Source organism: Pseudoalteromonas sp. Angola-7, assembly GCF_028599255.1.
In the GTDB taxonomy this organism is placed as follows: Bacteria; Pseudomonadota; Gammaproteobacteria; order Enterobacterales; family Alteromonadaceae; genus Pseudoalteromonas; species Pseudoalteromonas atlantica.
Genome location: NZ_JAQREL010000002.1, coordinates 1 through 230,686, shown reverse-complemented (window position 1 = coordinate 230,686; position 230,686 = coordinate 1). Strand labels below are relative to the sequence as shown.

The window sequence follows — 230,686 nt, the reverse complement described above, 5'->3', positions numbered from 1 at the left end:
ATTACTGGTAAAGCTAGTAATATCGCTTTGCTCTTCTTGGTCTATGCCATCGGTGACTAATATTATATCGCCATCTATATAGCCTGCTTGCGTTAAAAGCTCTTTTGCCATATCAAGGCCAGCTAAAACATTAGAGCCTTTGTCGGGCATAATGTCTGGGCTTAAACTCGGAATTAAATTAGTAAGCGTAGTGGCATCGTTTGTAAGTGGCGAGATAGTAAATGCACTGCCGGCATAGGCAACTAAAGCGGTGTCGCCTTCTTTAAATAGCTCAATCATATCGAGTGCTTTAAAGCGTGATTGCATTAAACGGTTCGGTGCTATATCGGTACTGTACATTGAGTACGACATATCCATTACAATCACACGAGCACTTTTACTTTGAAATACAGGGACCTGTTTTTCTTCAAAACTAGGGCCTGCACTAAAAATAATAGCTAAACAGCAAAATACAGCGACCAGCCAAAGTGGCTGGCTGGCTTTAGTGTTTGACTCGTTCATAATAAACGGCGCCAAATGAGGGGCAATTAGGTTATCTGCGCTTTGTTTTTTATGCTTAATAAAGGCTATAAAAAACAACGCAAGTGCAGGTATTAAAAGCCACAAAACAGCGGGACGAATAAATGTAAAGTCCATTAGTTAGGCTCCTTTAATGCACGTAAGGTGCTTAACATTACTTTTAAACTAATGAGTAAAATAGCAATAAGTAGTGGGTAGTAAAACAATGAGCTTTGCGGGCGAAATGTTTGCTCATCTGCGCTAATTGGCTCTAACTTATCAAGCTCTGCGTAAATTTGCTGAAGGCCAGCTACATCTTTGGCTCTAAAATATAACCCACCGGTTTGTTCGGCAATGTCTTTTAACAAGCTTTCATCTAAGCTGCCCCCACTCATACCACCCATATTAAATAGGCTAAATCCACGGGGGTTATCTGAGCCAACACCTATGGTATATACTTTTATGCCTTCCTCGCGGGCAAGGAGTAGGGCATCTTCAGGTTTTAAATTACCAGCGGTGTTTTGGCCATCGGTTAATAGCACCACAATACGGTTACTTTTATCTTTGTTGGCAAAACGCTTTACCGATAAACCTAGTGCATCGCCAATAGCAGTGGCACGCCCAACTAAGCCTATTTGAGACTCACTGAGCATTTTACTTACGGTTTTAACATCGCGAGTCAGTGGCGTTTGTAAAAATGCGGTGTCGCCAAATAATATCAGGCCTAACCTGTCACCTTGGCGCTGCTCTATAAAGTCACTCAATACCGCTTTTACCATAGTGAGGCGATCAACATATTGGCCGTTGTAAGCCATGTCTTGTTCGGTCATTGAGCCAGATAAATCGACCGCAAGCATTATATCGCGCCCTTCGTTTGGTAATGAAATGGGGTCGTCTAACCATGTTGGGTTGGCTGCAGCAGTGACCAGTAATAGCCAAAGTAGCCATTCAAAAATAGTTAGTTTACGTGCGCTTTTTTCAAGGCTTTGGCTGGCTAAGTTATGTTTGGCAAAGCTTGGAATACGTAACCGGGTATGTGCGTTACTGGCAGCAGGTTTTAATAATAAAAGTAATAAGGGCAGAGGTAGTAATAAAAACAACCATGGCCAGCTAAATTCAAACATGTACTGGCTCCTTTAGTTTAAATTGCTTTATGCCTTGGCGTAATTTTTCGTTAAGCGCGTCATTGGTTTGCTGCGCATTATACAGGCTTAAAAGCTCATGCTCGGTAAAGCTTAAACCGGTTAAGGTATTAAGTGTGTTACACCAGTTAGCAGTTGATTGCGTTGCTAGGCGTTTATCGTAATACTCTATTACTAAGCGCTTTAAAATAATATGAAGTGTTTGCGCGCTTTGCTCGTTGTGGCTTAAATCGATTGCGTAGCGCTTAGGCTTTTTAAATTTATAATTTTTGTAAAACCAAAAAGCAGCTGCACACAGTGCTACGAACAGCAGGGTAATAATAACCCACCAAGCAGGGGCGAGTGGCCACCAACTAACTTGGCTTGGCGCTATTATATCGTGCAGGCCATCGAGTGGATTGGTTTGCATGGTTATTTTCTCACTAATTGCAGCTCAAGCGGGCTGGCTGCATTGAATGATATTAAGTTAAGACCCGATTTAGTTAAGCGATTTAGGCGTGTGCTAAATGCTTGCTCGGCGTTTTTTGCAAAGCGTTCTCTAAAGCTTTTATCCATAAGCGGTAGCGCAAAATCTTGGCCGTTGGCATTAACAGTGACAGCGTTTTTAAACGCGGGGAGCGTATGTTCAAACGGATCACTTATATGACAGCCTATCAGCTCACAGTGGCGGCTTAATATTTCTAATTGTTTAAAGCTTGCATCATCTAAGGCATTAAAGTCAGAGACTAAATACACTAAGCTGCCAGGTTTAGCTAGGTGGTTAAGTCGTTTTAAATTATCGCTAAAGTTGTTGGTTGCTTGTTTATCTATATTGTTAAGTGCTTGCTGGTGGCTGTCGCATAGATTATGACACAGCTTTAATACCGCTTTTTCGCGGGCGCTGGGCTTTAGTTCTAAATGCGAGTGTTGATTAAACACGATACCGCCAATTCTATCTCCGCGTTGACACGCCGACCACGCAACTAGCGCGCTAATGTGCGCAGCCTGTACCGACTTAAGCAGCAGCTTTGAGCCAAATAGCATAGAGTTTGAAAAATCAGTAAATACAAAAACAGGGCGCTCTTTTTCTTCTTGAAAAAGCTTTGTATGGGTTTCGCCGGTACGCGCTGTTACTCGCCAGTCAATAGAGCGAATGTCATCACCTTGCTGGTAATGACGCACTTCGGCAAACTCCATACCTCGGCCTTTATGGGGCGCAAGGTATTGCCCAGTTAAACTGTTTTTAATTTTAACTTTTGGTGCCAGCTCTAATAACTGTGCTTTAGCTTTATAATACAGCAGCTCTTTTAGCGCTAAATTTACACCGTGGCTGTGGCTTTCTTTTAGCCACGCCTTTGAGTCTAATTGTGTTTGCATAACTTAGGGTACGGCTACAAGTTCAACAATGCGGCTTATAACCTGATCTTTAGTAATGCCATCAGCCTGTGCTTCGTAGCTTAAAATAATACGATGGCGCAGTACATTATGTACAACGGCTTGAATGTCATCGGGTGCTACAAAATCGCGGCCATGTAACCAAGCGTGGGCACGGGCACATTTATCAAGTGCAATGGTGGCACGAGGACTTGCGCCAAACTCAATCCAACGGCCAAGTTGCTCATCAAACTTAGCCCCTTCACGAGTGGCAATAATAAGCTGTACTAAATATTGCTCAAGCGGCTCGGCTAAATACAAGCCTAAAATAGCTTGGCGAGCGGCAAATAAATCGCTTTGGGTAATTTGTTGCATAACCGCTTGTTGTTCATTAAGTGCTTCACCACGGGTTAATCGCAGTATGTCTAGCTCGTGCTCTGCACCTGGGTAATCAATGCTTAAATGTAATAAAAAGCGGTCTAATTGTGCCTCAGGCAGCGGGTAAGTCCCTTCTTGCTCCAGCGGGTTTTGGGTAGCCATTACCATAAATAAATCGCTTAGCGGGTAGGTGTTTTTGCCTACCGTTACTTGGCGCTCTGCCATGGCTTCTAGTAGTGCTGATTGTACTTTTGCTGGGGCACGGTTTATTTCATCGGCTAAAATAAGGTTATGAAATAAAGGGCCTTTCTCAAACACAAATTCACTGGTTTGTTGGCGGTAGATATCGGTGCCAGTTACATCGGCTGGTAATAAGTCGGGCGTAAACTGTACGCGCTGGAACGAGCCTTCAATACCTTTAGCAAGGGCGTTAACAGCACGGGTTTTTGCAAGCCCTGGCGGGCCTTCTACTAATAGATGGCCATCAGCTAAAATGGCAATAAGGAGTGCTTGAGTAAGCTCTGGCTGGCCAATAATTTGTGTATCTAAGTACGTTTTTAATTGTTTGAATGCGTTAGCTGCCATAATAAATAGACTTCCTCGTCAGCTGGGTTTGTACCTAATTTATTTTAGGTGATTAATACTGACCTAGTTATAAGGTTTATAAGTGAGTAACTCAAGAGTTAGACTGTATTTTTAAAAATAGTTCGTTATTTTTTAACGGTTTTTAGCGTACCACAAAACTTTGTAAAAACGCGTAAAAAAGCCTATTGTGGTAGTCAATATTAAGCACTATGTATATATCTACCTTTAGTGCTTTTGTATAAATTTGTGTTTATCTATTGGCTTTAGCACACGGGTTGTTTAGAATCGAGGAAAACAAACAGGTCAGACCTGTCAGCGGGAGAGCATAAATGTCTGAGCAAAACATACTAAAAACACCAAAAGGCGACCGTATTGCCATCGTTAGCGGCTTACGTACTCCTTTTGCAAAACAAGCAACAGCGTTTCACCATGTACCAGCCCTTGATATGGGTAAGTTGGTGGTTAACGAAATGCTTGAACGATTAAATTTCGACAAGTCAGAAATCGATCAACTTGTATTTGGTCAAGTAGTACAAATGCCAGAAGCGCCAAATATTGCACGTGAAATTGTTTTAGGTACGGGTATGCCAGTAGGCGTAGACGCGTATTCAGTATCGCGTGCGTGTGCTACCAGCTTTCAGGCCATTGCTAATGTAGCTGAATCTATTATGGCAGGCTCTGTAAATGTAGGTATTGCCGGTGGCGCCGACTCATCTTCAGTATTACCTATTGGCGTAAGTAAAAAATTGGCAGGTAGCTTAGTTGATTTAAACAAAGCACGTACCTTAGGCCAGCGTTTACAAATATTCTCAAAACTGCGTTTAAAAGATTTATTACCAGTACCGCCTGCGGTTGCTGAGTACTCAACAGGCCTTTCAATGGGGCAAACTGCTGAGCAAATGGCTAAAACACATAATATAAGCCGTGAAGATCAAGATGCACTAGCGCATCGCTCGCATTCACTTGCAACCCAAGCATGGGCCGACGGCAAGTTAAAAGATGAAGTAATGACGGCACATTTACCGCCATATAAAAGCTTTATTGAAGAAGATAATAACATTCGTAAAAATTCTACAGTTGAAGGCTACGCTAAGCTTAAACCAGTATTTGACCGCCAACATGGCTCGGTTACCGCTGCAAATGCAACACCATTAACCGATGGTGCAGCCGCCGTACTGATGATGAGCGAAAGCAAAGCAAAAGCACTAGGCTACGAAATTTTAGGTTATGTACGTAGCTTTGCGTTTTCGGCAATTGGTGTAGAAAAAGACATGCTAATGGGCCCAGCGCATTCAACGCCTATCGCACTTGATAGAGCAGGTATTACACTTGCTGATTTAGATTTAATTGAAATGCACGAAGCCTTTGCATCGCAAACACTTGCCAATATGAAAATGTTTGCATCAGATAAGTTTGCGCAAGAGCAACTTGGTCGTAGCAAAGCAATTGGCGAAATTAACATGGATAAGTTTAACGTTAACGGCGGCTCACTGGCATATGGTCACCCATTTGCAGCAACCGGTGCTCGCTTAATTACGCAAAGCTTACACGAGCTTAAACGTCGTGGTGGCGGTTTAGCATTAACAACAGCGTGTGCTGCTGGTGGTTTAGGTGCAGCCTTTGTATTGGAGAGCGCGTAATGACAGATTCAGTATTTAATTTAACGGTAGATGAAAACAAAATTGCCGTAGTAACCATTGATGTGCCGGGTGAGAAAATGAATACCCTGCGCGACTCATTCGCTGATGACTTAAAAGCTTTACTTGAACAAGCAAAACAAGAGTCAGTAAAGGGGATGGTATTTATTAGTGGTAAAAGCGATAACTTTATCGCGGGCGCTGATGTAAAAATGCTTGATAGCGTGCAAAAGCGTGAAGATGCGTTAGCAATTAGTGAACTTTGTCATCAAGCCTTTTTTGATATGACAAAACTACCTTATACAACAGTAAGTGCAATACATGGTGCTGCGCTTGGTGGTGGTTTAGAGTTTGCTTTAGCGTGTGATTACCGCGTAGGCACAGATAGCGATATGACTAAAGTAGGCCTGCCAGAAGTACAACTTGGTTTATTACCAGGTGGCGGCGGTACGCAGCGTTTAACTAAAATTGTAGGCATTCAAAAAGCACTTGAATGGATGCTAACTGGTAAGCAGATTCGTCCTAAGCAAGCTAAAAAAGCGGGCGTATTAGATGATGTAGTACCACAAAGCGTATTACTAAAAGTCGCTAAAGAATTTGCCGCTAAGAAAAAGCCAGCAGATAAAGAGCCAAAGCTTGATAAAGTAAGCAAATTATTAGAGTCAAACCCGTTTGGCCGTAACTTTATCTTTAAAAAAGCCAAAGAAAACGTCCTTAAAAAAACCGGCGGACATTACCCTGCGCCGCTTGCAATTATTAAGGCTGTGCGTGCAAGTGTAGAGCTGGATAAATTAAAAGCATACAAAACAGAAACTGAAAGCTTTGCAACACTTGTAATGAGTGATGAATCTAAAGCGCTTCGCGGTATTTTCTTTGCAACCACTGAAATGAAAAAAGAGTGGCGCAACGACGATGCGCCAGCAATCAGTAAAACAGCTGTTTTAGGTGGCGGCCTAATGGGTGCCGGTATTGCGCATGTAAGCGCAGTAAAAGCCAAAGTCCCTGTACGTATTAAAGATGTAGCAGAGCAGGGCATTAGTAATGCCATGAACTACACCTACAAAATTTTAGATAAGCGCCTTAAACGCCGCATTATGTCTAAAGCTGATATGCAGTTAACAATGAACCGTATTACCGGTACTACCGACTACAGTGGCTTTAAACACATTGATTTAGTAGTAGAAGCTGTATTTGAAGATTTAGCCTTAAAGCAAGGTATGGTTGCCGATATAGAGCAGCAATGCCAAAGCAATACTATTTTTGCAAGTAACACGTCATCACTGCCTATTTCACAAATTGCAGCACAGGCACAGCGCCCTGAAAACGTGATTGGCCTGCATTACTTCTCGCCAGTTGAAAAAATGCCACTCGTGGAGATTATTCCGCACGAAGGGACTTCACAAGAGACTATTGCGCGCGTAGTTAACTTTGCACGTAAGCAAGGTAAAACGCCCATTGTGGTAAAAGACATGGCAGGTTTTTACGTAAACCGTATTTTAGCGCCTTATGTAAATGAAGCAGCTAATTTAATGCTTGCCGGTGAGCCAATTGAAAAAATTGATGCAGCCCTTGTAGAGTTTGGTTTCCCAGTTGGGCCGCTTGCTTTACTTGATGAAGTAGGGATTGATATAGGCTCTAAAATTGCCCCAATTCTTGAAAAAGAATTAGGCGAGCGATTTAAAGCGCCTGATGCATTTTCTCGTATGATTGATTCAAAACGCCTAGGCCGCAAAACGGGTCGTGGCTTTTATGAGTACGATAAAAAGAGCAAAAAAGTTGACGAGTCAGTGTATGAGCTATTAGGTGTAACCCCTGCACCGCGTTTAAATAAAAGCGAAATTGCTAAGCGTTGTGTATCACAAATGCTTAACGAAGCCGTGCGTTGTTTAGACGATGGCATTATTGCCAGCCCACGTGATGGCGACATTGGCGCTATATTTGGTATTGGCTTCCCACCGTTTTTAGGTGGACCGTTTAGCTATATGGATAAATTGGGCGCCAGCAAGGTTAGCTCTGAAATGTCTACATTAGCTAATAGCAATGCAAATTTTGCCCCATGCGACACGTTAGTAAGTATGGCTGAATCAGGCGCTAAGTTTTATCAAACGCAGCCTGTTGCAGATGAGCCAAGCCCAGCACCTGTTGCTGAACAAGCAATAGAAGCAGAGCCTGCTGATGAGCAACCTCAAGAAGAGAGCGTTGACTCACCAAAGCAAGACTCGTAAACAGCTTGATTAAAAAAAACCGCATTATATGCGGTTTTTTTATATCTGCTATTTGTAAATATAGAATTCTAGGGCGCAATAATACCAACCCGCAATAATACTTAATTATTCTGCGGGGATAACGTGTCGCTACCTGTGTTAAAAACGTGCATTTATAAAACCTAAATTGCCAGTTTTTATTTAGTTATCGACAGGTTTTTACCCTCAAATAAGTCTTATAATTAAGTGGCTTGCTATAAAGTATGTTAGCTTATTTTGCAGCTGAGCAGATAAGAGGTAAACCATTATGCAGTTGTTTACAGCACGATTGGCAATGCGCCCGCTTCAAAGCAGTGATTGGCCATTATTTTTGCAGTTACATCAAAATCCTACCGTGATCCGTTATTGCTACGATATGCCCAGCGAAGCGTTTGTACGCAGCCGGTTTGAACAACGTTTAAAAAGCTGGGATAGCACTTCTACTCATCCACTTTGCCTTGTGGTATTTGATAAGTATTCAAATGAGCCCATGGGTGTAACGGGGTTTACATACGAACTTGAGCAAGCTGAGCTAGGCTATTTGTTTTTACCCGCGTATTTTAATCAAGGCTTTGCCAGTGAGTCATTGCGTGCCGTGATTGAGTGGGCATGGCAACACTGCGGTATTACACAGTTTAAAGCCGTGGTTACAAAGGGGAATATAGGGTCTGAAAAGGTATTACAAAAGTGTGGATTAACGTTAACTGGCATTAATACGCAAGCGCACACTATTAATAATACACGTTATGACGATTTGATATACACATTAAAATTGTAGCAAATAGGGCTAGCAAGCTAGCCCGTGATGGTGGTTTCTATAGATGTGCTTCAATTGCTTTACGGTCTTTTTCTGGCATATTCTCAACAACTAATTTGAACGAATTATCGATCATTCTTTCAATTTCGCCTTGTGGAATAGAGCCATCTAATATCACCGTATTCCAAAGCCGCTTGTTCATATGATAGCCAGGGATCACCGCAGGAAAAATATCACGCAATTTAAGTGCTTCATCGGGATCGCACTTTAAATTAAGCCACCAAATAGGATCTCCATCATCATTTACGTCTCCATCATTACCTAAGGCAAGGGTGGCAAACATTTTATGATTTACTTTATAAACATCAACCTCTTGAGCAAATGGTTTTGTCACTTGCACCAAGGGCTTCTTTACTAAATACTCATGTACTGTGTTTTGGTCCATGATCCAATCCTTGAAGTCATACTCGGTAGAGATACCATAGCAGTTTTTTTCGCTTTTGATTATAGGTATTTAGTTTTAAATTAAAAATTTGCAAGTCTATATCAAATGCAGCCCCAAATTAACGTATTTTTAGTTGAACAATACCCAGTTCGTGGTATGTTTCTGGCAATCAAAAAAATAATAGGAAAACCCCCATGCCAAAGGCGAGTGAAGTTAAAAAAGGAACCGCGATTGAGTTTAATAATCGCGTGTTGGTAGTTAAAGATATTGTACGTTCAGTACCGCAAGGTCGTGCAGGCGGTAGTTTGTACCGTATGCGTTTATACGATGTAGTAACAGGTGCAAAAGTAGACGAAACCTTCAAAGACAGCGACATGCTAACCCTAGCAGATTTAACTCGCCGCGAAGCAATGCTTTCGTACATTGATGGCGATGAATACGTGTTTATGGATAATGAAGACTACACGCCGTATAACTTAAACAAAGAGGCGATTGCAGAAGAGATTCAATTCGTTAACGAAGAAACGCAAGGCGTACACGTTATTGTGATTGATGGCTCGCCTGTAGGTTTAGATTTGCCATCAAGCGTAGAGCTGGTTGTTGAAGAAACAGACCCTTCAATCAAAGGCGCTTCTGCCAGTGCACGCTCTAAGCCTGCACGCCTGAGCACGGGTTTAACCATTTCGGTGCCTGAGCATATATCTACGGGCGACCGTATCCGTATTAATACGGTTGAGCACAAATTTATGGGTCGCGCTGAAAAGTAACCTAAGCTATACAATAAAGCTGGAAAGCTGGCGCTATGCCGGCTTTTTTTATGCCTAAATTTTTAAACTAGGTAATAGTAATCTGCATCGATACTTAACTTATATGCGCTGAAAACTAAAATGGCGACTCATTGGCTTATTAAGCCTGCTGCTTTAAAAGTGTGTTATTTGCCGTTAAAATGCGCAGCGTTGTTTTGAGCTCAGTTGGGGTGATGTTTGCTTTTCGTTTTTATTAACGCTCTATGTGCTTTGGCCATTTACGTTCAAGCGCTTAAAAAAGGTATGCCAATTAAACGGTGGATTTTATTAGGGGCACTAATCGGCCCTGGCGCATGGTGCTTATTTGGTTTGCATTACAGGCGTGCTTTTATACGCAACGTAGGAGCTGGTGCGTGTATATGGCGCCCGTAACATTACCTTATTTGCGCTAAATGGTTATTAGCACTAATAAGGCTTGGCGTAGAGTTGCTTTGTTGCTGTTTCAAAAAGGCCGTAAACTCATCTTTTGAAAGCGGTTTTGAATAGAAGTAGCCTTGTACGGTTTCACAATTTAGCGTTTTGAGTATGTCAATTTGGCTTGCTTGCTCAACACCTTCAGCAACCACATGTAAATCGAGGTTTTGCGCAATCGTCACGATAGAGTCAACCATGTTGCGGCCTCGTTCGGTTTTCATGTCATCAATAAATGCTTTGTCTACTTTTAAGGTATTCAGCGGAAATTGTTTTAAGTACGCTAAAGATGAATAACCTGTACCAAAATCGTCCATGGCTAAATGAATACCACGGGCACTTAGCGAGCGCATAATTGCAATGGCTTCTTGTGGGTCGTCCATTACCGTGCCTTCGGTAATTTCCAGCTCTAAAAAGTAAGAAGGTAGCTCGTTTTTTTGCAATATCACGTCAATACGGGTCGTTAAATCTGGCAAGCTAAACTGCTTAGCCGATAAGTTAACTGCAACGCGGCCGCTAAATAGTCCATCGTCTAGCCATTGTTTTACATCGCGACACGCTTTGTTTAAAACCACTTCACCAATTTCTATTATTTGCCCGGTTTCCTCTGCAATAGGAATAAATACACCGGGGCTAATAACGCCTTTTTTAGGGGTTATAAAGCGCACTAATGCTTCCATTCCGGTAAGTTTACCAGTGCGAATATTCATTTTTGGTTGGTAATACACTTCAAAATGGTTTTCTTTTAGACCAAAGCGCATTAGGTTTTCTATTTGTAAGCGTTTAACCGCTTGGCGGTTCATGGTGTCGTTAAAAAACAGGTAACTATTGCCTTTCTTTTTAGCATGATACATGGCGGTATCAGCGTTTTTTAACAGCAGCTCTGGAGTACTGCCATCTTCAGGGAATAACACTATGCCTACGCTTGAGGTAATAGCGAGCTCGTGGCCTGCCATTTTAAATGGGGTCGCAATTGCAGCTAAAAATTGCTTTGCCATGCGAGTAATAACATGGATATCATTAGTATCTGCCATAACTAAGGCAAATTCATCACCCCCTAAGCGGTAAAAAACATCATTCTCACGGGTTAATTTATTTAATCGCATAGCCAGTTTTGCTAACAGGCTGTCGCCTAGCTGGTGGCCTAATGAATCATTAATCTTTTTAAAATTATCTAAATCAAATACCAAAAGGGCATGGTGGGTATTTTGTTTTACTAGCTTTTGTAGGTCGGTAAAAAATAAATTTCTGTTAGGTAAACTGGTCGTACGGTCTCTATTTGATAAATTATGCAGTTGCGATTGTGCATTTTTACGTTCGGTTAAATCTGAATAAACCACTACATAGTTTGTTATTTGGTGTTGATCGTTTTTTATCTCATCAATAGAAATCTCTATGGGCAGTAACACTCGCTCACTATTGCGCAGTTTTACCTCTTGTTGAATTCGCTCCCGCTCTCGCACTATATTTTTAATGTTTTCTGTGTAGCTTTTATCGTAACCAGGTAAGTTAAAAGGCTTTTTGAGATATTGTTCTCTAACGCCACCAAAAAGCGTTAAAAAGCTGGGATTAATATCAACTAAGTTAAAGTTTTTATCGTATATAGCAAGTGCATCAGTGAGTGATTCTACACACTTAGCAAATAAATTGAGGCGCTCTTGTGTTGATTTTAACACTGAAATATCGCGCACTGTGCCGGTCATTCTTAGTGGCGCTAAGTTGGCATCTTTTTCTATTATTTTTCCGCGGTCTAATACCCAGTGCCAGTGGCCAAAGGTGTCTTTAATACGGTAAGTGGCTTCAAAAAAAGCAGACTTTTGAGCAAAGTGTTTTTTTAATAAATGCTCTACTGAGGCAATATCGTGTGGGTGGATCAAGCTTTTATTTGGCGGAAAACCCATTAACGTTGTTGAATCCATCATGTATTTATCGTTAATACGAATAACTTCGCCAGTTTTTATATTCCAATCCCAAAGCGTATCGCCACTGCCTTCAACCGTGCTTTTTAAGCGCTTTTCCGAGAGGCTGTGCTGTAACCGAGAGCGCTTTAATTTATAAATTACAAATAATAGGTATGGCAAAGCCAGCACAAGTAGGGCACTGGCAATAATTAAAACGGTGTTGGTATTTATATTAAAGGCGTGTTCAAAGGCAACCGCTGCGGGTGCTAGGCTTAGCAGCAACCAGTAAAAACCACATTTTATTGTTGTTATTTTTATCATTTGTTTTATTACTACTAATTAACAAATGATAATTTAAATCATGCCACTTGCAGAGTCAAAGAGATTGCGAGCAAAGCGGCATTTTTTGCGATTTATTTACTTTTGCGCTACTTAATAACTCATACCTTGGCCTATCTTTAGAAAAAGTAGCTATGGCATAGCTTTTCATTTCTTCTAGGCTGAGGGCGTGCAGTGACTCTAGCAGGCGTTTTTGCATATGAAAGTCATGATCTTTATTGCCTATTGCAAGCCAAAAGCGCTGTGAGCGTAACCGTAAGTTTTTATCTTTTTCAGCAATATGAGTTGTCAAACCTTGTTTATGCTGCTGCCATGTTGTTTCATCCAGGGAGTCTAGGTTAGCAATAAACTGGCTTACAAAATGATTATGCCTGTGCAGTAGAGTCTGAGCTTCAAATTTTGGTGATTGAATATAAAAAGCAATACCGGCGCGGGTGTTAAATGGTGCATAGCCAGAGCCAACTAAGTAACCTAGCTGTTGTGTGGTTCTCAGCTCGTTAAAATAGTCTTGGTTAATTATATGATTAAGTGCCATTAATTTAACTTTTTCATCCACTTCTGCACTTTGTGCCTGGTAGTAAATGACCATGGCGTTATCACTGCATGGCAGTTCAAGTTCGCAGCGAGTCACTTGGTCTATCTCGTGCAGCGGGCGTGTTAAATCTTCAATAGCCGTGGCGTTTTTTAAATGCTCTGCCACTTTTTTATGAAATACCTTCGCGTCTGTTTGTTGCCAATTACCGTGTAAAAACCACTCAACATGTAAGGCTTTAAAAAAATCGGCTCTAAATTCGTTAAATTGCTGAAAACATGTATTTTTAAGTGCAGTGGCTAACTCGTCGGGTTGTGGGTTCCATGGCATTATTTTGGCACCTAACACGCTAAATAATTCACTCACGGGCTTATTTTGGTTGCTGTTGCGCCAGTGCCTTACCAATTGCTTTTTGTATTCGGCAAAGCGGCGTGCGCAAATATCAACATTAAATAGCGCATCAAGTAATTGCTCCACCAACTCTAGCTGACTAGTCGATAGCCCAGCGGTGTGCAACGTAAGCCCGCCTTGATGAGAGGTTAAATGATAACTTAAACCTGCCAATTCTGCGGGGTAAAACTGCTCGCCAACACTGTCCATAAATAAGTCACTAAAAAGGCGCGTTAATGCCATGTGCTTTACATCTTTTACTGCAAAGTGCGAGTCCATTGCTAAATAAAAATGACCTTTGGCCACTCTAAAGGTGTTGTCTTGTTTAAACCAAAAGTCAAACCCAGGCTCTTTAACTAACATTAAAGGCTTGGTTTGAGGTTTTTCGACTTCGTATAGCACCACTTCTTTTGTTAAATAGGGGTTTGCTGTGGGCAGCAGCATAGTGCTCAGCGGTTTATTTATATGCGCAAGTGACTCCAGCCAATGCGGCGAAATTGGCTCAACTTTGTAAGGGGTGTTGTACCACGCGGTGGTGTGCTCTGCCTCTACGCCTGGATGAATAAGTACTAAGCGCATATTATGCGGGGTAAGCCATTGCATCGCCATTTCGTGAGTGGCTTTATTAAAGCCCTCCATTAAGTAATCGCCTTGCACATAGTTAGCTTCGTCGTAGTGTTGCATATTAATGCTTAGGTTACTTACCCAATCTATTAAGCGTGATTTTTCTTGGTTATCAAACGCAATTTGTAACAGGTTTTTTTTATCTTGATATAGGCGCGGTAGTTTGTCGGTGTTATCGTTGATTAGGCAAATATACTCAAACACAATTTCTATTATGTCTTCAAAGTATTCAATGCCTTCATCGGTAAGCGCCATGCTAATGTTAAAATCTTTAAAGTTACTGCCATTTATACCGCCGCCGGCAGAAAGTGCGTTAATCCACCCTTGCTCTTTTAAAATTGAGTACAACGAGCCTGCGCCTTCGTAGCCGAGTAAATGGGCTATAAAGCTGACGGTTTTGTGGCGATAAAAGTCATCGATATTTGGCATAGCAAAACTAATAATGAGTTTTTGCATGTGCTTGTGTGGTTCAATGTGCAGTACTTTGCCAATATCTTGCGCGCGATATAATGGCTCCTCAATAGGGGCTTTAAGCGCACCTTTATGGCCATTAATGCCACTAAAATAACGATGTGTCCACTGCGCGAGTGTATCAAGCGGTTCGTTGGCACAAATTACCAGTGTCATCCACTGCGCTTTATAGTGCTTATTAAAAAAATCTCTTAACTCCTCACTTATACAGCGCTCTCTATCGGCGAGGGTATGTAAATTACCCACCGAAAATTTAGCAAAGGGGTGAGCTGGGTTTACGGTTTCTTTATGAGCTTGATAAATACGACGCCCATCATCTTTTATTTTTAATTTAAACTCAGCCTCTATGGCATTACGTTCTTTTTCGGTTTCAGCTGGGTTTAATAATGGGGCAATAAAAAAACGGCTAAATTGCGCAAGGGCTTTTTCAATGGCTTGATTATTAATATCAAAGTAATAGCACGTGTGCTCAGTGCCGGTCCAGGCGTTGGTGTTACCGCCCGATTGAGACACAAAATTATTAAAGCTTCCAGAATCAGGGTATTGGTCGGTACCTAAAAAAAGCATATGCTCTAAAAAGTGTGCAAGGCCTTGCCTGTCAAGGGGGTCATCAAAATGGCCAGCGTTAACCGCCATAGAAGCAGCGGCTTTAGTTGAATCTTTATCTTGCACTAATAATACTTTTAGCCCATTGTCGAGTGTAATGGCGCGGTATGCTCTGTTATCATTGCGGCTGATATTCAAATGATGCTCCTGAAACTAGACGTTTACTTGTTAACAACAGATGATAGCTTCAGGACAGCGAAAAAATAGCGAAAAGATTTACCTGAATATCATGAGAGAATTATTCTTTGGAATAATAGTTAATATAGCGGACAAATGGGCAAACTGGCTACTGTTTTATATTCATTAATCGGTTGATTTTTTATGAAAACAATCTTAATTATGCGCCACGGCGAAGCGACACCGATGCAAGCTAACGACGCAGCAAGAAACCTAACACCGAAAGGCCATGCAGAAGCAGAAAAAATGGGCTTATGGCTACACAAACACTTTTCTGTTGATGCGTTATTGGTAAGTCCTTACTCGCGCGCGCAGCAAACGGCTAAAGAAGTTGAAAAAAACAATGTATTTAAATTTAGTGAAACCTGTAGCGACATAATCCCCGAGGGAAAGCCACAAATAGCAGCTGATTATTTAGAAACACTTATTGCTATGCATCCTCAGTGTAATACCTGGTTGGTGGTCGCCCATATGCCTATTGTGAGCTATATAGTTGATCAGCTCAGCCCGGGTAATATGCCTATTTTTAACACCGCAGCAGTTGCTGTAATTCAGTATGACGAAACATCACAGCGCAGTGAATATGTAAATATTAACGCGCCTGCCAACATATAGAGAAAAGAGATAACAATGAGTATAGAACGCCTTGAAACGGGTGCGCGCATGAGCCGTATAGTTAAACATAATGGAACCGTTTATTTATGCGGACAAGTATGCAGCGATGCAGAGCAAAACATTACAGAGCAAACGCAAACTATGCTCGACAAAGTAGAGGTCTTACTTGAGCAGGCGGGGAGTTCTAAAAAGCATATGCTAAGCGCAACTATCTACGTTAAGAGCATGGAATATTTTGCCGATATGAATGCTGTATGGGATGCATGGGTGCCAGAAGGTTATGCACCAGCACGCGCCTGTGTTGAAGCTAAAATGGCGCGCGATGCGCTATTAGTAGAAATTTCGGTAGTGGCCGCACTTAAATAAGCGTTTTATAAAAGCACAGCAAGCCAAAACGAAAAGCTTACTACACTAAGCACCGTTGAAAGCACCACTGCACCGGCGAGCGTAACTTGATGCGTATTTAATTGGCTTGCAATTAAATACGCATTAACGCCAACAGGCGAGGCGCTTAGCAATACCAGTACGTTACGAATTTGCGTATCTAGTACAAACACCCACGTAGCTGCTACGCACACAGCAGCAGGCAAAATCAGTATTTTTAACAGTGAAGAAATAAGGGCCGGCTGCCAATTTGCTGCCACCTTATAAAACACCAAATTAGCACCTAACACAAATAAAGCACATGCAATAGCAGGGCTGGCGAGTAGCTCTAAGGCATTGGCTAAATTCGCAAATAATGTAATTCCCGACACATTTAAAAGTAATCCACAGCCAATACTTAACACAATAGGGTTAAGGACCATGTTTTTAGCAAATTTTGCCCACGAGAAGTCAGCTGTGTTTCCTTTCGCGCCTATTAAATAAGTTAACGCAAAAAGCAGCGTGCTATGAAATGTGATGATCATAAAGGCGATAGCAATCATGTCTTTGCCAAGTGAAGCAATGACAATGGGTATACCCACTAACACCATATTTGAATAACTACCGGCAAGACCAAACACACTATGCTGTTGATAATTTCCAGCATTGGCTTGTTTAGTTAAATAGTACCTATCAATAAGTATGCCCAAAGCAAATACCGCTAATACAGGAATATAAAAGCTTAAAAATGCTTCGAGGCTAATACTTTGATGCAAATTTATTTGCGACATATTGAGCATTAAAAAGGCGGGTAAGCTCACATAAAAAGTAAATTTACTTAAGCCGGCAATATGCTGCTGATTAAAAAACTTAAAATAACAACAGGTGTAGCCCAGTGCGACAATAAAAATTAAGGGAAAAATAATCGAAAAAATTTGCACGTATTCTTCCTTTAATTAGCGTCTAAACTCATCACTTTGTGGTAAATCAATTAAAATCAGCACGGCACCGCGCCCGCCATATTCTAGCGGTGCTTGGTGCATGGCAATTACATCGGGGTGCTGTACCAAATACTGCGGTACTTTGTGTTTTAAAACACGCTCACCAATGCCATGCACTATGCACGCGCAGTAATAATGCTGTTTTTTGCACTCGTGAATAAGCCCCGCGAGTTCATCTTTTGCACGTTCTTTATTAAGCCCGTGCAGGTCGAGTGTTAAATCGGGCGCAAAGTCGCCGCGTCGCAACTGTTTTGCTAAAAAAGAGTCGTGGCCATTTTGCACGTAATTAATGGTGCTATTTGTGTCTATATCGGGAATATATTCGTCAGAGAAGAAAAATTCAGACTCAACCTGCTTTTTTTGCTGGGCAAATTGCTTCGCTTGTGACACCTTAGGTTTTGTATCAAACCTATGGGTATCTTGTTTAAACACCTTAGCGCCTGTAATTGTTTGGCGAAAAAGGTCAATGTCGTCATTGCTTAGGGACGATTGTGATGAGATGTCTTTTTTCATAAATTTTACCTAAACAAAAAAACGTAAAAACGCAGCGCAAAAGGCGGTACAATATAAAGGTGAGGGGCAATTGTAATTTGCTCAGCACAGTTAGGCAATGCAATCGTCGCAAAGACTCAAAACAGTCAGTTAGCTAAAACAGGTAAAAAATATGAGTGATTTACAAATAGAAGAAGCAACACTTGATGAAGCTGTTGCAGAACTGTCAACGTTACATGACTGGTTACGCTGGACTACAAGCCAATTTGCAAGTAGTGGAATATTTTTTGGACATGGCACAGATAACGCGTGGGATGAAGCAGTTAGCTTATTACTTCCTGCACTAAGTTTACCTATTGATGCCCCCAAAGAGTTAATGCATGCGCGGTTAACAAGCACAGAAAAAAACCGCCTAGCAGGGTTAATCGCAGAGCGTATAAATGACTGCACGCCGGTTCCTTATTTAACAAACATTGCTTGGTTCGCGGGCATGCCATTTTATGTTGATGAGCGTGTGCTTATTCCGCGCTCGCCGTTTGCAGAACTTATTGCTAATAAGTTTTCACCGTGGCTTGAGCAGCCGCAAAGCGTTAACCGTATTTTAGATTTATGCACAGGCTCTGCTTGTATTGCTATTGCGCTTGCTCAGGCGTTTGAAACGGCGCAAGTAGATGCGGTTGATATTTCGTATGAAGCGCTTGAAGTAGCAGATATAAACATAAACGACTATATGCTAAGTGACCGCGTACTGCCTATTCAGTCAGATGTATTTAGTGGTGTACCAGGGCAAAAGTATGACCTAATAGTAGCCAACCCACCGTATGTTGATGCTGAGGACATGGCTGATTTACCACGAGAATTTCATCATGAGCCTGAGCTTGGTTTAGCATCTGGGCATGATGGCTTAGACGTTACCCGTACTATTTTAGAGCATGCTAGCAATCATCTAACTGATAACGGTTTGTTATTTGTAGAAGTTGGTAACTCTATGGTACATATGGATGCTTTGTATCCGGGCGCACCATTTGAGTGGGTTGAGTTTGAGCAAGGCGGCTTAGGTGTATTTGTAATAAGCAAAGCGCAGCTTGATACGTATTTTGCAAAATAAATTTTAGGCCGAGCGTATGCTCGGCAACTTTTGTAGTCATTAGGAATGAGGAAAGTTAATGGCAGGTAATAGCATAGGGCAGTTGTTTAAAGTGTCCACCTTTGGTGAGAGCCACGGCGTTGCCCTAGGCGGTGTTGTAGATGGTACTCCCGCAGGCCTTGAGATCACAGAGGCTGACTTACAAATTGATTTAGACCGTCGTAAACCTGGGCAAAGCCGCTATACAACGCAGCGCCGTGAAGACGATCAGATAAAAATTCTTTCAGGCGTTTTTGAAGGTAAAACCACAGGCACAAGTATTGGTTTACTTATCGAAAATACCGATCAACGCTCAAAAGACTACGGTAAAATTAAAGATGTGTTTCGCCCAGGTCATGGCGATTACACTTACTGGCACAAATACGGCCTGCGCGATTATCGCGGCGGTGGTCGCTCTTCTGCGCGTGAAACCGCAATTCGTGTAGCGGCAGGCGCAATTGCTAAAAAATACTTAAAGCAGTTTCACGGTATTGAAGTAAAAGCATGTTTAAGCCAACTTGGGCCAATAAAAGCCGAAAGTTACGACTGGGATGAAGTTGAAAACAACTTATTCTTTTTCCCTGATGCAAGTAAGCTAGAAGCGCTTGATGAGTACATGCGAGACCTTAAAAAGCAAGGTGACTCAGTGGGCGCTAAAGTAAAAGTAGTGGCTAGCAACGTACCGGTAGGATTAGGCGAGCCTGTATTTGATAGGCTAGATGCTGAAATTGCGCATTCACTAATGAGCATTAATGCCGTTAAAGGTGTAGAAATTGGCGATGGCTTTGATGTGGTAGAGCAAAAAGGCTCAGAGCATCGTGATGAATTAACCCCAGAAGGCTTTACCTCAAACCACGCGGGTGGCGTACTTGCTGGTATTTCTACAGGGCAAGATATCATCGCTTCAATTGCTCTTAAGCCTACATCAAGTATCACTATTCCAGGTAAAAGCATTAATACTGAAAACGAAGCAGTAGAGATGATCACCAAAGGTCGTCACGATCCGTGCGTTGGTATTCGTGCAATCCCTATTGCTGAGGCAATGATGGCCATTACCTTAATGGACCATTTACTGCGCCAGCGCGGGCAAAACCCACATGTTAACCACGAACATGGACCAATTAACGGCTCTGTTTAACCGTTAATATTTTAAAAAAGCGCGGAGTACCGCGTTTTTTTGTGCCTGTAACTTGCATTTAAGCCTTTCAGGGGTTGTTCAAGTTTGCGCTATATACTGTTTTAAGGAGGAGAGTAATCATGAACGATAATAAGCACGATAACACACACCTTGAAACCCAAGCTGCTATAGCAAGGCTAGAGCGCTTTAGTAAGCTTACAGACAGCAGCATTGGCATTCCTTTTACTAAATTTAATATTGGCCTAGAGGCTGTGATTGGTTTAATACCCGTTATAGGTGATGCCGCAGGGCTTATTTTATCAAGCTATGTACTGGTAGAGGCGCAGCGTTTGGGCGTAAGTAAACGCATAAAAACGAAGATGATCATTAATATGTTGATTGATTTTGTAGGCGGCTTAGTTCCATTTTTTGGCGATATATTTGATGCTTTTTTTAAAGCCAACACCCGCAATACCCGTTTATTAAAAAAACATTTAAATACGCAGTTAGCTAATTGATAGTAATACTGTTTTTTTAGAGGCTTTAAATTTAGCTTTAAGAATAAAAAACAAAGTGTTGTTGGTTGTTTAATCACCTAGTAAGGTAGGGAAGCCTATTCACTTTGGTATATACAAAATGCAATTATTTATCGGTAATAAAAACTATTCTAGCTGGTCATTACGCGCATGGTATTTAATGAGTAAATTTGATGTCCCGTTTGACGAAACCCAGCTTGTGCTCGACACCAGTGACTTTTACGACGAACTAAAACAACACTTCCACGTTCAAAAAGTGCCGGCGTTAATTGATGGTGATTTGCAAGTGTGGGACTCGCTCGCAATTTGTGAATATATTAACGATGCCCATTTATCGGGAGCAGGGTGGCCTAAATATATTACTCAGCGAGCTACAGCGCGCGCATTAAGCGCTGAAATGCATGCAGGCTTTATGGCACTGAGAAACGAAATGCCGATGAATATAAGAGCCACACGTAAAGTAACGCTTTCAAGTGCTGCACTAAAAGATATTCAACGTATTGATGAGATATTTTCCCAGCAGCAAGATATGTTTCCTAATGAATGGTTTTTTGGCGACTTTAGTATTGCCGATGCGATGTACGCCCCCATTGTACTTCGTTTAAAAACGTATCAGATTACCTTATCCCCAGCGGCGCAGCAGTATTGTGATTTTGTGATGCGTTGCCCTGTTTTGCAAAAGTGGATAACCCAAGCACTTACAGAAACCGATATAGTGCAGTGCGATGAGGCGGGAGTAGAGGTATAACTCGCTCATCACTTTTACTTTAAAGGTAAAAGCCCGTACAATTCGTCTCGTTTTTAGTGCGCTAATTTTGCGCTGTAACCGAGACGAATTAATCAGTTTTTATGCATCATATAGCCGATCTTATATCTATTTTCGATAGTGTTTTTTATCAAAGCCATAACACTCGCTTAGTAAAAGGCGATGATGAGCCTGTTTATCTACCTGCCAATAATACCCATGGTTTTAATCAAATTGTATTTGCACACGGCTTTTACGCCAGTGCCCTACATGAAATAGCGCATTGGTTAGTGGCTGGCAATAAACGCAGAGAGCTTGAAGATTATGGGTATTGGTACTGCCCAGATGGGCGAGATAAACACCAGCAGGCTGAATTTGAAAACGTAGAAATAAAACCACAAGCCATAGAGTGGCTGCTCAGCACCGCTGCTGGCTTTGATTTTAATGTGTCGGTAGATAACTTGAACGGTGAGCAAACTTGTCGGTTTGACTTTCAGGCGCGAGTACACCAGCAAGTATTAATGTTATTAGAGCAGGGAGTTAACGCACGTACCCATGCATTATTAAAAGCGTTAAGTGATTTTTATAAAACACCGTGGCCGTTAACCGCTCAACAATTTAATTGGCACCACCCTCAGGAGTTACAAAATGCAGTTTAAGTTAGGCTTAATTATTAACCCTGTTGCAGGGCTTGGTGGCAGCGTTGCTTTAAAAGGCAGTGATGGCGAAAACACTGCTGCAAAAGCAATTGAGCTGGGTGCGCAAGCCAAAGCTAACAGCCGCACACAGGCAGCCCTAGAAGTACTTGTACCCTATAAAGAGCAGTTAACAATTTATACTGTAAATGGCGATATGGGCGAAAAAGCAGCACGCGCACTAGGCTTTAATGTTGAGGTAATTTATACCGCCAATACCATAACAAGCGCCGATGATACAGAGGCTAGCGCAAAGCTACTTAAAAATTTAGGCGTAGATTTAGTCCTTTTTGCTGGTGGTGATGGTACTGCGCGCAATATTTGTCATGCGATAGAAGATACCGTACCAGTGCTGGGTATACCTGCTGGCTGTAAAATTCACTCTGGCGTATATGCAATTACACCTAAAGCAGCAGGGCGCGTAGTAGAAATGCTAGTAAAAGGCGAGCTAGTTACACTTGCAGATGCCGATGTAATGGATATTGATGAAGAGGCGTTTAGGCAAGGCACCGTAAAAGCTAAGCGCTACGGAGAAATGCAAATACCAAGCGAAGTACGTTATGTACAAGCGGTTAAAAATGGTGGTAAAGAAACAGACGAATTAGTACTTGCCGACATTGCAGCGCATGTGGTGAGCGAAATGGATGAAGACACTTATTACATTATGGGTAGTGGCTCAACTGTTGAAGCAATAATGCAAGAAATGGGGCTGGATAATACTTTATTAGGCGTAGATTTAATTAAAGGTCAAACCCTAGTTGCGCAAGACTTAACTGCTAAACAGCTACTTGAGTACACGCATGGGCAAGCTACTCAATTAGTTATTACATTAATAGGCGGGCAAGGCCATATTTTTGGTCGAGGGAATCAGCAGCTAAGCCCTGAGCTTATTCGCACCATTGGCAAAGAAAACATTATTGTGGTGGCAACTAAAACCAAATTACACGCGTTGAACGGGCGTCCACTTATTTGTGACACCGGCGACAGCGCTTTAGATGATGAATTAACAGGTTACATTAAAGTAACCACCGGCTATAACGACCATATTATGTATGCTGTCGGTTATGAAAACCAGGAGAAGTAACACAATGAGTTTAGTGAATTATATTGATGCTGCGCAGCAATACTTTGATGATTTAGTAATTAAAGCAACAGATGATGAGCTGTTCGCTGGTGGTTACTTGCGCGGACATTACGACCTTGCAGTAGGCTATGCAGAAGTAGAAGAGCTGACAATTTCTATTGATGAGCTCAACGAAACCGTGGAGCAAAGCTTAGTTAAAGCATACCGCAATGGCGAGCTAAACGAAGAAGATAAAACCTTGGTTGTTAGGCTTTGGGAAGAAGTGAAAGCCCTCGCTTAAACGTTGTTTAGTTCACAATTATAAAAACGCGGCGACGATAATGAAGCCGCGTTTTTTTATGCTCTATTTGTGCCCATAATAGATTTATTAGTTAATTTACTGTTACACATTAATAGTATATTGTTACTTAAACCTATTTTGGGAGCTTTAAATGAACAATAATAATCAAGCTGCGGTACCTACAGGGTTAATCGCGCGTTTTTTAAACTTTGTGGAGCGAGTTGGTAACAAACTTCCCGATCCGGCGATTATTTTCTTATTCGCTATGTTACTTATTTGGTTGTGCTCGTGGTTACTGTCGGGGGTGAGCTTTGACGCGTTAGACCCACGGACAGGCCAAGCCATTGTTGTAAATAACCTATTAGAGGGCGACTCACTTGCCTCGTTTTTATCTTCCATGGTAAAAACCTTTACAGGCTTTGCACCGCTAGGGGTGGTATTGGTTGCCATGTTAGGTGTGGGAGTGGCTGAGCACTCGGGTTATATCAATACAGGCCTTAAGCTAATGCTTAAAGTTACCCCAAGGCAACTGCTGACCCCTTCAGTCATTTTAGTAGCTATTGTAAGCCATACAGCAACCGATGCTGGCTACGTATTAGTGATCCCATTAGCGGGTGTTATTTTCTTTGCCGCAGGGCGACATCCATTAGCGGGTATTGCAGCCGCATTTGCTGGTGTGAGTGGTGGGTTTGGGGCTAACTTTATCCCGTCAGGAATAGACCCATTACTGCAAAGCTTTACCCAAAGTGCAGCGCAAATTATTAACCCCGATATGTCGATTAACCCGCTTAATAACTGGGCGTTCACTTCTGCCTCGAGTTTATTTATTGTGTTATTAGGCTGGTATATCACTGATAAAATAATAGAGCCTCGGTTAAAAAACACAGCACTTAATGAAGACACCCAAAACTTACCCGCGTTTGATGAAGCTAAAAGTAATGAAAAACGTGCTTTTTTTATAGCCAGTAGCGTAATGATTGCAGGACTTGCTTTACTTGCATTTGTATCCGCTCCTGCCGATTCAGCAATGCGCAGTGCTGATGGCTCACTAACTAATTTTAGATCGCCCCTGATGCAATCTATCGTGCCTTTAATCTTTTTATTATTTTGGATACCCGGTGCCGTGTATGGTTTTACCGTTGGTACCTTTAAAACCTCAAAAGATATGATAGATGCGATGAGTACCGCGATGAGTGGCATGGCTTATTACATTGTAATGGCGTTCTTTTGTGCGTTGTTTATTGCAGCGTTTTCTAAGTCTAACTTAGGGGCATTAATGGCCATTGAAGGGGCGCAGCTTTTAAAAGCAATGGAGTTGCCCAGCGCCGTAACGGTTGTAGGTATTATATTTTTAACCGGCTTTGTAAACTTGTTCGTTGGCTCAAGCTCTGCAAAATGGGCGTTACTGGGACCTATTTTTGTACCAATGTTAATGCAGCTAGGTATATCACCCGATTTAACCCAAGCGGCTTACAGAATCGGAGACTCTAGCTCAAACATTATTACCCCACTTATGCCGTATTTCCCATTGGTTGTGGTGTACTGCCAAAAGTACGTAAAAGATACTGGTATAGGCACGCTTATCGCGCTTATGATCCCTTACTCAATCGCGTTTATGATTGGCTGGAGTATTTTCTTGCTAGGGTATTGGGCACTCGGTATTCCGTTAGGGTTAGATGCGAGTTACGTTTATCCGGCGTTACCTTAACTTAAACCTTAATTTATGAACCTCACTCACTTGAGTGAGGTTTTTATATAAAATTGCTGCAATGTAAAAAGAAGTTTTAATTACCTTTCTAATTCTCTCACTATATAGCCAAACAAACTGGCCTCACCAACAATATACACATAATCGTTTTTGTTATTCATTATTGTAGATTTATCGTCGTACCATCTAAAATCGTGCGTTTTGTTAGTTGTAGGGTCTTTAAAGTATAAACGAGTACAACTATCTTCATAATCAGACCCACATTCTTGTACATCAGTGAGGATATATTCCTTATACCAATAATCGCCTTGCGTGTAGTAAGCCCATAACTCAATGGGGGCAGAGAGTAAAAAATAGAGAGTTGCATAGATTAACAAAGGGAGTAATGGGTAGATGAAGATTAATGATAACTTCATTTTTGTATCTGAAAAGCTATCTTTAAGGTGCTCTCTATAGTCACTGCAACGTCTATATTTTTTGATTACAAGTACATGGAGATAGATAAATGATGCCCCGCAAAAAATAGGAAGCGCTATATAAAAAATAGCCTCATAAATTTTATTTTCGATAAATGGCGGATCGGTAAAATCCATTAACATAAGCATGGCAATGCTCAGTATTGGAAAGCTTATTATTGCTGCAAAGAGCAAGTTGTCATAATGTTTTTTCAATTTTAATTCATCCGTGAATTATAGTTTTTTCTTAGTTTACAGAATTTTTATTTTTTACAAAAGCAGTGGCTTTAAAACAAAAAAACCTTGGCACTTTCGTGGCAAGGTTTTTTATAACGTAAGCTATAAAGCTTAGTTAGATGTGAAGCTCACAGGGCGACGTTCTTTACGAGGACCGCCACGCTTATCACCGCGTTGGTTGTCTTTGTTAAAGCTACGCTTTTTATCACCACTTGGGCGCTCAGCGCGTTCACCACGTGGCTCAGCTGGACCTTGATCTTGTGTTAGTGTCATACCCATTGGGCGTTTACAAATAAACACTTTTTGGAAGTGATCAAGTACATCTTTAGGCATGTTTTGCGGTAATTGTACCGTACTGTGACTGTCGTGTAGACGAATGTCACCAATAAACTTGCTTGAGATATCAGCTTCGTTAGCAATCGCGCCAACAATGTTTTTAACCTGTACACCGTGCTCACGACCCACTTCGATACGGTAAGTATCCATAGGGCCTGCATCGCGGCTGTTACGCTCGCGAGGTTTACGCTCAGGGCGGTCACCACGTTCGTTACGACGACGGTCATTACGATCGCCACGCTCGTTACGTGTATTACGCTCGTTGCGAGGTTGAATCTTAACTTCTTCAACTTTAATTGGCGACTGTTGCTGTGCTAAACACAGTAATGCACCCGCTAGGTCTTCTAAAGATAAGTCTAGTTTTTGTGCCATGCTAGCAGCAACTTCATTGAAGAACGTAATGTCTTTGTTTTCAAGAGCAAGCGTAAGCTTTTCTTTTAACGCATTAATACGTTTTTCTTCAACTACTTTAGCTGTAGGTAGCTCAACTTGTGCAATTTCAGACTTAGTATGGCGAATAATATTTTTAAGCAAGTAACGTTCGTTATGCTTAACAAATAAAATTGCTTTACCAGTACGACCAGCACGACCTGTACGGCCGATACGGTGAACGTAGGCTTCTGAGTCTTGTGGAATATCGTAGTTGATAACTAAGCTTAAACGGTCTACATCAAGACCACGTGCTGCTACGTCTGTTGCAATAACAACGTTTAGCATACCGCTTTTTAAGCGATCTACCGTGCGTTCACGTGCTTGCTGGTTCATGTCACCATTGAGTGGCGCAGCAGAGAAACCTTCGCGCTCTAGTAACTCAGCAAGTTGCACAGTGTCGTTACGTGTACGTACGAAAACAATAGCACCTTCGTATTGCTCTGCTTCTAAGAAACGAACAATGGCTTTGTTTTTATGTACGTGTGCATTCCAAAACACTTGCTCAACAGATGATACAGTTGAGTTACGCGCAGATATATGAACCTGTTCAGGGTTATTCATATATTTGCTGCTGATGTTTTGAATTTGCTTAGGCATGGTCGCAGAGAAAAGACATGTTTGCTTTTCGCGCGGTGTTTTTTCCATGATGTTTTCAACATCATCGATAAAGCCCATACGTAACATTTCATCGGCTTCATCAAGTACAAGTGCTTGTAAAGCATCAAACTTGATAGTGCCACGGTTTATGTGATCGATTAATCGACCCGGAGTAGCAACAATAATTTGTGCGCCACGACGAAGTGCGCTTAATTGAATGCTGTAGCTTTGGCCACCGTACAGTGCTAATACTTCAACACCACGAGTACCTTTTGCATATTGTTCAAATGCCTCAGCAACTTGGATCGCAAGCTCACGTGTTGGTGTGAGTACAAGGATCTGTGGCTGTTTCACAGACGGGTCAATATTGTTTAGTAACGGCAGTGCAAATGCTGCAGTTTTACCTGTACCCGTTTGTGCTAGTCCCAGTACGTCCTTTCTTTCTAGCAATAACGGTATACATTGAGCTTGGATTTCAGATGGTGTCTTGTAACCCAACTCTTCAACTGCCTTTAAAATTGCAGGAGAAAGATTTAGAGATTCAAACGTGACTGGTTCTGACATTAATACGCCTCAACGAATTTAAAGAGGCGCGCATTGTATAGGAAATACGAGGCAATTGCTTGTATAAATTACAACTAATTTGTATGTGCTTGATGTTGGTCGAAATTTAACCAGTTTAAATTTTTGATTTTTTAAACTGGTTAACAAGCTATATACAAAGCGTTATTTATATAGGCCTAGATTTTCTTTTGCGTAAGCTTCAAATTCAGTAAAACCACCAATGTGAGTTTGATCTACAAAAATTTGCGGCACAGTTGGGCATGGTTTTCCTGCAGACTTTTCTAAATCCGCTTTGCTAATGCCTTCTTTGATAATATCGATGTAACGAAACTTAAAATCATCACGCTCATTTGATAGTTGCTCGGCAACGTCTTTAGCACGTACACAAAATGGGCAGCCTGCGCGGCCAAAAATTACTGTAAGCATAATACTCTCCTCAATTTAGTTGGGTTCATATTAAACGATTAATTAATAATTTAAAGCGCAAAAAATCGATTGGTTAATTCTGTTTTACTGTTAACTCGCTTAATTACTCATTTGCCATGCATTTTGAATTGCAATTTGCAAAAGCGCATTTATGCAAAGGATGTGTAATTTTTAAATCTAATGAATTCATCGTATTAGTAAAGGCGCTGCAAGTGGCATGTAAATTGATATTTAACTACAGAGCCATTCTTATTAGGAACGATGATGAGTAATAACAGCCATGTTTTAGAAATTATTCAAGGGGTAATTGCCCGCTTTTGCAAAGCAGACAACACAAATGTGGCAATTACACTCATCAACAAATTACAGTGTAATTATATTTGTTTACAGGTGTCTCCTGAGCAAATGATTATCCAGTGTGAAGCGTTTATTTTGCCTTCGCTAAAAGCCGCTAAAAGCCATTTTGTGCTAACAGTAGAGGCCAATTTACAGGGTATTAATTTAAATTACTGGGTAGATTCGAATCCTGAAATGCACACCATTGATATACACGGTTTACTTGCAACCCGTGAGCCAATTTCATCGGTAGATACAAACAAAGAGCTCATTAGCGCAGCTAATAGTAAAGTCGACTTAGAGCAAAGCATTCATTACCTAGTTAACTTTAGTGCGCAAAAGTATGGTTTAAAACTCGCCGACAGCAACCACACCAACGCTTTAAAAATTGAAGATGCGCGTCACCTATCTGCAGAGCAACTTGCGAGTAACTTTTTAAATAATGGGGCGTCTCAGAGTATAAAAATTTGCGCATTTGATGCGCTCAGTGAGCTGCAAAGCCAACACGCCATTTCTCAACCTGTATTGGCGTGGCCGTTTTTTGATACGGACTTAGTGAATGCGGTAAATAATTTAAATACCCACAGCAAATTATCTGTATTGGTTGCTGATGACAGCTTGCCAAGCCAAGTTGCGACCAAAGTCATGCTTGAAATGCTTGGCTGCGCAGTAACCTGTGCAGAAAATGGCTCAAGTGCCTTACTTATTGCCCAGCAAGAACCTTTTGATTTACTGCTGTTAGATGAGCGTATGCCAGGTATGTTTGGCAGTGATGTAGCTCAGCAGCTCATTAAACAAAACACCCCAAACGATAACACGCCAAAAGTTATTTTAACGGGCATTACTGAGGAGCAACAAATTGCTCAGTTGTTCGAAAAAGGGGTGACGCACTATCTTCAAAAACCGGTAACAAAAGCTGTATTAGAAGAGTTTATTAAGCCTTGGCAAGCTGCCTAAAGGCCCGTTTAGGAGGACGTTATGAACGATTTATCAAAAACAGCTTTGCTGCTCATTGGTTTTCAAAATGATTACTTTTCGCCTGATGGCATTTTATACCAAGTGGTTGAAGAGTCATCAAGAGTAACCGGTGTGGTAAATAACACGTTAGCGCTGCTAGACAAATACATAGATAAATTTGCATTAGTGCTCAGTACGCCTATTCACTTTACACAAGATTATAGCGAGCTTAAAAACCCAATTGGTATTTTAAAAGTGATTGCCGAAGTAGGGGCTTTTAAAGCCGACTCTTATGGTGCTCAAGGCATTAAAGAATTTGATAAATATGGCAAACGTATTATGCAAATACCCGGTAAACGCGGGTTAAATGCGTTTACTCATACAGAGCTTGCAAATGTGCTTAATAAAAATGGCATCAATAACATTGTTTTAGCAGGCACCGTGACCTCTATTTGCATTGACTCTACCGCGCGCTCTGCGGTAGAGCTTGGCTTTAATGTGACGGTACTTAATGACTGTACATCAAGCAGAACGCCGTTTGAGCAATCATTTTACTGTGAAGAGGTTTTTCCGCTTTATGCCAAGGTGTGCAGCCATACAGAATTAGTAAATGAATGAGGCGCATATGGAAGAAAAAGACGAGCTACAAGTACAAGTTCATTACGCGCTAATAGAGCAGCTTTCTGCAAACACCCGCAGGCAGACTAAGTTACTTGCCTTACTTGATGAGTGTGTATTTGAATGTGATAAACATTTAGTGTTTAGCTACGTGAACGAAGCATGGCTTAATAAGTTGGGTTTTACGCCGGCCATGCTCATAGGTAAAAAAATCACATCACTGCTAGAGACCAAAGACTCGTTAAAGCTGTCAGCGTATATTGAGTCTATTTTTGAAGGCGTTTTTAGTGCCAGTATAGAGCTGCAAGTAAAAAATAATGACGGCCTTACTAACTGGTTTGAAATGCGCTTGGCCTGCGACGATAGCGGCGGGTTTATTGGCTCGTTACACGACATTCAACGACATAAAGATTACCAATACTTACTCACCCAGCAACAAGAGTACGCTAAGCGACTTTCGTTAGTGGCAAGCCACACCAATAATTTAGTTATAATTACCGACCGATTTGGCAAAATAGAATGGGTTAATAAAAGCTTTGAAACGCTTACTAGTTATAAATGTGAGGAAGTCATCGGGCTTAGCCCCGGTAAACTGTTGCAAGGGCCTAAAACCAGCCTAGAGTCGCGCCAGTTAATGGCTAAAGCGATTAAAAATGCCGAGCCTTTTCAAATAGAAACCATTAATTATGATAAAAATAAAAACGAATACTGGGTTGCTATTGATGCCACCCCCGTAAAAGATGATGACGGTAATGTTAAGCATTTTATAGCCATAGAAACCAACATTACCCAGCGTGTAAAAGCTGAACAAGCCATGGCAGAAATAGAATATAACTACCACTCTGTGGTCGATAACATCCCTGATATTGTATTGAGGTTAGATGCGCAGGGCGGGTTATTGTTTATGAACAAAGCATGGCAAGATTTTTTCCAAACAGACATAAATAAACACCTTGGCTTACCCATTGCTAATTTTGTAATGAGCGAGGATGTGGAAAAGCTAAACACAGCACTTACAGGCTACAGTAGTGGCAACCGAGAAGTTAAACGTTTGGATATTAGGTTAACCAACGCGCTTAATGAGCCAAATTGGGTTGAAATGACCCTCACACCCATTACTTCATTTAATGGCACACACTTAACGTCTATAGCGGCGACCGTGGTTGATATTCAAGAACGTGTGATAGCTGAACAAATACTCTTAGATGCTAAGCACCAGGCTGAATCGTTGGCTGAGTCTAAAAGTCGCTTTATGGCCAATATAAGCCATGAAATACGCACACCTTTAAATGCAGTGATTGGCTGTGCAGATATCTTACACGACACTGGGCTTACAACAGATCAAAAACGTTACACCCAAATGATTAAAACAAGTTCAGATGCATTATTGAGTATTTTAGATGACGTGCTGACCTACTCACGCTTTGAAGCGCAAGCAATCTCAATAGATAATCAGCCATTTAGCCTCGATATTTGCTTAGAAGAGGCTATTGATATTGTAAGTGAAAGCGCCGTGCAAAAAGGCCTCGAACTTATTTTTGATCTGCACCCTGATGTTCCTGCGCAGGTGGTGGGCGATCATGGTCGTATAAGGCAAATTGCAATAAATTTACTCTCAAATGCCATTAAGTTTACTCAAAAAGGTTCACTTATAGTGACAGCACAGTGTGTTGAGTTTGAAAATAATAAATTTACGTTGCATCTTAGCTTTAAAGATACAGGAATAGGCATTGCGCAAAACAAGCTCGAGAGTATGTTTAAGCCGTTTATACAATCGGATAACTCTATCACTCGGGAATATGGCGGAAGTGGCTTAGGCTTAGCCATATGTAAGCAAATATGTGATGCTGCAGGGGGCAGTATTACGGTTAACTCGCAGTTTGGTAAAGGGAGTGAGTTTATTGTGAATTACCCTTTATTAATAGATACAAGCGAGCAGGTGCAAAGAGAAGGCTTTTCTGCCAGAGCTAAAAAGCCCTATGTATGTGTGAACAGCAAAAACTTGCCATTAAACAATGCGATAGAGCATATGCTTACTCGCCATTCGATAGATTTTTCACGCCTTGAAAACATCGAAAAGCTAGACATTATCGATACGCCCGACGCTATTGTTACCACTAACAAAGCCGATTTAGACGCAGCGCAACAATTTTTAAAAAGTTACAAGAGCCTAAATAAACCGTGTTTATTACTCATAGACCTACTGGGTAAAAACCAAAAAACAGAGGCGCCGAGCTCTGGTATGTTGATGTTTAATGGGCCTTTTAAGCCTTCGCATTTACCCAGAGCGATTGCTGCGCTTGAGGAAGAGCTTTTTCATCTTGATATTATTTTTACTAATAAAAAAGAAACCACACTAAACACAGCCACTATTAATGCTCAGCCATTTAAAGGTACCCACGTACTCGTGGTTGAAGACAATAAAAATAACCAAATTGTGATTCAGCAATTTTTAGAGCAGCAAGGGTGCTTAGTTAAAATAGCCAGTAATGGGCAAGAGGCGATTGAAAAAGTTAAAACGCAAACAATAGATTTAATATTTATGGATATTCAAATGCCAATTTTAGACGGTATTTCTGCTACTAAAAAAATCAGAGAGTTAGCTATTGTCACCCCTATTATAGCGTTAACAGCGAATGCGATTCATGGAGATAAAGAGCGTTTTATTAAAGCAGGAATGAATGACTATTTAGCTAAACCAATTATTAGCGAAAAACTCAATTTGCTCTTAAATCAATACTTACCAAAACTTAATGATGCTAAACACTCTAAGTTAGAGCGCATTAACGAAATTTGGTCGTTATTAAAGTAACAAGCAATGCAACCGTGCTTTTAGGTTAATAGTTACTGGTGGCCTTAAGGTATTTGCGATTAAATTTTTAATTTGTTAAGTGAACAAACATAAATAGTGGGTTTAGCAAAAATTTAACCTCAAAAGGTTAAAATTGACTGTTTTCTCAAAAAAGCGGTGGCGATTGAGTATTGCGTAGTCAATTACTTTTACTGCCTAAAAAGCCTTAATATATTAAGCAAAACTGTAAATAATGCTGAAATACTAATCCTTTTTAATTGATTGGGTTGTGTAGGTAGGTTCTTAATGGTTATTTTTAAATTGGTTTGCATTTTGCAAATCAAAATGAAATTGAAATCTCATAATGCAAATATCCGCTCAGCTATTTTTTATTATCCCTATCAAAGTAATTAATTTACCCATTGATTTATAAAGACTTAAATTTTTTATCATCATTAAATTTATTTTGGCATGGCTTTCGCAATATAAACACCAAGTAGAGCGAAGTTATCATTGATATAAATTTGCTAAGTAGTTAAATAAATTTTAAGGGTGTCCATTATGCAAACTAATACTAAAGTTAAACAGCAACCAAAAAAAATGTCTTTTGTTCTTACTCCAGAGTTAATGGTGCTGTCTATTATTATTGTTGCAGCTGTTATTGTTGGTGCAACAGCACTGCGAGGCACCGTTACTATTGAACCTGTTAATAAAGGTAATACCGAGATGTTCACCAATAAATTTAGCAATAGTGATTTAGATAATGCCACTATTGAAAGCAACACATTAAACTACGCTCAAAACATAGATGAGCAATCTGCCCAATCAGGCACTCAAGGTTTAAACAACTAAACAATACTTCTCCTTTAGTATTTATTTCGGCTGACTCTAAGCAATTAGGTCAGCCTTTTTATTTTTAAAGCCACTTTATACCCAAACCATCGCTTACTCCCGCTCCCACTTTAAATCAGCTTGCGTGTCAGTGTGATTTGCAAAATGCAAATATATATATCAATAATTTTAGACTAACAGCCCGACTTTAACTAATTGAATTTTATGTGTTTATTTTTTGTTTTTGACGGCTCGTTTTGGTCTGTAATTTGCAATTTATGTAACAAGCTTACGGTGAGCCCTTATTTGTGGAGAAATTTATGAATGCTTTTAAAAGTTTAGAGCCTATCAATACGGTCAACATTGCACGCTGGCATGAACTTGAGCAAATTATGGCTCATGCAATGAAAAACCATTGTTTTAATATGGTGTACCAGCCGCTTGTATCTTTAACAAGTGGGCAATTAGTTGGCTTTGAATCATTAGTGCGCTGCGAATCTTCACGCTATGGTGTTGTTGGCCCAGATGAATTTATTCCGCATGTAGAACAGTCAGGTATGATTTTAGATTTAGGTGATTGGATTTTTAAGCAAACCCTAAGCGATTTAGGCCAAATGAGAAAAATAGGTATGAATGATATAACTATTTCATTGAATATTTCGCCGGTACAAATTATTGAAGGGGATGTGTTTTCCAAAGTAATGAGCTTACTTGACAAGTATCAAATAGACCCCGCAGCCATAAAAGTAGAATTAACAGAAACAGCATTAATAAAAAGTCCGCAGCGTATTGCTAAAACATTTGAGCATTTTCATAAAGAAGGGGTAAAAATTTGGCTAGACGATTTTGGAACGGGCTATGCCTCTTTAGGCCTTTTAAGGCAGTTTAATATTGATGGGCTAAAAATAGATCGCAGCTTTATAAGTGGCATTACAACGAACAATGAAGACTTTACTCTGTGTAGTGCAATTATTGCTATGGCGCAAAGACTCGGGTTAGAAACCATTGCTGAGGGGATTGAACAGCGCGAGCAATTACAAATATTAGAGCAGCTAGGGTGTGATGTAGCACAAGGTTACTTACTCGGAAGACCAAGTAGTTTAGCTAATAATACGGCGACATGGGTAAAAATGTACACTTAACTTAATGTTTAGATTTGCAAAATGCGAAAAACGACTTACTCTAAAAGTATAAAAGCTTTGTATCACAATAATAAATAAAGGCCTAATATGCCAATACCTGAAGAATATATTGATAACACCATCACTCAAGCTCATGTGCTAGCGCAATTAGAGCAAGATGTTGGCTCACTCACTTTAGTAAGGCTGGTAAACTTATTTATTAATGAATTAGAAGAAATGCGAGTTCGTCTTAAAAATGCAATTGATGAGCAAGATGAAGATAATATTAAAGATATAATGCACGTACTTAAAAATTCTGCGGCGCTATATGGCGCATTAACTTTGGCAGCCCTTGCCAGTCAATTACATGATTACCCCCCCGTTACCATTGAAGAAAATATTCACGCTGCTCAGATCGTTCAACATAATCTAGAAAAAACCCACGCTGCATACCAAGTTATTGCTAATAATATTACTTAAAAGGCTCTGCCATGAACGATTCTCAAAAAAAATCACTGGTTTATATAGTAGAAGACAGCATTGCAAGCGGGGCTCTTTATGCGAGTCAATTAGAGCAAGTAGGGCACGAATGTAAACACTTTACCGATGGCTACTCTGCCTTGGTAGGTATAAAAGAGATGATGCCTGATGTCATTGTCCAAGATGTTTGTTTACCCGATATTAGTGGCTTAGAAGTGCTGCAGTTTGTTAAAAAGCAAGAAAAGCCCGCTAACGTAGTCATGATCACCTCAAATAGCTCTATTGATGTTGCAGTAGAGGCAATGCGTTTAGGTGGTTTTGATTTTTTAGAAAAACCGTTTTCAGGCCAGCGCTTAGTGAGTGCCGTAGATAGCGCGCTTTCGCAAAAAGCACCTCCTGCAGTTAAAATTCAAGAACAAAAAGCGCAAAACACTTCCGGGTTTATTGGTGAATCGTTAGCAATGCAAACGGTGTTTAGGCTTTTAGATAGTGCAGCGCGAAGCAAAGCATGTGTTTTTATTACCGGTGAGAGTGGCACAGGTAAAGAGGTGTGCGCGCAAACTTTGCATGACACTAGCCCTCGAAGTGAAGGGCCATTTATTGCAATTAACTGTGCTGCTATTCCAGGAGAGTTATTTGAGTCAGAGTTTTTTGGCCATGTAAAAGGGGCCTTTAGCGGAGCGCTAAGTGATAGGAAAGGGGCTGTAGAAGTTGCAAACGGTGGTACTTTATTTTTAGATGAGCTGTGTGAAATGGAGCTCAACCTACAGGCTAAGTTATTGCGTTTTTTACAAACGGGTGCGTTTAATCGGGTAGGTAGTAGCGAGGTTTTACACAGTAATGTAAGGCTAGTGTGTGCAACAAATAGAAGCCCTGTAGTTGAAGTTGCCGAAGGGCGTTTTAGAGAAGATTTATACTATAGGCTTAATGTTATTCCTGTAAAGTTACCTCCGCTACGCGAGCGAGCTGGCGATATAATGTTGCTTGCAAAGCATATTTTAAAGCAAAAAAGTGAAAGTAACGCTAAGTTATTCCATCGCTTTTCAAAAGAAGTTGAAAACCTTTTTTGTAACTACGATTGGCCAGGTAATATCCGTGAGCTGCAAAATGTTATCGAAAATATCGTTGTTATCAACGAGGGTGACGTAGTTGAGTTAGATATGTTGCCAAGCTCATTTGGTGTTAATTCTGCTATTCCAATCAAAAACAGCAGCTCGTCTCAATCTGCGGAGCAAATACAAACTAACTCGCTTATGGGCGTACACGACATAGAGCCCCTGTGGCAAGTTGAAAAAAGGGCAATAGAGTCGGCAATAGCCGTATGCGATGATAACATTCCACTTGCTGCGGCCTATTTAGGCGTAAGCGCCTCGACTATTTACAGAAAAATAAAAGGTTGGAGTTAGCTTTACGTTTCTTACTTACACCTGCTTGGTGTTTATACTGTGCTAATGCTACTTAAAAAGAACAACATGCCTGTTTTATCTAACATTTTATTATTTTGCTTACAGCTTATAATTCTCCTAATCACATTAAACAAGGCTACTTAGTAAAAGCGAGTCACCTGCCATTTCGTTCTCAGTTACATTTTCATGGTTGAAATAAACAAAGATACCCTAAGCTCTATTACTACACCCTAAGTTTAATAGTAAAAGGAGATCACAATGAGTAACGTTAATTTACAGCCAGCGAGTGTAATGCAGCCTTTAGTGGTAAGCGATTTAGATAACAATGACGTGAATTTAGTTGACCGCGTAAGCGACAAACCTTGGAAAATGATAGTGGTGTACAGAGGCCAGCATTGCCCTAAATGTACCGAGCAACTCAATGAGCTTGCAACAATGCATGACGATTTTGCCAGCGCAGGTGTAGAAGTTGTAGCAGTAAGTGGCGATAGCGAAGAGCAGCTTAAAAAGCATCTTGAAAAAATAGACGTAAATTTCCCTCTTTATTACAATTTAACCATTGAGCAAATGACTGATCTAGGCTTATACATTAGTGAACCGCGCAGTGATGCTGAAACAGATCACCCATTTTCTGAGCCTTGTATTATTGTTTTAAACGAAGATAACCAAGTACAGATGCTTGATAAATCAAATAGTCCATTTGTTCGCCCAAGCCTTAAGCAGGTGCTAGGCGGTATTAAATTTTCACGCGAAAACGACTACCCAATTCGCGGTACTTTTATTAAGTAACGTGTATTGAGTAATTTGATGAATATACGAAGAGGGCACTTTTTTGTGCCCTTTTTTATTTTTTTTCACTTTTTTTAATTTAATTACTTGAAAACTATTTTACTGCCCATAAATAGTTTAGTGAGGACGCCTGATGGGTCCCAAAAAAGACAGAAGTTATTGAAATTTATATTATTAATTTAATTGTGTTGTACTTGTTCAAAGGAAAAGTAACAACATTATATCGCTTAAATATGAGGATATTATTATGCGTACAGTAGACTTATCACCACTTTATCGTTCATTCATCGGCTTTGATCATTTAGCATCTTTAATGGATGCGGCAGCTCGTACAGACAAGCAGCCTAGCTTTCCTCCTTACAATATCGAAGCACTAGATAAAGACAAATACAGAATCACTATGGCCGTTGCTGGTTTTAGTGAAAATGAACTCACCATTGAGTCAGAGAACAACACTTTAAAAGTTGCAGGCACTAAACCAAACAAAGATGAAAATGAAGAGCGCAAGTTTATTCATCAAGGAATTGCGGAACGTAACTTTGAGCGTAAGTTTCAACTTGGGGATCATGTAAAAGTACTCGGTGCCGATTTAGCCAACGGTCTGCTTAGCATTGACCTGGAGCGCGAAATCCCAGAAGCACTTAAACCTCGTAAAATTGAAATTGGCGGTGGAAACCTAATCGAAGGTAAATAATCGCTAATAAACATTTTCCCTGATTGTAGCCGCCTCAACTGAGGCGGCTTTTTCGTTTTTATAACTCGTTTATATGCGTTAAATAATAATTTGCTTGGGCTAAGGTCTGCTGTTGAAGTTGGGGTGTTTGTTTATCCCAGTTTCTATAAACCATGCCAATGCGTGGGTTTTTTTCAAGTAATGCGCGGTGTTTATCCATAAATTGCCAATATAAGCTGTTGTAAGGACACGCCTTCTCACCTACTTTTTGCTTAACATCATAATGACAGTTTTTGCAGTAATCGCTCATTTTATTGATGTAATTACCACTGGCTGCATAGGGTTTAGTGGCGATAATAGCATCATCTGCAAATTGGCTCATGCCACGGGTGTTAGGCATTTCAACCCATTCAATGGCATCAATATAAACCCCTAAATACCACTGGTCGACTTCATTAGGGTCGATGCCTGTTAATAAGCAAAAATTACCAATGATCATTAATCTTTGAATATGATGAGCGTATGCGGTGTCTAAGCTCTGCGTTAATGCGTGGCTTAAACAGTTCATTTTTACATTACCCTGCCAAAAGTACTCCGGTAACGACTGGTTAGCCTGTAATTGGTTTTTTTGTGCATAGTCGGGCATGTTTGCCCAATATATACAGCGAACATATTCACGCCAACCTAGGATCTGCCTAACAAAGCCTTCTACTTGAGAAATCGAAATTGTGTCGGGATGAGCATTAAATTCGTCAATTACACGCCTAATAACGTACAGCGGGTGGATTAACTTGGCGTTTAAAGCAAATGATAAACGGCTATGGTACAAGCTGGCGTTATTTGTAACTTGGTCGGTCATTGCATCTTGAAACTGGCCGAAATTTTTTAGTAGGTGGATACAAAAATACTCTAAACACGTTTTGGCTTGTTTGCGAGTGAGCGGCCATGGCAGCTGCTGAGGATTTATTTCACCAAAGTAATTTACGTTATGTTTTTTAAGTCTGCTAATGATAGAGCTTACATCGTTATTAAATAATTTTGGCGGGGGGATAGCGTTCAAATCTGCTTTTTTAAATTTGTTTCTGTTATTACTATCAAAGTTCCATTGACCTCCTTGCGGGCTACTCCCATCCATAAGAATAGTGTATTGCTTGCGCATAGCACGATAAAAGTGCTCCATAGTCACATGTTTGTTTTTTTCAAACCGCTCGTTAATACGTTCAAAAGGCAGCATAAAATGCTCAGTGTCATAGGCTTTAACGCGAAAACCAGACTCTTTTTTAAATTTACTTAGCTGTGCTTTGAGACGAAATTCATCAGGGTATTGATAATGTATTTCACTGCAACGATACTGTTTAGCTATGCGCGTGAGTAAATCAGGCAAGGTTTTGTCTTGGTGGGTATCATCTAGGGTAAGGTGCAGTGTGCTGTAATCCGCGCTTTGTAAAGCTGTAGCAAAACGCTCCATCGCATAAAAAAAAGCACATAACTTTTGCACATGGTGCTTAACGTAATTGGTTTCTTGTTTTAACTCGGCAATTAAATAAAGCGTATCAGGCTCTTTTTCTTTAAACCACGAATGCGAAGCATTGAGTTGATCACCTAAAATTAGGCGCAACACTTTATAATGAGCCATAAACCACCTAAATTTAGTTGTACGTAAAAAGCGACAACGTGGATCTAGGTAGTTTGCTCATACGTGCATAAAAGCTAAAGCTTGTATTACTTAAAGCTTACTTGTGCGAAGTTGAGTGATTTTTTGCTCAAGCGAAATAACATTTGTTTTGTTAAACAAAGTTGTATTAGCAAAACTTTCAAAATAACGAAGCGCTTTTTGCCAAGCAAACTGTGTTTGTGCGGTGAATAAACGCCCTAAGTGCTCGTTTAAGGTATCGTAAAAGGCATCGCACAGTAGCGATATTTCTTTTGGTGTAACGCCCATCTTTTTTAAGTATTGCAAGTGAAAGGTTAAAAATGGGGCAACAGAAGATGGGTTATCTAAATGCCTAACTATACGTTCTAAAACACAATATAAAATATAACTTTTTTCGTTAAAATAAGCGGCACTTGGATACTGCATTGTTATATTTGACTCTTCAAGCTTTGCATGAAAGCGCGCGGTAAACGCATGAAAGTTTGGCTTAACTATATGCAAACTTTTAATTAACTGTGGCTGATAAGTATTCATTAGCAATCTCATTAAATTTTGTAATTTTTATTTTTATCCACATCGGTGAGCTTTTAGTATAGTGCGTTGCTCAAATATCGCACGTAATCTAAACGTAAAAAGCACAAAATTGTATCAGTTTTATGAATTTTAGATATTTTATTTATGAATATAAGGCTTTTTACGCACATATTAGTGACGTTACGATTACCATTTTAATGTCTGCATAATCATAGTACATACTGGTGAAGCTTAAAATGGGGGTTCACTGATTTTATCAAACTTATTAGTTATTATGGTTGCTAATTACCCCGTATATCCTTATAATAGCCGCCATTGTTTAGGGGTTGATTAACCACTAACAGCGATATTGAATTTTAGGTTTAATATCTATTGGCGCGGGATGGAGCAGCCTGGTAGCTCGTCGGGCTCATAACCCGAAGGTCGTCGGTTCAAATCCGGCTCCCGCAACCAATTTTTATAGTAGGTATATCCTTACTAATTCTATATCGCGCATTCTAAGTAATGCGCGTTTTGCGTTTAAGCTAATGTAGTTTAATTTGGTCAGTGTAATGACCCGCAGCCAAGCTTGGCCTGAGGCCACACAGTTTTATGCTTTATTGGTGTGACGCCCCGCTTGGTTCGGGGCGTTGTTGTATCTGCACCATTGATTTATGGCTTTGTCATTAAATCAAAACTTAAACTCAGTATTTTAGGGCTATAAGCCCTTTTTTTGTTTGTATGGAGGATTTTCGTGACAAAACTTGAGCAAGATTTATTAACCATGCTTACGCCTGCAGTAGAAATGTTAGGCTTTGAATTACATGGTCTTGAGTTTGTACAAGCAGGCCGCCATTCTACCTTAAGGGTTTATATTGACCATGAGGATGGAATATCTGTTGATAATTGTGCGGATGCGAGTCGCCAAATTAGTGCGATTTTAGACGTCGAAGACCCAATTACAAATGAATATGATTTGGAAGTATCGTCTCCTGGTGTTGATCGTCCATTATTCAAACAAGATCATTACGAGAAGGCGCAAGGAGAGGAAGTACGCGTGCGTACTAAGCTTCCACAAGACGGTCGCCGTAATTTTAAAGGCGACTTAGTAGCAGTTAGCAGTGATATGATCACACTTAAAAGCGATGGCGAAGAGCACTTAATCATGCTTAGCAATATCGAACGTGCGAACATCATCGCAAAGTTTTAATTCGAGTGCGAAGGAATAGGGCAAGCGAGGCATTACCCATGGCAAAAGAGATATTATTGGTTGCTGAAGCCGTTTCCAATGAGAAAGCGGTTCCAAAAGAAAAGATTTTTGAAGCGTTAGAGTTCGCTCTAGCAACAGCGACAAAGAAAAAACACGATGGCGAAATTGAAGTACGTGTATCAATCGACCGTAAAACCGGTGATTACGACACGTTCCGTCGTTGGCAGATTGCAGAAGTTCAAGAAGATGGTTCTTTAGAAAACCCTTACAGCGAAATCACATTAGAAGCAGCTCAAGTTGAAGAACCTGACTTGCAACTGGGTGATTATGTTGAAGAACAGATTGAATCTATTAAATTCGACCGCATAACTACACAAATGGCAAAGCAAGTTATTGTACAAAAAGTACGTGAAGCTGAGCGCGCTTTAGTTGTAGAAGCTTATAAAGATCAAGAAGGCGAGCTAGTAACAGGTGTCGTTAAAAAAGCAACACGTGATGCAATCGTACTTGATTTAGGTAACAACGCAGAAGCGGTTATTTACCGTGACGATATGCTGCCACGTGAAAACTTCCGCCCAGGAGATCGTATCCGTGGTCTTCTTTACGAAGTTAAACCTGAAGCACGCGGCGCACAGTTATTTGTAACGCGTTCAAAACCAGAAATGCTGATGGAATTATTCCGCATTGAGGTGCCAGAGATTGGCGAAGAAATGATTGAGCTTCGTGCTGCAGCACGCGATCCGGGTTCACGCGCTAAAATCGCCGTTAAATCTAACGACAAGCGTATTGACCCAGTAGGTGCGTGTGTTGGTATGCGTGGTGCACGTGTTCAAGCTGTATCATCAGAACTTGGTGGCGAGCGTGTTGATATCGTACTTTACGATGACAACCCAGCGCAGTTTGTTATTAACGCAATGGCACCGGCTGAAGTAGCTTCAATCGTAATGGATGAAGACACTCATTCAATGGATATCGCTGTAGAAGCTGATAACCTAGCGCAAGCAATTGGTCGCAATGGTCAAAATGTTCGTTTAGCAAGCCAATTAACTGGCTGGGAACTAAACGTAATGACTGTTGAAGACATGCGCGCTAAAAACGAAGCAGAGTCAGATAAGTTAATTAACTTATTTACTGAAAACTTAGATATTGATGATGAATTTGCATCATTACTTATCAACGAAGGTTTCTCAACACTTGAAGAAGTAGCATATGTGCCTGCTTCTGAGTTTTTAGAAATCGACGGCCTAGATGAAGAAACGGTTGATTTACTGCGCTCACGTGCAAAAGATGCATTAACCACTAAAGCGCTTAAAACGGAAGAAAGCTTAGAAGGTGTAGAGCCTGCAGAAGACTTACTTGCGCTTGAAGGCTTAGAGCGTCATCTAGCATTTGTTATGGCAAGCAAGGGTGTAGTTACACTTGAAGACTTAGCTGAGCAAGGTATTGATGAATTGGTAGATATTACAGAGCTAACACCTGAAAAAGCAGGTGAGCTAATTATGGCTGCACGTAATATTTGTTGGTTCGCAGACGAGTAATTTATTAACGGAGGTATTACACACTATGGCAGAAGTAAATGTTGAAAAACTAGCCGGCGATATAGGTACAACTGTTGATAAATTGCTTCAGCAATTTTCACAAGCGGGTATCACTAAAAAAGCAGGTGATAATGTAACTGAAGCTGAAAAAGCACAGTTACTTGATCACTTAAGCAAATCGCACGGTGGTACTGGTTCAGATGGCCCAGCACGTATGACTTTACAACGTAAGAGCAAAAGCACATTAAGTGTAACGGGCTCTACGGGTAAGGCAAAAGCTGTTCAAGTTGAAGTTCGCAAAACACGTACTTACGTGAAAAAGAGCGCAATGGAGCAAGAGCAAGAACAGCAACGTCTAGCCGCTGAAGAAAAAGCGCGTATCGAAGAGCAGCAAAAAGCTGCACAAGAAGCCGCTGAATTAAAAGCGAAACAAGAGGCAGAACGTAAAGCAAAAGAAGACGCTGATCGTAAAGCCAAAGAAGAAGCTAAACGCAAAGCAGATGCAGAGCGTAAAGCTAAACAACAGCAGATGACCCCAGAGCAAAGTGCTAAGTCTGAGAAAGATCGCATCGAAGCTGAGCGTCTGCAGAAAGAAGCAGAAGAGGCCGCATTGAAGAAAGCTGAAGAAGAAGCGAAACGTCAAGCAGAAGAGGCAAGAAAGCTAGCTGAAGAAAATGAAGCTCGCTGGAAAAAAGAAGAAGAAGAACGTAAGAAACGCGAAGAAACCGCGGATCACCATCTTACGACTTCTACTTATGCACGTGAGGCAGAAGATGTTGCCGATGCACGTGATGAGCAAGGTTCACGCCGCGCGAAGAAAAAGAAAAAAGCCCCAGCAAAAGATAAATTTGCAGGCGCTAAAGGCCGTAAAGGCAAGCTAAAAGCACCTACATCGTTGCAACATGGTTTCCAAAAACCAACTGCCGATGTTAAAAATGAAGTGCGTATTAGCGAAACAATTACAGTAGCTGAGCTTGCATCACGCATGGCTGTTAAAGGCGCTGAAGTTGTTAAAACAATGATGAAAATGGGTGACATGGTTACCATTAACCAAGTGATTGACCAAGAAACAGCACAACTTGTTGCTGAAGAAATGGGTCACAAAGTTATCATCGTTAAAGAAAACGAATTAGAGCAAACAGTACTAAATGACCGTCATGAAGATGGTAAGTCTGAGCCGCGTGCGCCAGTAGTAACTGTAATGGGTCACGTTGACCATGGTAAAACATCAACGCTTGATTACATTCGTTCAGCTAAAGTTGCATCAGGCGAAGCCGGTGGTATTACACAGCACATTGGTGCATACCACGTTGAAACTAACGGCAACATGATCACTTTCTTAGATACACCAGGTCACGCCGCGTTTACATCAATGCGTGCACGTGGTGCTAAAGCGACAGATATCGTAATCCTAGTGGTTGCAGCAGACGATGGTGTAATGCCACAAACTAAAGAAGCGGTACAGCATGCTCGCGCAGCTGGTGTTCCTTTAATTATTGCTGTAAACAAAATGGATAAAGAAGGCGCAGATCCAGATCGCGTTAAAAACGAGCTAGCTCAGCTAGACGTTATTCCTGAAGATTGGGGCGGCGATACGCAGTACGTTCATATCTCAGCTAAAACAGGCTTAGGTATTGATGACTTACTTGAAGCTGTTCTTATGCAATCTGAGCTTTTAGAGCTTCGTGCTCCATCAGAAGGCATGGCAGCAGGTGTTGTAATTGAATCTCGTCTTGATAAAGGACGTGGTCCGGTTGCTTCTATCTTAGTTCAATCAGGTACCCTTAACCAAGGTGATATCGTACTGTGTGGTCTTGAATACGGCCGTGTTCGTGCAATGAAAGACGAAAACGGTAAAGACATTAAATCAGCAGGTCCTTCTATTCCAGTTGAAATTTTAGGTCTCTCTGGTATTCCGGCTGCAGGTGATGAAGCGACTGTTGTTAAAGATGAGCGTAAAGCGCGTGAAGTTGCTTTATACCGTCAAGGTAAATTCCGCGACGTTAAATTGGCTCGTCAGCAAAAAGCGAAGCTTGAAAACATGTTTACTAACATGGCTGAAGGCGATGTATCAGAAGTTAACGTGGTACTTAAAGCAGACGTTCAAGGTTCAATCGAAGCAATTTCAGACTCACTAACTAAGCTTTCTACTGATGAAGTAAAAGTGAAGATTGTTGGTTCTGGCGTAGGTGGTATCACCGAAACTGATGCAACACTTGCTGCTGCATCTAACGCAATCGTAGTTGGCTTCAACGTTCGTGCCGATGCATCTGCACGTAAAGTGATTGATACTGAAAACTTAGACCTTCGCTACTACAGCGTAATCTATGCGCTAATCGAAGAAGTTAAGCAAGCCATGTCTGGTATGCTTGCTCCTGAGTTTAAGCAAGAGATTATTGGTCTTGCTGAAGTACGTGACGTGTTTAAGTCTCCAAAAATTGGCGCAATTGCTGGTTGTATGGTTACTGAAGGTACTATTAAACGCAGCGCACCAATTCGTGTACTACGTGATAACGTGGTTATTTACGAAGGTGAGCTTGAGTCACTACGTCGCTTTAAAGATGACGTTCAGGATGTTCGTAACGGCATGGAATGTGGTATCGGCGTTAAGAACTACAACGATGTTCGCGTTGGTGACCAAATCGAAGTATTCGAAACAGTTGAAGTACAACGTACACTTTAATTGCTCGTAAACTAAGATTGTAAATGGGGGCTTTGCCCCCATTTCTGTATCCATTATTTAATTAACTTATTATTTTAATTCAGTAAGTTATGATTTTAGGAAAACAATCATGAGAGAATTTTCTCGCACTGATCGTGTTGCTCAGCAAATTCAAAAAGAAATTGCTGTAATTTTACAACGCGAAATTAAAGATCCGCGCTTAGGCATGGTGACAGTGTCTGCGGTAGAAGTATCGCGCGATTTATCTTACGCAAAAGTTTTTATTACGGTGTTTAATACCGAAGATGAAAACAAAGCAAAAGAAAGCGCAAAAATACTTAACGAAGCAACGGGCTATATCCGCTCGTTACTGGGTAAGCGTATTCGTGCTCGTATAATGCCTGAGCTTAAATTTGTAGTAGATAACTCACTAATGGAAGGGATGCGTATCTCTAACTTAGTGGACTCGGTTATTCGCGAAGATAACGCTAAACATGTTGATGATGAAACTGATAGCGAAGAAGGCACTAAAGACTAATGGCAAGACGCAGTAAAGGCCGTCCGATTGATGGTATTTTGTTGTTAAACAAACCTCAAGGCATTTCATCGAACAAAGCCCTACAGCAAGCTAAAGGTATTTATTTTGCCCAAAAAGCTGGCCATACCGGTGCGCTAGACCCACTGGCCACTGGCATGCTGCCTATTTGCTTTGGTGAAGCGACCAAGTTTACCCAATTTTTGCTCGATACAGATAAAACCTATGTGGTAAGAGCAAAGCTAGGTGAGCGCACAACTACCTCTGATTCAGATGGCGAAGTGGTTGAAACCCGTGATGTAAACGTTACCACTGAACAGTTAGCTGCAGAAATTGAAAAGTTTTTAGGCGAGTCAGATCAGTATCCATCAATGTACTCAGCGCTTAAATATGAAGGTAAGCCTTTATATAAATACGCGCGTGAAGGCATTGAAGTACCGCGTAAATGCCGAAAAATAAACGTGTTTAGCTTAACGCTTGATGAGTTTGATGAAGCAAATAACGAAGTACAAATGACCGCCCATGTATCTAAAGGGACGTACATTCGTACCATTGTTGATGATTTAGGCGAAAACCTAGGCTGTGGCGCACATGTTATTATGCTGCATCGCTCAGCGGTTGGCCATTACCCTAAAGATAAAATGGTATCGCTTGAGCACCTTGAAACCTTATTAGCCAAGGCTAAAGAAGAAGAGGTGGCCCCTTCTACGTACCTTGATGAATTACTATTGCCAATGGATAGTGCATTGGTTGATTTACCCGTTGTAGAAATTAGCAAAGAGCAGGGTGTTTCGTTTAGCCATGGCCAAGCAGTAGTACTAGGCACTGATTTACCCGAAGGGGCAATTAAAGTTCTTGCTGATGGTGTATTTATTGGCACCGGTGAGCGCAACCCTGACGGGCATTTAAAATCAAAGCGTGGCTTGTCTAATCAGCAACCCGAGTAAACTTTAACTTGTAGTTATTCCCATAGTTGGTAGAATACGCCCGCTTAATCGTTTTGGCTGAATTAGTGATCGGCTAAAGCACCTATTAAATTTAACTTTTGGAGTTATTATGTCACTAAGCAATCAAGAAAAAATCGATATCATTGCTAAATTTGCACGTGCTGAAGGCGACACTGGTTCACCTGAAGTACAAGTAGCTTTACTTACTTTTGATATCAACAAGCTTCAAGGTCACTTTGCTGACCACAAGCATGACTTCCACTCACGTCGTGGTCTGCTTCGTAAAGTAAGTACTCGCCGTAAATTGCTTGATTACCTTAAAGGTAAAGATATCTCGCGTTATACTGCGTTAATCCAAGAGCTTGGCCTACGTCGCTAAGTACTTGATTACGAGAAAAGGAGCTTTATAGCTCCTTTTTTTGTGCCTAAATTTAACGCTTCACACCCCATCGTTAATTTAACCTCCCTTTAATATAAATAACACCAACCTTGTGCTAGCACTTAACAATTAAGGGTAGGCAACGCTTGCAACAACTGCGTTAAAATTATCTTTAAGAACAATTTAATAGCGAATTATTCACCTAGCTATCTAAAGGTTTTTCATAGCTAAAAATTACACGCTTAATTAAACGCTTTGCGATAAAACAATTAAAAAATAATGTGGCAAAAGCGATTACGTTTTATCTTTGGGTAGGCTCGCAATTTTACGTCGCTTTGGTATATACTATGCGCGTAGATAAATAGGTTATCTGCAGTCATTAAAAATTTTGCCAATTGTAGTACTTAATTGATTTCCAACTGAATACAATTATGTACTGTAATTGGCCCTTTTAATGACACTTATTAATGAAATATAAAAACATTTAAGGAATATTTTAAGTGCAAGCAATTATTAAAGAATTTCAACTAGGTCAACACACAGTTACCCTAGAAACAGGTGCAATCGCACGTCAAGCAGACGGCGCAGTATTAGCAAGCATCGGCGACACGTCAGTATTAGTTACTGTCGTTGGTAAGCGTGAAGCTCAACCTGGTCAAGACTTTTTCCCACTAACAGTTAACTACCAAGAGCGTATGTACGCTGCGGGTCGTATCCCTGGTGGTTTCTTAAAGCGTGAAGGTCGTCCTAACGATGGCGAAACACTTATTGCACGTCTTATTGACCGTCCAATTCGTCCACTTTTCCCAAATGGTTTCGTAAACGAAGTACAAGTTATTGCAACCGTTGTATCTGTAAACCCTGAAATCCAACCAGATATGGTTGCGATGATTGGTACATCAGCAGCACTTGCTATCTCTGGTATCCCATTTAGCGGCCCAATTGGTGCGTCACGCGTTGGTTACATCAACGGTGAGTACGTACTTAACCCAACACTAAAAGAGCTTGAAGAAAGCCAACTTGATTTAGTAGTTGCAGGTACTGATAACGCAGTACTAATGGTTGAATCAGAAGCTGACGTACTAGCTGAAGACGTAATGCTAGGTGCGGTTGTATACGGCCATGAGCAATCTCAAGCTATTATCAACGCAATTAACGAATTTAAAGCAGAAGCGGGCAAGCCTACATGGGATTGGTCTGCACCTGAGAAAAACGTATCGCTTGAAGAAAAAGTAGCTGAACTTGCTGCTGATAAAGTAGGTGAAGCTTACCGTATTACCGATAAAGTAGCGCGTAAAGAAGCATTAACTGCAGCAAAAGACGCTGTAATTGAAGCGCTTACAAGCGAGCTTGCTGAAGATGAAACACTTGATAAGCAAGAAGTAGGTAAAGTATTTGGTTCTTTAGAGAAGAAAATTGTACGTGGCCGCATCACTGCTGGTGAAAAACGTATCGATGGTCGCGAACCAGACATGATCCGTGCACTAGACGTAATGACAGGCGTATTACCACGTACTCACGGCTCTGCAATCTTTACTCGTGGTGAAACTCAAGCATTAGTTACAGCTACACTTGGTACAGAACGTGATTCACAGTTAATCGATGATTTAACGGGTACTCACAAAAACCACTTTATGCTTAACTACAACTTCCCTCCATTCTGTGTAGGTGAAACTGGTTTTGTAGGTTCTCCTAAGCGTCGTGAAATTGGTCACGGTAACCTAGCTAAGCGTGGTATTTCTGCTGTAATGCCTACACTTACTGAGTTCCCTTACTCAATTCGTGTTGTATCTGAAATCACTGAATCTAATGGTTCGTCTTCAATGGCATCTGTTTGTGGTACGTCACTAGCACTTATGAACGCGGGTGTACCAATTAAAGCATCTGTTGCGGGTATCGCGATGGGTCTTGTGAAAGAAGATGAGAAGTTTGTTGTTCTTTCAGATATCTTAGGTGATGAAGATCACTTAGGTGACATGGACTTTAAAGTAGCAGGTACTACTAACGGTATCACTGCACTACAAATGGATATCAAGATTGAAGGTATCACACAAGAAATCATGCAAATTGCGCTTAAACAAGCAAAAGCTGCACGTTTACACATTTTAGGTGTGATGGATGAAGCGATTTCTGCTCCTTCTGAAGAATTATCAATGTTTGCTCCTCGCATCTACACTATGCAAATTCCTGCTAAGAAGATTGCTGAAGTAATTGGTAAAGGTGGCGCTACAATCCGTCAACTTACTGAAGAGACTGGCACAACAATTGAAATTGAAGACGACGGTACAATTAAGATTGCTGCAACAGACGGTGAAAGCGCGCAAAACGCAATTACACGTATTGAGCAATTAACAGCAGAACTAGAAGTAGGTACTATCTACACTGGTAAAGTTGTACGTATTGTTGACTTTGGTGCGTTTGTAAACATTCTTCCTGGTAAAGATGGCCTAGTGCATATTTCTCAAATCAGCACAGAGCGTGTTAACAACGTAACTGACCACTTAAGTGAAGGTCAAGAAGTTAAAGTTAAAGTACTAGAAGTAGACCGCCAAGGCCGTGTACGTCTAAGCATTAAAGAAGCAATGGAATCAGCAGCACCTGCAGCTGATGAGTCGAAAGACGCATAATTGCTAAACTTTAACCCGTTAATATACGCGGGATAATAAAAAAGGGGCTGTTTAGCCCCTTTTTTTATGCTTTAATGAAACCTTATTAGACAAGGTCTGTCTTATTTTTATTGCGATATATCTTGGTATTAAGGATTTTAATGATACTCAAACATTTAGCTTTGGCATCTTTTGCTATTTTGTCTTTAAGCGCTTGCCAAACCACGACTGAATCAAAACCTACGCCGATTGTTAATGTGCCTTTTACTGCACCCCTTGCATCTGACTTTAGAAGTGAAATTGCGATTGCACGTTACTCTGAGCTATTAAATCGAGCCGATTTAAGTACCGAGCAACAAGCTAAGCTTTATTATGACCGTGGGGTATTATTTGATAGCTTAGGAATGACCACGTTATCGCGCATTGATTTTAACCGCGCTATAAAACTAAAGCCTGATTTAGCTGAGGTGTATAACTTTTTAGGTATTCAGCACACGTTAATGCAGCAATACGAAAAAGCGTATGAGTTTTTTGACTCAGCCCTTGAGCTTAATGAAGAGCATGAATACGCTTATTTAAACCGTGGCATTGCACTGTATTATGGTGAAAGAGCAAATCTAGCGCAAAGTGACTTTGATGAGTTTTTAGCACGTTCACCAAACGATCCTTACCGTGTTTTATGGCTTTACCTTGCACAGTCGCAAGAGGATAAACAACAAGCATTAGCGGCTCTTAAAACAAATGCTGCAGCCCTTGATGAATCGCAATGGGCGTATCAGCTAATTTCGCTTTACACCGGCGATATGAGTGAGCATACGTTTTTATCGGGTATTAGCGAGGGCGTTAAGTCAGAGCAAGAATACGCACAGCGCTTGTGCGAGGCGTACTTTTATTTAGCCAAAATGCATCAAGCAGCCGGTGAGCAGTTTTTAGCTGCTGATTACTTTAGGTTGGCATTATCCACTAATGTGCATGAGTTTATTGAATACAAATATGCACGTTTAGAGCTTGAGCTTATGGCTGGTGCAGACGCTAGTTAAATCCCCGTGTTATCTGATTGGTTTGCTATTTAGCCTGTTTATTGCAGGCTCTAGCAATCAGTTAAGCAGCATTAGCTTTTGGCATGTACTTCACGCTCAGGCTAATCCGCTGCAAAGTTATTGGCAATTTCCCCGTTACTTTTCAAATAATATTGCGCATCTTCCCGAGCTGACATTAGGCTTTTTAGCGCGTAAAAATATCCCATCAGCCCAGTACAATTATTCTTTAAAACTGATTAATGCAAGCAAAAACGAACAAGCAAAGTTATTTTGGCTACAAAGTATTGAGCATGTTGGGCATAACAAGCGCCAACAACTCGCGCATGCTCTTTTAAAGCAAGGTCGCTGGAATGACCTTCAACTATTGTTAACCCAAAACTTACTGCCTAAAGGCGCGGCATTTAACCATTTAGCGCTGCACAAAGGGAGTGACTATGAGCAAGTTTTGCCTTCCTTTTTACATCAACTTGGTTTTGCAGCGTTAAATACACGCCCGCCGATTAACAATAGCTGTAGTTACAATGTGCTGCTATTAGGTGTAAATAGAGAAGCCTTGTTTAAGTTATCGAGTTTTGCCGCGCAGTATAATAAAAAACCTGAGCCGCAAAGCAGGGCGTATTGTTTAAGTAAACCGGTTTACGCTGGGGGCGCAATTGACTGTGCTAACACCTCGGGCATGGCTAATTGCCTATGGCAAAACGCGCACTTAAAAGCGCAGTTTACTAACGGCTATGACTACACTGTAATTATGGGTACGAGCGGCAGCGCCAATGTAACAGGTAAAAAAATGCAGCTAAGTACCCAAGCAAACTATAATGTATTTTTGCATGAGCTAATGCACTTTAGTGGTTTTGAAGATGAATATACGCTGCCTATTTCTAAACAGCGCTGGTTGTGTAAACGCCAAGGATACGTGGCCCCAAATTTATATATTTCGCAAGGTGAGGCTGCGCCAAATGGATGGCACAAAAGCTTAAGTTGCCAGCAAGGCGGCGTGGCATATAAGCCAGCTAAGCAATGGTCAATTATGCAGTATCAACAACTAGGTTTATCAAAGCGGTACAGGGCTTTGTGGGTTGATCAAATCAATGCTGCTAAAACCGCTCAGCTTGATTAAATTTAAATCGATTAGGCTTGCTATCTATAGACAAAATGGCCGTTTATAAGTATAACTGTACGTATTAATGTCGTTTAAAAACAGACAGTAAAAGCATCTTTTCGTGATGTATAAAACGTAAGGATAAACTTATGATTATAAAAGGCCCTACATTATGACTTTGCTCTGGATACCTTTGTTATCCTTAATTGGCAGTGTTATTTCTTCATGCACCGGCAAACTATCCCGTACGCAAGCTGCAGCTGTCACTGTACTTGCCCCTTTAGCAGCATTAGGTATTACGCTATACCACACCCCCGCTATTTTAGCAGGTGAAACGATTCGTTATGCTGTAACGTGGATCCCCGCTGTTGGACTGGACTTATCATTTCGTCTTGATGGCTTGAGCTTACTCTTTATGTTTATGATTTTAGGCATAGGCATACTGGTAATTACCTACGCACGTTATTATCTGAGTAAAAACGACTCCTTAGCTAAGCTGTATAGTTACTTATTGCTGTTTATGACCGCAATGCTGGGCATTGTTATGTCTAACAATGTTATTCAGCTTTGGCTGTTTTGGGAATTGACCAGCATTAGCTCGTTTTTATTAATTAGCTATTGGTGGCATAAAACAGAAGCACGAAAGGGCGCTCGCATGGCGCTAGCTGTTACCGGTGCCGGTGGCTTAGCATTGCTGGCAGGTTTAATGTTAGTGGCCGATATAGTTGGCAGTTACGACCTAGATGTAATTTTAGCTAGCAAGGCAATTGTTCAATCACATGATTTATACGAAACAGCACTGGTATTAGTTTTGCTAGGTGCATTTACTAAATCGGCGCAGTTTCCGTTCCATTTTTGGCTACCTCACGCTATGGCAGCCCCAACCCCTGTTAGCGCGTATTTACACTCTGCGACTATGGTAAAAGCAGGTATATTTTTATTAGCGCGTTTTCACCCAGTACTTTCAGGTACAGATACTTGGTTTTTACTGGTTGGTTTAACCGGTTTAACAACGCTTTTATTTGGCGCTTATATCGCCTTATTTAAACACGATTTAAAGGGCCTGTTAGCGTACTCAACCATTAGTCATTTAGGGTTAATTACCCTGTTATTGGGCCTAGATACTGAGCTCTCTACTGTGGCGGCAATATTCCATATTATTAATCATGCCACGTTTAAAGCCTCGCTATTTATGGCAGCAGGTATAATTGACCATGAAACCGGCACTCGTGATATGCGTAAGCTTAATGGTATGTGGCGGTATTTACCGTATACGGCCACACTTGCCATGGTTGCGGCTGCTTCAATGGCGGGTGTGCCATTGCTTAACGGCTTTTTATCTAAAGAAATGTTTTTTGCCGAAACCTTACATCAGCAAGTGCTTGGCTCTATGTCGTGGTTAATCCCTGTGTTAGCCACTATTGCAGGGGCGTTATCGGTGGCTTATTCGTCGCGTTTTATTCACGATGTATTTTTTAATGGCGAACCAATTGATTTACCACGCCAGCCGCATGAGGCTCCGCGCTACATGCGACTACCCATTGAAGTACTGGTTGTGCTGTGTGTGCTAGTTGGTTTGTTCCCGCATTTTTCAGTCGATGGCATTTTATCTGCTGCGTCTTTGGCTGTACTTGGTCAAAAGGTACCAGAGTACGAACTGGCTATATGGCATGGTTTTAACTTACCGCTATTAATGAGCGCCATGGCGGTAGTGGGTGGTTTGTTTATTTATATAAATCGTAAATACCTATTTCAATTTCAAGCATCATTACCGCCACTTAATGCTAAAAAAACCTTTGAGCTAATTGTGCTTAAAGTTATTAATTGGTGCCAAAGCAGGGTAAACACTATCGAAAACGGCTCATTACAACGCTACATTTTTGTAATGCTGGCGGTGGTATTGTTATGTGCCGGTTGGCCATTATTTGAAATGCAACAATTAGCGGGCAGTATGCCGCGTATTCCGGTTGATGTGCATAACGCAATAGGTGCAGGCCTACTGATTATAGGTGCTTTTGCTACCGTTATTTGGCATCGCTCACGCGTAGTTGCGTTACTAATGATTTCTATTGTAGGACTCATGGTGTCGGTGGCGTTTACGCGTTTTTCTGCGCCCGACTTAGCGCTTACGCAATTAACGGTAGAAGTAGCAACCGTTATTTTATTAATGTTGGCATTGTTTTTCTTACCACAACATACGCCTAAAGAGTCTAGCTCGTTACGAGTACTCAGGGATTTAGGGATAGCCTCAACATTAGGTGTTGTGGTGGCAAGTATATGTTATGCATTACTTACACGCCCACTCGAATCGATATCAGATTTTTTCATAGCCAATGCCAAAACAGGAGGTGGCGGTACCAATGTAGTAAACGTTATTTTGGTTGATTTTAGGGGCTTTGACACCCTAGGCGAAATAACCGTATTGGGTATTGCAGCGTTGGGTATATTTAAAGTGCTTTCTCGTATTCCATTGTTCATGCCAGCAAGTGATGGTGAAGGGCGCCCATGGGCTCGCGAGCGCCACCCTATACTACTTGCCAGTATTTCGCATAGCTTATTACCGCTTGCATTATTAGTATCGGCTTATATTTTCTTACGTGGTCATAACTTACCTGGCGGCGGCTTTATTGCAGGTTTAGTAACATCAATTGCCTTTATATTGCAGTATATGGCTCATGGCTCAGCTTGGATAAGCGAGCGCTTTGCAGTCAACTACCGTAAAATTATTGCATCAGGTATCGGTATTGCCTTGTTTACTGGAGTCGGTAGCTGGTTCTTTGAACGGCCGTTTTTAACTACGTGGTTTGATTATTTCGATATCCCATTTATTGGCAAAACAGAACTTGCAAGCGCAATTGTGTTTGATTTAGGCGTTTATTTAACAGTGGTTGGAGCCACGTTAATGATATTAGCAAGCCTTGGCAACATGACAGCAGATACCCAGAAAAAAGAGGTAAATATTTAATGGAGCTATTGTACGCATCTTGCGTTGGTGTATTAGTTAGTTGTGGTGTGTTTTTACTGCTAAGAGCCCGTACGTTTCCGGTAGTGCTTGGCCTTACTATGATTTCCTATGCCGTTAACTTATTTTTGTTTTCTGCGGGTCGCTTAACCATAAATAAAGCGGTTGTGCTTGGTACAGGGGCTGAATATGCCGACCCTTTACCTCAAGCACTAGTACTTACTGCAATAGTGATAGGGTTTGCAATGACTGCGTTTGTGGTTATTTTAGCTATACGTGGTAGAGCCGATTTAGGGAGCGATCATGTTGATGGGCAAATCATCAAAAGTGCAGCCGATAGCAAGGAGCAAAAATGATTCAACATTTAACCTCTTTGCCTATTTTATTACCTATGTTGGCAGCGGTAATATTGCTTTTGCCTCCCTGTGGTAAAAGTTTACGTATTCGCCGTATTGCCTCATCAATTATGGCGATGATCACATTTGTTGTTAGTGCATTGCTGTTAATCCATATATGTAACAGTGGTATCAATGTATACGCTATTGGTAATTGGTCTGCTCCTTTTGGCATAGTGCTTGTTGCCGATATGCTTTCTACTTTATTGGTTGCACTTACATCCTTTTTAGGAATGGGAGTCATTTTATATGGCTGTGCCGGCGATGATGCAAAAGGAAACTTTTTTCATCCATTAGTTCATTTTTTAATATTAGGTGTTAATGGGGCATTTTTAACGGGTGACTTATTTAATGTATTTGTATTTTTTGAGGTGTTGTTGATTGCCTCATACTCACTACTTATGCATGCCGGAGATAAACAAAATACCCGTGCAGCGCTCCAATACGTCATATTAAATTTGGTTGGCTCGAGCGTATTTTTAATTGGTTTAGGTATTTTATACGGCGTACTGGGTACATTAAACATCGCTGATATGACGCAAAAAGTAGCCCTGTTAACGGGCGATGATGTCTATTTGGCGAAGGCCGGCGGCTTACTGCTGTTAGTTGTATTTGCTTTAAAAGCCGCATTGCTCCCTTTGCACTTGTGGCTACCTAATACTTATGCCAGTGCAAAGCCTGTGGTTGCCGCTTTATTTGCTATTATGACCAAGGTGGGTGTATACGCCATGCTGCGCGTTTATACCGTTATTTTTGGTGAGCAAGCCGGTGAGCTTGAACATATGGCGCAATCGTGGTTATGGGGCTTAGCCATTGCTACTATAGTGGTTGGTGCAATTGGCGTAATGGCTGCGCAAGATTTACGTAAGTTAACGGCAAATTTAGTTGTTGTATCAGTGGGCACGTTAGTCGCTCTAATTGCACTGCAAAACGTAACTGCAACAGCTGCACTGCTTTATTATTTAGTGCACTCCACATTAGTCAGCGCTGCACTATTTTTATTAGCTGATTTAATTGCCACACAAAGGGGCAAAGTAGGGGATAGACTGGTTGCCGGACGAGCCGTAAACCAACCTTACTTATTGGGAGCATGCTTTGTAATTGCTGCATTAACCGTAGTAGGTATGCCGCCGCTATCGGGGTTTGTTGGAAAAGTTTGGATCCTCAAAACAACCTTAAATAGCGAGCAAGCCTTACTATTTTGGCCTGTCTATTTAATTGCTAGTTTTGTTTTATTAGTTGCACTTTCTCGTGCTGGTACAAGTATGTTTTGGGAAAGAAAAGGCAATAAAACAGAAAGCGCCGAGGGTGATAATGCTCACCCATTACAGGTGATGATAATTGTAGGGCTACTTGCGTGCTCACCTTTGTTAGTTGTTTTTGGCGGACCAATAAGTGAATACATGGTTAGTGCTGCTACGCAATTGCATGACATAAGTGGTGGCATTAATGCAGTTATGAAGGGAGGTGAGTAATGAGGTTACAAGCCCGTTATCGTTGGTTGCCAACGCCGTTTCGTAGTTTGTTTTTATTTTTAATTTGGTTGTTGCTTAATAATAGTGTATCCGCAGGGCATATAGTATTAGCTACGTTTTTTGCGATATTTATTCCGCTATTAAGTGTTTCATTACGTGACCCGCAACCTTTAATACTAAAACCAGGTTTGGCACTAAAACAATTACTCATTGTACTTTACGATATAGTGGTTGCTAATTTACAGGTAGCCTTATTAATCGTTGGCCCAGCTAAAAAGTTACGCCCTGCTTTTGTTAAAGTGCCTATAGATTTAATACACGATATGCCCATTACAATTCTTGCCAGTTGTGTATCTCTTACACCTGGTACAGTAAGTGCCGAGGTATATCCTATTCCTGAGTCACTAGATGAAGGCGAAAAGCCTAAACAGCGCTATTTACTTATACATGTGCTTGATTTAAAAGATGAAGAGGCACTTATTAAACAAATTAAACAGCGCTACGAAGCTCCCCTAAAGGAGATATTTCAATGTTAGATACTGTATTACTTATTGTATTTGCCATGATTGGTTTATCGTTACTGTTAAACCTATGGCGATTAATTATTGGCCCCTCAGTGCCTGATAGAGTTTTAGCCCTAGATACTATGTACATTAATGTTATCGCGTTAATTATTTTATACAGTATTAGTATGGGCACTGGTTTGTACTTTGAAGCCGCGTTATTAATCGCGATGCTTGGCTTTATAAGTACTGTTGCAGTGTGTAAGTATTTACTACGCGGCGACTTAATTGAATAGGATATTATAATGATAAGCGAGTGGGTTGTATCAATATTACTACTTTTTGGTGGGCTATTTATTTTAATAGGGTCGCTGGGCTTAATTAAATTACCTGATTTTTACATGCGCTTGCACGGCCCTACTAAAGCAACAACACTGGGTATGGCCAGCATATTAATTGCTGCAATGGTGTTTTTTGCAACGTCGGTGCACACCATAAGCGTAAAAGAGATTTTAATTACCGTGTTTTTATTAATCACTGCCCCTATTAGTGGGTATATGTTAATAAAATCAGCGATTCATCATAAGCTTAAAGCAAAAGAAGGCACAAAAGGGCTCGATAACGTAGAAGACGATTAGCCCCTGTGCACCGATAAAAAGGCCAAATAAACATGTTTTATTTGGCCTTTTTAGTATGGGTTTACACATTTACAAACTATTTTATACCCGTTCGCATAATTAAGTAATTTATTCTGAGGCTGGTAAAACGTGTTGATAATTTAGTAAAAAAATTAGCTATTTAGTTGTTCTGAATGAGAATTTTTTAACGTAAGTAACGGCACGTTTAGTCCCGTAAAATGAGTAAGTATTATTGCGGATTGATATTAATCATGTGAGTATGGTCTTACTTTTTATATTTAAGGATATGACAATGGCTAAGGCACTATTACTTTCGTTACTTATATTTTCTGGCAGCGTATTGGCTGACGAGGCAACTAAGCAGCAAAAAATAGATGAGCTGATAAACGTGATGAACATGGATGCTATGGTTGATTCTATGTACGGGCAAGTTGAAGGCATGATGAAAAACATGTCTGCACAAATGGGTGTTAAGCCCTCTGAGCAAGCTATTTTTGATAAATACTATGCAGATATGACCAACGTACTTAAAACCGAAATGAGCTGGAAAAAAATGCAGCCGATGATGGTTAACGTTTACGACAAACATTTTAACGAGCAAGAAATTGCCGACATGTTGGCGTTTTATAAAACTGAAACAGGGCAAAAAATTCTCCAAAAAATGCCCGTAGTAATGCAAGAGTCTATGCAAATGTCGCAAAGCTTAGTGCAAGATGCAATGCCAAAAATTCAGCAAATAGCCGGTGAACTAAGTGAAGAGCTAAAAGCCTCTCGCCAACAAGAAAATTAATCTCTCTGCCTCTTTTTAAGCGCGCTCATTAGCGCGCTTTTATTTTATCAGCTCCAGTAAATTTAAATTATGCTTTAATGCTCTCCTCTATTGACCTGTGTGTCACACATAGGTTTACAATTGAGCTCTAAAATCTAAGGGGGCTAAATTATGTATGTTAAGCAATTAGCGACGTTAATGGGTGTAACGCCTGATACAGTTCGTCATTACACACGAATAGGCCTTTTAACGCCCATACGTAGCCAAAGTAATGGTTATCAACAATATACAAAAGCAGACCGCCAACGTTTACAGTTTATTATAAGCGCCCGAAAGCTCGGGTTTTCCCTAAAAGATATACAGCATATCATTGGCGAGTCAGAACAAGGGCATTGCCCATGCCCACTTACACGGCAAATTATTGCAAAACGTTTAGAAGAAACCGAAGCCTTGTTTCAAGAAACCCTTAAATTACGAGTGCGTATGCAAGCGGCGTTAAAGCAGTGGGAAACATCGGCAGATGGCGCTGTTGCAAGTGATGTGTGTAGCTTAATAGAGACGTTTGTTGACCCACTTGTTGAGCCAAACAAAAGCGGAGATGTGCAATGAGTAGCAGTAAAACAACAGAGCAAAACTTTATTATTGAAGGTGCTAATTGTGGCAGTTGTGTAGCCAAAATAGAAAAAGCCCTCAATAGTGTGCAAGGCGCAAACAATGTCGAAATGAACTTTGCAGATCGCACGGTACGAGTAGAGGGCAGCGCGCAGCAAAGCACATTAATTAGCGCCGTTGAAAATATAGGTTACGGCGCAAAACCTATGGATAACACATCAGAGCAAGATGCGCTTGATGAAAAAGCCAAGTCAGACGAGGCACATTACAAAAAGCTAATGCGCAACATGATGCTGGCTTTAGGTGTGGGCGTACCGCTTATGATTTATGGGCTTATTTTTGATATGAGCGTAACAACCACTAACCAGCGAATTGCATGGGGTGTGGTCGGTATTATCACGTTTGTCGTTATGGCTGTAGCAGGTAAGCAATTTTATAAAGGTGCTTGGCAGTCATTTAAAAATCATGGGGCTAACATGGATACGCTTATTGCTTTGGGAACGGGCACTGCGTGGTTATATTCAATGTTTGTTGTACTTGCGCCTAGCTTACTACCTGAGGTTGCAAGGCACGTTTATTTTGAAGCTTCTTCAATGATAATCGGGTTAATTAGTTTAGGCTTGGCTTTTGAAGTGAAAGCGCGTGGGCGTACTTCGCAGGCTATTAAGCGTTTAATTGGCTTACAGGCAAAAACAGCCCGTGTAATACGCGATGGCGCAGAGCAAGATATAGACATTAGTGATGTGCAAAAGGGCGACCATGTAAGGGTACGCCCAGGCGAAAAAATCCCGGTAGATGGTGATGTGCTCGAAGGTAGCAGCAGATTAGATGAATCTATGCTCACGGGTGAGCCTATGCCAGTGAGTAAACAAGCTGGCGATAAAGTGGTTGCTGGCAGCATTAATAAAAGTGGTACATTATTATTTGAAGCCACACATATAGGGCAAGAAACAACCCTTGCCAATATCATTAATATGGTAAAACGCGCGCAAAACTCTAAGCCTTCAATAGGGCGATTAGCCGATGTTATATCGGGCATTTTTGTGCCCACAGTAATGATAATTGCGATACTAGCAGCCCTTGCATGGTTGAATTTTGGCCCAGCCCCTTCAATTGCTTATGCAGTGGTAGCGTTAACCACCGTGCTGATTATTGCATGCCCGTGTGCGCTGGGTTTAGCAACGCCTATGTCGGTAATGGTGGGGATAGGTAAAGCCGCCGAGTTTGGCATATTAATTCGCAATGGCGAGTCACTGCAAACGACCTCTAAAATTACTACCATGATTTTAGATAAAACCGGCACCATCACCCAAGGTGCACCACAGGTAACAGATGTTGTAACGTTTAATAACGCAGATGAAAATAACGTAATGCAATTAGTTGCAAGCCTCGAGAGTAGCTCTGAGCACCCACTTGCGGAGGCGATTACACAGTACGCTAAAAAACAAAGCGTAACCTTGAGTAAAGTTACCGACTTTGATGCGATTACCGGTAAAGGTGTAAGTGGAACGGTGAATGAGCAAACACTGTTATTTGGCAATAAAGCGCTTATGGATAAATACGAGATTGCAGTCGATAACGCCACAGAGCAAGCGCACACCTTTGCAAATGATGCAAAAACCCCGATGTACTTTGCCTGTAATAACCAACTTATGGCCTTAATTGCGGTGGCGGACCCGCTAAAAGAAGACTCAGTACAGGCAATCAAGCGCCTGCAAAATGAAGGTATTCATCTAGTAATGCTCACTGGCGATAATAAAGCGACCGCACACGCTGTGGCTAAAAAAGTCGGTATTGATGATTTTATCGCAGAAGTGTTGCCAGAGGATAAAGTAAACGAAGTCACTAAACGTCAGCAGCAAGGCGAAATTGTAGGTATGACGGGTGATGGGATCAATGATGCCCCCGCGCTTGCTAAAGCAGATGTCGGTTTTGCAATTGGCACAGGTACAGATGTAGCCATAGAAAGCGCCGATATTACCTTAATGCGTGGCTCGCTGCATGGCCTTGCCGATGCTATTGCCATTAGCAGCGCAACAATTAAAAACATTAAACAAAACTTGTTTGGTGCCTTTATTTATAATGTTGCGGGCATTCCTATTGCAGCCGGTGTGCTGTATCCGTTTATTGGTGTACTGCTAAACCCAGTAGTGGCGGGCGCAGCTATGGCGCTTTCATCACTGACAGTAGTCACCAATGCTAATCGCTTACGTTTTTATAAACCCAATAAGCGCTAAGGAGTCGATAATGTTTATGATAAATTTACTTGGTGCAGTATTAATAGTGGCCATTATTTATTGGTTTTGGCTTTATAAGCCAAAGCAAATACACAGTAATGATAATACGCAAACTATAGTGGTAGATAACGGCGTTTATCAACCAAGTCATATAAAGGTGGCGGCCAATAAAAAAGTAACACTTACATTTGATAGAAAAGACAGTGCACCGTGCGCCGAAACTATGGTGTTCCCGCAGCTTGATGTAAGTGAAAGCCTTGCAATGGGAGATAATACAATCACTTTGCCTGCACTTAAAGCAGGTGAGTACAACTTTCATTGCCAAATGAAAATGTATAAAGGTAAGTTAATCGCTGAGTAACCAGTGAGTTGATGAAGTAACATTAATACGGCCTAACTTTAGGTTGAGCTAAACAACGGGTTATGTCGTATTAGTGTTAATTAAGCACACTAGATTATTTAATGAATAACTTAAACCCTAAAAAATTACTAAACAGTAAGTGGACTGCCACTCCAGCTATCAATAAAGAAAAACACTTTATCATTGTAGAAGTAGAATACGATGAAGAGGGTAATGTAATTGAATGCATTACCGAGTCGGTATTTTCTAAAAATCAGTACTCAATAAGCTGGCGAGATTTAAAAGACACACAAAAATGGCGTCAAGGCTGGAAGTAGTTAAATTGTTTTTATACCTTAAAAACGCCAATTTGTTATGCCCAACTAAATGCAATGCGCTCCCTTTTTAATCCCTGCCTTTTACTAAATTCGCCATTTGGCAACAAATGCCTGTTTTTTACAGGCTTGCCATGCTTTTAAAAAATAAACGCTAAATATTTTTTAAATATCAATATATTTCAATTGGTTATGTTTTAGGTTTTATGACGTTTAATTGTTTTAATTAAGCTGTTCAGCTTTAGTTTATTCTTAAACTTCCCCACATTATGTTTTTAGTTAGCTTTTAGCTCATGTGTGGCTTTTTTATAAATCATAAGCTGTTGATTATAATGGTTTATTTTAAGTAGCTCATCTAGCTGTTGCTAAAAAGCAACAAAAATACCTCTCGAAATTTAACCTTTTCATATACTTAGTGTATAACTCATTGTTTATTAATTGAAAATAAAACATGGCACTGAAGTTGTAATAGCTAAGCTGTATTAAGCAAAACGTGGGTAACGCCAATTGGCTACTCCCCTAACCCTATGAAGGATTTCATTATGAAAAAGGCACAATCAACATTGGTATTAATGGCTTTAGCCTCTTCATCAGCGGCTTTTGCAGTAACAGATTTTGACACACTCGATAAAGATGGCAGTGGCACATTAAGCCCGTTAGAAGCATCTGCTGATGCTGAATTAATGAGTCAGTTTACAAAACTTGATACTGACAAAAACAACGAGCTATCTAAGAGTGAGTTCGACAAAGCATAAGTGAGTGCTTTGAGTAGTTAACGCCCAGTGGCAGGTTAATTCTGAGTTGCCAAAGACAACCTAAGTAGGCAAGGGAGCTTACCATAAAGAATAACAAGGACAGTGTAATACACAGGGCATTTTATTATAAACGCATAGCGAAGGAATCGTTATGTAAAAGCGATACCCAACTTTGCTTGCAATAGCGCTGGTATTTTCTGGCACATTTGCAAAGTTTGACACCAACACAAACGGTAAACTTTTTAAAGCAGAGGTTTTACAAGCGTAGACGATTAATGCGCTGTGGTGTAAGCATAATTCTTAGTTGCCAAAGACAACCTAAATAGGCAAGGGAGCCTATTAAAAAGAATAACAAGGAAGTGAATTGTAACCACCTCAGTGCAAATTTATACAGGTAATGCATATTATTGAAGGATTACATTATGACTAAGCTGAAAACAACACTTGTACTTATCACCTTGGTGTCATCATCGGTGGTATTGGCAAATACAGAGTTTAAAACACCTATGCAAGGCGAAGGTAGTTTAACAAACCAAAGTGATCAATCAGCAGAACAAATAATGCAGCAATTAAATATGCAAAGCCGAAATGGTCTAACCGAAAACGATTTTTTTGAATACAAATAACCGATTCTCCCTTTATGGATCTCAGAAAAGGATTTCTTCCCCTTTGCTAGGCACTTAGCCTAAGGAAATGATTATGAAAAAATTTATCGCACTTCTAGCCCTTGCCTCTTCATCAGCGGCGTTTGCCGCGGTCGACTTTAACAGTTTTGATGCCAATGGCGATGGCGTAATTAGCAAAACAGAAGCACAAGCCAACGCACAGTTAGCACGGTTGTTTGATAAGCTCGATACAGATAAAAATGGTGAGCTTTCACAGCAAGAGTTTTCTAAAGTACAATAATTTTATGGCGTAGTTTTACGCGCTTAAAATTTATCAGGTCATACTCACAAAGCAGTTAAGTAACATTTACTTAGCTGCTTTTTTTGTGCATGGCGCAGGCATAACGGCTTTTTCACCAAATAGGTGCAAATGAGCGTATGTTAAAACCTTAACCTTATGAATAAAAACACTTTTTATACTTGGTTTTAAACTTGCTTAGTTAACGCTATAGCAATTGAGTGAGTACACAATTATGGCGCGAATGAGTTATATAAGTAGTGTTGAGCGCTACCATGAGTATGAGCAAGTAATACACAGCTTGCTTGACTCTATTTTAATGAGTATTGAAGATGGGCTTAACAAAAATCGAGATACACGTTTTTTAGTAAAGCAATATCCCTTTTTAGAGCTGCAATATTGTTTAAACGAATCTGGGCTTCAGCAAGGCAATAACGTTTGCTTTAAGCGTGCCTATAAAAAATTAGCCGAGCAAGGCAATCAGCAAGACTTAAGTGAGCGCCCTTACTTTTTACAATCTAAACAAACCGATTCGGTGTGCTTTACCGATCCGTATATTTCTATCGCAACTAACCATTTATGTATTTCGGCTATTAAAGAGTTAAAAAAGCCAATTAACCAGCAGCATTATTTAGTGTTAGACGTATGCTTAACCCAGTTAATTGAGTTTGTAATGGGAGACAGCGCGCGTGCCGGTATTTCGCCTTATTTTAAAGCGGGTTATGGGGTGATTGTGGCGTGTTTATTTACTTTGGTACTCTTTTTACTGAGCATAGTATTTAACGATATATATGCATTATTAACCCACTTTGACTCAGCGTCTGATCCCCTCGAGCCCTTTAGCATTATTATATATATTACTTTAGCGTTGGCCGTGTTTGATTTAGGAAAGACCATTCTCGAAGAAGAGATTTTAATGCATAAGGATATATTTAGGCACTCTTCTACACGGCGCACAATTACTCGGTTTATATCTACCGTGCTAATTGCAATATCTATTGAGGCGCTATTAACCATGTTTAAGGCAGCGTTGGGGCAGGCTGAATACTTATTACCGGCCATTGCGATGATGCTTGCGGTGGTAGGGCTTTTAATAGCCTTGGCTATTTATGTGTATTTAGGGGCCAAAGCCGAAACCTTACTAATGCGGGCGCGCTCAAAATTAAAATCCTCCAAGTAGGAGGATTTTAATGCGATTGGTATGATTATTATTTAGCTTTAAACTTTACCTGCTAATGCGGCTTATCTTGCTCGCGCTTTGCTTTAAAGTCTGAGTCACTCGTCCATGTAGGCCAATCGCCATTGTTAGCAAGCTGCGTGGCTATATCAACAATAAGCTCTATGTCTTGCTTTACGCCACCTAAGGACCACTGCGGCGAGTAATCGTCGGCTTCTTTATGGTATTTATGCGCAATGTAATCAGGGTCGGTATCGCCAAGGCTCATAAATAATAAACTCGGCACACCTTGCTTAGCTAAAGAAAAATGATCTGATCTAAAAAACAAACCGTTTTGCGGGCGAGGGTCCATTTTAACAAGGCGACCTTGAGCTTTTGCCGCGTTTGCTAGGTAGTTTTCTAGGGTGGATAAATCGTTACCGTATTGCAAAATGTAATCGGTGCCATCTAGCACGTTCATTCCGTCAATATTTAATAGCCCGACCATTTGTTTAGTGGGCACAACGCCACCGGTTGCAAACTCTTGCGAGCCAATGAGGCCAGTCTCTTCTGCGGTAAAATTAGCAAATAAAATAGAGCGTTTAAACAGTGTTTGCTGGTGGATTTGATTCATAATGCGGGCAATTTCAAGTGTGGCCGCTGTGCCAGAGGCATTATCCACTGCGCCGTTATAAATTTTAGGGCCGCTGTCGGTTTGCTTGGTACCAAAATGATCCCAATGAGCACCTATTACCACGTACTCATTAGGGGCGTCGCTTCCTGTAATTTGCGCAACTACGTTATGTGATTTGGCATGCGATACTTCGTTTTTAAATGAAAGGTTGGCTGTTAAATTAAGCGCTGTGGCTTTAAAGTCATCACTTAAAGCCTTTTGTTTTAAATTTTGGTAGTTAAGCTTTGCGGCATTAAAAATTTGCTCAGTAGTATTAAGTGTTAGCCAGCCCATAACTGGGAGCTTAGAAGCGTTTAGGTTATTGTCCATCAGGGTGTATTTAGTCCCTGTGTTTGAGCTTTCAACCACGCCCCAAGGGTAAGCCGCAGGGGCAGTTTCGTGTACAATAAATACCGCTTTGGCACCTTGGCGTGCGGCTTCTTCGTATTTGTAAGTCCAGCGGCCGTAGTAGGTCATAGCGTTACCTGTAAATAACGCATCGTTTTGTGTAGCAAAGCCAGGGTCGTTTACCAATACAATAACGGTTTTACCTTCAACATTAATGTTTTCGTAATCGTTCCAGTTGTATTCGGGGGCATTAATACCGTAGCCCACAAATACAATGTCAGAGTTTCGTACATCTATTACTGGCTGTAATTGCTCTGTACGGGCGGTAAAATCGTTACCTGCTTTAAACTTTAAGTCGCCCACCTGCAATTGCATATTTTGGTTGGCCGTGACCATTGCCATTTTTACCGGCTGTAAAAACTTGCCATTATACGCCCCAGTTAAACCCATAGCTTCGTATTGCTCGCTCAAGTAACCCACGGTTTTTACTTCACCATGAGTAAGTGGGCCGCGACCTTGAAAGTCATCAGAGGCTAGCGTTTTTATATGCTGTTTAACGTTATTTAGGCTTACGCCGGGCGTATTTTCTAAAGAAGAATGCTCGCTTGCAGGTTCAGAGCAACCAAAGAGAGCGACTAGCAGGCTTAGGCTAGCGCTTTTAAAAAAAGTAGAGGCCATAGTTTTCTGAATAGTTTTAAAAATTGGCTTTTAATATAAAGGAAGCACTGATGTGAGTCGAATATTTATCACCTTGCCAGTTCTATTTTTCAAAAATTGAAAATTGCCGGTGTAGGGTGTATAAATAATCGACAACAATAAATGGAGCACACACAATGAGCCAATCTAAAAAAAGCGGATACCTGTTTATAGGCAGCGGCGTAGCATTTTTTGCAGCAGCTTTGCTCGCACAGCAAGCGATGTTTTTTGCTTTAGCTGCATCTTTTGTAGTGTTAGGTACAATTAGTATAAAAAAAGCGGCTTAATAGCCGCTTATTTAATTAACACCTTGTAATAAATACCTTTAAAACACCTACCAAATTAGTTTTTCCACCATTTATGGGTTATTGCAGCGTCGGTAGGGGTAAATATTTGTCCAAACTCGGGTGTACTCAATGTTACGTTATTTATGTTGCTTGCAGCCGTTACTCGTTCAAATGGGTCAACCCAAGCATGAAACGCCAAGTCAAACGTACCGTTATGAATAGGCACTAAAGTTTTACCTTGTAAATCAATATGAGCTTGAACCGATTGCTCTGGTGTCATGTGTATATCGGCCCAATCTTTGTCGTAGGCGCCTGTCTCAATTAGGGTTAAATCAAAAGGACCGTACTTGTTACCAATTTCTTTAAAGCCTGCGAAATAACCCGAATCACCACTAAAATAAACACTTTGCTGGGAGGTTTTAATAACCCACGAACCCCAAAGTGTGTTGTTTGCATCACTTAATCCACGGCCCGAAAAATGCTGGGTAGGAGTAAAGGCAACTAATGCATGTTCGGTTTGTAACTCCTGCCACCAGTTAAATGTGCTAATTTTGTTTTCATTCACTCCCCACTTAACTAAATCGGTATCTACACCAAGTGGCACATAAAACTGCTTAGTTTTTGCAGACAGCTTTTTAATAGCTGACTTATCAAGGTGATCGTAATGGTTGTGCGAAATAAGCACCTTATCGATTGGTGGCAGTTCGCTAATACTAATAGGTAATTTAGAAAAGCGCTTTGGCCCTACAAAAGAAAAAGGAGATGCGCGCTCACTAAATACCGGATCGAGTAACCAGTATTCGCCATGCACTTTTAAAAGCACGCTAGAGTGGCCAAGTTTAATGACATGCACAGTATTATTTGCAAGGGAGTTAAGCATTTTTGCTGTAACACTTTTAATTGCAATGGGCTTTTTAGGTGTAATGTTGGTACGCTTTTCTGTTATGTAACGCCCTAAAATTCCGAGTGTTTTCTTAAAGCTATTCGGCTCAACCTGTTGATGATTATGAAATCTACCATTTTCGTAGTTATCTACATTAGGTGCTTCATTAACACCTTGCGCAACTATCTGTTTATTCACGCTACAACCTCCAAAAACAATGATGGCGATGATCACAACTACCCATTTTATAAATGTCATCGTTAAACCTTAAAGTAAACTAATGAGTGTAGTTTTTCATTGTTTTGATGGAAAGTAAACTATACAGTGCATTTTTTTATTGTTTAGTTAAAATGTAGCTATTAATAATTGCAGAGCCCATTATGAAATTATCAGAAAAAAAACGCATAAATATTCTTCAAGCAGCAGAGCATCTGTTTTTTGAAAAAGGTGTAGAGCACACTAGTATGGATCAAGTTGCTGCGAAAGCGGAGGCTTCTAAGCGAACTGTTTATAATCACTTTGCGACAAAAGAAGAGCTATTTCAGGCTATTTTAACGACTATGCTGGCTAAAATTAATCATGGTGATGTTATTTACTTTAATAAAAATCAACCAATTGATTTGCAGCTTACTGTTATTGCCGAGCAAGAAGTGGCTATGCTTACATCACCTGATTTTTTACGTTTAGCTAAAATTGCCTTTATGCAAATGCTACAAGAGCCGCAGCTAGCAAAGTCTTTAAGTAATAATACTATGGGGTGTATGACTTATTTAGAAGATTTTTTAGAGCAAGCTAGAACAGCAGGTGTTTTAAAAGGTGATGAGCTAAATATAGCTGCTAAACAGTTTGTGTATCAATTAAAATCGTTTGTGTTTTATCCGCTACTTTATGGGTTTGAAACAATAACAGAGCAGCAAAATAATAAAGTAATTGAACAAACAGTCAGCTTATTTCTGGCTAAATATAAAGCGTAAACTTAAAAGTAAAAAACCAGCATATAGCTGGTTTTAATCATATAGCAAGTAACTAATTACTCATCTGCGTATTTTACGCGAATTTTGCTTTTATCAACGCTTAATTGATTAAGTGCTTTAATAGCGCTTCTACTTTCTATGTCGTTTGGCATTTCTACAAAGGCAAAACCTTTTGATAAACCAGTGTCTTTATCAAGCACCAAGTTACAGGTAGTTACTTTACCGTGTGCTGCAAACAACGTGCGAAGGTCTTGCTCTGTGGTAGCGCGAGACAAATTACGAACTAATAATTTCATATATAACCTAAATAAGGGGTTCGCTGAGGATTATCTCAAGTAACTTGGCTTTAACCTAATTTTATTTTTACCCTTTTATTTAAAGTTGTTTTTCGCAAATAGCTCAGCTAACAATTATAAAGCCATACTGGTAATAAAGATCTAGTTATTAAAACAAATAATTGGTAAGTTATATTTTACTTTATTTACTTACCATTAACCTGGGCTGGTTGTTTATGTCAAAGTTTGGCTTGCGTATTTTAACTATTACTTCTGTTTGTTCTTTGGGTATTTTAGCTGTAGGGTGCGGCAGCTCAGGGTCAAAAAGTGAGCCTGTAAATGCATCGGTTGTAGCGCAAAGCGCCGCGGTGATTAGCGGTCAAACAGCTGTAAGTATTGAAAATACCTGCGATATAGCAATTTCAGGTGAACTGTCTATAACGGATGCACAAGCCAATGAGGCAGTATTTAAAACGCAAAGCAATAACACCACAGCTTATGGTTTATTTAGCTTAACTGAAGATGGTAATTGGTCATATACACTTAATGGCGAGCATGCCACTGTGAGTGCACTAAACGAGGGCGAAACCTTACTTGATGAGATAACCGTCACATCGGTAGATGGCACCGAAGCGACAGTGTCTATAAGCATTATAGGCACTGCAGGCCGTGATGATTTTATAGTAACGCAAGAAACAACCCTCAATGCCGATGGCGAAAACACAGGGCTAAGTGCTTATAGATTAATAGAAAATGCGTTTAGTGAAGGTGCAATTGAATCGCCTGATATGTATAGCGGGAATCATCAAGATGTTGTGCATATTATTGAAGATACTGACTCAACTGTAGGTAATCACTTTGTGTTTTTAGCACATCGTGATGAAGACCAAGATAAAGATAAGGGCGAAACTGACCGCCAGCGCAACGAAATAAAAGCCTTTGATAAATCGCCCGCCGCAACACTTGCCTTTAAAGACGAAACCGTACAATACAGTTGGAAGTTTAAAGTCTCTAGCGAGCTTGAGCTAAGTAGTAAATTCAGTCACTTTTTCCAAATAAAAGCCCGTAACGATAGCAACGACAATACCAATGGCAACGACGACCAACCTATTATTACGCTCTCTGGTGCACAAATAAACAGTACAGGTAATCAGCTGCAAGTACGTTATAGCGCAGGCTTTGATGAAAACGGTAACAGCACAGGGCTTGATAAAAACCTTATCGAAACCGATTGGTCACTTATTACTGATGAATGGGTAGCGGTATTTGTACAAGCCACTTTTAGTGAAGCGGGGCAATTTGAAATGACCCTAACCCGGTTAAGTGACAACGAAGAGCTATTTAGCATTAGCGAGCAAAACATAGATATGTGGCGTGGCTTTAGCGATGATGACTTTGCCCGTCCTAAATGGGGTATCTATCGTTCAATAGTCGAAACCGATAGCCTTCGCGCTGAAGAAGAGCAGGTACGGTTTGCTGATTTTGTGATTAAAAAAGGCGTTTTAGCGCAGTAAATATTTGCCTAGTTTTTTATCGTGGCTACTTACACGTTGTTGAATAATAGCCACTATGTGGCGGCGTATCCATTGCAAACCGGCATCGTTGTCTTGGCGCTTATGCCAAATAACAGAGACGGGCGTTGGCGGTGTATCAATAGGGCTTTTTAAAACCACGAGCTTATTGGTAAATATTTCCTGCTCAAGCGCTATTGAGGGAATGACACAAATAAGATCGGTATTTTTAAGAATATTAGGTACATTTGCCGCGTTATTTACCGTCATCGCTACTCGGCGTTTTAACCCTAATACTCTTAGTGCTTGATCAGATGGCCCTAAAATATCGCCCGTAATTGATACTAATAAATGATCTGTATTAGCAAAGTCAGTAATACTTAAAGGGGCATTAGCAAGCGGGTGGTCAGGGCGCATAAGTACAACATATTTAGGCTTTAATAAGTGCTCGGCTCTAATAACGTTTTCAGACAGGGTGTAGCGATTAATAGCCAGTTCGGCTTCGGCGTCTTTAAGTACATTGGCAGCCTCTACCGCCCGATTAGGGATTGCATGGATATTAATGCCTGGGGCCTGCTGCTCAATAATTTTACGAAGAGGCCCCCATATCATTTCTACAAATATATCAGCGGCAGAAATCCGAAAAGTGCGCTGCGCTGTCGCTGGGTTAAATTCACTTTGGTTTATAGCATGCTCTAATGATCCAAGTGGCCCCTGTATTTGCCCCCATAAATTGTTAGCAAATGCTGTAGGTTGAATATTTCGGCCATCTTTTATAAATAACTCTTCTCCCCACGCTGCGCGCATACGTGCAAGTGCATTAGATACCGCAGGTTGTGTCAGCGATAACTGCTCTGCTGCACGAGTGATACTGCCTTCAGTCATGATGGCATCAAAAATCATTAGTAAATTAAGCTCTTGAGGACGCATATAGCACCGTTATAAATTTTAAATGTAAGATTATTTTACATCATTTTTAGTGATGTGTTTTATACAATAATATAATTATTTTTATGCTTTAGTCGCGTTCATAATATAAGCAGATTTTAACACAACTCGTACAGCAAGAGAGTTAACCATGTCAGCTATATATAAATTTACATACACGTTTATTATTGCGCTATTGGCGATAATACTGGGTGCATGCAGCGATAAACCAAGTTCTATTCAAAGTAATGATGATTCTACGCTAGGGGTGGCCGTAGAAGTGGCCGAAGTAATAAGTCAGCGAATAACCGAGTGGGATAGCTTTACAGGGCGGCTAGAGTCGCCGCAAATAGTGTCTTTGCGTCCTCGCGTATCTGGTTATATTGAAGCGGCAGTATTTGAAGAGGGTGAGCTGGTAAATAAAGGCGACACCTTATTTTTAATTGATAGCCGCGAATTTAATACACAAGTAAACCGCCTAACAGCGCAACTTGATGAAGCAAAAAGCCGCTTAAAACTAGCAAAGCAAGATTTTAATCGAGCTAAAGAGCTATTTAAAAGTAAATCAATATCTAAAGAGTTATTAGAGACCCGAGGTGCAGAGGTTGACCAGGCAAATGCCTACGTAGCACAAAGTAATGCATCCCTTGAGCTTGCACAGCTAAACAAAACCTTTACACGCGTAGAAGCGCCTATTTCTGGGCGAGTGTCTCGTGCGTTAATTACCGAGGGCAACTATGTCAGTGCAGGGCAAACTGTAATGACCTCTATTGTCTCTACAGAGCAGGTTTATGCCTATTTTGATATTGATGAAGCAACATGGCTTAACTATCAACAAGAGCAGCTTGATAACAATCAACCTACCGCGTTACCTGTGGCGATGCGTTTAGCGAATGAGCAAGATTACCACCACTGGGGCAAGCTTGATTTTGTTGATAACCAAGTAAATACCCAAACCGGTACATTACGCGTGCGGGCTGTATTTAATAATCAAGACGGCGCGCTTTTACCTGGGTTATTCGCCCATTTAAAATTAGCAGGGGGTAATACTGAGCAAGGTATTTTAATTGCAGAGAAAGCCATTGGTACCGATTTAAATAATAAATACGTTTTAACGGTTGATGAGCAAAATAAAGTGCAATACCGCGCCATTACTTTAGGCGACAAAGTGAGTGAGCTACGAGTTATTAAACAAGGTTTAAAAAGCGGCGAACGCATAGTAGTTAATGGCTTGCAGCGCGTGCGCTCTGGCGTACTCATTAAGCCAGAATTAATTAATATGGCAAAGCAAAGTACTTTAAACGAGTTACAAGCATGGCAGCAAAAGGTTGATAATCAAAACCGCTTAGCTAATGCCGAGCCAACACTTGAAATAGGCATGTAATAATGAATTTTTCTCAGTTTTTTATTCACCGACCTATTTTTGCAGCGGTTTTATCTATTCTTATTTTTATAGGGGGTGCCATAGCCATATGGCAATTACCTATTACAGAATACCCAGATGTAGTACCCCCAACAGTTGTTGTTACAGCTAACTACCCAGGTGCCAATCCTAAGGTAATAGCCGAAACCGTGGCCACAGTGCTTGAACAAGAGATAAACGGCGTAGAAAACATGCTGTACCAGTCATCGCTTGCAAACTCTGCCGGCACCATGACATTAACAGTCACCTTTGCGATAGGGAGCGATCCTGACGAAGCAACTACCTTGGTACAAAATAGGGTAAATAGAGCAATACCTCGCCTACCAGAGGAAGTACAAAGGCTAGGTGTAGTCACCGAAAAGTCATCACCCAACCTTACCCTCGCGGTACACATAACTTCGCCTACAGGGCGATACGACAGTTTGTACCTGTCTAATTATAGCGATCAATTTATAAAAGATGAGCTAAAGCGCATTAATGGTGTGGGCCAAGTACGTGTATTTGGCGCAGGCGATTACAGTATGCGTGTGTGGCTAGAGCCTAACAAATTAGCGGCGCTCAATTTAAATCCAAGTGATGTAGTCAATGCTATTCGCTCGCAAAATCAGCAAGCTGCGGCAGGAAGCCTAGGCGCACAACCCATAGGCACCAGTGAGTTTCAATGGCTTATCAATGTAGAAGGGCGCTTAATAGAGCAAGATGAATTTGAAGAAATAATCGTAAAAACGGGCGATAACGGCGAAATTACACTGCTAAAAGATGTTGCTAGAGTAGAGCTAGGTGCAGATAGTTATACCCTTAGGCCACTTCTTAATAATGAATCCATTGCCGCTGTGCCTGTTTTTCAAGCGCCAGGCTCTAATGCATTACAAATTTCTGACGATGTGCGCGCTAAAATGGCTGAACTGTCGGCGCTATTTCCAGAGGGTATGAGCTATGAAATAGTGTATGACCCTACCGTATTTGTAAGGGGCTCTATTGAAGCCGTAGTCGATACATTATTTGAAGCGGTTTTATTAGTTGTGTTGGTCATTGTGCTGTTTTTACAAACATGGCGAGCATCTATTATTCCGCTGGTGGCAGTGCCAATTTCATTAGTGGGCACCTTTGCTTTTATGCACTTAATGGGGTTTTCACTTAATGCGTTGTCGTTATTTGGCTTGGTGTTAGCAATCGGTATTGTTGTTGATGATGCCATTGTTGTGGTCGAAAACGTTGAAAGAAACATCAGTGAGGGATTAAGCCCCATTGATGCAACCACTCAAGCAATGAAAGAAGTAACAGGGCCTATTATTGCCACTACTTTAGTGCTTGCTGCGGTGTTTATTCCTACTGCGTTTATGAGCGGTTTAACAGGGCAATTTTATCGTCAATTTGCTCTTACAATTACTATTTCAACAGTGCTTTCTGCCATTAACTCGCTTACGCTGAGCCCCGCGCTGGCTGCGTTATTACTCAAACCTCATGGGCAAGACAACGATTGGTTAAGCCGTGCCATTAATAAATTATTTGGCCGTTGGTTATTTGCGCCTTTTAACAAAATGTTCGATAAAGCCTCGGGTAAATACACAGGAGCCGTTGGCCGAATAGTGCATAAGGGCGGCATAATTGGTGTGCTATACGTTGGTTTACTGGCCTTAACGTGGCAGCAGTTTGAAAATACGCCAACAGGGTATGTTCCGCCGCAGGATAAAATGTATCTCGTCGCTTTTGCGCAATTACCTAATGCAGCATCGCTAGATCGCTCTGAAGCGGTGGTTCGCCAAATGTCAGAGATAATCAGGGCGCACCCAGGCGTTAGTGACGCCGTCGCCTTTGCAGGTTTAAGCATTAATGGTTTATCTATAAACCCAAGTTCGGGGATGATGTTTACACCGTTAGAGCCGTTTTCAAAGAGGCAGGGCCCGCGCATGTCGGCAGCTGAAATAGCGGAAGATTTAAATAAACAACTTAGTCAAATAAAAGGCGCTAATGTTGCTATATTTCCGCCTCCTCCAGTAAGGGGAATGGGCACTATTGGTGGCTTTAGGCTGCAGCTTGAAGATAGAGGTTCATTAGGGTTTGACACCTTGCAGCAAGTAACAAATGAAGTAATTGCTAAGGCTAAAGCCGATCCCGCTCTTGCTAATGCGTTTACCAGTTTTACAACCGACGTACCGCAGCTAGATGTAAAGGTAGACCGTAAAAAGGCACTAAGCTTAGGGCTTGAAATAAACACCTTGTTTGAAACGATGCAAGGCTATTTGGGCACAGTTTATGTGAACGACTTTAATTTATTTGGTCGCACGTATCAGGTAAATGTGCAGGCAGATGCACCCTACAGGGAAGATGTAGAGCAAATTAAGCAATTAAAAGTGCGCAATAAAAATGGCGATATGATCCCCCTTGGCGCAGTGCTTAGTATTGAGCATAGTTTAGGGCCAGATAGAGTAATGCATTATAACGGCTATGTTACGGCTGAGGTTAACGGCGTACCCGCACCAGGGTATAGCTCTGACCAAGCTAAAGCCGCAATAGAAAAAATACTCGATGAAACACTGCCAATGGGTATTGCGTATGAGTGGACTGACATAACCTATCAGCAAATTTTAGCGGGCGATACTTCAATGTATGTATTTCCACTTATTGTATTGCTTGTATTTTTGGTTTTAGCAGCGCAGTACGAAAGCTTACGTTTGCCGGTCGCTATTATTTTAATTGTGCCTATGACATTGCTAAGTGCGCTGATTGGTGTGGCTATTTATGGTGGTGATAATAATATTTTCACCCAAATTGGCCTAATCGTGTTGTTTGGACTTGCCACTAAAAACGCTATTTTAATTGTTGAGTTTGCAAAAGAGCTGCAAGATACCGGTATGGATGCATTTAATGCCATTAAAGAGGCGAGCCGGTTGCGATTACGCCCAATATTAATGACCTCAATAGCATTTATTATGGGGGTTGTACCTATGGTGTTTTCATCGGGAGCAGGCTCTGAAATGCGCCAAGCTATGGGCGTTGCGGTATTTTCTGGCATGATAGGCGTAACGGTATTTGGCTTAATACTTACACCTGTGTTTTATTATATACTTAAACGCAGTGGTAAAAATTAAACCGACAAAAAAGCCCTTAGCAACTTAATTGCTAAGGGCTTTTTTAATGCGTTTTAAAAAGTAATTATTTTACTTCTTTACCTGCAGCTTGTTGGTCAGCGTGATAGCTTGAACGAACAAATGGGCCAGAGGCAGCATGCGTAAAGCCAATTTCATCAGCGTATTCTTTCAGTGCGTCAAATTCCGCTGGTGGCACGTAACGTTTAACTGGCAAGTGATGCTTAGAAGGCTGTAAGTATTGGCCAACGGTAAGCATGTCAACGTTATGCGCACGTAGGTCACGTAATACTTCTTCTATTTCACTAATTTCTTCACCTAGGCCAACCATTAAGCCAGACTTAGTTTTTACCTCTGGGTGCGCTTCTTTAAAGCGACGAAGTAATTCTAACGACCATTTATAATCGGCACCCGGGCGCGCAAGCTTGTACAAACGCGGGGCAGTTTCTAGATTGTGATTAAACACATCAGGTGGTGTTTCAATTAAAATTTCCAGTGCGCGGTCCATGCGACCACGAAAATCTGGCACTAAAATCTCAATAGTAATGGTTGGGTTGTGCTTACGGATTTCGCGAATACAATCGGCAAAATGCTGTGCGCCGCCATCACGTAAATCATCACGGTCAACCGAGGTAATAACCACGTAGCTAAGCTTCATGTCTTTAATTGTCAGTGCAAGCTTTTCAGGCTCTGCTGCATCAGGTTTTAATGGGCGACCATGGGCAACATCACAAAATGGGCAACGACGAGTACAAATAGCACCTAAAATCATAAAGGTAGCAGTACCGTGGTTAAAACACTCAGAAAGGTTAGGGCATGACGCCTCTTCACATACTGAGTGTAAGCCGTGCTTACGCATAGCTTGTTTTATACCGTCGATACGCTCGGTAGATTTTGGTAAGCGAATTTTAAGCCACTCTGGCTTGCGCAACATTTCAGTTTTTTCTGTAGGTAAAACTTTAACGGGGATCAACGCCATTTTTTCTGCGTCGCGTAGTTTTACACCTGGTTCCATTTTGACTGGTTTATTCATTCGTTTTCAAACCCTTCAGTATGCTTAACCTGTGTTGCATTAAGCTTCTTTATCATGTGTTTTACCAGCCCTTCACCTGCTTGTGCTAAGTTTTGAGGGCCGTTTAATTCTTTCGTTTGCACCATGTTCATGCCGGCATAACCACACGGGTTGATGCGTAAAAACGGGCTTAAGTCCATGTTAACATTTAATGCTAATCCATGAAACGAGCAACCACGACGAACACGTAATCCTAATGATGCAATTTTACTGTCGTTTACGTACACACCGGGTGCATCGGCTTTTGCGTAGGCTTTAATATCATACTCATTAAGGGTATCAATAATGCACTCTTCAAGCCAAGTAACAAGCTCGCGAACACCAATTTTTAGGCGGCGCAAGTTAAATAATACATACATCATTTGTTGGCCGGGGCCATGGTAAGTAACTTGCCCGCCACGGTCCACCTTTATGACTTCTATGTCACCAGGGGCGAGTAAATGCTCATCTTTACCAGCTTGGCCTTGTGTAAATACACTCTCGTGCTCTACAAGCCAAATTTCATCTGGCGAGCTGTCGTCACGGGTGTCGGTGTAGGCTTGCATTTTTTGCCAAATTGGCATGTAACGCTGACGGCCTAGTTGGCGTACGATTAAAGTGTTTTCGTTCACAACAAGTCTCAACTATGGCTTAAAGCATATGGCGTACGTCATCAATGTTGCTGATCACGTTGTAAATTTCTTCTATGTGTTTACCGCTTGTCACTGTGGCAACAAACGTTACCGACTCATAATTGCCTTTACTGCTTGGCTTTACTTTTGGTGCGTAGTCACCAGGTGCAATAGGTTGTAATTTAGCTAAAATTTGTTCCGTAAGGTTAACGTTTGCTAAACCCATAACTTTAAATGTGAACGGACATGGGTACTCAAGGTACTCATCAAATTTAGTATTTTTAACAGGTTGAACCACGACGGTGACTCCTCAAACAAAAAATGTTGGCTACGTGAGATAATATCAATCCGCAATAAGACTTAATCATTTTGCGGGGCTAAACGTGTTGCTACCTGCGTTAAAAATGCTCATTTAGAACAACTAAATAGCGATTTATTAGCCAAGTTATCAACACGTTTTTCCAGCCTCAAAATAGATTACTTAATTAACCGAATTGGTATAACGCTAAGCGTGACTGGCAGGTTTAGGGTGATCCTGCTTATATGGGGCGCATTCTAGCATTTTTCAAGCAAAAAAAAACGCCTCATAACAGAGGCGCTTCGTCTAACAACCCATCGACTGTCGGGTTATTTTTACGTTTACATAATTTGTAAACGTAAGTAGTCGTAAATTTTGCTAAAGAAGCTGCCTTCTTCCACTTCTTCAAGTGTAACTAGTGGGTATTGTGCAATGTCTTCGCCCTCTAGTTGTAAGAATAACGTACCTACTTTAGTGCCTTTCGCTAATGGTGCTTCAAGCGTGTTGTCTAGCTCAAAGTTCGCTTTAAGGTTTTTATGTTGACCACGTGGAATGGTAATTGGGGTATCTTCTAAAATGCCTAACGATACATTTTCTTTATTACCCATCCAAATACGTTGTTCTGCAAAGCTGTCGCCTGCTTTGTAAGGTGTAATTGTTTCAAAAAAGCGAAATCCGTAGTTAAGTAGTTTTTTGCTTTCTACTTTACGTGCGCGCTCGCTTGATGTGCCCATAACAACCGCAATTAAACGCATGTCGTTTTTAGTCGCAGACGTTACTAAGCTGTAACCTGCCTCTGATGTGTGACCCGTTTTAATGCCATCAACATCTAGGCTTTCATCCCATAACAAAGAGTTACGGTTATATTGTTTAATACCGTTGTAAGTAAACGATTTTTGCTTATAAAGTGCGTACTCATCAGGTACATCACGAATAAGTGCAGCGCCTAGGGTCGCCATATCACGTGGGGTAGTGTAATGCTCGTCTGTATCTAAACCGTGGCTATTAATAAAGTGGCTGTTGCTCATGCCTAATTTTGCGGCATGGGCATTCATTAAATCAGCAAATGCGCTTTCGCTACCTGCAATGTGCTCAGCCATGGCTACACACGCATCATTACCAGATTGAATAATAATACCGTGGTTAAGCTCATCAACACTTATTTGCTTGCCTACTTCAATAAACATTTTTGACGATTCAGGGAAGTTTTTAGCCCAGGCTTTTTCGCTCACTGTAACCATATCGGTTGGTGCAATGTTACCGGCGTTTATTTCTGTACCAATTACATAACTGGTCATCATTTTAGTTAAGCTTGCAGGGGCTAGCTTTGTATCAGCTTCACCTTCAGCAATAACTTTACCTGTTGTAAAGTCTACTAAAAAATAACCTTTTGCATTAATTTGAGGTGGAGCCGGAATAATTTGGGCGCTGGCTGAAAATACGGCGGCTGTGCAAACTAAGCCGCATACACCTTTGAGGATTTTATGTTTAATTGATTTCATCATACTCATTAATGGTTAAAGTTAAAAATTCGCGTTAGTCCATCTTATACCCAAACTACCCCGAGATGCGAGCGTCGTTGGAATTAAAAACAACTTAGACAAGGCATTGATTGTCAATAATAGTCACTCTATTGTTCAAATCAATAACGCAGTATAAATCGTTTTTAAACCACGCTTTAGGGCGTTTCACTGAGGCTGATTTTCTCTGTTGTTATTTTTTAAAAGGGATTGCCATTTAAAAAAATAATACCTAGATTTTAAGCCCCAATACAACGCTGAATCCTACATTTTGGCGTGGTTTAGGTATTTGTCTTACTGAGTGTAAAGCAAGAACGCGTTTTGAAATTGGTTTTGTTTTAATTTTTTTAATACGTCTTGTGCATGCTGGGCATCTTTAATCGGGCCCAAATGCAAACGATATATGTTGTCTGCTTTTACTATATTAGTAGGTACATGATACTGCAGGCGTAATGTAGAAGCTAATGCTTCAATATTGCTAAGCGTACTACCCGCAGCTACCTGTATATATGTTTTACGTGCAGGAATGCTGTCGAGCGTAATCGCCTCTAGCTTAACCTTGGCTGTACCGTGAGTGTAGTAGCCTAATTTATAAGCAGCAGCATACGAAAGATCTATTATTCTGTCATCATGAAACGGCCCACGGTCGTTTACACGTACAATTACCGATTTATTGTTGGCAGTATTAGTAACGCGTACAAAGCTTGGCAGAGGTAAGGTTTTATGCGCAGCGCTCATGGCAAACATATCGTAAATTTCACCGTTTGAGGTATGGTAACCATGAAACTTACGGCCGTACCACGAAGCGATCCCTTCTTCTGTATACCCTTTTTCATCAAGCATTGGCGTATAACGTTTGCCTAATACCTCGTACGGGCGACTTGCACTGGCACTTTTTTTAACATCCACCACAACGGCATCTTGCATCTCAAGTGCGGTTGGCGCGCGTAAAGGTGCGGCATCGTGCTCCATATGATAACGACTATTAGAGCCGCTACTACATGCGCTTAACATAAATATTAAGGCTGAAATAAATAACAGCTGGGTAGGCTTATTCATTATTTTAAAAGCATCCTTTTATCTGTCGCAATTGACATAATAATGCCAAATCCGGCCATTAACGTCACCATAGAGGTGCCGCCATAACTAATAAGGGGTAAAGGTACACCTACAACAGGCAACAAGCCCGATACCATGCCTATATTTACAAAAATATAAACAAAAAAGGTGAGGGTAAGGGCGCCGGCCAATAATTTACCAAACGCATCTTGCGCGTTTACTGCAATGTATAAACCACGGCCGATAATAAATAAGTACAGGCTTAATAAAACACACACACCAAATAAGCCAAACTCTTCACTTAATACCGAAAATATAAAGTCGGTATGGCGCTCTGGTAAAAATTCGAGTTGTGATTGCGTGCCTTGCAACCAGCCTTTACCTTCTATACCACCTGAGCCGATGGCTATTTTGGATTGAATAATATGATACCCCGAGCCAAGCGGATCGCTCTCTGGGTCTAAAAACGTTAATACGCGCTGCTTTTGGTAGTCGTGCATACCGTAGTGCCAAAATGGCCATGCAGCCAGTGCTACAACCGAGCTTAAAAAGCCAATTAAACGCCAGCTTAAACCCGATAAAAACAACACAAATATTCCTGAGCTGGCAATCAAAATTGAGGTGCCTAAGTCGGGCTGTTCTTTAATTAATAAGGTAGGCAGCATCACGATGACAAAGCCAATAATTAGGTGTAATGGACGTGGCGGAAGTTGGTTTCGGCCAATATACCAAGCCACCATCATAGGGACCGCCAGCTTCATCAGTTCTGAGGGCTGAAAGCGAGTAATACCTAGATTTAACCAGCGCTGAGCGCCTTTTGAGCTCACGCCAAAGAGCAATACGCCCACCAACATGAGTAACCCAACACAGTAAAGGGGGATCACTAAGCGTTTAAGTGTCGCGGGGGAGAACTGTGCAAGCACTATCATGCCTATAATAGCGCCGCCCATACGGGTGATATGGCGGATCATCATGGCCGAGTCTTGGCCGCTTGCGCTATATACTATGGTGATACTGCCTGCCATCATAAGTAATAAGGCAATTAGTAACGGTAAGTCTAAATGCATGCGCATCCATATCGAGCGCTGGGTGTTTAATACGGTCATTGCGCTGTATTCCTAGCAACTTCTATTGGGTTTGCTGCAAAATAGTAATCCATTAGCTCACGTGCAATAGGGGCACCCACAGAGCTGCCGCCACCGGTGTTTTCTACCACAATTGAAACCACAATTTTAGGGTCGTCATACGGAGCAAAACCAATATAAATCGCGTTATCGCGTTGGCGCTCCTTTAGTGATTTTGCATCGTAACGCTCACCTTGGGCAATACTCACTACTTGCGCTGTGCCTGTTTTACCCGCAGGGTCATAATTAGCGCCTTTAAAAGCACGGTGGGCCGTTCCTGTTACTTTTTTTACGGTATTGTGCATGGCATCGAGCGCGATACGCCAGTTATCAGGGTTATTAAGTACCACTGGCGGTTTTTCTTCGTTATTAATTTGCGTCACTTGGTCTTCTTTTTTAGCCACTTGTGCTAAATGCGGCGGGTGGTTTATGCCTTTATTAACCAATATGTTAGTCGCGTTAGCAATTTGAATAGGGGTGGCAGTCCAATACCCTTGGCCAATCCCCACTGAAATAGTATCGCCACGCCACCACGACTCTTTAAAGCGGCCTTCTTTCCACTCTTTTGAGGGCAATATGGCTGTGGTTTCTTCGTGTATGTCTATTCCCGATAAGTCACCAAAGCCAAAGCGCGCCATAAAATTACTAATTTTTGTTATGCCTAAGCGGTATGCCGCATCGTAAAAGTAAGTATCGCACGACTCTTCAATCGCTTTGTAAACATCTACATGGCCGTGGCCCCAACGTTTCCAATCGCGCCATTTATGTTCAACATTCGGTATTTGAAAAAAACCAGGATCCCACACCGAGGTGCTTTCACTGACAATGTTTTCTTCAAGTGCCAGTATAGCCATATGCGGTTTTACTGTGGAAGCTGGCGCATAGCGCCCTTGAGTGGCACGGTTAATTAGAGGGCGGTCGGGGTTTAGCAGTGCTTTATAATCTTTACTGCTAATACCATGGACAAATAAATTAGGGTCGTAACTTGGGTTTGAATAAAGTGCTAATACGCCGCCATCTTTGGCATCCATTACTACAACCGCGCCGCGCATATCTTTAAGCGCATGTTGGGCTATTTGTTGTAAACCTATATCTAAGGTAAGTACTAAATCACTGCCTGGCTGTGGGGGGGTCATACTTAATGTGCGAATAACACGGCCGCGGTTATTTACTTCAACGCGTTGAGAGCCGACTTGGCCATGCAAAAGCTGCTCGTAATATTTTTCTATGCCAAGCTTACCAATATCGTGCGTAGCGCGGTAATTTGTGGCTTGGTCTTCTTGTTCTAACTTATTAAGTTCTTTGCGGTTTAGTTTTGCAACGTAGCCTAATGCATGGGTTAGCGTATCGCCATATGGGTAAAAGCGTGCAAGGCGCGCTTCAATGCTAAAGCCCGGAAATTTATGCTGATTAACCGCAAATTGGGCCACTTCGGTTTCATCTAAGCGGGCTTTTAGGACTTGCGACTTAAAACGACGTGTATGCTTTATGTCATCAATGAAGTCTTTTTTTTGCTGCTCGGTAATCGTAATTATTTTGCTAACTTGCTCAAGCGATTTAGCTAAATCATCGACCTCTTCAGGAATAACCTCGAGGTTATAAACGGGTTTGTTTTCAGCAAGCAGTACACCGTTGCGGTCGTAAATGAGGCCACGGTTTGGCGCAATAGGAATGACTTTAATACGGTTATCGTTAGAGCGGGTTTGATAGTCGGTGTGTTCTTCTACCTGAATGGTATAAAGATTAGAAAGCAAAATTGCCACTAAGCCTAAAACAAAAATAAAACCCACAAATGCGCGCCGTGCAAATAAGTTTGCCTCAGCGGAATGGTCGCGTATTGTGGGTCTTTGCTTAATCATAACAAGGCGTTACTCGCGATGATAAGGATGGTTGTTATTTAAGCTCCAGCCTCGGTATAGGCTTTCGGCAACAATAATACGCACTAAAGGGTGCGGTAACGTTAAGTTAGATAACGACCACTTTTGCTCAGAGGCGGCAATGCACTCAGGGGCTAACCCTTCAGGGCCGCCAATAAGCAAACTAACGTCGCGGCCATCGAGCTGCCACTTTTCCATATTTTTAGCAAGTTGGTGAGTATCAAGTGGTTTACCTGTTACCTCTAGGGTAACAATGCGATTGCCTTTTGGAATAGCGGCTAAGGTTTTTTCACCTTCGGTGTGCAAAATGCGTTTAATATCGGCATTTTTACCGCGTTTACCGGCCGGAATTTCTATTAACTCAAGCGCCATATCTTTAGGAAAACGGCGTTGGTACTCTGCAAATCCGGTTTCTACCCACGCTGGCATTTTTGTGCCAACGGCAATCATTTGTATTTTCACGTATTACTTCCAAGCTCAATTAAAAAATAGTGGCGCTTAGCCCCACAGTTTTTCTAGATCGTAATAGCTACGTGCGTGATCTTGCATCACGTGTACAACTACATCACCTAAATCTACCAGTACCCATTCGCCTTCGTCTTGACCTTCGTAACCTAAAGGTTCTTCGCCAGCGTGGCGAGCTTCTTTTGCTACGTTATCAGCAATTGATTGCACATGACGCTTAGAAGTACCCGAACACACAACCATGTAATCGGTAATGTCTGAGCTGTCACGTACGTCTAGTTGTACCACGTCGCGTGCTTTCATATCGTCAATTTTGTCTAGTGCAAAGGCAAGTAGTTGTTTCGAATCCAAGGTATTGTCTCAATTTTAAATTTAATAGCGTGCATTTTAACATGCTAGGGGGTTTTAATCATCACTTTGATAAAGCTGGTGTTGCTTAATGTAGTGACTGACAGGTTCGGGTAATAGTTCATTATTTTTATTGGTTTTTTTTAATTGCTCTCGAATAGTGCTTGAGGCAGCATCAAGGGTTTCACCAGGTAAAAAATAAAGCTTACCAAAGTTGTGTGCGGCAAGTTGCTGTGGCGCTTCAGTGTGGGCATTACTAATATAGCTTTTAAGCGCTTCATTTGGGTTACATGTTTGCCCCGGGCGATGATAAACCACTATATGGCATAGCTGTGTAATTGCTTGCCATTCATACCATTTGTCGAGGTTATTAAACGAGTCCATGCCCATTAAAAAAAGAATTGGCGTATCTGGGTGCTCAGCTCTTAGCTCTTGTAAACTTAACAATGAGTACGAGGGCCCAGTGCGATTAAGCTCTCTTAAATCAAGTGCAAAATGAGGGTAAGGGGCAATAGCGGCATTGAGCATATTAATACGGTGCGCTGTACTTATACCTGGCGCAGCTTTGTGCGCGGGCAGGGCACAGGGCATAAAGTACAACGTGGATAAGTTAAATGTATTTACACACTGTGAGGCCATATTTAGGTGGCCTAAATGCACGGGGTCGAAGGTGCCGCCAAAAATTGCAATCATGTTAAAAATCTTTAGTTAAGTGCGTGGCAAGGCATTGGAATATCAAGCGGCTGGCAAAACTTAATACAAATATGGGCAAGCGCTTGGTAAGGCGCAATTAAGTTACCTTGTTTGTAGCTTGAATCAAACAGTGCAAGCTCACTGCTTATTTGCTCAAGGGTATTAATATTTAAGCGGTTAATCGCATTTTGCACTGGGCCTTGCTGGTTTTTCCAAATACCATTTTTTTTAAATAACTGTGCGATAGGCTCGCCATTTAAAAGCCCTTGCTGAATAGTGAGCAAACTGGTGAGTTCTTTATTTATAGCCCATAAAATACTCACCACTTCGGTGTTATCGCTGGCCAGTTTATTAAGTACTTTAATTGCTTGCTTGGCGTGGCCATTTAATAGGGCATCACTTAAATCAAAAATATCAAACTTGGCTTGATTTAATAGCCCTTGCATCACAAGTTGCTGGGTTATTAAGGCATTACCATGCAGTAGCGAGAGCTTTTCGAGCTCCTGAAAACACGCTAACAAATTGCCTTCGGTAGCGTTAATTAAGCTCAGTTTTGCTTCGTTTTGCATATTCAGAGAAAGGCGCGCTACTTGTTCATCTAACCAGCGTTTTAAATGATTCCCTGCAAGCGGGTAGCACGGTACAAATACACCGTGTTTATCGAGCGCTTTAAACCAGGCGCCACGTTGTACGTCTTGGCTGGCTTTAGCCCCTTTTACAATTAAAATGGTATCAGGGTTAATTAACTCGACTATTTTTTTAAAGGTATTACTACCTGGGGTGCCAGGTTTTTGTTGGTTTAAATCAAGCTCAATTATAGTGCGCGCACTAAACAAAGACATGCTTTGATATTGAGCTATAATTTCTTGCCAATCAAACCCTTGCATTAGGGTAAATTTAATTACCTCATCAAAGCCTTGGGCTTTTGCTATGTCGCGTATTTGCTGCACACATTGCGCTTCTTGAAACGGTTCTTCACCAAACACTAAATAAAAGGGTTTCAAACCTTTATTTAATTCACTCGGTAACTGATTAGCATAACAGCGCATTATAGTTGCGACAGCTCTCTAACAATACGACCACTGGCTTGCTTACGAATTTCGCTAATAAGCAGCTCAAGCTCTTTTGCTTTTGCAAGTGCGTGATCGGGGTCGTCTTGGTAGTTACGATAAAGCTCAAAGCGTTTTTCTATGGCTTTTTCGCCTGGGCGTTTAACAACATAGCTTACCCCGTAGGCAAGCTCGTATTCAGCCACCTGACCATTTTGAAACAACGACAAGGTTTGGCGCTCAATGCTTTCTTTGCGTAAGTAAAGCTGGGCAACATTTTTAGCCGAAGGTGTCAGTTCTACGTTACTGGCTTTAAGCTCTTTTTTAAGGTTTAAAAATAACGATGATTTTTCATCATCACCTTTAAGTGTAAGCGTTTTAAGGTTATCAGGCAGGCTAGAGGCTTTCTTTAAATGAAAGCCACAGCTAGATAACACAAAACACATTAGCACTAAGGCTAATGTGTTTTTAAGGGTGTTAAAGCTAACCATTTAGTTAGCTACCACGTTAAGTAGTTTACCCGGTACGTAAATAATTTTACGAATGGTTGCGCCATCAGTAAATTTAGTTACGTTAGACTCTGCAAACGCAAGTGCTTCTACCTGCTCTTGTGTTGCATCGGCGGCTACAGTTAGCTTAGCGCGTAGTTTGCCGTTTACTTGTACGATGATTAATTTTTCATCTTCAACAAGGGCAGACTCGTCAACTTTAGGCCAGGCTGCATCTAAAATGTCACCCTCTTTACCAAGCTCTTGCCATAACTGGTGCGATAAATGCGGCGTAATTGGCGCAAGCATAATAAGTAGGGCTTCTAATGCTTCGTTAGCAATAGCAACATCTTGCGTATCGTTTAACGGCGCTTTTAATAACTTATTAGAAAGCTCCATAATGGCAGCAATTGCAGTGTTAAACGTTTGACGACGCTCAATATCATCGCTCACTTTTGCAATGGCTTTGTGTAGCTCACGACGCAGTACTTTTTGTGGGTTACTAAGCGCTGATTTATCAAGTGCTTGGTAGCCAACTGTTTTCACATCTACTGCGTATTTCCAAATACGTTTTAAGAAGCGGTGCGCGCCTTCAACGCCTGAGTCTGACCATTCAAGCGTTTGCTCTGGTGGTGCGGTAAACATCATAAATAAACGCACAGTATCTGCACCGTATTGGGCAATTACTTCTTGTGGGTCTATACCGTTGTTTTTAGACTTAGACATTTTGCTCATGCCCGATGAGAACACAGGTTCACCATCTTCTTTGTGCCATGCTTTAGTTACGCGGCCTTTTTCGTCAGTTTCGGTATTTACATCGCTTGGCGAAATCCATACGTCACCGCCTTTTTCATCTTTACGGTAGAACGTTTCGGCAAGTACCATGCCCTGACAAAGTAAGCGATCGAATGGCTCGTCTGAATTTACTAAACCAAAATCACGTAATAACTTATGGAAAAAACGCGAATACAATAAGTGTAAAATAGCGTGCTCAATACCACCTATGTATTGGTTTACTGGTAACCAATAGTTAGCTGCTGCTGGGTCTAGCATGCCTTCGTCGTGACGCGGGCTACAGTAACGTGCGTAGTACCAAGATGACTCCATAAAGGTGTCAAAGGTATCTGTTTCGTGTGTTGCTGGTACGCCATTTACCGTTGCTTTTGCCCATTCTGGGTCTGCTTTGATTGGCGAAGTAACGCCATTCATAACTACATCTTCTGGTAAACGTACTGGCAGCATTTCTTCGGTGGCGGCTAATTCGTTACCGTTTTCGTCGCTCAGCATTGGGATTGGTGAACCCCAGTAACGCTGGCGGCTAACACCCCAGTCACGTAAACGGAAGTTAACTTTACGCTCACCCACACCCAGTGCTTCTAGTTTGTCGGCAATAGCGTTAAATGCGCCTTCAAAATCAAGGCCATCAAATTCGCCAGAATTAACTAACACGCCTTTTTCAGTGAATGCTTCTTCTTTTAAATTTACTTCAAGCTCTGAGCCTTCAACCGGTGCAATTACTTGTTTTATGTCTAGGCCGTATGCTGTGGCAAATTCATAGTCACGTTGGTCGTGAGCAGGTACTGCCATCACCGCGCCTGAGCCGTAATGCATTAATACAAAGTTAGCAACCCAAATTGGAACTTGCTCGCCCGTTAATGGGTGAGTCGCGTAAAAGCCTGTTGCAATGCCTTTTTTCTCCATAGTGGCCATGTCTGCTTCGGCAACTTTGGTGTTTTTGCATTCTTCAACAAACATTGCAATTGCATCGCTGTTTTTAGCGGCTTCTTGCGCAATAGGGTGGCCACCGGCAACGGCTAGGTAAGTTACACCCATAAATGTATCTGGACGTGTAGTGTATACGCTAAACTTTTCGTTGTTGTCGGTACGCGTAAACTCAATGTCTAACCCTTCAGAGCGACCAATCCAGTTGCGCTGCATGGTTTTAACTTGCTCAGGCCAGTCTTCTAACTTGTCTAAGTCATCTAAAAGCTCTTGTGCGTAGTCAGTAATTTTAATAAACCACTGTGGAATTTCTTTTTGCTCAACCACTGCACCAGAGCGCCATCCGCGGCCATCTATAACTTGCTCGTTAGCAAGTACAGTTTGATCAACTGGATCCCAGTTAACCGTTGACATTTTTTTGTACACTAAGCCTTTTTCGTACAGCTTAGTGAAAAACCATTGTTCCCATTTGTAGTATTCTGGGTGACACGTGGCTATTTCACGATCCCAGTCGTAACCAAAGCCTAATTGCTTAAGTTGGTTACGCATGTAATCAATATTTTCGTACGTCCACTTAGCTGGCGCTGTTTTGTTTTTGATAGCGGCGTTTTCTGCAGGTAAACCAAACGCATCCCAACCCATTGGTTGCATAACGTTTTTGCCTTGCAGGCGCTGGAAACGAGAAACAACATCACCAATGGTGTAATTACGCACATGACCCATATGCAGTCGGCCACTTGGGTATGGGAACATAGAAAGACAGTAATACTTTTCTTTGCTCTCATCTTCGGTGACTTTAAATACCTGGTTTTCTTCCCAGTAACTTTGGACTTTTGACTCTATGTCTTGCGGGTTATATTGCTCTTGCATCTATGATTCCAGACTTCTTGCAAACTAATAAAAAATTGCCGATAGGATACCCCAAATAAAAGCCTAATCACAGCGTATAAGCACGGTTTTGTTAAAATCTCACTTTCAGTGCAGGTTAACCTATACTTATCTATGTTAAAGGCCAACACGCCCTTGATTTTGATGGAGTATAAAATGGCAGATTATAAAACATGGCTTAGCGATTTAACTAATTGGCTAAAAGATGTAAAAGATCACGAAGTAAAAGATGCAATGACCCGATTTGTTGAATCTGAGCAAGCACTTAAAGACCTAGGCAAAGAAAAATACGGACTCTATAAAAGTTATTTGCAGCGCGACATAGAACACGTTCAAGAAAACGAATCGCACTATAATTCGCTTGCATGGCAAGAGCTTAAAGAGTCGTTATGGTATGAGCTTTCACACATAGAAGACAAAACCCAGCTTGAATGGCAGTCCCTTAGCCAAGATTTTAAGCACAATGGGATGTATCACGCAGGCGAATGGATAGCCATGGGCACATTAGTATGTAAGAATTGCACCCATAGTTTTGATATTTATCACGCTACACAAATTACACCGTGCATTGAATGTGATGGTATTTATTTTAGCCGTAAGGCATTACAACCCTAAATATATGTATTAAGTGGCTTGTAGGCCACTTAATACGCCCAAAGCCAGCGAGTATGTTGGTACAAAAAGAAGTTAGAATGACGAAAAAACTGCTGCCATTATCTGTTTCACAGCTCGCACCGAGCATTTCTACTAATCACGTTAGCACGTGTATGAGCAATCCATACCCAGAGCAACTTACCTTTATAGGCCAACAACGCGCCCAAAGTGCGCTCGACTTTTCACTTGGGATGGAGCTGCCAGGCTACAATGTTTATGTAATGGGTGAGGCCGCGCATGGCCGATTTACACTTGTAAAAGACAAACTTAAACAGCACGCAAAAGATCGCCCCACACCTAACGAGTGGTTGTATGTTAATAATTACGACGACCACCGCGAGCCAATTGCGCTATTTATGCAAGCAGGGCAAAGCAAGCAATTAAGTGACGACATAGACTCATTTTTAGATGAAGTACTCGACACCTTTCCGGCAGCTTTTGATAACCCAGCTTATCAACGCAAAAAAAAGTCAATCGAGAGCGAATTTAACGACGCTTACGACAGCGCTATTACCGCAGTAGAAGAAATGGCGCTTGAGCAAAGCGTAGCGCTAATAGAAGAGAAAAACGCCGTAGGTTTTGCGCCTTTAGTTGAAGGCAGACAGTTAAGCGATAACGAATTTGCCGCCCTAGATGAAGAGCTTCGTGATGAGTTTTTTGAAAAAATAGAAAAACTAGAAGATGCCTTAATTGAAGCGCTGATTGAGCTGCCTCGCTGGAAACGCGAATCAAAAGAAAAACAGCGTAATCTTAAAAAAGCCACAGCGGAGCAAGCTACAAAGCCGCTATTAAAAGACTTAGAGCATAAATACGCTGCACATATTGGTGTGCTGCGCTACTTAAAAGATATTCGCGTAGAAATAATTGACGCAGTACTTGAATGGCTAGACGATGAAGATGAAAGCGAAGAAAGCAAAGAAGACTTTGACCGTAAGGGCATGCTTACCGACTTTTTTGCGCCTAATATTTTAGTTGAATTTAAAGAAGACGATGCCGCACCTGTGGTGTATGAGCCAAACCCAACCTTTGGCAATATATTTGGCAAAATTGAGTATTCAACATCGCAAGGCTCACTTATAACTAGTTATCGCTCTATACAGCCTGGTGCATTGCACCGTGCAAATGGCGGTTACTTAATTATGGATGCCGAAAAAGTAATGGCCAACCCGCAAGTGTGGGATGGTTTAAAGCTTTCGCTTAAAACGCACCAAATTAAAAACGACCTACCGTATCAAGACAGCTCAGTAGGCAGCAGCTTTACACTGCGCCCGCAATTAATTCCTCTTGATGTAAAAATTATTTTATTAGGCTCGCGCGATTTGTATTACACCATAGGTGAGTACGATGAAGAATTTGCAGAGCTGTTTAGAGTACTTGCCGACTTTGATTACTATTTACCAAGTAGCGATAAGCTTCAGTACCAATTTATTACTAAAGTGAGTGAGTACTGCCAGCAAACGTTAAAGTGCACAACCACAGAGGCCGCCATGGTGCGGTTACTTAAATTTAGCTACCGCCAAGCAGAGCACCATAATAAATTATCGGCGCGCTTTGCCGATGTGCTTGAACTGGTGGCTGAGGCCAGCTTTTACGCCAAGCAAGATAAGCAAACACTGATTGATGCGCATCATATTGATGAAGCTATTGAAGGTAAGCAGTACCGCACCGGCCAAATAAGCGAAAACATGCTAAGCGATATAAAAGAAGGCCACACGCTTATTGCCACACAAGGCCAAGCCATTGGTAAAGTAAACGGCTTAACAGTGCTGCACATTGGCGATACGTCGTTTGGTACACCCGCGCGTATTACCGCCACCGTATACGCCGGCGCCGATGGTGTAATAGATGTTGAGCGTGAAGCCGAACTAGGTAAAGCAATTCACTCAAAAGGTGTAATGCTACTTACCGGTTATTTAGGTAACAAATACGCCCAGCACTTTAGTTTAACGCTAAGTGCTAACATAGCTATAGAGCAAAGCTACGGTTATATAGATGGCGATAGCGCCTCACTTGCTGAGTTATGTGCGCTTATATCGGCTATTACCAGTTTGCCTATTAGCCAGTCTATTGCCCTTACAGGCTCTATTAACCAACACGGTGATGTGCAAGCCATTGGCGGTGTAAACGAAAAAATAGAAGGCTTTTTTAAGCTGTGTAAAATGCGCGGCTTAACAGGCGAGCAGGGCGTTATTATTCCTAAATCTAACCAAGTTAACTTAGTACTTGATGATGAAATACTTGAAGCGGTTGAGCGCGGTAAATTTAATATTTACGCAGTAGAAACTGTAGACCAAGCACTTAACTTATTAATGGATATTGATGCCGGCGATATTATTGACGGCGAATACCCAGAAGATTCTGTTAACGGTATTGCTTTAGCACGCTTAAAAGACATAGCCGACATAGTTAATGGCGATAGCGAAGAAGATAAAGAAGCCGATGAAGATGAGGAAAAACACTAAATGATCAATATAATTTTAGCGGTGATCATCGCTATATTTTGTTTTTTAATTTTTCAAAATAGTAAAAAAGCAAAGCAACAAGCTGGCATTAACGCGCAAATTGAAGCCGACTACCTTGTCGCTAACGCAAAAGTTGAGGGCGTAATAGAAACCGGCTCAGGCTTACAGTACAAAGTGCTGCACAAAGGTGAAAGCGAAAATACACCTAACCCTACTAGTAAAGTAAACGTGCATTACCACGGCACGTTAATAGATGGCACCGTATTTGACAGCTCAGTAGAGCGTAAAACGCCAATAAGCTTTGGTTTAAATCAAGTTATTAAAGGCTGGACCGAAGGCTTACAACTTATGAGCCCAGGCGATAAGTACATATTTTATGTACCGCACCAATTAGCCTATGGCGAAAAGCGAGTGGGCAGTATTCCACCTGCATCACTGCTTATTTTTGAAGTAGAGCTTTTGGCTATTGAGTCTTAATACACGCGTAAAAAAGTGTTATTAACTTTATAAAAAACCCGTTAGCTAACGGGTTTTTTATTGAGTTTTTTTAAGTTATTTAATATTAATACCAATTCGCTTAATTAAGTATTATTGCGGTTTGGTATAACTTTAATTATTTGGCCACTGTTGCCATAGAAAGCTTATTAAGCACCACAGCTATTTTATTAAGTACTTCTTCGCAGCCTTTTATATTGTGGCGTTCTTGCAAATAAGTGGGGCTGTTATAGGTAAGCCAAACTTGGCCATTGTTGTCTTGAGATATATGTACTTTTTGCGGTAAATCTATCGCCACACTTTGCTGGCACTGCATTAACGGTGTGCCTACCTTTGGATTACCAAAAATAATCACTTCACTTGGGGCCAATTCCATATCAACATTTTGAGCGTTTTTTTTATGATCTACCCGCGCAAAAATGGTTATCCCTTTGTTACTGGCTATTTTTTCAAAACGGTTAGCCGTTTCTTGAACAGAATAATTACTTTGAAAACGTACTAAGCTGTCATTCGCACTCGCCACGGCCGTGGCCGAGAGTAAAATAACCCCTAAAAATAGTCGGTTTAACATGGTTTGCTCCTCATATAAAGGCTGATACCAATTCGCTTAATTAAGTGGTTATTTTGATGCTAGAAAAACGTGTTGATAGCTAGGCAAAAAATTCGCTATTTAGTCGTTCTCGGCAATTGCTCCTGCATTGCGCTACCTTCTGCATCCATGCAGTCGTAAAAGAGAATTTTTAACGCAAGTAGCGACACGTTTAGCCCCACACAATGATTAAGTATTAATGCGAATTGCTATTATAAAGCGTATGAAAAATACACACTATCTGAGTTCCTTATTTGGTTCAACACTTCACAAAGGTGATATGTATAAAACGTGAGCATAAAAGTCTTTAAGTACCTATTTTAGTTGCGATTAATTCGAAACATAAGGATGAATATGAAATTATTTGCATTGCATATAGTAATGATAGTCGTTATCATTCGCGGCGTTTTATACACCTCTTTTCAGGATCAACATGTTTAACCAAAAATACTTGGCGCTTAGTATTGCTGCGTCTTTTTCTGCTTTTTCTAATGTGGCATTTGCCGAGCAAAATAACGAAATTGAAACAATAGAAGTAACAGGCCGTGCTCAGCAGTTTTACCTAGAAACCGAAAGTAAAATTGGGACTAAAACGGATTTAGATCTTATTAAATTACCGCAATCTGCGCAGGTATTAACCGAGCAGCTTATTATTGACCAAGCCGCGCGCGATATCACCGATTTATACCGCTCAATAGCCGGGGTAAGTGAGTACAGTTATTCGGGTGTTACTTTTCGTGGATTTAGAGACGATGCCAATGTATTTTACGATGGCGTACGCGGCGACCCTTACTCGGGCTTTGGTGTACCGCAATTATTTAATGTAGCGCGTGTAGAAGTATTAAAAGGCCCAGCCTCTGCGTTATATGGTGGTGGTGAGCCAGGCGGTATGATCAACTACGTGACTAAAAAGCCAAGTTATACGCAAAGTAAAGAGCTAAAACTAACGCTTGGTAATTACAACACACATGGTGCCTCACTTGATATGACCGGCGGTTTAACCGACACCATGGCATACAGAGTAGGTGGTTATTACGAAGAGCAAGACAGCTTTCGTAATAATGCAGATTCAAAAAACAGTGAGTTTACCGCTGGTTTATTATTTGATTTAACCGATTCGACCACACTAACCACCACTGTTGATTACATTAAGCAAGACTTAGGCGGTAACCGCTTACGTGGTGTACCGGTAGATGATAATGGCAACTTTTTAGTTGACCCTAGTTACAACGCAAATGAAGCATTTGACTACCAAGACATGGAAGCGTTAGTGCTGCAAGCCGAGCTAAAGCATTACTTTAATGATGATTTTTCTGTAAGTAGCACACTGCGTTACATGGATAACGAACGCGACCAAGCCTACCATGAGTCGCAAAGCTGGGTAGATGTAAACGGCGATGGTGAAGCAAACATTGATGACGAAACCATTAAACGCGAATACCGAAAGCAATACCGCGCCAACGAAGAAACAAGTTTAACCACCGACTTTGTTTATAGCTTTGAGCAAGGCCAATTAGCACACCAAGTATTATTTGGTGGCGACTACCACATAGTTGATACAGAGTACGATTACTTACGCGCCCGTTATGAAGCGGATGGCGTGGCTAACTTAAACATATTTGACTTAAATTACGGCGAAACCGACCCAAGTACATATAACCTTACCGACATGAACCGCGATGGTGTTGAAACCGACCGTTTTGGCATTTACGTACAAGATGTTGTAAGCATTAACGAGCAATGGACCGTGATTGCCGGCCTGCGTTACGATTATTTTAAAGAGCTAAATAAAGAAACTGGTTACAGTTATTCAGATAACGATGTAACACCGCGCGTGGCCGTTACATACCAACCTGTTGAAAATACCTCGCTATACATAAACTACTCAGAAAGCTTTAACCCAGCATCATCGGGTGACCAAGAAGATGTAGAAGGCGAGGGCAACTTAACGCCAGAAACCGGTAAACAAACCGAAATTGGTATGAAAAACCAATGGCTAGATGGCAAAATTATGAGCACCTTTGCTATTTACCAAATTAATAAAGAAAACGTAGTAATGAGTAACCCAGACGACACGGGCGCGGGTGACGGCATTGCAGCACTTTTAAATATTGGTGAGGTAGAAAGCCGCGGGTTTGAAACAACGCTGGTGGGCGATTTAACCGAGCACTGGACGCTAACAGCTAACTACGCCTACAACGATACACTAGTTATTGAAGGTGTAACCGGCGATACTATTTCAAGCACCTACGGTGATGGCTCTCGCTTTGCTAATGCGCCGCGCCACCAAGCTGGTTTATGGTCGCGTTTTGCGCTTGATAGCATCGACTCGTCTATAGCATTTGGCGCAAATTACGTAAGCGAGCAAATAAGCCAAGATGGCCAAAAAGTTAAGCCCTTTACTGTATTTGATATGAGCTGGACTTCTCGCTTTGACGATGTGTTATTAAGCGTAAATATTAATAATATATTTGATAAAGAATACGCAGTAAGTGGCTTTAGTGAGCGTAACGGTCATTTCCCGGGCAGCCCACGAGAAATAGTAGGCCAAGTAACCTATAAATTTTAAAGCAATTTAAGCGCGAGCTTATCTCGCGCTTATTTTTTATCGCTATTAAAATTAGCGGCTTCTTGTGCTGTGTTAATAGCTGTAATAGGGAAGGGGATCACAATACCTTCTTGGTTATAGCGTTTGTGTAGCGCTTTAATAAAAGCAGATTTAACCCAAAACCGATTAAAGTACTCTTTTACGCGCAGCATTACGGTAAAATTAATGCTTGAGTTATCATAGGTGTGATACACCACAAAGGTATTGTAATCATCAACCCCCCATTCATGGTCAATTAGTACTTGGCGCGCAACTTCTAGCGTTACTTGCTCTACAAATTCTAGGTCTGAGCTGTAGTGAACGCTTACATCAACAGGTACACTCAGTTCTTTTTCGGGGTAAAAGTAATTAATAATACGCGATTTAGAAAGCTGACTATTAGGAATAATAATCATATTATTTGGCAGCATTTTAACCCACGTAGAGCGCCAACCAATTTTCTCTACAAAGCCTTGCTCCTTAGACTCAAGCTCAATAAAATCCCCCACCCGTATGGGTTTATCTATAACAAGTTGTACGCCCGAAAAAAAGTTTTCAAGGGTGGGTTGCAGAGCAAGCGCCACCGCTAATGATGTAATACCTAACGAGGCAATTATAGGCGTAATAGAAATACCCAAGGTGCCTAACAGCACTAAAGCCCCGACCGATAAAACGCTTACCCTAATAATGCCTTTAATAATACTTTGCGAATTAAAAATCACCGCCGACTCTTTGCTGTAGTAATTAATGGTGCCCACAAAAAAGCGGTCAAAAAATAAAATAATAGCCACTAAGCCCAAAATAATATTAATGGTCGAAAACGACATATAGCTCGCAACCGGCTCGCCTTGTATTAACAACCCTTGCTCTATAATGGTGAGTAGCACAATAATTGTGCAAAGGGTGAGCGGTTTAGAGATAGAGGCGATAAGTAAGCTATCGAATATAAATTTAGTATGAGAGGTCCACTTTTTAAGCCAGTACATTATAAAAAAGCGGATACAAAACAAAGCTATAGTTATAGAAACTAAACAAATAGCAATAACCACCCAAGGTTGCTCTGTTAGGTTGTAAAAAGTAGTAGCAGACATTACTTACCTCTCTTTTATAAACTTAAAAGAGTAAGCAGCAAGTTATGTACCTATATGAGTAGAGGGGCTGTATTTATAAAGTAACTCAGGTTATTAAAAGGTAATATAACTGGCAGCCAGAGCGTGCCAGTTATATTTTTAGTATGGCTTAATTTAGCTTTAGGTTACATAGACTCAAGTGTTTTACCACGGGTTTCTGTAATGTATTTGGCCACAAAAAATATGCTAATAAGTGCCGATAAAGCATAAAAGCCGTACGCACCTGCAAGGCCAATATTAGCTAGCATAATAGGGAAGGTCATGGTAATGGCAAAGTTAGCAATCCACTGCGCGCTTGCAGCAACAGCAAGCGCTGCACCGCGAATACGGTTATTAAACATTTCGCCTAATAACACCCACACAACGGGGCCCCAACTTAATCCAAAAAACACCACAAATAAGTTAGCCATAATAAGCGCAAACGTACCCATGTTATCGCTAAGTGCAAGCTTGCCTGCTTCATCAAGGCCTGCGCTGCCAAATATATAAGTAAGCGCGCTTAAGCTGATAAACATACCAATACTGCCTACTAATAGCAGTGGTTTACGGCCAATTTTGTCAACAAGGGCAATAGCAATAAAGGTCGATACAATATTAGTCGTACCCGCTAATACATTTATAAATAACGATTGCGACTCATCAAACCCAGCGGCTTGCCACAGCTCAGAGCCGTAATAAAACACCACGTTTATACCTACAAATTGCTGAAACACACTCAGCGCAACACCTGCCCATACAATCGGGTGTACTTTTTTACTGCCATCAATAAATAAATCGCGAATACTTGGCTTTTTATCGCTACGTAAGGAGCTTTTAACATCGCTTATTTGCGCAGCAACGTTGTCGTTCGAAATTTTACTAAATACTGTTTTTGCATCGTCTAATTTACCTTGCGCCACTAAATAACGAGGCGACTCAGGAATAAACAACACACCCACTAAAAAAAGTATTGCAGGCACAAGCTCAGCCCAAAACATCCAGCGCCAAGCGGCTATATCAAGCATTAAAATATTTTGCGCGCTGCCTGCTGCATCAGCAATTAAATAGTTACTTAAAAACGCAGCAAATAAACCCAATACAATAGCGAGTTGCTGTAATGTAGCTAAACGACCACGAAGGGCAGGTGGTGCAACCTCTGCAATATAAGCCGGCGCTAATACCGATGCAGCACCAATACCTAAGCCACCAAATAAGCGGTAAAAAATAAACTCGGCCGAGCTTTCGCTAATGCCTGAGCCAAACGCACTAATGGCAAAAATAATCGCGGTGATGATCATAATTGCACGGCGACCAAACTTATCAGCCAGCGGCCCCGCAGCAAGTGCACCTAAGGCACAGCCAAGTAATACAGACGCTACGTTAAAGCCCGTAGCTACACTGCTTGAATTAAACGCATTACCGAGTGCCGACACCGTGCCGTTAATAACACCCGAGTCAAAACCAAATAAAAAGCCACCAATAGCAGCCACTGCAGAGATAAAAATTACGTAAAAAAGAGAGCATGTGCCCAATGTGTGCGCCGAGCTATTACTGCTCGGCGAGAGAGGTGATGTCATAATTGTGTGTCCTGGTTTTTATTATTGTGTACTTTACTATATTGAGACGTGTGGTGCTGCGTATTTTAAACGAATTTTATCTGGGCTAACTCTTTCATAATCAATATTAAAATTATTGTTTAATACTTCTAGCAGTCCTTTAATATCGCCCGTTTTGAACATGCCAGCTACTTGTACTTTTTTGAGACGGTCATCCTCTGAAAGCTCGAAATCTATATTTGTATAGCGGCTGATTTCAGCCATGGCTTCAGCAAGTGATTCACCTCTAAATATTAAGCTACCTTTACGCCACGATAATCTAGCGGCTACATCCATAGGATCAACTTTTTCGACCGCTTTAGCAATTTTACCTTTGAAGCTTAAATCAAGTTTTTCTCCCTTTGACACCGAAGTTGAACTATTTGATAAATACTGACCTTGTTTATTAGTCCCTTGGGAAAGATTTGGTAACGGTTTGGCACTTTGCTCTGCAACAAGGACTTTGCCATCTGTCACAATCAGTTCTATTTGCTTTTGACCTACTTCTACATTAAATGCAGTACCAACAGCCTGAATAACTTTATCACCAGCGATAACACTTAAAGGGCGCATTTTATCGTGAGCTACGTCTATATGAATTTCGCCACGCAGTAAATTTATTACGCGAGTGTGTTGGGTATACCTCACTTGAACAAAGCTATTTGTGTTTAAGGTGATTTTACTTTTATCAGAAAGCAGTATGTCCTTACTTTCACCTACGTCGGTTTGAAAATTAAGCTGTTTAGCAACCACAGCTGATTGATTAACCGGGTAAAAAAATGAAAAGTTAAACGCTTCTTGAAAAAAGCTAAGTGCAACAGCTAATAAAATAGATGCAGCTGTTGCACCTAACCACACAGGGAGGCGTTTTTGTTTTACTGGTGTTTGTGGAAACAGATCTGACAAGCGGCTGAGGTCGTCCATTTTGTCCCACAGCTGTGCTACTTCAAGTAACACCTCTACATTTTTATAAGATTGTGACAACCATTGCTTTAACGCTTGTTCTTCGAGCTTAGACAGTCCACGATCAAGTTTAGCCAGCCACTCACTTGCTTTATCAAGGCGCGCATCGTCGCTAGTGTTTCGTTCGTTTATATGATGAACATTACTCATTCCTCCCTCCTGCATTTAGCTGCGAAGAAGTATTTGGTTGCCCATAAACACTTTTTGTAGATTGACGCATAAATTGCGTACAACGTTTCATGCCTGTTGCTATATGTTTTTCCACGGTACTTTCACTAAGGTTTAATTGAGCAGCAATTTCTCGCTGCGAATAACCATACACTTTTTTTAATACAAACACTTTACGGCACTGCACAGGTAAAAGCCGTATGGCTTCACAAAAATTAGAAAATTCACTATCGGTGAGTGCTTTTTCGTACATTTCGTCTTGCTGGTGTTCCGATAAGAGTTGCTCTAACGCTTCCATGTTGTCGATCCCATCGACTAGGCGTATATTGGCTTGCTTTTGGTAATCGAGCGCTAAATTTCGCGCCGTTTTATAAATAAAAGATTTTGGTGAGCTTATGTTTTCAGTGTTTTTAATCTGACAAATTCGCACATAAGTTTCTTGCACTATATCTTCAATTTCATGTGGCGGCACTATACGTGCAACTACATTTGAGAGACTTTTGCGCGAGGCCAAATAGACCTTATAAAAAAGTGTGTCTTTCGTCATTTAGTGTGTGTCTCGTGTGTGTGTTTACGGCAATTATTGTTATTGTTTTGCCAATACAAACTAAGACGAATGGTAAGAAAAAATCCGCCATTAAATTTAAAAAATAAATAAGTTTTTTTATTTTTAAATTTAATGTTCACTAACCGCAAAGGGCATAAAGCTTGTAATGTAAAGGCGAAGTGTACTACAGTTTTTGCCATTATAAATACCTTACTAGGTACTGACTCTGTACTTTAGAAACTTTAACTTTTTAATTAATAAGTAAAAAACTGCAATGTGGACTGTATTTTTAATTGTTTAAAAATACAGTTAAAAGCGCAAACAATAAAAATAATAAAGGCATAAAAAAAATTAGCATGGCTAGTCAAAAAAATAATTTATTAAAAAAAAATAAAAAAAATTTATGGAGGAAAATAAAAAGTCACTCGTCTTTGTTCTGTGTATGGCCAAAAACTATACACAAGGAATATTTACATTTGCCGCTTTGTTTACCGCTTTATGCGCTGGTTTTTAGCTTACTCACCACCGAGGTAAAAGCGAGCGCTGTAAACGATAAAGCTGTGTTTAATATTCCAAGACAAAGGGCTGATTTATCGCTAATAAATTTTGCCGAGCAAGCCGATATTACTTTGCTTTTTCCGCTGGATAAAATTCAGCAGTTACAAACAAATACTATTGCTGGCGAGTATTCAATAATAAACGCATTACAGATTTTACTCGATGGCACAGGGTTGCAACCGCATGTTAGCGAAGATGGGCAAATATCTATTTTAATAGACCCAAGTTTCGAGAGAACTGACAACATGGCTAACTATAAAAAAAATGGCGTGTCCAGTGCTGTACTAGCTGTACTAAGCACAATGGCAACGCTCCCTGCAGTGGCAGAGACAGCAGCACAAGAACCAGAAATAATTGAAGTACGCGGGATCAGAGGCTCACTTGGCCGAGCTATGGATGCCAAAAGAGAAGCGGGCGGCGTGGTCGACTCCATTTCAGCAGAAGATATTGGTAAATTCCCTGACACAAATTTAGCTGAGTCTTTACAGCGAATTACGGGGGTTTCAATAGACCGTTCAGGCGGTGAAGGGCAGCTTATTACGGTGCGTGGTTTTGGCCCGCAGTTTAATACTGTGCTTGTAAATGGTCGCCAAATGGCCTCTGAAAATCAAAGCCGTGCGTTTAGCTTTGATACTATTGCATCAGAGCTAGTTAAAAGCTTAGATGTATTTAAAACCTCAACAGCCACTATGCAATCTGGTGGTATTGGCTCAACAGTAAATGTAAATACTGCGCGACCATTTGCGATTAGCGGTTTTAAAGTGGCAGGTAGCGTTAAGGGTATTTACGATGAAAATAGCGAAGAAACCACACCTGAAATTTCTGGATTAATTAGTAATACATTTAATGATGACACATTGGGTGTGTTGTTCGCTGTTTCTCGCCAAGAGCGCGAAACACGCTTAAACCAGGCGCAGGTAGACGGCTGGTTAGAAAACGTGGGCGTCCCAAACCCGCAAACTCAAAGCGGGCAAGCATACACCGGTAATATTTTTTCGCCGCGTAATTACGATCATAAAGTAACAACAGAAACACGTACACGTACCAATGCAAACTTAGTAATACAGTACGCACCTTCAGATGATTTAGTTATCACTGCTGATGCGCTCTACTCTGATTTTGATGTAGAAGCAGACACAACGTCTTATGGGCATTGGTTTACAGCGCCAAACTTAGAAGGCTTTGGCGGCGCTGCAGGGCCAACTGTTGATGAAAATGGCACTGTGGTTGATTTATATCAAGAGGTAGGCCTTGCCACCGATATGCACGCTAAAAAGTTTGATCGTTTAACCAACTCTAGCGCATTAGGTTTAAACTTTGATTGGCATGTAAACGATAGCTTAAATATGAAGTTTGATTTAAGCCACTCAAAAGCTGAGCGTGAGGCTAATAATGGTGGCGGGGATCAGTTATCGTTGATTGGCTATGCTAACCGAGTTCGATTTGAAGTGGATGGCGGTATTTTACCTTATGCGAGTGAGTTTGCCTCTGCTAACCCTAACATTTATAGCGGCCAGCAAGAGCTGGACGGTGTTGCTTATAACCCTGCAGTTACACCTGATGGCGTATCAAACCATTTAGATACAGCCAATAGCCGAGCACATGTAATGCTACGCCGTGGTTGGGCTGTAGAAGATACCGTGGATCAGTTTCGTTGGGATAGCATTTGGCATAACGATGGTACATCAGGCCTAGTCTCGGTCAAATTTGGTGCTATGTATTCAACTGAAACAAAAAATCTCGATCGTTGGGATAACGAAGGTGTTGGTATTCACTGTACTTTTTGTGGTTACCCAGATGACCCAAGTATGGATGGCTTAGCGCAATTTGTATTTGACGCAGGAGATGACTTTTTATCTGATGTGAGCGGCAGCGGTCGTATGCCAACGTCATGGCTTGCACATGATGGTGAGGCAAACTTTGCGTACCTTGAGCAAATAGCTGCAGCGAATGGTCAGCCTATTAGTTTTGATGCAGTTAAGCGTAATAAGTCGTTTGAGATAACTGAAGATACTTTCTCGTTTTATACAGAATTTGATTTTGAAGCTGAACTTGCAGGCATGCCTTTATACGCAACAGCCGGCTTTAGATACGAAAGCACCGATGTAGAAGTAAAAGGCACAGACGAGCCAGTTAGTGCATTAACGATCTTAGATAAAACGGAAATGCTCGCAAACTTTGGCGCCGTAGAAAATATTTCAGCAAGTTCAGATTACGAAGCGATTTTACCTAACTTTAGTGTAAAACTTGAAATAAGCGATGAGCTAATAGCACGTGCTGCTGTATCACAAACAATTACACGACCAACACTCGATAGTATGTCGCCTGTAACTGTAATCGAAACAACTCGGCAGGGGGGCAATTTAACATCAAGCTCTGGTAACCCTGAACTTGAACCGTTTACCTCTGATAACTTAGATTTATCATTAGAGTGGTATTACGCTGATGCCAGTTATTTATCCGCTGGTTACTTTAGAAAGAATGTTGCTAACTTCATTATCAATACCACTGAAGATTTAACCTTTGAATTGTCTGGTGGCGGATTGTTGACTGACCCTTCAACAGGTAACGATGTAGATAACCCTGATGCAGCCGACTCAACGGCTGTATTTACAAACACCTTACCAAATAATAGCGAATCGGCGATTGTTGATGGCTGGGAAATAGCCTTACAGCATAGTTTTGACAGTGGCTTTGGCTTTATGGTTAATGCAACATTTGTAGACAGTGATGCAGAGCTAGACCCTGCAGATATAACTCAAGTATTTGCATTAACAGGCTTAAGCGACTCTTATAATGTGGTTGGCTTTTATGAGAATGGACCATTTCAAGCGCGTTTAGCCTATAACTGGCGCGATAGCTTCGTACAGTCACTTACACAGCTAAATGGTGATGGTGTGACAATTGTGGAAGATTACGCACAACTTGATGCTAGCGGCAGCTATGACATTACCGAAAATGTATCGGTATTTTTTGAAGGTATTAACTTAACCGAAGAATATGTGCACAAGCGTGGTCGTTTTTCTAATCAATTATTATTGGTGGAAGATAGCGGACGACGTTTTGCGTTAGGTATTCGCGGTAGTTTTTAACTTTAATTAATAAAGTGGCTTTTACATTTAGTAATAGCCACTTTTTAAATATGCCTTTATAGGTAACAAGTATGAACCAGCAAAATAAAAAAATAAAAACAGTGGTTGTCGTTGGTGGTGGTATAGCGGGCTGGCTAACAGCCGGACGATTAGCGGCGCACCATAAAAGTAATACCCCCGATGGCCTTAATGTTGTGCTAGTTGAATCTCCAAATGTACCAATTATAGGTGTTGGTGAAGGCACTTGGCCTACCATGCGTAGTACATTAATAGCACTTGGTATTAGCGAAACCGACTTTATACGTGAGTGCGAAGCAAGCTTTAAACAAGGTGCAAAATTTGCCAAATGGGTGGATGGCAGCAATGATGATTTTTATTATCACCCATTAGTTTTGCCACAGGGCTTTTCAAAAACAGATATGGCAGGGCATTGGTTAAATAATACCGCTGAGTCAACGTCTTTTTCAAATGCAGTGTGTTACCAAGAAGCTATTTGTGAGCAAGGGCTTGCTCCTAAAACAATTCGCACCCCAGAATATGCTGCCTTAGCCAATTATGCCTACCACTTAGACTCGGCAAAATTTGCCGTTTTTTTACAAAAACATTGTACGCAGAAGCTTGGCGTTAAACATTTTTTAGCTGATGTAACACAGATCAAAAGTGCTAAAAATGGCGATATTGCAAGTGTTACCACAAAGCAACAAGGTGAAATTAGCGGTGATTTATTTGTCGATTGTACCGGTTTTTCATCATTGTTATTAGGCGAGCATTATAAGGTTCCTTTTATGCCTTGCGATGATGTGCTGTTTATCGATACCGCCTTAGCAGTGCAAGTCCCCTATGAGAATGAAGATGAGAGCATTGCGTCTCACACAATTTCAACAGCGCAAGAAGCAGGCTGGATATGGGATATAGGGTTACAACACCGCCGTGGGGTAGGTTATGTGTATTCGAGTAAATACAGTAGCGAAGCACAAGCACGAGAAAAGCTTAAAGAGTATGTTGGCGATAAAATAGAGTCGTTAACAATTAGAAAAATCCCTATTAAAAGTGGCCATCGCTCACACTTTTGGCAGAACAACTGTGTTGCGGTAGGGCTTTCGGCTGGCTTTTTGGAACCGCTTGAAGCTTCTGCATTGGTATTAGTAGAAATGTCAGCGCAAATGATAAGCGAACAACTCCCCCACACCCGCGATATTATGGATATTACCGCCAAGCGCTTTAATGAGACGTTTAGCTACAGGTGGGAAAAAATAATCGACTTTTTAAAGTTACACTATATTTTATCAACCCGTGACGATAACGCATTTTGGCGTGATAACAGAGACCCTAAAACGATTCCTCAAAGCCTACAAGATCTAATGAAATTATGGCAATACCGCGCCCCTGCTGACCACGACTTTACAAGTAACAATGAGGTGTTTCCAGCGGCGAGTTATCAATATGTTTTATATGGTATGGGCTTTAAAAGTGACTACAGCACAACTTCCTATATGCTTAAAGACACTGATTTTGCTAAAAGTCAGTTTGATAAAAATAAAAGCATGATAAACCAAGCAGTCACTAACTTACCTAGTAACCGAGAATTGTTAAATAAAATTAAGAGTCATGGCTTTAGCACTATTTAGCTTAAAAATTTACACATAAAAACAATAAAGAGACACGCATGGAAAATTTAGTCGCATTAGAGCAAAGTGCTCATCAGCATATAAAAATAGACACACAAAAAGCACAATCACACGCTGAAAACATTAATATGATCCCTGTTGTTATGGCAGAACTTAATCAAATTGCCGTTCAGCAGCCTATAGTTTTTGCAAAAAACTCAGAAACAGGGGAGTTTACACTCAATGCTTTATTAGGCTTTGAGCAACATGAGAACTTGTTTTATCAGCACTCGCAGTGGCAGGGAGTATATTTACCGCTTCAGTTACAGCGTCAGCCATTTTTTGTTGGTGATACTCATGCAAAGCAAACTCAATACCCTGTGTGTATTAATTTAAATAGCCCAGCAGTCATTAATAACCAAGCGCAAAGCCAGAATGATTTAGAACCAATTTATACCCAAAACGCAGAAGAAAGTGGTTATTTTAAAAAAATAAAGCAGTGTTTAGGGCATTTACTACAAGGCGAAATAGACAATAAAAAGTTAATAGATACCTTGTTACAGCATGAGCTACTGCAGCCATTATCGCTTGAGGTAACGTTTCAGAACAGTCAAAAAACAAAGTTAAACGGCTTATACACTATTAATCAAGAAAGACTCGCACAACTTGATAGTGATCAAATTACGCTTTTACATCAACGCGCTTTATTACCCGCTATTTATACTGTTATAACCTCACTTGGCCAAATATACCCATTGATTGAGCGTAAAAATGCGGTGCTTAATTTAGCCGATGATTGATTTTACACTTAACAAAAATATGGTGTTACAGGTACACACTGTTGGGGAGGAGCAAACCCCAATTATTGTTATTGATGATTTTGTAAATAATGTAGATGCACTTATTAATTTTGCTGTGTTTTCTCAATACGCCAGAGAAACATTTTGCGCACAAGAAAGTGATTTTTATCCAGGAGTAAGAAAAGCAGCACCGCTTAGTTATATCGAGCGGTTAAAAGACCTTGCGCCAATTATTAATTCACACTTTGATATGACAGATAAAAGCGAGTTTGATGTAATACTTTCTGCTTTTTCAATTGCATGCACTGAACCTGATGAGCTAAGGCCAATACAAATGCTCCCTCATTTTGATACACCTAATATGAATCAACTTGCTATGGTGCACTTTTTATGTGATGAAACGCATGGTGGCACTTCATTTTATAAGCATAGAGCCCTAGGGTATGAACGCATAACAAAAGAGCGACTTATGCCATATAGGCAAACTATTAAGCAGCAAGCCATGGCGCAAAAGCTTCACAAAAACCCACATTATATAAATGGAAGTACAGCTTTGTTTGAGCAAGTTTACAGTGTAGAGGCAAAGTTAAATCGGGTTGTTATATACCCAAGCAACTTATTGCACTCTGGTAATATAAATGCGGCTAACGATTATGTATGCGATCCAATTAATGGGCGTTTAACTATTAGTAGCTTTGCTGTTTTACGTTAGCTTTTTATTAACTGCTAAAACTTTCAAAGTATTCTTTTTGTAGTTCTATAGTGAGTGCTTTAGGGCGAATACCTTGTACTAAGCTATATACTTCATCTTTTGTGTAACCTGCCGAATTTAAAATAAGCGCAGCGACCAACGCTGTGCGGTCATATTGATATTACCTTTTTTCTTTTACATTAAAAGTTGAATATATCCCCTGAAAGCTGGTTAAAACTAATTAACCAATTAGCACGCGTAATTTATAGCGCAGTTTAGCTTATTCAATTAAAGTGGCTAATTAGTTTATTGAGTATTAATTCTTTTTTGAGGCTAGATGGATGCTAGAGATTGTTGCTACTGAAGACTTAAAGGCTGCCGCACACTTTACGTTTAACAATATGAAACCCTATTACGAAATTTATGCGGTAGATTGGGATGTAGAAGACGTTTATCAAGCTACCAAAAACCTTAAAAATTTTGATATTTTGTGTAAGGAGCAACACATAGGTGTCGTGCGCTTATCGTTTGATGAAGGGCGTTGCCAACTTCGCGATATTCAGATTGCAGCTACTTATCAAAACAAAGGTTTTGGTGCTCACGTTATTGCTAAAGTAGTTGATATGGCTCGTCAACAAGGTGTCAAATTCATAGATCTCAAAGTATTTCAGCTAAGCCCTGCATTTAAGTTATATAGCCGCATCGGATTTGCTGTCGATAGAGAAGACGATCGTTTTTACTACATGAGCTTGCAAGCCTAATAGCAACAGTATTAAGAGGCGCAAAGCACTTAGCTTACGCGATTCTTTAGCTAACTTTAGTCAAGTCCGACTGTATTACCCTATGCGGCCCATTAGTTTTTAGGAGAGCGAGGTGTACTTAATTGCTGTGTGGTCTGCTCAAAAATTTAAAAGTACATTTAGGCCTGCAGGTTTTGGCTCATTCCTATTTGGTGGTTTTATGGTTTACATAATTACGATTAGTTATCGCTAATAAGTGGCTAAGCTTACCAAGGGTAACTAAGAATGAGCGTTAACATATTCCCCCGTTTCTCCCTCACACCTCAAAGTTATTAAAGTATTCTTTTTGCAATTCTATAGTGAGTGCTTTAGGGCGAATACCTTGCACTAAGCTATATACCTCATCTTTTGTGTAACCTGCCGAATTTAAAATAAGCGCAGCAACCAACCCTGTGCGGCCAGTGCCGCCTTTGCAATGAATGGCAATGGTTTGTTTTTGCTGTATGGCTTGTAGTATGTCTGTTTTGTGGGTATTCCAGCTTGATGTAAAAGGTTGTTTTGGGGCTTCGTCGTCATTTATTGGTAAATGAAACCAGGTTATATCGTGCTTATTGCACTCACTATTAATTGTTTGTACGTTGTTTTTTTCAAGCTCCTTTTGTGGCATAAGCGATAGTAGCATGTGAGTGCCAGCGGCTTTTAATGTAGCGATTGAATCCGCTAGGTTTTGCGTTTTTGTACCAGGGCAAGGTGTAAAAATAATATTTGCGCTGTTATTGAGTGATAAAACATCGTATGGGTGCGCGCTCATGGTAAGTCCTTTATTTTTAATAAATTTGCTTTTATACGCTCACTATAGCGTGTTTTAGTTACAAGTTTAAGATTGAATAATAAGCACAAATGCTAGATACTGTTTTTATATACAGTTGTGGCGGTGTTATGAAAAAAGAATTACCAGCAAAATACTATTTAGCGCATTTTAGAGAACTTATTGAGTTTGTAACAAGTAAATGTATGCATTTACTTGAGCCTAAACATAGTGAATTTATTAGTAAAATTAACCAACTAGATGAGCAAAGCCAATGCATGTTGGCGCGTGTGTATTCGCGCAAGCCTTATTTAGTGCAGGCGCAATCGCTTAATTATGAAGAAATAACTTCGCCGCATCAGGCTATTTATACGCTAAAAACAGCGGGTATTTTATATGAGCCAAACGCACAGCATTACAAGCAGCTTATAGCGCATTTAACCAAGCCCATGCTGGTGGAGTTACTCAGTAATTACAGTGAGCAAGTAAGCTTTAAGAAAAGCGCAGCTAAAGGGGAGTTGGTTACTATTGCGTGCCAATTTTTTAGTGAGCGCGTAGATGATTTAGCCCTTTTATATAGCCAGTATGTGATAAATAACCGAGAAGATTATTACGAGTATTTTGAGTTTTTATTTGCAGGGCGCTTAAGTAGTGGCGATGTAAACCATCAAAACCGCTTTGTTATGCGCGATTTAGGGTTAACCGCTACCCGCGAAGGGCACAGCGAGAGCTTGTCGCGCTTTAATACATTGGCTGAGGCGCAATCTAATTACGTTTTAAATCGTTACCGTTTAGCGTTTAAAAACATTGGCAAAACAGCCGGTAATACAAAAGATGAAACCTTTGATGACAAAACCCCTTACACCGAGCTTTCGCATTTAGTTTTAGCGCAACCGGCGCACGGCGCACAAGCGCACGACATTAAAAACAAACTGCTGGTTAGGCTGTATAAACAACTTAAAAATACCGATAGCGAACTTGCCTTTAGCCTACTTGAAGGCTGCACCGATTACGCCGAAGCACAAGAAATTCAAATAAGAGAGCAATACCGCCTAGGTAATAAAGCGTGGGTTAAAGCGCAGCTAGAGCAAATTATAGAAAACCCGCTCACCGACGATTTACTGTATTTTGCTGATGACTTTTTAATGCGTAAGTTTAATAAACAAACGCGTTCGCGCTTAAGCACCATGCTGGCCGACACCCAGTGTGTGCTTGAAATTGACGAAATTTACCGAGGCGATGTAGAGCAAGGCGTAAATGAGCATTACAGTGCAAAAGGGTTAACGGTTTTTAATACCGAAAACACCTTATGGCAAAGCTTGTTTGGCTTAGTATTTTGGCACGAGTTATTTATTGAATCGCCTTACCCGCCGTGTAATGAATTTGATATTTACCCGCAAGTTTTACAGCTTGGTAATTTTTATGAAGCACAAAGCACGCAAATTGACGCACGTTTAAAAAGCTGTAGCACTAATCAGGCGCTGCTTAATTTGGTATGTAAGCATGCCGCGCAGTATTTTGAGCAGCGCAATGGTTTGTTTAGATGGCGCAGCAATTTATTAGAGCCACTAGAGGCACTTATTTTAAACAGCCCGCTTGAAGCGTTAATTGCGCACTTAACGGCTATGAGCAAATACTATTTACAGCTAAAAGACGGCTACCCCGACTTAATGGTTATTAATAATGGGCAAGTACATTTTGAAGAGGTAAAAGCCCCAGGCGATAAGCTTAGGCGCAACCAACTTACCACTATTGATAATTTAAAAAATGTAGGCTTTACAGTACATATTGCTGCAGTTAAGTGGTTTGTAGACCCTAACCGTATTTACAGCGTGGTTGATATAGAAACCACGGGCGGCTTAAAAGGCGGTAACCGGATTACCGAAATTGGCATTGTTAAAGTGCAGCACGGTAAAGTAATTGATACCTGGACGACACTTATTAATCCGCAGCGGCATATCCCAAGCTTTATTACTAAGCTAACAGGCATAAGCGATGGCATGGTTTACAACGCGCCTGTATTTGCCGATATAGCACAGCCACTACTAGATAAACTTGCAGGCAGTATTTTTGTAGCCCATAACGTAAACTTTGATTACGGTTTTATAAAAAAAGAATGCGAGGTTGCAGGGCACTTTTTTAAAATGCCAAAAATGTGCACCGTGGTTGAATCGCGCAGAGCGTTTAAAGGGTTAAAGTCGTATTCGCTTGGTAACCTTAGCGCGCATTTTAATTTAAATTTAACCAGCCATCACCGCGCATTGGCCGATGCTACCGCCACTGCCGAGCTGTTATTGCTGATCCAAAACAGTGAAACGCTAACGCAATAAACGAGTAATTTATATTTAAGAGTATGAAACTTAAATAATTAAGTAACGTTATTATAATTTTTAATTATTTTTGGAATAAAGTGCTTTTGTAAATCGTCTTCTTTATGTCAATCCGACAAACTAGAGGACAAAACAATGACTAAATTAAATAAAATTGTAAGCGTAATGATGTTAAGCGGTGTGTGTACTTTTACAGGTGCAGTGCACGCCGCTGATATTGAACTATCTCAGTCAACGTCGGCGCAGCAACAAACATCTACATCTATTACGGTTTCACAAAATGGTTTAACAGCCAGTGGTAGCAACGAGTCAAACGTATCTAACGATACACAAGTCACGGCTGATGACTCGCAAAACACAGATTCAACGGCGAATAATACGCAAACTCCAGCGCAAGAAAGCAGTGAGGCTGCAGAGCCTGCAAATACATTAGTTGCATCTGCCAGCTCATCTTTAAATAATGCATTAAATGCATCGGCCGCGTCTTTAAATACCACAAGCACTACCACAGCCAATACAGCGCTTGATACAACAACGCAGTTAACCTCATCGGCGGGTAATTTAACAACCGCTGTGAGCCAGTCGTCATTACTTTCTGTTACCTCTGAGCAAGGCGCTCAGCCAGATACTACCGACACACCAGCCGATGCCTCTTTACTTTCAAATGTGGGCAGCGCTACCGATTTAGTTACACAAGCTGATGCAAATAATGCGCTTAATGCCGGTGAGCTTACAAACCAATTAGCAATTACTAATACGGCTGCAAACTCAGTGAGTTCTGCACTGCAAATGGGTGATGCAATTAACACCAGTAATGAAGTAGTAAGCAATGTTCAGCAATCTTTAATTGCCAGTGTGCAAGACAGTACGGTTAGTAGTTTACAAAGCACAGTACAACAAAGTGTTAGCGGGCAGGTGAGTGCAGCGGTTACTGATCAAATTAGTAACGATGTAGCACTTAGCACCGCAAGTGAAGTAGTAACCAACATTACTAACGATTTAGACCTAGGCCTTTAATACGCCAAGTACTTGCACAAATGCCGAATGGGGAAACCTATTCGGCCTGTTGGAGAATAAATATGAAAGCAGTTATAACCGCCACATTGTGTGTTTTTAGTGCTCAAGCGGTGCTTGCACAAACTAACCACATTAAAACAGCTGAGCAAAATAAGCCCTTTAAAAGTAGCTTTGAGCTAAATGCAGATGCAGAAGTTGGGGTATTAAGTAACTCGGCGCTCTCTGTTCAAGAGCTCGACGATATTTCGTCGCAAAGCGACAGCGGCATAAAAACCGCAGCCGGTGTTAATGCAAAATGGCAAGTAACCAAAAGCGCTAAATTAACCTCAAGCTATAAGTTTGAACAACAAGACTACGATGAGTTTGATCAATACGATTTAGACCTGCATCAATATGGTTTAGATGGCAGTTATAGCTTTAATAGCCATGAGCTAGGGGTTCGTTACGATGGCGCAAAAGCAAATGTAGATGGCGATACATTTTTACATTTTAATCAAGCCAGCGCCTACTATGGCCATTTTTTAAACCCGCATACGTATTTGCGTATGAGCATAAAAACCAAAGCTAAACGTTTTGCTACTGCAAAAGCTCGTAATGCCGACGGCGTAGGCGGCGATGTAGCGCTTTATCATTTTATAAATAACGGCCAAACCATGCTAATGGCAGCGCTAAGTGCTGATAAAGAAAATGCCGACGACAACCAATACGACTTTAACGGCTACGGTTTTACTACTAAAGTTACGCACAAATTTACGGCCTTTAATTTAGCGAATAAAGTGGGCGCAGGCTGGCGTTATCAAAATAAAGATTACGATGAGCAAACAACGGATGATTTTTTTGAGCAAATACCGTCGCGAGATGAGCACAGAAATGTAGTTAATGCGTTTTATAACCTAGCTTTATTTGAGCGCGTAACATTAATAGCCGAGGCTGAATATGGCGATTATCAATCAAAGCTTAGTAGCAATACCTATACGCAATCGGTTTTATCGGCGTCAGTTAAAGTGCACTTTTAGGTGGGTAAATGGCACCATAACCAAAGGTGGTGTCTTTGCCTTGCTCGCCTAAGTCGATGGCAAGCGATGTAAGCTCGTTAAGTGCTTTGGTTTTATTATTACCATGCTTTAACAATAAACAACTTAATGCCGCGCTTACATGCGGCGCCGCCATTGACGTACCCGACTCCCTTCCAAATTTTCCATTACCTTGGCTTGTAACAACATTTACACCAAGGGCTGCAAAGTCTATGTAATCGCCTTTATTTGACCATCTATAAATTTGGTTTTGTGAATCAATAGCACTTACCGCTATCACGCTTTTATACGCACCTGGGTATAACGGCTGCGACGCCGGCCCTTGGTTACCTGCAGCAGCTACAATTAACACGTTTTGTTTTATTGCTGCAGTAATACTTGCTTCTAAAACTGCGTTATTTGGCCCTGTTAGGCTCATATTTATTACGGGTATTTTATTACTGACTAGCCAGTTAAGTGCTTCTACTATGGCAAATAATGTAGCCCCTTGAGCATATTCAGATTGCCTATAAAACACCTCGGCACTGTAAAGCATGGCACTGCCTAAAAGCGGGTTAAGTTTTGCGCCTTTACCTGTAATTAGCCCTGCAATGGCGGTGCCGTGTAAATTTGGCGAGCTTAACCCTTGTGGTAAAAAGCTTTGCGTAGTGATATTTGCGCTTTTAAAAGCACTGTGTTTGGTATTAATGGCGCTATCGATCATGCCAATTTTTACGCTTTGTGTGCAGTAGGGGGCAATAGAGTTATTTGGTGTTACTTTTTCGGTAGGCTCGCCAGTTTGCGCCTGGTATATGTGGTTTCGGTCAAGTATTGCAGACTCATCTAAGTTAAGTGCTTTTAATAACTCACTTTTAGAATTAACACTTTGGGGCACGTTAAAGCGCACTAAACTCATGTTAAGTGCGTTGTAATTTTTTACCGATACAATGGTTACATTTTGCTGCTTTAGGGTATTAAGTTGTTGGCTATTTGCCATTAATAACCATTGGCGCTCTATTGCTCTAAAGCCGTTTTCTAGCTCTACTTCAACAAATGCGGTGTTTTGGCTATTTATATTAATGTTAAGCACATTGGGTAAGCTGCTAATAGGCTCACTAATTTGCGCTTTTAGTTCATCAATCGAAACTTGTGGTACAGGCACCGGAAGCGGCAGGCGCTGTGCTCGTTCTATTGTTTGCTCAATACGCTGCTCTATTGGGTTTAGTTGCCCAAGCACTTGATCGACTCTCACTATATTGGCAGAGCTCGTTGCGCTAAATATGCAAAGCGAAGTGGCTATTATGTGTTTAACGCGTGTGTTTTTAATATTCATAGTGGGTTACTTCTATTAAATTTACCATGCTGGTTAGTTAACGTTTAACACATAGAAATATTTCATTATTCAAATTATTTTGATTATTTGGGAATAAATGTTTTTTTGAATCGTCTTCTTTATAAAAGGGGTAAAAATCAATGAACGAAACATTAAAAACCTTATTGCCCATGCTTAGGCGTTTTGCCTATTCGCTAACGGGTAGTAAAGCAGATGCAGACGATGTAGTGCAAATAACAATTGAAAAACTATTAGTAAAAGGCATTCCGGATGACGTTGAGCCTGCTAAATGGGCGTTTAAAATTTGCCGCAATGTGTGGATAGACGAATACCGCTCACGCAAGGTAAGGCAAAATACGGCCCAGGCCGATGTTTTACCAGAGCCAATTACAAGTAATGAGCACCAAACACTCGAAAACAAACAAATGCTTAAAAATGTAAATACAGCACTTGGGCAATTACCCGAAGAGCAACGCGCCATTGTATCGCTGGTGGCAGTGCAGGGCATGGCCTATAAAAAAGTAGCACATACACTCGATATACCTATAGGCAGTGTAATGAGTAAATTATCGCGAGCACGCAGTACACTTTATAATTTAATAAAACCCGACTTTAAAAAGGAGCAAGTATGAACATTAACGACGAAACACTTAGCGCCTTTTTAGACTCAGAGCTAAGCGAGCACGAAATGGAGCAAGTGCGCAAAGCCCTTGAAACCGATGATGAACTAGTAATGCGACTTGCAGAGCTAAGCGAAGTAGACATGCGAGTAAAAGAGCACGCAACAAGTATTGATGACGCACCCCTTAGTGACTCATTAGCTAAAACGGTTGCAAAGCTTGATACAGCAACGACAAAAAATACGTTAAATAGCAATGTAGTAACGTTAACGCCTTGGCAAAGGGTTAAGCAGTCGGCTAATAAAAGCTTAGCAATAGCTGCAAGCGTTGCCGTGGTATTTGGTATTGCAATGACTAGTTATTTACAACCCAATGAGTCGCAAAATATAGTAGCCAGTAACATAGCCTCTGCTCTTGATACACAGCTAAGTAGTGGTGAGTATAAGCAAAGTGATGGCTCAGTATTTAGCGCGCAGCTTAGCTTTAAAAATCAGCAAGGTGAGCTTTGTAGGCAGTATGCGCTAAGCTCAAACAATACCATGCAAACAAGCATTGCTTGTAAAACGCAAAGCGGTTGGCAAATAAAAGCGCAAACAGCCGCGCAGCAAAGTGATAATGGCGCGCAATATCGAGCGGCCTCTAATAACAGTGAGTTAGATGCTGTTATAGATAGCATGATCAGCGGCGCACCACTAGATAGAGCGCAAGAGCAGCAAGCAATTAGTGCAAAGTGGCAGTTAAACCAATAATAGCTTTTATAAAACGAGGTGAATGATGAAAACATCTATTTTAATTATCAGTATTTTACTTATGGCGGGTTGCGCTTCTAAATCCGACTACCGCCCAGCTAATAATGGCTCACAAGGTTATAGTGAGCAAAAAATTAGCGACGATCAATACCGCGTCGAATTTAAAAGTGTGTCAAACAACGTAGCCGATGCCGGTGATTATGCATTGTTACGCGCGGCTGAACTTACCCAAGCGCAAGGCTACGACTGGTTTGTTGTAACAAATAAAGAAACCTTTGTTGAGTCTAAATCGCAAGCGCCCGCGTCATCTATTAGTGCATCACACAGCCAGCAATATGAGCGAAACTGTGGTTTATTAACCTGCGAAACACGCGTACGCCCGAGCAATAGCGTAGGCGTACAAGTGAGCAACAATGATAAACGAAAAGAAGTACACACCCTGATTGACATTAAAATGGGCAAAGGTATTAAACCCAGCGACAACAGCTATAGCGCACAAGACTTAATTGAAAACTTAAGCAAAAAGACACAAAACTAATTATGAGAATAGTTATTAGCTGTCGCTATTTTGCATGTGATTATATTTAAGCTATACGCTTACGCTTTAATCTTTAGTGACAGTGGGCACTTAATTATTAGCCGGTTAGGTGCCTACTTTAAATGTGATTACCCCTCCTTGGACTTCGAAGTCTTTTAATCGGTGTTTCCTCTACCATACTTCTTTCTTTGGTTGTTATTGTTAAATTAAACAGATCAAACCAGTGCTTTAAAGAATAAACCTGAAAAATAACTTTATAATTTTAAAGGCTTTATTTTTATTTGAATAAGCTGCTTCGTTTTACTGTTATGAACATGTAAAACTTTTATATAATCTTTATTGCATTCGAATGCAAAAAGCGATAGTTTTTATAAGTCGAAAAAATAGGCATTTAAATCGCGCTTTTAATAATTATAAATACTAAAAATTCGGTAGCGGGTTATTTAGCCCTTAAATGCTTAATAAAATAACTTATATCAACAGGTGGAGAATTAATCTCATGGCCGCACATATTTTACGTAAAACACTTATTTTTGCTGCAGTAAACACGGCGATATTGGGCTCAGCCTCGGTATACTCGCAAGAGGCAAAGTTAAACCCTAACAAAGAGTTGGAGGTTATTTCGGTTACCTCTACTAAGCGTGTTAAAAGTATTCAATCAGTGCCGTTGGCTGTGACCGCTGTATCTGCTAAAGATTTACTAGAAAATGGCGTTACTGATATCTTAAACCTTGATAGCTTAGCGCCAGGGTTAAAGTCGGGTGTGTCGGGCAGTGATGCTCGCCCAGCTATGCGCGGTGCTAGAACAGAACAAGTAGAGGCTAACGATGTTGCCATCGCGTTTTATTCTAACGGTGTTTATCGTCCTCGTCACGGGCAGGCGCTTGCTGGGTTTGTTGATTTAGAGCGTGTTGAAGTATTACGCGGGCCACAAGGTACATTGTTTGGTCGTAACTCATTTGGTGGTGCGATTGATGTTATAGCTAAAAAACCAGAGCTAGATATTACCGAAGGCGGTATGGCCGTTACATTTGGTAATTATGGTCATTTACGTGGTGAGGGCTTTTTTAATGCAGCGCTTACTGATGACACTGCGGTGCGATTTACTGGCGTTCGAGAAATAAGAGATCCCTACGTTGAAAATACATTTAATGAAGATGCAGGCTTAAAAGATGCTGATATGTATTTTTTACGTGGCCAAGTTTTTACTGAAATTAACGACGATATAAATTTAAATGTAAAAGTAGAAACGTGGCAGGATGAATCAAATGGCGGCGGTGCTTTTGGCTACCATATTTTAGGCGTTCCTATAAACCCTGCAACGGGTAAAACAAGTTTGTCGGCACCATTAACTGAGCGAATTGGTCGTGACGATGTGTGTGGCAGTAATTGTGGCCGCTTTGGTGCAGGTTTAGATAACGCTGCAACACCAGGGCTTGATACAGCACAGGCGGTATCGTCAGACCCATTTACTCAGCAGTTTGACTATAAACCATCGCGTGATGTAAGTGATGTAAGCATTAGTGCAGAGCTTAACTGGTCATTAGAGTCGGTAGATTTGAAAGTGATTGCAGCCTCAATGGATTACGAAGAAACGCGCCTTACTGATGGTGATTTTTCGACTTATGCAACCACGGTTGATGGCAATGCGATTGAATCAAAAACAAACTCGTTAGAAGTGCAGGTTAGCTCAACGTATGAAAGCGACTTTGAATGGGTAGCGGGTATTTATTTGCTCTCAGAAGATTTAGACAACGCATTTTTAAATGGCAGCTATGGCGCTGTGGTTGATAATGTGCCAGATACAACGCAACCCCAAGAATTTCAGTACGCGTCGTGGTTAAATCAAATTCAGTTAGAAACAAGATCAGCTGCAGCCTACTTTCAAGGTAATTACACATTTAATGATGATACACGCGGTATAGCCGGCATTAGGTATACAAATGACAGCCGTGAGTGGGATATTTACGGCCAAAACCCAGATAACTTAAGCACGCTCGATTTTTCTGTACTTGAGATTGATAACGCAGACGATGATTGGAGTAAAGTAACGTGGAAGCTAGGTCTTGAGCACGATTTAGCAAGTTCTCAACTGCTTTATGCTACCGTTTCTACAGGCTTTTTAGCGGGTAACGCACAGGGCGCTTTTAATGGCGAAGATAGCTACGATGAGCAAACAGTAACGGCTTACGAGCTTGGCTTTAAAAGCATGCTGCTTGATAATTCATTAAGATTTAACGCTTCTTTATATTACAACCAGTACGAGGACCTACTTTCTACTCGTTTTCAAAACGTGGGTGGTACGGCGGTGTCGTTTTTTGGTAATGCCGGCGAAATTGATGCTGCAGGTCTTGAGTTAGAAATTGATTGGCAGGCAAGTGATGCATTGCGCCTAGGGGCACGCGCTGCGTTTACAGACTCAACGTATGGCGATTTTGTTACGCCAAATGTATTTGAAGAGGGTGGAGAGACCATTAATGGCGTAGATAACTTACTGCAACTAGATGGTAATGACGTGCAGCTAAGCCCTAAATACAATATTACACTATTGGCCAGTTATGAGTTTGATTTAGGTGATAAAGGCCGCGTTGTGCCTGCTACCAGTATTCAATTATCGGATTCGTATACAACCAACGATTTGCCTTTTTCATTTGGTACTCAAGAAAGTTACCAAAAGTACGATGCTAGCCTTGCATGGTATTCGGCAGATAATGAGTGGTCTGTACGTGCGTATGTTCAAAACGCAGGAGATGAGCTTATACTACTTAGGACAGTCCGCTTTGGTGGTAATGTGGCTGCGGCCGATTATGCTAATCCTCGCACTTATGGTGTAAGGGTAGGCTATAACTTTTAGGCATTTTTCAATAATGTATTTTAAGGTTTAAGTAAAAGTGTAAGTTTGTGCATTTTGCTAAAATATAGCATTGAAATTTTAAATTAAACAATCGCTTACATAGAGCCAGTAATAAATTATTACTGGCTTTTTTTGTGTTTCGAAATCACTTTGTTTTCATTTTAATATATTGTTTTATTTAGGTTAATTTCGATAAGGTTATTATTCGAGCAAAAAGTTGTTGATCTTTTTGACTTCGAAGTCTATTTTAGATCCATGCATTTTCAATTGATACAACTTGTTTACTGTAATAATTGAAAATGTAGGTTTGGGGAGAACTAAATACGTTTTATACTGGGGAGAATAACTATAATGAAAGCTAAATTTACACGGACTCTCGTTCACTTTGCTGTAACCACCGCTATTGCAGCAACCACAATGAACGCACACGCTGCGCAAGAGCCAGAACAAGCACAAGCGCAAGAACAAACCGCAGAGCCCGCGATAGAGCGTATAGCGGTAACGGCAAACCGTCGCTCACAAGACCTACAGGAAGTATCATCATCAATAACAGCATTAGGGGAAGGGGACATTGCCCGCGCTGGTATTATTGATGTTACGGGTCTTGAACAAGTGGTACCAGGCTTACGTATGGGTTCGTCGGGTGGTGAAGTTAGACCCGCTATGCGTGGCGCTCGCACCAACGAAGTAGGTGTAGCAGGCACCGGTATTGCTGAGCAAATTGTAGGTATATTTCAAGATGGTATTTATGTGCCGACTACCTCATCGGGCTTAGGCGCGCTGGTGGATGTTCAACGCATTGAGGTATTACGCGGGCCGCAAGGTACGTTATATGGCCGAAACACGTTTGCGGGCAGTATTAATATTATTACTAACCAACCTGTTTTTGACGATTTACTGGGGAGTATAAAAGTTGAAACCGGCAGCTATAACCGCAGCGCTTACGAAGGAATTATAAATATTCCAGTAAGCGACACCGTGGCAACCCGTTTTGTAGTGGCCTCTGATCGTCACGATGGTTATATCAATAATTTAGTTGTTCCAGGCCCTTCAGATGACTTGCGCGAGAAAAACCAGTTTTATATGCGTAACGTTACTAAGTGGGAGCCAAACGAAAAGTTTAATGCCACAGTACGCTTTGATTACTCGCGTAAAGACTCAAACTCAGAAGCTATTTGGGGTTACCAACAAATAGCGGGCTACCAAATTGAAGAAACCTCGCCGGGGTCGGGTGTATTTAACACCACGCCTACAATAACCGAGGGGCATATTTATCAGCCAAGTGATGCGCAGCACGAAGACCTTGGCCCGTATGATGTTTACCGCAATGGATTTTCACTTGATAAGCAAGAAAGCTTTTCGACCACATTAGCACTTGAATGGTATACCGACTTTGCTGATATTAAATGGACCACTAACTACTCAACGCTTAGTGGTAAGCAATATTACGATAACGACTACAGCGACGGTGGCATTGATTTTGTAGGTGGTTTTGGTCGTGAGGATGACCAAAAAACACTCTCATCTGAGCTGCAATTTTCATCTAACGATGAGGGTGATTTTTCGTGGATTGGTGGTCTTTATTACTTTGACCAAGAAGCAGATTGGAGCTGGTTATCGCATGCAGATACCACAGGCGATGGTGTATCAGACTCTGTTGTAGTGCCTTCGTGGGGTAACCCAGATTACGACCCGCATACGGCAAAATCTATTGCGGCGTATGGGCAATTACGCTACCAAGTAACAGAAGATTTGCGCGTGGTAGGTGGGTTGCGTGTAAACCAAGACGACAAAACATTTACCGGCGATACAATTCCTGATTGGGATGACTCTGCGCTACTTTATAAAGCGGCTGCCGAGTACGACATTAATAACGATATTATGGTGTATGCAAGTGTAGCGACAGGCTACAGAACCGGTGGCGCAAACGATTCGCGCGTTGTAGCTCGCGGTGCTGACCCACTTTACGATAACGAAGATGTTATCTCTTACGAAATGGGTATGAAAAGCTATTTGCTTGATGGCGCAATGCGTTTAAATTTTTCGGTATTTATGAACGAATACGAAGATGTAAAAGCACAGTTATTTGCAACCTCATGTAACGATACGACCACTGGCGATACTGTTTTAGAGTGTGTTGCAGCAGGTACTGCTACCACCTTTGAATACTACGAAAACGGCGGCGATGTAGAAACTGTGGGCCTAGAAGCCGATATTCAATGGGTGCCAATTGATAACCTAACACTAACAGGTACTTTATCTCTGCTTGATAGTGAATTTGCTGATGGCTATGCAGTAGGTAATGAGCAGCTTCGCCCATTATTAGCATTAGGTAACTTAGAAGGTCGCCAAGATATAAACGACAGCTCTAGTCAGTTTAGTTTTGAAGGCTGGAGCCCAGCTATGGCACCTGAGTACAGTGTTGGTTTTTCAGCTCGTTATGAGTTTAGCTTAGGGGGGGATTCGTACTTAGTACCGTACATTCAACTAAATTACTTAGACGATTACTACGCGTTTGATACGAACATCCCAGAGGTGCAAGTAGATGCGCACTTAATGGCTGATGCACGTTTAACCTGGTACATTAACGACAGTGTGCAAGTAGAAGCGTACGTTAAAAACATTGGTGATAAAGCGATTTTAACTCGTGGTGTAGTGCACTCACAAATTGTTGATGGCTTACCTGCAAACTCAGTACAAGCTAACTGGAACAATCCGCGTACGTGGGGCGCAAGCTTAAAATATCAGTTTTAGAATTTCCTAAATGGCCGCTACGGTCATTACTTTCAGCCAGCTATTTATTAGCTGGCTTTTTTTATTTTAAGCTTGTTAGTTAGCTCCAGTTAGCTGCTATTTAACCTTACTATTGTATTTACCCCACCTTTGCTGACATTTATTGAGTGCGCTTTTATTGGCTTTAGATTGTAAGCTTAACCTTTCTTACCTGACCTTCATTTAAGTTTGCTAAATGCATAAGTGTATTTAAGCCATAAGTGCGTAACTTACAATGGGGGGCTTGGCTGTGAGTTGCATACTCGGGCTTTAGTAAGGCGAGGCTGATACTTTATTTATTGCCTTTAACTATTTTAAAGCGTTATTTTTTTAATAAGTAATACCCACTCGCTTAATTAAGTGAGCTATTTTGAGTTATAAAAGCGAGTCATAAATAGGGTAAAAACTGCTTAAGTATGATTACAGGTTGCTAAAAGGCCATCTATAAAAAAAGCGCTCAGTGAGCGCTTGAAGGGAAGTGGAAAAGGTGACCTTATAATGCAAACTGCTGGTTAAGTGCCAGCGTGTCGAATTGCATTACTTCGTGGGTTATTTGATTATCGCTGATGCTAATAACGCTAATTATTTGCTGACGTACACGTACGTTTTTAGCATTAAAGCTGCCATCGAGAGTCCAGCATAGGGTGGCTTGGTTTTGCGTACTGTCATACTCAACGGTTTCTAGCTGGGCATAGCGTCTGCTTAGTGATTGCGTAAAATCTAAGTGGCAATCAAGCAGCGCGCTAATAGGTTGTGGCTGTGTGTTACCTGCAAGTACAGCCGTAGCGCTTGGAGTATAAAGGGTTTCAAACTGAGCCAGGTTGTTAGTTTGCCAAATTTGCCACCAGTTATCTAAAGTACGAGCAGTGTGAGAGGGCAGCTCGCAAATAGCGCTGGGGGTTGCATGAAAAGTAGTAGGGTGCAGCTGGTTATCTAAATCGCTAACAATAATCGGGTCACTTTTTGGTAGTTTAGGAATAACCGAGCTGTTATTTACCGTTGTATTTACATACTCGTTATTGGCTAACGACAACGTATCAACCACACATTTTACTGACTTAATAAAAGTCCCGTTGTGTTTTATTACAAACGTTAAACGCACTGGATTTTTAAGCTTTTTAGGCTGTAAAACCAGCTGTAGGGTTTCACGTTCTGCGCCTACACTATGAGTGTGCGATACACACTCAGACACACCATATTGAGCTAAAAAGCTAAGCCACAAAGGCTGCGCCTGCAAAGCACCCATGGCGGTAAAGTGGTGCTGCTGCCAACGGCTACTGCGAAGCAACTTGCTGCTTATGCCTTCAATGTCGGCTTTAGTGTATAAATCGATAATAGCGTTGATCATGCATTTTCCTCCCATTGTGATTTGTTGACTAATGCATGTGCTTTAAATAAGTTTGCATAAAGTGCTACTTCATCAAAAACGGTGATCTCTTCGATGATTTTTTTGTTTTTAATACGCAAATGCGATGCGCCTAAAATAAAGTAAGGCTGCTGTTTAAGCTCACTTAGCTCGCTATTTTGCGGGTTAAAGTGGCCTGCTAGCGACCAACGTATCGCTACATCTGTCGTGGTTTCGTCAAATGGGGTAATAGCTATATGATCAATCGTTAATTTGGCGTCGGGGCAGGTTGCAAAAAATTGTATAAATACGCCGTTAATTTGTGCAAGTCCGGTGGCCATTCTGCCGCTAGGCCATTGCTGTGTTGCCGTTAAACTGTAAAATTCGTGCACTTTAGCAAACTGTTTTTGATTAAATAGCGTGTCTAACCAAGTATGGGCAAATGCCGCAAGCTCACCCTCTACAATGGGCGTACTTGCTACGCGGTGATCTATGGCAATTACACGGTTAAATTCATCGTTTAGCCACTGCGTGTGTTTTTCTTTACTCGGAATGTTTGCCATGTGTTTGGCTACATTAATAATGTTTAAGCCAAGCTGCTTAACTAAAAAGCCGTTGTCACGCACTAGCCACTCTTTAACTATTTTGTTTTCAAAGCATACGCAGTCGGCAATGGTTGTAACACGGCCTGTTTTATGTGTTGCTGGGCCAAACTCAGAGTTACCAGTGTTGGTCATTACACTGCTAATTAAATGTGATGAGTAATAGTGCTCGTTGGCTTCTTCTGAAAACACCACGTTTTCGCCAATTAGGCTTCTGTCGGGGAAGGCGGCAATAGTTTTAAGGGTGCCTTGAATAACATCTTCTATGTTTTCGCCATAGGCGCCAAGGGTAAAAACAGGGCATACATCGGCGTAATAGCGATAGCATAAGCCAATGTTTTTTTGCTCCCAAATACGGTGCGTTATGCGCAAAATGTAATCAACAATATCTACAAATTCGTCATCAAAACCGATTAAAGGCTGCTGTTTGTTACCTTGCGGGTTTAACACGCTCGATAACGGTAGCCAGTAAGGTTGGGTCATATTATTGTGTTTGTTCATGCTCACCTCTTAATTAGCTGCGGCTATTTTGCGTTGCATTTGCTCAAAAATATCAATGCCCATTCCATTTAATAAATGAGGGATATCAATAGCGACCCAGTTTTCTTTTAATATGCCGTTTTCGCAGCGCCAAAAGTCCATGACACGCGGGAACAGCTTATTGCCAGAAGGCGGTAAACCTAACCAGTCTTCACCGGTATGAGTGCCATACATGTGAGGCCATCCGCCGGTAGCAACAAAGTTATCGTGACTTACTAAACACAGTGTTTTATTAATACCGCGATCAGGAAAGCCTTTTAAAAACGGCCCTTGATGGTGCTCTCTAAAGCCGCTAATTCCGCGGGTTGTACCAATGCCTGCTGGGCCATACCAAATAAAATCTGGGTGCCAGTATTTTTCTAAATTAATGCTGTATAAGTCTTTACCGTCATAGCGGCCAAGCTCTGTGAGCATATCAACTACAAGTTGCTCGTTGGTTTTGCTAAGCGTTTCGTTTTTATCACCTGTTGGTACGCCATCAAGTGTGGTGGGGGGCATAACTAAACCTGGGTAACCTAAGCTTGGGCGTAATGGGTTTACGCCTACTTGGTTCATTACATCAATTAAATCTAAAAATGTGTAAACATTAACCACTTGGTTGTTTTCTATTTGCGCCATTTCGCTGTAGCGAATAAACACACTTTTGCCGCTGGCAGGAATACCCAATAAAGGCTGTGTAAATGTGCCGGTAAAATACCCTGTTGCACACACCCATTGCTCACCTTTGTAGTCGCCCTGGATAGAGATAAACGGTTTGCGCTCTATGTCAGGTAACGAATGTTTAAGTACGCCAAAGTAGTCATTAATCACATTTTGCTTTGTGCTAATAGGCTCAAAAGGGTGGCTTACCTGCCATTGAACGGAGTCTGCAAGCAATGCTTGATTTGGCAATTCTGCAGCGCTGAAGTTTTCAAAAAGTTGTTCTAAAATATTCATTTATTTCACCTTACACAAAATATTCAAATAACATGAGAGAGGCAAAGCTCAGTACAAAAAAGCCAAGTAACCAGTAATTGATTGAGTCAAACTTACCCGGAATTAAGTACCAGCCGTTTTCTTTTTCTGGACGTTTTTCATCTTTAAATGCTTTTAACTGACCTTTAATGGTGTATTCGTTGTAATCCTCTTGATAGCCATCAAATGCAATACTTAACGCAATGCTAAATACAAGGCAGGTTATTGCCCCTATGGCGCAGTACCATGGCCATGCAATGTCGGTAAACAGTGCGCACACAGCAACGGTAATAAACGATACTAAGGTACCTATTAATAAGCCTTTTTCGGTGGTGTGCTTAGAGAAAAACCCAAGGGCAAACATGCCAAGCTGAGCACCTACAAAGTACGAGCCTACTTTAGTGAGTATTTCTAAAATTGAGCCTTCGCTGTATAGGTGATACATAATGGCCGGAATAATAATGATCACCGCCCAACCTAGCGTAAATAAGCGAGTAACATTTAAATAATGAGCGTCGTTTTTTTCAGGCGCAAAGTACTTTTTATAAAAATCGATAGTACTTATGGTTGAAAGTGAGTTAAGTGCTGAGTCGAGGCTCGACATAGATGCTGCCATTACCGCTGCGGCAATAATGCCCATTAACCCCGGTAAGCCATAATCAGCTGGAAACTGTAAAATAATTAAGTTGTCGTTTTCAAAAGTGCGCCCGCCGTAGTAGCTATAAAACAGCACGCCCATAAATATAAAGAACAAGTAAATAAAGAACGCGATAAAGCCCATTAGTAAGTAGGATTTTTTAGCATCGCCAATATTTTTAGCGGCAAGGGTGCGTTGCACCATCATTTGGTTAGTGCCATACACCGTAATGTGATACAGCGACATAGCCAGCACGCCAGACCACACGGTAGTTACTTGGGTAAAGTCGAGCGAGAAATTAAGTGGGTCTAATTTACCTTGGCTTTTTAGCTCGCTCAGTGTTGAGCTAAATGAACCATCCATAGAGGTGATAAGGGCATACATAATAATACCGGCCCCTATAAATAAGATGGCTGACTGAATTACATCGGTCCATATAACGGCGGTTATGCCACCTAGCATGGTATAAATAAGGGCGATTATGGTAACTAAAAATATCGCAGTTATAACATTTATATCGATAATAAAGGCCAACACTAAGGAGGTTGCATACAGCACTGCGGCTGACCCCATAGTTTGCGATATTAACCAAATAGTAGAGATAAGTAAGCGGGCCTTTTTACCAAAGCGTCGCTCTTGGTATTCGTAAATAGAGGCCACACCCGCGTTGTAAAAAAACGGAAAAAACAAACACACCACCGCCACAATAACCAGTGGGTAGTTAAGGTGTATGGCAATAACCGAGAGTCCCTCTTTGTAAGACCACGCTGGCGCACCTAAAAAGGTGAGCGCACTTACATAAGTAGCAACAACCGATATACCAATAGCCCACCAAGGTGTTGTTTTTCGACCTATGTAAAAGTCGTTAGCACTACTGATCTTTTTACTAATTACAAACCCAAGTATTAGGTTGGCAATTATGTACCCGATGAGAATGCTCCAATTCAACAATCCAAAATCATTCATAATTAATCCTGTTAGATTAGGTTTTACGGGCTTGAGAGCCTATTTGTATTTTTTATTTTGAATCATCATGAATCACTTTGACTTCGAAGTCAATTCTCATTAGTATTATTTTAAAGCAATTTATAACTTACTATTCACAGGCTTTTAATTACTCTTTAAATGCAATACATTTTGTTAAAGTGTGTTTAACGGCGGTTTGAAGACATTAATTTGACTGCGCAAACAATGAGGAATAATCATGGCAGATATACTTAAAGATAAACAACTAGTTCGTCAATTTCATACTGCACTAGAAAAAGCACAAGGTAATGATTTACAAGCCGTATTTAATGAGTTTATGGCCAGTGAATACAGCTTTAAAGGAGTGCATCCGTTTAATGAGCTTGAGTGCGCTAATGATGTAATTGCCCAAGTTTGGCAGCCATTATTTAGCTCGTTTAGTGCGCTGCAGCGCCGTGAAGATATTTTTATTGCAGGGCAAAGCGAAGCCGACGGCGGCCAGTGGGTGATGAGCATGGGTCATTTTATGGGCTTATTTGATAAAGATTGGCTAGGTATTGCGCCAACCCATAAGCTTGCCACTTTGCGCTATGCCGAATTTAACTGTGTTAAAGACGGAAAAATAATTCAGACCGGTTTTTTTGTCGATATTATTGGCCTTATGATGCAAGTAGGTTTAAACCCGCTGCCGCTCTCTACTGGGCAATATTTTACGTATCCCGGGCCGCGTACGCACGATGGTATTCGTTTGGGTAAAAGTAGCGATGAGCAAAGCGAAAAAACAATGGCGCTGGTAAATCAAATGATTGATAACCTAACCGCGCTTAATAAAAGTGGTGTTGATACGTGCCCGCCCGAAGTGCTTGGTAAAACCTGGGATGAAAACATGGTGTGGTATGGCCCAGCAGGCATTGGCGCAACTTACACAATTAAGCGTTATCAGCAGCAGCACATGTATCCGTTTAGAGAAGGGTTAACCGGTAAAGTATTTAACGGCCATATTTGCCGTTTTGCTGAAGATGAGTTTGCCTGCTTTTTTGGCTGGCCTAACTTAACTAACACGGCCATTGGGGGCTTTTTAGGCCTACCAGGTGCTAATACCCCAGCAGATATGCGCGTGGTGGATGTGTATCACCGCGAGGGCGATAAACTGGTAGAAAACTGGGTCATTATTGATATTCCTTATTGGTTAAAACAACAAGGTCTAGATATTTTAAAGCGCACGCAAAGTATTGCGAACCCTGGCGCATAGTCTATTTAAGTAATAAAAAAGCTCTGTTTAACAGAGCTTTTTTTGTTTATACGCCCTAGGGCGCAAAGTTTAAATAGCGCGCTTTGGTAAGCTCTTTCATGCGTGCGAATACATCTACCCCAATTTGATGGTACACATCGAGTATATCTATTAATACCCAGTTTTCGCGAATTAAGTTATTCTCGGCGCGCCAAAAGTCGAGACTACGCATGGTTATTTGCTGATTTGCAGGCGCAATACCTAACCAACCATCATTACTAATAGTCATGCTCATACCCGGCCACGCGGTAAAGCCAACATAGTTTTCATCGGCAAATAAATAGCCTTTACTTGCATCACCTACTCGGTTTGGGAGGGCATTTAAAAACGGAATTTGATGCCAGTTTCTAAACCCTTTTATACCTCGTGCAGTGCCTATGGTACTTGGCCCATACCAGCTACAGTGCGGGTGCCAAAATTGCTCAAGCTTCATGGCCTCTATACCGCCTTTGGCATAAAAACCAAGGTGCTCACACATGTCGCCCACAAGTTTTAAGCTTTGTGCTGCGTGCTCTTCATTGTATGCGTTTGTGATTAATCCATCTTGCGTTGCAGGGCCTGGTACATGCCACTCTTTACCTAAGCTCACCGAAAGCGGCCATACTTTAGCTTGCATCATTACTTCGGGAATATCCCAAATAGCTTGTACTTCTACCACTTTGTTATTTTTAATGCGGTAAAATTCATGAAAACGCATGCTAACTTGGTGCCCAGTAGGGGGGATATCAAGCCATGGCTTTTCAAACGAACCGGTATAATAACCGCAACAACCTACCCAGTCTGAGTCGTTAATTGAGCTACCTGCCATAACGATTGTATCGCGGCGCTCTAATCCTACAAATGCCTCGCTAAGCGGTAAATAAACTTGCTCAATAAGTGAATTAGGGTTGGCAAGTGTTTCAAACGGGTAACACAGCTGAATGAGCGCGTCATCGCTAAACACGGTATTAATTTGTGTATGCAAGGCGTTTACATCAAAGTTATACAGGGCCTGTCTAAAGTCGTGTATTAACGCTTTATTTTTATTATGAATGTTCATTGTTTTGGGCTCCTGTTGCTGTTTCAAATTGCTCTCGCAATTGCTTAGCGCCGCTTAATAAAAAGCTGTGATCTGAGCCTAATAAATAAAAGCTCACGCCTAATGATTGCCAATGGCTCAGCTCGCTCAAATTACCTACAAACATGCCACAGCATTTATTATATTTAGCCGCTGCCTTGGCTATTTTAGTAACTGCCTCAAGTACAGTAGGGGCACTTGGGTTGGTTTCGCCAAGGGAAATAGTTAAATCCATACGGCCTATAAAAATGCAGTCTATTTCATCTATTTGGCACAGTTGCTCTATGTTATCCAGTGCATCGGCATCTTCTATTTGCGCAATAATACAGGTTGATGACTTATTGCTTGCTAGATTATCGGTTAGGGCATGGGTTGTGTAACCAGCAAAGCGGCTTGAACCGGCATAGCCTCGGCCGTTATTGCCATAAAAGCAGTTTTTAATAATTGCTTTTGCTTGTTCGGGGGTTTTTATATGCGGCAGCACAAGGCCATCTGCGCCTATATCTAAGCTACTTAATAAAGTGGCGTGGTCTGTATTACTAACACGTATAAGCGTGGGCATATTTTTAGTACGTGCTGCCATTATGCAGCTATCTAAATCGCCTCTATCAAAGGGCGCATGCTCTGCATCAAGGCACAGAACATCAAGGTTAGTGTGAGCCAATACTTCTGTATTATGATAATGCGTGCTTTTAATAAAGGTACCTAGCAGTAGCTGTTTTGCATTTAACTTTTGCTTTAAATTCATGATAAAGACTCCAACCAGTCTAATAAAATTGCGTTTACCGTATTACTTCGCTCAAGCGGGGCAAAGTGAGCGCAATGACCAAGCAGTACAAGGTCACTATTAGGCGCTGCTTCATGCATACTTTGCTGAACACTTGCCGGGCATAATGGGTCATGCTCGCCCCCAATAATGAGTAGTTTTTTTGTACTTTGCTTTATTACGCTTAACGTATCTTCGCGGGTGGCAAGTGCACTCAGCTGGGCGCTAAAGGCGTTAATACCCAGATCGTTTGCCATGCTAAGTACGGTCTCTTCATGGGCTTTACTTGGTTGGTAAAAGTAGTGCGGCAAAAAGTCACGTTTAAGCAGCGCTTCTAAACTGGTGCTTTTGGCGTGTTCAATTTGTTTGAGTCTAATTGCAGGACGCTCAGGTTTATCGGCTAAATAATTGCTCGACATTAAACACAAGGAGGTAACAAGCTCAGGGTTTGATTTTAACAGGGCAAGCGCAACAATTCCGCCCATGGAAAAACCTATAAATGGGCCCGGCTCTTGTACAATTTTTTTGCAAAGTTCTACCATTTGCAAAATGCTAGATTGCTCGGTGAAGGGTATTACACACGGTGTATAACCTGCATTTTGCAGTGCGTTAATTTGCGCTGCAAACATACGGTCATTACACAGTGTACCAGGTAAAATATAAACAGGATTTTTGGCCACAAAAATTCCTTAATTTAACGTTTTTTAATAGAGTTCCCTTCAATTAATGAACCAGTAAATACCCGAACTTCTGCAGCCGCTTGAGGGTTTTCAATGCGCTCCATTAAAATATCAACAGCGGCTTTAGTAAGCTGCTTCATTGGCTGTTGTACTGTGGTTATTTGATAGTTGTACCACGAAGAGGCATTAATACCATCAAATCCTACAACCGACATGTCGTCGGGCACTTTAATGCAAAAGTTTTCTTTTAGTTCATCAATTACGCCAATTGCCATAGCGTCATTACTGCATATTATGGCATCGGGCTTGGGGTGTTTTTTTAACCATTTTTTAAGTGCGTCGCGTGCCGATTTATACCCATAATCACCATAAATAACCGGCGTGTCTTTAACGCCTAGGGTTTGTAAATAATTTTCGGCTATTTCTCTGCGCTCGTTTGCAACATCTGAGTCGGTAGGGCCGGATATAATTAAATACGATTTATGGTTAGCTTCGTGTAATAAATCAATTAACTGTTTAATGCCTTTGTCGTGATTACAGCAAACGGTGTTTGCATTCGACTCAGGCACATGGCGGTTATAAAGCACAATAGGCGTACTGTGTTTAGCAAATAAGTTTAAGCTTTTACTATCAAAGTGAGCAGCTAGGGCAATTACACCATCAACCTGAAAGGTCCATATGTTTTCGAGTAATTCATCTAGCTCTTCTGCGTTATCAAGTGTAAAGAGCAGCACACGTTTATTGTGCAGTGCCAGCTCTCTGTTTAGCTCAGAAAGCACCTCTGGGTAATTCAGGTTTGCTTGCGATGACAATATAACCGCAACCATACCCGATTGTTTGGTGATCAACATACGGGCAATAGCATTCGGGCGATAGCCCATTTCATTGGCCGTTGCGATTACTTTTTCACGGGTTTTTTTAGACACACTAAAACCAGGTCTAAAAACACGTGATACCGCCGATTGCGATACGCCCGCTACACGGGCAACATCGTATGAGGTGACTCTTTTTTGCTTCAAGATTTACTTCCTATATCGTCTTACACGAATGTCTGCTTGTTCTTTGTGGCCTGCGAACCCTTCTGCAGCACATAATCGTGAACAATACTCACCAACAACCACCGAGGCTTGCTCTGTTACTTGCTGAAAAGTACATGTTTTTATGAATTTACCTACCCATAGTCCGCCAGTATAGCGCGCAGCTTTACCTGTGGGTAGTGTATGATTTGTACCAATACATTTATCACCATACGAAACATTAGTTTGCGGACCTAAAAATAAAGCGCCAAAGTTTTGCATGTTCTCTTTAAAGTAATCGGTATTGCTGGTCATCACTTGCACGTGTTCAAACGCTAAGTCGTTGGCAACTTGCAGCATTTCTTCGTAGGTGTCACATACAATTACTTCACCGTGATCTTCCCATGCTACGCCTGCAATATCGGCGGTAGGTAAAATAGTAAGCTGCCTTTGCACCTCTGCTATTGTATCTTTAGCTAGTTGCTCTGAGTTGGTGAGTAAAATAGCCGGTGAAGTAGGGCCGTGCTCTGCTTGGCCGAGTAAATCTGCCGCACATAGCTCGCCATCTACACTGTCATCGGCAATAACGAGGGTTTCGGTAGGCCCTGCAAATAAATCAATACCAACACGGCCAAATAGCTGACGTTTTGCTTCGGCCACAAACACGTTACCTGGTCCAACTATCATATCTACCGGCGCAATAGTTTGTGTACCAATTGCCATTGCAGCTACTGCTTGCACGCCGCCTAAACAATAAATTTCATCAGCACCGGCCATATCCATCGCGACTACAATTTCAGGTGATGGCTTGCCATTAAATGGCGGAGCCATGGCTATAACGCGTTTAACACCCGCTACTTTAGCGGTTAATACGCTCATGTGCGCAGAGGCTAATAGCGGGTATTTACCACCTGGCACATAACAGCCTACGCTATCCATAGCGATATGTTTATGACCAAGGGTTACGCCCGGAAGAGTTTCTACCTCTACGTCTTTCATTGAGTCACGTTGTATTTGTGCAAAATTACGTACTTGGCTTTGCGCCCACTTAATATCGTTAATTAATTGCTCATCAAGTTGTGTATAGCAGGCTTTAATTTCGTCTTCTGAAAGTTTGAAAGACTCCGGAGTCCAGTTGTCAAACTTTTCAGAGTACTCACGAATGGCTGCGTCACCTTCGGTTTCAACATGTGCTAAAATATTCTCTACAATATCTCTTACTGATTGATTTTGTTTTTGTTTTGAGTCAATTGGTTGACCCTTTTTTAAATGCTTTATCATTGCTAGTGTCCTTAGTGAGTCGTTGTTATATACACATTTGATGAGACGTATTGGTTAAATAATGTCTTGCATCTAACTGCACTCTAATTAATAATGACTTCGAATGCAATATAGAATTTAGGTGAACAAATGGGATTTGATAAAACGCTTTTAGTGGGTAAAACCATTTTAGTGACAGGTGCAGGCAAAGGTATTGGTAAAGCATGCGTAGAAAAATGCGTAGATGCAGGGGCCCAGGTTATTGCAGTAGCACGTACCCTCAGTGATTTACAAACACTGCAGCAATACGCGCCTGAGCAAATAGAAATTTGGCCGCTAGATATAAATAGCAATGCTTTTTTTGAGCGTTTAAAGGCGCTAAAAACACTCGATGGGCTGTTAAATAACGCCGGTATAAATCGGGTTGCGCCAATGCTTGAGCAAACAGATGAAAATATTGATGACGTAATTGCGATGAATATTCGCAGCGTTTACAAAATTAGCCAAGCGGCACTGCCAGCGCTAATAAATTCTGGCGCTGGGGCGGTGGTTAATATGTCGTCGCAAATGGGGTTTGTAGGTTCACCTAAACGTACTTTGTATTGCATGAGCAAACATGCGGTAGAGGGGTTGAGCAAAGCAATGGCGGTTGAACTTGCCGATAAAAATGTGCGCGTGAACACCGTAGCCCCCACCTTTGTAGAAACCCCAATGACCAAACCCATGCTAGAAGATGCGACGTTTAAGCAGTTTGTTTACGACATGATCCCACTGAAAAAAATTGCCCAAACTGATGATATTGCCAATGCTTGTGTGTTTTTACTAAGCGGCCTTTCGGCAATGATCACTGGTACAAGTATTAAAATTGATGGCGGTTGGACCGCACAGTAACCAATTTAGGAGAGAGCAATGAGTGTATTTGCAGATAGGTTAGTACGATACGACGATTTAATTGCGTGTAAAAATGCCTTTATTGATACACGCTCGCCGGGGAGCGATCAAAAAGAAAACTTTACAATTATTGGCCCAGGCGTTGCCGAAAACCCAAATCAACATGTGCATATTTCTATTCCTCATGGGTTTAATATTGGTGGTGCGCGCCAACCTGCAGGGTGTTTAAATTCGCAGCATAGCCATTTAACTGAAGAAATTTTTGTAGTACACAGTGGTACGTGGGCTTTTTACACTGGTGTTGACGGTAAAGATGCCAAAGTAATTTTAAATGAAGGCGATATTATTTCGATCCCGATGGATATATTCAGAGGGTTTGAAAATGTTGGCGACGGCGTAGGCTATTTATATGCGGTACTTGGAAGTGATAACCCCGGTAGAGTACTTTGGGCTCCGCAAGTATTTGACATGGCAAAAGAATACGGACTAATTTTGCTAGAAAATGGCAGCTTAGTAGATACCACGCTAAATGAAACCATCCCCGATGGTGTAAAGCCAATGGCCGTGACCAGCCAAGAGCAAATAGCGCAGCACAGAGTAATAACCGATGAAGAGCTGGCACAAACTGTGGTTAAAGCCAGCAACTTTAATTGGAATAAACGCTCGTACCTTAGCCAGTTTGATGGCGTATATGAAGCGCCATTAGTCGGTAATTTAAACGCCAAAACATGTATTCAAACACAGCTAAATTGGCCTCATGGCTTTAATATTTCTGCGTTAAAGTTACAACCTGGTGCACAGGTTGCGCCTCATATTCGCTTTGAAGAAGAGGTTATATTTGTTCATCAAGGAAGCGTAACAATAGACTTAGGTGATGAAGTATTAACGCTTAACCAAGGTGATACTTTTTCAGTGCCTATTGAGCACGTAAGAGCCTATAGCAATAATAGCCAAACTGACTGTGTGCTTTATATAACGCGCCGCCACGACGCGCCAAAAGACCCACAATTTGTTTAAACTTTAATGCTATATAAAATTTTAGGCACTTAGCTTGCTTTAGCTAAGTGCTTTTTTCGTGGTAAAAAACCAGTAACCAGCATAGTGCCCACAATTACAAATAATGCGCCGAGTAACGTATTTGGCCCTATTTGCTCATCTAAAATTAAATGCCCCCAAAAAATGCCAAATAGCGGAATTAAAAACGTGACCGTTAAAGCTGAGGTTGGGCCTATATCGTCAATAAGTTTAAAAAATAAAATATAAGCAAGTGCGGTACACACCACGCCAAGTGCTAATACGCCAAGCATAACGTTGGTACTAGGTACTTCGCGTATTGGCATAAAAAGTATAAGGGGCAGTACTATAAAACTGGCTGCCCACATAGAGCCGTGTGCGTTATCGAACGGAGCAAGCTTTGGGGCATTTTTTGTATAATGGGATGCAATGGCATAACACAGGGAGGCGCTTAGCGCTGCTGCAATAGCAATAACTGACTGACTATTCAATACAAAATGATTTTGCCCAACTAAAATTGCCACGCCTATTAAACCCAACAGCAAACCTAACACCATGCTTTTAGTCGGTTTGGTTTTGCTCCAAATAATGCCCACCACCGCGCCCCATATGGGCGTTGTAGAATTTAAAATAGATAAAGTAGAGGCGCTAATCGTTTGCGCGGCATAAGCAAACAGTAAAAAGGGTAGGGCGGAGTTAAGTGCGCCAATTATAAAAAAGTGCTTTGTGTGTTTAGTAAACGCCAAGCGGCGTTTTAAGTACAGCGCCACAATAAAGAGGGTGAGTGCGGCAAAGCCAACTCTAAACTCTATTAACACCGCAGGGCCTAAGCTGTTTGCTGCCATTCGCATAAATAAAAATGACGCGCCCCAAATTGCAGCCAGAAAAAATAACCGAAGTAAACTTGCTAAGCTCATGATAGTATTTTAATTATACAAATTAATTTACAGAGTAACAGGCTTTGCATTAACTGTAAGCCAGATTCGGTACTCGCATATTAAAATAATAAAAAAGGAATAGTAATGAGCCGATATTTACTGATCACAGCAATAATGGGAGTGGGTTTATTAAGTGGCTGTGGGTCTACGCCTATTAATTTATATGATGACATAACCATGAAAAAACATGAGTACAATGGCATAAAAGCGTATAAAAAAGGTGATTATAAACAAGCTTTTATGTACCTAAAAGACCCTGCAGCACTTGGCTATAAAAGCGCGCAATACACATTGTCGTTTATGTTTTTAAAAGGGCAGTACTTAACACAATCCACTAACATGGGTATGGGATGGCTAGGCGTTGCAAAAGAGGCTGGAGTTGAAAGTTGGCAGGCGCAATACAATACTTTTTATAACGCGGCCACTTCGGCGCAACAGCTTAAAATAGACGAAACCGTTGAGTTGTACATAAGCCAATATGGTAGTAAAGCACAAAAAATGACGTGCCGTCGCTCAACAACCCCAAGACGCACGTTTGGCGAGATTAAAATTGATTGTAACAAACACGAGGGTACTGTGACTAAATACGAAGTGCAAACAAAAGAGTAATGCTAAGCGGTGGCTTGTTTTTGTTCAAAGTCACTTTTTACAATTTCGAGCGCTTTTAATACATCCTCTGGAGCAACCTCGTGCTGCTCCAAAAGCATAATTAAATCTACTGCCAGTTTTACATGTGTAGGGGCGTTATCAAGTGGGCTGGTCATCTAAATCTTTCTTTTTTGAAATTTGGCTAATAGCAACATCAATAGCGGTTTGTACGCGCTCTTCCATGTGAATACGTTCACTTTGTGGTAAATAAAAGGCCATATCTACATCGTATCTAATATAACGTGGCGGCAATTGATTAAGTACCGTGCAACAAAAATCGGCCATTACATCTTCACTGTAAACTTTATCTAGTTTACGTTTAATGATTTCTTCAACTACAATTTTTTCGTAAAAGTTATGTATGTCGTCGTGCAGTCGCATCGTGCTAGCGCCTTTTATAGAGTCCGTTTATTTGAGTGTATACTAAGCACTAAAATAAATCGATAGCAGCTTTAAATAGTTGTTTATGAACATTAATTAACGCATTTAAATTACGTTGATAACCGCCACCTAAAGCGCACATAAGTGGGATGTTATGGGCTTTGCAGTAGTTAACAATAAAATGATCGCGCGCATAAACCCCTTCAAGCGATACGTTTAATAACCCTAGCTCGTCTTTTTCGTAAATATCAGCCCCTGCGTTATATAAAATAATATCGGGGTTATGAATACGCACGCAAAATTCGAGGGCTTGTTTTAGCGTTGTTAAGTACTCGATATCTAATGTGTTGGCAGGTAGGGCGAAGTCGTAATCGGAGTGTTGCTTTAGGCGCGGAAAATTTTGCTCGCAATGGATAGAGCAAGTAATTATAGCGTTATTATGTTGCGTAATTTGTGCCGTGCCATCGCCTTGGTGTACATCACAATCAAATATTAATACGGTATCGGCTTGGTTTGTATTGATTAAATGCGCGCCAGCCACAGCCAAGTCGTTAAAAATACAAAAGCCACTGCCGTAATCGCTATATGCATGATGATAGCCACCACTTAAATTAGCGCAAAAACCATATTTTAGTGCGTATTCGCTGCCTTGAATACTGGCCCCGACTGAAAGTAGCGTACGCTCTACTAATTCGCATGAATACGGGAAACCCATTTTTTTAATTGCTTTATTACTGAGCGTGGCGTTTAAAAAATCATTTATGTAGCCTTGGCTATGGCACAGTGCAAGCTGCTCGGGCGTTGCTTTGGTTGGTGTATTAAACTGTGTAGTCCCAAAGCCTAAGCGTTCTATTTCTGCTTTTAGCATTTGGTATTTTTGGATAGGAAAACGGTGGCGCTCAGGAAGCGTTAAAGCACTGTAAAGCGGGTGGTAAAAAAGCTGCATTAGCGTAATTGTTGTTTTTCGACTTGTTGAATTTTATCTTCGGTGGCCGAAATAGCTTTACGGCAGCGGCCTAAACGCGCATGCGTGGTTAAAATTTCCATATTAAGTTTTTGTGCTTGCGCTGGGCTGGCTTTTTCCATTTGTAGTTTACGCTCTTCAATCATTAACACTAAGCGTCGTTCAAACTCATGGTTTTGTTTAAGCTCGTCGTATAGCTCGTGCGACGATTGCATTATTTTTTTTACGGCTTGCTTATAAACCGTATTTTTTGGCCTAGGTTTGTACTGGCTTTTGTTTTCTTTTGCCCAGATGGGGGTCGATTTAATAACACTAAATACAGCTTGTACTTGATTACCTATGCGCTCGAGTGCATAAGCATAAGCATGGCGATGATCACTGGGTGGTAAGCTGGTAATTTCGTCTTCAATTTCTGTTACGTAGTCAGTTAGGTTCATGCTTTTAGTACTAAATACGCCGCGGTCAAATAAACTAGGCTGCGCCTGCATATAGCGGTTTTTAGAAAACAATTTAGCTTTATCAAATTGCTCAGCTTGTTGTTTAAGCGTAGCAACTTGTTGGCGTAATTTATCTAACGCGTGGGTTTGCATTTACAAATAAGCCTCGTAAATCAGTTTTAATGCTAGCAGTATAACCATAGTGTTAAAAACAGGGCGAATAAACTTACCGCCAAAGCGAATGGCTGAGTGAGCACCAATCCAAGCACCTAACATAATAAAAAAGCCCATGATAAGGCCTAATAAAAAGTTTACATGACCAAGTGCCACAAAGGTAATAAGCGATATAAAGTTAGATACAAAGTTCATTGAACGGGCTAAACCACAGTTAAGCAGTAAGCTCATTTTATAAAATAAACTATTAGATGCGGTCCAAAAAGTACCGGCGCCTGGGCCTGCTACGCCATCAAAAAAACCTAACGCTAAACCCTGCAACCACTGCTTTAGTTTAAGTACTGATGTTACTTTTGGTAAATCATCGCCCTGTGTGGTGCTTAAACTACCAAACAAGCTATAACAGGCCACCATAATAATAATGATAGGCAAAAGCTTATTTAAAAATTCAATACTTAAGTGATCGACTATTAACGTACCAATCACAGCGCCTATGGCTGTAGCAAAAATGGAATTTGCCCAAAATTTAGGACTAAATAGATTTTTTTTATAATACGTGTAGCTGGCCGTTAATGAGCCAAAGCTTGCCGCAAGCTTGTTGGTGCCAAGCGTTACATGCGGTGGCAAGCCTGCGGTGAGTAGTGCAGGGACTGTTAATAAGCCACCGCCGCCGGCAATTGCATCAATAAAGCCAGCAGCAAGGGCTGCGGCACATAAAACTGCCAGTGTTGTGGGATCTAAAGCAAGTTCAAACATTAATAATCTATTTGTCTTTTAAAAGGTGGTAAGGTGTCGAGCATGGCTTTGCCGTAGCGCTTGGTAATTAAGCGTCTATCGAGAATGGTTATACGGCCTTCATCGCTCTCTTTTCGCAGCAGTCTACCACAGCTTTGTACCAATTTCTTTGCTGCATCGGGCACCGTTATAGACAAAAATGGATTACCGCCTTTACTTTGTACAAATTCGGCTTGGGCTTCTTCTATTGGTGATGTAGGTACTGCAAACGGTATTTTTGTAATTATTAAGTTTTCTAAATATTTACCAGGTAAATCAAGCCCTTCTGAGAGGCTTTGCGTACCAAATAAAATACTACCTTTACCGCTATCAATATTTTGGGTGTGTTTTTTTAATAATGCCTCGCGCGACATTTCGCCTTGCACTAATAAGTTAAAACCTTTTGTTCTAAGAAACTTAGCCACATGGTCCATTTGCCAGTACGAGGCAAACAACACCAAATTAGCTTTTTTTGTATTTAAGTACTCAGGCAAAGTTTGCGCTATATGGTCACTAAATGCTTTGTCGGTTGGCTCAATTTTACTTACCGGAATACGCAAGGTTGCTTGTTTAGGGTAATCAAACGGAGAGGGCACTTTAATAAATTTAACGCCTTCTTCTTTTGCTAATCCGCTTTCATAGGCAAAGTGGTCAAACGAACCGAGAGCACTTAAAGTCGCCGAGCATAGTACCGCCCCTGCGCATTCATTCCATAGCTTGTCTTTTAAGTAGTAGCCAACTTCGATAGGGCAATCACTTAATAGGTGATCGTGATGGTTTTTATATTCTAAACGTTTGATCCACCTTGCGTGAGGTGTGCCTTCGCCTTTATTTGCATAGCTATACCACAGCTTATTTAATTGCTCTAAGCGGTTTATATAGTGTCCGCTTTCGGCCAAAACAGGGTCGGCAACGTAGGGTTTTATATCGCCATCGCTTACATCTTGAGTGAGGGTATCGTGCATTTTGTTTAAACAACGCAGTGCATCTAGTGTGGCGTCACTTATATCTTTAGCTTTGTTGTGCAATGATTTTGGTATTTCGCCATGCTCAAAACGATATGTATCGTCTTTTGAGTATTCAAAGTCGGCGTTATCGAGAATATCACGCACCACTTTTAAGTCTTTATTCGCATCGTTAATGCTATCGCACAATTTGAAATTTTGACCAATGGCCTTTTGACCCACTAATACCTTAGACATTTTGCCACTAAATTTGGTGAGCTTATCTAGCCAATCAATGGTGCCTTTAATAGTGGCCGCTGCCGATGAAAAGTCGCGGGTAATATGTGCAAGGTGGTGCGCTTCATCTATTACATAAATGGTGTTATCAGGTTCGGGTAAAATTTTACCGCCCCCTAAATCCAAATCTGCCAGTAGCAGTGAATGGTTAATAACAAGCACATCCATTTGCATAAGCTGATTACGAGCAAGCTGAAACGGGCAGGTTTGATGGGCTTTCATTTGGCGTTGGCAAGCGTGTTTATCGCATGCGATTAAGTTCCACACTCTATCGGGTATGGTGTCGGCCCAGCTATCCCTGTCGCCTTGCCATTTTTTATTTACATAGGCATCGTAAAGGCCTTTTAAGCATTTAGTTTCCATATCACTTAGCGGCGAGGTAAGTGTGGGCATAAACTCCATTTGGGTTTGGCTATCGCCATTAACAGCGTTATGTAATTTATGGGCACATATATAGCGTTGCCTACCTTTTACTAGGTCAAACTTAAAGTCGAGCCCTGAGTGTTTTTTAAAAAAAGGCAGCTCTTTTGCTATTAATTGCTCTTGTAGGGCCACGGTAGCAGTAGATATAACCAGCTTCTTTTTTTGAGCAAGGGCAAGCGGTAACGCGCCCAAACAATAAGCAAGTGATTTACCAGTCCCTGTGCCAGCCTCAATAACACATATTCGCTGTTTTTTATGGTATTCGCCAGCCAGTGTTTTTGCTATTTCGGCAACAAGGTAGTTTTGGCTACTGCGTGGGCGGTAATCAGTAAGGTTACTAGCCACATGCTGGTGTACTTGCCTAATTGTTTTTTTTAGTTGGTCAGAAAGCATGGGGAGATAAACCTAAAATATGTATATAATTACAGTGTATGGATTTTAGAGTTATAACCGTGTAACTACAAGCAAGGATGAAATTAATTTAGTAATTTCATCAGCGGCTCTAGATAAGGCCTGTAATTTTCCCACTCCTTTAACGCGGAGGTATAAATAGGCTGCCTTACTTGTTCTGAGCTCGGAGTTAAGACAGGGCGTTTAGTAGCGTGAAAAGAATAACAACTTTGTTCTATTTCTATAGCGCAAAATTCAGTGATTTTTTTAAGTGCAGAATCAAAACCTTCGACAACCTGTTCATATTCAAGCGTTAAAATATGGTTTGGATATAACTGCTTCCAATGATCCATAAGTTGGTAATATTTCTTTATATACGTCGCTAAATTTTCAAAACTATATGTATATGCATGCCCTTCTGAAAATATATGTTTATAAAGACTCCAAGCTGTTGCTCTATTATCGCGTCTAACGTCGATTATTTTAGCGTTAGGAAATAAAGACATAATTAACCCAATATGCTGATAGTTAGCAGGTAGCTTATCAACAAAAATCGGCTTATTAGTTCTCAAAGGCTCAATAAATTTTAGGTAACGGGCTGATAGTTTGGAAAGCTTTTGCTGTGAAAGGCTATCTAGGCCATATGGAACTTGTGACTTGTTTTGTTGCTCTAAAAAGCTCGCTATAGATATTATTTCTGTTAATTCATAGCTGGTATCAACTTTAGAGTGGCTAGCAAGAATTTGCTCTACTAAAGTTGAGCCACTTCTGGGCATGCCCACGACAAAGACTAATTGTATAGAAGAAGGTTTTACTCTGGGCAAACTGTGTATTAAGTCTTTAGTCAAAAACTTAATACAGCGATAGTCAAATTCACTTTGAGTATATTTGATGTGGTTATTTTTTATTTTATTGCCTGCAGCATAGTGCTTATAAGCAGTGTAAAAGTTGTTTTGCTGCTCGTGGGCTTTTCCCAAAGCAAATTGACCCAGTGCTTTTTTATTTTGGTTTGTTAAGTTACAAATCGAGGCTTGTAAATATTTTATTTCGCTTTCACTGAATTTATAGGTTTTAAGATTTGCTAGATTCCAGTATGCCTCAGTATTCGTTTTATCTTTTTCGAGAGCCTTTTTATATAACTGCACCGCAGTGGTTGGCTCGCCAATAATTTTTTTTATATTGCCCATTCTTAATAGGCAAGTAGAGGGGTGAAAACTCTTCCTTTCTAAATCAGCGTATAAATTAAATGCTAAATCAAAATTCATTTGTTTTACATGGCATGCAGCTAATAAACTGATAATATGGTTGGGGAGTGTTTTTTTATCTCTTTTATTAGCTAATTCTATGAATTCATTAAAATGTTTGGTGTGAAAAAGTGCTTCAAAATAACAGTTAACAACAGCAGGTGAGCTCGGGTTACAATGGTAATTGTATTGAGAAACGTTAAGGTAAGTATGCATGTCAGCTGCTTTAAACGCTGCTTTACTAAGCAGCAAAAGGCATCGTTTTTCGTTTGGTACTAATTTTAACAATTTCTGGATTTTTAGCTGAGTATTATGAAAGTCTCCGAGTAACAAATCCTTCTTAGCGCAAGATAATTGCTCGTTAAACCATGCTATCATTTCAAATTGGTCATAGGCTGCGGTTTGTTTTGTTAATTCACCAATTTCTTTATAGCATTTTGATAAGTGGAGCCAAGCTTGCTCTATCTCTGGATATTGAGATGTTATTTTAACTAACTCAGAGATGGCTAGTTTATATTTTTTTGTACTGATCAAAGCTAATGCTTCTTTTAGAATCGGCTCGTTTATCATTTTTACTCATTTTTTATTGATTAAACTTACATTTTAAAAGCTTACTGTAAAAGCTCATAAAGGTTCCATTTTGTATTTAACATCAGGTTTTTTACTATCAGCGAAGGCTAATGATACCGCACAAGGTGTGCAATATGAAATTTGGTTAAGTACTAAACATGGTCCGGTTAAAAGCGTTTCTTCAACGCAACCTGTTCTTTTTTTTATAAAAAGTACGGATGCAAATACAGTAAATGCTATTTTAGCTGCTGAGTCTATTCTTCATGAAATAAAACCGCTTAAATTAAAAAACTTTCAGCAGCAAGATATGTGTGGCTGTTACTTTTACTCACTCAAACACTTTTATAGCGCGAGCAAAACGTTAAAAAGTCGCGGTATTACACTTTATGAAGATGATATAAGGCCCATTGAGCGCTATTTAATGGAGCGCTTTATTAAAGGCGGAGCGTGGATCACGGGTAAACATGTGGATCATGCACATTACACTGAAATTTTAGATGCTAAATTAAAAACCAACGCTGACTATACGCCTGTGCTTTCTAAGTTGTCACTTGATATAGAGTGCAATGAAAGTGGGGTGTTGTTTTCTATTGGCTTGGTAGGCTGTGGTTTAGATTGCGTAATCATGATTGGAGAGCCTGAGCATCACGACCCAGTGATTGGTTATACTATTATATGGTGCGCAGACGAGGTTGCACTATTACAGCAACTTGTAACACTTATTAAGCAGTGCGACCCAGATATTATTATTGGGTGGAATGTTATTGAGTTTGATTTTGCAGTTATTTATGAGCGCTCTGTGGCACTTGGGGTAAAACTATTACTAGGAAGAGGAAACCTTCCTTTATATGTTCGAAAAGGCCATTTTACACGGGTTTCTATTCCAGGGCGCTGCGTAATTGATGGCATTGATACTCTAAAAAATGCCACTTATAGTTTTGAAACTTTTTCACTTGCTAATGTAGCTAAAGAAATTTTAGGCGAGTCTAAATTAATTGAAACTAGTAACAGCTTACAAGAAATTATTCGTCAATTTAATGAAGATAAAATCGCGCTTGCTAACTACAATCGCCAAGACTGCATACTCGTTAATAAAATCTTCGATAAGCTAAAACTTCTCGATTTTGCTGTTATTCGCACACAATTAACAGGCCTTGAGCTGGAAAAACGCGGCGGCTCAGTGGCGGCTTTTGTAAACATGTATTTGCCTTTATTACATCGCAGCGGTTATGTAGCACCTAATATGGGCGACCATGGGCTGACGTTTGAAAGCCCAGGTGGTTATGTTATGGAGTCGGTACCGGGGCTGTATAAAAATGTCATCGTGCTTGATTTTAAAAGCCTGTACCCCAGTATTATGCAAACCTTTTATATAGACCCGCTTGGACTAATAGAAGGGATTGAAAACCCTGAAAACAGTATTGAAGGTTTTAATAACGCATTGTTTTCAAGAGAGCAGCACCATTTACCAGCGCTTATAAAAAGCCTAGCGCTACAGCGCCAGCGGGCAAAAGATAATCACGATTTAATGCTATCTCAAGCGATTAAAATAATAATGAACAGTTTATATGGTGTATTAGGCTCACAAGGCTGTCGTTTTTATGACCCACGACTCTCAAGCTCTATTACTTTGCGTGGTCATGAGATAATGCTGCAAACTAAAAAGTGGATTGAAGAGCAAGGTTATAGTGTTATTTACGGAGATACCGATTCGACCTTTGTAAAACTAACGGATGATTTAAGTGTTGAGGCGTGTAATAAAATAGGTAAACAGTTAGCTAAACACATAAACACATTGTGGCAGCAAAACATACACGCTAAACATAATTTAACTAGCCATTTAGAAATAGAGTTTGAATCGCTTTATAGCCCCTTCTTTTTACCCACCATAAGAGGTAAAAGCGTGGGGTCTAAAAAACGCTATGTGGGGCAGTTAATAAAGCCGGATGAATCAAAATTGGTTTTTAAAGGCTTAGAAACCGTAAGAAGTGACTGGACTAAACTGGCTCAACAGTTTCAATTTGATTTATTTACTCTCCTTTTTGAGCAACCAGAGCAAATTAATGACCTTGTAAACGATTACATTAGTAAACTTTTACGCGGCGAATTTGATCATTTGCTGGTTTTTAAAAAACGTTTAGGTCAAAACTTAACCGACTATCAAAAAAATATCCCTCCTCATGTACAAGCAGTAAAAAAGTTTCAGAAACAAAATAGTGAATTTACGCTAAAAAGAGGTGAATTTGTTACATTTGTTTACACAACCCACGGTGTTGAGCTGTATCAAGGGCTGCATAGCTACGACTATCAAATGTATTTAGATAAACAGATTATGCCGCTTATCGGGATGGTTTCGTTTATTTGTAATATTGAAGTATCAAGATTGTTTCCTAGTCAGTTGCCTCTAATTTAATTGTACCAAATTCCTGTCCAGAAAGCCTGAATATCTATTTGATGTTATAACATTTACTTTAAAAGCCTGTTTTGTACCTACTTTGTTTACATTTGGAATTTAATTTTAAAAAATCATTAACATTAGTTGGCTTTTAAATTGTTTTTGTTTAGTATTTGTATCAGTTATGGTTAACATGCTGTAACAATAATAAATAATTAAATAATAAGTCGCTTCTAACAAGTGGTGACCCAGGGAGAATCAAATGTTAAATAATCAAGTTACAAAAGCAGTGCGCCTAGCCCTTGCTTTTGGTGCAGCGTCTACTGCTGCTTTCTCTGCAAGTTCATTTGCCGCAGAAGAAGAGTCAGCTGAAAAAGTTGAACGAATCGAAGTTACTGGTTCACGTATCAAGCGTACTGATATGGAAACAGCTAGCCCAGTACAAATTACAACAGCAGAAGAAATTGCAGTTTCAGGCTTTACACGTGTTGAAGACATGTTAAACAGCTTACCTCAACTAGAGGCTTCTTCTACTGCTTTCCAATCTAATGGCGCTACAGGTACAGCAACATTAGACTTACGTGGTATGGGGTCGCAACGTACTCTAGTTTTAATCAATGGCCGTCGCGCACAAGCAGGTGGTATTTACACTCAATCGGCTGATGTTAACCAAATTCCAGCCTCTCTAATACAGCGCGTAGAAGTATTAACTGGTGGTGGTTCATCTACTTACGGTGCTGATGCAGTAGCCGGTGTTGTTAACTTCGTAATGGACGACAAATTTGAAGGTTTTGCTGTTGATGTAGGTGCTACGGCTTACCAACATGATAACGACAACGACTACATCCAAGGCCTAATGGATGACAAAGATTTTGATTACCCAACGGGTAGCTCTGGCCTTGATGGTTCATCTTTTGATTTTAGTGCTACTTTAGGTGGTTCTTTCGACGGTGGTAAAGGTCACGCTGTAGGCTACATTACTTATAATAAGCAAAACGAACTTCGCCAAGGCGCTCGTGATTACTCATCATGTGCTCTAAATGCGGCTGGTACGTCATGTGGTGGTTCAGGTAATGCTGTTGTTCCAAATTTCTACGTATCTTCACCAACTGCTGATGGTGCTTTTGATTGGTCTGATTACGACTACTGGACGCTTGACGGTACTGGTGGTTTTGAAGATTCAGTAGGTAACTTATATAACTATGCTCCAATAAACCACTTTATGCGTCCTGATGAACGCCATACGTTTGGTTTATTTGCTGATTATGAAATTAATGATAACTTTCACCCATACGTAGAAGCTATGTTCATGCGTGACCGTACTACAGCACAAATCGCTGAATCAGGTACGTTCTTTAATGAAAACTATAATATTGACTTCGACAGCCCACTTTTAACTGACCAACAGCGTCAAGACTTAACTGACCGCTTTGGTTTAACGTCGGGTGATCAATTTGCTACATACATCGGTAAACGTAACGTTGAAGGTGGTGCTCGTGCAGACCAATTAGAACATAACTCGTTCCGCTTAGTACTTGGTACAGAAGGCGAGATCAACGATATGTGGTCATATGATGCATTTGTTCAATATGGTTCAACGTCTTCTTCTTCAGCTTACATTAATGACTTCTTTGGTCCGCGTATAGCCACAGCTCTATCTGCAAATGGTGAAGATTGTGCAACTAGCGATGGTTGTATACCTTATGAAGTATTTGAGTTTGAAGGTATTACATCAGAAGCGGCCGGTTCTTTAACAGGTACAGCTATTCTTAACGGTGTAACAGAGCAATTTATTGTTGGTGGTTATGTAACTGGTGAATTTGACTTTGGCCTTCCTAGTTCAGATTACCCAATTGCAGCAGTATTTGGTACAGAGTACCGTGAGGAAACATTTAGCCGTACAGCTGATGAAGTATACGCACAAGGTTTATTACTAGGCCAAGGTGGTACTACTAAAAGCTTAAATGGTGAATACGACCTAACTGAGTTCTACACAGAAGTTAGCTTACCTATTCTTGAAGATGCACCTTTTGCTAAGAGCATTGCTGTTGATTTAGGTTACCGCTGGTCTGATTACAGTACTTCTGGTGCTGAGCCTACTTATAAACTAGCGCTTGATTGGAATGTAACGGACGATTGGAAAATCCGTACAAGCTATAACCGCGCAGTTCGTGCCGCAAATAATGGTGAATTATTTGCTAACCAAAGCACAGGCTTATGGGGCGGTACAGATCCTTGTGCTACTGATACTCCTTCATTATCTGCTGCACAGTGTGCTAATACAGGTGTTTCTGCATCTCAGTACGGTAATGTTTCTGCGAGCCCAGCATCTCAGTACAATGGTTTCTTCGGTGGTAACCCTGACTTAGACCCTGAAATTGCAGATACAATAACGTTTGGTATTGTTGCTAACCCATTTGAAGGGTTCAACTTCTCAATTGATTACTGGGATATTGAACTTGAAGATGCGATTGGTGCTATCAATCCTGAAGAGATTGTAACTAACTGTGCACTTACTGGTGATGCTGTTTTCTGTGATAACGTACAAAGAACATCTGGTAGCGGTAGCTTATGGATTGGTGATGGCCAAGTTGTAGCAACTAACGTTAACCTTGGTAAATTACATTGGGAAGGTGTCGATTTAAGTGCAAACTATGACTTTGAAGTAGCCGGTGGCATGTTAAAAGCTAACCTAATTGGTACTTACATGCTTAGTAAAGAGTACGATAATATTCCAGGTGTAAGTGAAGCATATGACTGTGTAGGTACTCTTGATAACAGCTGTTTTGCTCAACCTGAATGGCGACATGTTTTAACTCTTAGCTACGACATGGATACTTACTGGCGTGCAACTGCTAAATGGCGCTACTTCGGTGAAGTAAGCGATTACAGCGGTGATGATACGCTTGCTCAAGGCGGTATAAGCTCACAAAGCTACCTTGACCTTAAAGCTAGCTTCACTATTAATGAATACACTTCATTATTAGTAGGTGTTAATAACGTTTTAGATAAAGAGCCACCTCTTTTAGGCGGTAGTTTATCAACAAATGCTAACGCTATTGCTGGTTACTACGATACGCTGGGTCGTTATTTCCATACAACTGTATCATTTAAATTCTAATTATTTGTGATATAAATAAAGCGAGCTTAGGCTCGCTTTTTTTTATGGAGAAATTTAAGAATGACGCAAGTTAGCTTATCGCAAGCTTTAAAGGAGCTAAACAGTGGTCAAATCAATAAAGGAAAAGCAACACTTAATATATTAGCTGCTAATCAAAATACTGCAGAGCAGGCCCTTATTCTATTATTCAAGGTTTCAATGAGTGAAAAAAACCTTAATGAGGCTAAGCTAATTAGTGAAAGGTTAGTTTCGATTGTTCCAAACAAATTTGATTACATCAATACATTAGTTCAATTGTATTTGTCGAGTGGTGATTCTGATACTGCAATCAGCAAATTAAAAGCATTTATAAGCCAAAACTCTAATCACGCGCATGCTCATTTCTTGCTTGGCAGCTTAGCTCGAAAGTTAGGTAATGGATTTTTAGCTAAGCAGCACCTTTTAAGTGCGCAAGAAAATCAATTTCCCGATATTTATTTGGTAAAATTAGAGATAGCGTTAGTTTATTCTGATTTGTTAAATGATCATAAAAGCGCAATATATTGCTTAGAAGAAGCAATAGAAATTCAAAAAAACAATGTAAATGCTTATTTTAATTTAGCTAATATCTATGAGCAAATGGGCAATAAAAGCAAAAGCTTAGAGCTATTCCAGCAAGTGCTAGTTATAAACCCTAAGCATGGCTTAGCGCATGCTAGGCTTGCTGACATAGTTACATTTAACCTTGCTTTGGCGCTAGAATATGAAAAAGTGAGCCTAAAAATTATTAAGCAAGAAAAAGATAATTCGATAGTGGCTGATTTATATTATGCCCTTGGTAAAGTATTTAATGATATTGCTGATTATAAAAAAGCTTGGGAGTATTATTTTAGTGCAAATAGAGTTAATCGTTCATATATACCGAAATACAATAAATATGAGATTGAAAAACTAACCAAATTAACTTTAGAACGAAAGGAGAAGCCAGTCACTAGCAATGAAAATAGTGAGTTAACACCAATCATAATTTGTGGCATGTTCCGCTCTGGTTCTACTTTAATTGAGCAAATACTTGCTGCATCTGATTATATTAGTGCTGGTGGCGAAATTGACTATATTCACAAAAATTTATTTAACTTAATTGCTAATCCAATTGAGCTCGAAAATACAGCCAGTACAATAGAGTTTAAAGAGGGCTATAACCGTGAGTTAGCGCTTAGAGCTAATAAGAGGGCATTCGTTACAGATAAAAGGCCTGAAAACTACCTCTATATTGACCAAATCAAACGTATTTATCCTAACGCTAAGATTATATGGACGGAGCGTGATATTCGAGATAATAGTTTGTCGGCATATTTTCAACATTTAGGGCCTAGCTTAAATTATGCTACTAATCTTAGCCATACACTACATTACTATACAGCGCAGCAAAAAGTTAAAAGCCATTGGTTAAAAATATATACCAATGATATTTTTACGGTAAACTATGATGAATTAGTTTCAAATCCTGAAAAAGTTCTTATACCGTTGTTTGATTTTTTAGGTATTGAATATAAAGATGAAAACAGCACATTCCATGAGAAAAGAAATATTGTAAGTACAGCGAGTGTGTGGCAAGTTAGAAAGCCCCTCTATACTTCTTCATCTGGTAGATATAAAAACTTTAGTGAGTACATTAAGCAAAATATATCTGAAAAGGAGTTTGAAGCGTTTTATAACTTGTCGCTTTAATACTTATTTACAATTTACAGCTCTCAGTAGAGAGCTGATATAATCTAATTCTGCGTTGACAAATCTTTCATCTCCACCGAGGCTCTGCTCTTTTCTCTATTAATTTTAAGCTTATAAAGTTTACTTAGCACCTCCAAAGGAAATTGCGTTTGAGACTCTATTTTCTCTGAAAAAAACTTGCTAAATAGCTCCCATTAACAGCACCAGCACATTGCACAGCACTATGGGAAGTCCACTGAATTAGCTTTTCAATCATGGCAATATTATATAAGTTTAACCAATAGGCGCGCTGTTCATCTAGGCTGAGATCGTTCAGAGAGCCTTGAACTGGGACATTTTCTAGACTTAAACGAATTTTTTAAATCCACTTTTAAGACCTGTTTCTATAACCTCTTCAAAATAAAAGCGAGTGGCTTATAATGCTTTACGCTTATTTCTAGTTGATCTTATTCTTGTACCTATAGACTCCATTGACTTTAAAGCCGTTCTGTCCGACATCCATCTACAACTGTTAAGTCGAGGAGCTGGTTAAATCAGTATAATAAACCTTTATATCCCTATTTAAGCTCAAGTCCGAAAACTCTTCTGGAAGTATAAAGCCATCAGCTAATACTGGATTTTAATCTAAAGTATAGGCATAACATCGCATGGAACAGTTAAACGTGGTTGTGTACTTTTTAAAGGATATGTACCGTGCCATATATAGCTAGGAAATATAATCATTTGACCTGTTTTAGGGCAAATACTTCGCGCTATCTCTTCTCTTTCTTTAAGGTTTAAACACGTTTCCCCTAGTTTTAACCAGCCACTTTTATTAGTGTCATTTTCATTTAATTCCTTGGGGAGAGAAATATAACTTGGTGCCGATAACCAGCCAGCAGGGTGTATATGGTTTGCATGAAACCCTTTGTTACCTAACTTGACTGACCAACTTCCATTCACTTTAAATGCATTATTATTTCTTGAACACAGAGGGTGTTTTTGGTCTTTTGGCAGATTAGCTAAATAGCTTGTTATGCAATTATTCATAGAATGCTTAAAGTCGCTTATTAGCTTGTTACTTCTAAATAAGAGGTGCCCCTCTGTTTGGGTACCACTTCTTACACTTTGATCAATCAATTGTGTACTGTGTGCGTGTAAATTGAGTAATAGATCAGTTAAATTTTCTAAAAATTGTCCGCTAGTGCTATACCCTTTTGGTTTTTGAAGCTCAAAAACTTTTACGTATTGATCGTAATTCGTCAGCCAATAATATTTATCGTTAGCTGATAAGCGCCACGCGGTGCTTAAGTAAGCCCAAACTTCTTGATTAAAGTAATCGTATTTTAAAGCACTTTCTAATTGTCTAATTGCTTCTATGTAGTCTCCATTTAATATAAGGTAGTGTGCTAAATCTATTCGGTACCTGCTTTCTTGAGGTACTTTTTTAACTAATTGATTCAATAAATTAAAAGCTTTTTCATGGTCATTAAGTTTTCCTAATACCACGCTATGCGCATGAACTATTGCATGATCATTCGGAAATAGTTTTAATGCATTAGTTGAAACATCCAAGGCCGACCCATAGTTATTTGACTTTATAAGCTGCGATATAAAAGAATGTTCAATTACAGGGTGAGGTTCGTATTTCTGCTTTACTAATTCATAGCTATTTAAAAACAACTTTTTATTTTTCGTTGAGTGATAAAGCCTATTAAGGCTTTCATGTGCAGGAACATAATAAGGCGCAATTGCTAAGCATTTATTTAAATAGCGCTCACACTGTTGGGTATTATTTAAATCTTTATAAATACAGCCTATTAAAAATAATATTTCTGGTGTGGTACTTTCCTTTTTTTCTATATTTATTAGTAAACCTAAAGCCTCATTAAAGCGTCCCATACTCCTTAAATTACAGGCTCTTTTATAGCTTATATAAAAGTTATTTTGTTGTGCTTCAGGTAGCATATTAATAATATTCTCAATTATATCTAACTCACCTAACGCCTCATGTAGCTCTATTTTCAACCATATAAACCTAAACTCTAAATTAGTTGGTGTACTTATTAATTTCACTAATCTTTTAGCTTCAAGTAAGTGATTTAATTTTATTAATGCTTCTAGTTTATTTAAGGAGAGCTTAGCTGAAACAGTTGTCACTGTTGTGTTTAGTAGATTTAAACAACCCATAAAATCGCCCAACTTACAAAGTAGTCCGGTATAGTTTTCTAGTAATGAAATATTTGTAGGGTTGTTTTTTAGTGCGCATTGGTATATTTCAATGGCTTTATCATTTTTATCCAAAGCAGTTAAACTAGCTGCTTTTAGTAAATGGGCGTCTAGATGTGAAAGCTTAAACTCATCAATTATATCAAGAGATTTTTGGAAGTTTTTTGTATTGTACGCAGTAAGAGCAGCTTTAAATTTCTGCATATAAATTACACCCTGTTTATTTTTATATTAACAGGATGTAAAAAATATTTGAATTTTAATTTTCGTTTTTATCAGTTGATAAGTCCTTAATATTGACTGTACCCGAATTCTGCTCATTTTTTAGTTTTAATGCTTTTAATTTCTCAATTTGATCAGCAGAAAACCGACCAAAATCCATTGTTTTATTAGTGATTGAGTCAGAAATAAAGTTTAGGTTTACAGCTCCAACTCCTGAACCACTTCCTTCAGCGCCCTTTGGATAAGCAGAGTTACTTACTACCGCATTAAGCATAGCTGCGTTATTAGTGGCTGAAGAGCCACCAATAACTCTCTCAGTTCCAAATATATCTGTAATGCTCCAATCTTCAATTTTAAACCTAATCGACTTAGCATTTTTTACGTCGTATCGCATACTAGTATCTACATATTTTTCTAGGTGGTAATGCAGATCAGTCTCGAAATTTTCAAATAAAGGTTTTGTTTGCTCGAAATATTTTGAAACGTAAAGTCTATTTTTTTTCCCAATGTATAAACCTCTATTGGAATTAACAAATTCGTCACCATTATCTTCAAGCTGATGAAATACCTTTTTGCCGGAGTATGCTTCGGCTCTTAAATTAGGACTGCCAATATTACCCTGGTAAAAGCCATAAATAACAATAGGCTTATTAGTGAATTTTTTAAAAACTATTTTTTGAATATCATTTAGAGACAATGCATGTCCTGAGACAGATAAAAACTTTTCTTCTAAAATGCTATTTTTACCAAAGAGTAACTTTTCAGTGTCTCTAACGGGGTAGTGTTTGAGTAGTTGTTCAACTACTGCGGTGTTGTAAAGGTTTAGCCAATAAGCCAACTGTTCATTTAGTGATAAGTCATTTAAAGCTATCTCATTGGGTAAGCTTTCTAGGCTTATACGTATTTTATTAAATCCTTCACTTATTTCAGACTTACTAACTTCTTCAAAGAAAAACCTGTTAGCTTCGTTTTTTGTATTTTTCTTTCTTGACGAACGCATTTTTGTGCCAATCAACGCTTGCGATTTAGACGCTTTTTTTCTATCCGAACGGCCAGTATCTAAAACGGTCAATTTTAGAAGTTGGTCCAAATCGTCGTAAGAGACGGTAATATCATTATTGATACTAAAATCAGCAAACTCCTTAGGTAAGCCTTCAACACCTGCAAAAGCAAAACCGCTAGTGGTAAGGCAAAGTAGTAATAGCCATTTATACATTTTTATTTTCCTTTCTAATTAGATTAATTATTCAAAGTACAAATTTCACTCTAAATACATTTTATACACTTAATGCAAACAAGGTGAAACTAATTGTTAACTAAGGTTGGTTTTTATCGTTGGTTTTTGTTGGTTTGCCGTAGTGTTTTTTAAGTCTATGCGAGAAGCCTGAATTCAACAATAATGTATATTTCGCAACAGTGATAAAATCGGTACATGTAAACGAAATGAAAACGCAAGCTTTTGTAAATAAAAGGTATTTTTGGTTATCGCTTTGTTGACCTTGTGCTTGAAATGATATTAATATTTGCGAACTGGTTAATTTTAAGTATTAGCTAGGTGTATAAAAATAAACTATTAGAAGTATTCAGGGAGAATCACATGTTAAATAATAAAGTTTCAAAGGCAGTGCGCTTAGCGATTGCTTTTGGTGCAGCATCTGCAGCTGCGTTTTCAGCAAATTCATTTGCTGCTGAAGATGATGAACTTGAAAAAATCGAGCGCGTTCAGGTAACTGGCTCGCGTATTCGCTCAGCTGAAGCTATGTCTTCTGCGCCAATACAAGTAGTTAGTGGTGAGGCTATTGATGCCTCTGGTTCTTTAAATATCCAAAACCTATTACTTGAAAACCCTGCATTTGGCTCCCCAGCTATTAGCAGAACAAATTCAAACTTTTCTACAGCTAGTGCTGGTGTTGCCACTGTTGATTTACGTAATTTAGGCTCAAACCGTACTCTAGTTCTTGTTAATGGTCGTCGTTATGTATCTGGTGTGCCGGGCAGCTCTGCAGTTGATTTAAACACCATTCCTAGCCAGTTTATTGAGCGCGTAGAAATTATGACTGGTGGTGCTTCATCCGTATATGGCTCGGATGCAGTTGCAGGTGTTGTTAACTTTGTACTTAAAGATGACTTTGAAGGTGTTGAGTTTGAAGGACAATACGGTGAGTCTAGTGAAGGTGATGACCAGTCACGACAGTTTAACTTTACCTCGGGTTTGTCTAGCTCAGATGGGAAAGGGCAAGCAATGTTTCATCTTGGTTATTCAGATCAAGGCGCTGTGTTTTCTAGAGACCGTGAACGTTCGGCTGTTGACCAATTTTCAGGTATTTATTTTGAAGACGATCCTGCAGCGAACCCTGGTTCGATATTCGATGCAGTAAGTCCATTTTTATCATCATTTCCTCCACAAGGCCGCTTTAGTGCAGGGGATAATACATTCACATACGATAACGCGAATAATCTACAAGATTCGTTTAGTACAAATGGTGGTGATGGAGTTGAGGCTAATGGCTTCAATCGCAGTGGCGTAAGAACTATCGCTATACCAACAGAGCGCTATTTGTTTGCCTCAAACGGAAGCTACGAGTTAAATGATAAGCATAGCTTCTTTTTTGAAGGTACATATGCCGCTACAACAACAGTATCTGAGTTAGAGCCATTCCCTTTTGCCTCAGACGATATTTATGCCAATGGTCAAGTGCCAATTGAATTTAATGTAAATGGTGAAGTACTTCGTAGTGCATATGTACCAGATGATATTTTTAATTCAGCCACTGATACAGATGGAGATGGCTTAAAGGATATTTTCTTTGCAAAGCGCCTAAGCGATATTGGTAATCGTGGTGCACGTGCCGAACGTGATACTTTCCGCTTAGCTGTTGGGTTTCAGGGTGAAATTAACGATAGCTGGTTTTATGATACTTACTATGTGTACGGCAAAACAAAAGAGCAGCAAGTATCTGGTGGTTTAGTAAATGTACAGAGTTTTCGCCAAGGGCTTGAATCTGTAATTGATAGTCAAGATTTAGATGGTGATGGTATAACTGATGAGGCAATTTGTATAGATGCTACTGCACGTGGCTTCAATTGTGCTCCAGTTAATATTTACGGTTATAATTCATTGTCACAAAGCGCCATTGATTTTGTTAGTGCGCCTAGCTCACTTTCTACATCAGTTGAGCAAGAGATTATCGGTGGTAATGTATCGGGTGATTTGTTCGAGTTACCGGCTGGAATGATTGGTATAGCAGCCGGGTTCGAGTACCGCGAAGAGTTTTCTCGTAGCGAATTTGATGCATTGCAACAAGCTGGCTTAAATGCAGGCAATGCAATCCCTGCTACAGAAGGTTCATTTGATGTAACTGAATATTATGTTGAAGCAAACATCCCTGTTTTTGACTCAGTAACAATGAATGCTGCAGTTCGCTTATCAGATTATTCTACAGTTGGTAATACTGAAAGTTGGAACATAGGTGTTGATTGGGAAGTAATGGACAGCCTGCGTTTACGTGCAACACGTGCTCGCTCTACTCGAGCTCCAAATATTGATGAATTATTCTCTCCACCTTCACAAACATTCCCAAGTGGATTAAATGATCCTTGCTTAGGTATTACTAATAGTGGCGGTGGCGCTGCAGGTGATGCTTGTCGAGCTGATGTGGGTGTTGCAAACAATATTGCGTCAAATGGTGAGTTCACGCTTAACCAATCTGATTTACAAGGCATCAGTGGCTTTAACCGTGGCAATCCTGATTTAAAAGAAGAAGTGGGTGATTCAGTAACTGTTGGGATTGTATTTACCCCAGAAGAGCTTGTTTCAGGTTTAGATATCACTTTGGATTATTTTGACATAGAAATTACTGATGCGATTGTATCAACTCCACGTCAATTTATCTTAGATCAATGTTATGGTGGTGGAGATACTAGCTTCTGTGACTTTGTTACTCGCCGTAGTGCAGCATCAGGTAATAACAGCGCCGGCTCTCTAGAGTTCATCGATAGCGGTGTATCTAATAGTGGGGGCTTAGGCACTGAAGGAGTTGATTTAACATTAACTTACTCATCTGATATTGGTCCTGGTTCATTTAAAACTCGTTTGGCATACACTTATTTGATAGATGGTTATACGATTCCGCTACCAGGCGCTGATAAAGATGAATTTGCTGGTGAAATTGGTGCATCAGAGCACAAAGCTAATTGGAATTTAGGTTATAAATTTAATGATTTTGATTTTAACTGGAGCTTAAACTATATTGGCGCAGCTGACTTTGATGATCAATTTTTAAGTGGTTTCGGTATTGCACCTGGCGGTGTAGGAATTGGTTCTGTGACTTATCATGATGTCCAAGCAAGCTATCACTTTAATGACACAATGGAGTTATATGCAGGAGCGAACAATTTATTCGATAAAGAGCCTCCGCGCATATTATCAGGTGTAGATGGTTCTAGTACTGGTACAGAAACAGATGCTGGAACATATGATCCTATCGGACAGTCTTTTTATATCGGCTTTAGAAGTAAGTTCTAATCCCAGATACCGCTATTTTTATGACCGTTCTGAAATACATTGACGGTTTTAATCTAGGGCCAGTAGTTTTTGCTACTGGCCTTTTTATAGGCTTGGTTTGGTGTTTGCCTTTCTAAACTCATATTCGGTTTATATTAATACTAATTCTCCTTAGCTATTTTAGGTTTTGGGATTTCTAGAGTTAGGACAATTGCTTCAACATGCCATTAATGCGCCCAGCTCGTACTTTTGGTCGTAATCTTTATTTGGTATGCCTGTGAGCAGTACTAACATCCTCTACCTTAATGATGAATTATACAGCATTAATACTGACGATTATTGATGGTCGCATCCAATCCCTTAAACACATTTTTCGTCTTTCATTCCCAACCCAATTCATAGCACTTACGAATACTATTTTTGGCCTCTATAGTTGTATTTCTTTGCATAGGTTAGAATACTTTTTCATCTAATATTTGCTAAAAGTAGTTATTAGTTGCAATTTTCTAGGTAGTAAATAGCTAATACTTTCTTCTCGTAGCCTATTTACTATTTTAGGCTTATACTAAAAAGGAATTAAAATCTAACCCTATAATTGAGCGAGATATAAATGAAAGAAGTTCGATCTTTTATTAAAACAGCATCATTAACTGAGCTAGAAAAAGCACAACAATTAATCACTGATGCGATTGCAAAATATACTGAGCAGCTACAAGCTAAACAGGAAGTGTTGGATCTTTTAAAAGAAAAAGGACTTACGTTAGAAGATTTACAAGACGGTACTGCAGATAAACGTACTAAAGTAAAAGCTAAGTATCGTATTGAAGTAGATGGCGAAGTGATTGAATGGACCGGTCGTGGCCGTCGCCCTAAAGCGTTTGAAGGTGTTGATTTACAAAAGCACCTAGCTTAATAAAGTAACAGAGAAGCTACGGCTTCTCTTTTTAATGGCGTATAATTTAATAACTAAACTTAGGCTTACGCTTTGTACGCGAGATTTAATTGGCCAAAACTTACCTTAAACTCCCCGCAGTCGCTTAGTATTTGTTAAACTGCATTTCTGGTTATTCTATTTACTATTTTCATGAGCTATAAATTAAGGCCGTATCAGCAAGAGGCCGTAGAGCGCACCGTTTTACATTTTCGAAAAACAAATGATCCTGCCGTGATTGTACTGCCTACCGGTGCGGGAAAAAGCCTTGTTATTGCAGAGCTTGCGCGAATTGCTAAGCAAAAAATTTTGGTGCTTGCACATGTTAAAGAGTTGGTAGAACAAAACGCACATAAATATAAAAGTTTTGGTTTAGAAGCGAGTATATTTTCAGCAGGGTTAAAAGAAAAATCACTCAGCCACCAAGTTACCTTTGCCAGTGTTCAGTCTTTATCGCGTAATTTAAATAAATTAAATGAGCATTATTCTTTGCTTATTATTGATGAGTGCCACAGAGTAAATGGTGATAAAAAAAGCCAATATGGAAAGGTTATAAATACGCTCAAAGAATATAATCCTCAGTTAAAAGTATTGGGTTTAACAGCCACACCTTATAGATTAGGAATGGGGTGGATATACCATCATCATTACCATGGTTTTGTAAAAGGTAATAAAGAAAGTCCATTTAAAAACTGTATATTTGAATTACCGCTCAGGTATATGATCAAACATAATTACTTAACGCCGCCAAATGAAGTGGACGCGGCAATTAGTCATTATGATTTTTCGTCCTTGGCTACTAATGCGTTTGGTCAATATACGACTGATGACATGAATGCGCTTTTAAAAAATAGCGAGCGCGCAACGCAAGCTATACTGAAGCAGGTAATACAATACAGTGAAACCCGCCAAGGCGTGATGATATTTGCGGCAACGGTGATGCACGCGCAAGAAATTTTAACTTATTTACCCGCAGAGCAAAGTGCCCTTATAACTGGCGATACCCCCAATGCAGAACGCGATAAATTAATTAATCAATTTAAACAAAAAAACATAAAATACCTCGTTAATATTTCTGTTTTAACTACCGGATTTGATGCGCCGCATGTCGATTTTATCGCTATTTTACGCCCCACCGAATCGGTTAGCTTATACCAGCAAATTGTTGGCCGTGGGCTTAGGCTAAATGAAGGAAAAACAGACTGCTTAGTTATAGATTACGCAGGCAACGGCTTTGATTTATTTCATCCTGAGGTGGGCGATAAAAAAGGTGATAGCGATAATGAGCCCGTTCAAGTGCTTTGCCCTGGGTGTGGGTTTGCAAATATTTTTTGGGGAAAAACCGATGCTGATGGCAAAGTAGTTGAGCATTTTGGCAGGCGCTGCCAAGGTTTATTAGAAGATGACGAAGGCCATAAAGAGCAATGCGATTATCGGTTTAGGTTTAAAGAGTGCGAACAATGTGGCGCTCAAAACGATATAGCAGCTCGTAAATGCCATGATTGCGGCGCAGTAATGGCTGACCCCGACGACAAGCTACGTAACGCCCTTAATTTAAAAGATGCGTTAGTACTGCGCTGTAGTGGCTTATCAGTGATCAAACTTAAAGATGACTTAATTAAAATAACCTACTTTGATGAAGATGGTGCAAGTTGCGATGAGGTCTATAACCTTGCCAGTAAAGGCGGGCAGTATATTTTTAATAAACAGTTTGGTAAACGCTTAGGACAGGGGCAAGCGCCTGTCGAATTTAAAAGTGCTGAGCAGGTAATTAAGGCACAGTATGATTTAGTGCACCCCGATTTTGTTATCGCGCGTAAAAGTAAAAAGTATGGCTGGAAGGTATCTGATAAATTATTTGATTACACTGGCAGCTTTAGAAAAGCTAATCAGTTAAGCGGCTAAGCTTAACTGATTTTTGTTAAGCGGCGTCTTCGTCCATTAAACCCCAGCCATCGCCATAGCCATTGTAACTATTAGCAATACTTTCAAGGTATTGCTCTGCTTGGCCAAGCAATGTGTGCTCTGGCACCATTTGTACATGAGTAATCACTTCCCACACGCCTGTGTCTTTACATTTTTCAACGTTTGCGCTTTGTACTAATGCATCAGAGATTATTTCTTTGGCAAATTTTTCAGCATCAGCTTGTTGTTCAAATAAAATGAAAAAATCGATTTGGTGCATTTTGCTTAAATCAACGCCAGCAGCGGCTATTTCGGCTAAAAGTTGGCCGTTATCATCATCAGGGAATTGCATTAAAAACTCATTTAAAATTAATTTTGTATTCGTAGCCACTATTGTAACCAAAATATTGCTTTAAAGCGTATTAATTTTAACTTTATAGGCTTTAAAAGGGAGTGAAATTTGGTGCAAGATTACCATTAAGTTAATGTGTTGCTCATTATGGCTATGGTAGTATGCAACTCATTGGTGGTTAAATTTTAAAGAATAAAAAGTAAGGATATTTACTTGTTCAAACAGTTATTACGTTTTGTGTTTTTTTTAGCTTTTTTTATAAGCACTCAAGCCAGCGCTGAGCAAAGGGTAATTGAAGATTACGAAATTAAAGGGATTAGTGGCGAGTTAGAAAGTAACGTTGAGCTCTATTTAAAACAACTGGTTGGTGAAAAACCCACCAGAACCTTGCGTCGCTATGCCAAAAAGCAAGTGCAAAGCAGTATTAAAGCGCTGGGGTATTACAACCCAACGGTAGACATTGAGTTTGATAAAGACGACAAAGAGCTTATCGTTAAAGTAGAGCGCGGCCCTGCAACGCGCATAGAAGCTATTAATATAACGCTTAATGGTGAGGGTAAAAACGACTCGCAATTACAAAACGTTATTAAAAATTTAAATTTAACCCAGGGCGATGTTCTTAATCATGGCAGGTACGACTCAGCGCATAAAAAAATAGAGTCAATGCTATTAGAGCTAGGCTATTTTGATGCTAAATGGCCAGCCCGAAAGCTTGCGGTATCAGTGCAAAAAAACAGTGCCGTTATTACATTTAATATAGATACCGGCGTGCGCTACACGTATGGCAATATAATCATTGCCAGCGAAACCCCCGCAGAAAAATATATTCGTTCACTGGCACCTTTTACCCAAGGGCAAGCTTATAAAGCCACACAAATTGCCGATTATAACCTTGAGCTCTCAAGCACACCGTATTTTGCAAGCGTGCGTATTTATGCCGATATACCAGCAAGAGCTAACGGACAAGTGCCTATAAATATTGATGTGCTACACAAACCTGCTAATAGCTACGAAGTAGGCGGTGGCTTTAATACCGAGCTGGGCCCGAAAGTGCGTTTTAAATGGAGTAAACCCTGGATCACAGAAGATGGGCATTATCTGGAAAGCAATTTAAATGTAGCTGAGAAACAGCAAGATATTTCTATGGCGTACACCATTCCGGTAGATGACCCTAACGACGATTTATGGCGTTTATCAGTGGGTTACAAGTTAGAAGATGAACTTGCCGATGACATTTACAGTGAAATACTGACCGGTCAACTGCAGCGCCAATGGTTAACTGAAGATAAATGGGTACGCACGGCCTTTTTACGTCGAGACCAAGAAACATACCGCATTGGTGATGAACCAGAAGAAAGCACCGAAATGCTTATGCCCGGTATTAGCTATGCCCGTAAAAAGTCAAAAGGAGGCACAACGCCTTATTGGGGTGAGCAGTGGCTAATTTCGGCTGAGTTTGGTTTAGATGATGTACTTTCAACCACAAATTTAGTGCGTGTGCAGCTGCAGCATGCGTGGCTGCGAACCTATTTAGATAAACATTTAGTTTTTTTAAAAGCAAACGTGGGCGCCATGCTGGTCGATAATATTGAAAACGTACCTTACTCGCTGCGCTTTTATGCCGGTGGTGACCAAAGTGTACGTGGTTTTGCTTATCAGTCTATTTCTCCTGAAGATGAAGACGGTGATTTAATCGGTGGTAAATACTTACTAACCAGTACTATTGAATACAATTACCAATTTGCACAAAATTGGCGCGCAGCTTTATTTGTTGATGGCGGTACTGCCACAAATGACTTTTCGGACGACTTTGAAGTGGGCGCAGGCTTTGGCTTTCGTTATTTAACACCCATTGGCCCCGTAAAAGTAGACCATGCATGGGGGCTTACTAAAGAAAGTAAAAGCACACGTTTAAGCATTACCATAGGGCCAGAAATTTAATGTCAGTATTTAAAAAAATATCCGCCGCCGTCATCGGCGTTTTAATCACGCTTGCCGTTATTATTTTTTGCTTGTTATTTACTGCGCCCGGTAATCAATTTATTGCTTATAGTGCCAATAAAATGGTGAACGGCTTACATATCGAGATTAAAAAAGGGCGTTTTTTATATAACAACCCGTTTAATGTGAGCTTTAAAAACCAAAGTACAGATTTTAAAGCGCAGCAGCTTAAAATTGATTTATTTTGGTGGCAGTGCGATGGCCTATGTATTGAAAATGTAAGTGCGCGGTCAATCAAACTTGCCCTTGGCAATGCACCTGAAGCCACACAACAGAGCACCTCAGAGCCATTAGCTAAAATTACGTTTCCCTTTAATATTGCCGTTAAAAATGTAGCAATAAACGAATTTGTATTAAATCATTCCAGTGCTGATGTAACCGTAAATAACTTTACCCTTGCGGCGAAAGCCGAAGATGCAACCTTAGCACTAAAAAGCCTAACTATTAGTGATGTATTGGTAAAGCTTAAAGAGCGACCGGCCTCATCTAATCAAGCAGCGGCTAGTCAAGGCCAGGCGCTAACAGCGCTGCCTGCGTTACCAGATATAGAATTTACATCGCCCCTTAATTTACGGGTAGAGCAGTTTGACGTTAAAAAGGTGGATATTGAGCAAGGTGAGCAAACTCACACAATCGAAAATATAGCGCTTGTATTAAATGTAGAAGATGAAAAAGTTAACTTACAAACGCTTAGCGCGCAGTACCAACAATGGCAACTAAATACAGAGTTAACTAGTGAGCTTGAAGGTAATTTACCTTTAAACGCTAAAGTAGCGCTAAGCAGCGACTTGCACCAAGCGAATTTAGCGTTAAGTGGTGACCTATCTGATTTAAATATAAATTTACACACGACTGGTCAGTACCCATTAAATTTAACGGCAACGGCTAATTTAAAACAAAAAAATTATCCGTTTGAACTTACTGGTAAAGTTGAGCAATGGTTGATTGACGCTCAAAGTAACGAGCTAAAAGTAAATAATGTTGATTTATCAGCCTCGGGTAATGCGGATGATTACACGCTAAGTTTAAAGGCGCATAGCCAATTAGGTGCCTATCCAGCTGTAGTATTAAACACGCAATTAAACGGCTCGCTTAGCCAAGCGCAGTTAAGTACCTTAAGCCTAAAAGCAAACGACAGTAGTGCAATATTTAAAGGTAATGTTAATTGGCAAAAGGGCATACAAGCCGATTTCACCGGTTCGTTAAATAGCTTAAAAGCACAATACTTAACAGATGCGCTTACAAGTAATATTTCTGGCCAGCTAGAAGGGCGCTTTAACAGCGAAGGGCAAAACTGGCACTTGCAAATGGATAATACACAACTTGCAGGTACACTGAACCAAACACCGCTTGAATTTGCCTCAAACTTTACACTTAACAATACGCTAAAAGCCAACATAGACAGCCTGTATTTAAGTAGCGGTGCCAATAAATTAACCTTGAGCGGGCAAGTTGACGACACCTGGCAGGTTGACGGAAAAGTAACACTTACCGGAAATGAGCAAACTAATCTGCCACTCGTTGCAAACGGTAAGGCCGATTTAAAAATAAGAGGACCCCGTTTAACCCCCGCCGTTGATTTATCGTTATTACTCGATAACTTTATGTATAACGACATAAACGTGAATAAACTCACCCTTAAAGGCCAGCTCGATACAGCCGCAGATTGGCAAACCGATGTGAGCTTAAACGTAGGCTCAGCAATGGTTGCTGATCAGGTAATTAATAGTGTTGAGCTAACTGCCACTGGCGATAAAACCGACCATCAGCTGGTTGCCGCCATAGATGCAGAGCAAGGCGCTGCTGAGCTTGAAGTAACCGGTAAGCTCAATAATGACGTGTGGAATGGCTCGCTCAGTAATATAACGCTAAGTGACAAAAAGCTCAGCTTTAGTAATAGTAAAAAAATTGCGGTGATGTTTAATATCCAAACCAGCGATTTTGATGTGAGTGCGCATTGCTGGCGCTCAAACAAAAGTGAGCTATGTATTAACACCCTTGCGCAAACTAAAAACTTGGGCCAATTTAATGCTACGTTGAGCAATTTAGCGCTTGAAGAGCTTAAACACTTTTTACCAGATAACATGCGTACGCGGGGCGATATAAGCGGCGACTTTGCTGCAAATTGGAACGAGGGCGCATTAAAAACACTTCGCGCTAATTTAAATGCGGATGACCTTGTTGCTGTTCTTACCTCAGAGGAAGACCGGTTTAGGTTACCCATCGAAACGCTAAAAGTCAGTGCTTACACTGATTCTCAAACGGGTAAGCTAGAGGCCGATTTACGCTCAAGTGTGCTAGGTAAAATAGCCACCGAAATTAATATTGATGATATTCAAAATCAGCAAACATTAAACGGTCACCTTAATATAGATAAAATATTGCTATCAGACTTACATCCCTTTCTCGAAACCCTTGAGCAATTAAAAGGCGATATAACAGGAAACGTGGCAGTAGCCGGCACTTTGCAAGACCCTCTATTAAATGGTGAACTAAATGTCAGTGATATTAATTTAGAAGGTGAGCAATTGCCGGTGGTATTGCAAAAATCTAACGTAAATATTTTATTTGATAAAACCACCGCCACAATTAAAGGTAATTTAAACGACACCCAAGGCGGTAAAATCAACCTAACCGGCGACGTAGATTGGCAAGGCGCCCAGCCTGAGGTAAATGTAAGCGTTAACGGCGAGCAGTTTTTTGTACGTGCGCAGCAAGGCGTGACGTTTAAAGTATCGCCTGATTTAACCATTGGACTTGCAAATAATGCATTAAAGCTGTCTGGCGAAGTGGTTGTGCCTTATGGCAGGGTAATGATTGAAGAGCTGCCAGAGGGCGCCGTTCAAGTGAGCGACGATGAGATTATTGTTGATCAACAAACTGAAACAGCAGAAAACGTGCCGTTTGATTACGATGTAAATTTAAAAGTGATTGTTAAAAACGATGTAAAAATAGAATCGTTTGGTCTTGAGTCGAAAATAGCGGGTGATCTAGCCATCAAAATGAGCCAGGGCGCCCCTATAATTGCCACCGGCGAGCTAAATTTAATCGATGGTACGTATTTAGCTTTTGGCCAAGATTTAATTATTAGTACTGGGCAAATAGGGTTTAGTGGCTCGATTGAGCAACCGTTTTTAAATATTAAAGCCATACGTAATCCAGACACCACAGCAAACGATGTTGTGGCAGGTGTTACGCTTACTGGTAACGTTGAACAACCTACCTTAAAAGTGTTTTCTGAGCCGGCAATGGATCAAGCACAAGCGCTGGCCTATTTACTCAATGGGCAGCCGCTAGGCGAGGGCGACAGTTCAAGCGATGCCATGCTTACTCAGTTATTGCTCTCACAAGGGGTGAGCCGCAGTGAAGGCGTTGTATCTAAAGTTGGCGAAACCATTGGTTTATCTGATGTAAGCTTAAGTTCAACGGGCTCTGGCGATAACACTAAGCTTGAAATATCGGGCTATGTAGCGCCTAGCTTACAAGTTAAATACAGCGTAGGGGTATTTGACTCGCTCAGCGAGGTCGCTATTCGCTATCAGCTGCTTTCGCAGTTTTATGTAGAGATCACCAGTGGTTTAAATCAAAATGTTGATTTACTCTATAAGTTTGATTGGGACTAAATAGGCAGTATAAGGATTATATGAAAGGATTATATTTAGCAGCACTAATAACAGGATTAACTGGCTGCGCCCAATACACAGAGCAACACGCGGGCACTCAACAAACCCCAACCCGTAGCGCAAGCGAGGTAATAAAGCACGCTAAAGCGCACGAATGGCGAAATGTAGATAGGCAAAATATTTTAAAAATTACGCTGCCTACAGGGGCGGCTTATGTTGAGCTTAACCCACAGCTTGCAGCTAAACATACTGCGCACATAAAACAACTTGCACGAGAAGGCTTTTATAAAAATACCCGTGTTTATCGTTTTGTTGAAGGGTTTGTAGCACAAGGTGGCGACAGCTCAGGCAATAAAGCAATTAAAACGGCTAATAAAACTGTGCCTGCAGAGTTTTACCATAGCACCGCACAGCCGCTTAAAATTACAGAGCTACAAGGCGATGGTTACGCGCCTGTAACGGGGTTTTTAAACGGTTTTGCTGTCGCACAAAACGCCTCTAATACACAAACTTGGCAGGTACATTGCCACGGTGTGTTTGCCATGGCGCGTGGCAATGAGATAAACAGTGCAAGTACTGAATTTTTTGTCACCATTGGCCAAGGTCCGCGCTACCTTGATAAAAATATTACCGTATTTGGAAGAGTGCTTGAAGGTATGGAGCACTTTAATCGTTTACAGCGTAAGCCTGTTCCTAATACGCCATTTAACCCAATTACAAACATTGAGGTATTGGCCGATATTAAGCGTGATAAAAGCACCTTTAATGTTATGAAAACAGACTCGCAATCATTTAGAGAATTGATTGAGGCGCGAAAAAATCGTACCGAACCTTGGTTTGTATACGCCCATAATTATGTTGATGTGTGCGCAATGCCTATTCCGACTAAGCGCATTGACTAGCTTATAACGGGTATAAAAAAGGAGCTTAAGCTCCTTTTTTATGGTGATATTTAAGTCGATTGGTATTACTGGCGATTAATTTTTACCGCAAAAGGCGTATCGTTATAGTGCGTTGAACGATACGGATTTATATCCAGCCCACCGCGGCGCGTATAACGCGCATAAACTTCAAGCTCTTTAATGTTTAGCTGCGTGGTCAAATCACTATAAATACGCTCTACACATTGCTCATGAAACTCATTGTGGGTTCTAAATGAAATTAAATAACGCAAAAGTGCCTCATGGCATATTTGCTCGCCAGTGTAACGAATAATTATACTGGCCCAATCTGGTTGTGAGGTAATTAAGCAGTTAGATTTAAGCAAATGGCTGTGCAGGGTCTCAGTAACTAGGGTGTCACTTTTTGATTTAAGTGAGTAGGCGTCAATATCGTAGTTATCTATTTCAATATCTAAATCGTCAATACATTGCCCAGGTAATGGCGTGCAAGGTAAGCAGTTATAGTCATCAGGTGCGTATAACGTTACCGCTACATCGCTATTTACCGCATTTGATAAGTCTTCAATTAAATGCTGTCTTACCACCTCAGTACTTTCAAAGCGGGTTTGATTAAAGCTATTTAAGTAAAGTTTAAACGACTTAGACTCAATAATATGGCTGCTTTGGCACGCAAAAGTAAACAGCGCCACGGCAACCTGCGGTTTACCTTTAGCGTTTAACCACGAAAGCTCATAACCTGTCCAAATATCTTGGCCTTTAAAGGGTAACTCGGCTTCGTCAATATTTAAAGCATCACGATTTAACTTGCGGGCAATAGGAAAAAGCAAGCTAGGCGAATATACATCTACGTATTCAGTAGATTGTCCTAACACACTACCTTTAAGGTCTGGAGAGTTGCTGTAATCTGTCATGTTTGCTCTTAAATAGTTACAATAGGGACATTATATCTAATTTAAATGAGTTTCGCAGTATGTCTGTTGCAATGCAAATGGCCCAACTTCACACGCAATTTTGTGAAAAAACCGTTAAAAACACCGCTAAATATCCGCTTATGGCACACGATGAACAATGGCCTAGCCCTTGCGAGTTTGGCGAGGTAGACGTACAAGGCAATATTCAATGGAAAAGTGCTTTGCAAACCCCCGCAGGTTCGTTATCAGATTTAGCTAACGCGCTTGAGCTGAGCTTCCCAGCTGGGGTTGATGAGTTTTATGGGCACATGTATGGCGGTAGCATTTTAGCTAGTATAGATGGTCACCGTGTGGAGTTATTACAAGCTTGGAATAAAGATGATTTTGACCTGCTGCAACAAAATATTACCGGTCATGTATTAATGAAACGAAAATTAAAGCAGCCAGAAACCCTATTCATTGGTTTAACTGAGCAAGATGACTTACTGGTTACCGTGCAGGTAAATACCGGTGAGGTATGTTTAGAGTACGTAGGTAAAAAGCCGCATCATGTACTTGCACCCAGTATAGAATCTTTTTTAAAAGCGCTTGAGGTTTAGGTTAATTAAACCAATGTGCAGTAATCGTTAATTATTGTGCAGGATAAGCCCTGTGCAAGACGCGTTAAAGGTTGCTTAGTTATTACAGCGAAAACAGCGATATTGTAGCCTTACTTGCCGCTTTTACTTAATTTAATTGAGCGTTAAAAAATCAGCTTAGTGCAATGCATTAAGCTGATTTTGTATAAGGTGTGTAACTTTATTTTGCAAAGTGCAGGCTTTTAGTTACTGAAAATCCCACGAAACATTAGATACCAACCCACATGGCTCACACCTAAAATCAAATAACCCAAACCACGGCTCTGGCAATTTCCACTCACTATTGCAGCTAGGGCATTTCCGCTCAAGTTCTGAGGCTTTATCTACACCGCCTACACGGTATAAATAATAATAAACCGGTTTTTGAGTTAAAAAGCGGATACGTTTAGCAATGTCTTTACCGCGGCGGTATAAGTCACTTTGTGTGCTTGATATTTCTTCAAGCGCTGGAAATTCGCACCGAGTAGCGCCGTTAATTTGTATTTGATCGCAGGCTTGCCAATCTTCTTGCCATTTTATGAGTGTTTTATAATCCCCATTAGCAATGGCCGGAATAGTAAACAATGGCACAGGTAAAAAGTCATCACCACAATACAGTGGGCTACAGGTATGCACATAGGTTGTGTATAAAATATAGCTTGAAGGCGATTTACAGGTATCGGCACCGTTTGAGTGAATGTCTTGGCCAATAACTTTTATTTTAGGAGCAAGTAAACCTGCACTGTGCAGCTTCTCAATACTGTGTTTTACAAAAGGGCTATTATTTAATGGGTGCATGGCGTCTTCGGTTGGGCACATTACACGGGTAATAAAATAGCCATCTTTTAGTACAGTTGGGAATTCTTCACCCATAATTTGGCCGTTAAAACGCAGTGCATTAACTAATCGGTTAATGGCTTGCTCGGCTTGCTCTAGGGTGGTGTCTTGGTAGCAGTCAAACGTTAAATCAACAACGAACATTTATAGTCTCAAATTATTTTTGCTCTAACAGGGCTAGCAACCTATCGAGTTTTTTCTCAATGCGATCGAGTTGAGATGTTTTAGGCTCAACGATGCTCTGCTCAGGGTTTTTCATTAAATTATGAATTGAATCAGGATTATTTTTATATTGGCTTACTGCGGCAATAATAACCGGCATAGGCACAGGTTGTGCTAAACGGCTTTTAGTTAGGGCAACAGTAGGGGTTTTGCCTTCATCAAGAAGGACTTTAATTGCATCAAATACAACTGCATTCATTAGATTTGTAACTCTTTAATATATAAGCGCAGCAAGTGTTTGCTGCGCGGGTGCTATAGTAGCAACAATACCAAGGCGCATAAAGCCTTGGTATAAGCAGAGGGGGGATTATACCAATTCGCAATAATACTTAATCATTTTGCGGGGCTAAACGGGTCGCTACCTGTGTTAAAAATTTTTCATTTAGAACAAGCAAATAGTGAGTTCTTGTTTAGCTGTAAACACGCTTATCGAACCTCAAAATAGGTCGCATAATTAAGCAAATTAGTATTACTTACTTTCTTGGCGAAGCCTCACATCAAGTTCATCAATTACTTCGCTCCACGCGCCATCTTCTGCTAGCGATTCTGCTAAAAAATGCTGCTGTGATTCATCCCAAAAAGGAGCTTGTTGTAAAAGCGTTGTGTCTTCTAGTGAGTGAGAAGCAATAAAATCGTCAATCTGTTGTTCTGAGCTAGGTAAACCCAATTGTGCAAACAACGTTTTCATATCGTGTTTTGTCGTATCCATATTATTACTCCATCTGATTAAATTAAACCAAGCTTAGAGCCAGACTATAGGCTTTGCTAGTTAAACTCTCGCTGAATTGACGGTATTTTTGCTTTAGGTATATAGTTAACTTGCAGTATAGATAAACATTTTCGCCATACAATTACCAATTACTTTATATACGGTAAATAGTTTGGCAACGTTGAGGGTAGTAAAGCAAAAAGGATACACAATGACAGTCACCTCTAATGAGTACACATTAAGCGTACAATACCTTGCCCCTGAAGATATAAGCACTGCAGGGAGTTTAATCTATCAGGCCTATCATGATGATCCGCTACTTCAAAATTTATTAGGTTATGATCAACATAATATGGCTGCCTACGAGAAAAAATTACGCTCAGTGATACGCGAAGAGCTCAGTGCTTTTTGGCAAGAAAAACTGCCATTAATAGGCTTGTACCGCGATGATAAATTAAAAGCAGTGGCGTGTGTATTTGAGTCGAGCAGCCAATTACAACCAGAGCGTTATTGGCATTGGCGCTTAAAGTTAATGCTGAGCGCAGGGTATTTGCAAACCAACCAACTAATAGAAAAAGAGCAAACAATACGCACTGCGCTTAATGAGATTGGCGATTACTACTATTTAGCGTTTATTGCGGTAGACCCGCACGTGCAAGGCCACGGGCTTGGGCGATACCTGTTACGAGGCTTAGATGATTTAGCAACTAAAAACACAGGGGCTAAAGGGCTTGCCGTTTTTGTTACACGCCAAGAGCATAATACGTTTTTTAAATCAGAAGGATTTAGCACTTTTAAAGCACTTGCCTTTAATAAAGTATCCGGAGAGCTTCTTTTTAAACCATATGCAAAGTAAGTCTGTAAGCGATAAGCGCCATTACGGACATATGCCCGTGAGATATATCTTACATTGGCGTGCGCATTATCAGTTACGGTCGTTCATAAATGCGGCTTTAATGGGGTAAGATGCTGTTTAGTATAGGGTTTTATATTTTTTCATATATATTACGAAAAATTAATTTTGTTTACCTAGTAGGATGAAACCCAAACTCGCGTAGTATTTAACTTGTCAAGACGACATAGCTTAATGACTAAGCTACTGCCAAGGATACGGAATAGGCAACATAGCAGATGCTAGCAGGAAGCATAAAGGACAAGTTAAAAAGGACGCAAGGACGAACTAGGAAGTGCATGAAGCGCTTAGTAGTTGGAACTACTTAAGGATATTTACGGATGAGGCTACAGGAAGTAGCAGGAGCGTTAGTTTACGCAGGATGGCCAAGGCGGCAAGTGGAAAATGCAGGATGCATTTAAAGTGGCAGGAGCTACTTAAAAGGATGACCAAGGATGATGCTACAGCAAGTAGCCAAGCGTTAGTTTACGTGGGTTAGCCAGGATGGTTATGGATTTTGCAGGATGCAATGTTGAGGGTAAATAGGGTTGTTTACTCGTTCAGGGGATGATAATACGGATTTTGGGTCAAGGATAACAAGCAGGATGCTGTAAGAGTGGGGCGTAACTTTTGTTACGCCTTAGTTTTATGTATTAACTTATTTTAGTGGTTTCATTTTAACCCCACCGGTTTTAACGATTAGAGTTAAATTTTGTGTGGCGGCACAACAACGCTTTTTAGCATTTCATTTTCCATAATTAAAATACCTTGATAGGCATTTTCGCCATCACTTGAAAACTCAAACATAAATTCGCTTTTGATCCCCGGTTTGCCATTTTTTAAAATGCCAAAGCGGCGTTTTGTGCACGCTACGCTCATTAACTGAACCTGTAATTGCTCAGCTTGGCGCGCGGCATGACTGTTAGCAGCTTCTGCTACTTTTCGGTTTAGCCAAAATAAGTAAATTACAGCGCCAATGGCGATAAACGTCCACAAAGTAGCCATTAAGAGAACAACCTTCCAATTGCGCGAGCGAGCGTTTCGCTGCGGTTTTCTTTACGTAATAAGCCTAATAAATGTGGGCGTATAGTGGGTATTGCAACTAAATCAGCAAAGATACTGGGAAATAGCTCGGCAATTTGCTGGTGGTGCGCACAATTATCCATAAAAATATGTAAGCGCTCAGGCTCTTCTAGTTGAGAAAAGCATCGCCCTGCAATCGTTAAAAGTACATCTGAATCAGTGCCAACAGATGAGCTTAATGCAGCATCTACTAGTTGTGTACACAGCCCTTGGGCTTGGCCTTTTGAAAGCGAGCGCAGTGCGGCAGTTAGTGCAATTGTATCGTTATTTTCAATGGCAGTGTGGCCATAGGCGACTAAAAGCTCACTGAGTGATGGCGGTATTTCTACATGTTCAAGCATGGCGCTCAAAGGCTGCAATACCTCTAGTGGTAAATGCGGCCAAGCTTTTTGCAAGTTTGCTAAGTTGTTGTCGTTATTTAAGCGCAGTGCAAAATCGGCAATACCTTGTAGCGCAACGCTTTGCCAATCATCAAAACCTAAAGTGCCACTAAAGTACAGCTGGGTGTGCTCGTAATATTTAGAGGCTGGTTGCTTTAACAATACTTTAAGTTGGGCGTTAAAAGCCGCTAATTTATTTGCATTAGGGGTAAACACATAAGGGTTATTATCTAGCTTACCATCGGCTTGCTCGCCGGTTATTTCGCTGCCTAGGGCTTCAATTACCATATTAGCGAAATGATCGCGGCTCGCGCTCACTAATTTACTTTGCTCATCAAGTGGAAACTTTAAAAACCATACATAAGGTTCTTTACTTGCTTTGCTATCCCAAAATTGAATAGCCAGCCATGCATGCCCCGCAAGCGGATAAGGATAAGGAACTTGTGCTTGCTCAATAGCTAAAAACTGTTTTTTATCAAGCTTAGTAATATGCCTGCCAATATCAAAAGCACGCCATTGTGTACCGGCGCCATCTAAAAGTTGGCCAAGTGTCGCTATGTGTTCGCTCATCGTTATCTCAATTGTTTTTACTGCAAAATTGCCTCAATTATACGCCATAGCAGGCATTGAGGGAACAGGGTATAATTGCCCTATAACGTAAAAAGAAGAGTGGTTATGTATCAGCAAACTCAGGCTTATTTAAACCAATTAAGCACACTTTTAAAAAAACATAAGCTGTGGCAAAGCACGCCAATAGAGGCGCATAAATTACAATCTCAAGTGCCTTTTTGTCACGATACCATGGCATTTGAGCAATGGTTACAGTTTGTATTTATTGAAAAAATGCAGCAGTTAATAACGCTTAACCAACCATTGCCGCAAAATTTTGCCATTGCGCCTATGGCTGAAATGGCGTTAGTGGATAAAACCGGCAGCGGCGAAATTATAACGCTACTTAGTGAACTTGATGCTTTTTTAGGTAAACCCAATGACTGAAAAGGGTGAACCTGTAGAGTACGGCGAGCTTAATATTCTTTACCAAGACGAATACTTTGTTGCCATAGATAAGCCCGCAGGCTTATTGGTTCATCGCTCTTTTTTAGATAAATATGAAACCCAGTTTGCAATGCAAATGCTGCGCGACCAATTAGGGCAACATGTATTTCCGGTGCACAGGCTAGATAGACCAACATCAGGTGTGCTGCTATTTGCTTTAAGTTCAGAATCTGCCCGAGACATGAACAAGCTATTTATTGAAGGCACTATTACAAAACGTTATTTAGCGCTTGTACGTGGTTTTGCGCCTGAATCGGTGTTTTTAGATAAACCGTTAAAAGAAGAGCTTGATAAAATAGCTGACAAATTTGCCTCGCAAAATAAAGCGCCACAAGCGGCGCAAACGCAATTTAATTGTCTGCATCAAGCCACGCTACCAATTCCTATTGGTAAATACCCCACGGTGCGTTACTCGCTCGTAGAGTGTTTTCCAAAAACAGGGCGAAAGCATCAAATTAGGCGCCACCTTAATCATTTATCAATACCTATAATTGGTGATGTAAATCATGGTGATAATCAGCATAATCAATTTTTTAGGGAACATTTTGCACTGCGGCGGTTAATGCTATTTGCAACGCAGCTTAGTTTTGTGCACCCTTACACGCATAAACCCATCGTAATTAAAGCGCCACTAGGTGAAGACATGCTTAGTATATGTAAGCAACTAGGTTGGCCACAGCAAGAAAAGGATTATTAATGGCACATATTAGTATTTTTGTAGGCAGCGTTAACGGCGGTGCAGAACGTTTAAGCTACGACGTTGCAAATACAATTGAAAAAGCGGGGCACACTGCGAGCGTTATTAGTGAGGCCTCACTTGATGATATTAAAAACGCCTCACATATATTAGTTGTTACCTCTACCACAGGGCAAGGCGATGTACCTAACAATTTAGCTGGGCTCTACTTTGCTATGAACAGCACATTTCCGATGCTAACTGATAAGCCATTTGGTGTTATAGCCATGGGCGATAGATGCTACGGCGATACGTTTTGCGGTGCAGGGCGCAGCTTTGATGAGCTACTACGTGACTTGCAAGCTAAGCCGGTAGGAAACCGTTTAGAAATAGATGCCTGCGAAGACTTTGAGCCATGGCCTGTAGCAGAGCCGTGGTTAAAAGCATGGCTTGAAAAATTACCAGCTTAGTAACACCAATGCGCAATAATGCTTAATCATTTTGCGGGGTTAAACGTGTCGCTAGCTGCGTTAAAAAATGCTCATTTACGACCGCATGGATGCAGAAGGCAGAGCCATGCAGGAGCAATTGCCGAGAACAACTAAATAGCGAATTTATTGCCTAGCTATTAACACGTTTTTCCGTCCTCAAAATAGAGCACTTAATTAAGCGAATTGGTATTAAACTGCTTATATGTACAAAAAAAGGAGCGCATGCGCTCCTTTTTTAATTATTAAACCGTTGGTTAACTACTTCTTACATCAACCTTAAGCTTTAACTTTTGGCCAGGCTGTAAATACTTTTGGCCGGCTAAGTTATTCCACTTAATAATTTCGTTTACGGTTAAATTAAATTTAGACGCAATACGAGCAAGCGAGTCACCACGGCGTACTTTGTACGTAATGGTGCGATTAGTACTTGCAGTTGCTTGTGGTTTACTCGCTGATTTATAAACAGTGAGCTTTTGATTTAAGCGCAATACTGAGTTTTTCTTCAGTTTATTCCACGAGGCCAACTCATCCATGGTGACATCGTATTCGCGACTAATGTCCCACAGGGTGTCGCCACTTTTAACCGTGTGCGACAGCTTAGTACGGGTGGCTTTATTAGCAGCTAAACGCATTTGCTTAGGTAAATGTTCACTATTAATTGCGCCATCGGTTAAGGGTACTAATAACTGTTGGCCAATACGTATGGTGTTTGACTTTAATTTATTAAGCGAGCGAATAGCACTGGTGCTGGTGGTAAACTTTTTAGCAATAACCGATAGGCTATCTCCGCGCGCCACAGTGTATTGCTGCCAGCGTAAGCGGTCTTTAACATCGGTTTGCGCCAGCTTTTGGCTGAATTGTTCCGCTTTATCGGTGGGTAATAGTAAAAAATGCGGACCGTTAGGGTCGGTCGCCCAGCGGTTAAAGCCTGGGTTTAACCTGTATAGCTCAGTAAGAGTCATATCGGCCATATCTGCGGCCAGTGCTAAGTCAATCTGTGTGCCTACATCAACCACTTCTACAACTTGCGCGTTGATAACCGGTTTCCACTTTACATTAAACTCATCAGCGCGTTTTAATAAATCGGCAAGGGCTAAAAGCTTTGGTACATACGCGGTGGTTTCGCTTGGTAAGTCGAGAGACCAAAAGTCTGTTGGTAAATGCTTTTTACGATTTTTCTTAATCGCACGCATTAAACGCCCTTCGCCTGAATTATAAGCCGCAATGGCGTTTAACCAATCGCCTTCAAGGGTTTTGTGTAAATACGATAAGTAATCAAGGGCAGCACGCGTAGATTGCACTATGTCGCGTCGGCCGTCGTACCACCAGTTTTGTTTTAAATCAAAACGCTCGCCAGTGGCTGGCATAAATTGCCAAATACCCGAAGCACTGCGATTAGAGTAGCCAAATGGGTCAAATGCGCTTTCTACAATAGGTAAAAGGGCGATTTCGATAGGCATTTCGCGCTTTTCTACTTCTTCAACAATAAAGTGTAAATAAGGTTCTGCGCGTTTTGAAATGCGGTCTAAATAAGCTTGATGACGCGCATAGTAATTACGCTCGGTAACAACAGGGCGGTTTTGCGGTACATCAATAGACAGTTGGTAGCGAATGCGCTCCCACACATCGTCAAAAACGGGGGCGTCTTCGCTCTGCTCAACGTGTTGATATTGGGCGTTTACCATCAATGCATTGTTAATATCGTTAGGGCTTGCGCCTTCTAAGCGCTTATTTGCTTGGGTAGCAGCTTGTGCGTCTGAATCTACGGTTGTTAATGTTTGACAACCACTTAGCGCAAGCGCCAAGGCAATTAATAGAGGAGATTTATTCATATATACCAATACATCAGGTAAAAAAACTCGGCGAATACTACCCGTTATGAGTCAACATTGCCACTTAACGACCAACTTTAACATGTTGATAAAACCATTCGCTATTTTTAAACCAATGGTTTTACCTAGGATATACCTAACCACGATGCTGCAAAATTAATTACAACAGGTCAACATATCTTAACTAAAAGTTGTCTTTGAATCGTCTCAGACTTGCAAAGTTTTCCCATGGTTCATTGTTTTTTGTAACCAACACAAATTCTTTTGGAATTAACTCTGTAATAGTAGGTAGGTCGCTGCGCATAAATGGATTAACTTTAAGCTCTTGGCCTATTGTACTTGGCAGTGTAATTTCGCCCTTAGCACGCTGTGCATCTACTTTGTCGCTGTATTGGAGTAGCTCAGGGTTACGCGGCTCAACGGCTTTTGCAAATGCTAAATTAGCTTGTGTATATTCATGCGTGCAATACACTTTACAGGTTTTAGATAGCTCACGTAGCTTATTAAACGACTCCCACATTTGCTCAGGCGTCCCTTCAAATAATCGCCCGCAGCCCCCACTAAAAAGCGTATCGCCGGTAAAAGCCAACTCTTCATGAATATAACAAATGTGATCAAGCGTATGGCCAGGGGTGGTAATAATGTTAAAACGCGTACCCAATACCGCAATGCTATCGCCATCAACCAGTGTATTAGTGATCCCCGCAAACGGACTGTTAATAGGACCGTACACTGCAATGTTAGAAAACTGTTTTACAAGCTCGGCTACGCCACCGGTATGATCGCTATGATGATGGGTAATTAAAATGCCACCAAGTTGTAAGTTATGCTCTGCTAAATGCGCCATAACGGGCTGTGCGTCGCCTGGGTCAACCACCCACGCTAGGTCGCTATTATGGGTAGTTAAACACCAAATATAATTGTCAGAAAATGCTTTAATTGCTTTAACTTGCACCATATTAATTTGCTCTATAAAGTGACGGGTAACACCTAGTATAACGAGCTATAAAAATGAAACCAGCCCTTAGTTTTCAAGAAGGACCCAAACCGCTGTCATGGCAGCAGTTCCCTCATGGGGATTATTTACGTGCTGACATTGAACAAAAAATGGATCAATGGCTGCCGCGTATGTTTGGTTACCATATGCTTAAATTAGGTAATTTAAGTGGCGAGCTTAATACCAGCATAAGCACTATAAAACACCAAGTATGTGTTGCCGAAGAGGGGCCTTACACAGGTGTAATAGCCGATATAGACGAACTGCCTTTTTATGAGCACAGTGTTGATGCGTGTATTTTAAGCCACTGCTTAGAGTATCACTCAGACCCACATCACATATTACGCGAGGCGCATCGTACACTTATACCCGGTGGTTACATTGTTATTACCGGATTTAATCCGTTTAGTTTATGTGGATTGGCGCAAATGTTGCCCTTTAGCGGCCAAAAGCTGCCGTGGACGGGGCGTTTTTTTACGCCTGCGCGGGTAAAAGATTGGCTTAATTTATTGGGGTTTGAAATTATTAGCGATGAGCGCTTTATTTACTCATCTCTTGCGCGTGGTAACAGGCTTTCGCGGTTTGCATTTTGGCGCAGCTTTGCCAAACAGTATTTAAAACCTATGGGGAGTGTGTATATGCTGGTGGCGCGAAAACGCGTGGCTCCGCTTACGCCTATAAAACCTAAGTGGCATGCAAGGCCGCAGTTTTCACCTGTAAAGGGGGCAGGGCTTAGACAAACATCAAAGCAGCACTTTAAACAGTGTGAGCAAAAAAATAATAATAGTTAAAAAATGTAAGTAGGCACTTTTTAACCCAGCCATGAGCCTTACACTCATGGCACTAAAAAGTGCAAAAGCTTTAACGGGTTAAGGTTGATACCCTACATCATCAAGTAGGTTGCTACTGCCTGCAGCGTCACGGGCCAAATCGTCAACTATTTCGTTATATTTATGCCCGCTATGTCCCTTTACCCATTTCCATGTAACCGTGTGCTCGCTACAAGCGCTATCAAGTCGCTTCCATAAATCAACATTTTTAACCGGCTTTTTTGCCGATGTTTGCCAGCCCCGTTTTTTCCAATTTGCAATCCACGACTCAATACCCTGCTTAACATACTGGCTATCTGTGGTGAGGTTAACGGTGCAAGGGCGGGTGAGTGATTCAAGGGCAACAATGGCAGCGAGCATTTCCATACGGTTGTTTGTGGTTAGCTTATACCCTTGGCTTAATTTTTTTTCGTGGCCGTTATAAATCATAAAAATACCATAACCACCAGGGCCCGGATTACCTAAACATGAGCCATCGGTGTAAATCTCTACGGTTTTTTGCACTGTTTTACCTTGATATTATGTACAATAAAGTGATTATAGAAAGATACCAGAGTCAGGCTAAATTCGATATGGCACGTAGACAAATAGTTTTAGATACAGAAACCACCGGCATCGACCCCAAACAGGGGCACCGGATTATAGAAATTGGGTGTGTAGAATTAATAAACCGACGTTTAACCGGTAATAATTTTCATGTTTACATTAACCCACAACGCAGCATTGAAGAAGAAGCAATAGATGTTCACGGTATTACCAACGAGTTTTTACGTGATAAACCACTTTATCGCGATATAGCGCAAGAGTTTTTTGACTACATTAAAGGTGCAGAGCTTGTAATACATAACGCCCCGTTCGATGTGAGCCATATGGATAACGAGTTTGCGCTGCTTAACCAAGGCTACCCAAATACGCACGAGTACTGCCAAGTTCTCGACACCCTTAAAATGGCGCGTGACTTGCATCCTGGTCAAAAGAACAACCTAGATGCTTTGTGCCGCCGTTACGATATAGACAACGCAAAACGAACATTACACGGCGCATTACTGGATTCTGAAATTTTAGCCGATGTTTACCTTGCCATGACTGGCGGGCAAACCAAGCTAAACTTAAACCAAAATAAAGATGACGGCAGCGAGCAACAGACTGGTGGCATAAGACGCTTAAGTAGTGACCGAGCACCTTTAGTTGTATTGCGCGCAAACGACGCTGAGCAAAGCGCACACGAAGCACGACTCGATCTTATAGACAAAGAAGGCGGCCACTGTTTATGGCGCGCTGAATAAGGCCAACTATGAAAACGATGTATTTTATAACTGTACTGTGCGCCACCTCACTGTTTAGCGCCAGTGCGTTTGCCGTTAAGCAAGTAGAGCTGCTTAAACGCGACGGCGAACAAAATGAAATACCGCTGCTAGATAACCGTTTTCGTATAGACAGCCAATTAGACGAAATAACCTTACTATTTTTTAGAAAGCCAGGTTCGCCCGCGGTTATTTTAGTCAGGCCCGATGGCAGCAAGTACTTTGCCACTAACGCCGTTAAAGATCCCAACCTCGATTGGTTTGATGAGCTTAGTTACGACTTAATCACCATAAAAAAACCGATGGCTGGCCCATGGCAAGTTATTGGCCGCATTTTGCCCGACAGCCGCATTGTGGTGTTAGGGGAAGTGTCTTTAAAAGCACAGCCATTACCTCCTATGTTATTTAGAGGCGAGACAATAAAAATAACGGGCGAAATTTTAAATGATGATGAGCCTATCGATGCTAACTTATTCACAGATGTAGTTAGCCTAAACGTTGACTTTGTAAGTACCAACGATGAAAGCTATGCAAACTTTGGTGCAGGCACTCAAGAAGTTGCCGAATTTAAAGACGATGGCCGCGGCTTTGATGAACGCCCTAACGATGGAGTGTTTACTGGCGAATTTAAATTAGACTTTCCAGCAGGGCAGTGGACACCAGAACTCTATATAGCGACCCCCTTATTACAGCGACGGATTGTGCAAGACCCTATCATTGTGCATGAACCGCCATTTAAATCTGAGGTCGCACTGGCAGAGCTTGATACTGACGATCACCAGCTATCTATTAATATAGATAGCAACATAGTTAAACCCGAAACTGTTATTGTGCAGGGAAAAATTTATTACCCTAACAATGAAGAGCAAATGTTCACTATTGACGCGCAAGCGGGTGATACACGCCAACTAGCAATTAAAAACTATGATTGGGGAAGATACAGCGTTGAACTGTCTGTTTTTGGCACTAATATAAACGGTCGTGAGTTTATGGCCACAATACCAACATACAAATTTGAGATAGAAAGGCCAATAGAAGCAGTACCAGAAATAGACCCTGCTACGCTTATTGATCAAAACCTGGCCTTGGAAGCTGAGCCCGTTGAAGAAAAAATGGCCACTTCTACATTAGTGACTTTAATCGTGGGCTGTAATTTGCTCATTTTATTGTTAGGGTGGTTAGCAATTCGTATTTTTGTACAGAAAAAGCCAATCAAATTTAACTTTAAACTGCCTTTTTTAAACAAAAAGAAAGTAAACGATGAGAGCAACGCCGATGCAGAAAAAAATCAAGTCGGCAAAAATGGCTCAAAAAGTGACAAATCAGGTGAAATTTTAAACCTTTCGATGTCAGATGACTAAAAAACCTGTAAAAAAACAAAAAAGCCCTTGACGAAGTAGGGGCTGATTCGTATTATTCACGCCGCTGCAAAGGGAGACCTAAGCAGAAACGAAAATGCGGAGTGGTAGTTCAGTTGGTTAGAATACCGGCCTGTCACGCCGGGGGTCGCGGGTTCGAGTCCCGTCCACTCCGCCAATTTTCGACAATTTGTAAGTAGACGCTGGAGTGGTAGTTCAGTTGGTTAGAATACCGGCCTGTCACGCCGGGGGTCGCGGGTTCGAGTCCCGTCCACTCCGCCAACACTTACACAACATATGGTTGTAAAACATATTCTTATTATGGAGTGGTAGTTCAGTTGGTTAGAATACCGGCCTGTCACGCCGGGGGTCGCGGGTTCGAGTCCCGTCCACTCCGCCAATAAGAAAAAATAACAGTTTAAATATGCGCTGGAGTGGTAGTTCAGTTGGTTAGAATACCGGCCTGTCACGCCGGGGGTCGCGGGTTCGAGTCCCGTCCACTCCGCCACTATTTAAACACTGTTATGTTACAAAATTTGTATGCTGGAGTGGTAGTTCAGTTGGTTAGAATACCGGCCTGTCACGCCGGGGGTCGCGGGTTCGAGTCCCGTCCACTCCGCCAACAAATTTAGTAATGACAAGTAATATGATATCTCTGCGGAGTGGTAGTTCAGTTGGTTAGAATACCGGCCTGTCACGCCGGGGGTCGCGGGTTCGAGTCCCGTCCACTCCGCCATTTGATATCGTAACAAAATTAGTAAGTGCATTACCCCATGCACATACCACTGCGGAGTGGTAGTTCAGTTGGTTAGAATACCGGCCTGTCACGCCGGGGGTCGCGGGTTCGAGTCCCGTCCACTCCGCCACTTGTTATTTCCTCAATAGCAAGCTTATAAAATCCTTGGTTAAATAATTTTATAAATTACCCTTTGGCTATCAGCTATCAGCTATCAGCTATCAGCTATCAGCTATCAGCTATCAGCTATCAGCTATCAGCTATCAGCTATCAGCTATCAGTCATAATTTACACGTAAACCGTAGTAGATTTGAATTAAAAACTCATAGCTTAATTTTTAGTTTAGTTCATAGCTTTACGTGTTATCAGAATTCAAATTGTCCTTTAAAGTAGTTTATATGGCTTGAGGATAAGTCATAGCGCCGCAGATGTAAAAAGCTTATCTTTATAGTGAAGTGTTAGAGAGGGACGCTGTTGATGACACAGGCTTTTTCAGGGCTTCTGATACTGTTGCACTTTGCTAAAAGATTTATCGCTATTAGAAAGCGACGTTACTTTCCCGTTAGTGTTGTTTTAAAGCTGTGGTGATGGGTTTTGTTTCTCATAAAAGTTTACCTATAATATCACGCTTACTTATAGGGATATTTTATGATTGAAGTGATTGGCTTAAATAAGCAGTTTGTTACCAACGTGGTTTATCGTGATTACAATAAAGTGTTTAGCAGCCAAAAAATATGCATCGAAGCACCTAATGGCCAAGGGAAAACAACTCTATTGATGATGTTAGCGGGGCTTGAAACTTACGAAAGTGGTGAGTTTTTGTTTTCTGGAAACGCGTTAACCGAACCACATAAGCAAGTTGCTATAGCCTCTGACAGTATTGCTTTACCCGACTTTTTAACAGCAAAGCAAATAATTAACTTAACCTCAAATACATTTGGCTGTTGTTGGCTAACAGCTATAGTCGATGGGTTTAATTTTAATGAATTTCTAAATACACGCTTTGACGCTCTATCATCAGGTAACCAAAAGAAGTGCCAGTTAATTTTAGCACTTATGCGTGATGCACCGTATTTACTGTTAGATGAACCCAGTGCAGCGCTTGATCAAGCGAGTATTGAGTATTTATTAATTTTACTTGATGAATATTTAGTAAATAAGCCACAAGGTCAAATAATTATCACTTGTCACGAGCCCGAGCCTTTTTTACTGCATGGCTTTGAGTGTATGCCTTTATGATTGCAAATTTAAAACAATCAATTGGCCAATACCGCTCTTTTATGGATTATCGTTTTCTGGCATACAAGACTGAACTTACACAATTATTATTACAACTGAAAAGCTTTGGGGTGTTATTTTTAGTGGTGTTGGGCTCGTCAGTGTTGGGTTTGATATTGCTACTTTTTTTAGGGCTTGGAAAAATTATTGATAGTAGTGATGCACCTCAATATGGTGCGCAAATGGCTTGGCTGTATTTGCTGCTACAAAGTGTAATGTTAAGCGCAATGAAGACTGCAATAAAAAACTCAGCCCAACGAGCGTTTCAACAGACATTGGTAAAGCGGTATTGGCTTGGTTTGATGGATATAAAGCTTTTGCTGTTAAGTAATGGCTGGTTGATTGCAAGCCTTGTTATTACGATTGACCTGAGCATAAACCAGTGGCTTAGGGTGCCGCATTTTTTGGTGTTTTTACTATTACAATTTACGCTCGGCATTTTATGCTTATACAAGCCAATAGCGCTTGTTTATGGATTTTTGTTATCTGCAATGTGGCTAATGTTACCGTTTGATGTAAGTCCACTGACTTATCAGTGTGGCTTTGTGCTGTTATTTACCTTAAGCACCTTAATGGTACCTTTTAATTTTGCAGCTAAGTTAGAGCTAAGCTCACTTACAGGCTTTTGGCTAATGTTTTTTATACACAACAGCTGGACTTTGATTTGGCGAGGTGCTTTATTGTTGTGCGTATTTATGGCGTTTGAGGTACTACTACAAGAGCGCGCTAATTTAGCTGATATATTTAGTATTTTGTCACTAGCTTTTGTGGTGTTGCTTAATAGTTCATTACAATTTGATTGTAGTCATCTACATCAACAATATAGTGTGTTTTTTAAAATGCAGAATAAGCAAACAGCATTTTTTATTGGCCAATTTGTTCCTAGTTTAATTGTGCTCTTACTTTCGCTTATTGGTTTTTTTGCTTTATTCAACCAAGCAAGTGGCTTGTTGCTATTAACTGGCATTATTTGGTGCACACTCCAACAAGCTATCGTGCAAAAAAAACCAGCGCATTACGCGCTGGTTTGGATGATCACAACAGGCGGACTGTTGGCTGCGTTAACCTAACGGGTTAAGCTGCATCTGCTTTGCTGTCTTCACTTTTACGTGCGGCTTTGCCTGCTAATAAATCAGCTGGGTCAAAGTCATCAACGTTAATTACGTCTAAGCGGGCTTTTTCAACAGCGGCTAATTTATCAGCTTCTGCTTGGCTTAATATGCCAGCTTCAAGACCCATTTGCGCTACTTTATCAAGTTGGAAGAATGGCAGTTTAAGGCCTTTTTCTTTACATACTCGTTCAAATAACGGTTCTACAGCCAGTACATCTTTAAGTGTTTGCTCTTGACGGCCAACTAGGTTTAGTGGCTCATCTTTTAAGTAAACATAGCTCGCTAAACGGTTACGCGTTTCGCTAGGTACTTGAAGTAGTTGTGCTAGTTTATGCTCAAGTTTGTCGGTAGGTTTACGAACCGGGCGACCAAACGGGAATAACAATACTTTTAATACGCCACGTAATGGGGCAGAGGGCATGTTATTGATTAAATCAGCAAGGGCACGTTGGCAGTGGTAAAGATGATCCTGACAGCTCCATTTTACTAGGGCTAAATCTTCTTGTTTACGGCCTTCGTCGTTATAACGTTTAAGTGTTGCAGACACTAAATATAAGTAACTTAGTAAGTCACCTAAACGTGCTGAAATACGTTCTTTACGTTTAAGCGAGCCACCAAATACCGCCATGCTAATGTCAGACATAAGCGCAAGCGATGCACTAAAGCGTGATGCTATACGGTAAAACTCTGCGGTGTCGTCTTTGTACGGTACGCTAGTAAAACGTGCACCACTAAGCGCAAGCCACTTAGTACGTACAAGGTTCGACATTGTAAAGCCAATGTGGCCCATTAGCGCTTTATCAAATACGTTAAGCGCTTCTTCGCGGTCTTCAATTTCACAAGCACCAAGCTCGGTTAGTACAAATGGATGACAGCGAATTGCACCTTGACCATAAATAATCATATTACGGGTCAAGATGTTGGCACCTTCTACTGTTATAGCAATAGGGGCACCTTGATAGCCACGACCTAAATAGTTATTTGGCCCAAGCATAATCCCTTTACCGCCAAGTACGTCCATTGCATGAATGGTCGACTCGCGCATTTGCTCGGTAAGGTGGTATTTAATAATAGCTGAAACAACCGATGGCTTTTCACCTAAATCTACCGCACCCGTTGACATACTAACTGCTGCATCTGAGCTGTAAGCGTAACCTGCAAGTTTAGCCAGTGACTCCTCAACACCTTCCATTTTACCAATAGGTAAACGGAACTGACGACGAATACGGCTGTATGCCCCTGTTGCTACGGCAATTGTTTTAATGCCACCGGCAGAGTTTGATGGCAATGTAATTGCACGGCCAACCGATAAACATTCAACCAGCATGCGCCAGCCTTGGCCAGCCATTTCTGGGCCACCAATAATGTAATCAAGGGGTACAAAAATATCTTTACCGCGAGTCGGGCCATTTTGAAATGGTACGTTAAGCGGGAAGTGGCGACGACCAATTTCAACACCTGGCGTGTTAGTTGGAATAAGTGCACAGGTAATGCCTGGCTCTTTGTTGTCGCTTAGTAAACCATCTGGATCTTGTAGTTTAAAGGCAAGACCAAGTACTGTAGCCACTGGTGCAAGAGTAATGTAACGCTTGTTCCAAGTAAGGCTAATACCTACTACTTCTTCACCGTTCCATTGCCCTTTACACACAACACCGTAATCAGGAATTGAGCTCGCGTCAGAGCCTGCTTCTGGCGAGGTTAATGCAAAACATGGAATTTCTTGGCCTTGGGCTAAGCGCGGTAAATAATGATTTTTTTGATCTTCTGTACCGTAGTGCTGTAGTAATTCACCAGGGCCTAACGAGTTAGGTACACCTACAATTGACGATAGTAAGGTCGATTTACTGGTTAACTTTTGCAGAACACAAGATTGTGCAAACGCAGAAAACTCTAAACCGCCGTATTCTTTTTTGATGATCATGGCAAAGAATTTATTATCTTTTAGATATTGCCATACATCTTGCGGTAAATCGGTAAGCTCGTGTGTTGCTTCCCAATCATCTAGCATGCTACATACTACTTCTACAGGGCCATCAATAAAGGCTTGCTCTTCAATAGTCAGCTTTGGTACTGGGTATTGGTGTAGCTTTTTCCAATCTGGGTTACCACAAAACAAATCAGCTTCCCACCACGTAGTACCGGCATCGATTGCTGACTTTTCAGTGTCAGACATGCTTGGCGTTACTTTTTTAAAGGTAGTAAAAATCGGCTTGATAATATATTGCTGACGAATGCCAGTAACAGAAAGAGGAACTGCGATGATCAAAAAGATCAACCAGCTAATTAAACCAAAAGCACCTGCAAAGGTACCAATTAGTAATGTTGCGGCAGAAACACCAAGTGCTGTGTTCCAACTCGCTCTGTGGTAAACCGCGATGCTGAGCAGTGCGATTAAACCGAGTGTAAATATGAGTGTCATTGCTTATTCCTTAATAGAGGTCAGACCACCTCAGTTAGAGTAGCGCTAGTGAGCGTAAGTTTCAAGTACATTACAGCGTTAAATTAACGACAAACTAGCCATTATGCTTATCATTATTCCCTTTATAAGGAACAAGCATGCACCACTGCTGTGTTTAATTCAATCACAGCAATTATTTAAGCACTAAAAATCAGTAAATCAGCTAGCCAAAAAAGTTTTTTTAAGTAAGTATGTCTGTTGTAGCGCACAGTAAAGTACAGCGCTATTTATACGTATTTTTTAAGGGTTAGTTTATTAATGTGTGAATTACTTGGCATGTCAGCCAACGTACCTACGGATATTTGTTTTAGTTTTTCAGGTTTATTAGAGCGCGGTGGTAATACTGGCCCGCATAAAGATGGCTGGGGTATCACGTTTTACGAGGGTAAAGGGTGTAGAACCTTTAAAGATCCTGAGCCAAGCTATCAATCAGAAATCGCCAAGCTAGTAAAAGCCTACCCCATTAAAAGTGTGTCGGTAATTAGCCATATTCGCCAAGGCAACCGTGGCCGAGTGTGCCTTGAAAATACCCATCCGTTTACCCGTGAGCTTTGGGGACGCGAAATTACCTATGCACATAATGGCCAGTTATCTAACTATCACGATTTGAAACCACAATATTATCGCCCTGTGGGTAACACCGACAGTGAGCTGGCGTTTTGTTGGTTGCTAGATAAAATTCGTGAAAAATACCCAAAACGCCCCTCTAATATGGCCTCTGTATTTAGATATGCGGCTAAGCTTTCACATACGTTACGTGAAAAGGGCGTATTTAATATGTTATTGACCGATGGCGTATTTGTATTGGCGTATTGCACTAATAACTTACACTACATAACGCGCCGTGCGCCATTTGGTAAAGCAACGTTAATTGATGCCGATATGGTGGTTGATTTTAACGAAGAAACCACCCCAAACGATGTAGTAACAGTAATAGCTACACGGCCATTAACCAACGACGAACGCTGGCAAAAAATGCAGCCAGGGGAGTTTGCGTTATTTAAAATGGGCGAATTAATTTAGTTAAATAGCCTAAAAGCAAACACAAAAAAACGCGATATAAAATCGCGTTTTTTTGTGTTTGCTATCACCGTGTTTACGGCGCTTCTGATCTTACTTCGCTGCTCTCGCTTACTGGAGTAGAAACAGGCTGGGTAACGGTAAATGAATTCATTTGTACTTCAAACTGCTCCATGCCTTTTTCTCCTTTCCACATACGTACTAGCATGTAGTCCATTTCGGGTGCAAACCAGGCAAGGGCTTGGCGTTTATCGTTATCGTATAAACGTTTTACTTTTATAGCTTCTACGTTACCAATTGGCAGCGAAATCATTTCTTTGCCAACCACTTCAAAGTTGTAGTCGCGGCGATTGCCTTTTTTATCAATAAGCGGAAACGAAAAATAAGTTTCGCCTTTTTTTAAGCCTTCGCGTACTTGTACTTGATACGAAATAGCATCTTGAAATTGGTCAGTCCATTCGCACTTTAGCGGGTATTCGCTAGTGCTGCTGGTGACCACTTTATTTTGTGTATCAAAGTCTATTTTATAATCTTTATCTGGGCCGGTGCCGGTACGCACCATATTGTAATGATGAGGAGTGACTTTGTTATCTAAAAAAGTAAATACTGAGGTTTCTTCTCGCTTGTCAGAGAAAATCATCCACTCAATATTGCTGTGATAAGTAAGTTGATATGTTTGCTCGCCAACTTTTTTAAGTTCGCGTACTGCCTCGCCATGATTTTTACCTTTGCGTAAAATATCGTAGCTGGCTTGATACTCTGTTAGTTCGCCTGCAATTAGGCTAGTAGGAAGTAAAGCGCCCACACATAACAGCAGGGCACTTATTTTTTTATTGTGGGTAGTGCGCGCCGTGTGCAGGAAGTTGTTTTTCGTCAAGAACTGCATAATCTGCTTCCATAGTAAGTCTGTGTTCACTGAACCACTTGACCACCAAAGGATAAATTATATGCTCTTGTTCGTGCACGCGTTTAGCTAATGTTTCTGCTGTATCATCCTTGAGTACAGGTATTTGCGCTTGAAGAATAACGGGACCGCCGTCTAACTCTTCAGTTACAAAATGAACACTTACGCCATGAACATCGTCTTTTGCATCAATTGCTCTTTGGTGGGTATTCAGCCCCTGATACTTAGGCAACAAAGATGGATGAATGTTCAACATTTTTCCAACATATTTTTGCACTAAGCTAGGAGTAAGAATACGCATAAACCCAGCTAATACAACTAGATTTGGCATAAAAGAGTCAATAACGTTCATTAATTGCGCATCATAGGCCTCGCGCGAGTCAAAATCTTTGTGACTGAGCACTTTTGTAGCAATACCTGCTTGTTTTGCACGCTCAAGGCCGTAAGCGTCTGCTTTGTTACTTATAACAGCCGCTATGTGTCCGTTTATTTCGCCGCGTTCGCAGGCATCAATAATGGCTTGTAAATTAGAACCACTACCCGATATTAATACCACTAAGCGAATGGGTGCCATTACTTAGCACCACCTACAATTTCTACTTGCTCTTCGCCGGCAACAGCATCTTGAATTTCACCAAGGTGCCATGCGTTTTCGCCAAGCTCTTTTAAAATGCTTAAGCTTTGCTCTAGCGCGTCGCCTGGTACTACTAATACCATGCCTACACCACAGTTAAATGTACGGTACATTTCGTGCGTAGTAATATTGCCGTTTTCTTGTAACCAGTTAAAAACGGTTGGCCACTGCCAGCTATCGCCTTTAACTACTGCTTTTGCATAATCAGGTAATACACGCGGAATGTTTTCCCAAAAGCCGCCGCCAGTAATATGCGATAGGGCATGCACGTCTACTTGCTTAAATAATTCAAGTAAAGGTTTAACGTAAATACGGGTTGGCTCTAGTAAGTGCTCGCCTAGTGTTTTGCCGTCAATAACTTGGTTCGTATCGGCGTTTGATACTTCAAGCACTTTACGAATTAAAGAAAAGCCGTTTGAGTGCGGACCGCTAGAGGCAAGGGCAATAAGTTGATCGCCGGCTGCTACTTTTGTGCCATCAATAATTTTAGATTTTTCTACTACACCGGTACAAAAACCGGCCATGTCGTAGTCTTCACCATCGTACATACCTGGCATTTCAGCTGTTTCGCCGCCAATCAGGGCACAGCCAGAAATCTCACAGCCTTTACCAATACCGGTTACTACATCGGCCGCTGTGTCTACATCTAGTTTACCTGTTGCATAGTAATCTAGAAAAAACAGGGGTTCAGCGCCTTGTACTATTAAATCGTTTACACACATTGCAACTAAATCAATACCTACAGTGTCGTGTTTTTTTAAGTCGATAGCTAAACGTAGTTTAGTACCTACACCGTCAGTACCTGCTACTAGTACTGGCTGTTTGTAACCTTCTGGAATTTCGCAAAGAGCGCCAAAACCACCAATTCCGCCCATTACTTCTGGACGACGCGTTTTTTTAACTACGCCTTTAATACGCTCAACAAGTGCATTACCAGCGTCGATATCTACGCCCGCGTCTTTATAGCTTAATGACTGTTTTTGTTCGCTCACAGGTTTTCCTCAAATAATTGCTTGGGGTTGCTTTTCGATAGCTTAGAAACGCGCGTATTTTACAACAATTGCAACTGCGCGGCTAGCTCAAATATAGTTTTGAAATAATTAACAAGGACACTTGTCCGCTATTAGTTTGTTAATTGCACAAAAAAAGCACCCCTGGGTGCTTTTTAGTTATTTATGCTTTGGCAGTTAGTATTGCTCTAAGTGGAGCAGGGTAACCTTCAATGGTTTTACTGGTATCGTTTGGGTCTAAAAAATCAACTAACGATTCGTTTTCCATCCAGTCGGTTCTGCGTTGCTCATCAAGCGTGGTAATTGCGCAATCTTTTATTTGCACATCTTTAAAGCCAACGCGTTCCATCCACAGTTTTAGTGCAGCAGTACTTGGAATAAACCAAACGTTGCGCATTTTTGCGTAGCGGTCGGTAGGTACCAGTACTGTGTTTTCATCGCCTTCAATTACTAACGTTTCTAGTACGAGTTCGCCACCTGGGCGAAGCTGCGCTTTTAACTGCGCTAAAAAATCGATAGGCGAGCGGCGGTGATACAGCACCCCCATAGAAAACACCGTATCAAACGCTTTAAGCTCGGGTAGTGCTTCTACACCTAATGGTAATAAATGCACGTTTTCGTCTGGGTTGTAATGTTTAATGGCCTGAAATTGACACAAAAATAAATCAGAAGGGTCAATACCCACTACAAATTCAGCGCCTTCACCACGCATACGCCATAAGTGGTAGCCAGAGCCACAGCCTATATCTAATACTGTACGGCCTTTTAATGGCTCAATATGGGGAAGCAGGCGGTCCCACTTCCAATCGCTGCGCCACTCAGTGTTTATTTCAATACCGTGTACAGTAAAGGGGCCTTTGCGCCATGGCATCATGCGTTTTAATAAATGCGTGGCTTGTTTTTGCTCGCCTTCGCTCATCTCCCCCGGTGCGCCAATTTCTACTTTAGTGGCGATATCAACGTGGGTTGTTTTTACTTCTGGCAAATTTTTAAGTACTTTTTGCCATTTTGGTAAATCGCCATGGCTTGCCTCGTTTTGCCAATGCTTTAATTGAGCGGGCAGGGTTTCTAGCCAGTGGCTAAGCGGGCTTTGTGCAATTGCTGCGTAAAATTGGTTAAACCATTGAGACATAAGTCACTCTCTTTATTTAATTGCTACCATTGAGCAAAAATTAAAACATTGATACCACACCTGCGTTTGGCTAAAACCAATGTCGCTTAAACGATTAAAGTGAGTGCTTAGCGTATCGGGGCGCATCACGTTTTCAATGGCAGTACGTTTTTGGCTTATTTCAAGCTCTGAGTAGCCATTGTGGCGTTTAAAGTCGTGGTGCAAATCAATTAATAAATTATCGCACTGCTCGTTTTCGGCTTTAATTTTTTCGCTAAGGAGCAGGACGCCACCGGGTTTTAAGTTAGCGTAAATTTTTTCAAGCACGGCTTGGCGCTGTAATGGCGGAATAAATTGCAAGGTAAAATTCATGGCCACTACCGACGCATTTTGAATCTCAAGCTCGTTAATATCGCCTAAAGTTACTGTAACAGGCACGTCTGACTTAAAGCCTTGTAAATGTACCTTACAACGCTCAACCATAGCTTGTGAGTTATCTACAGCTATAATGTGGCAGTTATCGGTGCGAATATTACGGCGCATGCTTAGGGTAACCGCACCAAGCGAGCAGCCTAAATCGTAAAGGTTTGAATTACTTTGCGCATATTCACCGGCCAATTTACCCATAGTGCTTACAATGGTGGCATACCCAGGCACAGAGCGCTGGATCATATCCGGAAAAACCTCAACCACATTTTGGTCAAAGCTAAAATCTTTTACTTGTTGCTCAGAGGCGTAAATACTGTCTTTTATACTCACTAAGGCAGTCTCTTTAAAAATAATGGCACTATTTTAACATTTTATACTGGATAGTCAGTGATAAATTCAGTAGCTTGGCTAGAATTATGAATAATAAGTATAAAAGAGAACGTTAAATGAGCAAAAGTAAGGTAATTAGCACAGACGATATATTAGCAACCCTATGTCATTCAGTGACGGGTGTTCTGTCATCAGCCAGTGGTAACGAAATTAGCTACTCGGCTATGGTGCAAAAAATAACGCGCACCTGTATGCGTCCAGACATTGGCTGTTTTGTATTATTTGATGGTGGCTTTACAGGGCTGGTAGTCACTAATTTTACAGCGCAAGCGGCAATGGAAATTTACGGCGATTACATGCGCAATATGGGCATGCCTGAAGAAGAAATTGCCCACAGTCATTTATCAGATGACGTTTCAAATGTAATGGGCGAGCTGATGAACCAAATTGTTGGTGACTTCACTTCTAAAGTGCGTGAGCAGTTACATACCTCTATTACGCAAAACCAGCCAAAAATGATGGCGATTAATAAACAAGTGCAAATATCGGTTGATACCACTATGGATCGTCCACAAGCACGCCGCGTAACCTTTACTACGCGCAACCAAAATATTTTTTACCTAGAGCTGGCAATGGATAAAACAGAGTTTATTAAACTACACGACTTCGACATTGTAGAAGCCATAGACCCTGATGACATTATCGAAAACGAAGCTAAGCAAAAGGCTGAAAAAGCAAAAGCTAAGTCAAAAGAAGCAGAACAAGATGATGCCGATGATGACTTTATGGCTGAGCTAGGGCTGTAATGTAGGTTGGGTTGAGCGAAGCGAAACCCAACGTGCTTTTGAGCTGTCAGTTTTAAGCTATCAGCGGTCAGTAGAAAAGTTACCAAAGAGAACGCGATTTTAAATCGCGTTTTTTATTGAGAACTTTGATTACGAGTTAGGTTGTATTTATTTTTCGCTGACCGCTGACCGCTGACCGCTGACCGCTGACCGCTGACCGCTGACCGTTCATGAATAAGGATTCTCTCCCATCGCTACCACCACACAAAAAATCCGTAAATCTAACTCTAACTGATGGTATTGGGGCTCCATGTGGCAGCACAATTTATAAAAGCTCTTGTTGTGGTCTTTTTCTTTAAAGTGGGCGAGTTCGTGTACGACTAGCGCTTTTAATAGTGGCTCGGGTGCGCGCAGTAAATCGCTGTTTATGGCTAAATCGTGCTTACGGGTTTTACCTTGCATGCGGTAGGTGTGAGTACCGAGTGCGTTGGTAACCATATCACCTTGTTTTTTAAATGCAGCGCGGCCAAACGGTGGGGCGTTTTTTAAATACTGTTTTTTTAAATCAGTGGCGTAGCTATAAAGTAGTTTATCGGTGGTTATAGTATGCGGTTGCGGGTACTTTTTAAGTAAGTAGTCACATACCTTATTGTTATTTATAAGGCTTAATACTTGCTCAACAATGTTAGCTGGGTAGCCGGTAAAGTAACGTGCGTATTCACTCATTTGTATTCTCTATTTAAAAAAGCGTTGGCTGGTGGGCTTCTTTTTCGCCGCTGAATGGATTTAATACTGGGTGATTATACCCTAGGTCTTCACAAAACTGCCTAGCGAGTAGTGGAGATTCACGGTTATCGGCAGTATGAAAAAAAACATACGGGGTTTTTCCCTCATCAAGCCATTGTTTTACTTTATTGAGCCACGGTTTATAAAAGGGTTTATAGTCGTTTTGTAAATCGGCTATTACAAAGCGTGCCATCGGCTGCGAGCCAGTAGCTATTGCATGTACCGGTAAGTGGGGCTTTTTTTGTTGTGCATCTATTATAGCCTCGGTGGTGGGCTTTACTGCAAAAAGCGCACGGGTATCCATAGAAATACGGTTTATATTATTTGCCATTAATAGCTGATTAAGGGCAATTTCGGCCTCACCTTTTTTAAAAAAACCACTATGGCGTACTTCTACGCCGTAATTTAGCTCTTTGGGGAGCAAGCTAATAAATTGCGTTAATTTAGGTAAATCGCTTGGACCAAACGCTTTGGGTAATTGCAGCATTATTTGCCCTGTTTTTTCAAGTATTGGGGCAAATAACGTAAGCCAGTCATTAAGTTCTGTTTGAACATTACTAAGCGCAAGCTCGTGGCTAAAGCGACGATGAAACTTAAACGTAAATTTAAAGTCCTCGGGTACGCTTTGAGCCCAGCGTAAAACAGTGCTTGGCGCTGGGTCTGCGTAAAAGCTGGTATTGCCTTCAACTGAATTAAAATGCTGGGCATATTGGCTTAGCATATCGGCATTTTTACATTGGCGGGTAAATAAGTTGCCTTTCCAGGCGCTGCTCGACCACTGAGGGCATCCAATATATAACATAAAAAGGGTGGCTTAATGACTTCGTGGCGTAAGTGTACCAAATACATACGGTGCTTGCTGCAAATTAACATTACAAAGCTAAACACACGCTCTAGGGCGTGTTGATCTTTGTAGATTGAAATTTGTTCAATCTAGGGGCGATTAAATCGCGGCGCGAGGTTTGTAACCTAGTGGGCTAAGTAAAAATCGAGCAAAGCTTCCGCGTCCTGCTCACGCGCCTTACCTACATCCATGTAGGCAACAAAGAGTTAATCGTCCCTAGAAAGAACCCAAAGGGCAGCGCATGTTTGGCATTTATGCTGCGTTATCGCCTTTTTATGGGGAATAACCACACTACATAGACTCTGCCTTGCCTAAAAGCCAAACATACTGCTGCAAATTAACATTACAAAGCTAAACACACGCCCTAGCATCTTGATACTACTTGGGTATAATGCAGGGCTTAATTTGATTATTTTTAGATTGCTAGCGGCTTTATTTGTATTGTGGTGACCAGTTTTTTAAATCACACGCCTTAAAACAAATAAATATAACCGTTTAAGCCTTTTATCTGACAGGAAAACTATGCGCTCTATATATTGCGGACAGCTAAATAAAACTCACGTAGATCAAGAAGTTGAACTATGTGGCTGGATCAACAAACGACGTGACCTTGGTGGACTTATCTTTGTCGATTTACGCGATAGAGAAGGGTTAGTACAAGTTGTATTCGATCCAGAAGATGAAGGATTAATGGATAACGCTAACAAACTTCGCCAAGAGTTTTGTGTGCAGTTAAAAGGGGTTGTACGTGCGCGCCCAGAAAGCCAAGTAAATAAAGACATGGCAACAGGCGAAGTGGAAATTTTAGGTACTGAGCTAACTATTATTAATCGCTCTGAGCCGCTACCGCTTGATTTTAATCAAACCAATTCTGAAGAGCGCCGCTTAAAGTACCGCTACTTAGATTTACGCCGCCTTGAAATGAGCGACCGTATTAAACTGCGCGCTAAAGCAAGCAGCTTTGTTCGTCGCTTTTTAGATGACAATGGCTTTTTAGACATTGAAACACCTGTACTTACAAAAGCAACACCAGAAGGTGCACGCGATTACTTAGTACCAAGCCGTGTTCATAAAGGTAGCTTTTACGCATTACCACAGTCGCCACAGTTGTTTAAGCAATTGTTGATGATGTCGGGTTTTGACCGTTACTACCAAATTGTTAAATGTTTCCGTGATGAAGATTTACGTGCCGATCGCCAACCTGAATTTACCCAAATAGATTTAGAAACCTCGTTCATGAGCTCTGATCAAGTACGTGGTATGACTGAAAAAATGATCCGTGAAATGTGGCAATCATTACTAAACGTTGATTTAGGCGATTTCCCAATTATGCCTTACAGCGAAGCAATGAGCCTTTACGGTTCTGATAAACCAGATTTACGTAACCCAATGAAGCTTGTTGATGTAGCTGATTTAGTAAAAGACGTAGAGTTTAACGTATTTTCAGGCCCAGCTAACGACGAAAAAGGCCGCGTTGCTGTATTAACAGTACCGGGTGGCGCTAAGCTTTCGCGTAAGCAGCTTGACGATTACACTAAGTTTATTGGCATTTACGGCGCTAAAGGTATGGCGTGGATGAAAGTAAACGACCGCGATGCAGGCGCTGAAGGCGTTCAATCTCCAGTTGCTAAGTTTTTAAACGAAGAGGTAATTACCCAGTTACTTGAGCGTACTAATGCACAAACGGGCGACATTATTTTATTCGGTGCCGATAAACGCAACGTTGTAAACGAAGCAATGGGCGCGCTTCGCTTGAAGATTGGTGTTGATTTAGAAATCACTAACCTTGATAGCTGGGCGCCACTTTGGGTTGTTGACTTCCCAATGTTTGAAGAAGATGACGAAGGCACGTTACATGCTGTGCATCATCCATTCACCGCACCAAAAGATATTAGCGCAGAAGAGCTTGAAGCAAACCCTGCCGCGGCTATTTCAGATGCCTATGACATGGTATTAAACGGCTACGAAGTAGGTGGCGGTTCGGTACGTATTCATAATGCTGATATGCAAGAAGCAGCATTTAGAATTTTAGGTATTGATGCGCAAGAGCAACAAGACAAGTTTGGCTTCTTACTTGATGCCCTTAAATACGGCACACCACCACATGCTGGTTTAGCCTTTGGTCTTGACCGTTTAGTTATGCTTTTATGTGGTACCGATAACATTCGTGACGTTATTGCGTTCCCTAAAACCACTCAAGCATCGTGCTTATTAACCGATGCACCTAGCAAAGCTAATAGCGACTCGTTAACTGAGCTTGCAATCAGTGTGGTAGAAAAAGCAATTCCTAGCGAAGAGTAATACCGCGCGCAACAAATGCACTTAGCTAGATTTAAAAACCCTTAGGAGTATGCCTAGGGGTTTTTTTATGGTTAAATTTAAATCAGCTCATACCAATCGTGTTAAGTTATTAGTCTATTTAGCACGCTAGAATAGTTAAATATTTAAGTTGCTTGGTATCAAATATTTTTCAATAGAGAGGGAGTTCTTATGTCGTTTAATCTCACATTATTTGGTGAATTTTTAGCTTTTTTTATTTTGTTTTGCATTCCAATTTTTGCGCTTATTAGCTACAAAATAGGTAAACGCAAAAGCACCATGCCGGGCGTTTTAGCTTTTGTAGGCGGGTGCTTAGCGGTATTTCCGCTCTTTGGCTTAATTTTTATCGCCTTATTAGCACTTAAACAAGACTTGCCAAAAACAAGCCCTTATGCCCATTAAACAACCCTAAATACGGACACGTAGTCACAGTGCCAATTTCTAATAATAGCTATTATTGCGATCAGCAATTTAGTGCCTTACAGCTAGCAAAGCACACACTCGAAAACACAGAGTTTGAAGCATGTACGTTTATAGATTGCGACTTATCTCAGGGGCAATTTAAAACGTGTCGATTTATAGAGTGCAGCTTTGAGCATTGCAATTTATCGAGCATTGATTGGGGATACAGCTCGCTTGAAAATGTAAGCTTTAGCCATTGTAAGTTAAACAGCGTGCAATGGAGCAATGCTGATTGGGGAGCGCTAAGTATTGATGCGCCGGTGAGCTTTAATAGCTGTGAGCTTAGTAACAGCTCTTTTTATGAATTAACTTTAAAATCACTAAAATTAATTCACTGCTTTGCAAAAAATGTTGATTTTAGACATGCCAATTTAAAGCAAAGTACATTTACAGGAAGTAATTTTCGCGATAGTGAGTTTTTTCAAACCACTTTAACTGAGTGTGACTTTGTAGGGGCTACAGAATTTAATATAGATTTAAACAGTAATACGTTAGCGGGGGCTAAGTTTGAGCGCTTTGAAGCCCTTAATTTACTGACAAGCCTTAACATTGAGCTTTGCGATTAATATGTGAGGAGCGTTTAGAAGCTGCATATTGCAAGCCTCTAAACAATGAATAACCTTTAATAAGATTAAACAGTGGCCTGTAGCTTGGTATTAACAGCTAGGGCCATTTTTATTACGTGCGTTTGCCAATGTGCGGGCAATTTCAAGCAGTGCAGGGGTGATGTCATCAGCGCCGTCTTTGATTAATTTGGTTACATCGCCTGATGAATATAAGCTATCGCGCGGCGACTTAATACCAAGTTCGCGGACAAAGTCTTTTGTTTTACCTGTGCTGCCTGTTTCAATAAATTTAAAAATAATACGCTCGTTGTTACTTTTTGGCTCGGCCTGTAACACGGCAATTTCTTCTTTATAGGCTTCTATTCGACTTTGCAAAATGTCGATACGTTGTTCAATAGTGCTGTATGATTTCATGGGGTACTTTTCTAAATTAACTAAAAATAATACCCGTATTATCGCATACATTAGCAATGGCGCGCGCTAACCTTTATAGTAAAAGTTATTTTTATTTAAAAACAATAATTTATATAAGTTAAAACATGCATAAAACAATAAAAAAGTTACTAACATTAAGTGCATTTAGCCTAACCGCGAGTTTAATATCACCAATAAGCTTTGCTGATGATGTAATAGTGGATCAAATCCGCAATCGCACCATCCCTATAAATATCACATACCCCAATGAGAGTCATCAATGCAGCGTACACGCAAAGTGCCCTGTAGCATTTATAAATGCAGGCTACGGCATTAGCCACAATGACTACACGTTTGCGAGTAAGCTATTTAATGCACAGGGTTATTTAAGCATTGCAGTCGCACATGAGCTAAAAACCGACCCTGCGCTTAATCGCATACAGCCTTATTTAACCACCCGCATGGAAAACTGGCATCGCGGTGTGGTTACCCTTAAATTTTTAGTTAATCAGCTAAGTGCTCAATACCCTGAGTATAACTTTTCTCAGCTCACGTTATTTGGCCACTCTAACGGCGGCGATATATCTGCTTTATATGCTTCAATTTACCCGAATGAAGTAAGCCAAATAATTACCCTCGATCACCGCCGCATGTTGATCCCACGTAATAAAAACATACGCGTGCTTACACTGCGTGGTAGTGATTACCCAGCCGATGCGAATGTTTTATTAAATGAAACAGAGCTAAAAAGCTTCCCTGTTAGCCAAGTAATGATTGAAAAATCGCGCCACAACGATATGCACGACGGCGGGCCAAAATGGCTGGTACAGAGAATGAGTAAAGAAGTAGGGGCGTTTTTAGATAATTAGCCAAGATATATAATCAAGCCAACTTTAAGCTGGCTTGATATATAAAGGTTTAAGCTGACGCAGAATTTTGAGTGGCATTAAACAAAGTATGTATATTATTGCAGGTTACCCTTGCGGCGTAGCAAACTGTTTTATTGGCCGTTCCTTTATTTCCATATCTTTTGTAGGAATAGCTAGGAGTGAATATTTCGTTCTTATGGTAATGATATCAACAAACTTACCGTTAATGTACAAGTTGACGAACGGTGTAATTGTACTCACTAAGTATTTTTTTTCGGGGTTTAAAGCAAACCTCTCTTCCATGCCTTTTAGCTCAATAAACTTTACTTCAAGCGGTTCGAACTCTATCGAGGATAATTTTTTGTGTGCACGCCGGCGCCCTTGTATAGGTTGTTCAGGGACCTTTGCATTGGGGTTTTCTGCTCTTATTGAGAAGTATTCATCCACTTCATATATGAACATTGAGTTTAAGTCGATACCTTGTTCATTGAAAGCAAGAGAGCTTAATTTAACTTGATAAGGCGAAGTATTTGCCAACCTTATACTAGTTATACATTTAGTATCTATATGACAAAATGTATAAGAAGATGCAGCAATAGGACCTTCGATAACTTCTTCAGAGTTGGCAAAAGTAGAGTAACTAATTAAAAGAAATATAATATTGATCAAAGTTTTCATTGGGCTGTTCGCACTGCATTTTCAAAAAGATATGCCGAATATAGCAATATATCTCTGTCTTCATTAGTTTGATAAATCTGTGCCTTTTGAGCGATGAAATTAAGATCCTTTATAGCAGTTCTCGCGTTATATGCTGTATCTTCAGAAGTCCAAACTGCGTGACTAAACTCATGAACAATAGTATCTACTTTTCTATCAGTACCTACGCTAAAAAAAGCTCTTACCAAACCCTATAATTCCATATCTGTCATAATAAGTAGCATCGCCAAACCCTGCGCATTTATAAAGCTTATGAGGATTTAAAAGCATGGAGCCGATAAGGTTTATTACTTTACGCGCTTGGCGGATTAAAAATGTTCGTGTTGCTTCAAAATTAATTGAATTAACAAAACCATATTGTTTCATAATTGATTCGAATTTTTCTTTTTTCTTTTTATCTAAGTTAGCAGGGTTGTGCAATATATTAATAAAAGTTGTTAATGCTTTTGGGATAATTAGCATAGCCAATTCAATTTGTTTTAGCTCAGATAAAGTTAACTCGATACCTGTTTTGTTTGTATAATTTAACTAACAAACTATTAGAACTGTACCTATTATTCAACCTCTATATTTTATCTCAGATTGTGAGATTGCTTTATTGAACATCTAAAATAGCGCAGCCACAGCTGCGCTATTTTTGTTTTAGTTACTCAACTAATTCACTTACTACAATTGGGCTGTTATGTAGGGTTTTATGCACTGGGCATTTGTCGGCTATTTCTAGCAGACGCTGGCGCTGTGCTTCGGTTAAGTCGCCGCGTAGGGTAATTTTACGGGTAATGGCCTCTAGGTTTTGGGTACATTCGCCGTTGTCGCAATCTTTGTAATAGTCGCGGGTGTGTTCAAGCTCTACTTTTATATGATCAAGCGGCAGCTTTTTTAAGGTTGCATACATACGCAGTGTCATTGAGGTACACGCGCCTAGGCCTGCGAGTATATGGTCGTAAGGATCGGGGCCTAAATTACTGCCACCTACTTTTAATGGCTCATCGGCAAGCCATGTATGATCTTTAGTACTTACGTGCTGAGTAAATATATGATCTTTTTCTTCAACCAGTACTTTGCCGTTTTCTAATTTTGCGCTGTAGTTGCTTTGCTCATATTTAACGTAGCGGTTTGCCCAATTAGCAATAAGCGTAGCAGCGTACTCGGCATCGTTTTTATTACTTAGTAAGTGGTCGGCGTTATCGAGGCTAATAAAGCTTTTTGGGTGTTTGGCTGATGCATAAATTTTCTCGGCTTCTGAAATATTAACCGTGGCATCAACAGGGGAGTGCATAACTAAAAGTGCGCGTTTTAATTTACCTATATGGCTACGGTCGTACTTTGCTATGTCCTCTACAAATTGTTTTTTTATGGTAAATTCGCGCCCAGCTAAGCTAACTTTAGCTTCACCTGCGGCGTTTATTTCGTCTAAATGGGCTTCAAAGTTATGTGCAACGTGTTGCGCATCTGAAGGAGCGCCAATTGTTGTAATAGCCGATACCTCAGGAATATGCTCTGCAGCAGCCAGTACGGCAGCGCCGCCTAAGCTGTGGCCAATTAATAACTGCGGCGCATCAAAGTGCGTACGCAGGTGATCGGCTGCGGCCACTAAATCTTGAATATTTGATGAGAAGTTACTGTTTGCAAAGTCGCCGTCGCTATTGCCAAGGCCGGTAAAGTCAAAGCGCAGTACGGCAATACCCTGTTGGGTAAGGGCGCGGCTTATGCGCGTAGCGGCAGCAATATCTTTACCACAGGTAAAGCAGTGTGCAAATAAAGCATAAAACTTTACATCGCCGGCTGGGCGTTCAAGCTGGCCTGCAAGTTCTAAATCGCCGCTTTTAAAAGATACTTTTTGTCGCATAGAAGAGCCTTAGTGTTTCATTAAAATACGTTACAATAATAGATAAGATATAAGCACTAACTAGTGTAATTTCAATGTTTATTATGCTTTGATCTTGATCAAGTAAACTGTTTACTATTTCATCGTGAGGACATTTGTCCTTATGTTTTTTGGGTGGTTTGTCTATCCTCGCACAGCGCTATAATGAAGGTTTTGCTACTTTATATTGGCTAATTAGCTATATTTTAAAGCAGCTCACTTCTAACAACCTATTCACTGGAACGTACAATGCAATTACCTACTGTTGATTATAAAGCTCCCGATGCGGCTGCTCACTTTGTTGAATCGTTAAGAAACACCGGTTTTGGTGTATTAAAAAATCACCCAATCCCGCAATCTTTAGTTGAGTCTATTTACGAAAAATGGCAAGACTTTTTTAATTCAGAGCAAAAGCACGACTTTTTATTTTCTAAAGAAACGCAAGACGGTTATTTCCCGCCTTCTGTATCTGAGGTAGCTAAAGGCTTTACAGTAAAAGACATTAAAGAGTACTTTCATGTTTACCCTAAAGGTCGCGTGCCTGCAGAGCTTGAAGCCGACGTGCGTGAGTACTACCGCTTAGCTAACGAATTTGCAGCAACGCTTTTAAGCTGGGTTCAAGCAGAGGCACCAGCCGATGTACGTGCTAAGTTTTCTATCGATTTAAAAGACATGATTGCTGATTCTGAGCAAACATTGTTACGTATTTTACATTACCCGCCAATGACAGGTGATGAAGAGCCAGGTGCAATTCGCGCTGCAGCACATGGTGACATTAACTTATTAACTGTGTTACCTGCATCGAATGAGCCGGGCCTGCAAGTTCAAAAAACTGATGGCGGTTGGTTAGATGTGCCATGTGACTTTGGTAGCTTAATTATTAATATTGGTGACATGTTACAAGAAGCGTCGGGCGGGTACTTCCCATCGACTATTCACCGTGTAATTAACCCAACGGGTAAAGCGTCGACTAAGTCGCGTATTTCTTTACCGCTGTTTTTACACCCACGTCCTGATGTTGTGCTTTCTGAGCGTTACACAGCAGACAGCTACCTACAAGAGCGATTACGCGAGCTAGGTGTTAAATAACGTTATATTTATTGAGTTAAATATAAACCAAAAGCGGCTTTAGCCGCTTTTGTTGTTTTTAAGCAAGGTTATACCAATCCGCAATAATGTTGAATCATTTTTAGGGGCTAAACGTGTCGCTATCTGCGTTAAAAAATTCTCATTTATGACTATATGGATGCAGAAGGTAGAGCAATGCAGGAGCAATTGCCGAGAACAACTAAATAACGAATTTATTGTCTAGCTATCAACACGTTTATCTATTCTCAAAATAGATCACTTAATTAAGCGGATTGGTATTAATTTTTTGGGTAAGTTTGTTTCATTATTAAAGCCGACTCAGCAATTATTTGCTCAAGTATAGCTAAATCGATATTTTCCAATTTTGTCACGTACAAACAGCTTTTACCTAGGCTATGTTTACCAAGCTTATTTAATAATGCCGCTATTTTGGGGTGATCAAAGCCAGGCATAATATAAATAGAAAGCTTAGTTTTGCGTGGTGAAAACCCTGTGATTGGCCATTCACCTGTGCGGCCGGAGTCGTACCTATAGCTGTATTGGTCAAACCCTATAATATCTTTACCCCATACAACAGGCTTTGCCCCTGTGACTTTTTCAAACAGGGTTAGTAAGGTTTGTGTGTCTTCAATACGCTTTGAATCTATACTTTCTAGGCATTGCTTAAGTGTTATTTGGTTTGCTTTAGTTTTTAATGTCATAGCGTTGATTTGTATTGTTATTAGCTACTCTAAGGTTAGCACTTAATTTGCTAAGTGAATATTTCCATGCATTTCTAAGTTAGTTGCGTATAATGCGCCCTTGGCCGGTTTGGCCTTTATTTTATTGAGAGATTTTATGAGTTTTGATGGTTTAGGTTTATCACAGTCTTTAGTTAACGCGGTTTTAGAAAAGGGCTATGAAACGCCAACGCCTATTCAGGCTCAAGCAATTCCTGCAATTATTGAACGTCGCGATGTGATGGCGGCTGCACAAACAGGCACAGGTAAAACCGCTGGTTTTACGTTACCGCTAATTGAGCTGTTATCTAAAGGCAGTAAAGCAAAAAGTAACCACGTACGTGCCCTTATTTTAGCGCCTACGCGTGAGCTGGCTTTGCAGGTAAGCGAAAACGTTGAAGAATACGCTAAGCACTCTGCTGTAAGTTCGTTTGTAGTGTACGGCGGCGTAAAAATAAACCCACAAATGCAGCGCCTTCGTAAAGGAGTTGATATTTTAGTGGCCACGCCTGGGCGTTTAATCGATTTACATAATCAAAACGCGGTTAAGTTTGATAATGTTGAAGTGCTGGTACTTGATGAAGCCGACCGCATGCTTGATATGGGCTTTATTCACGACATTAAACGCCTGATTGCTAAAATGCCGCCTAAACGCCAAAACTTAATGTTTTCGGCAACGTTTTCAGATGATATACGAGCATTGGCAAAAGGGTTAATTAACGACCCTGTTGAAATTTCAGTTGCGGCAAAAAACACCACTGCTAAAAGCGTAACGCAAAGCGTTTACGCTGTTGATAAATCGCGTAAAACCGCATTACTTAGCCATTTAATTCGTAGCAACGATTGGCAACAAGTATTAGTGTTTAGCCGTACCAAGCACGGAGCAAACCGTTTAGTTAAACAGCTTGAGCGCGACGACATAGTAGGCGCCGCTATTCATGGTAATAAATCACAAGGCGCTCGTGTTAAAGCGCTTGATGGCTTTAAAAGTGGTGAAGTACGCGTACTTGTAGCCACTGATATTGTGGCACGTGGTCTTGATATTGTTGAGCTTCCGCATGTGGTTAACTACGACTTACCAAACGTATACGAAGATTACGTTCACCGTATTGGCCGTACCGGTCGTGCTGGTGCATCAGGGCATGCTATTTCGTTTGTAACAGCCGATGACGCCGCTGATTTATACGGTATTGAACGTTTTATTGGTGAGCTAATCCCTCGCGCTGAAGAGCCTGGATTTGAACCAACTAGCCCAGTACCTGAGCGCGCATTAGATGCTCGCCCAATTAAACCTAAAAAGCCTAAAAAAGCAAAGCAGCCGTTTAACAAGCCTAAGTCTGATAAGCCGAACAGCAAAAAACCAAACAATGGGGGAAGCGGTACCGGCCCTCGTCGTGGTGGTTCTAAAAAACCAGCAGCGAAAACTGATGACAACGCACAAAGCCCATGGGCAAAACGCCAATCGGTAGGTGGTAATGGCCAGCGCCGTCGTCGCCCAAATAACGATTAATGATTATTAAAGATTGTATTGGCCTTTAATTAAACGCCAATACAAAAAAACGCGCTACCTTTTTAATAGAAGTAGCGCGTTTTTTATTATCTGTAATTTATACTTACTTGATCAACGAATTAACGCCTAAACCTACAAACAAGGTAACGCTAACGCTTAGTAAGGTGCCTAGCATAACGTACTCGGTGAGCTTTTTATCTTTACTGGCACTTAAATCGCCAAACCTAAATACCGACTTGGCAGCTAGCAAAAAGCCAAGCCCAGCAAATTGATCAAGTAATATAAAGCTCAGCATAAGTACTCGCTCTATCATGCCAATGCTTTGTCCGGCCAACGGTAAGCTGCCCTCACTTGAAAAGTTAGCGGTAAGCCTTTCAAGCATCATTCTTATAAATACGGCACTTGGGCTTAATATAATTAAATATCCGCATACAACCCACAGTATTTTAGGATTTGTGACAAGTGCGCTTACGTACGCGATTAAACTTTGGTTATCAGTTATATAAATACACAGCGCTGTTATTACGGCTATATGCGCTATTTGGTCGAGTAAAAAGGGCACAACCCCTTTGTTAGAATACGACTTAGCAATATCTATTAGGTAGTGGCTAAGCATAATTGCAGCTGTTGAAAGTAACACGGTGCTTAGTTGTTGCCAGCCATAGCTATATTCCCAAAGCGCTAAAATAACGGCGCTAACCACACCGTGTACTAATACATGCAGGTAGAGCTTTTTAGCTTTAAAGTGGTGGGTGTTTCTATCGTTTACCCAGCTCATTGGTTGTAAAAAAAAGTCACTGACTAGGTGGCCTATAATTAATGCCGCTAATAATAACGAAAATCCCATTACTCACTTCCTTTTACAATCGTTGTTATGACCTGTTTAGCGTGTACTATAAATCGCTCTATTAGCTGATAATTTGCTAAGTTAAGCAATTTAGTGACATTTTCGCGACTGGTGTTAAGCTCTTTTGCCAGTGCTGCATGGCTGTTATCGGCTTGGGTTAAATACACGTAAAGCGCATTGGCTTGTTTTTGCGTTATTTTGCTAAGCAAGGTATCAACAAAGGCAAGGTTAAGACTAAAGCCTTCATCTAGGGTGTGCTTTGCTATCTGTAAGGTAAAGCGCTGATTGGCTATTTTATCAAGGCCTTGCCCTGAGAGCACAAAGGCCGAGCCGGTAGCTGTTTTTATATCGCTGCGTGGGTTGTCTACCTCACCTAAGGCCATACTTTGGCGCAGCTCGTAACCTGCCGACTTTAAATGCAAATAAATGATAATAGCGGTTTTAATTAACTGCTCGCTTTGATTTATTTGTAACTGAAAAGCATCACCTCGGTATATGGTCCACAGGGATGCTTTATCACTAATTGCACGCAAACTTTGCTCTAGCTGATAAAGCATGGCATCGTATTGCTGCTTAGGTATTTTTTGCGATTTAATTATATCGCCGCTGATCACACCAATCATAGAAATCCAAAAAGTAACTTAATGCAGTTACATAGAATCAGGTAACCAAATTTGGTTACATTTAATTAAGTAACCAATTTAGGTTACTTAAAACAAAATTGCAAGGTTCACTCGTTAATGGCGTTTTATTTCAGCTGCGCTGAGCTGTGAGCACTTAAGGAAACAAATGACTTTACAAAACGATCAGCAAATCAGTAAGCCACGTGTCGGTATTTTTGTTGATGTACAAAACATTTATTACACGTGCCGCGAAAGTTACCGTAAAAACTTTGACTACAATGCATTTTGGGCGCACATGAAGCAACAGTATTCTATAGATTGTGCATTTGCGTATGCCATTCACCGCGGTGATGAAAAACAAAACCAGTTTCAAAATATTTTGCGTGCTATTGGCTTTGAGGTAAAACTAAAGCCGTTTATTCAGCGCCGTGACGGCAGCGCAAAAGGGGATTGGGATGTAGGCATAACGATAGATATGCTAGAGCAAGGCAAAAACCTCGATAAAGTTATTTTGCTCTCTGGTGATGGCGACTTTGCGTTATTGCTAGGGCATTTAAAAAATCAATACAATGTACCGTGCGATGTCTACGGCGCCGATAAGTTAACCGCTGAGGTGCTTAAGCAAAGTGCAGAACAGTTTCATTTAATTGATGATAGCTTGCTACTCTAAAGCATAAAATATAGCGGCTAAGTGCCTGCAACATGAGAGTTTTTAATAAAGAGCCTATATAGCTAATATAGGCTTTTTTTATTGCGGTAATAAATTGGGTTTACTCAGCGGTTATGGTAATTTTACGCCATACCATGTTATTGAGGACTCACATGCTTTATTACAGCGACATGCCATTAGACCGCGGGTCTAATTTTCGTAAAAACGCGGCGTGGTTAAACGCGCAAATGTCGGCACAAAGTAAGTGGCTTTTGGTGAATAATAACCACACTTTGTTTTATAAAGACGCAGCTCAAGTGTGCTACTTAACGTATCAGCAAATTGCCCATTTAGATTTATCAAACGCTATTTATTTAGGCTCAAATACCGAGCAACAGGGTGTGTTTGCGTTAGATGTTTCAGCCATACACGATGACGAACTCAAGCGCGTTATAGGCGACGCACAGTTTTTTGATATACGCCAATATGGCCCTCACGTTGATATAAAAGATGGCTCTATCGCCGCACTTGCACGTGGCTTATGTTATTGGCATGCAACGCATAGTTTTTGTGGGCGTTGTGGCAGTAAAAATACATTAGTAGAGGCAGGGCATTCACGCCTATGTGAAAACGAGCACTGCAAGCACCCTACATTTCCACGCACTGACCCTGCGGTAATTATGGTGGTTACTAAAGTATTTGAAGATGGAATAGAGCGTTGTTTATTGGGCCGCCAAGCAATATGGCAACAAGGCATGTATTCGTCATTGGCGGGCTTTGTAGACCCAGGTGAAACACTAGAGCAAGCTGTAGCGCGCGAAGTTAAAGAAGAAGCAGGCATTGACGTTGATAATGTACGTTATATTGCCTCGCAACCTTGGCCATTTCCTTCTTCTATTATGTTGGGTTTTATTGCTCAGGCTAAAACTGAGCAAATAAACGTAGATAAAGACGAATTAGACGATGCCAAATGGTTTACGCGCGAAGAAGTTAAGGCGTTTGGCAATATGGGCGATGAAGGCGATCATTATAAACTCCCTCGGGTCGATTCAATTTCGCGTTTTTTAATTGAACAATGGCTTTCTAATAAGGTTTAAGGGTTGGTAATGTCGACAAGCAAAAATAAAAATACCCAGTTAGTATCAACGGGGCGTAAAAAAGCCTACACCCATGGTGTGGTAAACCCCGTAGTACAGCGTGCTTCTACAATTGTATTTGACAGCGTGGCCGAATTAAAAGAAGCCGCTAAAACCCGCGGTGATAAAACATTATTTTATGGCCGCCGCGGCACAACTACACATTTTGCACTGCAAGAGGCAATAACCGAGCTTGAAGGCGGCGAAGGCTGCGCACTTTACCCATGCGGCGCTGCGGCAATAAGCCAAGCGTTATTGTCGTTTGTAAAGGCAGGCGATCATATTTTAATGGTTGATAACGTGTATGAACCTACGCGTGATTTTTGCGATAAAATTTTAGCGGGGCTAGGTGTTACCACCACTTATTACCCACCTACAATTGGCGCAGGTATTGAGGCGTATATTCAGCCAAACACAAAAGTGCTGTTTTTAGAATCGCCTGGCTCTATAACCATGGAAATACAAGATGTACCTGCCATGGTAAAAGTAGCCAATGAGCATAATATTATGACCATGCTTGATAACACCTACGGCAATGGCTTGCATTACCGCCCACTTGAACACGGTGTAGATATTAGTATTCAAGCAGCAACTAAGTACATTGTTGGCCACTCTGATGTAATGATGGGTGTAGCAGTGGCAAATAAAAAGTACTGGCCAACCCTGCGTGAGCAATCGTACTTATTAGGGCAATGCACCAGCGCAGATGATGCCTATTTAGCGCTTAGAGGCTTACGCACTATGGCAGTGCGTTTAAATCAGCACGAAAAGGCGGCTATAGAGGTGGCAAAATGGCTTGAGCAACATGAGTTAGTTGATCATATTCGCCATCCTGCATTTGCAAGCTGCCCTGGACATGAATTTTTTAAGCGCGACTTTGATGGCAGCAATGGGTTGTTTTCATTTGTAATGAAAACCGGTAACCAAAAAGCTATTGATGCGTTTTTAGATAGCCTTGAGCACATTAAAATGGGTTTTTCGTGGGGCGGCTTTGAAAGTTTAGTCACCGCCAATTTGACCATGAAAGGTTTACGTTCGAACACCGGTTGGGATTTAGGCCCTGTTATTCGCTTGCATATTGGCCTTGAAGACATTGATGATTTAATTAATGACTTAAGCCAAGCGCTTGAGGTATACCAACAGCATTTATAAAAATAGGCTAAATAAACAAAGTTTGGCCTGTTACATTTAAACGGTTTGTTACAAAGCTCACTTATGGTGAGCTTTTTTTTTGCTGGTAATTCAAGGTGTTTACACTTACTGTTGTTACATTACGCTTTATTTTAAAGCATGAGCAACGTCATTAAGGAAAGCCAATGGCAACATCATCAGTGAACATAGGGCGATTAACCCAAATAGCGGGTTTTGAGCTAGTACGTATGTTTTTAACCAAGCGCGGCTTAATTGCAATGGCCGCCTTTGCCCTTGTTTGGTTACTTATTTTACGCTACCCGATAGGCCAAGCCGTCAGCGTTATTAGTGCGCCCAATTTTGAACAAATGGCACGCGATATTTCAGGCAGTATTGGTTTAAGTAAGTTGCTTGATTGGCCTGAGGCCGAATTTGCTATGTACTGGCTAATCGCTTTGTACAGCTTTCCGCTGTTTGCTATTTTTATATCAAGCGATCAAACCGTTGGCGATAGAGAGCGCGGCACATTACGGTTTTTATCATTGCGCTCTACACGGTTTGAAATTTTATTTGGCCGTTTTTTAGGTCAGCTTGGCGTGTTAGCGTGTTTATTAGCTATTACCCTAGTGGCAACCCTTGGCGTACTTGGTTACAGAGAGCCTAGCCTATTAATGGGGGGGTTAAGCCGTGCGGTTTCTATATTTATAATAATGGTGGTGGTACTTAGCCCGTTTGTGGCATTAATGAGTTTGATTAACACGTTTGCTCGCTCGTCGCGTTTAGCAATTGTATTAGCCATTTTATATTTTGCTGGTGGCGGCATTATTGTGGGTATATTGGCGTGGCAAGTACCGGCTCTAAATGCGCTCGATTACCTTTTCCCTGGGGTTAATTCTGAGCTTTTAGCTGGGCAAAACCTACCTTTATTGAGTGCCTTAGGTGTGCCGCTTATTCAAAGCGCTGTATTTATAGCAATTGCGCATCGAATATTTACAAGGAGTTCGCTATGAGCGTATTAATAAAAGCCAGCGGCTTGAGTAAATCGTATGGCGCAAAGCAAGCACTTAACAACGTAAGCTTTGAAATTCAAAAAGGCGCACCTGTGGCGTTAGTGGGCCCAAATGGCGCCGGTAAAACCACATTATTTAGTTTATTGTGCGGCTATATTAACCCAAGCCACGGTGAGCTCAGTATTTTAGGACATAAGCCTGGTAGTGCCGCGTTGTTCAACCAAGTAAGTGCATTACCGCAAGATGCGCAGTTAGATCCGCGTTTTAATATAGATAAGCAACTGGCGTTTTATGGCAAGCTTCAAGGCATGGGCGCTAAACAAAGCCACAATGAAGCGCTGCGCGTACTTAATTTGGTTGGCTTAAAAGAAGTCGCTAAACAGCGTGCAGGCGATTTATCTCACGGTATGCGCAAACGGGTTACGATAGCGCAAGCGCTGATTGGCTCGCCGAAAATAGTGATGCTTGATGAAGCCACAGCAGGGCTTGACCCTATTCATGCCAGGGAGGTGCGAGAGCTGGTATCGAGCTTAAGCGATGAAGCCACCTTTATTTTAAGTTCGCACGATTTAACCGAACTTGAGCGATTATGCTCCCAAGTGCTTCACCTAGATAAGGGCATTTTGAGCGAGCACCAAACAAAAGACAACAATACGCATACTCACTTTTATACCTTAATGCTCAACGAGGCGTATCAAAATGTGGAGCAGCAACTGCAGGCGTTAGCAGGTGTAAGCCGTGTGTATATGAGCCAACATAAAGAATACGTGATTGAGTACCAGCCAACCGGTGAGCCACTTGATATTGCTTTATTAAACTTTTGCCATCAACAAAACTGGCAATATAGGCAGTTAGTAAATGGTCACACCTTAGAAAATCAAATATTTACACAGGAGAAAGCATAATGGGACTACTCAGTGGTTTAATGGGAAATGCAAGCGAAGTAGATGATTCTGATTTAGAAAAAGTACTTGCCAATACCCTAATAGATGGCGAACAAGTAGAAAAAGCCTATAAGGTGATTCGCGATATGTTTATTTTTACTAATAAGCGTTTAATTTTAATTGATAAGCAAGGTATGACCGGCTCTAAAATGGAAATGGTGAGTATTGCTTATTCTAAAATTACTAAGTTCAGTAAAGAAAGTGCAGGGCACTTTGATTTAGATGCCGAGCTTAAAATTTGGATTGGTTCAGACCCAACGCCTATTAGTAAAGAGTTTAAATCGGGCGATAATATTAACGAAGTTTATCGTGTAATAAGTCAGCATGCGCTTTAGTTTGCTGAACATGTTTTAAGTAGTTGTTGACTATATGTTGCAACTACTTTAAATTTACAGTTTCTTACACCTACTTACAATTAACTTAATAAATACAACTGCTTAGTTAAGTTTTCATTCAGTTTCTCAGCGTTAGCATGTCCCCACTTTAGTCAATGAGCTAAAGCATAAAAAGCAATGCACAAAGGGAAGTCTTACAATGAAAAAATTAGCAGTTATTATTTCAAGCATTTTATTATCTAGCACTGCGGCTGCTGCAGACAGCTACAATTCAATCAGTAATTTAAGCTACAAAGATAGCGATAACAACGACACCGTTGCTGTAGACTCTATTTATTACCTATCTCCTAAAAAAACATTAGGTCCGTACGATCAGTTTGAGTACATTAATAAACAAACTAACGTTTACGGCGGTTATGCTGATGACGACTTTGGCGATGTTACTAACATTGGTGGCGAATACTTTATTAATGAATTTGTTGTTGGCGCATCTTACGAAAACCTTGACCCAGATTCGGGCTCTAACGGTGAGCTTTACAAGCTAACTGGTGGCTACTTCTTTAACCCTGATTTATTAGCAAAAGTAACGCTTGTTGAAAACAAAGACGGCGATGACTTTGCTTTGTTTGATTTAGCATACAACCACATGCTAAATAGCACAGACTACGTAGGTGTAACACTTACATCTGATGACGACTTTGATTACCGCGCTGTTGCAGCTAAGTACTTTATTGACTTACAGCAAGGTAACTTTTTAACGTTTGAAGGTAAATACGAGAGCATTGAAGATGCAGAAAACCAGTGGGTAGCAGAAACTAACTACTACTTCTCAAAAGCAACCTCGGTATTTGCTAACTACAACAAGCAAGATACATACAGCTTTGGTGCTCAGCACTTCATCAATAAAAACATTGGTCTTAAAGTAGGTTACGAGAACAATGCAGATGACTCTGATAACGATGCATACTTTGCTAACATGCGTTTTCAATTTTAATTAAATCCCTGATTTAGTTAAAACAAGAGTATTAAAAAGCCCGCTTAATTAACGGGCTTTGTTGTTTTCAACTCAGATTAACCGTGATAAATGTTTTAGCAGCCGCAGTTACGGTCTTTGTTCTGCTCATCTAAGTAGCTTTCTTAAAATTAAAAAGTAAAAAACTTTTGAAAAATGAGAAAAATATAATTGTAGTAAACCACATTGGTGAGGTTTATCGAATAGTTTAGTTGTATCAATTTAACGACATTTTGTACCTTATTTGTTACTTTTTAAGTTTATATAATGGCATATTATTATTCTGTAGATTTAAAGTTTTCTTAATGTTTACATTTGAGCGTAGTAATTAACAATTTAAATGGTTGTTTTTGCTTTTAATTTGTTCTTCAATTCAGTTTTTGTTCATTTTTTACTGTTAGGATGCGCCCCGACTTTGGCTAGACAGCTGAGGCATAAAAAGTAATATTTATAGGGAATTTAAAATGAAAAAATTAGCCGTTATCATTTCGAGTATTTTATTATCAAGCGCTGCAACCACTGCAATGGCAGCAGATACTTACCAATCTATCAGCCACGTAGGATACATGGACATTGATGGAGATGACACGGTAAGTGTTGACTCAACTTATTACTTTTCTCCAAAAGCGACGTTAGGTCCTTATGATCAATTTGAGTACATCAATAAGCAAACAAATGTTTATGGTGCATACAGTGATAATGATTTTTTAGACGTTACTAGCATTGGCGGTGAGTATTTTGTACAAGATTTCGTATTAGGTGCACAGTACAATAACTTCGATAGTGATTTTGGCTCAAGCACGGATGTAATTGAACTTTCAGCTGGTTACTTCTTTAATCCAAACCTTGTATTAAAAGCAACGTTTGTAGATGTTGAAGATGCTGACAATCAGTTTGTGTTTGACCTAGCATATAACCACGAATTAAACAGCACTGATTATATCGGCTTTACTGTAACAGCAGATGACGAGTTTGATTACCGTGCAGTAGCAGCTAAGTACTTTGTTGATTTACAGCAAGGTAACTACTTAACTGTTGAAGGTAAATTTGAAGATGTTGATGGCGGTTCTAGTAGCTGGGAATTAGCATCTAACTACTATTTCAGTAAAGCAACATCGGTGTTTGTTACAGTTAACAAGAACGATGACTACGCTTTTGGTGCTCAACACTTTTTCAATAACAATGTTGGTTTAGAAGCAGGTTACGGTAATAACTGGGATGATTCTGATTACGATGCTTACTTTGCAAATGTAAGCTTACAGTTCTAAATTAACCAAAAGTTAGTTACTGAACAAAAAGCCCGCTACTGTAGCGGGCTTTTTATGCTTTTAACTTAAATTAACCGTGGTAAAAGTTTTACCAGCCGCAATTACGGTCTTTGTTCTGCTCATCTAAATAGCGTCGCAGCGGTGCAAAGTAATCAAGCATAGCGGTTGCATCCATTTGCGGCTTGCCAGTAATGGTTTCAAGGGCTTCTTGCCATGGACGAGAAGAGCCCATTTCCAGCATTGCGTTTAGCTTATCTCCTGCTTCTTTTGAATTATAAATAGAGCAGCGGTGAATAGCTTTATCGTTACCGGCTATTTCACATAAGCTACGGTGAAATTCAAACTGTAAAATATGTGCTAAAAAGTAACGTGTATAAGGAGTGTTGCCTGGTACGTGGTATTTAGCACCTGGATCAAAGTCATCTTCGCTACGTGCAATAGGCGCTTTCACACCTTGGTATTTTTCACGTAGCTCCCACCACGCTTTATTATAATCTTGTGGCTTTACTTGGCCCGAAAATACCTGCCAGCGCCATTGATCAACCATTAAGCTAAAGGGCACAAAGGCGACTTTATCTAACGCCATTTTCATTAGTAAGCCAATGTCTTTTGACTCATCAGGTACTTGCTCAAGTAAACCAATTTCTTTTAAGTAACCGGGTGTAACCGATAAAGCAATGGTGTCGCCAATGGCTTCGTGAAAACCATCGTTGGCACTTTCTTGATAAAATAAAGGCTGTTTATTATAAGCGCGCTGATAAAAGTTGTGGCCTAACTCATGGTGAATAACAGAAAATTCTTCGCCGGTGCGTTGAATACACATTTTAATGCGTAAGTCGTCTTTGCTATCTATATTCCAAGCAGAGGCATGACACTGCACGTCTCTGTCTTTTGGTTTTACAAATAACGAACGCTCGTAAAAGGTCTCTGGCAATGGCTCAAACCCCATTGAGGTAAAAAAGGTTTCAGCACCTTTAACCATTTTTAGCTCGTCGTAATTATTTTTAGCTAATAGCTCGGTAACATCGTAACCCGGATCGGCGTTTTCTGGCGCGACTACATCGTAAATGTTACCCCATGCTTGTGCCCACATGTTTCCTAATAAATGCGCAGGGATAGGCTCATCTTGTGGCACTTTGTCGGTGCCGTATTTTTCACCTAATTTAGCACGTACATGGCAGTGTAGGGAGTTATATAGTGGTTTTACTTGCCCCCAAATGCGGTCAAGCTCGGTTGTAAAGTCATCGGCGGGCATATCGTACTTGCTGCGCCACATTGCGCCGGTATCTGCATAACCTAGCTCTTTAGCGCCTTCGTTTGTTAGGGTTACTTGTTGCTCGTATAGTGGGCGCATTGGTTTTGAAATTTGACGCCACCCTTGCCATAAATCAAGTAGCTCGTTGTAATCTCGGCTGGTGGCCATTTTTGCGGTCATATCACCAAGGCTTAAACAGCTGCCATCGTCTTTACAATATTTACCTTTACCGTATAAACCACCTAGCTCTGCCACAATAGTTGAAAGCTGAGCTGTTTTTTCAGCGTCCTGTGGAGCGGGTAACGTAAGCGCGAGTTTAAGTTTATTAAGCTTGCGACGTGCATCGTAATCCAGCGCTAAGTCGTCAAATTGGGCTGCCTGATTAGCTAAACGTACGACCGACTCTGTCATTTTACGATTAACCTCGGCAGATAACGCCGAGGTGTCGTGTGTTATAAAATTTGCGTAAATCCACTCAGCGCGGCTTGACTCTAGGTAAAGTTCGCTTAGCTCTTGCTCGGCTTTGGCAATAAACGCATTGGCATCTTGTTTTGTAAGAGGAGGCTCTGATTGTGCTGAATCGGTAGTGTCTATGGCTATTTCAGCTTCACAGGCGCTCAGCGCTAATGTACTTGCGACTATTAAGGCGCTCATACTTAATTTAAAGCGTGGTGTGTTCATTGTATTCCTTTGGTTTATTGTTATTAAGAAAGTGATAATAGCAGCGATGTTTAAAACAATGAAATTAATACGTTAAGGCGTGTGGCACATCGCGCAATGATTGTATTTAAACTAAGATGGGTCATAATTAAGTTACTATTTTCATTCAATGTAAAAGGAATGTGCTCATGTCGGTATTTATAATATTGCTGGTCGTGGTGGTGGTTATTTTTGCAGTCAAAGATATTCGCCTCAACCTGATCAGCCGTCCTACGTTTAAAATGTTTAAAAAGGTACTTCCGCCGCTCTCGCAAACTGAGCGAGAGGCAATGGAAGCCGGCGATGTATGGTGGGATGGTGAGCTATTTAGTGGTAACCCAGATTGGCAAAAACTGCATAACTTTCCTAAACCTGAGCTTAGTGCTAAAGAAAGTGATTTTATGGATAATCAGGTTAACACGCTACTGGCGATGCTAGATGATTACCAAATTGTACAAAAAGACAAAGACCTGCCAAAAGAAGTCTGGGATTACTTAAAAACAGAAGGCTTTTTTGCGCTGATCATTCCTGAAAAGTTTGGTGGGAGAGAGTTCTCTGCCATTGCTAATTCAACCATAGTGTCAAAAATTGCCACAAAAAGCTTAACTGCGGCTGTGACGGTTATGGTGCCTAACAGCTTAGGCCCAGGCGAATTATTACTACATTACGGTACAAAAGAACAACAAGAGCGCTGGTTACCAACACTTGCTAACGGTAAAGATGTGCCGTGTTTTGCACTTACTGGCCCAGAAGCTGGCTCTGATGCAGGTAGTATTCCTGACTCTGGCGTAGTATGTAAAGGCCAGCATAATGGCGAAGAGGTAATAGGCCTGCGTTTAAATTGGTCTAAGCGCTATATTACACTGGCGCCTATTGCAACTGTACTTGGCCTTGCTTTTAAAATGTATGACCCCGATGGGCTACTTGGTGATGAAAAAGAGCTTGGTATTACCTGCGCACTAATTCCTACCGATCACGAAGGGGTAGAAACCGGCGAGCGCCATTATCCATTAAATATGGCATTCATGAACGGGACTACTTACGGTAAAGATGTGTTTATACCACTAGATTGGATTATTGGCGGTGAGCAAGGTGCAGGACGAGGCTGGCGTATGCTGGTTGAGTGTTTAAGTGCTGGGCGCGGTATTTCATTGCCAGCACTGAGTACGGCAACAGGGCATTTAGCGTCAAAAATGACCTCTGCTTACGCCATGGTGCGCCAGCAGTTTGGTGTATCTATTGGCCAGTTTGAAGGTGTACAAGAAGCACTAGCCCGTATTGGCGGATTAACATATACACTTGAGTCAGCACGGTTAATGACTGCCGGTGCCATTGATTTAAAATTAAGCCCCTCGGTGGTGACCGCCATCGCAAAATACCATATGACCGAAATGGGCCGTACGGTAATGAACGATGCTATGGACATTCATTCTGGTAAAGGTATTCAAGTTGGGCCTAATAACTATTTAGCCCATGGTTATATGGGCATTCCGGTATCTATTACGGTTGAAGGGGCTAATATTTTAACGCGTAACTTAATGATATTTGGACAAGGTGCCACCCGTTGTCATCCGTTTGTGTTAAAAGAAATGGAAGCTGCCGCAATGGAAGACGACGATGCAGCACTTGATCAATTTGATAGTTTATTGATGAAGCATATTTTATTTGCCGCCAGTAATGCAGGCATGGCTTTTGTGCATGGCTTAACACGTAGTTGTTTTGCTAAAGCGCCCGTGTGTGGTGCAACCGCTGTTTACTACAAACAGCTAAGCAGAATGAGCCGTGGCCTTGCTTTTACTACCGATGTAGCCATGTTGGTACTTGGTGGCGAGCTAAAGCGTAAAGAGATGATTTCAGCGCGTTTAGGTGATGTACTAAGTCATTTATATTTAGCGTCTACAGTGTTAAAGCGCTTTGAAGACGAAGGTCGTCAGCAAGCTGACTTACCGTTTGTGAAATACGCAATTGAAAACTCATTGTATGAAATTGGCCAAGCGTTTGATGGCTTTTTCAAAAACTTTTCAAACCCGGTGGTTAACTTTTTACTTAAACGCGTTGTGTTTCCGCTGGGGAATCATTACCACAAGCCAAGTGATGAAACAGCCCAAAGTATTTGCGAGCATATGACGCAACCAGGGGTGTTTAGAAACCGTTTAACGCACTTATGTTATGTAGATGAAAATGCGGGCACGGGCGTGATGGAAAATGCTTTTTTAGCTATGCACGATATGCAAACACAGTTTAAAGAGTTAAAACACTGGCAACGCAGTGGTAAGGTCCCTGCAACACTCGACATAGAAGGCGCAATAAATTACGCACTAGAGAATGAGCTCCTTGCGCAAGCAGATGCCGATGCAATGCACCATACCAATAAACTAAGAAAACAAGCAATTGCCGTTGATAACTTTAAACCCGGTGAATTATAACGCTTAAGATAAGCGCTAAACGCAAAAAGGCCTTACATGTGTAAGGCCTTTATTGTGGTGTATAAGTTAGCGTGCGTAAGGGTCTGCCACTATTTTGTCTATATACCATTTCCCTTTTTTACGAAGCATTTTTACGCTGCGCATATCGTCAATTTTATCGCCATTAAAATAACCGGTAAAAATTAGATTTATTTTGGCGTTATCACCATATTGTTCGCGCACACTCATATTGGTCATATCGACTTCAATCACAACTTCATCGTATTGTAGGTTGACTAAGTTTCGGGCAAATTGCTTAGCGGTGCCGTAAGATTTCATTATGCGGCTGAGATTCGGGGTGGCCATTGTACTGGCTTTTTGTAAATCTTTTTGATTGTATAACGCATCAAAGTAGGCAGTGGCTGTGTCGCCGGGTGAGTCGCCCAGTGTTTGCACGTTATCGCCACAGGCGGCTAAAAATATGCAAACTATAAAACTTAAATAAGTTGTTATTTTTTTCATGGTGTATTTTTTTAATTAATTTTTTAAAGTGTGTGATTAATTAAACAAGATGTAAAGCAGCACCGCGTAATAAATAGAAAATCGAATCATAAATAATAAAAAAGGATGCCATAAGCACCCTTTTTAGTATCTCAAGGAGAGAAGTTTACTGTACTAATTCTTGCTCGCTAAATTCTTCAGCAAACATTGGGCTTGATAAGTAACGCTCCGTTGCACTTGGTAAAATTACCACAATGTTTTTGTCCGCGTTTTCTGGTTTTTCAGCATAGCGTTTAGCGGCAACAACCGCTGCGCCCGAAGAAATACCTACTAAAATCCCTTCTTTTTTCATTAGTTCATGAGCCATTGCAATCGCATCTTCGTTTGATACTTGCTCAGCAGCATCAATCACACTTAAGTCAAGGTTACCAGGAATAAAGCCTGCGCCAATGCCCTGTATTTTATGTGGACCTGGTTTAACTTCTTCGCCTGCAAGCGTTTGGCTAATAACAGGTGAATTAGTTGGCTCAACTGCAATCGCTTTAACATCTAGGCCTTTTTCGTTTTTAAGGTAACGACTAACACCTGTAATAGTACCGCCAGTGCCTACGCCTGCTACAAAAAAGTCTACTTTACCATCAAGCGCTTCAAAAATTTCTGGGCCGGTTGTTTCAAAGTGAATTTTAGGGTTAGCTGGGTTTTCGAACTGTTGTAATAAAATGTATTTTTCTGGATCGGTTGCTTGAATTTCTTTTGCTTTTTCAATTGCGCCATTCATACCTTTAGCACCATCTGTCAGCACTAAGTTAGCGCCTAATGCTTTTAATAGTTTGCGGCGCTCTAGGCTCATTGTATTTGGCATGGTGAGTGTTAATTTGTAACCACGTGCTGCTGCAACAAATGCAAGGGCGATACCTGTATTACCCGATGTAGGTTCAATTAGTTCTTTACCTTCAACAAGCTGACCTGATTTTTCAGCTTCCCAAATCATTGATGCACCAATACGACATTTAATACTAAAGCTAGGATTACGCGATTCTACTTTAGCGTAAACGTTACCGCCTGTTACGCGATTAAGTTTTACCAGTGGTGTATTACCAATGCTTAGTGAGTTATCTTCAAAAATAGTAGACATAATGTTCCTTTGGATACAATCTGATCAATGTGTTAATAGCCTTTGCTATTAACTATATAAATACACTTTACTGCGAGTTTAAAAAAACTAAAGTAAAGTTTGGCTATAACATATATCTATTGAGCTTATAACTAGCCGAAATAAAAATTAGTTATTATTATTGCTTTAGTTATTAAGAATGCGGGCTTCTTTTTAAATTTAAAGAGTAATCCTCGTCACTTAGTTAAAAAATGCGTGGGATAGGCTAATAATTGAGACGATTTTGTGTGTTATTTGTGCACATGAATATAACTTGAATACTTTTATCACACAACGCGTCTAAAACATGTTAAAAACACTCTATCTATATTCAATTTAACTAAGCAATCACAATGAAGTTAATCTTAAAATTAATTGCCGGTATTGTGGCCGGTATTTTAGTCGGGCTTTATGTGCCTCTCACTGGTGTTGAGCTTTTATTTACTATTAAAGAACTTATTGGCCAACTCATATCTTTTACCATCCCATTAATTATTTTATTTTTTATTGCTTCGGGAATTGCTGGCTTGCCTAAAGGGTCAGGCCATTTACTAGGTAAAACAGTTGGTTTTGCATATAGCTCTACAGTAATTGCAGGTACGCTTGCATTTTTATTAGTCAGTGCAGTAATTCCTCTTTTAAGTGGCGGTATTACATTTGAAGCCGAAGTAGCCACAGAGATTGGAAGTTTTATTGATTTAGAAATTCCACCGCTGATGGGGGTAATGACAGCCCTTGTGACTGCATTTGTGTTTGGTATTGGCATGAGCCAACTTGAATTAGAAACACTTAAAAAAGTGTCTGATCAGGGTCGCGATGTAATCGATGCTTTATTATCTAAAGTAATTATTCCGGCATTACCATTTTACATTGCAGGTGTATTTGCAGAAATGACCGTAGCAGGGACCGTGGTCGATACACTGCAAACCTTTGGTGTAGTGCTTATTGCAGCACTTGTTATGCACTGGCTGTGGCTAACCGTATTATATGTTTCTACGGGGATATTACTTAAACGTAACCCGTTGGAGCTAGTTAAAAATATGCTTCCTGCTTATTTTACAGCACTGGGGACAATGTCGAGCGCGGCAACCATTCCGGTGTCTTTGCAATCAAGCAAAGCAAATAACGTAAAAGAAGATGTAGCAAACTTTACAGTGCCACTGTGCGCTACTATTCATTTATCGGGTTCTACCATTACGATTGTGACGTGTGCAATGGCCGTTATGTTTTTATCGCCAAGCATGGAAGTACCTTCTTTAATGGGGATGCTGCCGTTTATTATGATGTTAGGGGTAGTAATGATTGCAGCGCCAGGTGCACCTGGTGGAGCAGTAATGTCGGCGCTCGGTTTATTAACCAGTATGCTTGGCTTTAACGAAGGCGCTGTTGCACTTATGATTGCACTTTACCTTGCGCAAGATAGCTTTGGTACAGCGTGTAATGTTACAGGCGATGGTATTATTGCCCTATGGGTAGACCGTTTTAGCGAAAAAACAGCGTCATAAAAAACTAAAGTACTGGTTTTTAGCAGTAATAAAATAATGCTAAAAGATGAGTACACCTAAAGCGAAGCAATAATATTAGTTATTGTTTCGCTTTAACTGTGGTAATGTGGCAAATTAGATTGTTTGTCGCGTATTGTTAGGTTAATGAGGGTATTACATTGATTAATGTGCTTTTAGTTGATGACCATGAGCTGGTACGAACTGGTATAAAACGTATATTAGATGATGTACGTGGTTTTAAAGTGGTAGGCGAAGCTAAAGATGGAGAGGCTGCGGTACAGTTTTGTCGCCAGCACGCACCTAATATTGTATTAATGGATATGAACATGCCTGGCATGGGTGGCTTAGAGGCCACTAAAAAGATTTGTCGCTATTGCCCAGATGTAAAAATTATTGTGCTTACGGTTAATTGCGAAGACCCGTTTCCATCAAAAGTGATGCAAATTGGCGCGCATGGCTTTTTAACCAAAGGTGCAGGCTCTGATGAAATGGTTCGTGCTATACGATCTGTTCATGCAGGTCAGCGTTATATCGCCCCAGAAATTGCACAACAAATAGCCCTTGCGCAAGTAACAGGGCGTACCGATGAAAACCCTTTTCAAAGCTTATCTGAGCGCGAGCTACAAATTATGCTAATGATCACCAAAGGTGAAAAAGCTCAAGATATTGCCGAGCGCTTAAATTTAAGCTCAAAAACAGTGAACAGCTACCGTTACCGTATGTTTGAAAAATTAAACGTAGGAGGCGACGTTGAGCTTACTCATTTGGCTATTCGCCATAAAATGATTGATATAGACGTATCTCATTAATTTTTTAATTTATGTCTGAATTCGATCACGCCCAATTTTTAAAAACGCTATCAAGTGAACCGGGTGTATACCGTATGCTTGATAGTGAACAACAAGTTATTTATGTCGGTAAAGCTAAAAACTTAAAAAAACGGGTAAGTAGCTACTTTAGATCTAATCTAACCGACAGCAAAACCCGTGTGCTAGTGAGTAATATTTGCGATATTGAAGTTACGCTCACAAACACCGAAACCGAAGCCCTGCTGCTTGAAAACAACCTTATAAAAAAATATCAGCCGCGTTATAACATTTTATTACGTGATGATAAGTCATACCCCTATATATTACTTACCAGTCATAAACATCCGCGTTTAGCCTTTCATAGAGGCAGTCGCAAGGTAAAAGGCGAGTACTTTGGGCCTTTCCCAAGTGCTGGCGCAGTGTCGGAAAGTTTGCGTTTAATGCAAAAAATATTTCCTGTACGTCAGTGCGAAGATGCCTATTACCGTGCCAGAAGCCGCCCGTGTTTACAGTATCAGCTAAAGCGCTGCTCAGCACCGTGTGTTAATAAAGTGACAGAGCAAGAGTACGGCGAACAAGTTGATTATGTACGTAAGTTTTTAACAGGTAAGTCGCACGAAGTAATAGCCGATTTAATAAAAAAAATGGAAGCGGCGAGTAAAGACCTTAACTTTGAGCTCGCAGCTAAAGTGCGTGACCAAATTATGCTACTGCGCAAAATGCAGGAGCAGCAGTCTATTTCAGGTAATTTTGCTGAAATGGATGTGGTAGGTTTTGCGCACTTAAATGGATTAAATGGGATTCATTTATTGATGATCCGTGATCATAAAGTGCTAGGCAGTAAAACCTATTTTCCAAAAGTGCCTAAAGATTCGGGGCAAGAGGAAATACTCACTTCGTTTTTAGGGCAATATTATTTAGCGCCTGGTGCGACAGGGCGCATAGCAAAAGAAATTATTTTACCGTTCGAGATTGAAGAAAGTAGCGCATTGAGTGAAGCGCTTACGCAAATTAGTGAGCGCAAAGTATCGCTTAAAGTGGTCACCCGCGGAGAGCGAGCACAATACCTTCAGCTTGCTAATAAAAACGCATTAAACAGCATTACCGTTAAACAAAGTACGCAAGACTCTATAAACAAACGTTATGCACAATTAAAAGCGACCCTAGGCTTAGATGATATAAACAGAATGGAATGTTTTGATATCAGCCATACCATGGGGGAGAACACAGTAGCCAGTTGTGTAGTATTTGATTCGCAAGGGCCAAATAACAAAGAGTACAGACGCTACAACGTAACGGGTATAACCGGCGGTGATGATTACGCGGCAATGGAGTTTGCACTGAACAAACGCTACAACAAAGTGGTAGATGAAGACAAAATCCCTGACGTTATATTCATTGACGGTGGTAAAGGGCAACTAGGCCGTGCAGAGCAGTATTTTGCCACGTGGCCACATGCTAAAATGCCGCTGTTAGTAGGTGTAGCAAAAGGCACAAGCAGAAAGCCAGGCCTTGAAACCTTATTAATTGATGGCGGGCGAAAAACGATTCCTATGGATTCGGATGCGCCAGCACTTCATTTAATCCAGCATATTCGCGATGAGTCGCACCGATTTGCCATTGCAGGGCACCGTAATAAGCGCCAAAAACAGCGCACGCAATCATTATTAGAAGAGATCAACGGAGTAGGTTCTAAGCGCCGCCAAACATTATTAAAATATTTAGGGGGCATGCAAGGGGTAAAAGCTGCTAATATAGAACAGTTAAAGAAAGTTCCTGGGATCAGTCCTGACATGGCTGAGAAGATATTTAACCATTTGCATGACAAGGGCTAGCCCTTCATGCGAATATAGAAAAAAAGACATATCCAAGTAGTTATGTGGAATATTCCAAACACACTCACAACCTTTAGACTTTTTCTTATCCCCATATTTTTGGTGATATTTTACTTGCCTTATAGCTGGGCGTTTTTTGCTGCCGCTTTTATTTTTTGGCTTGCATCAATCACCGATATACTTGATGGCTATTTAGCACGAAAGCTAGAGCAATCTACGCCTTTTGGTGCGTTTTTAGACCCTGTAGCCGATAAGGTTATGGTGTGTGCTGCACTTGTTGCGCTCTCTGATCATTATCAGTCTATGTATATGACGATTCCGGCACTTATTATTATTAGCCGTGAAATAGTGATATCTGCATTACGTGAATGGATGGCCGAACAAGGCAAACGTGGAAACGTTGCAGTATCAAATATGGGAAAAATAAAAACCGCGGCGCAAATGCTGGCGATTATTGGCCTAATTTGGCAATACGATACGTGGATGATCTATTTAAGTTTTGCTTTATTGTATATAGCCACCTATTTAACACTGAGCTCTATGGTGCAATATTTAATGGCTGCATGGAGTGAATTGACCAAAAATTGATTGTAAACGTCTAATAACGCACCGTTTTAGATAAAAAATAATCAAACAGTTCAAAAGTGGCATTTTTTGTGTTGACGCGTTTAATAATCTCTGTAGAATGCGTCCGTGTTGAGAGGGCATAGCCCCTAAGATAAAGAAAACCAAAGTTACTTAGTTAGCAGCGTAAACATCGCAAGATGTTGAATAACGCAGATAATTAAATAATAATGCGGCACTAGCTCAGTTGGTAGAGCGCGACCTTGCCAAGGTCGAGGTCACGAGTTCGAGCCTCGTGTGCCGCTCCAAGTTTTCATTAGGTTGTCCAACGGTTTGGCGGAATGGCAGAGTGGCCATGCAGCGGATTGCAAATCCGTCCACCTCGGTTCGACTCCGGGTTCCGCCTCCATTCAACACTCCACATGCTTTAAATAGCAAACTCGATGCCCGAGTGGTGGAATTGGTAGACACAAGGGATTTAAAATCCCTCGACTAACAAGTCGTGCCGGTTCAAGTCCGGCCTCGGGCACCACTTTGTGGTTTAATTACATCGCCAAGTGTAATTTATAAAAACAATATTACATAAATTAGTTTATGTAATTAAATTTAGAATTAATATGATGCGGCACTAGCTCAGTTGGTAGAGCGCGACCTTGCCAAGGTCGAGGTCACGAGTTCGAGCCTCGTGTGCCGCTCCATATTAGTTTTATCCACTTGCTTTAAATAGCAAACTCGATGCCCGAGTGGTGGAATTGGTAGACACAAGGGATTTAAAATCCCTCGACTAACAAGTCGTGCCGGTTCAAGTCCGGCCTCGGGCACCACTTTTAATTACCCTACCAAGGTAATTGAAAGTTAGATAAATATTAATAAAAAGTTTAACGCGGCACTAGCTCAGTTGGTAGAGCGCGACCTTGCCAAGGTCGAGGTCACGAGTTCGAGCCTCGTGTGCCGCTCCAAATTATTTGGAAGCGTTAAGGCGGAATGGCAGAGTGGCCATGCAGCGGATTGCAAATCCGTCCACCTCGGTTCGACTCCGGGTTCCGCCTCCATTTAATTACTCCACATGCTTTAAATAGCAAACTCGATGCCCGAGTGGTGGAATTGGTAGACACAAGGGATTTAAAATCCCTCGACTAACAAGTCGTGCCGGTTCAAGTCCGGCCTCGGGCACCACTTTTACTAAAGTCCTTTTAGTAAATTAAATATTCCCTATTTTAAATAAATACCCATCTGTTATATAACATAACAATCACTTTGTTTATGTTTTTGCCTATTCCTTAAAAATTAATAGCAATTGGCTTAATCAAGTGACTAATTTGAGGTAGACAATCGTGCTTAAAGCAGAGCATACGCATTGTTACACGTTAGCGTTAGTTGATTAAACCTACATTACTTTTCCCATATCCCTTTGCTGCTGCCGTCTAAATCCAATTCAGTTCATTAAAGCAATTTACATACATGCGCGACTACCTGATGATATAAACTTGATAGCTAAAGGTGCAACTAATAGCACTTGGTTGTTATGCGCTGATATGTGCGCTCTATTTATTTAAAACAACGTGTTTTAGAGGTGTATTGCCAAAGCTAAACAGTTTGATAATTAAATACGTTCGTTAATGTATTAGCTGAAGTGTAGGTAGGGGAGGAAATAAAGTGCAAAGCAAAGCGACACAAAGCCGCTTTGCTAAAGTACATAATGCTATAACTTTGTTTGTGCTTTATAAATGGGGTATTCGCTCATTAAACCTTGAATAAGCGCCACGCACATTAAAATAAGCACAATTGAGAAAGGTAACGCAGTGGTTACTACTCCAGATTGCAGAGCCTGCAAGGCTTGAGAGCCTCCTACCCATAGTAATACGGCGGCTATTGCCCCTTCAATCGATGCCCAAAATATACGTTGTGGTACCGGCGCATCAATTTTTCCGCCAGCGGTTATGCCATCTATTACAAGTGAGCCAGAATCAGAAGAGGTAATAAAAAATACTAAAACAAGCACAATTGAGATCACACTAATAAGGCCACTAAGCGGAAGCTGCTCATAAACCTGAAATAGCGTTACAGAGATATCGGTTAACCCGTTTTGCCCAAGTGGGCCTACTTTATCAATAATTTGTGAAATCGCTAAATTACCAAATACCCCCATCCACACTAAGCTTAATAGTGTTGGCAGGCCAATGACGACTAATAAAAATTCTCGCACGGTACGGCCTCTAGAAACACGGGCAATAAACATTCCTACAAACGGCGACCACGATATCCACCATGCCCAGTAAAATACTGTCCAGGCATGCATCCAGTCTTCATCTTCACGGCCAAACGGATTACTAAGCGGAACCATATGTTCTACATATGCACCAAAGGTAAACCATATTGCTGTAATTGAGTCACTAAAAGTAAGCGATATTATGGCAACGAGTAAAATAAATGCACATATAAGATTGATGTTACTAAGTACTTTCACACCCCCTTCAATGCCTTTAATAACAGAAACAATAGCAATACAGGTAACGAGCGCTATAACTGTAATTTGAAAAGCGGTACCGTAGTCAGTGCCCATTAAATAATTAATACCACTTGTTGCTTGCTGTGCCCCTAAACCAAGAGACGTTGCTAAACCAAAAAGCGTGGAAAGTACAGCAAGTATATCAATAACGTGACCAAGCCAGCCCCATGCACGATCGCCAAATAAGGGATAAAACACGGAGCGTATAGATAACGGAAGGCCTTTATTGTAAGCAAAAAACGCTAAGCTAAGTGCAACAATGGCGTAAATTGCCCAACCATGTAAGCCCCAGTGATACATGGTGGCGCCCATGGCTAAAGAGTGAGCTTCTGGGGTATTTGGCTCTGCGTTCATTGGCATTAAGTACCAATCAGTATAATAGGCTGCGGGCTCTGCAACACCCCAAAACAGTAAACCTATCCCCATTCCTGCGGCAAATAACATTGCCAGCCATGAGAGATAACCATGTTCAGGTTTTGCATCAACACCCCCTAAGCGAATTTTACCAAGAGGGGAGAGCGCAAGTGCAAAGCAAAATAATACGAAACCATTAGCAATCAACATGAAGTAGCTATCAAATTTATTGATAATGGCATCTTTAGTTGAGGTAAGTGCTTCCCTGACGACTTCAGGGTCAAGCAATAAGGTAAGGGCAACAAATAGTATGACTAAAAATGCGCTTATTCCAAACACTGGGTTATGAACATCAAACCCCCATTTTTGTACGTTATCTTGACCTACCTGATAATCGGTAGTGTCAATACTGTATTTGTTCAATTGGTCATCCATCATGACTCCTTTATATTATAGATAACAAACTTCAATTTTATAGTACGTAAGTAAATCAAAAAGCGCCTATTACTGATATTTAATTATGGTATATATCTCTGAAATACATTAATAAATTTTTATATAGTTTGAAAGGCAAAAAAAAGCGAGCTAATGCTCGCTTAATAATTTTTTAATTTAGCGTTACTTCCACGCGTTAGGATCAACCTCTTTAGCAAGCTTAGGGTGCTTGTCTTTGTCAAACGTAGGTAATACACCTTGCTTGTTTTGCGCGTTGTAATCTTTTGATAACCACACAACAACGCCTGAAAGCATAAACAGTGCAACTACGTTTACAATAGCCATAAGGCCCATAGAAATGTCAGCAAGTGTCCAAATAATACCTAGTTCACCAATGGCACCAAACATAACCATACCTAATACAAGTAATCTAAATATAAACATTCCTTTGGTAGAGTTGTGCTCTAAAAACATTAGGTTTGTTTCGGCATATGAGTAATTCGCGACAATAGAGGTAAATGCAAAAAACAAAATGGCAATGGCAATAAAGTAAGTACCCCAGTCACCAACGTGCTCTTGTAGTGCAGCTTGCGTTAACTCTATTCCTAATACACCCGATTCAGGCACAAGTTGATTAGACAGTAAGATTAATGAGGCAGTGGCTGTACAGATCACAATAGTATCTATAAATACACCTAGCATTTGCACATACCCTTGCGAGGCGGGGTGCGGTGGATAAGGTGTTGCCGTTGCTGCGGCATTGGCTGCGCTACCCATACCGGCTTCGTTTGAAAACAAACCGCGCTTAATACCTTGGATCATAGCTTGCGTTACACCATAGCCAATTGCACCGGCGCCTGCTTGCTCTAAACCAAAAGCACTTTTTATTATAAGTACAATAACATCAGGCAGGGCAGTAAAGTTAATCGCACATACATATATAGCAACTAGCAAATAGGCAAGCGCCATAAATGGAACAACCATTTCGGCAAAGCGTGATATTGTTTTTAATCCTCCAAAAATAATGATGCCAGAGCCAATTACAAGTGCAATGCCTACTATATACTTAGGTACATCAAACGCTACTTCAAATGCGGCAGCAATAGAGTTTGACTGTACAGCATTAAATACCAGGCCAAAGGCTAAAATTAAGCATAATGAAAACAACACACCCATCCAGCGTTTGCCTAAACCTCGTTCCATATAATAAGCAGGGCCGCCTCTAAAGTTGCCATCAGCGTCTTTAGTTTTGTAAGCTTGTGCTAAGGTACTTTCTGCAAAGCTAGTTGCCATACCTATTAAAGCAATCAGCCACATCCAAAATATAGCCCCAGGGCCACCTAAATAAAGTGCCACGGCAACACCGGCCATATTACCTGTTCCAACACGCGCCGCTAAAGAAGTACAAAAAGCCTGAAAAGAAGAAATCTCATCTCCACCACATTTACGTGAGCCAAACATAACTTTAAACATATAGGGGAATTGTACAAATTGAATAAAGCCTAACCGAATGGTAAAAAAGACACCTGCTGCTATTAATAAGTAGACGAGAACTTGGCCCCAAAGTAAGGCACTTATACTATTTATTATATCTGTCATGAATACTACCTAAGTACATGAGTTGAAAAAGTGCTGGCAACTTACCATAACAAATCAAAAGAGTTTAGTCTTAAAAGCAAAAAAGCGTTCTTATCCACAGGCTTTTGTGGGTAACATGTGTTTTTAATGTGAGGTTCTTATGGGTATAAATTAAATGCAATTTTATTCAATAAAACGCTTGCGTATAAAACGTTTCTCCCTATAATGCGACCCCACTGAGACGGCAGAGCAGGCAACGCTTAGCGAGGCAAGCAAACCACTTAGTGAGTCGAGTAAAACTTAGTTTTAAAAACTTTCAAGTTTAACAAAATTAAGTGTTGACAAAAAAATAGGAAAGCGTAAGATGCGCAGCCCTAGCGAGATAAAGTTTAACGCTTTAATCGCAACGTTCTTTAACAATATAAAGCAATCATCTGTGTGGGCACTCGTACAGATTGAGTTCTAACAGCCAAGCTACTTAGGTAGTGAGGCAAACAAATTTAGAGTCTCAATTGAAACTGAGTGACC

General features: G+C 40.8%; 202 protein-coding genes, 16 tRNA genes and 1 pseudogene (1 of these 219 cut by a window edge). 130 read left to right on the top strand and 89 right to left on the bottom strand.

Going from position 1 to position 230,686, the window contains the following annotated elements; translation table 11 throughout:
• The 5 genes in view from PSH50_RS03650 to PSH50_RS03630 are tightly spaced (at most 3 nt apart) and all read right to left on the bottom strand, a layout consistent with a single transcriptional unit that may run on beyond the window.
• Positions 1–636, bottom strand: partial view of a VWA domain-containing protein gene (locus PSH50_RS03650; RefSeq protein WP_273609272.1) — the start only. Its footprint begins 1,269 nt before the window's first position; the window shows 636 of its 1,905 coding nt (coding positions 1–636); the start codon lies at positions 634–636; its stop codon lies off the left edge, out of view.
• The gene (locus PSH50_RS03645) at positions 636–1,622 is read right to left on the bottom strand and encodes a VWA domain-containing protein (protein ID WP_024031872.1); all 987 of its coding nucleotides are present in this window, start codon (positions 1,620–1,622) and stop codon (positions 636–638) included. Before PSH50_RS03645 ends, PSH50_RS03650 begins: the two co-directional genes overlap by 1 nt.
• A complete protein-coding gene (locus PSH50_RS03640; RefSeq protein WP_004587309.1) occupies positions 1,615–2,049 on the bottom strand; it encodes a DUF4381 domain-containing protein in 435 nt (144 codons plus the stop codon). Before PSH50_RS03640 ends, PSH50_RS03645 begins: the two co-directional genes overlap by 8 nt.
• Before the next feature lie 2 nt (positions 2,050–2,051).
• On the bottom strand, positions 2,052–2,996 hold the full coding sequence (locus tag PSH50_RS03635; RefSeq protein WP_004587308.1) for a DUF58 domain-containing protein: 945 nt from the start codon (positions 2,994–2,996) through the stop codon (positions 2,052–2,054).
• A 3-nt stretch (positions 2,997–2,999) separates the two neighbouring features.
• Positions 3,000–3,956 carry a MoxR family ATPase gene (locus PSH50_RS03630; protein ID WP_004587307.1) on the bottom strand — a complete coding sequence of 319 codons (957 nt, stop codon included), beginning with the start codon at positions 3,954–3,956 and terminating at the stop codon, positions 3,000–3,002.
• A 329-nt stretch (positions 3,957–4,285) separates the two neighbouring features.
• On the opposite strand from PSH50_RS03630, the gene fadI reads away from it, so the two are divergent.
• From fadI to PSH50_RS03615, 3 genes are all read left to right on the top strand, one after another.
• On the top strand, positions 4,286–5,596 hold the full coding sequence (fadI, locus tag PSH50_RS03625) for an acetyl-CoA C-acyltransferase FadI (RefSeq protein WP_024031879.1): 1,311 nt from the start codon (positions 4,286–4,288) through the stop codon (positions 5,594–5,596).
• Positions 5,596–7,818: a fatty acid oxidation complex subunit alpha FadJ gene (gene fadJ, locus PSH50_RS03620; RefSeq protein WP_273609271.1), complete on the top strand. Its 2,223-nt coding sequence runs from the start codon at positions 5,596–5,598 to the stop codon at positions 7,816–7,818. Before fadI ends, fadJ begins: the two co-directional genes overlap by 1 nt.
• Before the next feature lie 286 nt (positions 7,819–8,104).
• Positions 8,105–8,614, top strand: a complete 510-nt coding sequence (locus PSH50_RS03615) for a GNAT family N-acetyltransferase (RefSeq protein WP_273609270.1) — start codon at positions 8,105–8,107, stop codon at positions 8,612–8,614.
• Between the two features lie 37 nt (positions 8,615–8,651).
• Here the strand turns inward: PSH50_RS03615 and PSH50_RS03610 are convergent, their stop codons facing one another.
• Positions 8,652–9,038 (bottom strand): MmcQ/YjbR family DNA-binding protein, encoded by a 387-nt coding sequence (locus tag PSH50_RS03610; protein WP_004587303.1) that lies wholly within the window; start codon positions 9,036–9,038, stop codon positions 8,652–8,654.
• A 194-nt stretch (positions 9,039–9,232) separates the two neighbouring features.
• On the opposite strand from PSH50_RS03610, the gene yeiP reads away from it, so the two are divergent.
• Complete coding sequence (gene yeiP, locus PSH50_RS03605; RefSeq protein WP_004587302.1) at positions 9,233–9,805, top strand: elongation factor P-like protein YeiP; 573 nt, start codon at positions 9,233–9,235, stop codon at positions 9,803–9,805.
• A 216-nt stretch (positions 9,806–10,021) separates the two neighbouring features.
• Positions 10,022–10,216, top strand: a complete 195-nt coding sequence (locus tag PSH50_RS03600) for a hypothetical protein (RefSeq protein WP_029773485.1) — start codon at positions 10,022–10,024, stop codon at positions 10,214–10,216.
• Positions 10,217–10,218: 2 nt separating this feature from the next.
• Here the strand turns inward: PSH50_RS03600 and PSH50_RS03595 are convergent, their stop codons facing one another.
• Positions 10,219–12,477 (bottom strand): EAL domain-containing protein, encoded by a 2,259-nt coding sequence (locus PSH50_RS03595; protein ID WP_273609269.1) that lies wholly within the window; start codon positions 12,475–12,477, stop codon positions 10,219–10,221.
• 55 nt (positions 12,478–12,532) lie between these two features.
• Positions 12,533–15,256: an insulinase family protein gene (locus PSH50_RS03590; RefSeq protein WP_273609268.1), complete on the bottom strand. Its 2,724-nt coding sequence runs from the start codon at positions 15,254–15,256 to the stop codon at positions 12,533–12,535.
• 183 nt (positions 15,257–15,439) lie between these two features.
• Between PSH50_RS03590 and sixA the strand changes: the two genes are divergently transcribed.
• Both sixA and PSH50_RS03580 read left to right on the top strand, forming a co-directional pair.
• Positions 15,440–15,910 carry a phosphohistidine phosphatase SixA gene (gene sixA, locus PSH50_RS03585; protein WP_004587298.1) on the top strand — a complete coding sequence of 157 codons (471 nt, stop codon included), beginning with the start codon at positions 15,440–15,442 and terminating at the stop codon, positions 15,908–15,910.
• A 15-nt stretch (positions 15,911–15,925) separates the two neighbouring features.
• On the top strand, positions 15,926–16,276 hold the full coding sequence (locus tag PSH50_RS03580) for a RidA family protein (protein WP_273609267.1): 351 nt from the start codon (positions 15,926–15,928) through the stop codon (positions 16,274–16,276).
• A 5-nt stretch (positions 16,277–16,281) separates the two neighbouring features.
• Here PSH50_RS03580 and PSH50_RS03575 read toward each other — a convergent pair whose 3' ends face one another.
• Together PSH50_RS03575 and smrB are read right to left on the bottom strand one after the other, a co-directional pair.
• A complete protein-coding gene (locus tag PSH50_RS03575; RefSeq protein WP_055253036.1) occupies positions 16,282–17,214 on the bottom strand; it encodes an AEC family transporter in 933 nt (310 codons plus the stop codon).
• A 15-nt stretch (positions 17,215–17,229) separates the two neighbouring features.
• Positions 17,230–17,787, bottom strand: a complete 558-nt coding sequence (gene smrB / locus PSH50_RS03570; RefSeq protein ID WP_024031888.1) for an endonuclease SmrB — start codon at positions 17,785–17,787, stop codon at positions 17,230–17,232.
• Between the two features lie 151 nt (positions 17,788–17,938).
• Between smrB and prmB the strand changes: the two genes are divergently transcribed.
• From prmB to PSH50_RS03530, 8 genes are all read left to right on the top strand, one after another.
• Positions 17,939–18,874: a 50S ribosomal protein L3 N(5)-glutamine methyltransferase gene (gene prmB / locus PSH50_RS03565; protein WP_004587294.1), complete on the top strand. Its 936-nt coding sequence runs from the start codon at positions 17,939–17,941 to the stop codon at positions 18,872–18,874.
• A gap of 58 nt (positions 18,875–18,932) precedes the next feature.
• Positions 18,933–20,030, top strand: a complete 1,098-nt coding sequence (gene aroC / locus PSH50_RS03560; RefSeq protein WP_024031890.1) for a chorismate synthase — start codon at positions 18,933–18,935, stop codon at positions 20,028–20,030.
• Between the two features lie 119 nt (positions 20,031–20,149).
• Positions 20,150–20,527 carry a DUF4112 domain-containing protein gene (locus PSH50_RS03555; RefSeq protein WP_248451049.1) on the top strand — a complete coding sequence of 126 codons (378 nt, stop codon included), beginning with the start codon at positions 20,150–20,152 and terminating at the stop codon, positions 20,525–20,527.
• Between the two features lie 118 nt (positions 20,528–20,645).
• Complete coding sequence (locus PSH50_RS03550; protein WP_054982195.1) at positions 20,646–21,293, top strand: glutathione S-transferase family protein; 648 nt, start codon at positions 20,646–20,648, stop codon at positions 21,291–21,293.
• 101 nt (positions 21,294–21,394) lie between these two features.
• The gene (locus PSH50_RS03545; RefSeq protein WP_055253038.1) at positions 21,395–21,949 is read left to right on the top strand and encodes an elongation factor P hydroxylase; all 555 of its coding nucleotides are present in this window, start codon (positions 21,395–21,397) and stop codon (positions 21,947–21,949) included.
• Positions 21,939–23,069: an ATP-NAD kinase family protein gene (locus PSH50_RS03540; protein ID WP_256850663.1), complete on the top strand. Its 1,131-nt coding sequence runs from the start codon at positions 21,939–21,941 to the stop codon at positions 23,067–23,069. The genes PSH50_RS03545 and PSH50_RS03540 overlap by 11 nt, the downstream gene beginning before the upstream one ends.
• Before the next feature lie 4 nt (positions 23,070–23,073).
• Positions 23,074–23,349: a YfcL family protein gene (locus tag PSH50_RS03535; RefSeq protein ID WP_004587288.1), complete on the top strand. Its 276-nt coding sequence runs from the start codon at positions 23,074–23,076 to the stop codon at positions 23,347–23,349.
• Positions 23,350–23,500: 151 nt separating this feature from the next.
• Positions 23,501–25,057, top strand: coding sequence for an AbgT family transporter (locus PSH50_RS03530; RefSeq protein WP_256850662.1), 1,557 nt, complete (start codon positions 23,501–23,503; stop codon positions 25,055–25,057).
• Positions 25,058–25,137: 80 nt separating this feature from the next.
• Here PSH50_RS03530 and PSH50_RS03525 read toward each other — a convergent pair whose 3' ends face one another.
• The 3 genes from PSH50_RS03525 to PSH50_RS03515 form a co-directional block, all read right to left on the bottom strand.
• Positions 25,138–25,728, bottom strand: coding sequence for a hypothetical protein (locus PSH50_RS03525; RefSeq protein WP_256850661.1), 591 nt, complete (start codon positions 25,726–25,728; stop codon positions 25,138–25,140).
• A gap of 132 nt (positions 25,729–25,860) precedes the next feature.
• Entirely contained in the window at positions 25,861–27,678 is a 1,818-nt protein-coding gene (locus tag PSH50_RS03520; RefSeq protein ID WP_004587284.1) for a DEAD/DEAH box helicase, read from the bottom strand.
• 162 nt (positions 27,679–27,840) lie between these two features.
• The gene (locus PSH50_RS03515) at positions 27,841–28,104 is read right to left on the bottom strand and encodes a GrxA family glutaredoxin (protein ID WP_256850660.1); all 264 of its coding nucleotides are present in this window, start codon (positions 28,102–28,104) and stop codon (positions 27,841–27,843) included.
• A gap of 261 nt (positions 28,105–28,365) precedes the next feature.
• On the opposite strand from PSH50_RS03515, the gene PSH50_RS03510 reads away from it, so the two are divergent.
• The 9 genes from PSH50_RS03510 (at position 28,366) to PSH50_RS03470 (ending at position 38,127) form a co-directional block, all read left to right on the top strand.
• The gene (locus tag PSH50_RS03510) at positions 28,366–29,397 is read left to right on the top strand and encodes a response regulator (protein WP_256850659.1); all 1,032 of its coding nucleotides are present in this window, start codon (positions 28,366–28,368) and stop codon (positions 29,395–29,397) included.
• A gap of 21 nt (positions 29,398–29,418) precedes the next feature.
• Positions 29,419–30,015 (top strand): cysteine hydrolase, encoded by a 597-nt coding sequence (locus tag PSH50_RS03505; RefSeq protein WP_024031899.1) that lies wholly within the window; start codon positions 29,419–29,421, stop codon positions 30,013–30,015.
• Positions 30,008–32,827: a PAS domain-containing protein gene (locus tag PSH50_RS03500; protein WP_256850658.1), complete on the top strand. Its 2,820-nt coding sequence runs from the start codon at positions 30,008–30,010 to the stop codon at positions 32,825–32,827. Before PSH50_RS03505 ends, PSH50_RS03500 begins: the two co-directional genes overlap by 8 nt.
• A gap of 540 nt (positions 32,828–33,367) precedes the next feature.
• Positions 33,368–33,658, top strand: a complete 291-nt coding sequence (locus PSH50_RS03495) for a hypothetical protein (RefSeq protein WP_024033795.1) — start codon at positions 33,368–33,370, stop codon at positions 33,656–33,658.
• A gap of 299 nt (positions 33,659–33,957) precedes the next feature.
• Positions 33,958–34,779, top strand: a complete 822-nt coding sequence (locus PSH50_RS03490; protein WP_256850657.1) for a bifunctional diguanylate cyclase/phosphodiesterase — start codon at positions 33,958–33,960, stop codon at positions 34,777–34,779.
• A gap of 87 nt (positions 34,780–34,866) precedes the next feature.
• Entirely contained in the window at positions 34,867–35,238 is a 372-nt protein-coding gene (locus PSH50_RS03485) for an Hpt domain-containing protein (RefSeq protein ID WP_138577442.1), read from the top strand.
• 11 nt (positions 35,239–35,249) lie between these two features.
• Positions 35,250–36,644: a sigma-54 dependent transcriptional regulator gene (locus tag PSH50_RS03480; protein ID WP_273609266.1), complete on the top strand. Its 1,395-nt coding sequence runs from the start codon at positions 35,250–35,252 to the stop codon at positions 36,642–36,644.
• A 258-nt stretch (positions 36,645–36,902) separates the two neighbouring features.
• Complete coding sequence (locus tag PSH50_RS03475; protein WP_004585879.1) at positions 36,903–37,433, top strand: peroxiredoxin-like family protein; 531 nt, start codon at positions 36,903–36,905, stop codon at positions 37,431–37,433.
• A 247-nt stretch (positions 37,434–37,680) separates the two neighbouring features.
• The gene (locus PSH50_RS03470; RefSeq protein WP_004585880.1) at positions 37,681–38,127 is read left to right on the top strand and encodes an Hsp20 family protein; all 447 of its coding nucleotides are present in this window, start codon (positions 37,681–37,683) and stop codon (positions 38,125–38,127) included.
• Between the two features lie 58 nt (positions 38,128–38,185).
• Here the strand turns inward: PSH50_RS03470 and PSH50_RS03465 are convergent, their stop codons facing one another.
• Complete coding sequence (locus tag PSH50_RS03465; RefSeq protein ID WP_273586157.1) at positions 38,186–39,742, bottom strand: cryptochrome/photolyase family protein; 1,557 nt, start codon at positions 39,740–39,742, stop codon at positions 38,186–38,188.
• 90 nt (positions 39,743–39,832) lie between these two features.
• Positions 39,833–40,294, bottom strand: a complete 462-nt coding sequence (locus PSH50_RS03460; RefSeq protein WP_004585882.1) for a globin — start codon at positions 40,292–40,294, stop codon at positions 39,833–39,835.
• A 376-nt stretch (positions 40,295–40,670) separates the two neighbouring features.
• On the opposite strand from PSH50_RS03460, the gene PSH50_RS03455 reads away from it, so the two are divergent.
• From PSH50_RS03455 to PSH50_RS03335, 25 genes are all read left to right on the top strand, one after another.
• Positions 40,671–40,747: transfer RNA gene (locus PSH50_RS03455), tRNA-Met, on the top strand.
• Between the two features lie 280 nt (positions 40,748–41,027).
• Positions 41,028–41,483, top strand: a complete 456-nt coding sequence (gene rimP / locus PSH50_RS03450) for a ribosome maturation factor RimP (protein ID WP_004585883.1) — start codon at positions 41,028–41,030, stop codon at positions 41,481–41,483.
• 38 nt (positions 41,484–41,521) lie between these two features.
• On the top strand, positions 41,522–43,021 hold the full coding sequence (gene nusA / locus PSH50_RS03445) for a transcription termination factor NusA (RefSeq protein ID WP_248451041.1): 1,500 nt from the start codon (positions 41,522–41,524) through the stop codon (positions 43,019–43,021).
• Between the two features lie 25 nt (positions 43,022–43,046).
• Positions 43,047–45,704: a translation initiation factor IF-2 gene (gene infB, locus PSH50_RS03440; protein ID WP_004585885.1), complete on the top strand. Its 2,658-nt coding sequence runs from the start codon at positions 43,047–43,049 to the stop codon at positions 45,702–45,704.
• 109 nt (positions 45,705–45,813) lie between these two features.
• Positions 45,814–46,221: a 30S ribosome-binding factor RbfA gene (gene rbfA / locus PSH50_RS03435; protein ID WP_004585886.1), complete on the top strand. Its 408-nt coding sequence runs from the start codon at positions 45,814–45,816 to the stop codon at positions 46,219–46,221.
• The gene (gene truB / locus PSH50_RS03430) at positions 46,221–47,165 is read left to right on the top strand and encodes a tRNA pseudouridine(55) synthase TruB (RefSeq protein WP_054982205.1); all 945 of its coding nucleotides are present in this window, start codon (positions 46,221–46,223) and stop codon (positions 47,163–47,165) included. The genes rbfA and truB overlap by 1 nt, the downstream gene beginning before the upstream one ends.
• A gap of 109 nt (positions 47,166–47,274) precedes the next feature.
• The gene (rpsO, locus tag PSH50_RS03425; RefSeq protein WP_004585888.1) at positions 47,275–47,544 is read left to right on the top strand and encodes a 30S ribosomal protein S15; all 270 of its coding nucleotides are present in this window, start codon (positions 47,275–47,277) and stop codon (positions 47,542–47,544) included.
• Positions 47,545–48,044: 500 nt separating this feature from the next.
• Complete coding sequence (pnp, locus tag PSH50_RS03420; RefSeq protein WP_004585889.1) at positions 48,045–50,171, top strand: polyribonucleotide nucleotidyltransferase; 2,127 nt, start codon at positions 48,045–48,047, stop codon at positions 50,169–50,171.
• A gap of 140 nt (positions 50,172–50,311) precedes the next feature.
• A complete protein-coding gene (nlpI, locus tag PSH50_RS03415) occupies positions 50,312–51,190 on the top strand; it encodes a lipoprotein NlpI (RefSeq protein ID WP_029773956.1) in 879 nt (292 codons plus the stop codon).
• Positions 51,174–52,307 (top strand): hypothetical protein, encoded by a 1,134-nt coding sequence (locus PSH50_RS03410; RefSeq protein ID WP_273609265.1) that lies wholly within the window; start codon positions 51,174–51,176, stop codon positions 52,305–52,307. The genes nlpI and PSH50_RS03410 overlap by 17 nt, the downstream gene beginning before the upstream one ends.
• A gap of 154 nt (positions 52,308–52,461) precedes the next feature.
• A complete protein-coding gene (locus tag PSH50_RS03405) occupies positions 52,462–55,254 on the top strand; it encodes a monovalent cation/H+ antiporter subunit A (protein ID WP_024033786.1) in 2,793 nt (930 codons plus the stop codon).
• A complete protein-coding gene (locus PSH50_RS03400) occupies positions 55,254–55,607 on the top strand; it encodes a Na+/H+ antiporter subunit C (RefSeq protein WP_004585893.1) in 354 nt (117 codons plus the stop codon). Before PSH50_RS03405 ends, PSH50_RS03400 begins: the two co-directional genes overlap by 1 nt.
• Positions 55,604–57,121, top strand: coding sequence for a monovalent cation/H+ antiporter subunit D (locus tag PSH50_RS03395; protein WP_273609264.1), 1,518 nt, complete (start codon positions 55,604–55,606; stop codon positions 57,119–57,121). Before PSH50_RS03400 ends, PSH50_RS03395 begins: the two co-directional genes overlap by 4 nt.
• Positions 57,121–57,657, top strand: coding sequence for a Na+/H+ antiporter subunit E (locus tag PSH50_RS03390; RefSeq protein ID WP_055253050.1), 537 nt, complete (start codon positions 57,121–57,123; stop codon positions 57,655–57,657). The genes PSH50_RS03395 and PSH50_RS03390 overlap by 1 nt, the downstream gene beginning before the upstream one ends.
• Complete coding sequence (locus PSH50_RS03385) at positions 57,651–57,920, top strand: K+/H+ antiporter subunit F (RefSeq protein ID WP_004585896.1); 270 nt, start codon at positions 57,651–57,653, stop codon at positions 57,918–57,920. The genes PSH50_RS03390 and PSH50_RS03385 overlap by 7 nt, the downstream gene beginning before the upstream one ends.
• A 9-nt stretch (positions 57,921–57,929) precedes the next feature.
• A complete protein-coding gene (locus PSH50_RS03380; RefSeq protein WP_004585897.1) occupies positions 57,930–58,262 on the top strand; it encodes a Na+/H+ antiporter subunit G in 333 nt (110 codons plus the stop codon).
• Between the two features lie 292 nt (positions 58,263–58,554).
• Positions 58,555–59,052, top strand: a complete 498-nt coding sequence (locus PSH50_RS03375) for a DUF2059 domain-containing protein (RefSeq protein WP_054982209.1) — start codon at positions 58,555–58,557, stop codon at positions 59,050–59,052.
• A 150-nt stretch (positions 59,053–59,202) separates the two neighbouring features.
• A complete protein-coding gene (locus tag PSH50_RS03370; RefSeq protein WP_004585899.1) occupies positions 59,203–59,640 on the top strand; it encodes a MerR family transcriptional regulator in 438 nt (145 codons plus the stop codon).
• Entirely contained in the window at positions 59,637–61,880 is a 2,244-nt protein-coding gene (locus PSH50_RS03365; protein WP_273609263.1) for a heavy metal translocating P-type ATPase, read from the top strand. Before PSH50_RS03370 ends, PSH50_RS03365 begins: the two co-directional genes overlap by 4 nt.
• 10 nt (positions 61,881–61,890) lie before the next feature.
• Positions 61,891–62,241, top strand: a complete 351-nt coding sequence (locus PSH50_RS03360) for a cupredoxin domain-containing protein (RefSeq protein WP_273609262.1) — start codon at positions 61,891–61,893, stop codon at positions 62,239–62,241.
• 101 nt (positions 62,242–62,342) lie between these two features.
• Positions 62,343–62,558: a TIGR02450 family Trp-rich protein gene (locus PSH50_RS03355; protein WP_138684554.1), complete on the top strand. Its 216-nt coding sequence runs from the start codon at positions 62,343–62,345 to the stop codon at positions 62,556–62,558.
• 539 nt (positions 62,559–63,097) lie between these two features.
• Positions 63,098–63,310, top strand: coding sequence for a calmodulin-like protein (locus tag PSH50_RS03350; RefSeq protein ID WP_004585903.1), 213 nt, complete (start codon positions 63,098–63,100; stop codon positions 63,308–63,310).
• 422 nt (positions 63,311–63,732) lie between these two features.
• On the top strand, positions 63,733–63,936 hold the full coding sequence (locus PSH50_RS03345) for a calmodulin (protein ID WP_273609261.1): 204 nt from the start codon (positions 63,733–63,735) through the stop codon (positions 63,934–63,936).
• Between the two features lie 73 nt (positions 63,937–64,009).
• A complete protein-coding gene (locus PSH50_RS03340) occupies positions 64,010–64,216 on the top strand; it encodes an EF-hand domain-containing protein (RefSeq protein WP_029772194.1) in 207 nt (68 codons plus the stop codon).
• Positions 64,217–64,448: 232 nt separating this feature from the next.
• The gene (locus PSH50_RS03335; RefSeq protein WP_054982213.1) at positions 64,449–65,393 is read left to right on the top strand and encodes an EAL-associated domain-containing protein; all 945 of its coding nucleotides are present in this window, start codon (positions 64,449–64,451) and stop codon (positions 65,391–65,393) included.
• A 52-nt stretch (positions 65,394–65,445) separates the two neighbouring features.
• Here the strand turns inward: PSH50_RS03335 and PSH50_RS03330 are convergent, their stop codons facing one another.
• Positions 65,446–67,068: a M28 family metallopeptidase gene (locus tag PSH50_RS03330; RefSeq protein WP_273609260.1), complete on the bottom strand. Its 1,623-nt coding sequence runs from the start codon at positions 67,066–67,068 to the stop codon at positions 65,446–65,448.
• Between the two features lie 155 nt (positions 67,069–67,223).
• Here PSH50_RS03330 and PSH50_RS03325 point away from each other — a divergent pair, with 155 nt between their 5' ends.
• Entirely contained in the window at positions 67,224–67,373 is a 150-nt protein-coding gene (locus PSH50_RS03325; protein ID WP_024033773.1) for a hypothetical protein, read from the top strand.
• Between the two features lie 55 nt (positions 67,374–67,428).
• Here the strand turns inward: PSH50_RS03325 and PSH50_RS03320 are convergent, their stop codons facing one another.
• A complete protein-coding gene (locus PSH50_RS03320; protein WP_096042014.1) occupies positions 67,429–68,514 on the bottom strand; it encodes an MBL fold metallo-hydrolase in 1,086 nt (361 codons plus the stop codon).
• Between the two features lie 122 nt (positions 68,515–68,636).
• Here PSH50_RS03320 and PSH50_RS03315 point away from each other — a divergent pair, with 122 nt between their 5' ends.
• The gene (locus PSH50_RS03315) at positions 68,637–69,230 is read left to right on the top strand and encodes a TetR/AcrR family transcriptional regulator (RefSeq protein ID WP_273609259.1); all 594 of its coding nucleotides are present in this window, start codon (positions 68,637–68,639) and stop codon (positions 69,228–69,230) included.
• A 56-nt stretch (positions 69,231–69,286) separates the two neighbouring features.
• Here the strand turns inward: PSH50_RS03315 and PSH50_RS03310 are convergent, their stop codons facing one another.
• A complete protein-coding gene (locus tag PSH50_RS03310) occupies positions 69,287–69,526 on the bottom strand; it encodes an RNA recognition motif family protein (protein ID WP_024033770.1) in 240 nt (79 codons plus the stop codon).
• A gap of 215 nt (positions 69,527–69,741) precedes the next feature.
• Here PSH50_RS03310 and PSH50_RS03305 point away from each other — a divergent pair, with 215 nt between their 5' ends.
• Positions 69,742–71,019, top strand: coding sequence for a VCBS domain-containing protein (locus PSH50_RS03305; RefSeq protein ID WP_273609258.1), 1,278 nt, complete (start codon positions 69,742–69,744; stop codon positions 71,017–71,019).
• On the opposite strand, the gene PSH50_RS03300 is transcribed toward PSH50_RS03305, so the two are convergent.
• The gene (locus PSH50_RS03300) at positions 71,008–71,946 is read right to left on the bottom strand and encodes a LysR family transcriptional regulator (RefSeq protein WP_024033768.1); all 939 of its coding nucleotides are present in this window, start codon (positions 71,944–71,946) and stop codon (positions 71,008–71,010) included. The genes PSH50_RS03305 and PSH50_RS03300 overlap by 12 nt on opposite strands.
• A gap of 148 nt (positions 71,947–72,094) precedes the next feature.
• Between PSH50_RS03300 and PSH50_RS03295 the strand changes: the two genes are divergently transcribed.
• The gene (locus PSH50_RS03295; RefSeq protein WP_273586150.1) at positions 72,095–73,327 is read left to right on the top strand and encodes an efflux RND transporter periplasmic adaptor subunit; all 1,233 of its coding nucleotides are present in this window, start codon (positions 72,095–72,097) and stop codon (positions 73,325–73,327) included.
• 2 nt (positions 73,328–73,329) lie between these two features.
• Positions 73,330–76,458, top strand: coding sequence for an efflux RND transporter permease subunit (locus tag PSH50_RS03290; protein ID WP_273586149.1), 3,129 nt, complete (start codon positions 73,330–73,332; stop codon positions 76,456–76,458).
• Positions 76,459–76,522: 64 nt separating this feature from the next.
• Here PSH50_RS03290 and lipA read toward each other — a convergent pair whose 3' ends face one another.
• The 13 genes from lipA to leuS all read right to left on the bottom strand — a co-directional run bounded on the left by lipA (position 76,523) and on the right by leuS (position 89,651).
• On the bottom strand, positions 76,523–77,488 hold the full coding sequence (gene lipA / locus PSH50_RS03285) for a lipoyl synthase (RefSeq protein ID WP_004585911.1): 966 nt from the start codon (positions 77,486–77,488) through the stop codon (positions 76,523–76,525).
• Positions 77,485–78,138, bottom strand: coding sequence for a lipoyl(octanoyl) transferase LipB (gene lipB, locus PSH50_RS03280; protein WP_004585912.1), 654 nt, complete (start codon positions 78,136–78,138; stop codon positions 77,485–77,487). Before lipB ends, lipA begins: the two co-directional genes overlap by 4 nt.
• A 19-nt stretch (positions 78,139–78,157) precedes the next feature.
• Complete coding sequence (gene ybeD / locus PSH50_RS03275) at positions 78,158–78,436, bottom strand: DUF493 family protein YbeD (RefSeq protein WP_024033764.1); 279 nt, start codon at positions 78,434–78,436, stop codon at positions 78,158–78,160.
• A 341-nt stretch (positions 78,437–78,777) separates the two neighbouring features.
• Positions 78,778–79,938, bottom strand: a complete 1,161-nt coding sequence (locus PSH50_RS03270) for a serine hydrolase (RefSeq protein ID WP_004585914.1) — start codon at positions 79,936–79,938, stop codon at positions 78,778–78,780.
• Positions 79,939–80,250: 312 nt separating this feature from the next.
• Entirely contained in the window at positions 80,251–81,015 is a 765-nt protein-coding gene (locus PSH50_RS03265; protein ID WP_273586148.1) for a septal ring lytic transglycosylase RlpA family protein, read from the bottom strand.
• Positions 81,015–82,121, bottom strand: a complete 1,107-nt coding sequence (gene rodA / locus PSH50_RS03260) for a rod shape-determining protein RodA (RefSeq protein ID WP_004585916.1) — start codon at positions 82,119–82,121, stop codon at positions 81,015–81,017. Before rodA ends, PSH50_RS03265 begins: the two co-directional genes overlap by 1 nt.
• A complete protein-coding gene (gene mrdA / locus PSH50_RS03255; protein WP_004585917.1) occupies positions 82,118–83,998 on the bottom strand; it encodes a penicillin-binding protein 2 in 1,881 nt (626 codons plus the stop codon). The genes rodA and mrdA overlap by 4 nt, the downstream gene beginning before the upstream one ends.
• A 9-nt stretch (positions 83,999–84,007) precedes the next feature.
• Positions 84,008–84,478 carry a 23S rRNA (pseudouridine(1915)-N(3))-methyltransferase RlmH gene (gene rlmH, locus PSH50_RS03250; protein ID WP_004585918.1) on the bottom strand — a complete coding sequence of 157 codons (471 nt, stop codon included), beginning with the start codon at positions 84,476–84,478 and terminating at the stop codon, positions 84,008–84,010.
• 36 nt (positions 84,479–84,514) lie between these two features.
• Positions 84,515–84,832 (bottom strand): ribosome silencing factor, encoded by a 318-nt coding sequence (gene rsfS, locus PSH50_RS03245; RefSeq protein WP_024033760.1) that lies wholly within the window; start codon positions 84,830–84,832, stop codon positions 84,515–84,517.
• A gap of 54 nt (positions 84,833–84,886) precedes the next feature.
• Entirely contained in the window at positions 84,887–85,522 is a 636-nt protein-coding gene (gene nadD, locus PSH50_RS03240) for a nicotinate-nucleotide adenylyltransferase (RefSeq protein ID WP_273586147.1), read from the bottom strand.
• 11 nt (positions 85,523–85,533) lie between these two features.
• The gene (gene holA, locus PSH50_RS03235; protein WP_248531094.1) at positions 85,534–86,571 is read right to left on the bottom strand and encodes a DNA polymerase III subunit delta; all 1,038 of its coding nucleotides are present in this window, start codon (positions 86,569–86,571) and stop codon (positions 85,534–85,536) included.
• A complete protein-coding gene (gene lptE / locus PSH50_RS03230) occupies positions 86,571–87,062 on the bottom strand; it encodes an LPS assembly lipoprotein LptE (protein WP_024033758.1) in 492 nt (163 codons plus the stop codon). Before lptE ends, holA begins: the two co-directional genes overlap by 1 nt.
• Positions 87,063–89,651, bottom strand: coding sequence for a leucine--tRNA ligase (gene leuS, locus PSH50_RS03225; protein ID WP_029772179.1), 2,589 nt, complete (start codon positions 89,649–89,651; stop codon positions 87,063–87,065).
• A gap of 174 nt (positions 89,652–89,825) precedes the next feature.
• Here leuS and PSH50_RS03220 point away from each other — a divergent pair, with 174 nt between their 5' ends.
• From PSH50_RS03220 to PSH50_RS03210, 3 genes are all read left to right on the top strand, one after another.
• A complete protein-coding gene (locus PSH50_RS03220; RefSeq protein ID WP_004585924.1) occupies positions 89,826–90,284 on the top strand; it encodes a hypothetical protein in 459 nt (152 codons plus the stop codon).
• A gap of 77 nt (positions 90,285–90,361) precedes the next feature.
• Positions 90,362–92,785, top strand: coding sequence for a Lon protease family protein (locus PSH50_RS03215; protein WP_241232299.1), 2,424 nt, complete (start codon positions 90,362–90,364; stop codon positions 92,783–92,785).
• On the top strand, positions 92,786–93,262 hold the full coding sequence (locus tag PSH50_RS03210; RefSeq protein ID WP_273609257.1) for an FKBP-type peptidyl-prolyl cis-trans isomerase: 477 nt from the start codon (positions 92,786–92,788) through the stop codon (positions 93,260–93,262).
• Between the two features lie 136 nt (positions 93,263–93,398).
• Here PSH50_RS03210 and PSH50_RS03205 read toward each other — a convergent pair whose 3' ends face one another.
• A complete protein-coding gene (locus PSH50_RS03205) occupies positions 93,399–93,851 on the bottom strand; it encodes a DUF302 domain-containing protein (protein ID WP_273609256.1) in 453 nt (150 codons plus the stop codon).
• Between the two features lie 451 nt (positions 93,852–94,302).
• On the opposite strand from PSH50_RS03205, the gene PSH50_RS03200 reads away from it, so the two are divergent.
• Positions 94,303–96,438 (top strand): TonB-dependent siderophore receptor, encoded by a 2,136-nt coding sequence (locus PSH50_RS03200; RefSeq protein WP_273609255.1) that lies wholly within the window; start codon positions 94,303–94,305, stop codon positions 96,436–96,438.
• A gap of 29 nt (positions 96,439–96,467) precedes the next feature.
• On the opposite strand, the gene PSH50_RS03195 is transcribed toward PSH50_RS03200, so the two are convergent.
• The 4 genes from PSH50_RS03195 to PSH50_RS03180 all read right to left on the bottom strand — a co-directional run bounded on the left by PSH50_RS03195 (position 96,468) and on the right by PSH50_RS03180 (position 100,838).
• Positions 96,468–97,547, bottom strand: coding sequence for a mechanosensitive ion channel family protein (locus tag PSH50_RS03195; protein WP_273609254.1), 1,080 nt, complete (start codon positions 97,545–97,547; stop codon positions 96,468–96,470).
• A 164-nt stretch (positions 97,548–97,711) separates the two neighbouring features.
• A complete protein-coding gene (locus tag PSH50_RS03190; RefSeq protein WP_121637217.1) occupies positions 97,712–99,142 on the bottom strand; it encodes a sugar porter family MFS transporter in 1,431 nt (476 codons plus the stop codon).
• Positions 99,143–99,178: 36 nt separating this feature from the next.
• Positions 99,179–100,273 (bottom strand): FecR family protein, encoded by a 1,095-nt coding sequence (locus PSH50_RS03185; protein WP_273609253.1) that lies wholly within the window; start codon positions 100,271–100,273, stop codon positions 99,179–99,181.
• Positions 100,266–100,838 carry an RNA polymerase sigma factor gene (locus tag PSH50_RS03180; RefSeq protein ID WP_004585933.1) on the bottom strand — a complete coding sequence of 191 codons (573 nt, stop codon included), beginning with the start codon at positions 100,836–100,838 and terminating at the stop codon, positions 100,266–100,268. Before PSH50_RS03180 ends, PSH50_RS03185 begins: the two co-directional genes overlap by 8 nt.
• A 356-nt stretch (positions 100,839–101,194) precedes the next feature.
• Between PSH50_RS03180 and PSH50_RS03175 the strand changes: the two genes are divergently transcribed.
• The 4 genes from PSH50_RS03175 (at position 101,195) to PSH50_RS03160 (ending at position 107,607) form a co-directional block, all read left to right on the top strand.
• Positions 101,195–104,488, top strand: coding sequence for a TonB-dependent receptor (locus tag PSH50_RS03175; protein WP_273609252.1), 3,294 nt, complete (start codon positions 101,195–101,197; stop codon positions 104,486–104,488).
• Between the two features lie 71 nt (positions 104,489–104,559).
• Positions 104,560–106,116, top strand: a complete 1,557-nt coding sequence (locus tag PSH50_RS03170) for a tryptophan halogenase family protein (RefSeq protein WP_273609251.1) — start codon at positions 104,560–104,562, stop codon at positions 106,114–106,116.
• A gap of 38 nt (positions 106,117–106,154) precedes the next feature.
• Complete coding sequence (locus tag PSH50_RS03165) at positions 106,155–106,895, top strand: SapC family protein (RefSeq protein ID WP_064386765.1); 741 nt, start codon at positions 106,155–106,157, stop codon at positions 106,893–106,895.
• On the top strand, positions 106,888–107,607 hold the full coding sequence (locus tag PSH50_RS03160; protein WP_273609250.1) for a DUF6445 family protein: 720 nt from the start codon (positions 106,888–106,890) through the stop codon (positions 107,605–107,607). Before PSH50_RS03165 ends, PSH50_RS03160 begins: the two co-directional genes overlap by 8 nt.
• A gap of 7 nt (positions 107,608–107,614) precedes the next feature.
• On the opposite strand, the pseudogene PSH50_RS03155 reads toward PSH50_RS03160, so the two are convergent.
• Positions 107,615–107,755 (bottom strand): annotated as a pseudogene (locus PSH50_RS03155) (protein phosphatase); the annotation flags it as partial.
• Between the two features lie 172 nt (positions 107,756–107,927).
• On the opposite strand from PSH50_RS03155, the gene PSH50_RS03150 reads away from it, so the two are divergent.
• A complete protein-coding gene (locus PSH50_RS03150; protein ID WP_273609249.1) occupies positions 107,928–108,347 on the top strand; it encodes an N-acetyltransferase in 420 nt (139 codons plus the stop codon).
• A 295-nt stretch (positions 108,348–108,642) separates the two neighbouring features.
• On the opposite strand, the gene PSH50_RS03145 is transcribed toward PSH50_RS03150, so the two are convergent.
• Positions 108,643–109,137, bottom strand: a complete 495-nt coding sequence (locus tag PSH50_RS03145; protein ID WP_273609248.1) for a dual specificity protein phosphatase family protein — start codon at positions 109,135–109,137, stop codon at positions 108,643–108,645.
• Between the two features lie 89 nt (positions 109,138–109,226).
• On the opposite strand from PSH50_RS03145, the gene PSH50_RS03140 reads away from it, so the two are divergent.
• The 3 genes from PSH50_RS03140 to PSH50_RS03130 all read left to right on the top strand — a co-directional run bounded on the left by PSH50_RS03140 (position 109,227) and on the right by PSH50_RS03130 (position 113,497).
• Positions 109,227–111,464 carry an exonuclease domain-containing protein gene (locus tag PSH50_RS03140; protein ID WP_273609247.1) on the top strand — a complete coding sequence of 746 codons (2,238 nt, stop codon included), beginning with the start codon at positions 109,227–109,229 and terminating at the stop codon, positions 111,462–111,464.
• Positions 111,465–111,599: 135 nt separating this feature from the next.
• Complete coding sequence (locus PSH50_RS03135) at positions 111,600–112,481, top strand: hypothetical protein (protein WP_273609246.1); 882 nt, start codon at positions 111,600–111,602, stop codon at positions 112,479–112,481.
• A 62-nt stretch (positions 112,482–112,543) separates the two neighbouring features.
• Complete coding sequence (locus tag PSH50_RS03130) at positions 112,544–113,497, top strand: hypothetical protein (RefSeq protein ID WP_273609245.1); 954 nt, start codon at positions 112,544–112,546, stop codon at positions 113,495–113,497.
• Here PSH50_RS03130 and PSH50_RS03125 read toward each other — a convergent pair.
• The gene (locus tag PSH50_RS03125) at positions 113,481–114,827 is read right to left on the bottom strand and encodes a S8 family serine peptidase (protein ID WP_273609244.1); all 1,347 of its coding nucleotides are present in this window, start codon (positions 114,825–114,827) and stop codon (positions 113,481–113,483) included. The genes PSH50_RS03130 and PSH50_RS03125 overlap by 17 nt on opposite strands.
• 140 nt (positions 114,828–114,967) lie before the next feature.
• On the opposite strand from PSH50_RS03125, the gene PSH50_RS03120 reads away from it, so the two are divergent.
• The 5 genes from PSH50_RS03120 to PSH50_RS03100 all read left to right on the top strand — a co-directional run bounded on the left by PSH50_RS03120 (position 114,968) and on the right by PSH50_RS03100 (position 122,342).
• Entirely contained in the window at positions 114,968–115,459 is a 492-nt protein-coding gene (locus PSH50_RS03120; RefSeq protein WP_273609243.1) for an RNA polymerase sigma factor, read from the top strand.
• Entirely contained in the window at positions 115,456–116,196 is a 741-nt protein-coding gene (locus PSH50_RS03115) for an anti-sigma factor (RefSeq protein WP_273609242.1), read from the top strand. The genes PSH50_RS03120 and PSH50_RS03115 overlap by 4 nt, the downstream gene beginning before the upstream one ends.
• Positions 116,197–116,221: 25 nt before the next feature.
• Complete coding sequence (locus tag PSH50_RS03110; RefSeq protein WP_337946899.1) at positions 116,222–116,734, top strand: hypothetical protein; 513 nt, start codon at positions 116,222–116,224, stop codon at positions 116,732–116,734.
• Between the two features lie 499 nt (positions 116,735–117,233).
• Positions 117,234–119,588: a TonB-dependent receptor gene (locus PSH50_RS03105; protein WP_273609240.1), complete on the top strand. Its 2,355-nt coding sequence runs from the start codon at positions 117,234–117,236 to the stop codon at positions 119,586–119,588.
• 351 nt (positions 119,589–119,939) lie between these two features.
• Positions 119,940–122,342 (top strand): TonB-dependent receptor, encoded by a 2,403-nt coding sequence (locus tag PSH50_RS03100; RefSeq protein WP_273609239.1) that lies wholly within the window; start codon positions 119,940–119,942, stop codon positions 122,340–122,342.
• A gap of 511 nt (positions 122,343–122,853) precedes the next feature.
• On the opposite strand, the gene PSH50_RS03095 is transcribed toward PSH50_RS03100, so the two are convergent.
• Genes PSH50_RS03095 through PSH50_RS03080 form a run of 4 tightly spaced genes read right to left on the bottom strand, consistent with a single transcriptional unit; the run spans position 122,854 to position 127,404 of the window.
• A complete protein-coding gene (locus PSH50_RS03095; protein WP_121637230.1) occupies positions 122,854–123,708 on the bottom strand; it encodes a nuclear transport factor 2 family protein in 855 nt (284 codons plus the stop codon).
• The gene (locus PSH50_RS03090) at positions 123,705–124,808 is read right to left on the bottom strand and encodes an ester cyclase (protein WP_064386752.1); all 1,104 of its coding nucleotides are present in this window, start codon (positions 124,806–124,808) and stop codon (positions 123,705–123,707) included. The genes PSH50_RS03095 and PSH50_RS03090 overlap by 4 nt, the downstream gene beginning before the upstream one ends.
• Before the next feature lie 9 nt (positions 124,809–124,817).
• Positions 124,818–125,783 (bottom strand): ester cyclase, encoded by a 966-nt coding sequence (locus tag PSH50_RS03085; RefSeq protein WP_121637231.1) that lies wholly within the window; start codon positions 125,781–125,783, stop codon positions 124,818–124,820.
• A 10-nt stretch (positions 125,784–125,793) separates the two neighbouring features.
• Positions 125,794–127,404 (bottom strand): sodium/solute symporter, encoded by a 1,611-nt coding sequence (locus PSH50_RS03080; RefSeq protein ID WP_273609238.1) that lies wholly within the window; start codon positions 127,402–127,404, stop codon positions 125,794–125,796.
• Positions 127,405–127,642: 238 nt separating this feature from the next.
• Between PSH50_RS03080 and PSH50_RS03075 the strand changes: the two genes are divergently transcribed.
• Positions 127,643–128,656 carry an ester cyclase gene (locus PSH50_RS03075; protein ID WP_055255210.1) on the top strand — a complete coding sequence of 338 codons (1,014 nt, stop codon included), beginning with the start codon at positions 127,643–127,645 and terminating at the stop codon, positions 128,654–128,656.
• A gap of 55 nt (positions 128,657–128,711) precedes the next feature.
• Here the strand turns inward: PSH50_RS03075 and PSH50_RS03070 are convergent, their stop codons facing one another.
• The 5 genes from PSH50_RS03070 to hisD are packed head-to-tail and all read right to left on the bottom strand — an operon-like array spanning position 128,712 to position 133,495.
• Complete coding sequence (locus PSH50_RS03070; protein ID WP_273586129.1) at positions 128,712–129,734, bottom strand: ester cyclase; 1,023 nt, start codon at positions 129,732–129,734, stop codon at positions 128,712–128,714.
• The gene (locus PSH50_RS03065; RefSeq protein WP_273586128.1) at positions 129,721–130,500 is read right to left on the bottom strand and encodes an HpcH/HpaI aldolase/citrate lyase family protein; all 780 of its coding nucleotides are present in this window, start codon (positions 130,498–130,500) and stop codon (positions 129,721–129,723) included. The genes PSH50_RS03070 and PSH50_RS03065 overlap by 14 nt, the downstream gene beginning before the upstream one ends.
• On the bottom strand, positions 130,497–131,198 hold the full coding sequence (locus tag PSH50_RS03060) for an alpha/beta fold hydrolase (RefSeq protein ID WP_273586127.1): 702 nt from the start codon (positions 131,196–131,198) through the stop codon (positions 130,497–130,499). The genes PSH50_RS03065 and PSH50_RS03060 overlap by 4 nt, the downstream gene beginning before the upstream one ends.
• A gap of 14 nt (positions 131,199–131,212) precedes the next feature.
• Positions 131,213–132,220 (bottom strand): LacI family DNA-binding transcriptional regulator, encoded by a 1,008-nt coding sequence (locus PSH50_RS03055; RefSeq protein ID WP_029772146.1) that lies wholly within the window; start codon positions 132,218–132,220, stop codon positions 131,213–131,215.
• Positions 132,221–133,495 carry a histidinol dehydrogenase gene (gene hisD / locus PSH50_RS03050; protein WP_273609237.1) on the bottom strand — a complete coding sequence of 425 codons (1,275 nt, stop codon included), beginning with the start codon at positions 133,493–133,495 and terminating at the stop codon, positions 132,221–132,223.
• Between the two features lie 129 nt (positions 133,496–133,624).
• Between hisD and PSH50_RS03045 the strand changes: the two genes are divergently transcribed.
• On the top strand, positions 133,625–134,365 hold the full coding sequence (locus PSH50_RS03045; RefSeq protein WP_273586126.1) for an SDR family NAD(P)-dependent oxidoreductase: 741 nt from the start codon (positions 133,625–133,627) through the stop codon (positions 134,363–134,365).
• An 18-nt stretch (positions 134,366–134,383) separates the two neighbouring features.
• Positions 134,384–135,382 (top strand): cupin domain-containing protein, encoded by a 999-nt coding sequence (locus PSH50_RS03040; protein ID WP_273586125.1) that lies wholly within the window; start codon positions 134,384–134,386, stop codon positions 135,380–135,382.
• 29 nt (positions 135,383–135,411) lie between these two features.
• Here PSH50_RS03040 and PSH50_RS03035 read toward each other — a convergent pair whose 3' ends face one another.
• Positions 135,412–136,296, bottom strand: coding sequence for a DMT family transporter (locus PSH50_RS03035; protein ID WP_273586124.1), 885 nt, complete (start codon positions 136,294–136,296; stop codon positions 135,412–135,414).
• A gap of 105 nt (positions 136,297–136,401) precedes the next feature.
• Here PSH50_RS03035 and PSH50_RS03030 point away from each other — a divergent pair, with 105 nt between their 5' ends.
• On the top strand, positions 136,402–136,926 hold the full coding sequence (locus PSH50_RS03030) for a sel1 repeat family protein (RefSeq protein WP_273586123.1): 525 nt from the start codon (positions 136,402–136,404) through the stop codon (positions 136,924–136,926).
• Positions 136,927–136,928: 2 nt separating this feature from the next.
• On the opposite strand, the gene rsmS is transcribed toward PSH50_RS03030, so the two are convergent.
• The 7 genes from rsmS to PSH50_RS02995 all read right to left on the bottom strand — a co-directional run bounded on the left by rsmS (position 136,929) and on the right by PSH50_RS02995 (position 143,563).
• Positions 136,929–137,081: a pleiotropic regulatory protein RsmS gene (rsmS, locus tag PSH50_RS03025; protein ID WP_024033713.1), complete on the bottom strand. Its 153-nt coding sequence runs from the start codon at positions 137,079–137,081 to the stop codon at positions 136,929–136,931.
• Entirely contained in the window at positions 137,065–137,346 is a 282-nt protein-coding gene (locus PSH50_RS03020; RefSeq protein ID WP_004585951.1) for a late competence development ComFB family protein, read from the bottom strand. Before PSH50_RS03020 ends, rsmS begins: the two co-directional genes overlap by 17 nt.
• Positions 137,347–137,395: 49 nt before the next feature.
• A complete protein-coding gene (locus PSH50_RS03015; protein ID WP_273609236.1) occupies positions 137,396–138,292 on the bottom strand; it encodes a histone deacetylase in 897 nt (298 codons plus the stop codon).
• Positions 138,292–138,900: a primosomal replication protein gene (locus PSH50_RS03010; protein WP_004585953.1), complete on the bottom strand. Its 609-nt coding sequence runs from the start codon at positions 138,898–138,900 to the stop codon at positions 138,292–138,294. The genes PSH50_RS03015 and PSH50_RS03010 overlap by 1 nt, the downstream gene beginning before the upstream one ends.
• Positions 138,901–139,677: a TSUP family transporter gene (locus tag PSH50_RS03005; protein ID WP_273609235.1), complete on the bottom strand. Its 777-nt coding sequence runs from the start codon at positions 139,675–139,677 to the stop codon at positions 138,901–138,903.
• On the bottom strand, positions 139,677–141,752 hold the full coding sequence (gene dinG, locus PSH50_RS03000; RefSeq protein ID WP_096739872.1) for an ATP-dependent DNA helicase DinG: 2,076 nt from the start codon (positions 141,750–141,752) through the stop codon (positions 139,677–139,679). Before dinG ends, PSH50_RS03005 begins: the two co-directional genes overlap by 1 nt.
• An 83-nt stretch (positions 141,753–141,835) precedes the next feature.
• Complete coding sequence (locus PSH50_RS02995) at positions 141,836–143,563, bottom strand: sulfotransferase (RefSeq protein ID WP_273586121.1); 1,728 nt, start codon at positions 143,561–143,563, stop codon at positions 141,836–141,838.
• Between the two features lie 70 nt (positions 143,564–143,633).
• Between PSH50_RS02995 and PSH50_RS02990 the strand changes: the two genes are divergently transcribed.
• The 3 genes from PSH50_RS02990 (at position 143,634) to PSH50_RS02980 (ending at position 150,789) form a co-directional block, all read left to right on the top strand.
• Entirely contained in the window at positions 143,634–145,976 is a 2,343-nt protein-coding gene (locus PSH50_RS02990; RefSeq protein WP_273586120.1) for a DNA polymerase II, read from the top strand.
• Between the two features lie 244 nt (positions 145,977–146,220).
• Entirely contained in the window at positions 146,221–149,079 is a 2,859-nt protein-coding gene (locus PSH50_RS02985; protein ID WP_248462442.1) for a TonB-dependent receptor, read from the top strand.
• A gap of 60 nt (positions 149,080–149,139) precedes the next feature.
• Positions 149,140–150,789 carry a tetratricopeptide repeat-containing sulfotransferase family protein gene (locus PSH50_RS02980; protein ID WP_273586119.1) on the top strand — a complete coding sequence of 550 codons (1,650 nt, stop codon included), beginning with the start codon at positions 149,140–149,142 and terminating at the stop codon, positions 150,787–150,789.
• A 624-nt stretch (positions 150,790–151,413) separates the two neighbouring features.
• On the opposite strand, the gene PSH50_RS02975 is transcribed toward PSH50_RS02980, so the two are convergent.
• Both PSH50_RS02975 and PSH50_RS02970 read right to left on the bottom strand, forming a co-directional pair.
• Complete coding sequence (locus PSH50_RS02975; protein ID WP_273586118.1) at positions 151,414–153,201, bottom strand: putative 2OG-Fe(II) oxygenase; 1,788 nt, start codon at positions 153,199–153,201, stop codon at positions 151,414–151,416.
• 55 nt (positions 153,202–153,256) lie between these two features.
• Positions 153,257–154,435 carry a DUF547 domain-containing protein gene (locus tag PSH50_RS02970; RefSeq protein ID WP_273586117.1) on the bottom strand — a complete coding sequence of 393 codons (1,179 nt, stop codon included), beginning with the start codon at positions 154,433–154,435 and terminating at the stop codon, positions 153,257–153,259.
• Between the two features lie 381 nt (positions 154,436–154,816).
• Between PSH50_RS02970 and PSH50_RS02965 the strand changes: the two genes are divergently transcribed.
• The 3 genes from PSH50_RS02965 (at position 154,817) to PSH50_RS02955 (ending at position 160,559) form a co-directional block, all read left to right on the top strand.
• The gene (locus PSH50_RS02965) at positions 154,817–157,744 is read left to right on the top strand and encodes a TonB-dependent receptor (RefSeq protein WP_273586116.1); all 2,928 of its coding nucleotides are present in this window, start codon (positions 154,817–154,819) and stop codon (positions 157,742–157,744) included.
• 589 nt (positions 157,745–158,333) lie between these two features.
• Positions 158,334–158,636, top strand: coding sequence for an H-NS histone family protein (locus tag PSH50_RS02960; protein ID WP_004585960.1), 303 nt, complete (start codon positions 158,334–158,336; stop codon positions 158,634–158,636).
• Between the two features lie 171 nt (positions 158,637–158,807).
• Complete coding sequence (locus tag PSH50_RS02955) at positions 158,808–160,559, top strand: DEAD/DEAH box helicase (protein ID WP_273586115.1); 1,752 nt, start codon at positions 158,808–158,810, stop codon at positions 160,557–160,559.
• 16 nt (positions 160,560–160,575) lie between these two features.
• Here PSH50_RS02955 and PSH50_RS02950 read toward each other — a convergent pair whose 3' ends face one another.
• Complete coding sequence (locus tag PSH50_RS02950; protein ID WP_024033700.1) at positions 160,576–160,911, bottom strand: ribonuclease E inhibitor RraB; 336 nt, start codon at positions 160,909–160,911, stop codon at positions 160,576–160,578.
• Between the two features lie 213 nt (positions 160,912–161,124).
• Here PSH50_RS02950 and PSH50_RS02945 point away from each other — a divergent pair, with 213 nt between their 5' ends.
• From PSH50_RS02945 to PSH50_RS02935, 3 genes are read left to right on the top strand one after another with little or no spacing between them, the layout of a single operon-like run.
• The gene (locus PSH50_RS02945; protein WP_054982264.1) at positions 161,125–162,852 is read left to right on the top strand and encodes an autotransporter assembly complex family protein; all 1,728 of its coding nucleotides are present in this window, start codon (positions 161,125–161,127) and stop codon (positions 162,850–162,852) included.
• On the top strand, positions 162,852–166,535 hold the full coding sequence (locus PSH50_RS02940) for a translocation/assembly module TamB domain-containing protein (RefSeq protein WP_273586114.1): 3,684 nt from the start codon (positions 162,852–162,854) through the stop codon (positions 166,533–166,535). The genes PSH50_RS02945 and PSH50_RS02940 overlap by 1 nt, the downstream gene beginning before the upstream one ends.
• Before the next feature lie 20 nt (positions 166,536–166,555).
• Positions 166,556–167,437 (top strand): peptidylprolyl isomerase, encoded by an 882-nt coding sequence (locus PSH50_RS02935; RefSeq protein WP_273586113.1) that lies wholly within the window; start codon positions 166,556–166,558, stop codon positions 167,435–167,437.
• A gap of 65 nt (positions 167,438–167,502) precedes the next feature.
• Here the strand turns inward: PSH50_RS02935 and queF are convergent, their stop codons facing one another.
• The gene (queF, locus tag PSH50_RS02930; RefSeq protein ID WP_054982267.1) at positions 167,503–168,348 is read right to left on the bottom strand and encodes an NADPH-dependent 7-cyano-7-deazaguanine reductase QueF; all 846 of its coding nucleotides are present in this window, start codon (positions 168,346–168,348) and stop codon (positions 167,503–167,505) included.
• A 59-nt stretch (positions 168,349–168,407) separates the two neighbouring features.
• Here queF and syd point away from each other — a divergent pair, with 59 nt between their 5' ends.
• Positions 168,408–168,947 (top strand): SecY-interacting protein, encoded by a 540-nt coding sequence (gene syd, locus PSH50_RS02925; RefSeq protein ID WP_273586112.1) that lies wholly within the window; start codon positions 168,408–168,410, stop codon positions 168,945–168,947.
• Positions 168,948–169,172: 225 nt separating this feature from the next.
• On the opposite strand, the gene PSH50_RS02920 is transcribed toward syd, so the two are convergent.
• From PSH50_RS02920 to PSH50_RS02910, 3 genes are all read right to left on the bottom strand, one after another.
• Positions 169,173–169,946 (bottom strand): Zn-ribbon-containing protein, encoded by a 774-nt coding sequence (locus PSH50_RS02920; RefSeq protein ID WP_024033695.1) that lies wholly within the window; start codon positions 169,944–169,946, stop codon positions 169,173–169,175.
• A 13-nt stretch (positions 169,947–169,959) separates the two neighbouring features.
• Positions 169,960–170,223 (bottom strand): hypothetical protein, encoded by a 264-nt coding sequence (locus PSH50_RS02915; protein WP_004585969.1) that lies wholly within the window; start codon positions 170,221–170,223, stop codon positions 169,960–169,962.
• 270 nt (positions 170,224–170,493) lie between these two features.
• Positions 170,494–170,733, bottom strand: a complete 240-nt coding sequence (locus PSH50_RS02910; protein ID WP_273586111.1) for a DUF2789 domain-containing protein — start codon at positions 170,731–170,733, stop codon at positions 170,494–170,496.
• 211 nt (positions 170,734–170,944) lie between these two features.
• Between PSH50_RS02910 and PSH50_RS02905 the strand changes: the two genes are divergently transcribed.
• Positions 170,945–171,589 (top strand): GNAT family N-acetyltransferase, encoded by a 645-nt coding sequence (locus tag PSH50_RS02905; protein ID WP_273586110.1) that lies wholly within the window; start codon positions 170,945–170,947, stop codon positions 171,587–171,589.
• Between the two features lie 741 nt (positions 171,590–172,330).
• Here the strand turns inward: PSH50_RS02905 and PSH50_RS02900 are convergent.
• Together PSH50_RS02900 and PSH50_RS02895 are read right to left on the bottom strand one after the other, a co-directional pair.
• Entirely contained in the window at positions 172,331–172,630 is a 300-nt protein-coding gene (locus tag PSH50_RS02900) for a DUF3301 domain-containing protein (RefSeq protein WP_004585972.1), read from the bottom strand.
• Positions 172,630–173,658, bottom strand: a complete 1,029-nt coding sequence (locus PSH50_RS02895; RefSeq protein WP_004585973.1) for a DUF3549 family protein — start codon at positions 173,656–173,658, stop codon at positions 172,630–172,632. The genes PSH50_RS02900 and PSH50_RS02895 overlap by 1 nt, the downstream gene beginning before the upstream one ends.
• Positions 173,659–173,763: 105 nt before the next feature.
• Between PSH50_RS02895 and PSH50_RS02890 the strand changes: the two genes are divergently transcribed.
• Genes PSH50_RS02890 through PSH50_RS02880 form a run of 3 tightly spaced genes read left to right on the top strand, consistent with a single transcriptional unit; the run spans position 173,764 to position 175,290 of the window.
• A complete protein-coding gene (locus PSH50_RS02890; RefSeq protein ID WP_248450997.1) occupies positions 173,764–174,084 on the top strand; it encodes a YqcC family protein in 321 nt (106 codons plus the stop codon).
• A complete protein-coding gene (gene truC, locus PSH50_RS02885) occupies positions 174,077–174,841 on the top strand; it encodes a tRNA pseudouridine(65) synthase TruC (protein WP_248450996.1) in 765 nt (254 codons plus the stop codon). Before PSH50_RS02890 ends, truC begins: the two co-directional genes overlap by 8 nt.
• Positions 174,841–175,290: a flavodoxin gene (locus PSH50_RS02880; protein ID WP_138579817.1), complete on the top strand. Its 450-nt coding sequence runs from the start codon at positions 174,841–174,843 to the stop codon at positions 175,288–175,290. The genes truC and PSH50_RS02880 overlap by 1 nt, the downstream gene beginning before the upstream one ends.
• A gap of 275 nt (positions 175,291–175,565) precedes the next feature.
• Here the strand turns inward: PSH50_RS02880 and PSH50_RS02875 are convergent, their stop codons facing one another.
• Both PSH50_RS02875 and gloB read right to left on the bottom strand, forming a co-directional pair.
• On the bottom strand, positions 175,566–177,143 hold the full coding sequence (locus tag PSH50_RS02875) for a LysM peptidoglycan-binding domain-containing protein (RefSeq protein WP_024033687.1): 1,578 nt from the start codon (positions 177,141–177,143) through the stop codon (positions 175,566–175,568).
• Between the two features lie 184 nt (positions 177,144–177,327).
• On the bottom strand, positions 177,328–178,101 hold the full coding sequence (gene gloB, locus PSH50_RS02870; RefSeq protein ID WP_248450995.1) for a hydroxyacylglutathione hydrolase: 774 nt from the start codon (positions 178,099–178,101) through the stop codon (positions 177,328–177,330).
• A gap of 53 nt (positions 178,102–178,154) precedes the next feature.
• On the opposite strand from gloB, the gene PSH50_RS02865 reads away from it, so the two are divergent.
• Positions 178,155–178,931, top strand: coding sequence for a class I SAM-dependent methyltransferase (locus PSH50_RS02865; RefSeq protein ID WP_055255234.1), 777 nt, complete (start codon positions 178,155–178,157; stop codon positions 178,929–178,931).
• 78 nt (positions 178,932–179,009) lie between these two features.
• Here PSH50_RS02865 and rnhA read toward each other — a convergent pair whose 3' ends face one another.
• On the bottom strand, positions 179,010–179,474 hold the full coding sequence (gene rnhA / locus PSH50_RS02860) for a ribonuclease HI (protein ID WP_004585980.1): 465 nt from the start codon (positions 179,472–179,474) through the stop codon (positions 179,010–179,012).
• 68 nt (positions 179,475–179,542) lie between these two features.
• On the opposite strand from rnhA, the gene dnaQ reads away from it, so the two are divergent.
• The 11 genes from dnaQ to PSH50_RS02805 all read left to right on the top strand — a co-directional run bounded on the left by dnaQ (position 179,543) and on the right by PSH50_RS02805 (position 184,716).
• Complete coding sequence (dnaQ, locus tag PSH50_RS02855; RefSeq protein WP_273609234.1) at positions 179,543–180,256, top strand: DNA polymerase III subunit epsilon; 714 nt, start codon at positions 179,543–179,545, stop codon at positions 180,254–180,256.
• A gap of 8 nt (positions 180,257–180,264) precedes the next feature.
• Entirely contained in the window at positions 180,265–181,635 is a 1,371-nt protein-coding gene (locus PSH50_RS02850; protein ID WP_024033683.1) for a TIGR03503 family protein, read from the top strand.
• Between the two features lie 98 nt (positions 181,636–181,733).
• Positions 181,734–181,810: transfer RNA gene (locus tag PSH50_RS02845), tRNA-Asp, on the top strand.
• Between the two features lie 27 nt (positions 181,811–181,837).
• A tRNA-Asp gene (locus tag PSH50_RS02840) sits at positions 181,838–181,914 on the top strand.
• Positions 181,915–181,955: 41 nt separating this feature from the next.
• Positions 181,956–182,032: transfer RNA gene (locus PSH50_RS02835), tRNA-Asp, on the top strand.
• A 31-nt stretch (positions 182,033–182,063) separates the two neighbouring features.
• Positions 182,064–182,140 (top strand) — tRNA-Asp (locus PSH50_RS02830).
• Between the two features lie 37 nt (positions 182,141–182,177).
• Positions 182,178–182,254: transfer RNA gene (locus tag PSH50_RS02825), tRNA-Asp, on the top strand.
• A 37-nt stretch (positions 182,255–182,291) separates the two neighbouring features.
• Positions 182,292–182,368: transfer RNA gene (locus PSH50_RS02820), tRNA-Asp, on the top strand.
• Between the two features lie 53 nt (positions 182,369–182,421).
• Positions 182,422–182,498, top strand: a tRNA-Asp gene (locus tag PSH50_RS02815).
• Positions 182,499–183,016: 518 nt separating this feature from the next.
• The gene (locus tag PSH50_RS02810; protein ID WP_273588061.1) at positions 183,017–183,607 is read left to right on the top strand and encodes an ATP-binding cassette domain-containing protein; all 591 of its coding nucleotides are present in this window, start codon (positions 183,017–183,019) and stop codon (positions 183,605–183,607) included.
• The gene (locus tag PSH50_RS02805) at positions 183,604–184,716 is read left to right on the top strand and encodes a DUF6136 family protein (protein WP_273588060.1); all 1,113 of its coding nucleotides are present in this window, start codon (positions 183,604–183,606) and stop codon (positions 184,714–184,716) included. The genes PSH50_RS02810 and PSH50_RS02805 overlap by 4 nt, the downstream gene beginning before the upstream one ends.
• A gap of 4 nt (positions 184,717–184,720) precedes the next feature.
• On the opposite strand, the gene fadE is transcribed toward PSH50_RS02805, so the two are convergent.
• Positions 184,721–187,177 carry an acyl-CoA dehydrogenase FadE gene (gene fadE, locus PSH50_RS02800; RefSeq protein ID WP_029772579.1) on the bottom strand — a complete coding sequence of 819 codons (2,457 nt, stop codon included), beginning with the start codon at positions 187,175–187,177 and terminating at the stop codon, positions 184,721–184,723.
• Positions 187,178–187,474: 297 nt separating this feature from the next.
• Here fadE and PSH50_RS02795 point away from each other — a divergent pair, with 297 nt between their 5' ends.
• Positions 187,475–188,239, top strand: a complete 765-nt coding sequence (locus PSH50_RS02795) for a class II glutamine amidotransferase (protein ID WP_004587229.1) — start codon at positions 187,475–187,477, stop codon at positions 188,237–188,239.
• Between the two features lie 73 nt (positions 188,240–188,312).
• Here PSH50_RS02795 and PSH50_RS02790 read toward each other — a convergent pair whose 3' ends face one another.
• From PSH50_RS02790 to cmoA, 5 genes are all read right to left on the bottom strand, one after another.
• Positions 188,313–189,050 carry a DUF3108 domain-containing protein gene (locus PSH50_RS02790; protein WP_273588062.1) on the bottom strand — a complete coding sequence of 246 codons (738 nt, stop codon included), beginning with the start codon at positions 189,048–189,050 and terminating at the stop codon, positions 188,313–188,315.
• Positions 189,051–189,066: 16 nt separating this feature from the next.
• Positions 189,067–189,714, bottom strand: a complete 648-nt coding sequence (gene purN, locus PSH50_RS02785) for a phosphoribosylglycinamide formyltransferase (protein WP_004588939.1) — start codon at positions 189,712–189,714, stop codon at positions 189,067–189,069.
• Complete coding sequence (gene purM / locus PSH50_RS02780; RefSeq protein ID WP_273588059.1) at positions 189,714–190,766, bottom strand: phosphoribosylformylglycinamidine cyclo-ligase; 1,053 nt, start codon at positions 190,764–190,766, stop codon at positions 189,714–189,716. The genes purN and purM overlap by 1 nt, the downstream gene beginning before the upstream one ends.
• 181 nt (positions 190,767–190,947) lie before the next feature.
• Positions 190,948–191,916: a tRNA 5-methoxyuridine(34)/uridine 5-oxyacetic acid(34) synthase CmoB gene (cmoB, locus tag PSH50_RS02775; RefSeq protein ID WP_054982276.1), complete on the bottom strand. Its 969-nt coding sequence runs from the start codon at positions 191,914–191,916 to the stop codon at positions 190,948–190,950.
• Between the two features lie 12 nt (positions 191,917–191,928).
• Complete coding sequence (gene cmoA, locus PSH50_RS02770; RefSeq protein ID WP_004588942.1) at positions 191,929–192,654, bottom strand: carboxy-S-adenosyl-L-methionine synthase CmoA; 726 nt, start codon at positions 192,652–192,654, stop codon at positions 191,929–191,931.
• A gap of 116 nt (positions 192,655–192,770) precedes the next feature.
• Between cmoA and PSH50_RS02765 the strand changes: the two genes are divergently transcribed.
• Positions 192,771–193,460, top strand: coding sequence for a DUF3334 family protein (locus PSH50_RS02765; protein ID WP_004588943.1), 690 nt, complete (start codon positions 192,771–192,773; stop codon positions 193,458–193,460).
• A gap of 207 nt (positions 193,461–193,667) precedes the next feature.
• On the opposite strand, the gene PSH50_RS02760 is transcribed toward PSH50_RS02765, so the two are convergent.
• On the bottom strand, positions 193,668–194,165 hold the full coding sequence (locus PSH50_RS02760; protein WP_273588058.1) for a M48 family metallopeptidase: 498 nt from the start codon (positions 194,163–194,165) through the stop codon (positions 193,668–193,670).
• Between the two features lie 13 nt (positions 194,166–194,178).
• Positions 194,179–195,027, bottom strand: a complete 849-nt coding sequence (locus PSH50_RS02755) for a DUF72 domain-containing protein (RefSeq protein ID WP_273588057.1) — start codon at positions 195,025–195,027, stop codon at positions 194,179–194,181.
• A 564-nt stretch (positions 195,028–195,591) separates the two neighbouring features.
• Between PSH50_RS02755 and aspS the strand changes: the two genes are divergently transcribed.
• The 3 genes from aspS to PSH50_RS02740 all read left to right on the top strand — a co-directional run bounded on the left by aspS (position 195,592) and on the right by PSH50_RS02740 (position 198,416).
• The gene (aspS, locus tag PSH50_RS02750; RefSeq protein ID WP_273588056.1) at positions 195,592–197,370 is read left to right on the top strand and encodes an aspartate--tRNA ligase; all 1,779 of its coding nucleotides are present in this window, start codon (positions 195,592–195,594) and stop codon (positions 197,368–197,370) included.
• Positions 197,371–197,559: 189 nt separating this feature from the next.
• Complete coding sequence (locus PSH50_RS02745) at positions 197,560–197,790, top strand: hypothetical protein (protein WP_024033669.1); 231 nt, start codon at positions 197,560–197,562, stop codon at positions 197,788–197,790.
• Between the two features lie 29 nt (positions 197,791–197,819).
• Positions 197,820–198,416, top strand: a complete 597-nt coding sequence (locus PSH50_RS02740; protein WP_273588055.1) for a pentapeptide repeat-containing protein — start codon at positions 197,820–197,822, stop codon at positions 198,414–198,416.
• 90 nt (positions 198,417–198,506) lie between these two features.
• Here the strand turns inward: PSH50_RS02740 and PSH50_RS02735 are convergent, their stop codons facing one another.
• The gene (locus PSH50_RS02735) at positions 198,507–198,830 is read right to left on the bottom strand and encodes a hypothetical protein (protein ID WP_004588950.1); all 324 of its coding nucleotides are present in this window, start codon (positions 198,828–198,830) and stop codon (positions 198,507–198,509) included.
• 125 nt (positions 198,831–198,955) lie between these two features.
• Here PSH50_RS02735 and PSH50_RS02730 point away from each other — a divergent pair, with 125 nt between their 5' ends.
• A complete protein-coding gene (locus PSH50_RS02730) occupies positions 198,956–199,699 on the top strand; it encodes an alpha/beta hydrolase (RefSeq protein WP_273588054.1) in 744 nt (247 codons plus the stop codon).
• Between the two features lie 105 nt (positions 199,700–199,804).
• Here the strand turns inward: PSH50_RS02730 and PSH50_RS02725 are convergent, their stop codons facing one another.
• The 3 genes from PSH50_RS02725 to PSH50_RS02715 all read right to left on the bottom strand — a co-directional run bounded on the left by PSH50_RS02725 (position 199,805) and on the right by PSH50_RS02715 (position 202,265).
• A complete protein-coding gene (locus tag PSH50_RS02725) occupies positions 199,805–200,377 on the bottom strand; it encodes a hypothetical protein (RefSeq protein ID WP_248444355.1) in 573 nt (190 codons plus the stop codon).
• A 207-nt stretch (positions 200,378–200,584) separates the two neighbouring features.
• Complete coding sequence (locus PSH50_RS02720) at positions 200,585–200,878, bottom strand: hypothetical protein (RefSeq protein ID WP_248444353.1); 294 nt, start codon at positions 200,876–200,878, stop codon at positions 200,585–200,587.
• A gap of 184 nt (positions 200,879–201,062) precedes the next feature.
• Positions 201,063–202,265, bottom strand: a complete 1,203-nt coding sequence (locus PSH50_RS02715) for a bifunctional alpha/beta hydrolase/OsmC family protein (RefSeq protein ID WP_024033663.1) — start codon at positions 202,263–202,265, stop codon at positions 201,063–201,065.
• A 267-nt stretch (positions 202,266–202,532) separates the two neighbouring features.
• Here PSH50_RS02715 and PSH50_RS02710 point away from each other — a divergent pair, with 267 nt between their 5' ends.
• Positions 202,533–203,372 carry an isopenicillin N synthase family oxygenase gene (locus PSH50_RS02710; protein ID WP_004589526.1) on the top strand — a complete coding sequence of 280 codons (840 nt, stop codon included), beginning with the start codon at positions 202,533–202,535 and terminating at the stop codon, positions 203,370–203,372.
• A gap of 278 nt (positions 203,373–203,650) precedes the next feature.
• Here PSH50_RS02710 and PSH50_RS02705 read toward each other — a convergent pair whose 3' ends face one another.
• The gene (locus PSH50_RS02705; protein ID WP_273588053.1) at positions 203,651–204,073 is read right to left on the bottom strand and encodes a DUF1801 domain-containing protein; all 423 of its coding nucleotides are present in this window, start codon (positions 204,071–204,073) and stop codon (positions 203,651–203,653) included.
• Between the two features lie 136 nt (positions 204,074–204,209).
• On the opposite strand from PSH50_RS02705, the gene PSH50_RS02700 reads away from it, so the two are divergent.
• A complete protein-coding gene (locus tag PSH50_RS02700; RefSeq protein WP_054983885.1) occupies positions 204,210–205,601 on the top strand; it encodes a DEAD/DEAH box helicase in 1,392 nt (463 codons plus the stop codon).
• Positions 205,602–205,704: 103 nt separating this feature from the next.
• Here the strand turns inward: PSH50_RS02700 and PSH50_RS02695 are convergent, their stop codons facing one another.
• Positions 205,705–206,448 carry a DUF3307 domain-containing protein gene (locus PSH50_RS02695; RefSeq protein WP_273588052.1) on the bottom strand — a complete coding sequence of 248 codons (744 nt, stop codon included), beginning with the start codon at positions 206,446–206,448 and terminating at the stop codon, positions 205,705–205,707.
• Entirely contained in the window at positions 206,448–207,071 is a 624-nt protein-coding gene (locus tag PSH50_RS02690; RefSeq protein WP_273588051.1) for a hypothetical protein, read from the bottom strand. Before PSH50_RS02690 ends, PSH50_RS02695 begins: the two co-directional genes overlap by 1 nt.
• Positions 207,072–207,237: 166 nt before the next feature.
• On the opposite strand from PSH50_RS02690, the gene PSH50_RS02685 reads away from it, so the two are divergent.
• The 8 genes from PSH50_RS02685 (at position 207,238) to PSH50_RS02650 (ending at position 214,556) form a co-directional block, all read left to right on the top strand.
• Entirely contained in the window at positions 207,238–207,741 is a 504-nt protein-coding gene (locus tag PSH50_RS02685) for an NYN domain-containing protein (protein WP_004589523.1), read from the top strand.
• A gap of 152 nt (positions 207,742–207,893) precedes the next feature.
• On the top strand, positions 207,894–208,817 hold the full coding sequence (nudC, locus tag PSH50_RS02680; RefSeq protein ID WP_273588050.1) for an NAD(+) diphosphatase: 924 nt from the start codon (positions 207,894–207,896) through the stop codon (positions 208,815–208,817).
• 9 nt (positions 208,818–208,826) lie between these two features.
• On the top strand, positions 208,827–210,008 hold the full coding sequence (locus PSH50_RS02675) for a cystathionine beta-lyase (RefSeq protein ID WP_054983889.1): 1,182 nt from the start codon (positions 208,827–208,829) through the stop codon (positions 210,006–210,008).
• A 164-nt stretch (positions 210,009–210,172) separates the two neighbouring features.
• Complete coding sequence (locus PSH50_RS02670; RefSeq protein WP_273588048.1) at positions 210,173–210,997, top strand: ABC transporter permease; 825 nt, start codon at positions 210,173–210,175, stop codon at positions 210,995–210,997.
• Complete coding sequence (locus tag PSH50_RS02665; protein WP_248462396.1) at positions 210,994–211,902, top strand: ABC transporter ATP-binding protein; 909 nt, start codon at positions 210,994–210,996, stop codon at positions 211,900–211,902. Before PSH50_RS02670 ends, PSH50_RS02665 begins: the two co-directional genes overlap by 4 nt.
• Positions 211,902–212,276: a PH domain-containing protein gene (locus tag PSH50_RS02660; RefSeq protein ID WP_004589518.1), complete on the top strand. Its 375-nt coding sequence runs from the start codon at positions 211,902–211,904 to the stop codon at positions 212,274–212,276. The genes PSH50_RS02665 and PSH50_RS02660 overlap by 1 nt, the downstream gene beginning before the upstream one ends.
• Positions 212,277–212,475: 199 nt before the next feature.
• Positions 212,476–213,270, top strand: a complete 795-nt coding sequence (locus PSH50_RS02655) for a putative porin (RefSeq protein ID WP_004589517.1) — start codon at positions 212,476–212,478, stop codon at positions 213,268–213,270.
• Positions 213,271–213,752: 482 nt separating this feature from the next.
• On the top strand, positions 213,753–214,556 hold the full coding sequence (locus PSH50_RS02650) for a putative porin (protein ID WP_096041944.1): 804 nt from the start codon (positions 213,753–213,755) through the stop codon (positions 214,554–214,556).
• Positions 214,557–214,644: 88 nt separating this feature from the next.
• On the opposite strand, the gene PSH50_RS02645 is transcribed toward PSH50_RS02650, so the two are convergent.
• Positions 214,645–216,492, bottom strand: coding sequence for a M2 family metallopeptidase (locus tag PSH50_RS02645; RefSeq protein WP_273588047.1), 1,848 nt, complete (start codon positions 216,490–216,492; stop codon positions 214,645–214,647).
• Between the two features lie 167 nt (positions 216,493–216,659).
• Between PSH50_RS02645 and PSH50_RS02640 the strand changes: the two genes are divergently transcribed.
• A complete protein-coding gene (locus PSH50_RS02640) occupies positions 216,660–218,936 on the top strand; it encodes an acyl-CoA dehydrogenase (RefSeq protein WP_273588046.1) in 2,277 nt (758 codons plus the stop codon).
• Positions 218,937–219,002: 66 nt separating this feature from the next.
• Here the strand turns inward: PSH50_RS02640 and PSH50_RS02635 are convergent, their stop codons facing one another.
• Together PSH50_RS02635 and cysK are read right to left on the bottom strand one after the other, a co-directional pair.
• The gene (locus PSH50_RS02635; RefSeq protein WP_273588045.1) at positions 219,003–219,437 is read right to left on the bottom strand and encodes a hypothetical protein; all 435 of its coding nucleotides are present in this window, start codon (positions 219,435–219,437) and stop codon (positions 219,003–219,005) included.
• Positions 219,438–219,582: 145 nt separating this feature from the next.
• The gene (gene cysK, locus PSH50_RS02630; RefSeq protein ID WP_273588044.1) at positions 219,583–220,551 is read right to left on the bottom strand and encodes a cysteine synthase A; all 969 of its coding nucleotides are present in this window, start codon (positions 220,549–220,551) and stop codon (positions 219,583–219,585) included.
• A 371-nt stretch (positions 220,552–220,922) separates the two neighbouring features.
• On the opposite strand from cysK, the gene PSH50_RS02625 reads away from it, so the two are divergent.
• The 12 genes from PSH50_RS02625 (at position 220,923) to PSH50_RS02570 (ending at position 226,458) form a co-directional block, all read left to right on the top strand.
• Complete coding sequence (locus PSH50_RS02625; RefSeq protein WP_273588043.1) at positions 220,923–222,074, top strand: dicarboxylate/amino acid:cation symporter; 1,152 nt, start codon at positions 220,923–220,925, stop codon at positions 222,072–222,074.
• A 158-nt stretch (positions 222,075–222,232) separates the two neighbouring features.
• A complete protein-coding gene (uvrY, locus tag PSH50_RS02620) occupies positions 222,233–222,883 on the top strand; it encodes a UvrY/SirA/GacA family response regulator transcription factor (protein WP_004589511.1) in 651 nt (216 codons plus the stop codon).
• Between the two features lie 11 nt (positions 222,884–222,894).
• Positions 222,895–224,718, top strand: a complete 1,824-nt coding sequence (gene uvrC / locus PSH50_RS02615) for an excinuclease ABC subunit UvrC (RefSeq protein WP_004589510.1) — start codon at positions 222,895–222,897, stop codon at positions 224,716–224,718.
• 42 nt (positions 224,719–224,760) lie between these two features.
• Positions 224,761–225,306 (top strand): CDP-diacylglycerol--glycerol-3-phosphate 3-phosphatidyltransferase, encoded by a 546-nt coding sequence (gene pgsA, locus PSH50_RS02610; RefSeq protein ID WP_024033647.1) that lies wholly within the window; start codon positions 224,761–224,763, stop codon positions 225,304–225,306.
• 208 nt (positions 225,307–225,514) lie between these two features.
• Positions 225,515–225,590 (top strand) — tRNA-Gly (locus PSH50_RS02605).
• Positions 225,591–225,617: 27 nt separating this feature from the next.
• A tRNA-Cys gene (locus tag PSH50_RS02600) sits at positions 225,618–225,691 on the top strand.
• Between the two features lie 36 nt (positions 225,692–225,727).
• Positions 225,728–225,814, top strand: a tRNA-Leu gene (locus PSH50_RS02595).
• Between the two features lie 90 nt (positions 225,815–225,904).
• A tRNA-Gly gene (locus PSH50_RS02590) sits at positions 225,905–225,980 on the top strand.
• A 39-nt stretch (positions 225,981–226,019) separates the two neighbouring features.
• Positions 226,020–226,106, top strand: a tRNA-Leu gene (locus PSH50_RS02585).
• A gap of 59 nt (positions 226,107–226,165) precedes the next feature.
• Positions 226,166–226,241: transfer RNA gene (locus PSH50_RS02580), tRNA-Gly, on the top strand.
• A gap of 19 nt (positions 226,242–226,260) precedes the next feature.
• Positions 226,261–226,334: transfer RNA gene (locus PSH50_RS02575), tRNA-Cys, on the top strand.
• Positions 226,335–226,371: 37 nt separating this feature from the next.
• Positions 226,372–226,458 (top strand) — tRNA-Leu (locus PSH50_RS02570).
• Positions 226,459–226,984: 526 nt separating this feature from the next.
• Here the strand turns inward: PSH50_RS02570 and PSH50_RS02565 are convergent.
• Both PSH50_RS02565 and PSH50_RS02560 read right to left on the bottom strand, forming a co-directional pair.
• Positions 226,985–228,580, bottom strand: a complete 1,596-nt coding sequence (locus PSH50_RS02565; protein ID WP_096739834.1) for a BCCT family transporter — start codon at positions 228,578–228,580, stop codon at positions 226,985–226,987.
• 183 nt (positions 228,581–228,763) lie between these two features.
• Entirely contained in the window at positions 228,764–230,179 is a 1,416-nt protein-coding gene (locus PSH50_RS02560) for a sodium:alanine symporter family protein (protein ID WP_273588042.1), read from the bottom strand.
• Between the last annotated feature and the right edge of the window lie 507 nt (positions 230,180–230,686).

Coding starts and splice junctions, on each gene's coding strand:
- PSH50_RS03645 (WP_024031872.1), bottom strand. CDS start 1,622: ATGTTTGAATTTAGCTGGCCATGGTTGTTTTTATTACTACCTCTGCCC.
- PSH50_RS03640 (WP_004587309.1), bottom strand. CDS start 2,049: ATGCAAACCAATCCACTCGATGGCCTGCACGATATAATAGCGCCAAGC.
- PSH50_RS03635 (WP_004587308.1), bottom strand. CDS start 2,996: ATGCAAACACAATTAGACTCAAAGGCGTGGCTAAAAGAAAGCCACAGC.
- PSH50_RS03630 (WP_004587307.1), bottom strand. CDS start 3,956: ATGGCAGCTAACGCATTCAAACAATTAAAAACGTACTTAGATACACAA.
- fadI (WP_024031879.1), top strand. CDS start 4,286: ATGTCTGAGCAAAACATACTAAAAACACCAAAAGGCGACCGTATTGCC.
- fadJ (WP_273609271.1), top strand. CDS start 5,596: ATGACAGATTCAGTATTTAATTTAACGGTAGATGAAAACAAAATTGCC.
- PSH50_RS03615 (WP_273609270.1), top strand. CDS start 8,105: ATGCAGTTGTTTACAGCACGATTGGCAATGCGCCCGCTTCAAAGCAGT.
- PSH50_RS03610 (WP_004587303.1), bottom strand. CDS start 9,038: ATGGACCAAAACACAGTACATGAGTATTTAGTAAAGAAGCCCTTGGTG.
- yeiP (WP_004587302.1), top strand. CDS start 9,233: ATGCCAAAGGCGAGTGAAGTTAAAAAAGGAACCGCGATTGAGTTTAAT.
- PSH50_RS03595 (WP_273609269.1), bottom strand. CDS start 12,477: ATGATAAAAATAACAACAATAAAATGTGGTTTTTACTGGTTGCTGCTA.
- sixA (WP_004587298.1), top strand. CDS start 15,440: ATGAAAACAATCTTAATTATGCGCCACGGCGAAGCGACACCGATGCAA.
- PSH50_RS03580 (WP_273609267.1), top strand. CDS start 15,926: ATGAGTATAGAACGCCTTGAAACGGGTGCGCGCATGAGCCGTATAGTT.
- smrB (WP_024031888.1), bottom strand. CDS start 17,787: ATGAAAAAAGACATCTCATCACAATCGTCCCTAAGCAATGACGACATT.
- prmB (WP_004587294.1), top strand. CDS start 17,939: ATGAGTGATTTACAAATAGAAGAAGCAACACTTGATGAAGCTGTTGCA.
- aroC (WP_024031890.1), top strand. CDS start 18,933: ATGGCAGGTAATAGCATAGGGCAGTTGTTTAAAGTGTCCACCTTTGGT.
- PSH50_RS03555 (WP_248451049.1), top strand. CDS start 20,150: ATGAACGATAATAAGCACGATAACACACACCTTGAAACCCAAGCTGCT.
- PSH50_RS03550 (WP_054982195.1), top strand. CDS start 20,646: ATGCAATTATTTATCGGTAATAAAAACTATTCTAGCTGGTCATTACGC.
- PSH50_RS03545 (WP_055253038.1), top strand. CDS start 21,395: ATGCATCATATAGCCGATCTTATATCTATTTTCGATAGTGTTTTTTAT.
- PSH50_RS03540 (WP_256850663.1), top strand. CDS start 21,939: ATGCAGTTTAAGTTAGGCTTAATTATTAACCCTGTTGCAGGGCTTGGT.
- PSH50_RS03535 (WP_004587288.1), top strand. CDS start 23,074: ATGAGTTTAGTGAATTATATTGATGCTGCGCAGCAATACTTTGATGAT.
- PSH50_RS03530 (WP_256850662.1), top strand. CDS start 23,501: ATGAACAATAATAATCAAGCTGCGGTACCTACAGGGTTAATCGCGCGT.
- PSH50_RS03520 (WP_004587284.1), bottom strand. CDS start 27,678: ATGTCAGAACCAGTCACGTTTGAATCTCTAAATCTTTCTCCTGCAATT.
- PSH50_RS03515 (WP_256850660.1), bottom strand. CDS start 28,104: ATGCTTACAGTAATTTTTGGCCGCGCAGGCTGCCCATTTTGTGTACGT.
- PSH50_RS03510 (WP_256850659.1), top strand. CDS start 28,366: ATGATGAGTAATAACAGCCATGTTTTAGAAATTATTCAAGGGGTAATT.
- PSH50_RS03505 (WP_024031899.1), top strand. CDS start 29,419: ATGAACGATTTATCAAAAACAGCTTTGCTGCTCATTGGTTTTCAAAAT.
- PSH50_RS03500 (WP_256850658.1), top strand. CDS start 30,008: ATGAATGAGGCGCATATGGAAGAAAAAGACGAGCTACAAGTACAAGTT.
- PSH50_RS03495 (WP_024033795.1), top strand. CDS start 33,368: ATGCAAACTAATACTAAAGTTAAACAGCAACCAAAAAAAATGTCTTTT.
- PSH50_RS03490 (WP_256850657.1), top strand. CDS start 33,958: ATGAATGCTTTTAAAAGTTTAGAGCCTATCAATACGGTCAACATTGCA.
- PSH50_RS03485 (WP_138577442.1), top strand. CDS start 34,867: ATGCCAATACCTGAAGAATATATTGATAACACCATCACTCAAGCTCAT.
- PSH50_RS03480 (WP_273609266.1), top strand. CDS start 35,250: ATGAACGATTCTCAAAAAAAATCACTGGTTTATATAGTAGAAGACAGC.
- PSH50_RS03475 (WP_004585879.1), top strand. CDS start 36,903: ATGAGTAACGTTAATTTACAGCCAGCGAGTGTAATGCAGCCTTTAGTG.
- PSH50_RS03470 (WP_004585880.1), top strand. CDS start 37,681: ATGCGTACAGTAGACTTATCACCACTTTATCGTTCATTCATCGGCTTT.
- PSH50_RS03465 (WP_273586157.1), bottom strand. CDS start 39,742: ATGGCTCATTATAAAGTGTTGCGCCTAATTTTAGGTGATCAACTCAAT.
- PSH50_RS03460 (WP_004585882.1), bottom strand. CDS start 40,294: ATGAATACTTATCAGCCACAGTTAATTAAAAGTTTGCATATAGTTAAG.
- nusA (WP_248451041.1), top strand. CDS start 41,522: ATGGCAAAAGAGATATTATTGGTTGCTGAAGCCGTTTCCAATGAGAAA.
- infB (WP_004585885.1), top strand. CDS start 43,047: ATGGCAGAAGTAAATGTTGAAAAACTAGCCGGCGATATAGGTACAACT.
- rbfA (WP_004585886.1), top strand. CDS start 45,814: ATGAGAGAATTTTCTCGCACTGATCGTGTTGCTCAGCAAATTCAAAAA.
- truB (WP_054982205.1), top strand. CDS start 46,221: ATGGCAAGACGCAGTAAAGGCCGTCCGATTGATGGTATTTTGTTGTTA.
- rpsO (WP_004585888.1), top strand. CDS start 47,275: ATGTCACTAAGCAATCAAGAAAAAATCGATATCATTGCTAAATTTGCA.
- nlpI (WP_029773956.1), top strand. CDS start 50,312: ATGATACTCAAACATTTAGCTTTGGCATCTTTTGCTATTTTGTCTTTA.
- PSH50_RS03405 (WP_024033786.1), top strand. CDS start 52,462: ATGACTTTGCTCTGGATACCTTTGTTATCCTTAATTGGCAGTGTTATT.
- PSH50_RS03400 (WP_004585893.1), top strand. CDS start 55,254: ATGGAGCTATTGTACGCATCTTGCGTTGGTGTATTAGTTAGTTGTGGT.
- PSH50_RS03395 (WP_273609264.1), top strand. CDS start 55,604: ATGATTCAACATTTAACCTCTTTGCCTATTTTATTACCTATGTTGGCA.
- PSH50_RS03390 (WP_055253050.1), top strand. CDS start 57,121: ATGAGGTTACAAGCCCGTTATCGTTGGTTGCCAACGCCGTTTCGTAGT.
- PSH50_RS03385 (WP_004585896.1), top strand. CDS start 57,651: ATGTTAGATACTGTATTACTTATTGTATTTGCCATGATTGGTTTATCG.
- PSH50_RS03380 (WP_004585897.1), top strand. CDS start 57,930: ATGATAAGCGAGTGGGTTGTATCAATATTACTACTTTTTGGTGGGCTA.
- PSH50_RS03375 (WP_054982209.1), top strand. CDS start 58,555: ATGGCTAAGGCACTATTACTTTCGTTACTTATATTTTCTGGCAGCGTA.
- PSH50_RS03370 (WP_004585899.1), top strand. CDS start 59,203: ATGTATGTTAAGCAATTAGCGACGTTAATGGGTGTAACGCCTGATACA.
- PSH50_RS03365 (WP_273609263.1), top strand. CDS start 59,637: ATGAGTAGCAGTAAAACAACAGAGCAAAACTTTATTATTGAAGGTGCT.
- PSH50_RS03360 (WP_273609262.1), top strand. CDS start 61,891: ATGTTTATGATAAATTTACTTGGTGCAGTATTAATAGTGGCCATTATT.
- PSH50_RS03355 (WP_138684554.1), top strand. CDS start 62,343: ATGAATAACTTAAACCCTAAAAAATTACTAAACAGTAAGTGGACTGCC.
- PSH50_RS03350 (WP_004585903.1), top strand. CDS start 63,098: ATGAAAAAGGCACAATCAACATTGGTATTAATGGCTTTAGCCTCTTCA.
- PSH50_RS03345 (WP_273609261.1), top strand. CDS start 63,733: ATGACTAAGCTGAAAACAACACTTGTACTTATCACCTTGGTGTCATCA.
- PSH50_RS03340 (WP_029772194.1), top strand. CDS start 64,010: ATGAAAAAATTTATCGCACTTCTAGCCCTTGCCTCTTCATCAGCGGCG.
- PSH50_RS03335 (WP_054982213.1), top strand. CDS start 64,449: ATGGCGCGAATGAGTTATATAAGTAGTGTTGAGCGCTACCATGAGTAT.
- PSH50_RS03330 (WP_273609260.1), bottom strand. CDS start 67,068: ATGGCCTCTACTTTTTTTAAAAGCGCTAGCCTAAGCCTGCTAGTCGCT.
- PSH50_RS03325 (WP_024033773.1), top strand. CDS start 67,224: ATGAGCCAATCTAAAAAAAGCGGATACCTGTTTATAGGCAGCGGCGTA.
- PSH50_RS03320 (WP_096042014.1), bottom strand. CDS start 68,514: ATGACATTTATAAAATGGGTAGTTGTGATCATCGCCATCATTGTTTTT.
- PSH50_RS03315 (WP_273609259.1), top strand. CDS start 68,637: ATGAAATTATCAGAAAAAAAACGCATAAATATTCTTCAAGCAGCAGAG.
- PSH50_RS03310 (WP_024033770.1), bottom strand. CDS start 69,526: ATGAAATTATTAGTTCGTAATTTGTCTCGCGCTACCACAGAGCAAGAC.
- PSH50_RS03305 (WP_273609258.1), top strand. CDS start 69,742: ATGTCAAAGTTTGGCTTGCGTATTTTAACTATTACTTCTGTTTGTTCT.
- PSH50_RS03300 (WP_024033768.1), bottom strand. CDS start 71,946: ATGCGTCCTCAAGAGCTTAATTTACTAATGATTTTTGATGCCATCATG.
- PSH50_RS03295 (WP_273586150.1), top strand. CDS start 72,095: ATGTCAGCTATATATAAATTTACATACACGTTTATTATTGCGCTATTG.
- PSH50_RS03290 (WP_273586149.1), top strand. CDS start 73,330: ATGAATTTTTCTCAGTTTTTTATTCACCGACCTATTTTTGCAGCGGTT.
- lipA (WP_004585911.1), bottom strand. CDS start 77,488: ATGAATAAACCAGTCAAAATGGAACCAGGTGTAAAACTACGCGACGCA.
- PSH50_RS03270 (WP_004585914.1), bottom strand. CDS start 79,938: ATGAAATCAATTAAACATAAAATCCTCAAAGGTGTATGCGGCTTAGTT.
- PSH50_RS03265 (WP_273586148.1), bottom strand. CDS start 81,015: ATGAATAAGCCTACCCAGCTGTTATTTATTTCAGCCTTAATATTTATG.
- rodA (WP_004585916.1), bottom strand. CDS start 82,121: ATGACCGTATTAAACACCCAGCGCTCGATATGGATGCGCATGCATTTA.
- mrdA (WP_004585917.1), bottom strand. CDS start 83,998: ATGATTAAGCAAAGACCCACAATACGCGACCATTCCGCTGAGGCAAAC.
- nadD (WP_273586147.1), bottom strand. CDS start 85,522: ATGATTGCAATTTTTGGCGGCACCTTCGACCCCGTGCATTTAGGCCAC.
- holA (WP_248531094.1), bottom strand. CDS start 86,571: ATGCGCTGTTATGCTAATCAGTTACCGAGTGAATTAAATAAAGGTTTG.
- lptE (WP_024033758.1), bottom strand. CDS start 87,062: ATGGTTAGCTTTAACACCCTTAAAAACACATTAGCCTTAGTGCTAATG.
- leuS (WP_029772179.1), bottom strand. CDS start 89,651: ATGCAAGAGCAATATAACCCGCAAGACATAGAGTCAAAAGTCCAAAGT.
- PSH50_RS03220 (WP_004585924.1), top strand. CDS start 89,826: ATGGCAGATTATAAAACATGGCTTAGCGATTTAACTAATTGGCTAAAA.
- PSH50_RS03215 (WP_241232299.1), top strand. CDS start 90,362: ATGACGAAAAAACTGCTGCCATTATCTGTTTCACAGCTCGCACCGAGC.
- PSH50_RS03210 (WP_273609257.1), top strand. CDS start 92,786: ATGATCAATATAATTTTAGCGGTGATCATCGCTATATTTTGTTTTTTA.
- PSH50_RS03205 (WP_273609256.1), bottom strand. CDS start 93,851: ATGTTAAACCGACTATTTTTAGGGGTTATTTTACTCTCGGCCACGGCC.
- PSH50_RS03200 (WP_273609255.1), top strand. CDS start 94,303: ATGTTTAACCAAAAATACTTGGCGCTTAGTATTGCTGCGTCTTTTTCT.
- PSH50_RS03195 (WP_273609254.1), bottom strand. CDS start 97,547: ATGTCTGCTACTACTTTTTACAACCTAACAGAGCAACCTTGGGTGGTT.
- PSH50_RS03190 (WP_121637217.1), bottom strand. CDS start 99,142: ATGACATCACCTCTCTCGCCGAGCAGTAATAGCTCGGCGCACACATTG.
- PSH50_RS03185 (WP_273609253.1), bottom strand. CDS start 100,273: ATGAGTAATGTTCATCATATAAACGAACGAAACACTAGCGACGATGCG.
- PSH50_RS03180 (WP_004585933.1), bottom strand. CDS start 100,838: ATGACGAAAGACACACTTTTTTATAAGGTCTATTTGGCCTCGCGCAAA.
- PSH50_RS03175 (WP_273609252.1), top strand. CDS start 101,195: ATGGCTAGTCAAAAAAATAATTTATTAAAAAAAAATAAAAAAAATTTA.
- PSH50_RS03170 (WP_273609251.1), top strand. CDS start 104,560: ATGAACCAGCAAAATAAAAAAATAAAAACAGTGGTTGTCGTTGGTGGT.
- PSH50_RS03165 (WP_064386765.1), top strand. CDS start 106,155: ATGGAAAATTTAGTCGCATTAGAGCAAAGTGCTCATCAGCATATAAAA.
- PSH50_RS03160 (WP_273609250.1), top strand. CDS start 106,888: ATGATTGATTTTACACTTAACAAAAATATGGTGTTACAGGTACACACT.
- PSH50_RS03150 (WP_273609249.1), top strand. CDS start 107,928: ATGCTAGAGATTGTTGCTACTGAAGACTTAAAGGCTGCCGCACACTTT.
- PSH50_RS03145 (WP_273609248.1), bottom strand. CDS start 109,137: ATGAGCGCGCACCCATACGATGTTTTATCACTCAATAACAGCGCAAAT.
- PSH50_RS03140 (WP_273609247.1), top strand. CDS start 109,227: ATGCTAGATACTGTTTTTATATACAGTTGTGGCGGTGTTATGAAAAAA.
- PSH50_RS03135 (WP_273609246.1), top strand. CDS start 111,600: ATGACTAAATTAAATAAAATTGTAAGCGTAATGATGTTAAGCGGTGTG.
- PSH50_RS03130 (WP_273609245.1), top strand. CDS start 112,544: ATGAAAGCAGTTATAACCGCCACATTGTGTGTTTTTAGTGCTCAAGCG.
- PSH50_RS03125 (WP_273609244.1), bottom strand. CDS start 114,827: ATGAATATTAAAAACACACGCGTTAAACACATAATAGCCACTTCGCTT.
- PSH50_RS03120 (WP_273609243.1), top strand. CDS start 114,968: ATGAACGAAACATTAAAAACCTTATTGCCCATGCTTAGGCGTTTTGCC.
- PSH50_RS03115 (WP_273609242.1), top strand. CDS start 115,456: ATGAACATTAACGACGAAACACTTAGCGCCTTTTTAGACTCAGAGCTA.
- PSH50_RS03110 (WP_337946899.1), top strand. CDS start 116,222: ATGAAAACATCTATTTTAATTATCAGTATTTTACTTATGGCGGGTTGC.
- PSH50_RS03105 (WP_273609240.1), top strand. CDS start 117,234: ATGGCCGCACATATTTTACGTAAAACACTTATTTTTGCTGCAGTAAAC.
- PSH50_RS03100 (WP_273609239.1), top strand. CDS start 119,940: ATGAAAGCTAAATTTACACGGACTCTCGTTCACTTTGCTGTAACCACC.
- PSH50_RS03095 (WP_121637230.1), bottom strand. CDS start 123,708: ATGATCAACGCTATTATCGATTTATACACTAAAGCCGACATTGAAGGC.
- PSH50_RS03090 (WP_064386752.1), bottom strand. CDS start 124,808: ATGAACAAACACAATAATATGACCCAACCTTACTGGCTACCGTTATCG.
- PSH50_RS03085 (WP_121637231.1), bottom strand. CDS start 125,783: ATGAATATTTTAGAACAACTTTTTGAAAACTTCAGCGCTGCAGAATTG.
- PSH50_RS03080 (WP_273609238.1), bottom strand. CDS start 127,404: ATGAATGATTTTGGATTGTTGAATTGGAGCATTCTCATCGGGTACATA.
- PSH50_RS03075 (WP_055255210.1), top strand. CDS start 127,643: ATGGCAGATATACTTAAAGATAAACAACTAGTTCGTCAATTTCATACT.
- PSH50_RS03070 (WP_273586129.1), bottom strand. CDS start 129,734: ATGAACATTCATAATAAAAATAAAGCGTTAATACACGACTTTAGACAG.
- PSH50_RS03065 (WP_273586128.1), bottom strand. CDS start 130,500: ATGAATTTAAAGCAAAAGTTAAATGCAAAACAGCTACTGCTAGGTACC.
- hisD (WP_273609237.1), bottom strand. CDS start 133,495: ATGATAAAGCATTTAAAAAAGGGTCAACCAATTGACTCAAAACAAAAA.
- PSH50_RS03045 (WP_273586126.1), top strand. CDS start 133,625: ATGGGATTTGATAAAACGCTTTTAGTGGGTAAAACCATTTTAGTGACA.
- PSH50_RS03040 (WP_273586125.1), top strand. CDS start 134,384: ATGAGTGTATTTGCAGATAGGTTAGTACGATACGACGATTTAATTGCG.
- PSH50_RS03035 (WP_273586124.1), bottom strand. CDS start 136,296: ATGAGCTTAGCAAGTTTACTTCGGTTATTTTTTCTGGCTGCAATTTGG.
- PSH50_RS03030 (WP_273586123.1), top strand. CDS start 136,402: ATGAGCCGATATTTACTGATCACAGCAATAATGGGAGTGGGTTTATTA.
- rsmS (WP_024033713.1), bottom strand. CDS start 137,081: ATGACCAGCCCACTTGATAACGCCCCTACACATGTAAAACTGGCAGTA.
- PSH50_RS03020 (WP_004585951.1), bottom strand. CDS start 137,346: ATGCGACTGCACGACGACATACATAACTTTTACGAAAAAATTGTAGTT.
- PSH50_RS03015 (WP_273609236.1), bottom strand. CDS start 138,292: ATGCAGCTTTTTTACCACCCGCTTTACAGTGCTTTAACGCTTCCTGAG.
- PSH50_RS03010 (WP_004585953.1), bottom strand. CDS start 138,900: ATGCAAACCCACGCGTTAGATAAATTACGCCAACAAGTTGCTACGCTT.
- PSH50_RS03005 (WP_273609235.1), bottom strand. CDS start 139,677: ATGTTTGAACTTGCTTTAGATCCCACAACACTGGCAGTTTTATGTGCC.
- dinG (WP_096739872.1), bottom strand. CDS start 141,752: ATGCTTTCTGACCAACTAAAAAAAACAATTAGGCAAGTACACCAGCAT.
- PSH50_RS02995 (WP_273586121.1), bottom strand. CDS start 143,563: ATGATAAACGAGCCGATTCTAAAAGAAGCATTAGCTTTGATCAGTACA.
- PSH50_RS02985 (WP_248462442.1), top strand. CDS start 146,221: ATGTTAAATAATCAAGTTACAAAAGCAGTGCGCCTAGCCCTTGCTTTT.
- PSH50_RS02980 (WP_273586119.1), top strand. CDS start 149,140: ATGACGCAAGTTAGCTTATCGCAAGCTTTAAAGGAGCTAAACAGTGGT.
- PSH50_RS02975 (WP_273586118.1), bottom strand. CDS start 153,201: ATGCAGAAATTTAAAGCTGCTCTTACTGCGTACAATACAAAAAACTTC.
- PSH50_RS02970 (WP_273586117.1), bottom strand. CDS start 154,435: ATGTATAAATGGCTATTACTACTTTGCCTTACCACTAGCGGTTTTGCT.
- PSH50_RS02965 (WP_273586116.1), top strand. CDS start 154,817: ATGTTAAATAATAAAGTTTCAAAGGCAGTGCGCTTAGCGATTGCTTTT.
- PSH50_RS02960 (WP_004585960.1), top strand. CDS start 158,334: ATGAAAGAAGTTCGATCTTTTATTAAAACAGCATCATTAACTGAGCTA.
- PSH50_RS02955 (WP_273586115.1), top strand. CDS start 158,808: ATGAGCTATAAATTAAGGCCGTATCAGCAAGAGGCCGTAGAGCGCACC.
- PSH50_RS02950 (WP_024033700.1), bottom strand. CDS start 160,911: ATGCAATTCCCTGATGATGATAACGGCCAACTTTTAGCCGAAATAGCC.
- PSH50_RS02940 (WP_273586114.1), top strand. CDS start 162,852: ATGTCAGTATTTAAAAAAATATCCGCCGCCGTCATCGGCGTTTTAATC.
- PSH50_RS02935 (WP_273586113.1), top strand. CDS start 166,556: ATGAAAGGATTATATTTAGCAGCACTAATAACAGGATTAACTGGCTGC.
- queF (WP_054982267.1), bottom strand. CDS start 168,348: ATGACAGATTACAGCAACTCTCCAGACCTTAAAGGTAGTGTGTTAGGA.
- syd (WP_273586112.1), top strand. CDS start 168,408: ATGTCTGTTGCAATGCAAATGGCCCAACTTCACACGCAATTTTGTGAA.
- PSH50_RS02920 (WP_024033695.1), bottom strand. CDS start 169,946: ATGTTCGTTGTTGATTTAACGTTTGACTGCTACCAAGACACCACCCTA.
- PSH50_RS02915 (WP_004585969.1), bottom strand. CDS start 170,223: ATGAATGCAGTTGTATTTGATGCAATTAAAGTCCTTCTTGATGAAGGC.
- PSH50_RS02910 (WP_273586111.1), bottom strand. CDS start 170,733: ATGGATACGACAAAACACGATATGAAAACGTTGTTTGCACAATTGGGT.
- PSH50_RS02905 (WP_273586110.1), top strand. CDS start 170,945: ATGACAGTCACCTCTAATGAGTACACATTAAGCGTACAATACCTTGCC.
- PSH50_RS02900 (WP_004585972.1), bottom strand. CDS start 172,630: ATGGCTACTTTGTGGACGTTTATCGCCATTGGCGCTGTAATTTACTTA.
- PSH50_RS02895 (WP_004585973.1), bottom strand. CDS start 173,658: ATGAGCGAACACATAGCGACACTTGGCCAACTTTTAGATGGCGCCGGT.
- PSH50_RS02890 (WP_248450997.1), top strand. CDS start 173,764: ATGTATCAGCAAACTCAGGCTTATTTAAACCAATTAAGCACACTTTTA.
- truC (WP_248450996.1), top strand. CDS start 174,077: ATGACTGAAAAGGGTGAACCTGTAGAGTACGGCGAGCTTAATATTCTT.
- PSH50_RS02880 (WP_138579817.1), top strand. CDS start 174,841: ATGGCACATATTAGTATTTTTGTAGGCAGCGTTAACGGCGGTGCAGAA.
- PSH50_RS02875 (WP_024033687.1), bottom strand. CDS start 177,143: ATGAATAAATCTCCTCTATTAATTGCCTTGGCGCTTGCGCTAAGTGGT.
- gloB (WP_248450995.1), bottom strand. CDS start 178,101: ATGGTGCAAGTTAAAGCAATTAAAGCATTTTCTGACAATTATATTTGG.
- PSH50_RS02865 (WP_055255234.1), top strand. CDS start 178,155: ATGAAACCAGCCCTTAGTTTTCAAGAAGGACCCAAACCGCTGTCATGG.
- dnaQ (WP_273609234.1), top strand. CDS start 179,543: ATGGCACGTAGACAAATAGTTTTAGATACAGAAACCACCGGCATCGAC.
- PSH50_RS02850 (WP_024033683.1), top strand. CDS start 180,265: ATGAAAACGATGTATTTTATAACTGTACTGTGCGCCACCTCACTGTTT.
- PSH50_RS02810 (WP_273588061.1), top strand. CDS start 183,017: ATGATTGAAGTGATTGGCTTAAATAAGCAGTTTGTTACCAACGTGGTT.
- PSH50_RS02805 (WP_273588060.1), top strand. CDS start 183,604: ATGATTGCAAATTTAAAACAATCAATTGGCCAATACCGCTCTTTTATG.
- fadE (WP_029772579.1), bottom strand. CDS start 187,177: ATGACACTCATATTTACACTCGGTTTAATCGCACTGCTCAGCATCGCG.
- PSH50_RS02795 (WP_004587229.1), top strand. CDS start 187,475: ATGTGTGAATTACTTGGCATGTCAGCCAACGTACCTACGGATATTTGT.
- purN (WP_004588939.1), bottom strand. CDS start 189,714: ATGGCACCCATTCGCTTAGTGGTATTAATATCGGGTAGTGGTTCTAAT.
- cmoB (WP_054982276.1), bottom strand. CDS start 191,916: ATGTCTCAATGGTTTAACCAATTTTACGCAGCAATTGCACAAAGCCCG.
- PSH50_RS02765 (WP_004588943.1), top strand. CDS start 192,771: ATGAGCAAAAGTAAGGTAATTAGCACAGACGATATATTAGCAACCCTA.
- PSH50_RS02760 (WP_273588058.1), bottom strand. CDS start 194,165: ATGAGTGAATACGCACGTTACTTTACCGGCTACCCAGCTAACATTGTT.
- PSH50_RS02755 (WP_273588057.1), bottom strand. CDS start 195,027: ATGTTATATATTGGATGCCCTCAGTGGTCGAGCAGCGCCTGGAAAGGC.
- aspS (WP_273588056.1), top strand. CDS start 195,592: ATGCGCTCTATATATTGCGGACAGCTAAATAAAACTCACGTAGATCAA.
- PSH50_RS02745 (WP_024033669.1), top strand. CDS start 197,560: ATGTCGTTTAATCTCACATTATTTGGTGAATTTTTAGCTTTTTTTATT.
- PSH50_RS02735 (WP_004588950.1), bottom strand. CDS start 198,830: ATGAAATCATACAGCACTATTGAACAACGTATCGACATTTTGCAAAGT.
- PSH50_RS02730 (WP_273588054.1), top strand. CDS start 198,956: ATGCATAAAACAATAAAAAAGTTACTAACATTAAGTGCATTTAGCCTA.
- PSH50_RS02725 (WP_248444355.1), bottom strand. CDS start 200,377: ATGAAAACTTTGATCAATATTATATTTCTTTTAATTAGTTACTCTACT.
- PSH50_RS02720 (WP_248444353.1), bottom strand. CDS start 200,878: ATGCTAATTATCCCAAAAGCATTAACAACTTTTATTAATATATTGCAC.
- PSH50_RS02715 (WP_024033663.1), bottom strand. CDS start 202,265: ATGCGACAAAAAGTATCTTTTAAAAGCGGCGATTTAGAACTTGCAGGC.
- PSH50_RS02710 (WP_004589526.1), top strand. CDS start 202,533: ATGCAATTACCTACTGTTGATTATAAAGCTCCCGATGCGGCTGCTCAC.
- PSH50_RS02705 (WP_273588053.1), bottom strand. CDS start 204,073: ATGACATTAAAAACTAAAGCAAACCAAATAACACTTAAGCAATGCCTA.
- PSH50_RS02700 (WP_054983885.1), top strand. CDS start 204,210: ATGAGTTTTGATGGTTTAGGTTTATCACAGTCTTTAGTTAACGCGGTT.
- PSH50_RS02695 (WP_273588052.1), bottom strand. CDS start 206,448: ATGGGATTTTCGTTATTATTAGCGGCATTAATTATAGGCCACCTAGTC.
- PSH50_RS02690 (WP_273588051.1), bottom strand. CDS start 207,071: ATGATTGGTGTGATCAGCGGCGATATAATTAAATCGCAAAAAATACCT.
- PSH50_RS02685 (WP_004589523.1), top strand. CDS start 207,238: ATGACTTTACAAAACGATCAGCAAATCAGTAAGCCACGTGTCGGTATT.
- nudC (WP_273588050.1), top strand. CDS start 207,894: ATGCTTTATTACAGCGACATGCCATTAGACCGCGGGTCTAATTTTCGT.
- PSH50_RS02675 (WP_054983889.1), top strand. CDS start 208,827: ATGTCGACAAGCAAAAATAAAAATACCCAGTTAGTATCAACGGGGCGT.
- PSH50_RS02670 (WP_273588048.1), top strand. CDS start 210,173: ATGGCAACATCATCAGTGAACATAGGGCGATTAACCCAAATAGCGGGT.
- PSH50_RS02665 (WP_248462396.1), top strand. CDS start 210,994: ATGAGCGTATTAATAAAAGCCAGCGGCTTGAGTAAATCGTATGGCGCA.
- PSH50_RS02660 (WP_004589518.1), top strand. CDS start 211,902: ATGGGACTACTCAGTGGTTTAATGGGAAATGCAAGCGAAGTAGATGAT.
- PSH50_RS02655 (WP_004589517.1), top strand. CDS start 212,476: ATGAAAAAATTAGCAGTTATTATTTCAAGCATTTTATTATCTAGCACT.
- PSH50_RS02650 (WP_096041944.1), top strand. CDS start 213,753: ATGAAAAAATTAGCCGTTATCATTTCGAGTATTTTATTATCAAGCGCT.
- PSH50_RS02645 (WP_273588047.1), bottom strand. CDS start 216,492: ATGAACACACCACGCTTTAAATTAAGTATGAGCGCCTTAATAGTCGCA.
- PSH50_RS02640 (WP_273588046.1), top strand. CDS start 216,660: ATGTCGGTATTTATAATATTGCTGGTCGTGGTGGTGGTTATTTTTGCA.
- PSH50_RS02635 (WP_273588045.1), bottom strand. CDS start 219,437: ATGAAAAAAATAACAACTTATTTAAGTTTTATAGTTTGCATATTTTTA.
- cysK (WP_273588044.1), bottom strand. CDS start 220,551: ATGTCTACTATTTTTGAAGATAACTCACTAAGCATTGGTAATACACCA.
- PSH50_RS02625 (WP_273588043.1), top strand. CDS start 220,923: ATGAAGTTAATCTTAAAATTAATTGCCGGTATTGTGGCCGGTATTTTA.
- uvrC (WP_004589510.1), top strand. CDS start 222,895: ATGTCTGAATTCGATCACGCCCAATTTTTAAAAACGCTATCAAGTGAA.
- pgsA (WP_024033647.1), top strand. CDS start 224,761: ATGTGGAATATTCCAAACACACTCACAACCTTTAGACTTTTTCTTATC.
- PSH50_RS02565 (WP_096739834.1), bottom strand. CDS start 228,580: ATGGATGACCAATTGAACAAATACAGTATTGACACTACCGATTATCAG.
- PSH50_RS02560 (WP_273588042.1), bottom strand. CDS start 230,179: ATGACAGATATAATAAATAGTATAAGTGCCTTACTTTGGGGCCAAGTT.